The 222779-nt window shown below is 63.3% G+C and carries 218 protein-coding genes, 1 tRNA gene and 1 pseudogene (2 of these 220 only partly in view); 104 read left to right on the top strand and 116 right to left on the bottom strand.

Features of this window, described 5'->3' with window-relative positions; all coding sequences use genetic code 11:
- The 5 genes from AC1DPX_RS21235 to AC1DPX_RS21215 form a co-directional block, all read right to left on the bottom strand.
- Positions 1-907, bottom strand: partial view of an ABC transporter permease gene (locus AC1DPX_RS21235; protein ID WP_019861267.1) — the 5' portion only. Its footprint begins 62 nt before the window's first position; only the first 907 of its 969 coding nucleotides appear in the window; its start codon is at positions 905-907; its stop codon lies beyond the left edge, outside the window.
- Complete coding sequence (locus tag AC1DPX_RS21230; RefSeq protein WP_202357820.1) at positions 904-2457, bottom strand: sugar ABC transporter ATP-binding protein; 1554 nt, start codon at positions 2455-2457, stop codon at positions 904-906. The genes AC1DPX_RS21235 and AC1DPX_RS21230 overlap by 4 nt, the downstream gene beginning before the upstream one ends.
- 152 nt (positions 2458-2609) lie before the next feature.
- On the bottom strand, positions 2610-3605 hold the full coding sequence (locus AC1DPX_RS21225; RefSeq protein WP_284277948.1) for an ABC transporter substrate-binding protein: 996 nt from the start codon (positions 3603-3605) through the stop codon (positions 2610-2612).
- Between the two features lie 328 nt (positions 3606-3933).
- The gene (locus AC1DPX_RS21220) at positions 3934-4932 is read right to left on the bottom strand and encodes an aldo/keto reductase (RefSeq protein ID WP_202357822.1); all 999 of its coding nucleotides are present in this window, start codon (positions 4930-4932) and stop codon (positions 3934-3936) included.
- A gap of 62 nt (positions 4933-4994) precedes the next feature.
- Positions 4995-6500: a UxaA family hydrolase gene (locus AC1DPX_RS21215; RefSeq protein ID WP_202357823.1), complete on the bottom strand. Its 1506-nt coding sequence runs from the start codon at positions 6498-6500 to the stop codon at positions 4995-4997.
- Positions 6501-6754: 254 nt separating this feature from the next.
- Between AC1DPX_RS21215 and AC1DPX_RS21210 the strand changes: the two genes are divergently transcribed.
- The 6 genes from AC1DPX_RS21210 (at position 6755) to gndA (ending at position 12620) form a co-directional block, all read left to right on the top strand.
- Positions 6755-7657, top strand: coding sequence for a GntR family transcriptional regulator (locus tag AC1DPX_RS21210; protein WP_202357824.1), 903 nt, complete (start codon positions 6755-6757; stop codon positions 7655-7657).
- 122 nt (positions 7658-7779) lie between these two features.
- Positions 7780-8142, top strand: coding sequence for a DUF2946 family protein (locus tag AC1DPX_RS21205; RefSeq protein ID WP_477239331.1), 363 nt, complete (start codon positions 7780-7782; stop codon positions 8140-8142).
- Positions 8143-8239: 97 nt separating this feature from the next.
- On the top strand, positions 8240-8779 hold the full coding sequence (locus AC1DPX_RS21200) for a copper chaperone PCu(A)C (RefSeq protein ID WP_202357826.1): 540 nt from the start codon (positions 8240-8242) through the stop codon (positions 8777-8779).
- A 39-nt stretch (positions 8780-8818) separates the two neighbouring features.
- On the top strand, positions 8819-9337 hold the full coding sequence (locus tag AC1DPX_RS21195) for a YcnI family copper-binding membrane protein (RefSeq protein ID WP_477239329.1): 519 nt from the start codon (positions 8819-8821) through the stop codon (positions 9335-9337).
- Between the two features lie 55 nt (positions 9338-9392).
- On the top strand, positions 9393-11027 hold the full coding sequence (locus tag AC1DPX_RS21190) for a copper resistance CopC/CopD family protein (RefSeq protein ID WP_477239327.1): 1635 nt from the start codon (positions 9393-9395) through the stop codon (positions 11025-11027).
- 165 nt (positions 11028-11192) lie between these two features.
- The gene (gene gndA, locus AC1DPX_RS21185) at positions 11193-12620 is read left to right on the top strand and encodes an NADP-dependent phosphogluconate dehydrogenase (protein WP_477239325.1); all 1428 of its coding nucleotides are present in this window, start codon (positions 11193-11195) and stop codon (positions 12618-12620) included.
- Here gndA and AC1DPX_RS21180 read toward each other — a convergent pair.
- A complete protein-coding gene (locus AC1DPX_RS21180) occupies positions 12617-13669 on the bottom strand; it encodes a LacI family DNA-binding transcriptional regulator (RefSeq protein WP_477239323.1) in 1053 nt (350 codons plus the stop codon). The two genes, gndA and AC1DPX_RS21180, sit on opposite strands and share 4 nt — an antisense overlap.
- A 409-nt stretch (positions 13670-14078) precedes the next feature.
- Here AC1DPX_RS21180 and AC1DPX_RS21175 point away from each other — a divergent pair, with 409 nt between their 5' ends.
- The 7 genes from AC1DPX_RS21175 to mgrA all read left to right on the top strand — a co-directional run bounded on the left by AC1DPX_RS21175 (position 14079) and on the right by mgrA (position 21484).
- Entirely contained in the window at positions 14079-15317 is a 1239-nt protein-coding gene (locus AC1DPX_RS21175) for an ABC transporter substrate-binding protein (RefSeq protein WP_202357830.1), read from the top strand.
- 87 nt (positions 15318-15404) lie between these two features.
- A complete protein-coding gene (locus tag AC1DPX_RS21170) occupies positions 15405-16298 on the top strand; it encodes a carbohydrate ABC transporter permease (RefSeq protein WP_202357831.1) in 894 nt (297 codons plus the stop codon).
- On the top strand, positions 16291-17226 hold the full coding sequence (locus AC1DPX_RS21165) for a carbohydrate ABC transporter permease (RefSeq protein WP_202357832.1): 936 nt from the start codon (positions 16291-16293) through the stop codon (positions 17224-17226). Before AC1DPX_RS21170 ends, AC1DPX_RS21165 begins: the two co-directional genes overlap by 8 nt.
- 2 nt (positions 17227-17228) lie before the next feature.
- Positions 17229-18332 (top strand): ABC transporter ATP-binding protein, encoded by a 1104-nt coding sequence (locus AC1DPX_RS21160; RefSeq protein ID WP_477239441.1) that lies wholly within the window; start codon positions 17229-17231, stop codon positions 18330-18332.
- A 55-nt stretch (positions 18333-18387) separates the two neighbouring features.
- Positions 18388-19134 (top strand): sugar phosphate isomerase/epimerase family protein, encoded by a 747-nt coding sequence (locus tag AC1DPX_RS21155; RefSeq protein WP_477239321.1) that lies wholly within the window; start codon positions 18388-18390, stop codon positions 19132-19134.
- Between the two features lie 11 nt (positions 19135-19145).
- Positions 19146-20303, top strand: coding sequence for a Gfo/Idh/MocA family protein (locus AC1DPX_RS21150; protein ID WP_477239319.1), 1158 nt, complete (start codon positions 19146-19148; stop codon positions 20301-20303).
- A gap of 134 nt (positions 20304-20437) precedes the next feature.
- Positions 20438-21484, top strand: coding sequence for an L-glyceraldehyde 3-phosphate reductase (mgrA, locus tag AC1DPX_RS21145; RefSeq protein ID WP_477239317.1), 1047 nt, complete (start codon positions 20438-20440; stop codon positions 21482-21484).
- 76 nt (positions 21485-21560) lie between these two features.
- Here mgrA and AC1DPX_RS21140 read toward each other — a convergent pair whose 3' ends face one another.
- Entirely contained in the window at positions 21561-22658 is a 1098-nt protein-coding gene (locus AC1DPX_RS21140) for a serine protease (protein WP_477239315.1), read from the bottom strand.
- A gap of 401 nt (positions 22659-23059) precedes the next feature.
- Here AC1DPX_RS21140 and AC1DPX_RS21135 point away from each other — a divergent pair, with 401 nt between their 5' ends.
- Both AC1DPX_RS21135 and AC1DPX_RS21130 read left to right on the top strand, forming a co-directional pair.
- Complete coding sequence (locus tag AC1DPX_RS21135; protein WP_202357837.1) at positions 23060-24154, top strand: trypsin-like serine peptidase; 1095 nt, start codon at positions 23060-23062, stop codon at positions 24152-24154.
- A gap of 193 nt (positions 24155-24347) precedes the next feature.
- The gene (locus tag AC1DPX_RS21130) at positions 24348-26132 is read left to right on the top strand and encodes an MORN repeat-containing protein (RefSeq protein WP_477239313.1); all 1785 of its coding nucleotides are present in this window, start codon (positions 24348-24350) and stop codon (positions 26130-26132) included.
- Positions 26133-26157: 25 nt separating this feature from the next.
- On the opposite strand, the gene amrB is transcribed toward AC1DPX_RS21130, so the two are convergent.
- From amrB to AC1DPX_RS21105, 5 genes are all read right to left on the bottom strand, one after another.
- Complete coding sequence (gene amrB, locus AC1DPX_RS21125; protein ID WP_477239311.1) at positions 26158-27843, bottom strand: AmmeMemoRadiSam system protein B; 1686 nt, start codon at positions 27841-27843, stop codon at positions 26158-26160.
- Positions 27840-30818 (bottom strand): caspase family protein, encoded by a 2979-nt coding sequence (locus AC1DPX_RS21120; RefSeq protein WP_477239309.1) that lies wholly within the window; start codon positions 30816-30818, stop codon positions 27840-27842. Before AC1DPX_RS21120 ends, amrB begins: the two co-directional genes overlap by 4 nt.
- Positions 30819-30874: 56 nt before the next feature.
- Positions 30875-31582, bottom strand: a complete 708-nt coding sequence (locus AC1DPX_RS21115) for a DUF4760 domain-containing protein (RefSeq protein WP_477239307.1) — start codon at positions 31580-31582, stop codon at positions 30875-30877.
- Positions 31579-31959 carry a hypothetical protein gene (locus AC1DPX_RS21110; RefSeq protein WP_202357842.1) on the bottom strand — a complete coding sequence of 127 codons (381 nt, stop codon included), beginning with the start codon at positions 31957-31959 and terminating at the stop codon, positions 31579-31581. Before AC1DPX_RS21110 ends, AC1DPX_RS21115 begins: the two co-directional genes overlap by 4 nt.
- 119 nt (positions 31960-32078) lie before the next feature.
- The gene (locus tag AC1DPX_RS21105; RefSeq protein ID WP_477239305.1) at positions 32079-34280 is read right to left on the bottom strand and encodes a caspase family protein; all 2202 of its coding nucleotides are present in this window, start codon (positions 34278-34280) and stop codon (positions 32079-32081) included.
- A gap of 245 nt (positions 34281-34525) precedes the next feature.
- Here AC1DPX_RS21105 and AC1DPX_RS21100 point away from each other — a divergent pair, with 245 nt between their 5' ends.
- Entirely contained in the window at positions 34526-34930 is a 405-nt protein-coding gene (locus AC1DPX_RS21100) for a Fur family transcriptional regulator (protein ID WP_202357844.1), read from the top strand.
- Positions 34931-35109: 179 nt separating this feature from the next.
- Here the strand turns inward: AC1DPX_RS21100 and polA are convergent, their stop codons facing one another.
- Positions 35110-38055, bottom strand: a complete 2946-nt coding sequence (gene polA, locus AC1DPX_RS21095) for a DNA polymerase I (protein WP_477239303.1) — start codon at positions 38053-38055, stop codon at positions 35110-35112.
- Positions 38056-38475: 420 nt separating this feature from the next.
- On the opposite strand from polA, the gene AC1DPX_RS21090 reads away from it, so the two are divergent.
- The 9 genes from AC1DPX_RS21090 to AC1DPX_RS21050 all read left to right on the top strand — a co-directional run bounded on the left by AC1DPX_RS21090 (position 38476) and on the right by AC1DPX_RS21050 (position 46524).
- On the top strand, positions 38476-39861 hold the full coding sequence (locus tag AC1DPX_RS21090; protein WP_477239301.1) for a M20/M25/M40 family metallo-hydrolase: 1386 nt from the start codon (positions 38476-38478) through the stop codon (positions 39859-39861).
- A 78-nt stretch (positions 39862-39939) separates the two neighbouring features.
- Entirely contained in the window at positions 39940-40560 is a 621-nt protein-coding gene (locus AC1DPX_RS21085; protein WP_202357846.1) for a ribonuclease D, read from the top strand.
- A gap of 79 nt (positions 40561-40639) precedes the next feature.
- Positions 40640-40843 (top strand): hypothetical protein, encoded by a 204-nt coding sequence (locus AC1DPX_RS21080; RefSeq protein WP_477239299.1) that lies wholly within the window; start codon positions 40640-40642, stop codon positions 40841-40843.
- 109 nt (positions 40844-40952) lie between these two features.
- Entirely contained in the window at positions 40953-41207 is a 255-nt protein-coding gene (locus AC1DPX_RS21075) for a GlsB/YeaQ/YmgE family stress response membrane protein (protein WP_095199549.1), read from the top strand.
- 25 nt (positions 41208-41232) lie between these two features.
- Entirely contained in the window at positions 41233-41379 is a 147-nt protein-coding gene (locus AC1DPX_RS21070) for a hypothetical protein (protein ID WP_082525739.1), read from the top strand.
- A 93-nt stretch (positions 41380-41472) separates the two neighbouring features.
- The gene (locus AC1DPX_RS21065) at positions 41473-42609 is read left to right on the top strand and encodes a hypothetical protein (RefSeq protein ID WP_477239297.1); all 1137 of its coding nucleotides are present in this window, start codon (positions 41473-41475) and stop codon (positions 42607-42609) included.
- 113 nt (positions 42610-42722) lie between these two features.
- Positions 42723-43103, top strand: coding sequence for a hypothetical protein (locus tag AC1DPX_RS21060; RefSeq protein WP_477239295.1), 381 nt, complete (start codon positions 42723-42725; stop codon positions 43101-43103).
- Between the two features lie 307 nt (positions 43104-43410).
- Entirely contained in the window at positions 43411-45681 is a 2271-nt protein-coding gene (locus AC1DPX_RS21055; protein ID WP_477239293.1) for a transglycosylase domain-containing protein, read from the top strand.
- Positions 45682-45771: 90 nt separating this feature from the next.
- Positions 45772-46524 (top strand): SDR family NAD(P)-dependent oxidoreductase, encoded by a 753-nt coding sequence (locus tag AC1DPX_RS21050; RefSeq protein WP_202357850.1) that lies wholly within the window; start codon positions 45772-45774, stop codon positions 46522-46524.
- Positions 46525-46533: 9 nt separating this feature from the next.
- Here the strand turns inward: AC1DPX_RS21050 and AC1DPX_RS21045 are convergent, their stop codons facing one another.
- Positions 46534-47454 (bottom strand): zinc-binding dehydrogenase, encoded by a 921-nt coding sequence (locus AC1DPX_RS21045; protein ID WP_477239291.1) that lies wholly within the window; start codon positions 47452-47454, stop codon positions 46534-46536.
- A 100-nt stretch (positions 47455-47554) separates the two neighbouring features.
- Between AC1DPX_RS21045 and AC1DPX_RS21040 the strand changes: the two genes are divergently transcribed.
- On the top strand, positions 47555-48361 hold the full coding sequence (locus AC1DPX_RS21040) for an AraC family transcriptional regulator (RefSeq protein ID WP_477239289.1): 807 nt from the start codon (positions 47555-47557) through the stop codon (positions 48359-48361).
- Here AC1DPX_RS21040 and AC1DPX_RS21035 read toward each other — a convergent pair whose 3' ends face one another.
- Together AC1DPX_RS21035 and AC1DPX_RS21030 are read right to left on the bottom strand one after the other, a co-directional pair.
- Positions 48362-50146 carry a cation:proton antiporter domain-containing protein gene (locus AC1DPX_RS21035; RefSeq protein WP_477239287.1) on the bottom strand — a complete coding sequence of 595 codons (1785 nt, stop codon included), beginning with the start codon at positions 50144-50146 and terminating at the stop codon, positions 48362-48364. It lies immediately after the preceding gene.
- A gap of 219 nt (positions 50147-50365) precedes the next feature.
- A complete protein-coding gene (locus AC1DPX_RS21030) occupies positions 50366-50815 on the bottom strand; it encodes a baeRF12 domain-containing protein (protein WP_477239285.1) in 450 nt (149 codons plus the stop codon).
- A 371-nt stretch (positions 50816-51186) separates the two neighbouring features.
- Between AC1DPX_RS21030 and cysG the strand changes: the two genes are divergently transcribed.
- The 7 genes from cysG (at position 51187) to AC1DPX_RS20995 (ending at position 58597) form a co-directional block, all read left to right on the top strand.
- Positions 51187-52638 (top strand): siroheme synthase CysG, encoded by a 1452-nt coding sequence (gene cysG / locus AC1DPX_RS21025; protein WP_477239283.1) that lies wholly within the window; start codon positions 51187-51189, stop codon positions 52636-52638.
- Entirely contained in the window at positions 52635-52928 is a 294-nt protein-coding gene (locus AC1DPX_RS21020; RefSeq protein WP_032931682.1) for a DUF2849 domain-containing protein, read from the top strand. Before cysG ends, AC1DPX_RS21020 begins: the two co-directional genes overlap by 4 nt.
- 45 nt (positions 52929-52973) lie before the next feature.
- Complete coding sequence (locus AC1DPX_RS21015; protein ID WP_202357857.1) at positions 52974-54644, top strand: nitrite/sulfite reductase; 1671 nt, start codon at positions 52974-52976, stop codon at positions 54642-54644.
- A complete protein-coding gene (locus tag AC1DPX_RS21010; protein WP_477239281.1) occupies positions 54619-55383 on the top strand; it encodes a phosphoadenylyl-sulfate reductase in 765 nt (254 codons plus the stop codon). Before AC1DPX_RS21015 ends, AC1DPX_RS21010 begins: the two co-directional genes overlap by 26 nt.
- 172 nt (positions 55384-55555) lie before the next feature.
- Complete coding sequence (locus AC1DPX_RS21005; RefSeq protein WP_477239279.1) at positions 55556-56089, top strand: DUF934 domain-containing protein; 534 nt, start codon at positions 55556-55558, stop codon at positions 56087-56089.
- A 95-nt stretch (positions 56090-56184) separates the two neighbouring features.
- Positions 56185-57792, top strand: coding sequence for a GMC family oxidoreductase (locus AC1DPX_RS21000; RefSeq protein ID WP_477239277.1), 1608 nt, complete (start codon positions 56185-56187; stop codon positions 57790-57792).
- Positions 57793-57976: 184 nt separating this feature from the next.
- Positions 57977-58597, top strand: coding sequence for a DJ-1/PfpI family protein (locus tag AC1DPX_RS20995; protein ID WP_202357861.1), 621 nt, complete (start codon positions 57977-57979; stop codon positions 58595-58597).
- Between the two features lie 49 nt (positions 58598-58646).
- Here the strand turns inward: AC1DPX_RS20995 and AC1DPX_RS20990 are convergent, their stop codons facing one another.
- Positions 58647-59669: a fatty acid desaturase gene (locus AC1DPX_RS20990; protein ID WP_202357862.1), complete on the bottom strand. Its 1023-nt coding sequence runs from the start codon at positions 59667-59669 to the stop codon at positions 58647-58649.
- Positions 59670-59760: 91 nt separating this feature from the next.
- On the bottom strand, positions 59761-59961 hold the full coding sequence (locus tag AC1DPX_RS20985; protein ID WP_202357863.1) for a hypothetical protein: 201 nt from the start codon (positions 59959-59961) through the stop codon (positions 59761-59763).
- A gap of 237 nt (positions 59962-60198) precedes the next feature.
- Between AC1DPX_RS20985 and grpE the strand changes: the two genes are divergently transcribed.
- Both grpE and AC1DPX_RS20975 read left to right on the top strand, forming a co-directional pair.
- Positions 60199-60831: a nucleotide exchange factor GrpE gene (grpE, locus tag AC1DPX_RS20980; RefSeq protein WP_010911507.1), complete on the top strand. Its 633-nt coding sequence runs from the start codon at positions 60199-60201 to the stop codon at positions 60829-60831.
- A 112-nt stretch (positions 60832-60943) separates the two neighbouring features.
- Entirely contained in the window at positions 60944-61576 is a 633-nt protein-coding gene (locus AC1DPX_RS20975) for a trimeric intracellular cation channel family protein (protein WP_202357865.1), read from the top strand.
- A gap of 84 nt (positions 61577-61660) precedes the next feature.
- Here the strand turns inward: AC1DPX_RS20975 and olsB are convergent, their stop codons facing one another.
- The 6 genes from olsB to AC1DPX_RS20945 all read right to left on the bottom strand — a co-directional run bounded on the left by olsB (position 61661) and on the right by AC1DPX_RS20945 (position 68767).
- Complete coding sequence (gene olsB / locus AC1DPX_RS20970; protein WP_477239439.1) at positions 61661-62536, bottom strand: l-ornithine N(alpha)-acyltransferase; 876 nt, start codon at positions 62534-62536, stop codon at positions 61661-61663.
- Between the two features lie 286 nt (positions 62537-62822).
- Complete coding sequence (locus AC1DPX_RS20965) at positions 62823-65105, bottom strand: ATP-binding protein (protein WP_477239275.1); 2283 nt, start codon at positions 65103-65105, stop codon at positions 62823-62825.
- A gap of 142 nt (positions 65106-65247) precedes the next feature.
- Positions 65248-66237, bottom strand: coding sequence for an acrylyl-CoA reductase (NADPH) (gene acuI, locus AC1DPX_RS20960; protein WP_477239274.1), 990 nt, complete (start codon positions 66235-66237; stop codon positions 65248-65250).
- Between the two features lie 58 nt (positions 66238-66295).
- Positions 66296-66793: a signal peptidase II gene (lspA, locus tag AC1DPX_RS20955; RefSeq protein WP_477239272.1), complete on the bottom strand. Its 498-nt coding sequence runs from the start codon at positions 66791-66793 to the stop codon at positions 66296-66298.
- A 13-nt stretch (positions 66794-66806) separates the two neighbouring features.
- A complete protein-coding gene (locus tag AC1DPX_RS20950; protein ID WP_202357870.1) occupies positions 66807-67664 on the bottom strand; it encodes a TrmH family RNA methyltransferase in 858 nt (285 codons plus the stop codon).
- Positions 67665-67681: 17 nt separating this feature from the next.
- Complete coding sequence (locus tag AC1DPX_RS20945) at positions 67682-68767, bottom strand: RsmD family RNA methyltransferase (RefSeq protein ID WP_477239270.1); 1086 nt, start codon at positions 68765-68767, stop codon at positions 67682-67684.
- A 134-nt stretch (positions 68768-68901) separates the two neighbouring features.
- Between AC1DPX_RS20945 and AC1DPX_RS20940 the strand changes: the two genes are divergently transcribed.
- The 3 genes from AC1DPX_RS20940 to AC1DPX_RS20930 all read left to right on the top strand — a co-directional run bounded on the left by AC1DPX_RS20940 (position 68902) and on the right by AC1DPX_RS20930 (position 70492).
- Entirely contained in the window at positions 68902-69591 is a 690-nt protein-coding gene (locus tag AC1DPX_RS20940) for a helix-turn-helix transcriptional regulator (RefSeq protein ID WP_477239268.1), read from the top strand.
- Positions 69592-69668: 77 nt separating this feature from the next.
- A complete protein-coding gene (locus AC1DPX_RS20935; RefSeq protein WP_202357873.1) occupies positions 69669-70064 on the top strand; it encodes a VOC family protein in 396 nt (131 codons plus the stop codon).
- Positions 70061-70492, top strand: a complete 432-nt coding sequence (locus AC1DPX_RS20930) for an EVE domain-containing protein (RefSeq protein WP_477239266.1) — start codon at positions 70061-70063, stop codon at positions 70490-70492. Before AC1DPX_RS20935 ends, AC1DPX_RS20930 begins: the two co-directional genes overlap by 4 nt.
- Here AC1DPX_RS20930 and lhpI read toward each other — a convergent pair.
- The 4 genes from lhpI to sppA all read right to left on the bottom strand — a co-directional run bounded on the left by lhpI (position 70489) and on the right by sppA (position 73206).
- Positions 70489-71454: a bifunctional Delta(1)-pyrroline-2-carboxylate/Delta(1)-piperideine-2-carboxylate reductase gene (gene lhpI, locus AC1DPX_RS20925; protein ID WP_202357875.1), complete on the bottom strand. Its 966-nt coding sequence runs from the start codon at positions 71452-71454 to the stop codon at positions 70489-70491. The two genes, AC1DPX_RS20930 and lhpI, sit on opposite strands and share 4 nt — an antisense overlap.
- Positions 71455-71491: 37 nt before the next feature.
- Positions 71492-71848: a DUF1049 domain-containing protein gene (locus AC1DPX_RS20920; protein ID WP_202357876.1), complete on the bottom strand. Its 357-nt coding sequence runs from the start codon at positions 71846-71848 to the stop codon at positions 71492-71494.
- A 36-nt stretch (positions 71849-71884) separates the two neighbouring features.
- The gene (locus AC1DPX_RS20915; protein ID WP_006200394.1) at positions 71885-72169 is read right to left on the bottom strand and encodes an integration host factor subunit beta; all 285 of its coding nucleotides are present in this window, start codon (positions 72167-72169) and stop codon (positions 71885-71887) included.
- Positions 72170-72249: 80 nt separating this feature from the next.
- A complete protein-coding gene (gene sppA / locus AC1DPX_RS20910; RefSeq protein ID WP_202357877.1) occupies positions 72250-73206 on the bottom strand; it encodes a signal peptide peptidase SppA in 957 nt (318 codons plus the stop codon).
- Between the two features lie 358 nt (positions 73207-73564).
- Here sppA and lptC point away from each other — a divergent pair, with 358 nt between their 5' ends.
- The 6 genes from lptC to ptsN all read left to right on the top strand — a co-directional run bounded on the left by lptC (position 73565) and on the right by ptsN (position 78842).
- On the top strand, positions 73565-74278 hold the full coding sequence (gene lptC / locus AC1DPX_RS20905; RefSeq protein ID WP_202357878.1) for an LPS export ABC transporter periplasmic protein LptC: 714 nt from the start codon (positions 73565-73567) through the stop codon (positions 74276-74278).
- Positions 74265-74867 carry an LptA/OstA family protein gene (locus AC1DPX_RS20900; RefSeq protein WP_202357879.1) on the top strand — a complete coding sequence of 201 codons (603 nt, stop codon included), beginning with the start codon at positions 74265-74267 and terminating at the stop codon, positions 74865-74867. Before lptC ends, AC1DPX_RS20900 begins: the two co-directional genes overlap by 14 nt.
- Positions 74867-75685, top strand: a complete 819-nt coding sequence (gene lptB, locus AC1DPX_RS20895; protein ID WP_019861197.1) for an LPS export ABC transporter ATP-binding protein — start codon at positions 74867-74869, stop codon at positions 75683-75685. The genes AC1DPX_RS20900 and lptB overlap by 1 nt, the downstream gene beginning before the upstream one ends.
- A 253-nt stretch (positions 75686-75938) precedes the next feature.
- Positions 75939-77465, top strand: coding sequence for an RNA polymerase factor sigma-54 (gene rpoN / locus AC1DPX_RS20890; RefSeq protein WP_477239264.1), 1527 nt, complete (start codon positions 75939-75941; stop codon positions 77463-77465).
- A gap of 267 nt (positions 77466-77732) precedes the next feature.
- Complete coding sequence (hpf, locus tag AC1DPX_RS20885; RefSeq protein ID WP_477239262.1) at positions 77733-78317, top strand: ribosome hibernation-promoting factor, HPF/YfiA family; 585 nt, start codon at positions 77733-77735, stop codon at positions 78315-78317.
- A gap of 60 nt (positions 78318-78377) precedes the next feature.
- Positions 78378-78842, top strand: a complete 465-nt coding sequence (gene ptsN, locus AC1DPX_RS20880; protein WP_010911486.1) for a PTS IIA-like nitrogen regulatory protein PtsN — start codon at positions 78378-78380, stop codon at positions 78840-78842.
- 69 nt (positions 78843-78911) lie between these two features.
- On the opposite strand, the gene AC1DPX_RS20875 is transcribed toward ptsN, so the two are convergent.
- Both AC1DPX_RS20875 and AC1DPX_RS20870 read right to left on the bottom strand, forming a co-directional pair.
- Positions 78912-79166 carry a BQ00720 family protein gene (locus tag AC1DPX_RS20875; RefSeq protein ID WP_202357881.1) on the bottom strand — a complete coding sequence of 85 codons (255 nt, stop codon included), beginning with the start codon at positions 79164-79166 and terminating at the stop codon, positions 78912-78914.
- A 64-nt stretch (positions 79167-79230) separates the two neighbouring features.
- Complete coding sequence (locus AC1DPX_RS20870; RefSeq protein ID WP_202357882.1) at positions 79231-79656, bottom strand: Hsp20 family protein; 426 nt, start codon at positions 79654-79656, stop codon at positions 79231-79233.
- Between the two features lie 255 nt (positions 79657-79911).
- Here AC1DPX_RS20870 and AC1DPX_RS20865 point away from each other — a divergent pair, with 255 nt between their 5' ends.
- Positions 79912-80853: a nucleoside hydrolase gene (locus AC1DPX_RS20865; protein WP_477239260.1), complete on the top strand. Its 942-nt coding sequence runs from the start codon at positions 79912-79914 to the stop codon at positions 80851-80853.
- 56 nt (positions 80854-80909) lie between these two features.
- Here the strand turns inward: AC1DPX_RS20865 and AC1DPX_RS20860 are convergent, their stop codons facing one another.
- The 9 genes from AC1DPX_RS20860 to AC1DPX_RS20820 form a co-directional block, all read right to left on the bottom strand.
- On the bottom strand, positions 80910-81233 hold the full coding sequence (locus AC1DPX_RS20860; protein ID WP_477239258.1) for a hypothetical protein: 324 nt from the start codon (positions 81231-81233) through the stop codon (positions 80910-80912).
- A 104-nt stretch (positions 81234-81337) separates the two neighbouring features.
- On the bottom strand, positions 81338-81952 hold the full coding sequence (locus AC1DPX_RS20855; RefSeq protein ID WP_096450214.1) for a LysE family translocator: 615 nt from the start codon (positions 81950-81952) through the stop codon (positions 81338-81340).
- 102 nt (positions 81953-82054) lie between these two features.
- Entirely contained in the window at positions 82055-83497 is a 1443-nt protein-coding gene (locus AC1DPX_RS20850; RefSeq protein WP_477239256.1) for an amidase, read from the bottom strand.
- A gap of 1 nt (position 83498) precedes the next feature.
- Positions 83499-84404 (bottom strand): ribokinase, encoded by a 906-nt coding sequence (locus AC1DPX_RS20845; protein WP_202357886.1) that lies wholly within the window; start codon positions 84402-84404, stop codon positions 83499-83501.
- Positions 84405-84589: 185 nt separating this feature from the next.
- The gene (locus AC1DPX_RS20840; RefSeq protein WP_477239254.1) at positions 84590-85075 is read right to left on the bottom strand and encodes a hypothetical protein; all 486 of its coding nucleotides are present in this window, start codon (positions 85073-85075) and stop codon (positions 84590-84592) included.
- A complete protein-coding gene (locus AC1DPX_RS20835; protein WP_477239252.1) occupies positions 85047-85577 on the bottom strand; it encodes a hypothetical protein in 531 nt (176 codons plus the stop codon). Before AC1DPX_RS20835 ends, AC1DPX_RS20840 begins: the two co-directional genes overlap by 29 nt.
- Positions 85544-85864, bottom strand: a complete 321-nt coding sequence (locus tag AC1DPX_RS20830) for a hypothetical protein (protein ID WP_477239437.1) — start codon at positions 85862-85864, stop codon at positions 85544-85546. Before AC1DPX_RS20830 ends, AC1DPX_RS20835 begins: the two co-directional genes overlap by 34 nt.
- Positions 85865-85956: 92 nt before the next feature.
- Positions 85957-86427 carry a hypothetical protein gene (locus AC1DPX_RS20825; RefSeq protein WP_202357890.1) on the bottom strand — a complete coding sequence of 157 codons (471 nt, stop codon included), beginning with the start codon at positions 86425-86427 and terminating at the stop codon, positions 85957-85959.
- A gap of 219 nt (positions 86428-86646) precedes the next feature.
- Positions 86647-87525 (bottom strand): methylated-DNA--[protein]-cysteine S-methyltransferase, encoded by an 879-nt coding sequence (locus tag AC1DPX_RS20820; protein WP_202357891.1) that lies wholly within the window; start codon positions 87523-87525, stop codon positions 86647-86649.
- A gap of 115 nt (positions 87526-87640) precedes the next feature.
- On the opposite strand from AC1DPX_RS20820, the gene AC1DPX_RS20815 reads away from it, so the two are divergent.
- Positions 87641-88456 carry a class I SAM-dependent methyltransferase gene (locus AC1DPX_RS20815; RefSeq protein WP_202357892.1) on the top strand — a complete coding sequence of 272 codons (816 nt, stop codon included), beginning with the start codon at positions 87641-87643 and terminating at the stop codon, positions 88454-88456.
- A gap of 2 nt (positions 88457-88458) precedes the next feature.
- Here AC1DPX_RS20815 and AC1DPX_RS20810 read toward each other — a convergent pair whose 3' ends face one another.
- Positions 88459-88953, bottom strand: a complete 495-nt coding sequence (locus tag AC1DPX_RS20810; protein WP_202357893.1) for a DUF2244 domain-containing protein — start codon at positions 88951-88953, stop codon at positions 88459-88461.
- A gap of 22 nt (positions 88954-88975) precedes the next feature.
- On the opposite strand from AC1DPX_RS20810, the gene nth reads away from it, so the two are divergent.
- The gene (gene nth, locus AC1DPX_RS20805) at positions 88976-89788 is read left to right on the top strand and encodes an endonuclease III (protein ID WP_477239250.1); all 813 of its coding nucleotides are present in this window, start codon (positions 88976-88978) and stop codon (positions 89786-89788) included.
- A gap of 7 nt (positions 89789-89795) precedes the next feature.
- On the opposite strand, the gene AC1DPX_RS20800 is transcribed toward nth, so the two are convergent.
- The 4 genes from AC1DPX_RS20800 to AC1DPX_RS20785 form a co-directional block, all read right to left on the bottom strand.
- Positions 89796-91304 carry a tripartite tricarboxylate transporter permease gene (locus AC1DPX_RS20800; protein WP_477239248.1) on the bottom strand — a complete coding sequence of 503 codons (1509 nt, stop codon included), beginning with the start codon at positions 91302-91304 and terminating at the stop codon, positions 89796-89798.
- Between the two features lie 9 nt (positions 91305-91313).
- Positions 91314-91787 (bottom strand): tripartite tricarboxylate transporter TctB family protein, encoded by a 474-nt coding sequence (locus AC1DPX_RS20795; RefSeq protein ID WP_477239246.1) that lies wholly within the window; start codon positions 91785-91787, stop codon positions 91314-91316.
- An 87-nt stretch (positions 91788-91874) separates the two neighbouring features.
- Positions 91875-92846 carry a tripartite tricarboxylate transporter substrate-binding protein gene (locus AC1DPX_RS20790; protein ID WP_202357897.1) on the bottom strand — a complete coding sequence of 324 codons (972 nt, stop codon included), beginning with the start codon at positions 92844-92846 and terminating at the stop codon, positions 91875-91877.
- Between the two features lie 251 nt (positions 92847-93097).
- On the bottom strand, positions 93098-93553 hold the full coding sequence (locus tag AC1DPX_RS20785; protein WP_477239244.1) for a DUF2214 family protein: 456 nt from the start codon (positions 93551-93553) through the stop codon (positions 93098-93100).
- Between the two features lie 171 nt (positions 93554-93724).
- Here AC1DPX_RS20785 and AC1DPX_RS20780 point away from each other — a divergent pair, with 171 nt between their 5' ends.
- Positions 93725-93955, top strand: a complete 231-nt coding sequence (locus AC1DPX_RS20780; protein ID WP_477239242.1) for a YdeI/OmpD-associated family protein — start codon at positions 93725-93727, stop codon at positions 93953-93955.
- Positions 93956-94080: 125 nt separating this feature from the next.
- Complete coding sequence (locus AC1DPX_RS20775) at positions 94081-94620, top strand: GNAT family N-acetyltransferase (protein WP_202357900.1); 540 nt, start codon at positions 94081-94083, stop codon at positions 94618-94620.
- A gap of 23 nt (positions 94621-94643) precedes the next feature.
- On the opposite strand, the gene AC1DPX_RS20770 is transcribed toward AC1DPX_RS20775, so the two are convergent.
- Positions 94644-97142 carry an EAL domain-containing protein gene (locus AC1DPX_RS20770; RefSeq protein ID WP_477239240.1) on the bottom strand — a complete coding sequence of 833 codons (2499 nt, stop codon included), beginning with the start codon at positions 97140-97142 and terminating at the stop codon, positions 94644-94646.
- 260 nt (positions 97143-97402) lie between these two features.
- Entirely contained in the window at positions 97403-98173 is a 771-nt protein-coding gene (locus AC1DPX_RS20765) for an IclR family transcriptional regulator (protein WP_477239238.1), read from the bottom strand.
- Between the two features lie 185 nt (positions 98174-98358).
- On the opposite strand from AC1DPX_RS20765, the gene AC1DPX_RS20760 reads away from it, so the two are divergent.
- From AC1DPX_RS20760 to AC1DPX_RS20740, 5 genes are all read left to right on the top strand, one after another.
- The gene (locus AC1DPX_RS20760; protein ID WP_477239236.1) at positions 98359-99336 is read left to right on the top strand and encodes a Bug family tripartite tricarboxylate transporter substrate binding protein; all 978 of its coding nucleotides are present in this window, start codon (positions 98359-98361) and stop codon (positions 99334-99336) included.
- Positions 99337-99491: 155 nt separating this feature from the next.
- Positions 99492-100028 (top strand): tripartite tricarboxylate transporter TctB family protein, encoded by a 537-nt coding sequence (locus AC1DPX_RS20755; RefSeq protein ID WP_477239234.1) that lies wholly within the window; start codon positions 99492-99494, stop codon positions 100026-100028.
- Positions 100029-100032: 4 nt separating this feature from the next.
- Positions 100033-101556 carry a tripartite tricarboxylate transporter permease gene (locus AC1DPX_RS20750; RefSeq protein WP_202357905.1) on the top strand — a complete coding sequence of 508 codons (1524 nt, stop codon included), beginning with the start codon at positions 100033-100035 and terminating at the stop codon, positions 101554-101556.
- A gap of 15 nt (positions 101557-101571) precedes the next feature.
- Positions 101572-102756, top strand: coding sequence for a CaiB/BaiF CoA transferase family protein (locus AC1DPX_RS20745; protein WP_477239232.1), 1185 nt, complete (start codon positions 101572-101574; stop codon positions 102754-102756).
- The gene (locus AC1DPX_RS20740; RefSeq protein ID WP_202357907.1) at positions 102753-103604 is read left to right on the top strand and encodes a citryl-CoA lyase; all 852 of its coding nucleotides are present in this window, start codon (positions 102753-102755) and stop codon (positions 103602-103604) included. Before AC1DPX_RS20745 ends, AC1DPX_RS20740 begins: the two co-directional genes overlap by 4 nt.
- 2 nt (positions 103605-103606) lie before the next feature.
- On the opposite strand, the gene AC1DPX_RS20735 is transcribed toward AC1DPX_RS20740, so the two are convergent.
- Both AC1DPX_RS20735 and AC1DPX_RS20730 read right to left on the bottom strand, forming a co-directional pair.
- Positions 103607-104083 (bottom strand): NUDIX hydrolase, encoded by a 477-nt coding sequence (locus AC1DPX_RS20735; RefSeq protein WP_202357908.1) that lies wholly within the window; start codon positions 104081-104083, stop codon positions 103607-103609.
- A gap of 124 nt (positions 104084-104207) precedes the next feature.
- On the bottom strand, positions 104208-104516 hold the full coding sequence (locus AC1DPX_RS20730; protein ID WP_244730721.1) for a hypothetical protein: 309 nt from the start codon (positions 104514-104516) through the stop codon (positions 104208-104210).
- A 473-nt stretch (positions 104517-104989) separates the two neighbouring features.
- On the opposite strand from AC1DPX_RS20730, the gene AC1DPX_RS20725 reads away from it, so the two are divergent.
- Positions 104990-105568: an invasion associated locus B family protein gene (locus AC1DPX_RS20725; protein WP_096450172.1), complete on the top strand. Its 579-nt coding sequence runs from the start codon at positions 104990-104992 to the stop codon at positions 105566-105568.
- 64 nt (positions 105569-105632) lie between these two features.
- Here the strand turns inward: AC1DPX_RS20725 and coaBC are convergent, their stop codons facing one another.
- The 5 genes from coaBC to ubiE all read right to left on the bottom strand — a co-directional run bounded on the left by coaBC (position 105633) and on the right by ubiE (position 110046).
- Positions 105633-106865, bottom strand: a complete 1233-nt coding sequence (gene coaBC, locus AC1DPX_RS20720) for a bifunctional phosphopantothenoylcysteine decarboxylase/phosphopantothenate--cysteine ligase CoaBC (RefSeq protein ID WP_477239230.1) — start codon at positions 106863-106865, stop codon at positions 105633-105635.
- Complete coding sequence (locus AC1DPX_RS20715; protein ID WP_477239228.1) at positions 106862-107284, bottom strand: PIN domain-containing protein; 423 nt, start codon at positions 107282-107284, stop codon at positions 106862-106864. The genes coaBC and AC1DPX_RS20715 overlap by 4 nt, the downstream gene beginning before the upstream one ends.
- A gap of 2 nt (positions 107285-107286) precedes the next feature.
- The gene (locus AC1DPX_RS20710) at positions 107287-107544 is read right to left on the bottom strand and encodes a FitA-like ribbon-helix-helix domain-containing protein (protein WP_202357911.1); all 258 of its coding nucleotides are present in this window, start codon (positions 107542-107544) and stop codon (positions 107287-107289) included.
- An 83-nt stretch (positions 107545-107627) separates the two neighbouring features.
- Entirely contained in the window at positions 107628-109202 is a 1575-nt protein-coding gene (ubiB, locus tag AC1DPX_RS20705) for a 2-polyprenylphenol 6-hydroxylase (protein WP_477239226.1), read from the bottom strand.
- 67 nt (positions 109203-109269) lie between these two features.
- Complete coding sequence (gene ubiE, locus AC1DPX_RS20700) at positions 109270-110046, bottom strand: bifunctional demethylmenaquinone methyltransferase/2-methoxy-6-polyprenyl-1,4-benzoquinol methylase UbiE (protein ID WP_477239224.1); 777 nt, start codon at positions 110044-110046, stop codon at positions 109270-109272.
- Between the two features lie 134 nt (positions 110047-110180).
- Between ubiE and AC1DPX_RS20695 the strand changes: the two genes are divergently transcribed.
- The 3 genes from AC1DPX_RS20695 to AC1DPX_RS20685 all read left to right on the top strand — a co-directional run bounded on the left by AC1DPX_RS20695 (position 110181) and on the right by AC1DPX_RS20685 (position 112590).
- Positions 110181-111155, top strand: a complete 975-nt coding sequence (locus AC1DPX_RS20695; protein WP_202357914.1) for an adenosine deaminase — start codon at positions 110181-110183, stop codon at positions 111153-111155.
- A 125-nt stretch (positions 111156-111280) separates the two neighbouring features.
- The gene (gene upp / locus AC1DPX_RS20690) at positions 111281-111910 is read left to right on the top strand and encodes a uracil phosphoribosyltransferase (protein WP_010911460.1); all 630 of its coding nucleotides are present in this window, start codon (positions 111281-111283) and stop codon (positions 111908-111910) included.
- Between the two features lie 116 nt (positions 111911-112026).
- On the top strand, positions 112027-112590 hold the full coding sequence (locus AC1DPX_RS20685) for a TIGR02281 family clan AA aspartic protease (protein WP_477239222.1): 564 nt from the start codon (positions 112027-112029) through the stop codon (positions 112588-112590).
- Here the strand turns inward: AC1DPX_RS20685 and deoA are convergent, their stop codons facing one another.
- The 6 genes from deoA to AC1DPX_RS20655 all read right to left on the bottom strand — a co-directional run bounded on the left by deoA (position 112591) and on the right by AC1DPX_RS20655 (position 118845).
- The gene (gene deoA / locus AC1DPX_RS20680) at positions 112591-113910 is read right to left on the bottom strand and encodes a thymidine phosphorylase (RefSeq protein ID WP_477239220.1); all 1320 of its coding nucleotides are present in this window, start codon (positions 113908-113910) and stop codon (positions 112591-112593) included.
- Positions 113910-114719, bottom strand: a complete 810-nt coding sequence (locus AC1DPX_RS20675; protein WP_202357917.1) for a purine-nucleoside phosphorylase — start codon at positions 114717-114719, stop codon at positions 113910-113912. The genes deoA and AC1DPX_RS20675 overlap by 1 nt, the downstream gene beginning before the upstream one ends.
- A 30-nt stretch (positions 114720-114749) precedes the next feature.
- Positions 114750-115142 carry a cytidine deaminase gene (gene cdd, locus AC1DPX_RS20670; RefSeq protein WP_477239218.1) on the bottom strand — a complete coding sequence of 131 codons (393 nt, stop codon included), beginning with the start codon at positions 115140-115142 and terminating at the stop codon, positions 114750-114752.
- Between the two features lie 61 nt (positions 115143-115203).
- Positions 115204-116175, bottom strand: a complete 972-nt coding sequence (locus AC1DPX_RS20665; protein ID WP_477239216.1) for an ABC transporter permease — start codon at positions 116173-116175, stop codon at positions 115204-115206.
- 1 nt (position 116176) lies between these two features.
- On the bottom strand, positions 116177-117316 hold the full coding sequence (locus AC1DPX_RS20660; protein ID WP_477239214.1) for an ABC transporter permease: 1140 nt from the start codon (positions 117314-117316) through the stop codon (positions 116177-116179).
- Complete coding sequence (locus AC1DPX_RS20655; protein WP_477239212.1) at positions 117313-118845, bottom strand: ABC transporter ATP-binding protein; 1533 nt, start codon at positions 118843-118845, stop codon at positions 117313-117315. Before AC1DPX_RS20655 ends, AC1DPX_RS20660 begins: the two co-directional genes overlap by 4 nt.
- 218 nt (positions 118846-119063) lie before the next feature.
- On the opposite strand from AC1DPX_RS20655, the gene AC1DPX_RS20650 reads away from it, so the two are divergent.
- Together AC1DPX_RS20650 and AC1DPX_RS20645 are read left to right on the top strand one after the other, a co-directional pair.
- Positions 119064-119270 (top strand): SlyX family protein, encoded by a 207-nt coding sequence (locus AC1DPX_RS20650; RefSeq protein ID WP_202359303.1) that lies wholly within the window; start codon positions 119064-119066, stop codon positions 119268-119270.
- 22 nt (positions 119271-119292) lie between these two features.
- A complete protein-coding gene (locus AC1DPX_RS20645) occupies positions 119293-119685 on the top strand; it encodes a hypothetical protein (protein ID WP_477239210.1) in 393 nt (130 codons plus the stop codon).
- Here AC1DPX_RS20645 and AC1DPX_RS20640 read toward each other — a convergent pair.
- The 4 genes from AC1DPX_RS20640 to AC1DPX_RS20625 form a co-directional block, all read right to left on the bottom strand.
- Positions 119680-120120 carry a GNAT family N-acetyltransferase gene (locus AC1DPX_RS20640; RefSeq protein WP_477239208.1) on the bottom strand — a complete coding sequence of 147 codons (441 nt, stop codon included), beginning with the start codon at positions 120118-120120 and terminating at the stop codon, positions 119680-119682. The genes AC1DPX_RS20645 and AC1DPX_RS20640 overlap by 6 nt on opposite strands.
- A 102-nt stretch (positions 120121-120222) precedes the next feature.
- A complete protein-coding gene (locus AC1DPX_RS20635; protein WP_202357923.1) occupies positions 120223-121212 on the bottom strand; it encodes a BMP family lipoprotein in 990 nt (329 codons plus the stop codon).
- Positions 121213-121430: 218 nt separating this feature from the next.
- Positions 121431-121754, bottom strand: coding sequence for a hypothetical protein (locus AC1DPX_RS20630; protein WP_477239206.1), 324 nt, complete (start codon positions 121752-121754; stop codon positions 121431-121433).
- Between the two features lie 126 nt (positions 121755-121880).
- Positions 121881-122597: a hypothetical protein gene (locus AC1DPX_RS20625; RefSeq protein ID WP_477239204.1), complete on the bottom strand. Its 717-nt coding sequence runs from the start codon at positions 122595-122597 to the stop codon at positions 121881-121883.
- Between the two features lie 366 nt (positions 122598-122963).
- Between AC1DPX_RS20625 and AC1DPX_RS20620 the strand changes: the two genes are divergently transcribed.
- Positions 122964-123053 (top strand) — tRNA-Ser (locus AC1DPX_RS20620).
- Between the two features lie 70 nt (positions 123054-123123).
- Here AC1DPX_RS20620 and AC1DPX_RS20615 read toward each other — a convergent pair.
- Positions 123124-124626, bottom strand: a complete 1503-nt coding sequence (locus tag AC1DPX_RS20615) for a winged helix-turn-helix domain-containing tetratricopeptide repeat protein (protein ID WP_477239202.1) — start codon at positions 124624-124626, stop codon at positions 123124-123126.
- 930 nt (positions 124627-125556) lie between these two features.
- Between AC1DPX_RS20615 and AC1DPX_RS20610 the strand changes: the two genes are divergently transcribed.
- Entirely contained in the window at positions 125557-125859 is a 303-nt protein-coding gene (locus tag AC1DPX_RS20610) for a DUF982 domain-containing protein (protein WP_477239200.1), read from the top strand.
- Positions 125860-126009: 150 nt separating this feature from the next.
- On the opposite strand, the gene AC1DPX_RS20605 is transcribed toward AC1DPX_RS20610, so the two are convergent.
- Positions 126010-126207 (bottom strand): hypothetical protein, encoded by a 198-nt coding sequence (locus tag AC1DPX_RS20605; protein WP_202357927.1) that lies wholly within the window; start codon positions 126205-126207, stop codon positions 126010-126012.
- Positions 126208-126361: 154 nt separating this feature from the next.
- A complete protein-coding gene (locus tag AC1DPX_RS20600) occupies positions 126362-126598 on the bottom strand; it encodes a DUF6894 family protein (protein ID WP_202357928.1) in 237 nt (78 codons plus the stop codon).
- 223 nt (positions 126599-126821) lie between these two features.
- On the opposite strand from AC1DPX_RS20600, the gene AC1DPX_RS20595 reads away from it, so the two are divergent.
- Positions 126822-127541: a Crp/Fnr family transcriptional regulator gene (locus AC1DPX_RS20595; RefSeq protein ID WP_202357929.1), complete on the top strand. Its 720-nt coding sequence runs from the start codon at positions 126822-126824 to the stop codon at positions 127539-127541.
- Between the two features lie 79 nt (positions 127542-127620).
- Here AC1DPX_RS20595 and AC1DPX_RS20590 read toward each other — a convergent pair whose 3' ends face one another.
- Positions 127621-128118 (bottom strand): YciE/YciF ferroxidase family protein, encoded by a 498-nt coding sequence (locus tag AC1DPX_RS20590; RefSeq protein WP_202357930.1) that lies wholly within the window; start codon positions 128116-128118, stop codon positions 127621-127623.
- A gap of 431 nt (positions 128119-128549) precedes the next feature.
- Between AC1DPX_RS20590 and kdpF the strand changes: the two genes are divergently transcribed.
- From kdpF to AC1DPX_RS20555, 7 genes are read left to right on the top strand one after another with little or no spacing between them, the layout of a single operon-like run.
- Complete coding sequence (gene kdpF, locus AC1DPX_RS20585) at positions 128550-128639, top strand: K(+)-transporting ATPase subunit F (protein WP_019861144.1); 90 nt, start codon at positions 128550-128552, stop codon at positions 128637-128639.
- Between the two features lie 21 nt (positions 128640-128660).
- On the top strand, positions 128661-130364 hold the full coding sequence (gene kdpA, locus AC1DPX_RS20580; protein ID WP_477239198.1) for a potassium-transporting ATPase subunit KdpA: 1704 nt from the start codon (positions 128661-128663) through the stop codon (positions 130362-130364).
- Between the two features lie 7 nt (positions 130365-130371).
- Positions 130372-130581 (top strand): hypothetical protein, encoded by a 210-nt coding sequence (locus AC1DPX_RS20575; RefSeq protein WP_202357932.1) that lies wholly within the window; start codon positions 130372-130374, stop codon positions 130579-130581.
- Positions 130578-132671 (top strand): potassium-transporting ATPase subunit KdpB, encoded by a 2094-nt coding sequence (kdpB, locus tag AC1DPX_RS20570; RefSeq protein ID WP_477239196.1) that lies wholly within the window; start codon positions 130578-130580, stop codon positions 132669-132671. Before AC1DPX_RS20575 ends, kdpB begins: the two co-directional genes overlap by 4 nt.
- An 11-nt stretch (positions 132672-132682) precedes the next feature.
- Entirely contained in the window at positions 132683-133246 is a 564-nt protein-coding gene (gene kdpC, locus AC1DPX_RS20565; protein WP_202357934.1) for a potassium-transporting ATPase subunit KdpC, read from the top strand.
- A 57-nt stretch (positions 133247-133303) separates the two neighbouring features.
- The gene (locus tag AC1DPX_RS20560) at positions 133304-136036 is read left to right on the top strand and encodes a DUF4118 domain-containing protein (RefSeq protein WP_477239194.1); all 2733 of its coding nucleotides are present in this window, start codon (positions 133304-133306) and stop codon (positions 136034-136036) included.
- A complete protein-coding gene (locus tag AC1DPX_RS20555; protein ID WP_202357936.1) occupies positions 136033-136722 on the top strand; it encodes a response regulator transcription factor in 690 nt (229 codons plus the stop codon). The genes AC1DPX_RS20560 and AC1DPX_RS20555 overlap by 4 nt, the downstream gene beginning before the upstream one ends.
- Positions 136723-136741: 19 nt before the next feature.
- Here AC1DPX_RS20555 and AC1DPX_RS20550 read toward each other — a convergent pair whose 3' ends face one another.
- From AC1DPX_RS20550 to AC1DPX_RS20515, 8 genes are all read right to left on the bottom strand, one after another.
- Entirely contained in the window at positions 136742-138178 is a 1437-nt protein-coding gene (locus AC1DPX_RS20550) for an MFS transporter (protein WP_477239192.1), read from the bottom strand.
- A 180-nt stretch (positions 138179-138358) separates the two neighbouring features.
- The gene (locus AC1DPX_RS20545) at positions 138359-138850 is read right to left on the bottom strand and encodes a DUF992 domain-containing protein (RefSeq protein WP_202357938.1); all 492 of its coding nucleotides are present in this window, start codon (positions 138848-138850) and stop codon (positions 138359-138361) included.
- Between the two features lie 87 nt (positions 138851-138937).
- On the bottom strand, positions 138938-139414 hold the full coding sequence (locus tag AC1DPX_RS20540) for a DUF992 domain-containing protein (RefSeq protein ID WP_019861134.1): 477 nt from the start codon (positions 139412-139414) through the stop codon (positions 138938-138940).
- A 207-nt stretch (positions 139415-139621) separates the two neighbouring features.
- Positions 139622-140476 (bottom strand): tetratricopeptide repeat protein, encoded by an 855-nt coding sequence (locus tag AC1DPX_RS20535; protein WP_477239190.1) that lies wholly within the window; start codon positions 140474-140476, stop codon positions 139622-139624.
- A gap of 143 nt (positions 140477-140619) precedes the next feature.
- Positions 140620-140886, bottom strand: a complete 267-nt coding sequence (rpsU, locus tag AC1DPX_RS20530) for a 30S ribosomal protein S21 (RefSeq protein WP_010911429.1) — start codon at positions 140884-140886, stop codon at positions 140620-140622.
- A 176-nt stretch (positions 140887-141062) separates the two neighbouring features.
- Positions 141063-141449, bottom strand: a complete 387-nt coding sequence (locus AC1DPX_RS20525) for an SET domain-containing protein (RefSeq protein WP_064981678.1) — start codon at positions 141447-141449, stop codon at positions 141063-141065.
- A 111-nt stretch (positions 141450-141560) separates the two neighbouring features.
- Entirely contained in the window at positions 141561-142319 is a 759-nt protein-coding gene (locus tag AC1DPX_RS20520; RefSeq protein WP_477239188.1) for an SDR family oxidoreductase, read from the bottom strand.
- A gap of 105 nt (positions 142320-142424) precedes the next feature.
- Positions 142425-142793, bottom strand: coding sequence for a DUF2568 domain-containing protein (locus AC1DPX_RS20515; RefSeq protein ID WP_202357942.1), 369 nt, complete (start codon positions 142791-142793; stop codon positions 142425-142427).
- 215 nt (positions 142794-143008) lie between these two features.
- Here AC1DPX_RS20515 and AC1DPX_RS20510 point away from each other — a divergent pair, with 215 nt between their 5' ends.
- From AC1DPX_RS20510 to AC1DPX_RS20475, 8 genes are all read left to right on the top strand, one after another.
- Complete coding sequence (locus AC1DPX_RS20510; protein ID WP_032931625.1) at positions 143009-144262, top strand: sarcosine oxidase subunit beta; 1254 nt, start codon at positions 143009-143011, stop codon at positions 144260-144262.
- Positions 144262-144684 (top strand): hypothetical protein, encoded by a 423-nt coding sequence (locus AC1DPX_RS20505; protein WP_477239186.1) that lies wholly within the window; start codon positions 144262-144264, stop codon positions 144682-144684. Before AC1DPX_RS20510 ends, AC1DPX_RS20505 begins: the two co-directional genes overlap by 1 nt.
- Positions 144685-144695: 11 nt before the next feature.
- A complete protein-coding gene (locus AC1DPX_RS20500; protein ID WP_477239184.1) occupies positions 144696-145007 on the top strand; it encodes a sarcosine oxidase subunit delta in 312 nt (103 codons plus the stop codon).
- Positions 145004-147997: a sarcosine oxidase subunit alpha gene (locus AC1DPX_RS20495; protein ID WP_477239182.1), complete on the top strand. Its 2994-nt coding sequence runs from the start codon at positions 145004-145006 to the stop codon at positions 147995-147997. The genes AC1DPX_RS20500 and AC1DPX_RS20495 overlap by 4 nt, the downstream gene beginning before the upstream one ends.
- Positions 147990-148574: a sarcosine oxidase subunit gamma gene (locus AC1DPX_RS20490; protein ID WP_477239180.1), complete on the top strand. Its 585-nt coding sequence runs from the start codon at positions 147990-147992 to the stop codon at positions 148572-148574. The genes AC1DPX_RS20495 and AC1DPX_RS20490 overlap by 8 nt, the downstream gene beginning before the upstream one ends.
- A gap of 56 nt (positions 148575-148630) precedes the next feature.
- Positions 148631-148861: a hypothetical protein gene (locus AC1DPX_RS20485; RefSeq protein WP_477239178.1), complete on the top strand. Its 231-nt coding sequence runs from the start codon at positions 148631-148633 to the stop codon at positions 148859-148861.
- A 78-nt stretch (positions 148862-148939) separates the two neighbouring features.
- On the top strand, positions 148940-149725 hold the full coding sequence (locus AC1DPX_RS20480) for a ThuA domain-containing protein (RefSeq protein WP_477239176.1): 786 nt from the start codon (positions 148940-148942) through the stop codon (positions 149723-149725).
- A 16-nt stretch (positions 149726-149741) separates the two neighbouring features.
- Positions 149742-150791: a Gfo/Idh/MocA family protein gene (locus AC1DPX_RS20475; RefSeq protein WP_477239174.1), complete on the top strand. Its 1050-nt coding sequence runs from the start codon at positions 149742-149744 to the stop codon at positions 150789-150791.
- A gap of 50 nt (positions 150792-150841) precedes the next feature.
- Here the strand turns inward: AC1DPX_RS20475 and AC1DPX_RS20470 are convergent, their stop codons facing one another.
- The 6 genes from AC1DPX_RS20470 to AC1DPX_RS20445 form a co-directional block, all read right to left on the bottom strand.
- A complete protein-coding gene (locus AC1DPX_RS20470; protein WP_477239172.1) occupies positions 150842-151084 on the bottom strand; it encodes a DUF680 domain-containing protein in 243 nt (80 codons plus the stop codon).
- A gap of 188 nt (positions 151085-151272) precedes the next feature.
- Positions 151273-151917 (bottom strand): TetR/AcrR family transcriptional regulator, encoded by a 645-nt coding sequence (locus tag AC1DPX_RS20465; protein ID WP_202357951.1) that lies wholly within the window; start codon positions 151915-151917, stop codon positions 151273-151275.
- Between the two features lie 114 nt (positions 151918-152031).
- Positions 152032-152808, bottom strand: coding sequence for an SDR family NAD(P)-dependent oxidoreductase (locus AC1DPX_RS20460; RefSeq protein WP_477239170.1), 777 nt, complete (start codon positions 152806-152808; stop codon positions 152032-152034).
- Positions 152809-152820: 12 nt separating this feature from the next.
- Positions 152821-153855: a phosphotransferase gene (locus AC1DPX_RS20455; protein WP_477239168.1), complete on the bottom strand. Its 1035-nt coding sequence runs from the start codon at positions 153853-153855 to the stop codon at positions 152821-152823.
- Positions 153852-154337 carry a MaoC family dehydratase gene (locus tag AC1DPX_RS20450; RefSeq protein ID WP_019861112.1) on the bottom strand — a complete coding sequence of 162 codons (486 nt, stop codon included), beginning with the start codon at positions 154335-154337 and terminating at the stop codon, positions 153852-153854. Before AC1DPX_RS20450 ends, AC1DPX_RS20455 begins: the two co-directional genes overlap by 4 nt.
- A gap of 39 nt (positions 154338-154376) precedes the next feature.
- Positions 154377-155192 (bottom strand): SDR family oxidoreductase, encoded by an 816-nt coding sequence (locus tag AC1DPX_RS20445; protein WP_477239166.1) that lies wholly within the window; start codon positions 155190-155192, stop codon positions 154377-154379.
- A 114-nt stretch (positions 155193-155306) separates the two neighbouring features.
- Here AC1DPX_RS20445 and AC1DPX_RS20440 point away from each other — a divergent pair, with 114 nt between their 5' ends.
- From AC1DPX_RS20440 to AC1DPX_RS20415, 6 genes are all read left to right on the top strand, one after another.
- Positions 155307-156548 carry an acyl-CoA dehydrogenase family protein gene (locus AC1DPX_RS20440; RefSeq protein ID WP_477239164.1) on the top strand — a complete coding sequence of 414 codons (1242 nt, stop codon included), beginning with the start codon at positions 155307-155309 and terminating at the stop codon, positions 156546-156548.
- Positions 156549-156605: 57 nt separating this feature from the next.
- A complete protein-coding gene (locus AC1DPX_RS20435) occupies positions 156606-157643 on the top strand; it encodes a zinc-binding dehydrogenase (RefSeq protein ID WP_477239162.1) in 1038 nt (345 codons plus the stop codon).
- A gap of 216 nt (positions 157644-157859) precedes the next feature.
- Positions 157860-159041 (top strand): glycosyltransferase family 87 protein, encoded by a 1182-nt coding sequence (locus AC1DPX_RS20430; RefSeq protein WP_202357957.1) that lies wholly within the window; start codon positions 157860-157862, stop codon positions 159039-159041.
- The gene (locus tag AC1DPX_RS20425) at positions 159034-160017 is read left to right on the top strand and encodes a glycosyltransferase family 2 protein (RefSeq protein WP_202357958.1); all 984 of its coding nucleotides are present in this window, start codon (positions 159034-159036) and stop codon (positions 160015-160017) included. Before AC1DPX_RS20430 ends, AC1DPX_RS20425 begins: the two co-directional genes overlap by 8 nt.
- Positions 160014-160832: a ChbG/HpnK family deacetylase gene (locus AC1DPX_RS20420; RefSeq protein ID WP_477239160.1), complete on the top strand. Its 819-nt coding sequence runs from the start codon at positions 160014-160016 to the stop codon at positions 160830-160832. Before AC1DPX_RS20425 ends, AC1DPX_RS20420 begins: the two co-directional genes overlap by 4 nt.
- Positions 160829-161239 carry a GtrA family protein gene (locus AC1DPX_RS20415; RefSeq protein WP_202357960.1) on the top strand — a complete coding sequence of 137 codons (411 nt, stop codon included), beginning with the start codon at positions 160829-160831 and terminating at the stop codon, positions 161237-161239. Before AC1DPX_RS20420 ends, AC1DPX_RS20415 begins: the two co-directional genes overlap by 4 nt.
- A gap of 3 nt (positions 161240-161242) precedes the next feature.
- Here the strand turns inward: AC1DPX_RS20415 and AC1DPX_RS20410 are convergent, their stop codons facing one another.
- The 3 genes from AC1DPX_RS20410 to AC1DPX_RS20400 form a co-directional block, all read right to left on the bottom strand.
- Complete coding sequence (locus AC1DPX_RS20410) at positions 161243-164374, bottom strand: efflux RND transporter permease subunit (protein ID WP_477239158.1); 3132 nt, start codon at positions 164372-164374, stop codon at positions 161243-161245.
- On the bottom strand, positions 164371-165531 hold the full coding sequence (locus AC1DPX_RS20405) for an efflux RND transporter periplasmic adaptor subunit (protein WP_477239156.1): 1161 nt from the start codon (positions 165529-165531) through the stop codon (positions 164371-164373). The genes AC1DPX_RS20410 and AC1DPX_RS20405 overlap by 4 nt, the downstream gene beginning before the upstream one ends.
- Before the next feature lie 202 nt (positions 165532-165733).
- The gene (locus AC1DPX_RS20400) at positions 165734-166561 is read right to left on the bottom strand and encodes a MurR/RpiR family transcriptional regulator (protein ID WP_477239154.1); all 828 of its coding nucleotides are present in this window, start codon (positions 166559-166561) and stop codon (positions 165734-165736) included.
- A 135-nt stretch (positions 166562-166696) separates the two neighbouring features.
- Here AC1DPX_RS20400 and AC1DPX_RS20395 point away from each other — a divergent pair, with 135 nt between their 5' ends.
- The 10 genes from AC1DPX_RS20395 (at position 166697) to AC1DPX_RS20350 (ending at position 177710) form a co-directional block, all read left to right on the top strand.
- Positions 166697-167515, top strand: a complete 819-nt coding sequence (locus AC1DPX_RS20395; protein ID WP_477239152.1) for an N-formylglutamate amidohydrolase — start codon at positions 166697-166699, stop codon at positions 167513-167515.
- Between the two features lie 21 nt (positions 167516-167536).
- On the top strand, positions 167537-169093 hold the full coding sequence (locus tag AC1DPX_RS20390) for an amino acid permease (RefSeq protein ID WP_202357965.1): 1557 nt from the start codon (positions 167537-167539) through the stop codon (positions 169091-169093).
- Positions 169094-169180: 87 nt separating this feature from the next.
- A complete protein-coding gene (locus AC1DPX_RS20385; protein ID WP_128303146.1) occupies positions 169181-170551 on the top strand; it encodes a glutamine synthetase family protein in 1371 nt (456 codons plus the stop codon).
- A gap of 2 nt (positions 170552-170553) precedes the next feature.
- Complete coding sequence (locus AC1DPX_RS20380; RefSeq protein ID WP_202357967.1) at positions 170554-170916, top strand: hypothetical protein; 363 nt, start codon at positions 170554-170556, stop codon at positions 170914-170916.
- A 17-nt stretch (positions 170917-170933) separates the two neighbouring features.
- Complete coding sequence (locus tag AC1DPX_RS20375) at positions 170934-172319, top strand: aldehyde dehydrogenase family protein (protein WP_477239150.1); 1386 nt, start codon at positions 170934-170936, stop codon at positions 172317-172319.
- A gap of 18 nt (positions 172320-172337) precedes the next feature.
- Complete coding sequence (locus tag AC1DPX_RS20370; protein ID WP_477239148.1) at positions 172338-173510, top strand: iron-containing alcohol dehydrogenase; 1173 nt, start codon at positions 172338-172340, stop codon at positions 173508-173510.
- 243 nt (positions 173511-173753) lie between these two features.
- Positions 173754-174860: an ABC transporter substrate-binding protein gene (locus tag AC1DPX_RS20365; protein ID WP_096450001.1), complete on the top strand. Its 1107-nt coding sequence runs from the start codon at positions 173754-173756 to the stop codon at positions 174858-174860.
- A 66-nt stretch (positions 174861-174926) separates the two neighbouring features.
- A complete protein-coding gene (locus tag AC1DPX_RS20360; protein WP_096449999.1) occupies positions 174927-175841 on the top strand; it encodes an ABC transporter permease in 915 nt (304 codons plus the stop codon).
- Positions 175838-176629, top strand: coding sequence for an ABC transporter permease (locus tag AC1DPX_RS20355; RefSeq protein WP_202352760.1), 792 nt, complete (start codon positions 175838-175840; stop codon positions 176627-176629). The genes AC1DPX_RS20360 and AC1DPX_RS20355 overlap by 4 nt, the downstream gene beginning before the upstream one ends.
- Positions 176630-176645: 16 nt before the next feature.
- Positions 176646-177710 (top strand): ABC transporter ATP-binding protein, encoded by a 1065-nt coding sequence (locus AC1DPX_RS20350; protein WP_027056719.1) that lies wholly within the window; start codon positions 176646-176648, stop codon positions 177708-177710.
- 86 nt (positions 177711-177796) lie between these two features.
- On the opposite strand, the gene AC1DPX_RS20345 is transcribed toward AC1DPX_RS20350, so the two are convergent.
- Positions 177797-178423, bottom strand: a complete 627-nt coding sequence (locus AC1DPX_RS20345; protein WP_477239146.1) for a glutathione S-transferase family protein — start codon at positions 178421-178423, stop codon at positions 177797-177799.
- 113 nt (positions 178424-178536) lie between these two features.
- Here AC1DPX_RS20345 and AC1DPX_RS20340 point away from each other — a divergent pair, with 113 nt between their 5' ends.
- The 3 genes from AC1DPX_RS20340 (at position 178537) to AC1DPX_RS20330 (ending at position 181961) form a co-directional block, all read left to right on the top strand.
- Positions 178537-180090: a cation:proton antiporter gene (locus tag AC1DPX_RS20340; RefSeq protein WP_477239144.1), complete on the top strand. Its 1554-nt coding sequence runs from the start codon at positions 178537-178539 to the stop codon at positions 180088-180090.
- Positions 180091-180199: 109 nt separating this feature from the next.
- On the top strand, positions 180200-181108 hold the full coding sequence (locus tag AC1DPX_RS20335; protein ID WP_477239142.1) for an endonuclease/exonuclease/phosphatase family protein: 909 nt from the start codon (positions 180200-180202) through the stop codon (positions 181106-181108).
- Between the two features lie 7 nt (positions 181109-181115).
- The gene (locus AC1DPX_RS20330; protein ID WP_202357973.1) at positions 181116-181961 is read left to right on the top strand and encodes an EamA family transporter; all 846 of its coding nucleotides are present in this window, start codon (positions 181116-181118) and stop codon (positions 181959-181961) included.
- A 7-nt stretch (positions 181962-181968) separates the two neighbouring features.
- Here the strand turns inward: AC1DPX_RS20330 and AC1DPX_RS20325 are convergent, their stop codons facing one another.
- The 14 genes from AC1DPX_RS20325 to AC1DPX_RS20260 all read right to left on the bottom strand — a co-directional run bounded on the left by AC1DPX_RS20325 (position 181969) and on the right by AC1DPX_RS20260 (position 198052).
- Positions 181969-183186, bottom strand: coding sequence for an MFS transporter (locus AC1DPX_RS20325; protein WP_477239140.1), 1218 nt, complete (start codon positions 183184-183186; stop codon positions 181969-181971).
- An 89-nt stretch (positions 183187-183275) separates the two neighbouring features.
- Positions 183276-183593: a Dabb family protein gene (locus AC1DPX_RS20320; RefSeq protein ID WP_477239138.1), complete on the bottom strand. Its 318-nt coding sequence runs from the start codon at positions 183591-183593 to the stop codon at positions 183276-183278.
- Between the two features lie 11 nt (positions 183594-183604).
- Positions 183605-185233, bottom strand: a complete 1629-nt coding sequence (locus tag AC1DPX_RS20315; protein WP_477239136.1) for a GMC family oxidoreductase — start codon at positions 185231-185233, stop codon at positions 183605-183607.
- Positions 185234-185245: 12 nt separating this feature from the next.
- The gene (locus AC1DPX_RS20310) at positions 185246-186007 is read right to left on the bottom strand and encodes a 3-ketoacyl-ACP reductase (RefSeq protein WP_477239134.1); all 762 of its coding nucleotides are present in this window, start codon (positions 186005-186007) and stop codon (positions 185246-185248) included.
- On the bottom strand, positions 186004-187506 hold the full coding sequence (locus AC1DPX_RS20305) for an FAD-dependent oxidoreductase (RefSeq protein ID WP_477239132.1): 1503 nt from the start codon (positions 187504-187506) through the stop codon (positions 186004-186006). Before AC1DPX_RS20305 ends, AC1DPX_RS20310 begins: the two co-directional genes overlap by 4 nt.
- An 88-nt stretch (positions 187507-187594) precedes the next feature.
- A complete protein-coding gene (locus tag AC1DPX_RS20300; protein WP_202357978.1) occupies positions 187595-188710 on the bottom strand; it encodes an ABC transporter ATP-binding protein in 1116 nt (371 codons plus the stop codon).
- 20 nt (positions 188711-188730) lie between these two features.
- The gene (locus AC1DPX_RS20295; protein ID WP_477239130.1) at positions 188731-189675 is read right to left on the bottom strand and encodes a carbohydrate ABC transporter permease; all 945 of its coding nucleotides are present in this window, start codon (positions 189673-189675) and stop codon (positions 188731-188733) included.
- Positions 189672-190622, bottom strand: a complete 951-nt coding sequence (locus AC1DPX_RS20290) for a carbohydrate ABC transporter permease (RefSeq protein WP_095199413.1) — start codon at positions 190620-190622, stop codon at positions 189672-189674. The genes AC1DPX_RS20295 and AC1DPX_RS20290 overlap by 4 nt, the downstream gene beginning before the upstream one ends.
- Before the next feature lie 153 nt (positions 190623-190775).
- The gene (locus AC1DPX_RS20285) at positions 190776-192029 is read right to left on the bottom strand and encodes an ABC transporter substrate-binding protein (protein ID WP_095772584.1); all 1254 of its coding nucleotides are present in this window, start codon (positions 192027-192029) and stop codon (positions 190776-190778) included.
- A gap of 58 nt (positions 192030-192087) precedes the next feature.
- Positions 192088-193599, bottom strand: coding sequence for an aldehyde dehydrogenase family protein (locus AC1DPX_RS20280; RefSeq protein WP_477239128.1), 1512 nt, complete (start codon positions 193597-193599; stop codon positions 192088-192090).
- Positions 193600-193613: 14 nt separating this feature from the next.
- Positions 193614-194390, bottom strand: coding sequence for an enoyl-CoA hydratase/isomerase family protein (locus tag AC1DPX_RS20275; RefSeq protein WP_477239126.1), 777 nt, complete (start codon positions 194388-194390; stop codon positions 193614-193616).
- Positions 194383-195984: an acyl CoA:acetate/3-ketoacid CoA transferase gene (locus AC1DPX_RS20270; protein ID WP_477239124.1), complete on the bottom strand. Its 1602-nt coding sequence runs from the start codon at positions 195982-195984 to the stop codon at positions 194383-194385. Before AC1DPX_RS20270 ends, AC1DPX_RS20275 begins: the two co-directional genes overlap by 8 nt.
- Positions 195981-196997, bottom strand: coding sequence for a Gfo/Idh/MocA family protein (locus AC1DPX_RS20265; protein ID WP_477239122.1), 1017 nt, complete (start codon positions 196995-196997; stop codon positions 195981-195983). Before AC1DPX_RS20265 ends, AC1DPX_RS20270 begins: the two co-directional genes overlap by 4 nt.
- Positions 196994-198052, bottom strand: a complete 1059-nt coding sequence (locus AC1DPX_RS20260; RefSeq protein ID WP_202357984.1) for a LacI family DNA-binding transcriptional regulator — start codon at positions 198050-198052, stop codon at positions 196994-196996. The genes AC1DPX_RS20265 and AC1DPX_RS20260 overlap by 4 nt, the downstream gene beginning before the upstream one ends.
- Positions 198053-198294: 242 nt before the next feature.
- On the opposite strand from AC1DPX_RS20260, the gene AC1DPX_RS20255 reads away from it, so the two are divergent.
- From AC1DPX_RS20255 to AC1DPX_RS20245, 3 genes are all read left to right on the top strand, one after another.
- The gene (locus AC1DPX_RS20255; protein ID WP_477239120.1) at positions 198295-199449 is read left to right on the top strand and encodes a dihydrodipicolinate synthase family protein; all 1155 of its coding nucleotides are present in this window, start codon (positions 198295-198297) and stop codon (positions 199447-199449) included.
- A 931-nt stretch (positions 199450-200380) separates the two neighbouring features.
- The gene (locus AC1DPX_RS20250; protein ID WP_477239435.1) at positions 200381-200797 is read left to right on the top strand and encodes a Ros/MucR family transcriptional regulator; all 417 of its coding nucleotides are present in this window, start codon (positions 200381-200383) and stop codon (positions 200795-200797) included.
- Between the two features lie 124 nt (positions 200798-200921).
- Positions 200922-201116, top strand: a complete 195-nt coding sequence (locus AC1DPX_RS20245) for a hypothetical protein (protein ID WP_477239118.1) — start codon at positions 200922-200924, stop codon at positions 201114-201116.
- Positions 201117-201484: 368 nt separating this feature from the next.
- On the opposite strand, the pseudogene AC1DPX_RS20240 reads toward AC1DPX_RS20245, so the two are convergent.
- The 3 genes and pseudogenes from AC1DPX_RS20240 to AC1DPX_RS20230 form a co-directional block, all read right to left on the bottom strand.
- Positions 201485-201688 (bottom strand): annotated as a pseudogene (locus AC1DPX_RS20240) (hypothetical protein); the annotation flags it as partial.
- Positions 201689-201895: 207 nt separating this feature from the next.
- The gene (locus AC1DPX_RS20235; RefSeq protein WP_477239116.1) at positions 201896-202117 is read right to left on the bottom strand and encodes a DUF768 domain-containing protein; all 222 of its coding nucleotides are present in this window, start codon (positions 202115-202117) and stop codon (positions 201896-201898) included.
- A gap of 79 nt (positions 202118-202196) precedes the next feature.
- Positions 202197-202451 (bottom strand): helix-turn-helix domain-containing protein, encoded by a 255-nt coding sequence (locus tag AC1DPX_RS20230; protein ID WP_477239114.1) that lies wholly within the window; start codon positions 202449-202451, stop codon positions 202197-202199.
- A 367-nt stretch (positions 202452-202818) separates the two neighbouring features.
- Between AC1DPX_RS20230 and AC1DPX_RS20225 the strand changes: the two genes are divergently transcribed.
- Positions 202819-204459, top strand: a complete 1641-nt coding sequence (locus AC1DPX_RS20225; RefSeq protein ID WP_477239112.1) for a recombinase family protein — start codon at positions 202819-202821, stop codon at positions 204457-204459.
- Between the two features lie 176 nt (positions 204460-204635).
- Here the strand turns inward: AC1DPX_RS20225 and AC1DPX_RS20220 are convergent, their stop codons facing one another.
- Both AC1DPX_RS20220 and AC1DPX_RS20215 read right to left on the bottom strand, forming a co-directional pair.
- A complete protein-coding gene (locus tag AC1DPX_RS20220; RefSeq protein ID WP_477239110.1) occupies positions 204636-204761 on the bottom strand; it encodes a hypothetical protein in 126 nt (41 codons plus the stop codon).
- Positions 204762-204832: 71 nt separating this feature from the next.
- The gene (locus tag AC1DPX_RS20215; RefSeq protein ID WP_477239108.1) at positions 204833-205690 is read right to left on the bottom strand and encodes an ATP-dependent DNA ligase; all 858 of its coding nucleotides are present in this window, start codon (positions 205688-205690) and stop codon (positions 204833-204835) included.
- A gap of 290 nt (positions 205691-205980) precedes the next feature.
- Between AC1DPX_RS20215 and AC1DPX_RS20210 the strand changes: the two genes are divergently transcribed.
- Positions 205981-206334 carry a hypothetical protein gene (locus tag AC1DPX_RS20210; RefSeq protein WP_477239106.1) on the top strand — a complete coding sequence of 118 codons (354 nt, stop codon included), beginning with the start codon at positions 205981-205983 and terminating at the stop codon, positions 206332-206334.
- Positions 206335-206600: 266 nt separating this feature from the next.
- Here the strand turns inward: AC1DPX_RS20210 and AC1DPX_RS20205 are convergent, their stop codons facing one another.
- The 7 genes from AC1DPX_RS20205 to AC1DPX_RS20175 all read right to left on the bottom strand — a co-directional run bounded on the left by AC1DPX_RS20205 (position 206601) and on the right by AC1DPX_RS20175 (position 210355).
- A complete protein-coding gene (locus AC1DPX_RS20205) occupies positions 206601-207209 on the bottom strand; it encodes a hypothetical protein (RefSeq protein ID WP_477239104.1) in 609 nt (202 codons plus the stop codon).
- Positions 207178-207762: a hypothetical protein gene (locus tag AC1DPX_RS20200; protein WP_477239102.1), complete on the bottom strand. Its 585-nt coding sequence runs from the start codon at positions 207760-207762 to the stop codon at positions 207178-207180. Before AC1DPX_RS20200 ends, AC1DPX_RS20205 begins: the two co-directional genes overlap by 32 nt.
- A complete protein-coding gene (locus AC1DPX_RS20195; protein ID WP_477239100.1) occupies positions 207759-208448 on the bottom strand; it encodes a hypothetical protein in 690 nt (229 codons plus the stop codon). The genes AC1DPX_RS20200 and AC1DPX_RS20195 overlap by 4 nt, the downstream gene beginning before the upstream one ends.
- A gap of 197 nt (positions 208449-208645) precedes the next feature.
- A complete protein-coding gene (locus AC1DPX_RS20190) occupies positions 208646-209017 on the bottom strand; it encodes a DUF1515 family protein (protein ID WP_477239098.1) in 372 nt (123 codons plus the stop codon).
- 42 nt (positions 209018-209059) lie between these two features.
- The gene (locus AC1DPX_RS20185) at positions 209060-209242 is read right to left on the bottom strand and encodes a hypothetical protein (protein ID WP_477239096.1); all 183 of its coding nucleotides are present in this window, start codon (positions 209240-209242) and stop codon (positions 209060-209062) included.
- On the bottom strand, positions 209214-209507 hold the full coding sequence (locus tag AC1DPX_RS20180) for a hypothetical protein (protein WP_477239094.1): 294 nt from the start codon (positions 209505-209507) through the stop codon (positions 209214-209216). The genes AC1DPX_RS20185 and AC1DPX_RS20180 overlap by 29 nt, the downstream gene beginning before the upstream one ends.
- Complete coding sequence (locus AC1DPX_RS20175; RefSeq protein ID WP_477239092.1) at positions 209504-210355, bottom strand: glycoside hydrolase family 108 protein; 852 nt, start codon at positions 210353-210355, stop codon at positions 209504-209506. Before AC1DPX_RS20175 ends, AC1DPX_RS20180 begins: the two co-directional genes overlap by 4 nt.
- Before the next feature lie 56 nt (positions 210356-210411).
- On the opposite strand from AC1DPX_RS20175, the gene AC1DPX_RS20170 reads away from it, so the two are divergent.
- Positions 210412-210612 (top strand): hypothetical protein, encoded by a 201-nt coding sequence (locus AC1DPX_RS20170; RefSeq protein ID WP_477239090.1) that lies wholly within the window; start codon positions 210412-210414, stop codon positions 210610-210612.
- Positions 210613-210762: 150 nt separating this feature from the next.
- On the opposite strand, the gene AC1DPX_RS20165 is transcribed toward AC1DPX_RS20170, so the two are convergent.
- Complete coding sequence (locus AC1DPX_RS20165; protein WP_477239088.1) at positions 210763-213156, bottom strand: hypothetical protein; 2394 nt, start codon at positions 213154-213156, stop codon at positions 210763-210765.
- Between the two features lie 87 nt (positions 213157-213243).
- On the opposite strand from AC1DPX_RS20165, the gene AC1DPX_RS20160 reads away from it, so the two are divergent.
- Complete coding sequence (locus AC1DPX_RS20160) at positions 213244-213438, top strand: hypothetical protein (protein ID WP_477239086.1); 195 nt, start codon at positions 213244-213246, stop codon at positions 213436-213438.
- Here the strand turns inward: AC1DPX_RS20160 and AC1DPX_RS20155 are convergent.
- The 4 genes from AC1DPX_RS20155 to AC1DPX_RS20140 form a co-directional block, all read right to left on the bottom strand.
- Positions 213432-217682 (bottom strand): hypothetical protein, encoded by a 4251-nt coding sequence (locus AC1DPX_RS20155; RefSeq protein WP_477239084.1) that lies wholly within the window; start codon positions 217680-217682, stop codon positions 213432-213434. The two genes, AC1DPX_RS20160 and AC1DPX_RS20155, sit on opposite strands and share 7 nt — an antisense overlap.
- Positions 217682-220852, bottom strand: a complete 3171-nt coding sequence (locus tag AC1DPX_RS20150) for a D-Ala-D-Ala carboxypeptidase family metallohydrolase (RefSeq protein ID WP_477239082.1) — start codon at positions 220850-220852, stop codon at positions 217682-217684. The genes AC1DPX_RS20155 and AC1DPX_RS20150 overlap by 1 nt, the downstream gene beginning before the upstream one ends.
- Before the next feature lie 3 nt (positions 220853-220855).
- The gene (locus AC1DPX_RS20145; RefSeq protein ID WP_477239080.1) at positions 220856-221230 is read right to left on the bottom strand and encodes a hypothetical protein; all 375 of its coding nucleotides are present in this window, start codon (positions 221228-221230) and stop codon (positions 220856-220858) included.
- Between the two features lie 83 nt (positions 221231-221313).
- A protein-coding gene (locus AC1DPX_RS20140; RefSeq protein WP_477239078.1) for a phage tail protein crosses the window boundary here: on the bottom strand, positions 221314-222779 show its 3' portion. The gene runs 997 nt beyond the window's last position; only the last 1466 of its 2463 coding nucleotides appear in the window; the start codon falls outside the window, past its right edge; its stop codon occupies positions 221314-221316.

The following is a 222779-nucleotide window of genomic DNA, read 5'->3' as shown; positions in this document are numbered from 1 at the left end:
TGATGATGCGCTGCCAGAAGGCGTTGACGTTGAGCAGGTTGGCGCCGTTGTTGATGGTGGCGAGAATGAAGGCGCCGAGCAGCGGGCCATGCACCGAGCCGACCGCGCCGAACAGCGAAGTACCGCCGATGACCGAGGACGCGATCGCCTGCAGTTCCCAGCCCTCGGCCTGTGTCGGGTTGCCGATGCCGATGCGCGAGGCGAGCAATACGCCGACAAAAGCCGCGCACAGGCCAGACAGCGTGTAGGCCATATAGATAGTGCGCTGGACATTGACGCCGGACAGGCGCGAGGCCTCGGCATTTGAGCCGACCGAGAAGAGGTAGCGGCCCCAGCGGCTGTGATGCAGGAAAATATAAGCCGGAATGCCGACCAGGATCACCATCCAGAACAGATTGGGCACGCCGAGGAAGGAGTTGCGGGAGAACTCCTGGAAGGCATCATTGTTGATGGAGATCGAGTTGCCGTTGGTCATCAGAAGGCCGATGCCGCGCAAGGACGTCAGTGTCGCCAGAGTGATGATGAAGGGCGGCAGGCCCATCTTGACGATGCCGAAGCCGTGGAACAGGCCGATCGCAACGCCGACCAGAAGCGTGATCAGGATGGCGAGGAAGACGGGTATGCCGGCATTGATCAGCATCGCGGCAATGACGGTGGCGAAGCCGACCACCGCACCGACGGACAGATCGATGCCGCCGGTGATGATGACGAAGGTCTGGCCGACCGCCAGGATGGCGATCATCGAACCCTGACGCAGAAGGTTCGAGATGTTGTTGGCCGAGGCGAAGCTCGATGTCGACAGCGACAAGATCACCCAGAGCAGCACCAGCAGCGCCAGCAGTGTCAGCCCGAACAGGGCGTTGTAATTGCGCTTGGGTTTTTCGGCAGGAATCGCCTCGGTGCTCATATCTTTCCTCCCAGCTTTTCTTGTTTCTCGGCGAGCGCCTGTGTGAGAATTTCCTCGTGATCGGCGGTGCGGAATCCGTGTGTCGCCACCAGCTTGCCGCGGCGGAACACGTGCAGCGTATCGGCCAGCTCATAGACTTCCGGCAGGTAGGACGAGATCAGGATGATGCCGGCGCCCTTCGACAGGAGCGCGCCGAACAGGCGGTAGATCTCGGCCTTGGTGCCGACATCGACGCCGACGGTCGGCTCGTCGAAGATGAACAGCTTGGCGCCATGCGCCAGCCATTTGCCGATGACGATCTTCTGCTGGTTGCCGCCCGACAGGCTGGAGGCCAGCGCATGGCGTGTCGGCGTCTTGATGCGCAGATCGGCAATCTGGCGGTCGGCCTGGGTCTTCTCCTGCGCGCCGGAGATCAACATGTTCTTGGAGATGCGCTTGTAGATCGGCAGGTTGAGATTGAGGCCGACCGGCAGGTTGAGGCAGAGACCCTGGTCGCGGCGGCTTTCCGGCGCCAGCGCCATGCCGAGCTTGATCGCGTCATGCTCCGAATTGACCTGAACCGGCTTGCCTTCCCACAGGATCTGGCCGGCCGACTTGCGGTGGCGCCCGTAGAGCGTGGTGACGAATTCGCTGCGCCCGGCGCCGATCAGCCCGTAGAGCCCGACAATCTCGCCGGCGCGGACTGTCATCGAGACATTTTCGAAGCCCTTGCCCGACAGGTTCCTGGCCTCGACGATTGTAGCGCCCGGGGTGAAATGCTCCTTGTGATAGACCTGCTCGATCGAGCGGTTGATCATCAGCTTGACCAGTTCGGCATCGTTGGTCTCGGCGATGTTTCTGGTGCCGACCAGCGTGCCGTCGCGCAGCACGGAGACGCGATCGGCCAGCTCGAAGACTTCTTCCATGCGGTGGCTGATGTAGATGATCGTCACGCCCTCCGCCTTCAGCCGGCGGATCAGAGTGAAGAGCTGGTCGGCCTCCTTGCGGGTCAGGTAGGCGGTCGGCTCATCGAAGATCAGGAATTTGGTGCCGCGCACGGTGGCGCGGGCGGCGGCGATCAGCTGCTGCTGGCCGATGGTGAGGTCGCCAAGCACGACATGCGCCGGCAGGTCGAAGCCGAGATCGTCGATGATCTTCTGCGCTTCCTTGACCATGGCGCGCTGCTGCAGGATGCCGAAGCGCGAATTCTCCTCGCCAAGGAACATGTTGGCGGCAACCGTCAAATGACGGCAGAGCACGACTTCCTGGTGCACTGCGTTGATGCCGAGCGCCATCGCTTCATGCGGGGTCGCCAGCGGCGCGGGCTTGCCTTCCCAGATGACATCGCCTGATGTGCGCGGCATGACGCCGGTCAGAAGCTTGATCAGGGTGGATTTGCCGGCACCGTTCTCGCCGACAATGGCATGGATTTCGCCCGACTTGAAGGCCAGCGTCACCGGCTTCAGTGCATGGGTGCCGGGATATTTCTTCTCGAGGCCGCGCAGTTCGAGGATCGTTCTGCCGGGCTCCAGCACGGGGGCGGGGTGCAGGTCTTGCGCCGTAGATGTCATGACAATCCTCCCTGATTGGCCTTACGATCTGGCACGCGGCAGGCTTTTAAGTGCCTGCCGGAGCAACCTAGCCCAGGCTGGCGGATTTCCAAGCGATATCGCTGTCGTTTCCGGGGCACGAGGCCCCGGAAACTGTGCCTCTCTACCGTTGCTTAGTTGAGCTTCGGATTGAGCAGTGCGTCGATCTTGGGATCCTTCATATTGGCCTTGGTGACGAGGTTGGCGCCGGTGTCGACATTGGCCTCGACCTTCTCGCCCTTGGAGGCGGCGAGCGCGGTCTTGATGCCGTCATAGCCCATCCGATAGGGATCCTGGACGACCAGGCCGGAAATGACGCCGTCATTCAGGAACTTGATCAGCTTCTCGTCGCTGTCGAAGCCGATCAGGCCGACCTTGCCGGCAAGCTTGTTCTCGGCGATTGCCTGGCCGACGCCCTGCGCCATGATCAGGTTGGAGGCGAAGATGCCCTTCAGGTCCGGATTGGCGGTGATCAGGTCGGTGGCGATGTTGAGGCCGGTGGTGGCCTGGCCGTCGGCATATTTGTCAGCGACCAGTTCGAGGCCGGGATACTTGGCCTTGAGCTGTTCCTTGAAGCCCTGGGCGCGCTGCTCGAGCGAGCCGGCGCCGGGCAGCGCAGTGATCAGGGCAACCTTGCCTTCGACCTTGCCGCCATTGGCCGCGCCGATGGCTGCTGCAAGACCGTCCGCGGCGACGCGTCCGCCCTGGACGTTGTCGGTAGTCAGGAACGAGGTGAAAGCCTTGGAGTCGGCGCCGGAGTCGATGCCGATAACCTTGACCTTGGCCGCTGCCTCGTCGATCGGCTTGCCGAGCGCCTTGGCTTCGGTCGGCGCGATGACGACGGCGGCCGGATTGCCGGCGACGGCATTCTCGAGGATGGAGATCTGGCCGTTGACGTCGGTTTCAGCCTGGGCGCCGAGTTCCGGCACGTTGACGCCGAGATCCTTGCCGGCCTTGCGGGCGCCGGCGAGCACGATCTGCCAGTAGAAGGACGTGGTGTCCTTGACGATGATCGGAATGGTCACGTCGGCCGCCGAAACCGGCGCCGAATGCATGACGCCGGCAAGCATCGATGCTGCTGCCAGGGCCATGACGGCGCGGCGGTTGAGAATGCTGGTTACGAATTTCATAGGATTCCTCCCTAAGTCGCCCGGTGAACGTTACGGAAGTTCCGTTCGGATAGGCGTGGCCCAAACAGAACTTTATCAATAAAAAACATTTACGCTGTTTTGATAGTGCATCGACCTGGACGATGCAAGCGGTGTTTCGCACCTGATCCCATGTCAGGCACAGACACATTCACGCACCGCTCCTCCCTGGATGCAGCCGAACGCTCCCGTTTCGTCAACACATGGAATATTAATTCCATGTGTTAGTCAATATGGAACATTCATTCTTTCTGCGGAGTCGCGCATTTGTGAAGTCGAGCCCTCCTGTCAAGACCGGTGAACGCCGGCTTCACGCCAGGCTTTGCACCACCGTGTAGGGGCGATATTTGGCGTATTCCATCGCCGGCACGCTGGCGTCGAGCAGTTCGAGGTTGCGTGTCAGGTTTGCCAGCTTGGCGGTGCCGGTCAGCACAGTGGCAACCGTCGGCTCATGCAGGGGAAACTGAAAGGCGGCGGCAGCCAGCGGGTAACCGCCTTCGCCGGCGATCTTCTCCATGGCGTCGACGCGATCGAGAATATCGCGGCTGGCGGGCTGGTAATCGAAATGCGCGCCTTGCACCGGCCCCGTCGCCAATATGCCGGAGTTGAAGACGCCGCCGATGACCAGCGACGTCTGCTGCGCCCGGCACAGCGGCAGCAGTTCGGCCTCGGCGCTGCGGTCGAGCAACGAATAGCGGCTGGCAAGCAGGATGCAGTCGAGCGGCGCCCGGCGCATGACGTCGAGGCAGATCTGGACTTCGTTGACGCCGAGGCCATAGGCGGAAATCGTGCCGGCCCGCTTCAGCTCCTCGAGCGCCTTGAGCCCGCCGTCCATGAACTGGCGAAGGTGCAGTTTGGTCTTCTCGACGCCATGCGTGTAGGCGCCGATGTCATGGACATACAGGATATCGATCTTGTTCAGCCCAAGCCGCGCATAGCTGAAATCGACCGAGCGCATGATGCCGTCATAGGAATAATCGTAGTCGAGCGCGAAGGGCAGCGGATCGACATAGGAGTGGTCGGGCACCTGGTCTTCCGGCACCGGACGGAACAGGCGGCCGACCTTGGTGGACAGCACGTAGGAATCGCGCGGCTTGTAGCGCAGGAAATCGCCGAAGCGTCGTTCCGACAGGCCGAAGCCGTAGAAGGGCGCGGTGTCGAAATAGCGCAAGCCCGCCTCCCAGGCGCCTTGCAGCGTTTCCATCGCCGCCTCTCGCGAACAGGCGCGATAAAGGCCGCCGATCGCGGCGCCGCCAAAGCTGACCTCAGTGACCTCGAGCGCCGTCTTGCCGATGCGGCGTTTTTCCATGCAAACCCTCCCCGTTGCCGGGCGTTGTCCAGCCCGGCAATTCTACCACATATGCGTTGAATTCAGAGTGTCGCGCCGAGATGCCAGGGCACGAACTCGTTGTCGCCGTAGCCGAAATCCTCGCTCTTGGTCTTGCGGCCAGAAGCCGTCTCGACGATCAGTTCGAAGATCTCGCGGCCCATGCCGGCGATGGTCTTTTCGCCCGAAGCGATGACGCCGCAATTGACGTCCATGTCCTCTTCCATCTGGTGATACATGGTCGAGTTGGTGGCGACCTTGATCGACGGCGTCGGCCGGCAGCCGAAGCAGGAACCGCGCCCGGTGGTGAAGACGATGACATTGGCGCCGCCCGCGACCTGGCCGGTGGCCGAGACCGGGTCGTAGCCTGGCGTGTCCATGAACACCAGCCCGTTGCCGGTGACCTTCTCGGCATAGCCGAACACGCCATTGAGCGGCGTCTGGCCACCCTTGGCGACCGCGCCCAGCGACTTTTCCAGGATGGTGGTGAGGCCGCCGCGCTTGTTGCCCGGCGAGGGGTTGTTGTCGATCGAGGCGCCATGCTTGGCGACGTGATCTTCCCACCACTTCACATAGCCATCGAGCTTCTTGGCGATCTCGGGCGTCGCCGCGCGGTAGGCGAGCAGATGCTCGGCGCCGTAGATTTCCGTGGTCTCGGAGAGGATGCCGATGCCGCCGACGCCGGCCAATATGTCAACGGCGGCCCCCAGCGCCGGATTGGCGGTGATGCCCGACATGCCGTCGGAGCCGCCGCATTGCAAGCCGACGACAATCTCCGAGACCGGGATAGGCTCGCGCTTCAGCTGGCCGACTTCCTCGGCGATTTCCGCCAGCACGCCCATCGCCTTTTCCACCGATTTGCGCGATCCGCCGGCGTCCTGGATGTTGAAATGGCGTTTTCCAGCGGCGGCGCCCTTCTGGCCGTAGAGGGTGAGCTGGTTGACTTCGCATCCCAGGCCGACCATCAGCACGCCGCCGAAATTCGGGTGGCGGGCATAGCCGGCAAGCGTGCGGTGCAGCACCATCATACCGTCGCCAGTGCCGCTCATGCCGCAGCCCTGACCGTGGACGATCGGCACGAAACCGTCGATGCCGGGATATTTCGGCAGCAAGGTCCGGTTGGCGGTGTCGGCGATGGAATGGCAAACCGTGGCCGAGCAATTGACGCTGGCGATGATGCCGATGAAGTTGCGCGTGCCGGCGCGGCCATCGGCCCGGCGATAGCCCATGAAGGTGCGGGCGCGGTCGGCCGCCGTCGCATGCTCGGCCTCGCTCGGCGGCACCACCGGCAGGCGGCCGGCCTCGAACACCAGATTGTGCGAGTGGACATGCTCGCCGGGTGCGATGTCCTGCGTGGCGCGGCCGATCGCCTGGGCGTACTTGACCACCGCTTCACCGGCGGCAATCGGCTTGATCGCCACCTTGTGGCCGGGCTCGATGATGGCGGTGGCAAGCGCGCCGCCCGGCAGGGCCGTGCCGATCTCGATGCGGCCATTGGCAACGGCGACATTGTCGGCGGGAGACAGAAGAATGGTGTTGGAGACGTTCACGGGCGGTTTCCTGGGTGATCCTGGGATGCGCGGATTGACACGCGCTCGTTAAGAGTTAATGTCTTTTATCGTGAAAAAACAGTTTTGCGTCAATTGTTTTTTCGCAGGCGTTTCGCATGCCTCTGGCTAGCGGTGGCGCTGCAAACAATGGACCGTGCCCCGAGCGAAAGCGATTCCTGCTTTTCAGGGTCATGGGAACGTCATATTGCGCTTCAAGCCGGCCGCCGCAAGCGCCGGCATGAATGGGTCAGGGGATGTCCAAGAGCAACAACGTCTACAAGGACGCCTATAACAGGTGCCTCAGGCTGCTCGACGAAACGCGCAGCCTGCCGTCGGAACCGGAGCTGGGCACGCTGCTCGGCGTCAGCCGCACCACCGTGCGAAGCATCCTGGCGCGGATGGAGGAAACCGGGCTGATCGCCTGGAACAAGCGCGCCAAGACGGTGCTTCGCGACCCGCGTCCCGATGACTTCTTCCCCGAGGAAGAGACCGACACGCTGGCCGAGATCATCGAGCGTTCATTCATGCGCAGGCTGCTCGCCGGCGGCGCCGAGGCCGGCATGCAGATCAACGAGCTCGAACTGGCGCGCGAGATCGGCGTCGGCACCACCAGCGTGCGCGAGTTCCTGATCCGCTTCTCGCGCTTCGGCCTGATCGAGAAACGCCGCAACAGCCATTGGGTGCTGAAGGGTTTTACGCGGGCTTTCGCGCTCGAATTGACCGAGATCCGCGAGATGTTCGAACTGCGCTCGGCGGCCGCCTTCGCCGCTCTGCCGCAAGACAGCCCGGTCTGGGCCGATCTCGATCGCCTGGAGGACGAACATCGCCTGCTGGCACGAGAGATCGCCACGCGCTTCAATGCGTTTTCCGAACTGGACGAGCGCTTCCATCGGCTCATCCACAGGGCCTCGCACAACCGTTTCATCGTCGATTTCTACGACGTCATCGCCATGATCTTCCATTACCATTACCAGTGGAACAAGGCGCAGGAGCGCGAGCGCAACGAAGTCGCGGTCGGCGAGCACCTTGCCTATATCGAGGCGCTCAAATCGCGCGACCTCGGCAAGGTCGACGCCGCCTGCCGCAAGCACCTGAAATCGGCGCGCCAGACGCTTTTGACCTCCATCCCTGAAAGCCGGTCCTTGCAGAAGTCCTGATCGCGCCGCGTTGCCGCAGCATCGAATTGGCGATTTTCGACCTGCCGCTGCCATGATAGGTATCCTTCCAGGAATTGCTTGAAGAGGCAGATGGCTTGAACCGCCGGGGGAGACGCTGGAGCATGCCGACCGTGCTTGTCGCGGCCTGCCTGCTGTTGCTCCAGTCGACGCTCGGCGCCTTCGCCTTCGCCTTCGCTACCGGGCCGAATGCCGCGCAGCTCGACGCTTTCGGCAACGTCATCTGTACCCGCGACGGCGCCACCCAGCTTCCCGGCAGCGACAAGCATCCGTCCCATCTGCCGGCCTGCTGCACGCTTGGCTGCAGCATGTTTTCATCCGCCTTCGCGCCGCCGCCCGATGCCGGGCCGGCCTTGGCCAACCTTTCCTTCGAAGCGGTCGCCTTCGTCTTTCCGGCGAGCATTCATCTCGACTTGGTGCGAGAACGCTCGCCGTCGAATCCGCGCGCGCCGCCGCCGGCGGCCTGAGCCTTTTTGCCCGGCGGAACCTTTCGCGGGCGCACCCATCCAACGACCAAACGGCTAGCGACCGGCGACGGCGCGATCATCACTTCATGGAGCAACCATGTACCATTTTTCCGATGTAGCGGCGGGCACTCTGCTCAGCCGCATCCTGCCCCACGTCCGGGAGCGTCTCGGCACCGCCGCGCTGGCCTTGGCGATCATGCTCGCCGGCGCCCAGTCCGTCCTGGCGCATGAGTTCAAGGTCGGCGATATCGAGATCGGCCATCCCTGGTCACGCGCCACGCCGGCCGGGGCCAAGGTGGCCGGCGGCTATTTTACCATTGCCAACGATGGCAGCGCACCGGATCGGCTGTTGTCGATTTCCTCCGATATCTCGGACAAGGCCGAACTGCATGAGATGGGTGTCAAGGACGGCGTCATGACCATGCGGCCCGTTGTCGGCGGCCTGGAAATTCCGGCCGGCGGCAAGGTCGTTCTGGGTCCCGGCAGCTATCACGTGATGTTCATGGATTTGAAGCAGCCACCCAAGCAAGGCGAGATGTTCGCCGCCACGCTGACCTTCGAAAAGGCCGGGACGGTGACGATCAAGTTCGCCGTGCAGGCCATGGGCAGCGCGGCGCCTCAAGAGGACAACGACTGAACCGGCCATCGTACCGATCAAGATTCTAGAGGGACCATCATGAACAAGTATCTTTTGTCGGCGGCAGCACTTCTGGTGCTGGGGACAAATGCCGCCTTCGCGCACATCACGCTCGAAACCCAGGAGGCGGCGGTCGGTTCGACCTACAAGGCAGTGCTGCGGGTGCCGCATGGCTGCGACGGCAAGGCGACGACCGCCGTGCGCGTGCAGATTCCCGAAGGGGTGATCGCCGTGAAGCCGATGCCGAAACCCGGCTGGACGTTGCAGACCAAGAAGGGCAAATATGAAAAATCCTATCAACTCTATGGCCAGGCGGTGACCGATGGCGTCAAGGAAGTCGACTGGAGCGGCGGCAATCTGCCGGATGAGTTCTACGACGAGTTCGTCTTCCGAGCGACGCTGACCGCGGATCTGCCCGTCGGCCAAAAACTCTATTTCCCGGTGGTACAGGAATGCGGCGATGCCGCCGATCGCTGGATCGAGATTCCGGCGGCGGGGCAGGATGAAGACGCGCTGGAGACCCCGGCGCCCGGCATCAAGCTCACGCCGAAGAGATAGTTTGTCCCCTGGCGCGCTCTGCTGGCCGGAGCGCCCCGCATCCTCGTGGCTTGGCATGACCGCAATATCTTCCCGGATGGTCGATACCACCAGCAAGCGCGTCGGCCGGATTGCCGGCGGGCTGCTGGCCCTGCTCATGGCGTTTGTCGTCATGGCATCGACCAGCCAGGCCTTTGCCCATGCCGCGCTGATCAAGACCGACCCGGCCGACGGTGCGGTTCTCGATCAAGCGCCGACGCAGTTTTCGCTGACCTTCAGCGAGCCGGTTTCGCCTTTGGTGCTGACGCTGGTGAAGCCCGACGGCATGCCGGTTACGCTGACATCCTTCCGCCTCACCGACCAGACGCTCGAGATCGACAATCCGCAGGCGCTCAAATCCGGCACGCATGTGCTGAGCTGGCGCGTGATTTCCGCCGACGGCCATCCGGTTGGCGGCTCGCTGCTGTTTTCCGTCGGCGCACCAAGCGAACCGCCTGCCGTGTCCGAGGCGGTCGACTGGCCGTCGCGGTCGGCGATCTGGATCGGCAAGGTCTTTCTCTACATTGGTCTTTTCCTCGGCGTCGGCGGCGCCTTCGCCCTTGCCTGGCTGGCTGGCGCCGGACGCGCCGGTCAGCGTTTTGTCGCGGCGACGATCCTGTGCGGCCTGGTGGCGGCACCCTTGTCGCTCGGCTTTCTGGGGCTCGATGCGCTTGGAGCGCCGCTCTCCCATCTGGCGCAACCGGTGATCTGGCGGGCCGGGCTCGGCACCAGCTTCGGCTGGACAGTGCTGGTAGCCCTGATTTCTCTCGGGCTGGGCCTGCTGTCGCTGGCTGGGCCGCGTGTGCTCGCCAGGCCGTTTGCCCTTGCCGGGCTGGCCGGGGTCGGCGTCGCGCTTGCCGCCAGCGGCCACGCCAGTGCGGCCGAACCGCAATGGCTGACACGGCCGATGGTGTTCGTGCATGGCATGGGGATCACCTTCTGGGCCGGCGCATTGGTGCCGCTTGGTCTCGCGTTGAAGCGCCAGACAGCCGATTCCGTCGCTTTCCTGCGCCGCTTCTCCTGCGCGATCCTGCCTGTGGTGGCGATGCTTGCCGCAGCCGGCATCGTGCTCGCGGTCATCCAGGTGCAGACGCCCTCGGCGCTGGTCGGCACCGCCTATGGCCGGCTGCTGCTGGTCAAGCTGGCGTTGCTGGTCTTCCTGTTCACGCTCGCCGCCGTCAATCGCTGGAAACTCACCGCCTCGGCCGAAGCGGGATCGACGGAAGTGCAACGCAGGCTCACCCGTTCGATCGGCGTTGAAATGCTGATCGTGCTGGCGATCTTCGGCATTGCCGCGGGCTGGCGTTTCACGCCGCCGCCACGGGCGCTGGCGATCGCGGCGGCGCAGCCGATCTCGGTCCACATCCACGCGCTGGAGGCGATGGCCGATCTCAGCATCACGCCGGGCCATACCGGGCCTGTCGCCGCCTCGATGATCATCATGACCGGTGATTTCGGGCCGCTCGACGCCAGGGAGGTAACGCTGGTGCTGTCGAAACCCGATTCAGGCATCGAGCCCATGAAGCGCGCGGCGACCAAGCCCGGCGACGGCAGCTGGCGCGTCGACAACCTCGTCATTCCGGTTCCCGGCCGCTGGACGGTGCGCATCGACATACTGGTCTCGGATTTCAAGATGGTGAAGATCGAGGCGCCTGTGGACATCAGGCCGTAGCAGCCGGATGTGATCGTTGTCGAACGGTCCGTATTGTGCAACTGCAACACAATTCGGCGAGGCGGTTGACGCGGCGTGAAAGGCCCGTCAATCATCTCGGGAAGAACGGGCATCCCGCCAAATCGCGGGCTCCAACCAACAAGATCCGAAAGCAGGGATGAAACGATGGAAAAAGCCGAAATCGGCCTGATCGGCCTTGGCACGATGGGCTCCAACCTGGCGCTCAACATCGCCGAACACGGGCACCGCATCGCCGTCTTCAACCGCACCCGGGCACGCACCGACGCTTTCGTCGAGAATGCCGGCCCGCTGAAGGACATGGTCGTCCCCTGCTACAGCCTGGAAGAGCTTGCCGCGGCGATCCGGCCGCCGCGCCCGATCATCATCATGGTGCTGGCCGGCAAGCCGGTCGACGAACAGATCGAAGCCTTGCGCGGCGTGCTGTCCGGCAACGACATCGTTATCGATGCCGGCAACGCCAATTTCCGCGACACGATGCGGCGCTTCTCCGAACTATCCGGCTCGGGCCTGACCTTCATCGGCATGGGCGTCTCCGGCGGCGAGGAGGGCGCGCGACACGGCCCGTCGATCATGGTCGGCGGCACGGAAGATTCATGGAAGCGCGTCGAAAACGTGCTGACCGCCATCTCGGCAAAATTCAAGGACGAGCCCTGTGCCGCCTGGCTCGGTACCGATGGCGCCGGGCATTTCGTCAAGACCATCCACAACGGCATCGAATATGCCGACATGCAGATGATCGCCGAGATCTACGGCATCCTGCGCGACGGCCTGGGCATGGGGCCGAAAGAGATCGGCACGGTGTTTTCCAACTGGAACAAGGGCCGGCTCAACTCCTACCTGATCGAGATCACCGCCAAGGTGCTCGCCGCCGACGATCCCAAGACCGGCAAGCCGGTGGTCGACATCATCCTCGACCGCGCCGGCCAGAAGGGTACCGGCAAATGGTCCGTCATCGAGGCGCAGCAGCTCGGCATTCCGGCGACCGCGATCGAGGCGGCGGTGGCGGCGCGCGTCCTGTCGTCAATCAAGGACGAGCGGCTGGCGGCGGAAAAGGCCTATGGCAACATCGGCGTGACGAAGATTTCCGGCGACAAGGATGCGCTGCTGCACGATCTCGAACTGGCGCTGTTCGCCGGCAAGATCGCGGCTTACGCACAGGGCTTCGCGGTGATGAGCGGCGCCTCGAAGGAGTTCAACTGGAACCTGCCGATGCCGACCATCGCCAGGATCTGGCGCGCCGGCTGCATCATCCGCTCGCAGATGCTGGATACGATGGCCGAGGCGTTCAGCAGCGGCGGCGCTTCGACCAATCTTTTGATGGCGCCGGCTTTCATCTCCTTGATGCTGGAGGCGCATCCGTCGCTCAGGCGTATCGTGGCAAAGGCTTCCGAAGCCGGTGCGCCGGTGCCGGCGCTGTCTTCGGCGCTGGCCTATTTCGACAGCTACCGCCAGGGTCGCGGCACCTCGAACCTGATCCAGGCGCAGCGGGATTTCTTTGGCGCGCATGGCTTCGAACGCATCGGCGAGCAAGGTGCCTTCCACGGCCCGTGGGGCAGCGGCGCTGCCGGCTAGGACACTACGCGCTTGTAGGCCAGGACCTCGCTTGGCACGCTGAGACTTTGCAGCGAGCCGGGTGCGGCGCCGCCGATCCAGCCAAGTACCGAGCGGGCGAGCTCCGAGCCCGCCAGCCGGAAGTTCTCGTTGACGATCAGCAGCTCGGGCCGGAACAGATGCAAAAGGTCCGATGATTGCTTGGAGACGATGTCGACGTCGCGGCCAAGCTTGAGGCCGGCATCCTCGATGCCGGCGACGAGCGCAAGCGTCGCGGCGGCGGCGCTGCTGACAAAGCCGTCCGGCCTGATGTCGCGGCGCATCAGCTGCGCGGTCCTCGTGCKGATCTGTTCGATCGAATGGTCGATCGATACGGTGCTGAACGGGATCTCGCTGGCGCCGACCTCGCTCAGCGCATCGGCAAAGCCGTTGACCGTGTGGCTGTAATAGGTCAGCCCAACGGGTGGCGTCAGCAAAGCGAGCTTGCGGCGTCCCAAGCCCGCAAGGCGCCGGACGGCCTCGACCGCGAAGGCGTGATTGTCGAAATCATGATAGGGGTGGACCAGCCCCATCTCTGTGCGACCATGCGTTGCAAAGGGAATGCCGTGCTCCAGCATGTAGCGGGCGCGGGGATCGTTCGGCTGCGTGCGTGAAATGATGACGCCGTCGGCCGAGCCGGTTTCGACCAGGTAGCGTATGGGGTCGAGCGGATCCTGCGAGCGCGAATAGGGCGTGACGATCAGATGGTAGGGCGTGTCGGCAATGACCTCGGAGACGCCGTAGATGATGTCGGAGACGAAACTCATGATCTCCTGCTCGGTGTTGAGCACGAGGCTGATGACATTGGTCTTGCCGGTTCTGAGCCTGACGCCGGCGCGGTTCGGGCGGTAGCCGATCTGCTTGGCGACGAGCTGGACGCGGCGCCTGGTTTCGGCGCCGATCTCAGGGGCATCCTTCAAGGCGCGCGACACGGTGGTGACGCCGAGCCCGGTCATGAAGGCAAGCGTCTTCAGCGTTGGCCGCCCTTGCGCCGACGCTTCCTCGTTCTTTTGCGTATGCCGTCTGTCCATTCGTCCCGCCCGTCAGGCGCATTAGCAGCCGCAGGCCGGGTCGGCAATCGCGGTGATTGGCGGCTTGGCATGATTTGGAGCCCGGCAACCCGTCAATATACTGAAACGTTACAGATTGCCAATCGCACTGGCTGGCCGGCGAATTCGGGGGGGCGAGATGGAGCGAATGAATTCCCTTGAGAATCCAAGGCGAAACGCTGTCCCGTGGGCGCTCTTTACCGGCTTTCATCAATCGTTTCTTATTTTGCGCTGCACTTGCTCATATTGCGACGCACAACGACTCGGTCGGTCGACAGATTTTATTCGTGGCTCGAAAAAATATCGAACGGTCGCCACGCCCGGGGTTGCGCCATCCGCGCAATTGCCGTATCGAAAATCTGTAACGTTTCAGATTCTGGGAGGAACCGAAATGCGATACAAACTTTTGACCGCTGCCCTGGCGGCCACGGCCGCGCTGCAGTTCGCCGGCCCGGCCGCCGCGACGGACCTGGAAGTCACTCATTGGTGGACTTCCGGCGGCGAGGCGGCGGCGGTCGCGGAACTCGCCAAGGCTTTCGACGCCACCGGCAACCACTGGGTCGACGGCGCCATTGCAGGCTCCGGTGGCACGGCACGGCCGATCATGATCAGTCGGATCACTGGCGGCGACCCGATGGGCGCCACCCAGTTCAATCACGGCCGGCAAGCGGAAGAGTTGGTGCAGGCCGGCCTTATGCGCGACCTGACCGATGTCGCCACCAAGGGCAAGTGGACAGAGGTCGTGCGGCCGAAGAGCCTGCTCGACAGCTGCACCATCGGCGGCAAGATCTACTGCGTGCCCGTCAACATCCACTCCTGGCAGTGGCTGTGGCTCTCGAACGACGCCTTCCAGAAGGCCGGCGTGCCGGTGCCGAAGGACTGGAATGAGTATGTGGCCGCCGCCCCGGCGCTCGAGAAGGCAGGCATCATCCCGCTGGCGGTGGGCGGGCAGGCCTGGCAGTCGTCCGGCGCCTTCGACGTGCTGCTGGCAGCGGTCGGCGGCACCGACACCTTCCTCAAGGTCTACAAGGACAAGGACGCCAAGTTCGCGGCTGGCCCGGAAGTCGCCAAGGTGTTCAAGGCGGCCGACGATGCGCGCAAGATGGCCAAGAACACCAACGTGCAGGACTGGAACCAGGCCACCAACATGGTCATCACCGGCAAGGCCGGCGGCCAGATCATGGGCGACTGGGCGCAGGGCGAGTTCCAGGTTGCCGGCAAGACCGCCGGCAAGGACTATACCTGTCTTCCCGGCCTTGGTCTGAACGAGGTGATCGCCACCGGTGGCGATGCCTTCTATTTCCCGGTGCTCAAGGACGCCGACAAGTCCAAGGCGCAGGAAGTCCTGGCCGAAACCTTGCTCGATCCCAAGACCCAGGTCGCCTTCAATCTCAAGAAGGGCTCGCTGCCGGTGCGTGGCGACGTCGACCTCAACGCCGCCAATGATTGCATGAAGAAGGGTCTCGCCATCCTGGCCAAGGGCGCCGTCATCCCATGGACGGACCAGCTGCTTTCGCAGGACAGCCAGAAGCAGAAGGAGGACTTGTTCTCCGAGTTCTTCGCCAAGCCCGAGATGACCGTGGAAGAGGCGCAGAAGCGCTTCGCCGACATCATCGCCACGGCGGACTGATACCGCCGGCAAAGTCTCTTTCCTCCCGGTCCGGTGAACTCCAGGCCGGGAGGCCGCGCCCTTACCCGATCCAGCATGGCTGCACCGATGAGCAAGAGCGAACGCCCAAGCCGATTGTTTCGCAATCTCAATGCGAAGATCGCGTCGATCCCCATGATCCTCACCGCGCTGGTGGTTTTCGTCGGCGGCACGGCGTGGACGGTGCTCTATTCCTTCACCAATTCGAAGCTGCTGCCACGGCTGAATTTCGTCGGCCTCGACCAGTATTACAGATTGTGGGCGACCCCGCGCTGGCTGATCTCGATCGAGAACCTGCTGATCTACGGCGTGATCTCGCTGGTCTTCTCGCTGGTGATCGGTTTCGTCCTCGCTGCCCTGCTCGACCAGAAGATACGTTTCGAAGATACGTTCCGGACCATCTTTCTCTATCCCTTCGCGCTCTCCTTCATCGTCACCGGCCTTGTCTGGCAATGGCTGCTCAATCCGGACTTCGGCATCCAGGGCGTGATACGAAACCTTGGCTGGACGAGTTTCGATTTCGATCCGCTCTACAATTCCAGCATCGTCATCTACGGCATATCGATCGCTGCGCTGTGGCAGGGCACCGGGCTGATCATGTGCCTGATGCTGGCCGGCCTGCGCGGCATAGACGAGGATATCTGGAAGGCCGCGCGGGTGGACGGGATTCCGATGTGGAAGACCTACCTGTTCATCATCATCCCGATGATGCGGCCGGTCTTCATCACCACGCTCGTCATCATCGCGTCCGGCATCGTCAAGGTCTACGACCTCGTGGTCGCCCAGACCAGCGGCGGGCCGGGCATCGCCTCGGAAGTGCCGGCAAAGTATGTCTACGACTACATGTTCTTCGCCCAGAATCTCGGCCAGGGTTTCGCGGCCTCGACCATGATGCTGCTCTCGGTGATGATTGTCATCGTGCCGTGGGCCTATCTCGAATTCGGAGGCAGGAAGCGTGTCTGACCAAGCCGTTTCCCTGTCCGTACCGTCCGGCGCCGCCCATGCCGATGCCACGGGGCCGAGTGGACCGAAGCCGCGTCACATCTTCTCGCGCCGCAACATCTTCCTCTACGGCACGCTCATCGTGGCAGCGCTCTACTACCTCTTGCCGCTCTATGTGATGATCGTCACCTCGCTCAAGGGCATGCCGGAAATCCGCCTCGGCAACATCTTCTCGCCACCGCTCGAGATCACTTTCGAGCCCTGGGTCAAGGCGTGGTCGACGGCCTGCACCGGCCTCAATTGCGACGGGCTTTCGCGCGGCTTCTGGAACTCCGTTCGTATCACCGTACCATCGGTGATCCTGTCGATCGCGATCGCGTCTGTAAACGGCTACGCGCTGGCCAACTGGCGCTTCAAGGGCGCCGACACATTCTTCATCATCCTGATCGTCGGTGCCTTCATCCCCTATCAGGTGATGATCTATCCGATCGTCATCATCCTGCGCGAGATCGGCCTCTATGGCAGCCTCAGCGGCCTGGTGATCGTTCATTCGATTTTCGGCATGCCGATCCTGACACTTTTGTTCCGCAACTATTTCACCTCCATGCCGGAGGAGTTGTTCCGGGCGGCGCGTGTCGACGGCGCCGGCTTCTGGGGCATCTATCTTCGCATCATGCTGCCGATGTCGCTGCCGATCTTCGTCGTCGCCGTCATCCTGCAGGTGACAGGCATCTGGAACGACTTCCTGTTCGGCGTCGTCTACACGCGCCCCGACACGTATCCGATGACGGTGCAGCTCAACAACATCGTCAATTCCGTGCAGGGCGTGAAGGAATACAACGTCAATATGGCGGCCACCATCCTGACCGGGCTGGTTCCGCTCGTTATCTATTTCATTTCCGGCAGGCTTTTTGTGCGTGGCATCGCTGCCGGCGCGGTGAAAGGGTGATGATGGCAGAAATCGCGAACCCCAGCGTATCGATTCAGAACCTGTCGCTGAACTATGGCGCGGTGTCGGTTCTGCAGACGCTCAATCTCGATATCGCCGAGGGCGAGTTCATCGTGCTTCTGGGGCCCTCCGGCTGCGGCAAGTCGACCTTGCTCAACTGCATTGCCGGGCTGCTCGACATTTCGAAGGGCCGCATCTTCATCAAGGGCAAGAACGTCACCTGGGAAGAGCCCAAGGATCGCGGCATCGGCATGGTGTTCCAGTCCTATGCGCTCTATCCGCAAATGACGGTTGAGAAGAACCTGTCCTTCGGCCTGCGTGTCGCGGGCCTGCCCAAGGAAGAAATCGCCAAACGCATCGCGCGCGCCGCGGAGATCCTGCAGATCGAACCACTGCTGCAGCGCAAGCCTTCCGCGCTGTCCGGCGGCCAGCGCCAGCGCGTGGCGATCGGGCGGGCGCTGGTGCGCGATGTCGACGTTTTCCTGTTCGACGAACCGCTGTCCAATCTTGACGCCAAGCTGCGATCCGAACTGCGCGTCGAGATCAAGCTGCTGCATCGCCGATTGCAGAACACCATGATCTACGTCACCCACGACCAGATCGAGGCGATGACGCTCGCCGACCGGATCGCGGTGATGAAGGGCGGCGTCATCCAACAACTAGACGCGCCGCAAACCATCTACAACCGTCCGGTCAACCGCTTTGTCGCCGGATTCCTTGGTTCGCCGGCGATGAATTTCATCGAGGGTCAACTGGAAGCCGGCGATGTCGCGGCATTCACCGCCGACGGCGTGTCGATACCGCTCGGCCGCTATGAGTTCGACAAGGATCGCGGCAGCGCCGGCAAGCCCTGCGTGTTCGGCATCAGGCCCGAGCACGTCGCCTTTGGAGACGCAGCTAGGGCCATGCCGTTCACCGCCGAGTCAGCCGTCGAGATCGTCGAACCGATGGGCTCCGACACGCTGGTGTGGACCAAGCTCGGCGGCCGCAATTTTTCCTTCCGCGTCGAGGCGGAAAAGACGCTGCGCACCGGCGATCCAATCCGGATCGGCTTTGACCCAGCCCGTGCCTCGCTGTTCGATACCCCATCCGGCAACCGCCTATAGCTCCCAAGCGCCATCCTCCCAAGACCCACCTTACCAAGCAGAACGGACAGAGACGATGAACTGGTCATTCCAACTTTACAGCGCCCGCAATTTTCAACCCTGGGAAGGCGTGCTCGCCACCCTCGGCAAGCTCGGCTACACCGAGGTCGAAGGCTTCGGCGGCGTCTATGAGAATCCCAAGGCCTTCCGCGCGGAACTCGACAAGAACGGGCTTTCGATGCCGACCGGGCATTTCTCCATCGATGCGCTGGAAAAGGATTTCGACGGCGTGCGCAAAACGGCCGAAGCGCTCGGCATCAAGCTTCTGATCTGCCCCTATCTGATGGCCGAGGACAGGCCGTCCGATGCGGCCGGCTGGCGTGGCTTCGGCGAGCGCCTGGCCAAGGTCGGTGAGGTTGCCTCGAAGGCCGGCTACGGCTTTGCCTGGCACAACCATGACTTCGAGTTCAAGGCACTCGCCGACGGGTCGGTGCCGCAGGATCACATCCTGTCTTCGGCCCCCGGTATCGGCTGGGAGATGGACCTCGCCTGGGTGGTGCGCGGCGGCGCCGATCCGCTGCCCTGGATCGAAAAGCACGGCAAGCGCATCGTCGCCGTGCATGTGAAGGACATCGCCAAGCCGGGCGAAGGACAGGACGAGGATGGTTGGTCGGATGTCGGCCACGGCACGATCGACTGGGCCGGCCTGATCAAGCTGTTGCGGGCCAAGAGCGCTGCAAAGTACTTTGTCATGGAACAGGACAACCCCAACGACATCGAGCGCTTCGCCCGCCGTTCGATCGCATCCGTCAAGGCTTACTAGGAACAATGATCATGGCAAAGAAGCTAGATACTGGGAAACTGGGTATTGGCGTCATCGGCTGCGGCAACATCTCGAAGGCGTATTTCTCGCTGGCGCCGCTGTTTCGCGGCATCGAGATGCGCGCCTGCGCCGACATCAACATGGATGCAGCCAGGGCGCGGGCGAAGGAGTTCAAGCTGCGCGCCGAGACCGTCGAGGACCTGCTCAAGGCCGACGACATCGACATCATCGTCAACCTGACGATACCGGCGGTGCATTACGAGGTGTCGAAACGTGTGCTCGATGCCGGCAAGCACGTCTATTCGGAAAAGCCGTTCGTGCTTTCGCTCGAGGAGGGCCAGGACCTCAAGGCGCGGGCAGAGAAGAAAGGGCTGCGCATCGGCTCGGCGCCCGACACATTCCTCGGCGGCGCGCACCAGCTGGTGCGCGAACTGATCGATGAGGGCAAGCTTGGCAAGATCACCAGCGGCACCTGCCATGTCATGGGTCACGGCATGGAGCATTGGCACCCCAATCCGGATTTCTTCTTCCAGCCGGGCGCCGGACCGGTGCTCGATATCGGGCCGTATTACATCACCAATCTGATCCAGCTGATCGGTCCGGTGAAACAGGTGGCGGCCTTTGCGACAACCCCGGCCAAGGAGCGGACGATTTCATCGAAACCACGCGCGGGCGAAAAAATCCCGGTCAACACGCCGACGACCATCCATGGCCTGCTGGAGTTCGAGAACGGCGCCGTTGTGACGTTGAACACCAGCTGGGATGTCTGGACTCACGGCCACGCGCCGATGGAACTCTATGGCGAAGCGGGCACGGTATTCGTGCCGGATCCGAACTTCTTCGGCGGCGACGTGCGTTTCACCGAAGAGGGCAAGCCGGTCAAGAAGCTGCCGAAATGGAAGCACCCGCTTGGCGAGCCCAATGAAATGCACGGGCAGGGCATGATGGCCAACTACCGCACGGCAGGTCTCGCCGACATGGCATTGGCGATAGTCGAGGGGCGGCCGCATCGTTGCTCGATGGAACTGGCGCTGCATGCCGTCGATGTCATGACCGGCATACTGCGTTCCGGCGAGACGGGAAAATTCGTCGCCATGCAGACCACTTGCGAACGGCCGGCGGCACTCGGCGTCAAGGCGGCCAAGGACCTGCTGGCCAAGAAAAAGTAAGCCGCGGAGATTATCGATAATTTTGACTTGCCCCTCTCCCCGTTCGGCCGGGGAGAGGGTAAAAGGGCGCCGGGCCGGCTCGCCGCTTTTGCGATGAAGCTGCCCGGTCTGTTCAGCTTCGAGGATATTTCCCCATGCCCTATGTCGCCGCCGAAAATCGCTACGAAAAAATGATCTACAACCGCTGTGGCCGCTCAGGCCTCAAGCTGCCGGCGATCTCGCTCGGCCTGTGGCACAATTTCGGCAATGACACGCCGCACAAGACGAAGCAGGCGATCGTGCGCAAGGCGTTCGACCTCGGCATCACCCATTTCGACCTTGCCAACAATTACGGACCGCCGCCCGGCTCGGCCGAAACCGCTTTCGGCGAAATCCTGCGCACCGATTTTTCCGCCTATCGCGACGAGCTGATCATCTCGACCAAGGCCGGCTATGAAATGTGGGCCGGCCCCTACGGTGAATGGGGCGGGCGCAAATACATGCTGGCCAGCCTCGACCAGAGCCTGAAGCGGATGGGGCTCGACTATGTCGACATTTTCTACTCGCACCGCTTCGACCCCGACACGCCGCTGGAGGAAACCATGGGTGCGCTCGACCACGCGGTGCGCTCGGGCAAAGCACTCTATGCCGGCATCTCGTCCTACAACTCGCAGCGCACCCGCGAGGCCGCCGACATCCTCAAGCGGCTCGGCACGCCCTGCATCATCCACCAGCCGAGCTATTCGATGCTGAACCGCTGGGTTGAGGAGGATGGCCTGCTCGACACGCTGGAGGGGCTTGGCGTCGGTTCGATCGTGTTTTCGCCCCTGGCTCAGGGCATGCTGACCGACAAATATTTTGGCGGTATCCCCGAGGGCAGCCGCGCCTCCCAAGGCAAGTCGCTGAAGACGGCCTTCATCAACGACCGCACCATCGCCAACATCGAGGCGCTCAACGCGATCGCCGGCAAGCGCGGCCAGACGCTGGCGCAGATGGCGCTGGCCTGGGTGCTGCGCAAGGGCAAGGTAACGTCGGCGCTGATCGGCGCCAGCCGGCCGGAGCAAGTCGAGGACTGCGTCGGCGCCCTGAAGGTTCTCGACTTCAGCGATGCCGAATTGGCCGAGATCGACAGCTACGCGCGCGAATCCGACATCAATCTGTGGGCAGCCTCGGCCGAGCGCAAAGGCCCGCCGAGGAAATAGCTGCGCCTGGCAAGTCGGCAAACAAAACGGCGAGAACATCTCCCGCCGTTTTTGTTGCACAGCAAAATGGCGCGAGTCAGGGCTTGGCCGGTCTTTGCGCGGTGCCGACCCCGGGTTTCGGCTTTTCCGGCGCGGGGGCCGGGGTCTTCATCTTCGCCTCGATCCAGCCGCCGTAGTTGGCCAGCCGCGTGTAGATGCCATAGGCGTCCTTGTGGCCGCAGGCCGCGCTGCCGTCGGCGGGGCCTTCACCCCAACTGACGACGCCGACCTGGACCGGCCCGTCGGCGCCGGTCATGAACAGGGGGCCGCCGCTGTCGCCATTGCAGGCATCACGCACACCGCTGGTGGTGCCGGCGCAGATCATGTTGCCGGTCAGCGGATCGGTCATGTCGGCGGCAATCGCATTGGCGGCCGCATCGATGCCCTTTTCCGAATAGCGCATGCGATGGGACAGATCGCCGAGCGCCGCCTTGAGGTCGTGCGCGTAGATGGCCTTGATGCCACTGTTGCAGGCGCTGTTGGGCTGCAGATCGAGATCCGCGACCATCAGCGTGGTCGGGAACGTCCCGTCCTGCATCTTGCCCCAGCCGGTGACGGTGGTCTTGCCGGTGTCGGGGGTCGCCTCGCGGGCAAGCTTGATGGTCGGCGCATCGGCCGGCTCCGCCAGCCGGAGCAGGCCGAGGTCGTTGTCGAGCGTCTGCTCGCTGTAGCCCTCGTTGACGATGACCTCCACCACCTTGTGGCGCTTGCCTTCGCTGAGGTCGGTGGCGCCGGTCAGCACGGTGACCGTATCCGGCGAGATCGGCCTGCCCTTGTCGTTGAGGCAGTGCGCCGCCGTCAGCACCCATTGCGGCGCGATCAGGCTGCCGCCGCAGAATTGCGCATTGGCCTGCGAGGCCGGGTTCTCGTCCAGCCTGGCGGTGGTGAGCAGCGCGACCTGGAACGGATAGGCGCCCTTTTCGGCCTGGTTGCCGCCATAGACCCGGTCGGCGCCGTCAGGGTTCTCCGCCGCCGCCTTGGCCCTGGCCTCGGTCACCCGCTGCATCGGCGAGACCGCGGCTTCGGGCCTTGCGGTGCCTTCATCCGCCCGACCGAGGTTGGCAGATACAAAGGCAGCTGTAATGCCAAGCAGCGATGCGGCAACGATTGGCCCGAACCGATTTGTGATGTGCACCTGAAACCTCCTCAGACAATTCTCCCGCGCGGATCGACGCCGGGCATGTGCAAGGAGGTGTTGCCGGTTCAGCGATCCGCACGCGTACCGTATCGAAAACGGCGCGCGACCGGTCACAAAACCGAATCCCACTTTTGCTAACCGTGCCCGCGAGCAGAACCCGCACAAAATCCTATAGCCCCCCACGGGCTACGTGGAAGCGATTTGTCATTGCCAATCTTGGATTATTTTAGGCAGTATACCGCCGCAGAGTTTTTTTGGCGGGGGCCTTGAAAATGACAGCCCAGAACAACGCTCGCGGGGAATGCCGATGAGCAAACTCATTTTTCGGCGTCACCACGATCTCGACAATATTTCTGTATTTTGATCCAGTCCTTGCTGACTTTTGGGAGAGTCTCACCATGACAAAACTGACAAACGCACTCATTGCGTCCGCATTGCTTTCCACCGCAATGTGGACGGTCCCGGTTTTCGCCGCCGACCCTGGCTCCGCCAGTGCCGGCAATGGCGAAAGCATGCGGGACGTTACTTCAGGCGACTTCAAGGCCGGTCGGGCAAAGCCGATCACGACACCGACGCTTACTGACGAAGACAACCGCGCCGCGCCGCTCACCGACGAGAAGGCGGCTGTTAAATCCTATGGCATCGTCGGGCGTTCCGCCGATGGCAAGGAGATCAAGATCGAGCCGAGCGAAGCACTGCGCGAGCTCATCATCAAGGAGCTGAACGCGCCGGCCAATGGCGCGGCCGGGGCTGAGCGCAAGACCGAGGACCCGGGACTGGGCGAAGGCGAAGCAGGGCGTCAGGTTTTCGGTCCCGACGATCGCGAGCAGGTCAAGAACACCAAGACCTATCCGTTCTCGGCCATCGGCTATCTGGAGGCCAAATCGCCGAAGACGGGCAGCTATGGCAGCTGCTCGGCAACGCTGATCGGCCCGCGCACCGTGCTCACCGCGGCGCACTGCCTCTACAGCCATGAGGACAAGGACTGGCTGTCCGAATATCTGTTCGTGCCGGGCCTCAACGGCAGCACCGCGGATGACGCACCGTTCGGCGCCTTCACCTTTGAAAGCGCCTATGTGCTGCAGGGCTTCATCGACAACTACCAGGGCTATTACGGCTCGGTGATCCCGTGGGATCTGGGCATCATCACGCTGAAGCAGGATGTCGGCACCAATCTGGGTTGGCTGGGCTACGCCAATTACGACGATCTCGGCGATTTCACCGCCAACCTCGTCGGCTATCCCGGCGACAAGCCGATGGGCACGATGTGGAAGGCAAGCTGCGAAGTGCATGCCGAGAACATCGCTCCGGAATATTTCCAGTACGACTGCGATACGTTCCCGGGGTCGAGCGGCAGCTCGGTCTATGCCTATGACACCAAGTCTAAGCAGCGCATCATCACCGGCGTCAACGTGGCGGAAAGCCCCGACGCGAACACCGCCGTGCGCCTCAACGCCGCCAACGTCCAGTGGATCAACAGCCTGTACAAATAAGCGCTACGGGTTCGCAGTGAAGACAAAGGCGGCGGGTCAATCCTGCCGCCTTTTTCGTGCCGATCCTTCCGCATGGCTTCCCTTGCACGAGGCCGGCGCCCCGACTACGCTTGGCTTGCCAAGGGGGCGAGGCGTCCAGGGGGCTCAAGGGATGGGGCGGACAAGGGCAGTATTCGGGATCGCGGCGGCATCGATGCTGGCCACGCTGATGTTTTCGACGGCTTTTGCCGATCCCGCCCCTGTCGGCGGCGCCTGGGCGGAGCGCGTGCAGATCCTCTATCAGGCCGACACACGCTCGGTGTTGCGCCGGACCGTCCGCGTCTGGGATTTCCATCCTGAGAAGAACCTCGATTTCGTCTGGGAGCCGGCGGCGGGCCAGTCGCCCGACCGGACGATCGCCGAGGACGGCACCATCAACGGCAAGGGCAGGCTGGTGTGGCGGGTGCGCGGCTCGGCGAGCTATGATCCGAAGACCGTCTATTCCAGCTATTTCGGTGACATCAGGAACGGCCGGCCTGACGGGCAAGGCCGGCTCGAACTGCGTTCGGGCGAGGTTTTCGATGGACATTGGTTAGCCGGAGACCTCAACGGCAAGGGCATCCACGTCGATGCCGACGGCAACCGCTATGAGGGGGAGTTCGTCGACGGCGTTCCGAATGGCGAGGGCCGGTTGCTTTCGAAGACCGGCGAGATCTTCGCCGGCTCCTTTGTCGGCGGGCTGAAGAACGGCAAGGGCCATACCCGGCTCGCCGGCGGCACTGTCTATGAATCGCAATGGGTGATGGGTAAGGAGGTCGGCGGCTCGCGTCCCGACGTTCTGGCCGATGCCAGGGTCGGCGGCCTGCTCAAGGCGCAGGCCGGCGGCGGCGATGCCGACAAGGTCGAGATCGGCGTTATCGTCGACCAGCGCATGACCCAGCAGGCCGACATGAAATACCAGCATCTGGTGCGCGACGAGGACGTTGCGATCTATCCGGAAGACAATCTCTACAACGACGCCTGGAACGGCACCGGAACGGTCAACACGACGAATGTCTATGGCGGCGCGGACTGGGAGGACACGCCGGCCTTTGCCGAGGTCGACCTGAAGACGACAGACGAATCCAGGGTCAAGCTCGACAGCCTGGAAATGAAGGTCGCTGCCAGCGATGCCTACCGCAAGCCGATGCTGTCGATCTCGGAGCATTTCGGCTGCATCGGCTTCCGGCCGGATTTCTCGATCGTCAACAATGGCTGGGGCGACGCCAAGGCCATGAAGATGTCGATCCAGTTCACCACCGTGGACGAGGAAGGCAATCCGACCGGCCAGCCAAGCCGCATGTTCACCAAGGACATCGGTGGTTTCGGCGATGGCGTCGACGTGTCGATCAAGAGCGTGCTCGACGAGGCCGGCGTCGATACGGCGAGCCTTGAGACGGGACGTTTTCCCTGCCCCTCGGTCGACAGTCTCAATGTCTGCCGCAGCCAGCTCACCAACAAGATCAAGTTCGGCGAGGTCGGCGACTATCTCGGCAATTTCAATCAGGCGATGACGCTGAATGCGATCGGCAAATTCGACTATTCCTGGGCCGACGATCAGGGCAATGTCTACCAGCAGAGCGAGCCGTTTCGCGCCCAGATGACCATGGCGGTCTTCGAGACTCCCGAATCGATGGCCGAATGCGGCGATGGCGGCGGCGGCAGTCCGGAAGCCATGCGCTACCAGAACATCGAATTCCCGATCGGCAAACACGACTACACGATCGCCATGCCGATGCGCGGCAACAAGAATGTCAGCGCCTATACGGCGCGGCTGAAAATGTGGTCGGCGATGTCGTCGATCCACAGTTTCAGCATCGCCGCGCATTTCGCCGATGGCAGCGTGCGCGAGAGCAAGCCGGTGACCTTCTTCTATTTCCGCCCGAAGCAGTCGTTGTTCGAGACCAAGACCGAACCGGCGGCGTGCTATCTGCCGCGCCAGATGATTGGTTGCGGCTAAGGTATGTCGATATTCAGATTAGGGCCTATTTCCGGCCCATCTCGAAATAGTTGGGCAGAGGGATCAGCCTGATAAAGATCGTGCCCTGGGCGAAGACGCGCAATTCCAGCATCGATCCTGACGAGCGCTCGGCGCTCTGGTCGAACAGGAAATTACCGAGCGAGTAGACTTCCGCCACATCGCCGCCGGCCAGCGGGACGATCGCCTCGCTCGACACATGCGGATGGCCGCCGACAATGGCTGAAGCGCCGCGCAATCGCATCTCATCGGCAAGCATCTCTTCGCGCGCCGACGGTTCGGTCTTGTACTCGCGGCCCCAATGGACGAAGGCGACGGCCGGACGCTGCGCATCCTCGTGCAGCAGCCGGTCGAGCAAGGCAGGGGTCAACAGATCGGTGTTCCTGGAGCCATTGGTGTCGATGTCGGTCAGGCCGACAAGGTCGAGGTCGTCCAGCGCCAGCGTCTCGCCCTGGCCGAAATGCGGGATGCCGGCCTTGTCCAGCGCGCGCAGCGTCTCGGCATAGCCAGACGGCCCGAGATCATAGGCGTGGTTGTTGGCGAGGCTGACGCCGGCGACATGCAGCCGCTTCAGCATGCTGGCAGCGAGGTCTTCCGGCATGGCCAGCGTCATGTCGTCGATCGCTTCGGGCACGTTGGGCAGGATGACACCTTCGAGATTGACGATGAGCGGCCGCGATCCGGTCAGCGCCAGGATGCTGTCGAYGATCTTGTCGGCCACGCCGTCGCGAACCAGGACCGTCTTCATGGCGCGACCGAAATTCACGTCGCCGGCAAGATAGTAGATCCTGTCCTTTGGCCGCGCCGGGTTGTTGAAACCTGGGCCGAAGGCGCCGAACAGCGCCACGACATAGCTGGTGGTGCGCTCGACATAATCCGAGGTGTGTTCCTGCGAGTTCTCGTTGGCGACCACCAGGGGCTGGGCGCCGAACAGTTCGCGCTGCAGCCGGGTCTGGATATAGAGCGCGCCGACGGAATCGGCATGATCGGGCTGGCGCAAGGCGGCGATGCCGTCGAGCGAGCCGGCTGCCAGCATGTTCAGCGTCTGCTGGTCGAAGCGCCTGGAATCGTGCTGGGGCAGATAGTGCGAGAAGTCGGTGGATTCGACGACCAGCGTGTCCCGGTCGACAATCGGTTTCAGCGCCTCTGCCAGCCTGTCCCAGTCGCCGCGCTTCGCCTTTACCGACATCGCGATCGGCACGATCTTCGCCTCGGGGAAATAGTGGTGCACGAAAGGCAGCATGGCACGCACACCGTGCTCCTTGTCGAACAGGCAGGATTCCTCGACCATGTCGCCATGCGCTTCGAGAAGCCGTACGGCATCGCTGTCGGTGGCCACCGGGCCGAGCACCGTGTCGAAGCCGCGCAGCGTGGTGGCGTAGAGCTTTTGTGTCTTGTGGAAATGGTCCGGCGACAGGATGACGATGCGCTTGTAGCGGAAGCCGGACGCGGCATGAAAACCCAACGCCACGAGATCGGCGGCCAAGAGATGATGCGGCACGGTGATGCCTGTCAGCCGCTGGTTGGACGGCTGAACATCGGCGACGCTGGCGATGGCATCCTTGAACAGGGTGGCGTCGTCGTAGAAGGGCGGGAAGTTTTCGGTGTGGGGTGGGCAGACGATCGGGGTGGGCTGTGCCGTGCCGCAGAGAACCAGAGAGACGATGATAAGCGTCAGCAGGCGGGCTATCACGGCTCGGCCAACACGATGTTCTCCACGCCGCCGACATAGTAGAACGGCTTCTGCTTCGACGCGGTTAGCCGCACCACTTCGCGCGAAATGAAATCGGCGAGCCCGAACAGCGTCACGCCGCCATCGGAGGTTTTGGCCTTGCCGCGCAGGCCTTCGAGGATCGAATAGGTGAAGACGCCGTGGCCGAGCTCCGGCAATTCGGCGGCGGTGTTGTTGGCCGCGGTCGCCGAAAACACGACGATGCGCGCGTCCTGCGCGTCCTTTTCCAGGCGCGGGTTGAAGGCGTTGGCGGCGTGGCAGGTGTCGAGCAGCATGAAGCGCATGCCCTTGGCCCGTTCGACCGATTTCTGGATGTCACCCCAGTCGACAAGTGAGGAGCGCTTCCAGCGATCGGCATCCTGTTTGCGGCCATCGGTCGGGATGAAATAGTAATCCTCGTCGATGTTGATGCCATGGCCGGCGACGAAGACGATGGTGGTGTCGTGCTCGCCAGGCTTGTCGAGGAAATCGGCGAGCTGATCGTCGATCGTGTGCGAATCCGGTTCCATGACGGTGTCGGCGCTGGCGACCGTGTAGGTCTGCTGGGCCTTGTCGGGGCTTTCGTCGAGCGCCTCGCGGTTGACCAGCACCAGCGTCTCCATCGACGAGAACAGCGGCGATGATTTCTGCGCAATGACGTTCAGGAATTCGGTGGCATCGTCGACGGGGTAGCGCAGGTCGCAGGTGTGGCCCGAACAGGCATCGGTCAGGAACGGATATTTGTCGACGCCGATGACCGCGACATAGAGCTTGCCCTTGGCCTCGGCCTTTTCGGTCTTCCTCGCCAGCGCGGTCACGCTGCGCTCTGTCAGATAGCCATATTCGTTGGTGCCGGTGATGCGGATGGTGTTCTGGCCGTCCTCCACCGGCACTTCCACTGTTGTCTTGTCGCCATCGGCCGAGCGCGTGGCGATGTCGCCGACATTGCGGCTGTTCGACAGGATCGAGAAGCCGGCGACATCGGTTCCGGCTTCCTCGGCGCCTGTGATCTCGACGGCGACATAACCGTCGCGGACCTTGCTCTGGTCGTCGGCAAGGCGGATGCCGAATTCCGGCGGCTTGCGCTGCAGAAGCTTCTGCAACTCGTTGTCGACGCCCGGCCGCATCTCTTGGACCGCCTGCTTGGCGCTGCGCAGGATGATGGCGCGGCGCACCATTTCCGGGCTCCAGAGGTATTTCTTCAACTGGCCGGCGCGGATGAAACGGCCTTCATGGTCGCGGCCCTGGTTGACGTGCCAGCCGATCAGCTTGTCGCCCTCGTCGGAGGAGTAATAATAGCCCTGCGGCATCCAGGCGATCCATTGCGAGCCGGCAAAGAACATCGACACGATCAGCTCGTGCGTCTTCAGGTTCCACAACCTCAACGTCTGGTCGGCGCTGCCGGTGACCAGCAGACCGGCCTTCTGCGAGGCGACCATTGCGTTGATTTCGCCGGTATGGCCGATGAATTCGCCGGAGACCCTGGCGGTCGCCGCCTTGTATTCCAGCAGCGTGCCGTCATTGCCGCCGGTGATCAGCCCAAGCCCGTTGTCGATCAGCGTGAAAGCGGAATGGGCAAAGCCGTTGGTGGCGTCGTTCTCGATCGAGCGCACCACCTTGCCGCCATTGGCGATCTCCAGCACCGCGTTTTCCAGCGCGTCCTTGCCGCCCGTTTTGGCGTGCAGCGACCATTCACCGTCGGCAAGTGCTGCGCGTGCAAACGAGTCGGGCTCGGTCAGGGGCTGCGGGTCGTCGAAGAACCGCTCGGTGGTGGGCAGTTCCAGCTTCTTGTCCAGCGCGCCCAGCTGTTCCGGGCAAGCCACGCGCTCCGGGCAGGGGTTGGCATTGCCCCAGGCGATGATGCCGTTTGCCGGATCGACGCCGACAGCGGTCACCGGCTCTCCAACCCCTTGCAGCAAGGCCTTGCGTTCGCCGGTTGCCGGGTCCCAGACCTGGATGGCGTTGCGGGTGCCTCCGGCGGTCGCCACAAGCGAGCCGTCGGCATTGGCGGCGCTGGCATAGACGGTGCCGTCATGGCCGGCGTAGTCGAGCAGTTTCTCGCCGCTGTCGGTGTTCCAGACGATGGAGCGGTGCTTGTCGGCGCAGCGATAGCCGCAGGATGCGACCAGACGCTCACCCTTGGCGAAGCTCAGCGAGCCGATGAGAAAAGCCTGCTTCGGCATGGCGCGCGCCAGCGTGCCGTCGGCGGCGCGCCAGAGCTGGACCTGCCCGTCCTTGCTGCCGGTGGCGAACAGGCTGCCGTCCTGCGAGATGGCCAGCGCGAGCACGCTGACGTCCCGCAAAGGCTCGGCCTCATCGGGCAAGGCGATTTCCTCGCCCTTGGCGACATCCCACAGCCGGATGCCGTTATCGGTCGTCGTCGCCGCCAGCCGGGTTCCTCCCGCGGCAAAGGCCAGCTTGTCGATGTGCCAGGAATCGGCGTCGAGCTTCTTGTCCAGCGTCCAGCCTGACGTGGCCTTGTCGTCCTGCTTCCACAAATAGACGACGCCGTCACCGCCGCCGGCAGCCATCATCTTGCCATCAGGCGAGAAAGCGATGTCATAGATCGCGTAGTCGGCGGCCTTGAGCACGGCCTTGATCTTGCCGGTGGCGAAGTCGAACAGCCTGATGTCGCCATAGGGCGGCTTGTCGCCGAGCCCGGCGCCGAAATAGCCGCCGGCGGCGATGGTCTTGCCGTCCGGCGAAACCGCGACCGCGAAGATCTTGCCGTCGTTGCCATTGCCGAGATAGCCGCGAATGGTGCGCAGCGTCACGCCGCTCTGCCAGTCCCAGATGCGGATGGTCTTGTCATCGGATGCCGAGACGAGGTCCTCGCCACCGGGTGTAAAGGCGAGGTCGGCAATCCGCGCGGTATGGCCTGATGTATCGAGGTCGAGATGGAAATCCGGGACATCGTCAGCGCGGGCGGCAGAGGCCGTGATCAAGGCTCCAGCCATGGCCAGCCACCGGCAGGCGCGCATGAGGCGGATGCTGATCCCAGCCTCTTCCATAGCTATTTGACTTCGGCCGCCGGTTGCCCGTTGCGCACATAGGCCTCGATCGCCGTGGCAAAGGTGGGTGAGCCCGCCTTGCGCTGCTTGTCGACATAGCCGGCAAAATAGCTCCAGAAGGAGACGGCGTAGTCGTGGAAATAGGCATCGCTCACCTTGCGCGAGCACAGGCCGCCGTCGACGCAGAAGGACAGGCGGTTGAGGAAATAGACGATGCGGTCGAAATTCTCGCTGAAGTCGGCGAGCGGCATGTCGCCGCCCGAAGCGCTCATCGCCTCGATGCCGATCCGCTGGCGGAACACCTGCTCCTCGGTCGGCGAAGGGCTGGCGCTGAGCAGCTTGTCGTATTTGGCGTTGAGGGCTGCAAGACGATCCTTGAGCGCCCGTTGTGCCTGCTGGTAGTCTTTGGTTTCCCAGAGCTCGACCAGGGACATGGTCTGTTCGACGCGCTTCTGCTCCTGGTTGGCCAGGAACTGGTAGACCGAGAATGCCAGGGTGAAGATGATGGCGAAACGCACCAGCAAGCCCGACCAGGCATAGATCAGCATGCGCCAGTCGCGATCGGTGAAGGGATTGCTTTCCTTTTTGATCTCGTGGCTGCTCGGCCAGGGGAAACCTTCGGTGGTTTCCGGCAGCCTCTCCTTCGCCGCCGGTGCCTTTGCGGGCGCGGCCACCGGTATATGCTTTGTCGTGCCCCCCGGCTTCTTCATTTGCAGCTGTCCAGCTCGATGGTGGCGGAGGGATCAAGCACCACGCCGGGCGCTTCAAGCTGCTTTTTCAGGCATGCCAGCTGCGGGCGCGAAACTATGAACTGCATATCCGGCTCCGCCGGCGCTTTGTTGGGTGAGGGCAAGGCTTCAACCACGCCGCGCGAGGCGCAGCTTGAGAGATCAACCACCACCGCGTCGCTGCTGGTCTTGGCGAACTGGTCGTACTGATCGAGGAAGCACGTTGCCAGTTCCGAATTGAGGACCACCTGCTTGGCGCAAAGGCCGCATGTGTCCTGCGCCGACGCATTGGCGATCAGCAACAGGCCGCCGGCAAGTCCGGCAACCGTTGCGCGCCAGGAGAAAAAAGACTTCTTCACAATCGATCCTATCTGCTTCGTCAGCCGCTAAGCCTTTTGGCTGCGGCCGGGATGTTCTCATATCGCGCCAATCGCGCAAGAGCCGGATATACCAGGCCGTACGACCCTGGTGCGGGAGCTCAGGCGCGCGGCACCGTCTCCATCGGGAAGATCATCACCGCCCCCTTCGGGCCGCTCTTGTCGGCAAGCCGCATCACCGAACGGGTCGGCGGCGCCATGCCGATATCGGCGAGCATATCGGAGAAGCTGGTGGGGCCAAGCCCGCGCGTCATCGACGCGACGCCGTCCTGCGCCAGGAAGCTCAAATCTTCCTTCTCGCTTTCCGCCGGTGCCTCGGTCAGCACCGCGATCATCCGCTCCATGCCAAAGCTGGTGTCGGTGAAGGCGAGCAGCCCTTCCTCCAGCGTGGCTTTTGGGGCGAGGCGTTCGGCAACGATATGGGTGATCGAATAGTCGCTGCCGACATAGAGCACGTTGATGTCGACCAACTGGTCGGAGCTGTTCCTGGCCAGCACATGCACCTCGTCACCCGGCGAGACGCGCGGCACCGCGGAAGCCTGCAGCGGCTCAAGCCCATCCTTGTCGCGGCGCTTGATCTGGAACTGCACGTCGACATCCTCGGGCTTGTAGTCCGAGGCCGCTGCCAGCCGCGACAGGCCGGTGGCGCGGAAGATGGTGCGCAAATTCCTGGTCGTGGCGTCGACCAGCATCTTGCGATCGTCGGGATGGATGATGATCAGTGGCGGCTTGCTGCCGTCCTTCAGCGTCACGTCGCCCGATGCCGGCAGGAACCACAGTGCCGGCTTGTCGGACGCGTCCTTGGCCGCGCCGGCGATGGCATTCTCGCGCATCACCGCGAAGCGCAGCTCTGCGCTCTTGCCAGGATCGACCAGCTCGATGTTGAACCCGGTTTCCTTGGCCGTGGCCAGTTCGTCGAGAACCGAATTGACCAGCTCGGTTTCCTTCTCCAGTCCCTTGGCCGGGGCCGGCCGCGCGACAGCGAGCTTGTAGTCGACGGCGATCTCCGCCACCCGCGCATAGGCGTTGGCGGGAATGTCGGTGAGCTTGAGTGCCGGCTTCTTCTCGAACTCGACCGGTTTGACGCGGCTTTCCAGGTTCTTGGCCGATTGTACCTCGAGATAGCCGACGGCGTCGGTCAGTGACGACAGCGCCGAGGGCAGGATGGCGAGCTTGCTGCCCGGCGTGAGACGATGCAGCAGGCCGGCGCCGATCGTCGCCTCGCCGTCCTTGACGATGATGGGCCACTGCATGACTGCGTCGGTCTTGTCGGTGCCGAAGACGCGCGCGTCGAGTTCGCCCTCGAATAGCGGCGTCGGCCGGGTGCGGCTGTCGGCCGAATATTGCTGCAGCACCGCCTGGCCGAGCTGGCGATAGGTGACGTTGGGGTTTTCGGCGAGTTTCGACAGGATGGTGAAGGTGAACAGGCCAAAGCGTGGCGCATCCGCCGTGCCCTTGGGCAGCGGCATTTCCGGCGTCGTTTCCACCGTCTGGGCGGCATAGAAGGCGACCAGCTTGCCCTTGGTGATCGGCTCGCCGCCGGTCGGCGTCAGGTTGAAGGCGGGCTTGCGCGCGCCATTCTCGTCGAGGCCGCGCGAGGCGCTTGCGACCGTATCCTCATAGGTCTTGACGGCTGCCGCCCTGGCGGCCTCGTCGCCGCCCACCAGATCGGAGAATTCGACCTTGCGCTCCAACTCGTCATCGACCTCGACGGCGCGGGTCGCGGTGCCGGAATGGCAGCAGTCGAAGACAGCCCAGACGAAAGCGCCCTTGTTGCGGATGGCGTCCAGCGCATCGCCGATCTCATTGTCGACCAGCGCGTTCGGCACGCCTGCGTCGCGATTGATCCATTTCTCGATGTCGACGGGCAGAAAAATCTCGTCGAGCCCGTCGGTCTCGTCGCCCTTGACCCTTTCGGGCTGCTGGGCGCCGTGGCCGGACAGATGCAGGTAGACGAAATCGTCGCGCTGGACCTTGGCGGCAAGGTCGGCGAGTGCCGCCTTGATCGCCGCATGGGTCGGCAGGCCCTGGGCGCCGGGCACGTCCTTGGCGAGCAGCGTGACGTTTTCGGGCGCGAAGCGCACCGGGTCAGGCACATTCTTCAAAAGATACTCGTGCACCAGGCCGGCATCGTTCTTCGGCCCGATCAGCCAGTTCCTTTGCGGCAGGGCAGGATATTCAGTGCAGGCCACCAGCAGCGCGTGATAGGTGCGCGATGCCGCCAGTGCCCGGAACGAGAGCGTACCGGCCGCCATCAGCGCGGACGTGCCGACAAGCAGCGTCCGGCGTGTCAATTTGATCATATTGCTTCCCCAAGCCCGATCGAATTTCCCAAGCGAAACCACCCTCGTCGAGGATTTTGTCAGTATTTTGAATGTTGCTGCATCATCAAGCCTGCCGTCCTTAAATGCGCCGGCACGTTATCGATCGGCCCGGGACAACAACAGAAGAGTAGCAAAGACGACGGTTCGTCGCTATCTGAATGGGATCAGGCGGTTTGCGCGGGCAAACAGGCTGGAGATGGCGCAGGACAAGTTGGAACCGGAAAATGGCGGCAAGGGATGTGCTGACGAAAAACCAGCTGTGCGTGCTCGAGAAACTCGAGACCGCCAGCGGACCGCTCAGCGCCTACACCTTGCTCGACCAGCTGCGCGAACGCGGTTTTCGTGCGCCGCTGCAGGTCTATCGCGCGCTCGACACGCTGGTGAAGTCCGGCTTCGTGCACCGGCTGGAAAGCATCAATTCCTTCGTCGCCTGCGCCGAACCGCATGACCACAGTCATTCGATGACCGCTTTCGCCATCTGCGACACGTGCGGACAGGTGACCGAAATGTCTGACCACGACGTCGACCACCGGCTGAACGAATGGGTCAATTCCACCGGCTTCGCCGCCAAGAAGGCGGTGATCGAGTTTCGCGGTGTGTGTGCGAAGTGCAGGGCCGAGGCGGCTTAAGCCTTCGCTTCGTCATACTAGGGCGAAGCTAAGGAGCGAAGCGACGCGCGCAGACCCTAGTATCCATTCCGTGACACGGACGTGTTGCAGCGATGCAGAACTCAACCTCCGCCGCGATCTTCTTGTGAGGTCCCGGCATGGATCCTCGGGTCAAGCCCGAGGATGACGAAGCCTTGGCGCTAATGCGCCTCGTCCCAGTTGTTCGCCGCTCGCGCGTCGACATGCAGCGGCACCGACATCGATACGGCCGGCATCGCCGCGTTTTCCATGACGTGGCGCACGACGGGGATCGTCGCTTCGACTTCAGCTTCCACCGTCTCAAAAATCAGTTCGTCATGCACCTGCAGCAGCATGCGCGCCGACAGTTTCGCCTTGTCCAGCGCTTCCTCCATGCGCACCATGGCGCGGCGGATGATGTCGGCTGCGGTGCCTTGCAGGCGGGCGTTGATCGAGGCGCGCTCGTTGAACGCGCGCAGCGACGGGTTCGAGGAGCGGATGTCCGGGTAGTGGATGCGGCGGCCGAAGATGGTTTCGACGAAGCCGTGCTCGCGGGCATATGCCTTGGTCTCTTCGATGTAATCGCGGATGCCGGGGAAGCGCTCGAAATATTTCTTGATGTAGTTGCTGGCTTCCTCGCGCGGGATCGACAGCTGGTTGGCGAGGCCGAAGGCGGAGATGCCGTAGATGATGCCGAAATTGATCGCCTTGGCGCGCCGGCGGATCTCGGAAGGCATGCCCTCGACGGGCACGTTGAACATTTCCGACGCGGTGATGGCGTGGATGTCGGCGCCGTCGGCAAAAGCCTGCCGCAATTGCGGGATTTCGGCGACATGGGCAAGCACGCGCAGTTCGATCTGGCTGTAGTCGGCCGAGACCAGCCGGTTGCCCTTGTCGGCGATGAAGGCGGTCCTGATCTTGCGGCCTTCGGCGGTGCGCACCGGAATGTTCTGCAGGTTCGGGTCGGAGGACGACAGCCGGCCTGTCGTCGTCGCGGCGAGCGCATAGGAGGTGTGGACGCGTTTGGTGTCCGGGTGGATGAAGCCCGGCAGCGCATCCGTGTAGGTCGATTTCAGCTTGGTCAGCTGGCGCCAGTCGACGATCTTGCGCGGCAATTCGTGGCCTTCGGCGGCGAGGTCTTCCAGCAACTGCGCCGAGGTCGACCACTGTCCGGTCTTGGTTTTCGAGCCGCCGGGAAGGCCCATGCGGCCGAACAGTATGTCGCCGAGCTGCTTGGGCGAGCCGATGTTGATGCGCTCGCCGATGAGCTGGTAGATTTCCTCTTCCAGCCGGGCAGCGCCCTGCGCCAGTTCGCCCGAGAGCCTGGACAGGATCTGCCGGTCGACGGAAATGCCGCGCTGTTCCATGCGCGCCAGCACCGGCACCAGTGGTCGTTCCAGCCGCTCATAGACCGAGACCAGCCCCTTGGCGGCAAGCCGTGGTTTCAGCACCAGCCATAGCCGCAGCGTCACATCGGCGTCCTCGGCGGCGTGCGCCGTCGCCCTGTCGATGTCGACCTGGTCGAAACCGACGGCGCTCTTGCCGGAGCCGGTCACATCCTTGAGCACGAGCGGGGTGTGGCCAAGCCATTTCTCGGCCAGCGCGTCCATGCCGTGACCATGCGGGGTGCCGGCATCGAGCACGTAGGAGATCAGCATGGTGTCGTCGAACGGCGCGACATCGATGCCGTAGCGGCTCATGATGACGAGATCATATTTCAGGTTCTGCGCGACCTTGAGGACCGATTTGTCCTCGAGCAGCGGTTTGAGCTCCGCCAGCGCCTCGCGCAGAGGTATCTGGTTTTCGAGCGTGCCGCCGCCGAGCAGGTCACCATTGCCGCTCTTGTGGGCAAAGGGAATATAGGCGGCGCGGCCGGGCGCCGTGGCGATCGCCATGCCGATCAGTTCGGCCTGCATCGGATCGCCCGATGTCGCCCTGACGTCGAAGGCGGTGATTCCGGCCTCCCGCGCCTCGGCGACCCAGGCTTTCAAGGTCGCGATATCGCGAATGCAGGCATAGGCTGATGTGTCGATCTTGCCGGTGGCCGCGCGCTCCAGCCGCAAGGCTGAGAGCAGGGAAGGGGTGTCGCCTTGCCTGGCGGTGTCCGTCGTCGCCGCTTCGTTGGCCTGGCCCGACTCGGCACCGCTGCGGGGCGGCGCTCCGGCGCCGACATCGGGGCCGTGGGCGTAGTCAGCGCGCTCGACGGTCACCGCGACGGCCTGGACGTCGCCGGCGTCGGTGCTGGTCGCTTCCGCCACGCGGCGGGTCAGCGAGGTGAATTCCATGGTCTTGAGGAAGCCGATAAGCTTCGGCCCGTCCGGCGCATGCAGGACGAAATCGTCCAGCCCCTCGGTCACCGGCACGTCGTTCTTCAGCGTCACCAATTGGCGCGAGATCAGCGCCTTGTCGGTGTTGGCGATGATCGATTCGCGCCTCTTGTCCTGCTTGATCTCGCCGGCGCGGGCCAGCAGTCCGTCAAGGTCGCCGAATTGCTCCAGCAACTGCGCCGCCGTCTTCGGCCCGATGCCGGGCACGCCGGGTACATTGTCGACCGAGTCGCCGGTCAGCGCCTGCAGATCGACCATCTTTTCCGGCGGCACGCCCCATTTCTCGATGACTTCGGGGATGCCGATCTGACGGTCCTTCATCGGGTCGTACATGCCGACCGTATCGCCGACCAGTTGCATCAAGTCCTTGTCGGAGGAGATGATGGTGGTGTCGCCGCCGGCCTCGCAGGCCAGCCTGGCATAAGTGGCGATGAGGTCGTCGGCTTCATAACCTTCGATCTCGATGCAAGGCAGGTTGAAGGCCTTTGTCGCCTGGCGGATCAGGCCGAATTGCGGGATCAGATCTTCCGGCGGTGCCGAACGGTTGGCCTTGTATTCGGGGTAGAGGTCGTTGCGGAAGGTTTTCGAGGAATAGTCGAAAATGACCGCGAAATGCGTCGGCACAATGCCTACATCGGTGTTGCGGGCATCCTGCATCAGCTTCCACAGCATGTTGCAGAATCCGGAAACGGCACCGACAGGCAGGCCGTCGGACTTGCGGGTCAGCGGCGGCAATGCGTGGTAGGCCCGGAAGATGTAGCCGGAGCCGTCGATGAGGAAGAGATGATCGCCTTTTTTCATGCCGGCAGGGATAGCGCGGCACGATGGCTTGGTCCATGCCAAAGACATCGCCAGCCATCGGTTCCGTCAACACCCTGACAGATCGGGCTTACAGGCCCGCTCACGGGCACGTTACAAAAGTGTAACGTTGATGCCCTTGAATCGCCACGTTCAGAGACCCAAATACACGTCATCGGCAGTTTTCGCCGAAGTCCGGAGCAAGGCCCGTCCCCCGCCTATCCCGGACAACTGCGGCAGCCTATCCCCCCTCTCCGGGCTGCCGCATCGTTTCGAGTATAAGGCCGCCGTGGTTCCCCCTCCACCACGGCGGTCTTTTTTTGGCCTGCGGCAGCAGATCGGCGCCGTGGTCCAATCGTCCCGGGCTTTTCGTTTCGCCGCTCAGCCTTTACGGTTCCGGCACTGAATCGAAAGGCTCCAAAGATGTCCGCAGTTTCCCCCGTCCTCGACCGTCTCGACCAGAATCTCGACCAGAGTCTCGAACGCCTGTTCGGCCTGCTCAGGATCAAGTCGATCTCCACCGATCCGGCCTATGCCCCCGACTGCCGCAAGGCGGCGGAATGGCTGGTGGCGGAGCTCAAGCTGATCGGCTTCGACGCCAGCGTGCGCGACACGCCGGGACACCCGATGGTGGTGGCGCATCATGAGGCGCCGGCAGGCGCGCCGCATGTGCTGTTCTACGGCCATTACGACGTGCAGCCGGTCGACCCGATCGAATTGTGGGAGAACGATCCGTTCGCGCCTGCCATCAAAGAGGTCGGACCCGACCACAAGGTGATCACAGGGCGCGGTTCGGCCGACGACAAGGGCCAGTTGATGACCTTCGTCGAGGCTTGCCGCGCCTGGAAACAGGTGCATGGCAATCTGCCGTGCCGCGTCACCATCCTGTTCGAAGGCGAGGAGGAGTCGGGCTCGTCGTCGCTGATACCGTTCCTGAAGGCCAATGCCGACGAACTCAAGGCCGATTTCGCGCTGGTCTGCGATACCGGCATGTGGGACCGCAACACGCCCTCGATCTGCGTTTCGCTGCGCGGGATGGTCGGCGAGGAGATCACGGTCAAGGCCGCCGAACGCGACCTGCATTCGGGCATCTATGGCGGCGCGGCCGCCAACCCGATCCGCATCCTGGCCAAGGTGCTGGCCGACATCCATGACAAGGATGGCCACATCACCATCCCGGGCTTCTACGACGGCGTCGAGGAAACGCCGACGCAGGTGCTGAAATCCTGGGAGACGCTTGGCGAAACGGCCGAGACCTTCCTCGGGCCTGTCGGCCTGTCCATCCCGTCCGGCGAAAAGGGCCGCTCGGTGCTGGAACTGACCTGGGCGCGGCCGACCGCCGAGTTCAACGGCATCATCGGCGGCTATACCGGCAAGGGGTTCAAGACGGTGATCGCCGCGGAAGCGTCGGCCAAGGTGTCGTTCCGCCTTGTCCACAAGCAGGATCCAGCCAAGATCCGCGCGGCCTTCCAGCAATTCGTGAAGGAGCGCATTCCGGCCGACTGTTCGGTCGAATTCCATCCGCATGGCGGCTCGCCGGCAATCCAGCTCTCCTACGACTCGCCGTTCCTGGCCAAGGCCAAGACCGCGCTGTCGGACGAATGGCCGAAGCCCGCGGTGACCACCGGCAGCGGCGGCTCGATCCCCGTGGTCGGCGACTTCCAGACCTATCTCGGCATGGAATCGCTGCTGGTCGGCTTCGGCCTCGACGACGACCGCATCCACTCGCCCAATGAGAAGTATGAGCTGTCCTCCTTCCACAAGGGCCAGCGCTCCTGGGCGCGTATTCTCGATGCACTGACACGCTGAGCGGCGGAAAAGACGTTTTCCTGTTGATTTTTCACCGGATCGCGGCGAGGACGGGGAACGCCGCGACCGGAGAAGACCATGGCCGACATCCGTTTCCACAAGCATGATTTGCCCGACCTTTCGCACTACAATGTCGAGGCTGTGGCCATCGACACCGAGACGCTGGGTCTGAACCCGCATCGCGACCGGTTGTGCGTGGTGCAGATATCGCCCGGCGACGGCAGCGCTGACGTCATCCAGATCGCACCCGGCCAGAAGAAGGCGCCGAACCTCGTCAGCCTGCTGAGGAACCGCAGCGTGACGAAGCTGTTCCATTTCGGCCGGTTTGACCTTGCCGTGCTTTACAACGCGTTCGGGGTGATGCCCGAGCCGGTGTTCTGCACCAAGATCGCCTCGCGGCTGACCCGCACCTATACCGACCGGCACGGGCTGAAGGACATCTGCTTCGAGCTTCTCGGCGTCGGCCTGTCCAAGGCGCAGCAATCGTCGGACTGGGCGGCCGAAACGCTGTCGCCCGAGCAGCTCGAATACGCCGCCTCCGACGTGCTCTATCTGCACCGGCTGCGCGATGTGCTGGCCGGACGGCTGGCGCGCGAGGGGCGGACCAAGGAGGCCGATGCCTGTTTCCGCTTCCTGCCGACGCGGGCCAAGCTTGACCTGATGGGCTGGGGCGAAGAGGATATCTTCGCGCACAGCTGACCGCCTTCGCGACAATCCGTGCCGGTCGGGAACCAGATGCCAGCCGTCGCGTTCTGTGGGCTGGAAAAGGGGGGATGACATGGCCGACAGAAAGCCGATCGCAACCGCGCCGACCGACGGCTCCAAAGTCACCGTCATGTGGAAGGACTGCGACGGCGTCGTCAACGAATCCATCGGGCAATATCGCGATGGCGGCTGGTGGGTCTACACCGACAGCCACACGCAAAAGAAGGTCGAGCCGACCAGCTGGCGACCCACCGCCAGCAACGACGACGATCAGTGAGCACCGCTGGCGGGGCCAGCAGCTTTCGAATAGCTTGAAGCCGTTGATATCGGGGCCGATTCGGAGCCTTCCGCTCCGCGCTCGCCCTCTTTGCTCGGAGGAAATCGCCATGGGCGTCGAAAGCCTGCTCGTCTTCATCATCATCGGTGCCATCGCCGGCTGGCTTGCCGGTCTCATCGTTTCCGGTTTCGGCTTCGGCCTGATCGGCAACATCATCGTCGGCATCGTCGGTGCGTTTATTGCCGGCTGGCTCTTGCCGCGGATCGGCTTTTCCATCGGCGGCGGCATTCTCGCCTCCATCATCCACGCCACGATCGGCGCCATCATCCTTCTGGTGCTGGTGAAGGTCCTGAAGCGAGCGTGAGGCTCGGCAACCGAAAGAGCGCGCCATGAAGCAGAACACACTCTATCTCCTCATTGGCGCGCTCGTCGTCGTGGTCATTGCGCTCGGCATCTATGTCTATCGCGAACAGACCAAGCCGAAAGGCGTCGAGCTCAAGATCGACGACAAGGGCATTTCGATCCAGCAGAACTAGCCTGCCGTCGACCGGCGGCGGGGCGCCGGCTGGCTGCATGTGACAAGACATTAGTGAGGGTCCCCGGCCTGTGGAGGGGAATTCCGTATTATCTTGACCGTCGAGGGCACGGTCAGGCTTAGTCCCCAGCATCAAACAGGGGCAACAATCGTCAATGGGCCGGGGCATCAAGACGATTCTCGATTCTCTCCGCCGTTCGATCTCCTGAGCGGAGGACGGATGATCGCGGGGATCAACTTCAAGGCCAGCGCAGCGGTGCGGGCGGCGCTTTCGGCGATCGGACGCACGGAAGATTTACGCTTTTCACCGGACAACCGATTGCTGGCAATTGCCGGCTATGCGCGCAAGCGCTTGCTGGTCCTGCGCGTCTACATCACGGCCGGACCTGATGGTCCGGACGTCACGATCCATGATCACATGGAGCTGACATCGGACGACATGGGCGAGATCCATGGTCTGGATTTCATCGATGACCGCACCCTGGCGATCGCCAACCGCGACGGGGTGGTTGCGATCTTCAGCCTGCCGCGCGAGGAACCGGTCGGCCAGAGCCGCGCGATATCGGCCATTCGCCGGATCCGGGGCAAGCGGCCCTGCAAACTGAATTCGCCGGGTTCCATTGTCGTCAGGCGCGAGTCGCGCGGCGGGATCAGCCTGCTCGTCTGCAACAACTACACGCATCTGGTCACCCGGCACGTGATCAACCGGTGGCTTGGCTATCGCGCCACAAGTAATCAGCCGCTTCTGAAACATGGCCTCGATATCCCCGACGGCATCGCAATCAGCGGCAACGGTCAATGGGTCGCCGTCAGCAGCCACGGCACCAGGGACGTAAAGCTCTACCGGATGTCGGCGTCGCCTGGACCCGACACCGAACCTGCCGGCGTCCTGCAGCACGCCGGCTATCCGCATGGCCTGCGCTTTACGGGCGATGACCGGCACATCCTCGTCGCCGACGCCGGCAGTCGGTTGGTGCATGTCTATGGCGGCGACGGTGACTGGAACGGGCATCGCATGCCCGCGCGCTCGGTGACGGTGCTCGACGAGGACACTTTCCTGCGCGGCAGGGCCAGCCCCGAGGAAGGCGGCCCGAAAGGCCTCGACATAGACCGGTCGAACAGCGTCGTGGCGGTGACCTGCGAAGAGCAGACGCTGACCTTTTTCGCGCTGTCGTCGATACTCGGCGGACTTGAAAATTGCCGTCAAGACGGGGCCGTTGCATCAGCGTAGTGCCGGAAGCACGCTTGCCCCGACATGGAATTAGAATGACGGATCGACGCGTCGGCGCTATGATGTCGACACACGGCGTTTGGGGTCAACCAACCTATTGTTAGGAGGTTGTCATGAAACACCAAACACTGGACCAGCTGCATGCAGTGGCTGAGGTCAACACCCAGCCGGTAATGAGCCGAACCCAGCGTCTCATACGTTGGGCCGAGCTTCTTGAACGTGAGCCCAGCCGGCTCCTGACCGCGCTTGCCGGGACCGAATACCGTGCGCTGCCGGAGCGCGACGTCATGCGAAGCGATGGCTCGCCGATAGCGGTTGCCTTCACGGACTCCATCTTGCACGACGAGGGTCTGAAAGACGACAGCTATGGCGAAGCCAAGCGCTTCTTCGAGCTGACCGACCACCAACTGCATGAGATCGTCTGCTACTGCCATGTCGGCGAGCTTATGCAATCGTCCAGGGCTGCGCTCTCGGTTCGTGCCGCGATCAGCTGACGCATGTCCACCGGGTGGTCTCACCTGGTAACGGGTGATTTTGGGGCGCGGTCGAACGCGAGGCTGCAGCCATTTGCGATCGCGCCCCAGTGCGGAACATGTCCGCGACTGGCTGGGTCGCGGCAGAGAATGGTTTGGGACTGGCGCCCCGGACTGTTTCCTCAGGGTCTCGAACAGCGTGATCACTGCCGGACCCAGGCATTTTATTATCAATCGCCTTGAATTTTTCCGACTTAACCCGCCCTTAAATCGCCGCATCTACTCTGCAACCGGAGCGCCATAGGCACCGGGGACAGCAAGCGCAGGCATGGCGAACCGCAGAGACAGCCGCATCGAGCCCAGTTTCGAGGGACCGCCACAGGCGCGATCCCAGCCGGGTCTTTCGGTGAGCGAGGAGGACCGCGTCGTGCCGAGCAACCGCAAAGCCTCCGCCAAACGCAAATCGTCGAAGGCGAAATCGTCGCGCGGCGGGCGTGGCAGGAGCCGGCGCGGACTGTTCGGCGTGCTCGGCCGACTGTTCTACTGGTGCTTCGTGCTCGCCATCTGGGGCGGCATCGCGGTTGCGGGCGTCGTCATCTATTACGGCGCCAAGATGCCGGCGGCCACGACCTGGTCGATCCCCGACCGCGCCCCCAACATCAAGATCGTTTCGGCCGATGGCCAGTTGCTCGCCAATCGCGGCATGAGCGGCGGCGAAGCTGTCGGCCTGCACGAAATGTCGCCCTACATTCCCGAAGCTGTCATCGCCATCGAGGACCGCAGGTTCTATTCGCATTTCGGCGTCGATCCGATCGGCCTGTCGCGCGCCATGGTGACCAACCTTCTGGGCGGGCATTTTTCGCAGGGCGGTTCGACGCTGACGCAGCAATTGGCCAAGAATCTGTTCCTGAAGCCCGACCGCACGCTGGAGCGCAAGGTGCAGGAGGTGCTGCTGGCGCTGTGGCTGGAGCACAAGCACACCAAGGACCAGATCCTCGAAATGTACCTCAACCGGGTCTATTTCGGCTCCGGCGCCTTTGGCGTCGAGGCGGCTTCGCGGCGTTATTTCGGCAAGAGCGCGCGCGACGTAACGCTCTCGGAAGCAGCGCTGCTTGCGGGCTTGCTGAAAGCCCCATCGCGGCTGTCGCCGGCGCGCGATCCCAAGGCCGCGGAGGAGCGTTCGCAGCTCGTGCTCGCGGCCATGCGCGAGGAGGGCAAGATCAGCGACAAGGAGCTGAAGACTGCTCTCAGCGCTCCGGCGACGCGCGCGCCGTCCTACTGGACCGGCTCGGAAAACTACGTTGCCGACACCATCATGGAAGAACTGCCCGACCTGATCGGCGACGTGCGCGGCGACATCGTGATCGACTCGACCGTCGACCTGAACCTGCAGAAGCTTGCCGAACAGTCGATCCGCCGGCTGATCGACGAAAGCGGCAAGAAGCTCAACGTCACCCAGGGCGCGCTGGTGTCGATCGACGATTCCGGCGCGGTGCGCGCCATGGTCGGCGGCTACGACTATTCCACCAGCCAGTTCGACCGCGCCTCTGAGGCGCGCCGCCAGCCCGGCTCGGCGTTCAAGCCGTTCGTCTACATGGCGGCACTGGAAGCCGGCCGCACGCCCGACAGCATTCGCAACGACGCGCCGATCAAGATCGGCAACTGGACGCCGGACAATTACGGCGGCAAGTATTTTGGCAAGGTGACGCTGGCGACGGCGCTGGCCAAATCGCTGAACTCGGTCGCCGCGCAGCTGACCATGGAGGTCGGGCCGAACGCGGTGGTGGAGGCGGCGCACCGCATGGGCATCCTGTCCGAACTGCAGGCCAACACCTCGATCGCGCTCGGCACCTCGGAAGTGACGCCGCTGGAGCTGACCTCGGCCTATGTGCCGTTCGCCAATGGCGGCTACAAGCCCGACATCCACTTCATCCGCCGCATCACGACCGCCGAGGGCAAGGTGCTCTACGACAGCAGTGGGGGCAGCGCGCCACGCGTGGTGAAACCCGAGATCGTCGGCATGATGAACTCGATGATGACCGGCACCGTGGAGGTTGGCACAGCCAAGAAGGCGGCCTTCGCCTGGCCGTCGGCCGGCAAGACCGGCACCAGCCAGAATTCGCGCGATGCCTGGTTCGTCGGCTACACCGCCAATCTCACCACCGGCGTGTGGTTCGGCAATGATGACGGCACGGCGATGAAGAAGGTCACCGGCGGAGCGCTGCCGGCGCAGGCCTGGCACGAATTCATGGTCGCCGCCCACGAGGGCGTGCCGGTGCGGCCGCTGCCTGGCACCTGGAAGTCGACACCGGCCGATACGATCGTGCCCGACGACATACCCTCGGTCGACAACAACCAGCCGGCGCCGGTTCCGTCGGTGTCAGTCGGCCAGCAGGCGCCGTCCGCGCAGGCAACCCAGGCGCCCGCGCCGGCCCGCGTGGCGCGGCCTTCCCAGACCGTCGATGCCGATGGCTTCAACATGCCGGCGGATGACGGCACCACTGCTTCGGTCGGCCATCCGGTGCCGCCGGGCGATGTTGGCGGTCCGCTGAAGAAGAAGAAACAGACCTCGATCCTGGATATTCTGGGCGGCGGCTGAGGGCGGTAGCCCTGGCGGTTCGCAGCGGCGTCAATCCGCCTCTCGCCAGCGCCACGGTGTTCGGCTACACCTCCGGCCGGAGACCGCGACATGGCTGAACTCGACACCAGAAAAACCATCGTGCTGACCGGCGCCAGCCGCGGCATCGGTCATGCCACGGTCAAGCGCTTTTCGCGCGAGGGCTGGCGCGTCATCACCTGTTCGCGCCAGGCCTTTGCCGAGGATTGCCCGTGGCCGGCCGGTCCGGAAGATCATATCAAGGTCGACCTCGCCGACCAGGAAGATGTCGGCATCGCCGTCTCGGAAATCCGTCACCGGCTGGAAGCGCATGGAGGCCAGCTCAACGCGCTGGTCAACAATGCCGGCATTTCGCCCAAGCTCAAGGACGGCAACAGCCGCATGAACTCGATCGACACGCCGATGCATGTCTGGCGCGACGTGTTCCAGGTCAATTTCTTCGCGCCGATCATGCTCGCGCGGGGGTTGTTCAAAGAGTTAGCCGCGGCCAAGGGCTCGATCGTCAACGTCACCTCGATCGCCGGCACCCGCGTCCATCCCTTCGCCGGCACCGCCTATGCGACGTCGAAGGCGGCTCTCGGCTCGCTGACGCGCGAGATGGCGCATGATTTCGGGCCGCACGGCATCCGCGTGAACGCCATTGCGCCCGGCGAGATCGACACGGCGATCCTGTCGCCGGGCACGGAAAAGATCGTCGAGACGATCCCGCTCAGGCGCCTCGGCACCACGGCGGAAGTCGCCGACATCATCTTCTTCCTGTGCTCGCAGCAGGCCTCCTATGTGACCGGCTCGGAAATCCACATCAATGGCGGCCAGCACGTCTGAACCGGTTGCTTATCCGGCGATGGTGAGAACGGCCTTGCCGCTGAAGCTGCGCTGCCGCAGGGCGTCCACGGCTTGGGCGATGTCAGTCCACGGCGCCGTCAAGGCGACACGGGTTTCCAGCCGGCCGGCCGCGACGAGCGCGAGCAGCGCGGCGATATCGGCGCCAATGCCTGAACCGGACGTGTAGTAGGCGAAGGTCTGAAGCCTCGCCCCCTCATGGCCCGGAACAAACTGGCGGAAGCCGACCGGCGTGAGCTCGCCACTGCTGGAGCCGAACATGACGATGGTGCCGCCGGGCGCGACGCGTTCGATCGCGTGGGCGAGACTTTCGCCGCCGACCGATTCGGTGATCAGCGAAAACGGCCCCTCGGCCAGATCGATCGCGTCGACGACCTGCTCGGCTCCCAGCCCGCGAAGGTCCTCGGCATGCCGGGCGCCGGCAACCGCGGTGACCGAGGCGCCTTGCTCGCGGGCGATCTGGATCTGGAAACGGCCGACCGCGCCGCTCGCGCCGGTGATCAGCACCTTTAGGCCGGTGAGGTCACCGCCATGGCGCAAGGTCCTCAGCGCCGTCGTACCGGCCACGGGGAGCGTGGCCGCCGAGACGAAACCGACCTCATCCGGCAGGACGGCGAGACGGTCGGTCGGGACGGCGACACGTTCGGCCCAGCCGGTCTCGTCGACCAGCGCCGCGACCCTTGTGCCCACGGCCGGTCCGGAGCCGTCGGCTGCCGCTCGTTCGACAATCCCGACGACGTCCTGGCCAGGTATCCAGCCATCCGGGCGTATGGTGAGCAGGCGGAGTTCGCCGCGGTTCAACGAGGTCGCGCGGACGGCGACCAGCGCTTCGTGCGCGCCAGGCTGTGGCTCGTCCACCTCGGTGAGTTTCAACCTGGCGGCATTGTCGGAAGAGATGGTGAGGGCGAGCATGGGTACACCTTTGCCAATTGGCGAGAACGACCCGAGCCTATCGATCTACGCGATCGAATAATCTAGATATGAAATCAATTGATCGTTAAAAGTAGTCATCATGAGGCAACCCCTTCGCTACCCTTGGCTCGACTTCGATGTCGATGACGTCCTTGCTCCTGCGATCGCCGTGCGCGTCGAGGTCACCGAAACGAAGGCCGAGGTGTCGGATCATTGGCATCGCAAAGGGCAACTCGTCTTCGCGCTCAGCGGCGGTGTCACCTGCCGCGTTCCCAGTGGCCTGTGGATGGTGCCGCCGCATTGCGGCGTTTGGGTGCCGAGCCGCATGCGGCACAGCAACATCGCGACCGCCAATGCGCGGATTTTCTTCGTCTATATCGAGCCGGGTGCTGCCGAGCTGCCGGACCGGTGCTGCACGCTTTCGATCTCACCGCTGCTGCGCGAGCTCATCATCGAACTGTCGGATTGCGCGCCTGATGACCCGAGATGCGCTTTCCTGGGAGGCGTCCTGCTGGCCGAACTGCCCGATATGCCGGTCCAGCAACTGCATCTGCCGATCTCCTCCGAGCCGCGCCTGAAGTGGATCGCGGAGGCACTGGCGAACGATCCTGCCGACCGCAGCACGCTGTCGCAGTGGGCCAATCGTGTTGCGCTCAGCGAGAGCAGTCTTGCTCGTCTCGTCGTCAAGGAAACCGGATTGAGCTTCGGCCGCTGGCGCCAGCAATTGCATTTGATCGTTGCGATAAGGGAGCTGGCTTCGGGCGCGAGCGTTCAGCGGGTTTCGGGCGATCTCGGCTATGAGTCCGTCACCGCCTTCATCACCATGTTCAAGAAGGCGCTCGGCAAGCCGCCCGCACAGTATCTCAGCAGCATCGCACGCAATGGCGGTTCCGCATTCGCGGCGTGATCAGGCGGCGGACGGTTCGGTCGCGGATGGCTTGCGACCGAGCACCTCTTCCACGATGCCGCGCGCGATTTCGCGCTCGCCCATGATCACCGTGTCGGCGCCGAGCCCCTTGAGATGCTCGACCTCCGCATCGGAATGGGCGCGGGCGACGACGTTGATGCCGGGGTTGGCGGCGCGGGCCCTGAGCACAATCTGGCCTGCCTCGAACGCGTTGGGGATGGCGAGGATCAGCCGGCTGGCGCCTTCGGGATTGGCGGCGGCGAACACTTCGGCGTTGGCCGCATTGCCGGCGACGGTTACGACACCGTCGGCTTTCAGCCTGGCCAGCGTCTTGTCGGCGTCCTCGATGACGAGGAAGGGTAGGGCTGCCTCTTTCAGCGCCGCGCCGACGAGACCGCCGACACGGCCATAGCCGATCAGGATGGCATGGCCGGCGAGTGCCGTCTTCGGCGGCGGGCCGTCTTCCTTTTTGGCTGTGGCTGCGACCGAAGCCACCTGGCCCGGTTCGGTCGCCGGACCGACCGGTTTGGCGTCCACCGGCGGCGCCGTCCTGGCGGCGCGGGCCTCCAGCCACGGCTTCATCCAGTCGATGACCATGAACATCAGCGGGTTGAGCACGATCGACAGGATGGCGCCGGCGAGGATCAGGTCGCGGCCCTGTTCGGGCAGAAGTTTTAGCCCGACGCCAAGCTCGGCCAGGATGAAGGAGAATTCGCCGATCTGGGCAAGGCTGGCGGAAATCATCAGGGCCGTCGCCAGGGGGTAGCCGAAAGCGACGACGATGACGAACGCCGCCAGCGACTTGCCGATGACGATGATGGCCAGCGTCGCCAGGATCGGCAGGCCGTTGCTGACCAGGCTGAACGGGTCGAACAGCATGCCGACCGAGACGAAGAACAGCACCGAGAAGGCATCGCGCAGCGGCAGCGATTCTTCGGCCGCACGGTGGCTGAGTTCGGATTCGCTCATGATCATGCCGGCGAAGAAGGCGCCGAGCGCCAGCGAGACGCCGAACAGTTTCGCCGCGCCGAAAGCAACACCGAGCGCGATGGCGAGCACCGAGAGACGAAACAGTTCGCGCGACCCGGTATGGGCGACGTAGTGCAGGATCCAGGGAATTACCCTTCGACCGACCACCAGCATGACGACGACGAAGGCGGCGACCTTGGCGAGCGTAATGCCGACGACGCCCCAGATGCCGTAGCTGGCCGGCAGCGACAGCAGGCCGCTTGTGTGCACGTCCGCCTGTTCCTGGCCGCCGAGCACGCCGGCAAGGGCCGGCAGCAGCACCAGCGCCAGCACCATGGCCAGATCCTCGACGATCAGCCAACCGACGGCGATGCGGCCGCGTTCGGTCTCGATCAGCCGGCGTTCCTGAAGCGCGCGCAGCAGCACCACGGTCGAGGCGACCGACAGCGCCAGGCCGAACACCAGACCCGCGCCCATCGACCAACCAAGCATCCAGGACAGTCCGGCGCCGAGTGCCGTGGCAAAGCCGATCTGGACGATGGCGCCGGGCACAGCGATGGCGCGGACCGACAGCAAGTCCTTCAGCGAGAAATGCAGGCCGACGCCGAACATCAAGAGGATGACGCCGATTTCGGCCAGTTCATTGGCAAGGCCGGCATCGGCGACGAAACCCGGCGTGTTCGGCCCGACCAGCACGCCGGCCACGAGATAGCCGACCAGCGGCGGAATGCGGAAACGATTGGCGAGAGCGCCGAAGACGAAAGCCAGCCCCAGACCGGCGACGATGGTGGCGATAAGGGGCGTGTCATGCGGCATTGTCTATGGAGCGCCTTTCAAGCTGGGGATGTCGGATTTGCGCCGCCCGAAGCCGCCGCCTGTTTTGCAATATGGTGGAAGGGGTGACGGTGATGCAACCCGCAACGGGTGTGAAAATCGACGGTGGGGCGACAAAATGCTTGGCCGGCGGCCGAGAGGCCGCCGGACCGGTTTGCGCCCGCTGTGGCATTCGCCTCGATAAGGAGAACCGTCGCGCGGTCAGGCCGCTTGCAGAAAGGCCTCGATTTCGGGAATGGCGTGGTTGGTCATGGTTTTTGGAATTTCAGCCGTCACCTTGTCACCGACCACCTTGTGCAGCTTCTTGCGCATGGCGCCGAGCATCACCGGCGGGGCGACAAGCACGATGCTGTCGAACTCGCCGCCATGGGCGAGCTTGTAGAGGCGGGCCGCGATCTCCTCCGCAAAGCGTTCCTTGCCGATCCGATGCCAGTCGGTATCCTCGACGGCACTGCGGTGCACCGACGGACCATCATTGTACCGGCCGGGACTGTCGCTTCCCTGTTCGCGGGTGGGTGGGTTCTCCTGTTCCATCACCTGCACGACCTCGAGGTTGGGAAATTTGTTGTCGCCGGCGTTCTTGAGCAAGAGCGCTTTTTCGCCGTCGGCCACCAGGACCCAGATGCCGTGCTTCAGTTTTATCGTGTCCATGAAAGCGCTCCTTTTGATGAGTGGCTACGCTTCGGAACGCGTTTCAACCCGGCAACGTTCCAATCCCCCGACGGTGGAACGACGATGGCTGAAGACGCGATCCGTGCATGGGTGACTTTAATCTACTGAATTGGTAGAAATTAGAAAAAACTGTTTTGCGAAACAAAGGACAGGCGGCTAAAAAGACCTGAAATCAAGGCCCGTTTCAGCGGTTTGACTCCGTCCATATCCTGGATGTGGAATATTTTTCTCCTGCCTTTCGCAGTTGCGAAAAAGCGATTGCCTGCCATCGCAGGATGCGCGAGTGCTTTGCTTCTGGTTTTTCGCGCCCGGGCGTAAAACTGCGACACTGTTCCCGGATTGCTTTTCCCATGACGCAGGCCAATGCCAAGCTCAATGCCTTTCCCGTCTTCGTGCGGGTCGAGGGCGAAGCCGTGGCCATTGTCGGCGGTGGCGACGAGGCGCTCGCCAAGGCGCGGCTGATCGGACAGTCGAGCGCGGTGCAGCGCATCATTGCCGAAAATGCCGAGCCTGAACTGCTTGCCTTCATCGCTCAGTCCGGTGCCAGCCATGTCGCGGCGGCTTATGACGCCTCGCAGTTGGAAGGCGCGGTCATGGTGTTCGCCGCCAGCGGCGACGAGACGCTCGACCGCCGTGTGGCTGAGGACGCCCGCCGTCTGGGCATTCCCGTCAATGCCGTCGACCGGCCGGAGCTCTGCGATTTCTTCACGCCGGCGCTGGTCAATCGCGCGCCGGTCGCCATCGCCATCGGTACCGAAGGCGCCGGCCCGGTGCTTGCCCAAATGTTGCGCGGCCGCATCGACCAGATGCTGTCGCCATCGCTCGGTTCGCTGGCGACGCTCGCCGCTTCGCTGCGTGGCGCGGCCGAAAAGTTGCTGCCGAAGGGCAATGCCCGCCGCCGCTTCTGGAGCAGTTTTTTCCAAGGCGCGCCTGCCCATGCCGTGGAAGCCGGCCAGCTGTCGCAGGCGCATGACGCCGCCGTGGATCTTCTGCTCTCGAACGCACCGGCTTCTGGCCACATCGCCCTGGTCGGCGCGGGTCCCGGCGCCGAGGATCTGCTGACGTTGCGGGCGCATCGCCTGCTGATGGAAGCCGATGTCATCGTCCATGACGCGCTGGTGCCGGAGGCCGTCGTTGCCATGGGCCGCCGCGATGCCGAGCGCCTGCCGGTCGGGAAACGCAAGGGCTGCCATACCAAGAGCCAGGCCGAGATCAACGCGTTGCTGGTCGAGCTCGGCCAGCAGGGCAAGCGCGTGGTGCGGCTGAAGTCGGGCGATCCGCTGGTGTTCGGTCGCGCCGGCGAGGAGATGGCCGCATTGCGCGATGCCGGCATCGCCTACGAAGTGGTTCCGGGCGTCACCGCGGCCTTTGCCGCCGCCGCCGATTTCGAACTGCCGCTGACCTTGCGCGGCGTGTCCTCGTCGATGGTGTTCACCACCGGCCACGACCTCAAGGGAAATTCATTGCCCGACTGGGCCAAGCTTGCCATTTCCGGGGCCACCGTCGCCGTCTATATGGGCCGCTCGGTGGCGGCTGAAGTCGCCGGCCGGCTGATCGAGGCGGGCCTGTCGCCGGACACGGCGGTGGCCGTGGTCGAGAATGCCAGCCTTGCCAACCGTCGCCGCTTCCACGGCACGCTGGCCGACCTGCCGTCGCTGGAAGCGCGGGGCGATCTTTCCGGGCCGGTCATGACCATCATCGGCGACGCCGTCGCCGGCGCCAACTTTGAACGGTCCGAGCCGCTCGCGGCACACAGGCAAGAAGGCGCGGTCAAAGCCGCCACTGAGAAGGTTGAGCCATGAAGATACTGACCGCCAACCGCCTGACCGACGGCATCGCCGTCTGGTACGCCGATGGTGGCTGGGCCGAGACGGTGGGCCAGGCCGACCTTGCCCATGACAAGGCAGCCGAGGATCGCCTGGAGGCGATCGGCGCCAAGGCCTATGCCGACAATGAAGTGGTCGATGTCAACCTGATCGACGCGGAAGTGGTCGACGGTGTCGTCGAGCCGGTGCGGTTGCGTGAAAAGATCCGCGCCGCCGGCCCGACCATTCGCGGCGATCTCGGCAAGCAGGCCGAGCGGGCGGCATAGCCAGGATTTGAGTGAAACGGGCGGACGCGCCCTGAAAGACGAAGCATGTACCGTTACGATGAGTTCGACCACGATTTTGTCCAGGCCCGCGTCGCCGAGTTCAGCGACCAGGTCCAGCGCCGGCTGTCCGGCGAGATCACAGAGGACCAGTTCCGGCCTCTGCGGCTGATGAACGGCGTCTACCTGCAGCTGCACGCCTATATGCTGCGCATCGCGGTGCCTTATGGCACGCTGAACGGCAAGCAGCTGCGCATGCTGGGCCACATCGCCCGCAAATACGACAAGGGCTACGGCCACTTCACGACGCGCCAGAACATCCAGTTCAACTGGCCGGCGCTGTCGGACATTCCGGCGATCCTGGCCGATCTCGCCAGCGTCGAGATGCACGCCATCCAGACCAGCGGCAACTGCATCCGCAACGTCACGGCGGATCACTTCGCCGGCGCCGCCGCCGACGAGGTCGCCGATCCGCGCCCCTATGCGGAAATCCTGCGGCAATGGTCCTCGGTGCATCCGGAATTCTCGTTCCTGCCGAGAAAATTCAAGATCGCGGTGACGGGCGCCGAGCGCGACCGCGCCGCCATCCAGACACATGACATCGGCCTGCACCTGAAGAAGAACGCCGCCGGCGAGCTTGGCTTTGCCGTCTATGTCGGCGGCGGCCAGGGCCGCACGCCGATGGTGGCGAGGAAGATCCGCGATTTCCTGCCGGAAGCCGACCTCCTGTCCTACTGCACGGCGATCCTGCGTGTTTACAATCTCTATGGCCGCCGCGACAACAAGTACAAGGCGCGCATCAAGATCCTGGTGCACGAGACCGGCGTCGAGGAGATTACCCGCCAGGTCGAGGCCGAATGGCAGGAGTTGAAGGACGCCGAGCTGAAGCTGCCGGATGCCGACATCCGCGCCATCGAAGCCTATTTCGCGCCGCCAACGCTTGCTGACCGGCCGGAAGGCGACCAGGCGGTCAAGCTGGCGCGTCTCGATTCCAAGGGCTTCTCGGAGTGGCTCGACCAGAATGTGGTGACGCACCGCCATCCCGACTACGCGGCGGTGACGATTTCGCTCAAGGGCATCGGCGAGGTGCCGGGCGATGCTTCGGACAGCCAGATGGAAGCGGTTGCCGACATCGCCGAGAAATACGCCTTCGACGAGCTGCGCGTCAGCCATGAGCAGAACCTGATCCTGCCGCATGTGGCGCGCGCCGACCTCAAGGCGGTCTATGATGCGCTGGTCGACATCGGGTTGGCGACGGCCAACTCCAATTTGATATCGGACATCATCTCGTGCCCCGGCCTCGACTATTGCGCGCTGGCCACCGCGCGCTCGATCCCGATCGCGCAGGAAATCTCGCAACGCTTCGCCTCGCTGGAGCGCCAGCGCGAGATCGGCGAGTTGAAGCTGAAGATCTCCGGCTGCATCAATGCCTGCGGCCATCACCATGTCGGCCATATCGGCATCCTCGGCGTCGAGAAGAAGGGCTCCGAGCTCTATCAGGTGACACTGGGCGGTTCGGCCGACGAGAACACGTCGGTCGGCGAAATCATCGGCCGCGGCTTCTCGTCGGAGGAGATCACCGACGCCATCGAGCAGATCGTCGAGACCTATCTCGGCCTCCGGCTCAACCCACAGGAAAAATTCATCGACGCCTACCGCCGTGTCGGTCCCGCGCCGTTCAAGGAGGCGCTCTATGCTGGCGAAACCAAGGCCGCTTGACCATATCGCCGATGTCGATGACGGCGTCGCCGCCAAGGCGGCGGGGCTCGACGCGCTCTATKGCCATCTGAAGCCGCTCGAGATCATCGAACGCTCGGCCCGCGAACTGTTTCACGACGAGATCGCAGCGGTCTCGTCCTTCGGGGCGGATTCGGCGGTGCTGCTGCATATGATCGCCGAGATCGACCGCACGCTGCCGGTCATCTTCCTCGATACCGGCAAGCATTTCGAGGAGACGCTCGGCTACCGCGACGCGCTCGTCGCCGATTTCGGCCTGACCAACATCCAGTTGATCAAGCCCGAGGAAGCCGCGCTCGCCCGGATCGACCCGACGGGCAATTTGCACCAGAGCAACACGGATGCCTGCTGCGACGTGCGCAAGGTCGAGCCGCTGGCGCGTGGCGTGGCGCCGTTCCGCGCCTGGTTCACCGGACGCAAGCGCTTCCAGGCCTCGACGCGGGCGGCCCTGCCGGTGTTCGAGGCGGTCGGCCCGCGCATCCGCATCAATCCGCTGGCGCATTGGACGACCTCGGACCAGGCCGAATACATGCGCGCGCATGCGCTGCGCGAAAATCCGCTGGTCGCCTATGGCTATCTGTCGATCGGCTGCTTTCCGTGCACGCAGCCGGTGCAGCCGGGCGAGGATGCGCGCAGCGGCCGCTGGGCCGGTCATGCCAAGACCGAGTGCGGCATCCACCTGTCGGGACTGGAGAAGTCGCTGACCGACGCATCCCTTTAGGATATGCCGATATTCAGGTGAGGCTGGCCTGCAAATGGCAGCTTCATACGCTTCCGGTGCACACGTACTTCAAGTACGCTCCGCTCCGGTTCTCGGAAGCCGCCATTTTCGGCGCAGCCTGACCTGAATCTCAACACATCCTTGGCTCGTTTAGATATTTAGGACCTTTTTTATGACCGAAACGACGACACCGGAGACCCGGCTCTGGACCCCGCAGGGTTTTCGCGAGGACGAGTGGGCTCATGCCGAAAGTGCCGACGCGCTGTCGGGCAATGGCCGATTCATCCTGCCGTTGCAGGCGTTCCTCGACCTTGATCCCGAGGTGCGCCGGTCGGCCAAGGAGCGGCTCGGCGTGGTGCTGCAGCCCGGCGATCAGCTCGAGAAGATAGTCGACCTGCTCGACCAGCTGTCGCTGGTGGCGTTGGTCTTCCCGGCCTTCAGCGATGGGCGCTCCTTCTCCAAGGCCGAACTGCTGCGCAGCCGTTATCATTTCGAAGGCGCCGTTCGCGCCACCGGCCAGGTGCTGGTCGACCCGTTGCCGCATATGCTGCGTCTTGGCTTCGACGAGTTCGAGATCTCCAATCCGGTGCTGTTGAAGCGCCTGGAAGAAGGCAACACCGGCGGGCTGGGGCTCTACTACCAGCCGACCGCCGTGCCTGAGCCCAAGGGCCCGAAATATTCTTGGCGGCGGGTTCGCAACAGCTGACGCAGCGGCAATTGCGCCCGTCTTTACATCGCTTGCGATCGGGCCTTCTCTGAGCTGTCCGGACGGAAACATCCGCCGGGTGCGAGGAGGAAATCATGGATTTCGACTATGTCATCGCCGGTGGTGGGTCCGCCGGCTGCACGCTTGCCGCGCGGCTGTCGGAAGATCCATCGAAAAGGGTCTGCCTGATCGAAGCCGGCGGCGCGGGCAGCAACCTGCTTATCCGCGCGCCGGCAGGCATCATCGCACTGTTGCCGGGCCGGCCGAAGATCAACAACTGGGCGTTCGAGACGGTGCCGCAGCAGGGTCTTGGCGGTCGCAAGGGCTACCAGCCGCGCGGCAAGGCGCTGGGCGGATCCAGTGCCATCAATGCCATGCTCTATACGCGCGGGCACCGCGGCGACTATGACGAATGGGCCGACCTCGGCTGCGACGGCTGGTCGTGGGACGAGGTGCTGCCCTATTTCCGGCGGGCGGAAGGCAATCAACGCGGCGCTGATGCCCTGCATGGCGGCGATGGGCCATTGAGGGTTGCCGAGCAGCAGGAGCCACGTCCGCTCTCCCGGGCCTTTGTCGAGGCCTGCGGCGAAAACCAGATCCGCCGCAACGATGATTTCAACGGCGTCGAACAGGAAGGTGCCGGACTTTACCAGGTGACGCAATTCTGGGGCGAACGCCGCAATGGCGAGCGCTGCTCGGCGGCCGCTGCCTATCTGCAACCGGTCTTGAACAGGTCGAACCTTACCGTCATCACCGGAGCGCATGCCACGGCGGTCATTCTCGACGGCAAGCGCGCCACCGGCGTGCGGTATCGCGTGGGGAAGGGCGAAGCCGTCGCGAAAGCCAGGCGCGAGGTGATCGTCTGTGGTGGCGCCTTCGGTTCGCCTCAGCTCCTGCTGCTGTCGGGCATCGGGCCGGCTGCCGAGCTTGCCATGCATGGCATTCCGGTCATTCATGAACTGCCCGGTGTCGGCAAGAACCTGCAAGACCACCTCGATTTCATCATGGGCTGGACGTCCAGGGATGCCGACATGATGGGCATCGGCCTGCGCGGCCTGCCTGGCCTAGTGCGGCACATTCTGCGCTGGCGCAAAGATGGTGGCGGTATGATCGCCACGCCCTATGCCGAAGGCGGTGCCTTCCTCAAATCCGATCCGGCGATAGAACGGCCCGACCTGCAACTGCATTTCTGCATCGCGATCGTGGATGATCATGGCCGAAAGCTGCATATGGGATATGGCTTTTCCTGTCATGTCTGCGTGCTGCGGCCGCATTCGCGCGGCGAGGTCGGGCTGTCGACCCATGATCCCATGGCGCCGCCGCGCATCGATCCACGCTTTCTTTCTGACGAACGCGATGCCGAACTTTTGCTCAAGGGGGCCAGGATGATGCGCTCTATTCTGGAGGCGCCGGCGCTGGCCAGATATCGCCACAAGGAAATCTACACCGCCGGTGTTTCGAGCGACGCGGAGTTGATGTCCCACATCCGTGCCCGCGCCGACACGATCTATCACCCGGCCGGCACCTGCAAGATGGGCGTCGACGAGATGGCGGTGGTCGATCCGCAATTGAGGGTTCACGGGCTCAAGGCCTTGCGGGTCGTCGACGCCTCGGTGATGCCGACGCTGATCGGCGGCAACACCAACGCGCCGACCATCATGATTGCCGAGAAGGCGGCGGACATGATCAAGGCGGCCGCCTGACTGCGGTTCTGGTCGAACCAGCGAAGCTATTTTCGTTTGCCGAGAAGCGCTTTCGGTTGAGAAGGAGGAGAGCTGGTCATACCAATTTTCCGATTTGCGCTTTCCCTTTAACCGTCCTGCCCTTAGGATAGGGAACATTATTTCGTGACCCGAAATAAATATGGCCACAAGGGAGGAACCGGGAATGGCTGGTAAGAAAATATTGATGCTCGTTGGCGAGTTCAGCGAGGAGTATGAGATTTTCGTCTTTGAACAGGCCATGCATGCCGTCGGCCACACCGTGCATGTCGTCTGCCCGGACAAGAAGGCGGGCGATGTCCTGAAGACCTCGCTGCACGACTTCGAAGGCCACCAGACCTATACGGAAAAGCCCGGCCACGACTACATCCTCAACAAGACGTTCTCCGAGGTGGATCCGGCCAAGTATGACGCCGTCTACGCGGCGGGCGGGCGCGGCCCGGAATACATCCGCATCGACAAGCGGGTGCAGGCACTGGTGCGGCATTTCCACGAGACCGGCAAGCCGATCTTCACCATCTGCCACGGCGTGCAGATCCTGATCGCGGTCGACGGTGTGGTGCGGGGCAGGGAAGTGGCGGCGCTGCACTATTGCGAGCCGGAAGTGACGCTGGCCGGCGGCATCTATATCGATGTCGCGCCGACCGGCGCCCATGTCGACGGCAATCTGGTTTCAGCCAAGGGCTGGCCTGGCCTGTCCAACTTCATCCGCGAATGCCTGAAGGTGCTGGGCACCGAAATCCGCCATGGCGAAATCCTGATGCGCGACGAGCGCCAGGCCGCCTGAACAGGACTTTTGTTCCCCGCCGCCGCGCCACGGCGCGGCGGTCGTCGGGCTACATCGTCGCTCGCGCTTCGCGGAACGACACCAGCTTGCGGCGGTTCTCGTCCCACAATGCAAGTTTGACACAGCGCAGGCTGTCGAGCAGCGTGACACGGCCGATGCCGCGCAGCTCCGGATAATCCCGCAGCACTTCCTGAAGCCGGTAGCCCGGCACCTTGGCGGAGAGGTGGTGGACGTGGTGGACGCCGATATTGCCGGTGAACCAGTTCAGCACCGGTGGCAGGTCGTAATAGGACGAGCCGTGCAGGGCGGCATGCTGGAATTCCCAGTCGTCATCCTTGGCCCATTCCGTCTCCTCGAACTGATGCTGGACGTAGAACAGCCAGATGCCGGCGGAGCCGGCGAGAATGACGATCGGCAGATGGACGACCAGGAAAGCGCCGGGCCCGACGGCCCAGATAAGCAGCGCCGCCGCAACCGCGATGGCGAGGTTGGTGGTCATCGATGACACCCAGGGCGTCAGACCGCCGCGCATCATGCCGATGGGCAGTCTTTGCGAGAAGATGAACAGCCAGATCGGCCCAAGGCCGAACATCACCAGGGGATGGCGATAAAGGCGATAGGCGAGGCGCCCGCGCCAGGACAATTGCCGGTACTCGGCAACGGTCAAGGTCGTGATGTCACCCATGCCGCGTTCGTCGAGATTGCCGGCGCTGGCATGATGGGTCGCGTGGGCGCGCCGCCAGCAATCGTAGGGCGTCAGTGTCAGGACGCCGAGCGCCCGGCCGATCCAGTCGTCGGCGTAGCGGTTGGCGAAGAAGGAGCCATGGCCGCAATCGTGCTGGATCATGAAGATGCGTACCAGGAACCCGGCCGCCGGAAGGATCAGGATCAGCCCCCACCAATGGCCATAAGAATAGGCGGCCGAGGAGAGCGCCCAGAGCGTGGCGAACGGAATGAGGGTGATGGCGAGTTCGACGGCGCTGCGTCGCCGGTCCGGCTTCTTGTAACGCGCCAGAATCTTCAGCCAGGCGCGCTTGCTGTTGGCGGCCGCATCGGGAGAAATCATGTTCATCAGGAAGCATAGGCATGGCATGTGGCGGCCGCAAGGCGGCCATCACGCAAAATTACTGTGCGTAATTGTCGCGTAAGCGCCTGACTGGGAGTTACTGCCGCCGCAATCTGGTGTCGCCGTCCTCGACCCGGTCGAGGCGGTCGAGCAATTGCCTGAAGCGGTCGTGCGTATCGGCTTCGATACGGAAAGCCGGCAAGGTACGCAGAAAACGCGTCATCGCCTCGGCACCGAACTGGCGCCTGACTTCGGCGGCGAGCCTTTCTCCTTTTTCAGCCTTGTCGCGGGTCATCATTTCAAAATCCTGTGTCGGCTCCGAAACTCCTCCAGCAAGGGAATGGTTCCCACATCACGCTTCCGTGGCAAGCCAAGGCGACAGTCTTGGTAAAATTTGAATTAAAATCGAAGGAGCGCTATTGGTCACCGCCCAGGCCCGGCCAAAGGCCCAATGGTGGCTTACCCCTTGATTTTTGGCTGCCAAACCTCGATATCGGGCGCAAATCCATACCATTCGAGATGACGGGAAACGGCGATGAGCGACCAGGCAAAAGACGAACGCGCGCCCAGTGAAGCCGAGGCGGCCGAGGCCAATGCCGAGCGCACGGAAGGCAGCATTGACGGCGACTATGAAGCGCTTGTGCGGCTGCTGAAGGAAAATGAAGAGCTGAAGGACCGCGCGCTGCGCGTCGCGGCCGAGATGGAGAACCTGCGCCGCCGCACCGCACGCGACGTGCACGATGCGCGCACCTATGCGGTTGCAAATTTCGCTCGCGACATGTTGTCGGTGTCGGACAATCTGCGTCGGGCACTCGACGCCATTCCGGCGGAGGCCAAGGCGTCGGGCGATGCCGGCTTCAAGGCGCTGATCGAAGGCGTCGACCTGACGGAGCGCGCCATGCTGTCGGCGCTGGAACGGCACGGGGTCAAGAAGCTCGCGCCGGAAGGCGAGAAGTTCGATCCCAATTTCCACCAGGCGATGTTCGAAGTGCCCAATCCCGATGTCCCGGCCAACACCGTGGTCCAGGTCGTGCAGCCAGGCTATTCGATCGGCGAGCGCGTGCTGCGTCCGGCCATGGTCGGCGTCGCCAAGGGCGGCCCGAAGATTGCCGCTGAGGCGCCGGTCGAGCCAGGCCCGGTGAATGAGCAGGCGGAGAAGGATGCTTAATTAAGGGAGTGGGGCAGTAGGGCAGTAGGGCAGTAGGGAAACAGAGGAGCCGTACATTCATTCGGCTCTGTGTTATTCATTATTCCCTACTGCCCTACTCCCCTGGTCTTCCATGCATCCCATCGCCCTTCTCGACTATGCCGGCGTCGCCGTTTTTGCGGCGACCGGGGCGTTGGCTGCCTCGCGCAAGCAACTCGACATTATCGGGTTCCTGTTCCTGGCCAGCGTCACCGGCATTGGCGGCGGCACGTTTCGTGATCTCATTCTCAACGTGCCGGTCTTCTGGGTGGGAAACCGCGACTATGTGCTGATCTGTGCTGTCGTGGCGGTCCTGGTCTTCTTCACTGCGCATCGCGTCGAATCCCGCTACAAGCTGCTGCTTTGGCTCGACGCGATCGGACTTGCCGCCTTTTCGGTGATGGGCGCGGCTAAGGGCCTGGCAATCACCGGTTCGCCGGTCGTTTCGATCATCACCGGCATGCTGACCGCGACCTTCGGCGGCATATTGCGGGATCTGCTTGCAGGCGAGCCATCGGTGCTGCTGAGGCCGGAAATCTACGTCACGGCCGCCCTGGCCGGCGCGGCTATCTTCACATTGGGCGACGTCGCCGGATTGCCGCAGATTGTCTCGGGGTTGGCTGGCTTCGTCGTGGCGCTCGCCGTGCGCGGCGGTGCGCTGCGCTTCGGCTGGTCGTTTCCGTCGTACAAGAGCCGGCCTGGCCGGCGGCCTGAGGATATTCCGTGAAAGGGAGCGAATAGCGAATAAGGATGACAGACCGCAGGATTGCGGCGTAGCTCTCGCTATTCGCTATTCGCTATTCGCTATTCGCTATGCCGCAAAGCGCTGCGCTTCCCCGCCATAATAATTGACGTAGCGGGCGCCGATTTCCTTGACCGGCATGACGACGAACACATCGACCGTCGAGAATTCGCGGTCGATGACGCAGCCATCGCCTATGCGGGCGCCGACCCTCAGATAGCCCTTGACCAGAGGCGGCATCGCCGCGATCGCCGCCTTGGTGTTGACCGCCTCGATCGGCATCAGGTCCATGGAGCAATAGCGTCCGGACACCGCGCGCACATCCCAGGCCGAGTTGGTGCGGCAGTGATGGGCGAGATAGGTGAGCGCCTCTGCATGCGCCGCCGGGACGGTGCCGTGGAAGGAAGCACAGCCGGTCATCACGCCGATTTCGTAGTGATTGATGTAGGCCCAGATGCCTTGCCACAGCGCCTCGATGGTGCGCTTCGAGCGGTATTCCGGCAAAACGCAGGAACGGCCGAGTTCGAGGAAACGCTGGCCAGGATGGCGGGCGATGAGCTTGGTCAACTCGAATTCGCCTTCGGAATAGAAGCCCCCGGCGGCGGCCGCGATTTCTTGCCGCAGCAGCCGGTAAGTGCCGACGATGCGGCGGTGTTCGGGCCCGGAAATCGAATTGTCGAAGACGAGCAGATGATCGCAGAGCGGATCGAACCGGTCGGCGTCGCGGCGATCCTGCGCCTGGAACAGGTCCTTGCGGGCGCCAAGCTCGTCGTAAAATACGCGGTAGCGCACTTCCTGCGCGGCCGCGATCTCGGCCTCGTTGCGGGCGAGCCGCACTTCGAGATTGCCGATACGACCGAGCGCTGCGCCTTTTATGACGGAATCGACATTACGTCCGGCGAGCAAGGCGCTGCTGGCGTTCGGCCGAGTGTCACATTCCGGCATAACTGTATGCACGAGTGATTCTCCTTCGAGCCATCCCTCTTGGCACGGGGATACGGTGTAGGTGCAACAGGATTGTGACAGTACCGTGATAAGGCGTCGCGGGCAATACTTCGTCGGCTGGCGAAAACGGTCAACCGGCTACGTTAGGTGAGGAGGGGTACGGCGCGCCTCGTTTGCACGGATCAAGTCAACGTGCCTCAACCCCTTGTTTTCATGGCTGCCGCCCTCGGCGAACCGGGCGGCTTTGGGGCGACATACGTCAGCCGCGAGGTTGGAAAAAATCAGATCAAGCCGCAACCTGGCCCTCGACGGCGTTGACAAGTGCATCCGGGTCGAGCGGCTTGGTGACGAAGCCGCTGGCGCCGTGGGCAAGCACCGCGTGGCGGGTCTTTTCCTGGCTATCGGCCGACAGCACCATGATCGGCACGGGCGGCGCCGATGTCTCTTCCTCATGGCGGCGGATCGCGGCGATGGCGTCTAGCCCGTCCATGACAGGCATATGCAGGTCCATCAGCACCACGTCGAAGCGGTGCTTGTGCGCAGCACTGGTGACGGCCTCGACCGCGGCCTTGCCATTGCCGACGACCTTGACGCGGTGCCCCGCCTTCAACAGCGTGGCGCGGGCCAGCATGGCATTGATGTCGTTGTCTTCGGCGATCAGCACGGACAGGCCCTGCTGGCGGTCGCTTGAGGCGCGGCGCGTCGGCGCGCGGCGCTCTTCCGGCTGCGGCTGGGCAAGGGCCGGCGCGTGGCTGGTCAAAAGAACACGCAAAAGTGTTCCACCGCGCACCGGCCGGGCCAGGAAAGTCGCGTAGCCGCTGGCGCGGAACTCGCCAAGCATGCCGCGGTCGGTCGGCGCGATCAACGTGATGGCTTCGCAATCGGTGAAACCGCTCTGGCGCAATCGCTTGAGCACTCTCCCATCGCTCTCCTCCATGGCGGCGTCGACCAGAAGCACGTCGCAGCCCTCCGCCAGGGGCGCTGCCTGCGCCACGGTGGTGGCGATGCCTGCCGTGCCGCCATTGGCGCGGATGGTGCGGGCGATGGCGTCGGCCTCGACGGTGTTCCTGGACAGGATCACCGCGCGCCTGCCGGCAAGCACGTTCAGGCGGCCCTGCGGCGCTCCGGTGGCCTCCGTGGCCGGAATTTCGAAGACGAATTCCGACCCTTGGCCAAGCCGGCTGGAGACCGAAATCGTACCGCCCATGGCAGCCACCAGCCGCTTGGAGATGGCAAGCCCGAGCCCCGCCCCGCCATGTGCACGCGTCGAGGTGCCGTCGGCCTGTTCGAACTCCTCGAAGATGCGCTCCATGTCCTCTTCGCGCAGGCCGGGACCGGTGTCGGTGATGGTGAAGCAGATGCGGTCGCTGGTCTCGGTGCGGGCACGCGCGATGCTGACCAGCACGCCGCCGCCATCGGTGAATTTGATGGCGTTGCCGATCAGATTGAGCAGCACCTGCCTGACCCGGCCGGGGTCGGCTGTGATCAATTGCGGTACATCCGGCTCGACGTGGCAGCCGAGGCCAATATCCTTGGCGAAGGCGCGCGCGGCGAGCAATTCGATGATGTTGTCGGCGATCTCGCGCACCGACATGGGCTGCGGCTCCGGATCGAAGCGACCGGCCTCGATCTTGGAATAGTCAAGCAGGTCCTCGATCAGGGCGAGCAGGGCGCTGGCCGAGGTCGAAACGGCGCCGACATAGGTCTGCTGCTCCGGCGACAGGCTGGTATCGGCCAAGAGCCTCGCCATGCCCATGATGCCGTTCATCGGCGTGCGGATTTCATGGCTGACCGTGGCGAGGAAGCGCGATTTGGCCTGGCTTGCATATTCGGCGCGCTCGCGCGCGGTGATCAGCGAGGATTCGGCGCGCTTGCGGGCGGTGATGTCGCGGGCGATGGCGCGATGCGAAACCGCACCGCTGTCCTTTTCGCGCACCGACAGTTCGATCCAGGAGAACCAGCGCGGGCCGCTCGGCGTGCGGATGGCGACGTCGGTGGAACTCAGGCACTCGTGATCGGAAAAGGCGGCGTCGGGGACGATGCCGACCTCGATGCCGAGTTCGGCCAGGGTCTTGCCGGCAAGATCGCGCTGATCGGTTTCAACCAGATCGGCGAACACCTTGTTGGCATAGACGATGTAACCGTCGCGATCGCGATGGATGACGAGGTCGCCAAGCGCGTCGATGAGACCGCGAAAGCGCTCCTCGCTTTCCTGCATTTCCCACATGCGGTCTGCCAGCGTCTCGATCTCGGCGCGGCTTCGGGCGGTGGTCTCGTCCAGCAGCACCACCGTGCGGTGGACGCTGCGACTGGCATGCAGATGCATGGCAAGGCCGGCGAGGCCGGTCGCCAGCAAGGCGAGACTGATGAAAATCGGCGCCCCGGTCAGATGTGCGAGGGCCGCCAGGATCATGATGGCAACGAAAGTGAGCAGCGGCAGGCCTTGCCGCTTGGCCAATTGCTGCTCGGGCACCAGCGGCGGCGCAGCGATGAACCGCCGCGCCGGCGCGGCGACCGCATCGACATCGTCGCCCTTCTTTGCCTGTTGGCTGTCGGATTCCGCGATCATGCGAAACCCTTGCCAGACAGAGATTATGGAAAATTGCGGCGGATCGTTCGAATTTTAGCGGATAGGGCGTTTTTGCCCTGGCAGCGGCGGATTCGCCACTGCATTTGGCGATCCGTCCACTGCCTGCGGCCCGCAGGCGGGCCTACATGTCGACGACGACGCGACCGCGGATCTTGCCGTCGACGATGTCGCGCGCGGCATCGATGATGCCGTCGAAGCCGATGGTGGTGGACAGGCTGGCGAGCTTGTGCAGGTCGAGATCGGCGCCGATGCGCCGCCAGGCCTCGAGGCGCACGGCCTTCGGCGCCATCACCGAATCGACGCCAAGCAGCGAGACGCCGCGCAGGATGAAGGGAGCGACGCTCGCCGGCAGGTCCATGCCGCCAGCCAGGCCGCAGGCGGCAACCGCACCGCCATAGGAAGTCATCGACAGTACATTGGCCAGCGTGTGGCTGCCAACCGAATCGATACCGCCGGCCCAGCGTTCCTTGGCCAGCGGCTTGGTGGGCTGGTTGAGCTCGTCGCGCGAGATCACCTCGGCGGCGCCGAGATTGATCAGGTAGGGGCTTTCGGCATTGCGGCCGGTCGAGGCAATGACGTGATAGCCCAGACTGGACAGGATGGAGACCGCGACCGAACCGACACCGCCGGCAGCACCCGTCACCACCACCGGGCCGCGATCGGGCAGGATACCGTGCCGCTCCAGCGCCATGACGCAAAGCATGGCGGTATAACCGGCGGTGCCGACCGCCATCGCGTCATGCGCACTGATGCCTTCCGGCAGCGGGACCAGCCAGTCGCCCTTGACGCGGGCGCGCCCGGCATAGGCGCCGAAATGCGTTTCGCCGACGCCCCAGCCGTTCAGGATGACCTTGTCTCCCTTGCGCCAGTCGGGATTGGAGGACGAGATGACCGTCCCGGCGAAGTCGATGCCCGGCACCAGCGGCCAGCGGCGGACCACCGGCGCCTTGCCGGTAATCGCCAGCCCATCCTTGTAGTTCACCGTGGTCGCCTCGACCGCGACGGTGACGTCACCCTCCATCAGTTCGGTTTCGGTAAGGTCGGTCACGGCGACGGACTGTTTCTTGTCGGCATCGCGCGAGACGAGGATGGCTTTGAAGGTTTCGGACATCTTTTTCTCCGCGAACTTGCTTGGCGTCCTGGAACTGTGCGGCGAAGGCCGCGCAGGGTCAATCTTTGGAAGGCTTGGCGTCCGAAGTCTTGGGCTCGCGGCGCCAGCCGATGAGTTCGTCGAAGACGACCAGGGCAGCACCCACGGAAATGAAGGCGTCGGCGAGGTTGAAGACGGCGAACGACCAGACCGGCGTGTGGAACAGGATGTAGTCGATGACGTGGCCGTAGACGGCGCGGTCGATCAGATTGCCCAGCGCGCCGCCGATGATCAGGGCAAAGCCGGTGCGGGCGATGACATGGCCCGATGGAGTGCGGGTGGCGAGATAGAGCACGAAAGCGACGACCAGAACGGCTATGACCACCAGGCCGGTGTCGCCGAAGGAGGAGAACATCGAGAAGGCGATGCCGGTGTTGTAGGTGCGAAACAGCGCCAGGAACGGCACCAGATCGAGCTTCTCCTGGAAGGGCAGGCCGATCTCTACCAGATGCTTAATCCACTGATCGAGCGCGATGGCCGCGACGACGAGCAGCGCGTAGGGGGACCATGATCTCACGGGCGGGCAACCTTCATTGCTGGTCGGCGATTGGTTCGAGCTTCAGCGCGCCACGTCGGATCTCGAACAGCATGATGCCGGTGGCGACGGCGAGATTGAGCGAATCGGCGCGGCCCGCTTGCGGAATCCTGAGCAGACGGTCGCAACTGGCCGCCAGGCTTTCGGGCAGGCCCTGCTGCTCATTGCCCATCATCAGCAGCACCGGACCACGGGAAAAATCGACCGAGCGGTAGTCGACTGCACCCTTCAGATGCGTGCCGGCGACGAGGCCGGAAAAGCCGCCGCGCCAGGCAAGAAAGGCCTCGGTCGTTGCCTTGGCCACCGGCACGGCAAAGATCGAACCCATTGTGGCGCGCACGGTCTCGACGGAAAACGGATCCGTGGTGTCGCCGACCAGGATGACACCCTTGGCGCCGACAGCATCGACGGTGCGGATGACGGTGCCGAGATTGCCAGGGTCACGCACCCGGTCGAGCGCCACCCAGACATCGCCATTGTCGGCGCGGATATCCCTGAGGGCGAGGAATTTCTGCGAAAAAACCCCGACCACCATTTGCGGATTGTCACGGCGGGTGATGGCGACAAGCACTTTTTCCGACACTTCGAGCACCGTCCCGCCCGCGGCAACCGTGCGCGCCGCGACCTTTTCCACCGCCGGGTTGCCGCGGCCGGCCTTGGCGAACACAAGCGTCCGGATCTGCCAGCCCAAATCGAGCGCATCGATGACCAGCTTCAGTCCCTCGGCCATGAAGGCATTCTGCTGGTCGCGGAATTTCTTCAAGGCGAGCGCCTTGATGTCCTTGATCAGCGGATTGGCGAGGCTGGTGACTTCCTTCACCTGGCCGGGTGCGCCCACATGCCGTTCGTTCATTCAGGACTCCGGGGCATTCAGGCCACCCAACGCGAAAACAACGAGGTCGAAAGCGCCCTGCCGGCGGACTTTTCGCGGATGATCAGCTCACCCGATTCAACCTTGCCGCCCATGCCGGCAAAAGTGTCGCGCATCAGAGCGTGGATGGCGAAGAAGGAAGCGCGGATCGAATAGGCGGTCAGCACCACGGCAAGCGGTTTCGGAGTCAGGATCGCGCGGCAGAGATCAGTCAGGGCCGGCAGGTCCTCGAACAATTGCCAGACCTCGCCCTTGGGGCCGCGGCCATAGGCCGGCGGGTCGAACAGGATGATGTCGTAGCGGCTGCCGCGGCGCTCCTCGCGCTCGGCGAACTTCACCGCATCGTCGACGATCCAGCGGATCGGCTTGCTGCCGAGCCCGGCCATCTCCTGGTTTTCACGCGCCCAGCCGATCGCCTTCTTCGAAGCATCGACATGGGTGACCTCGGCGCCGGCGCGGGCCGCCACCAGCGAGGCGAGCCCGGTATAGCCGAACAGGTTGAGCACCTTGACCGGCCGCCTGGCCGCCGCGATCAGCCCGGCCATATGGTCCCAGTGCGAGGCCTGTTCGGGAAAGACGCCGACGTGGCGAAACGAGGTGAAGCGGCCGAGATAGTCGATGCCGTCATGCTTCATCGGCCAGGTTTCGCCGAGCGGCGTCTTGGGGAAACGCCAGCGGCCGATGCCTTCCTCGTCGGTGTCGCCGGTGAAGATGGCGTCGGCACGCTCCCAATCTTTCGCCGGCAAGGCTTTCTGCCAGATCGCCTGGCCCTCGGGCCGCACGATGCGGTAGGGGCCGTATTGTTCGAGCTTCTGGCCCGCACCACTGTCGAGCAGCGCGTAGTCGGCGTTGGGCGCCACTTCGAGGATCAGCGGAAGCTGCTCGGCTGGCAAGGCGCCGTCACGGCGGGCAAGGATGCGCGGGGCTGATCTCGGTTCGGTGCGATCATCGGTTCTGGTCTCAGCCCGCTCGCGCGGCTTGGCGTCTGGCCGTGGCGCGCCACGCGGCTCGTGCGGACGCGCCTCTCCGCTTCCGCCCTTCGCGGGCGGGCGGCTGTCGCGGCGTTTGTCGCGAAAAGACTTCAAGCGGGAGCATCTCCGAGCGGCGTGCCGCTTTTGGCATAGGGCAACCGGCTTCGCAACCAAGTCCGCCGCGGCTACCCTTCCATTCATGTCGGCCAGTGATGGACCAATGTCAAAGAAACAGGCAAATCTGCTTGATGTCCCGTTCCGAACGTCTGCTCGACCTCATCCAGTGCCTGCGCCGGCATCGCCGGCCGGTGAGCGGACAGGCGTTGGCCGATGAGCTTGGGATTTCGATCCGCACGCTCTATCGCGACATCGCCACGCTGCAGGGGCAGGGCGCGCCGATCGAGGGCGAGGCGGGGCTGGGCTATCTGCTCAAACCCGGCTTCATGCTGCCGCCGCTGATGTTCACCGACGAGGAGATCGAGGCCATCGTGCTCGGTTCACGCTGGGTCACCAAGCAGCCGGACCAGCGTCTTTCGGCCGCTGCCGCCAATGCGCTGGCCAAGATCGCGGCCGTGCTGCCGGACGATCTGCGCGAGGATCTCGATGCCTCGACCCTGCTGGTCGGGCCGCCGATGACGGCCATTGAAGGCATAGACCTCGGCGTCGTGCGGCAGGCCATCCGCAACGAGCGAAAACTCGGTTTTCTCTACCGCGATGCCGGCGGTGCTGCTTCGCAACGCGTCGTCTGGCCGTTCGCGCTCGGCTTCTTCGACAAGGTGCGGGTGGTGGTGGCGTGGTGCGAGATGCGGCAGGACTTCCGGCATTTTCGCACCGATCGCATTTCCGGCCTCAATCCTATCGATACGCGCTATCCCAGACGTCGCCAGGCACTGCTCAAGGAATGGCGAACGACGCTCGACAAGCCGCGCGGGCCATGACGGCTACTGCCAGAATCTGACAGTAGGCTACCCTATGTTCGCCAAGTCGAAACGCTGAAACAGCTTGGAGAGCAGTCATGGCACCCCCGAATTTCGTCATCCTCTATGTCGACCAGCCGCTCAAGAGCGGCGCCTTCTACAGCGCGCTGCTGGGGCGCGAGCCGGTCGAAAGCGCGCCGACCTTCGTGCTGTTCGTGCTCGAAAACGGCTTCAAGCTCGGCCTCTGGTCGCGCCATACGGTCCAGCCAGCGGCGGCAGCCGCAGGTGGCGGCGGCGAGATCGTGTTCGCGCTGGAGACGCCGGATGCGGTCGACGCGACCCATGCCGACTGGTCCGGACGCGGCTTGAAGATCCTGCAGACGCCGACCGACCTGGATTTCGGCCGCACGTTCGTTGCGCTCGATCCCGACAATCACCGTCTGCGCGTCTACTGGCTGTTTGACGGGCAACAGGCCAATGGGGAACAGAAATGAGCGTGTATTGGATCGCGGTCGCGTCGGCTGAGCATGTCCGGCGCGGCCGCAAGGGCGGCTTCATGCAGGTCAATCACGGCAAGGCGGCGCCGCTGCGCCGCGTCAAGCCGGGCGACGGCATCATCTACTATTCGCCGACCACGATTTTGGGCGAAAAGGACGGCCTGCAGGCTTTCACGGCAATCGGCACGGTACGGGAAGGAGAGCCCTATCAAGGCGAAATGGGCGGCGGCTTCACGCCGTTCCGGCGCGATGTCGATTGGATGACGGCTGAAGAAGCGCCGATCAAGCCGCTGCTCGACAGGCTGGACTTCACCGCCGGCAAGTCGAACTGGGGCTATCGGTTGCGCTTCGGCCTGTTCGAAATCACCGATCACGATTTTCGTCTCATCGCGGAGGCGATGAGTGCACAGGCGGCGGTGAGCTAGGCCTTCAGCGCGTTATAAACGGCAATGCCGGCGGCGAGGTCCTCGAGTGCCGCGCCAACCGACTTGAACAGCGTGATCTCGTCGACGACCTGGCGGCCCTTACCCTGGCCCCGCGCCAGTTCGTGCAAATCGGCGACGATGGCGTCCGGCTTCAGCACGCCGGAGGCCAAGGGCTGGACGATGTCGCCGGCCTCCTTGGTGGCGCCGGCGCGGGTGTCGACATAGACGCGGGCGCGGACGATCGCGTCGTCGTCACTTTCACGCATCGTCGGGGTGAAGCCGCCGACCAGGTCGACATGGGTGCCTGGCCGCAACAGCGCTCCCTTGATCAGCGGCGTGGTGGTGATCGTCGCCGAGGAAACGATATCGGCCTCGCCAAGTTCGGTATCGAGGTCGGTCGCGGCGCTGGCCGGGAAGCCGTCGGCGCGCAAATCGGCCGCGACTTTCTCGGCGTTGGCCGGAGTGCGGTTCCAGATGCGGATGGTCTTGATCGGCCGCACGGCCGAATGCGCCTTGGCCAGGAACGGCGACAGGGCGCCTGCGCCGACCACGAGCAGCCGCGAGGCGTCGTCGCGGGCAAGGTAGGACGCCGCCAGCGCCGAGGCGCAGGCGGTGCGCCACTGCGTCAGCCGCTGGCCGTCGATCAGGGCTTCCGGCTCGCCGGTTGCGCCATTGAGCAGGAGATAGAGCCCCATCACGGCGGGCTTGCCGATGGCGTTGTTGTCAGGCGAGACGGTGACGATCTTGACGCCGATATGGCCACCCATCGAGGTCCCGGCGGCGTTGAAATCGGTCCATGCCGGCATCAGCAGCAAGGTCGAGGCGGCGCCATCGGGCCGTTCGACCGCGTGATGATGCCTGACTGGCTGCACCGCACCCTCGCGGAATGCCGTGCGCAATGTCTCGACCAGTCCAGGAAAGGTCAGTGCATGATCGACCTCGGCGGCCGAAATGATCAGCATGAATAGCTCCGTGGAACGAAAGCCGCCGGCCGGCGGCTCAACTGGTCGGCTTTGGCAATGCCGACCCCTGGGCCGACCCCTGGGCCGGTCCTTGCGGCGCTGACGGTGCGCGGCTGACCGCCTGGCGCAGGTTTTCCGCCTCGACGCCGCGCTGGCGGGCCAGCTTGCGGTAGCGGCCCTGCTTGACCCAGGTCGCCAGGCTGCCGACGATCATGCCGATGGCGAGCGCCAGGAACAGGAAGATGAACAGCGGCAAGGTGAGCGTCAGCTTCGGATTGCCGGGGTTGAACGGGTCCAGCGTGAAAGCGACGAGTTCGCGGTTTGCGACGGCCAGCGCGATCAGGACGATCGCCAGGGGCACGAAGACCACGATGAGCATGAAACGATTGAGCATTGTGTTTTCCGTCGGAAGCTGGCGCTGAAACCGCGCCTACTTGCCGCCGTTCAGCCTTTCGCGCAGTTCCTTGCCGGTCTTGAAGAACGGCACCCATTTCTCCTCGACCTCGACGGATTCGCCGGTTCGCGGGTTGCGGCCGGTGCGGGCGGGGCGATTTTTGACCGAAAACGCCCCGAAGCCGCGCAACTCGACCCGGTTGCCTTCGGCAAGGGCGTCGGTGATCTCGTCGAAGATCGCGCCGACGATGTTTTCGACGTCGCGCAGGAAAAGATGCGGATTGCGCGTGGCAATAATCTGCACAAGTTCAGACTTGATCATCAGACGGGTCCCCGTGAAAGCAGTTCGGTCGAAATTATGAGGATGATTTTATTGGCTTTTTCAGCTGTTCCAAACGGCGCTCAAGGGTGCCAGACAGAAACGAGGCCGTCAAGAAACAAGCGGTCGGCGCCAAGTTCGTGGATGACATCGCTGCTGTAGTCCGGCAGGCCGAGCGCGCTGCCGATTGTTTTCACCATGGCTTTTGACCAAAGGAAGCCGCCGCGGCTGTCCGTATTCTTCCATTCGACCACCTTGAGCTTGGCGTCGACACCCTTGGTCGCCAGCCAGTCGATCGCCTCGGTTTCGCCGCCGACGGCGTCGATCAGCCCGTTGGCGACACCCTGGCGGCCGGTGAAGATCGATCCGTCGGCAAGCGCCAGCGCCTGTTCGCGAGTCATCTTGCGGCGTTCGGCGACGATGCCGACGAACCAGTCGTAGCTGTCGAGGATGAGCTTGCGGACCATGGCGCGCTCGTCGTCATTGGTCGGCTTGAAAGGAGAGGGCGAAGCCTTGAGCGGCGAGGATTTCACCTCTTCCAGCTTGATGCCCAGCTTGTCCATCAGGCCGCTAACGTCAGGATACTGGATCAGCACGCCGATCGAACCGACGATCGAGGTCTTGCGGGCGACAATGTGGTCGGCGGCACTTGCGATCATATAGCCCGCCGATGCGGCGAGCGTGCCGACTTCGGCCACGACCGGCTTGTCGCCGGCGACCTTGCGCACTTCCTCGTAGATCGATTCACCGCCGACGGTGGTGCCGCCGGGTGAATCGATCGCCAGGATCACGCCCTTCACCTTCGACGATTTGCGGATTTCCTCCAGCCGCTTGATCAGTTCCTCGTCCTCGGTGATCGTGCCTTCGATTCTGACCTTGGCGATATGGTCGACAGCCGAGCCGCCAATATCGTCGCGATAGAACCAGGCCGACAGCGCGATCACGCCGAGGGCCACGATGCCGAGGGCTGCAACACGCCAGAATGTCAGCTTGCGCCGCAAACGGCGGCGGTCGATCAGGTCGTCGGCTCTCAATGCCATGGTCAGCCTCACAGTCGGCGGGAAGAGACGCTTTTAGACCATGATGTCTTCGCCGGGAAGCAGTTCCGTCTTGCCCATGGCGCGGCAATCCGCCCGCGTCGATCCCGGCACTGTCAGTTTTGTGACTGGCCTGCGCAAGGTACGCGCGGTAAGGGGAGAAACGGCAGTGATGAAAAAACGGCGCAGGCGCGCCCATTTCTGCTATGAAGTACCGGCTGTTGTGCCGACCTCGTTTTCGTTTGTACAACCATTGTTGTCACATTTTTGCGGTTTTCGTGGGCTTGTGCTTGCTTGAGAGTGCCGGCCCCCCACCTATAGGCGGTGTTCCCTGGCGGGCAGGGTCTGGAAGAAAGCAGTCATGTTAGCGCGATCGAATGAACCGACCAGCCCCGAGACGGAGTTGGCTCCCCCGGCGGATGGCTGGACGCGGGGCGATGCGTTCGACCGCGCCCAGCGTCATTCGCGCCGCGTGCGCGTGCTCAAATTCGCCGTACCCCTGGCCGCGGCGCTGATCGCCGTCGCCTTCCCGGTCTATTCCTATCTGGCCGCCCCCGTCTCCGTCGCGGTGCAGTCGGAAGGTGCGGCCTTTTCCAACGGCAAGCTGGTCATGGCCAATCCCAAGCTCAACGGGTTTACCAAGCAGAAGCAGCCTTATTCGATGACGGCCCTGCGGGCGATCCAGGATGTCAACACGCAAGGCATCATCGAACTCGAAGGCATAGACGCCAAGGTCCCGGTCGGGCCGGACAATATCGCCGCGATCAAAGCGTCGCACGGTATTTACGACCGCGACGGCAATACGATGAAAATGACCAGCGACGTCATGATCACCACGACCGACGGTATGCAAGCCAAGTTCAAATCGGTCTTCCTCGACATGGGCAAAGGCACTATGAAGACGGACGATCCCGTCGACGTCAGCAGTGGCGGGTCGCAGATCACAGCGGATTCCCTGTCGGTCCAGGACAATGGCAAGATCCTGGTGTTCGAGAAGAGGGTGCGCGTCAACATCGATCCCGCCAGCGTGAAGGCGGCTGAGGCAAAGGGCGAAGAAGCGAATGTGGCACAATAGTTCGACACGGCTTGCAGCCGCAACTTCGGCGCTGCTCCTGCTGGGACTTGTGCCAGCGCTGGCGCAGTCGGGTGCCAGCAGCCAGGTGTCCGGGCTCAAACTGTCCGGCGACCAGCCGATCCAGATCGAAAGCGACAAGCTGGAGGTCCGGCAGGCCGAGAGTCTCGCCGTGTTCACCGGCAACGTTACCGTCGTCCAGGGGCCAACCTTGCTCAAGGCCGGCAAGATGATGGTCTATTACGTCAAGGATCCCAACGCGGCCGCCAAGGGTACCGAAGCGGCGGGTGCCGCGATGACCGGCTCCGCCAACATCGATCACCTCGAAGTCAGCAGCAAGGTCTACATCAAGTCGAACGACCAGGTTGCGACCGGCGACAATGGCACCTTCGACATGAAGACGCAGGTGCTGGTCCTGTCCGGCAAGGAAGTGGTGCTGTCGCAGGGCCCCAACGTGCTCAAGGGCTGCAAGCTGACCGTGCAAATGAAGACTGGTCTTGCCAACGTCGACGGCTGCGGCGGCCGTGTGATCATGTCGATGACGCCGCCGCCGAAGTCGGATGCGCCGAAATCGGGAGCGACGAACCCCTGATGGCCAGCCTGTCATCGCTGACGGCGCGTCTCCCGGGACGGGCCGCGGCTAAGGTTTCGGCCCCGGCCACGATCACTGTCGACAAGGCGAAGTTCAAGGGAACCTTGATCGCCAAGGGCCTGACCAAGAGCTACAAGGGCCGCAAGGTGGTCAGCGGCGTCACGCTCGGCGTGCGTGCCGGCGAGGCCGTCGGGCTGCTCGGCCCCAACGGCGCCGGCAAGACGACCTGTTTCTACATGGTCACCGGCTTGGTGCCGGTGGATGAAGGCACGATCGAGATCGACGGCTTCGACGTCACCTCGATGCCGATGTACCGCCGTGCGCGCCTCGGCATCGGCTATCTGCCGCAGGAGGCGTCGATCTTCCGCGGCCTCAATGTCGAGCAGAATATCCGCGCCGTGCTCGAAGTGGTCGAAAAGGACCGCAAGGTGCGCGAGCGCAATCTCGACGAACTGCTCGAGGAATTCCACATCAGCCACCTGCGCAAGGCGCCATCCATGTCGCTCTCCGGCGGCGAGCGGCGGCGCCTCGAGATCGCGCGTGCGCTGGCGACCCGCCCGGCCTACATGCTGCTCGACGAGCCCTTTGCCGGCATCGATCCGATCGCCGTCGCCGATATCCAGCAGCTGGTGCGCCACCTCACGGCACGTGGCATCGGTGTCCTCATCACCGACCACAATGTGCGCGAGACGCTTGGCCTGATCGACCGTGCCTACATCATCCATGCCGGTCAGGTGCTGACCCATGGCCGCGCCGACGAAGTGGTAGCGAACCCGGATGTGCGGCGGCTTTACCTCGGCGAGGGTTTTACGCTCTGATGCTTTTTTCCTGCGCGGTCGCGGCGCGGGACCGTTCCCGGGAATATGCCATAAGCGTGAAATTTGTTTCCTGACACGATTTTTTGTGTGTGACGGCCCGATTTTCGGCGATTTTGCTCCAGGATAACGCTCCGGTAAGCGGCTTTTGCTAGGGTTTGCCTTGACAAGCAAAAGCCGGGCCAGTTTCTATGCCCGGCTGCCGAATTCATTTCGGCAAGCGCGGACGCGTAGAGGAGGCGTTTGAAACCGAACCATGGCCTTGGCGGCGAAACTACAGCTCAGACAGTCGCAGTCGCTGGTGATGACGCCGCAGCTGATGCAGTCGATTCGGCTGCTGCAGTTCACCCATGTCGAGCTTGAGCATTTCATCGACGAGGAGATCGAGCGCAACCCGCTTCTGGAGCGCGCAGAGCCGCAGGATGACGCCGCGAGCGACCAGGCGCAGAAGATCGACGCGGAGCCGCAGGCGGCCGCCGAGGGCGACTGGTTCGAGACCGAGGCGGGGTGGAGCGCCGAGGCGATCTCGGAAAAACTCGATACGTCGCTGGAGAACCTGTTTCCCGACGATCCCGGCACAAGCGAGCGGCTCGGACCCGACCTGACGGCGCAATGGAAATCGGCTTCCGGCAATGGCGGCGGCTCCTCGTCCGAGGGGCTCGATGCCGGCGACATGGCAGCCAGCGCCATCACCTTGCGCGACCATGTCGGCGAGCAGATCGCGCTCGCCTTCGTCGATCCCGCGGCACGGCTGATCGCAGGAGAACTCGCCGATGGCCTGGACGAGGCCGGCTATGTCAGGGCCGATCTCGAGGAGATCGCCACGCGTCTGGGCACCGATGCGGCGAGCGTGGCCAGAGTGCTGACGGTGTGCCAGACTTTCGAGCCGACCGGTCTGTTCGCCCGCGACCTTGCCGAATGTCTTTCGCTGCAGCTTGCGGCGCGTGACCGTCTCGACCCGGCGATGAAGGCCCTGGTCGCCAATCTCGAGCTTCTGGCGCGGCGTGATTTCCAGACGCTGAAACGGATCTGCGGCGTCGACGAGGAGGATCTGCTCGACATGCTGGCAGAGATCCGGGCACTCGATCCACGCCCGGGCATGGCGTTTTCGGGCGGTGCCAGCGACGCCATCGTCGCCGATGTCGAGGTGCGCGCGGCCAATGACGGCAGCTGGACGGTCGAACTCAACGCCGAAACGTTGCCGCGCGTGCTGGTCGACCATATTTATTTCGCCCAGGTGTCGCCGCATGCGAAGAACCAGGCGGAAAAGGATTTCCTGGCGGAGTGTCTGCAAAACGCCAACTGGCTGACACGCAGCCTCGACCAGCGGGCAAAGACGATCCTCAAAGTGGCCTCCGAAATCGTGCGCCAGCAGGATGCGTTCATGGTCCATGGCGTGCGCCAGCTGAAGCCCCTCAATTTGCGCACGGTGGCCGACGCCATCGGCATGCACGAATCGACCGTCAGCCGTGTCACCGCCAACAAATACATGCTGACGCCGCGCGGCGTGTTCGAGCTGCGCTATTTCTTCACCGCCTCGATCGCCGCATCGGGCGGCGGCGACGCGCATTCCTCGGAAGCGGTGCGTGACCGCATCAAGCAGCTGATCGACGAGGAGAAACCCGTCGATGTACTTTCGGATGACGCGATCGTCGACATGCTGAAGGAAAGTGGCGTCGATATCGCCCGGCGTACGGTCGCCAAGTACCGGGAAGGCATGAATATTCCGTCTTCCGTGCAGCGCCGGCGCGAGAAGCGGGCGCTCGCCAGCGCCGGGCGTTAAGGCGCTTACGATTTTCCACAGATTTCGAGCTTCATTGACAAGCCGCGGGGAAGTGGCTAGAAGCCCGCCCGCATGAGACGGGCCCGATGCCCGCTAGCGGATGGTCCGTCACGACAATGGCCTCGGGACGGTCAAAAAGGCGGCTTGTGATCAACCGGAAAGTTCGGATTTAAATCGGCGCGAGTGACGCCGCAAAGCTTGTGCGCACGGATCACGAGTATAAACTCGGGCCAGTTTGAAGCCTGAGCAAGGAAGGTCAGTTTTCAGATGAATCTGCGCATATCGGGAAAACACATGGATATCGGCGATGCGTTCCGCACACGCATCAACGATCGTGTCGGCGAAGCGATCGGCAAATATTTCGATCGCGGCTTTGCGGGACACATCACCGTCATCAAATCGGGCTCGCGCTATTCGGCGGATTGCATGATCCGGCTGGATTCCGGCGCCTCGCTGCAGGCCACGGGCGATGCCCAGGATCCGACGCTGGCCTTCGAGGCCGCGGCCGATCGGCTGGAGACCCGGCTTCGGCGCTACAAGCGCCGTCTCAAATCGCACAATTCGGGCAATGGCAATGGCGATTTGACCGACATCGCCTATACGGTGATGGCGCCGCTCGCCGATGACGACGAGGAGATCCCGGAGGATTTCGCGCCGGCCATCGTCGCCGAATCAACCATGACGCTGAAGACCATGTCGGTGGCCTCGGCGGTCATCGAGCTCGATACCAAGGACAGTCCGGTGTTCGTTTTCCGCAACGCCGGAACCGATCATCTCAATATCGTCTATCGCCGGCCCGACGGAAACATTGGCTGGATCGACCCGTCCACGACCAAGGTCGCACAGGGATAAACGCCAGCCGCACGAGGGGGTGGGGACTGGTGACGGCAGGCGAACAAGGGATTTTCAAGCATGGATCTGAGCGATCTTATCAGCGTTCCGGCGATTTTGCCGGCGTTGAAGGCGAACTCCAAGAAGCAGCTTCTGCAATTGCTTTCCGAACGGGCGGCGGCGATTTCGGGCATTCCGGAGAGGGAAGTGTTCGACACCATCCTGCAGCGTGAGCGGCTGGGCTCGACGGGCGTCGGCAATGGCATCGCCATTCCGCATGGCAAGCTCGCTGGGGTGAAGCGCATCGCCGGTGTTTTCGCCCGGCTGGAAACGCCGGTCGATTTCGAGTCGCTGGACGACCAGCCTGTCGATCTGGTGTTTCTGCTCCTGGCGCCGGAAGGGGCGGGCGCCGATCACCTGAAGGCCCTGTCGCGCATCGCACGCGTGCTGCGCGACGCCGACACTGTGGCTAAGATCAGGGGGACGCGCGACGCCACGGCGATCCACGCGTTGTTGTCGGACACGCAGGCCTCGCACGCCGCCTGAAGCCGGATTTTGAAGAGATTGCCAAGGGCCGCCGCGAGCGGCCCTTTTCGTTTCAGCCGACCGGCCGCTTTAATGAATGGCGACGGTGGTCAGGTCGTTTTCCATGGCGCCGGCCAGTGCGCGGTCACGCGCGTCGGAAAGCAGGATCGGCTGGCCGTTGGCGGCAAACAGTGCCCACAGCTCCATGCCGGGCGCGATTTCACCGATGTTCGGGAAGCGGCCGAGCAGTTCGTCGCTCGAGACCTTGCGCAGATAAGCGACCGAGCCTTCGCCGAGATGGGCGAATTCGCCATTGGTCATGGTGACAGTTTCAGTTCTGGTCATTTCAAGCCTCCTTGGCGCGAGGACGCCGCTCAAGGCCATCCCGCATGAGAGCCATCGGTAAAGATCAGTCTTTCACCGATATGTTTATTTTCCGTACCAGCCGTTCGGACTCCGGCCGATCGAGGTCGATCGACAAAAGGCCGTTCTTCAGCTCCGCCGCGATCACCCGCATGCCGTCGGCCAGCACGAAACAGCGCTGGAACTGGCGTGCGGCGATGCCGCGATGAAGGAACTCGCGCTCGGTATCGTCGGTCTGACGGCCGCGCACGACCAGCTGGTTTTCCTCCGTTGTCACATCGAGATCGCTTTCGGCGAAACCGGCGACAGCGAGCGTGATGCGCAGCCTTTCGGACTTGCCGTCGGCGCCGCTGAGGCGCTCGATGTTATAGGGAGGGTAGCTGTCACCGGACTTCGCCAGGCGCTCCAAGGTCTTTTCCATGGCGTCGAAACCAAGGAGAAGCGGGCTGGAGAAAGGCGTCATTCGGCTCATGTTACACTGTCCTCTCAAGAGCGACATAAACTGGAAAAACCCAGATGGCATTTTTCCCGATGCTCTTGATATGGTCCGCCCCACGACCAAGTTCAAGCCACCACAAGACCCGCCCAAAAAGACCAGGCCTTGGACTCACAGGAATAATCGACATGGCGCTTGAAACGACGCGCGGATGCAAGGAAAAGCGCCGGGTCGTCCTTCAGGCGCGCGATCGATCCGGTGAGCTCACGGCCTCCCAAACAAGGAATTGAAATGCCCCAACCACGCAAGATCATCATCGACACCGATCCCGGTCAGGACGATGCCGTCGCCATTCTCCTGGCGCTTGGCAGCAGCGAACTGGAGATCGTCGGCATATCAGCCGTTGCCGGCAACGTGCCGCTGAAGCTTACCGAGAAGAATGCCCGCAAGATCTGCGAACTGGCCGGTCGGCCTGAGATCAAGGTCTATGCCGGCGCCATCCGTCCTTTGGCGCGCACGCTGGTCACCGCTGAGGAAGTGCATGGCAAGACCGGCCTCAACGGGCCGCAGCTGCCCGAACCGACGATGAAACTGCAGGAGCAGTATGCCGTCGACTTCATCGTCGAGACGCTGATGAAGGAAGAGAGCGGCACCATCACACTCTGCCCGCTCGGGCCGCTGACCAACATCGCGCTGGCGCTGATCCGCGAACCGCGCATCGCGCCACGCATCAAGGAAATCGTGCTGATGGGCGGTGGCTTCTCCGAGGGCGGCAACGTCACGCCCGCGGCCGAATTCAACATCTATGTCGATCCGCAGGCCGCCGACCTGGTGTTCAAGTCCGGCATCCCGATCGTGATGATGCCGCTCGACGTCACCCACAAGGCGCTGACCACCACCAAGCGCACGCAGGCCTTCCGCGCGCTCGGCACCAAGGTCGGCATCGCCACCGCCGAGATGCTGGAATTCTTCGAGCGCTACGACGAGGGCAAATACGGCACCGATGGCGGCCCGCTGCACGACCCCTGCGTCATCGCCTATCTCCTGAAGCCGGAGCTGTTCAAGGGCCGCAATTGCAATGTCAGCGTGGAGACCGCCTCTGAGCTGACCATGGGCATGACCGTGATCGACTGGTGGGGCGTGACCAAGCGGGAAAAGAACGCCATGGTGATGCGCGACATCGACCATGACGGCTTCTTCGCGCTGCTGGTGGAGCGGCTGGGGCGGCTGTAACACTTCCACCCCCGATGCAAATGGTTAGCCCAGAGCATAGAGCTTTTGGGCATGTCTCAATCGGGAAACCGGTAGGAGACGGCGCCATTGTCGCGCGTGACGCGTTCGATGCTCGCATCTGACCCAATCAGATGCGAGCGGTCGTCGTCGATGAGCACGTACGAGCCATCATTGAGAGCAAGTACATAGCGGATGTACCTACCGTCTCTCCATTGGGCACTTTTAATCGTTGCATCGATGGCACCAACTGACCGGATCGGGCTTGCGTCGTTGGCCCATTGGTTTGCCGCCAACATGAGCATAACTGCAAACGCACCGATGAAAAGGATCACGGTAGGCGCGTTCTTCTTCAAACCATCCCAAGTCCAAAAGACAGGCATGAATCCCCCGATGCAGATTCATGTGGTAGTGGGCGAGCACGGTTTCAATCGGTTGCCATTCCAGGGCGCTGCAACTCTTTGCGGCGCCGGCCTAGCGGCCGCCTTTACTTCGATCTTGAAAACGCCAGCCACAGGCCGCCGCCGACCAGGAAGCTGCCGCTGATCCTGGACATGAGCTTGATGCGGCTGGCGGACAGCAGGCGTCCGGCGCGGCTGGCAGCGAGCGCATAGCTCGAATCCGACAGGGCGGCGAAGATCATGGCGGTCAGGCCCATGACGACGATCTGCAGCGTGTAATTGCCCTGCGGCGCGATGAACTGCGGAAAGAAGGCGCCGAAGAACACCAGCGTCTTGGGATTGCTCAGCGCCACCAGCAGGCCCTGCAGGAAGAAGCCGCCGCGCGGCTTCCTCGCGGTGCCGTCGGCATTCAGCGTGCCCTTGGAGCGGAACATCTGCACGCCCATCCAGATCAGGTAGGCGGCACCGATCAGCCGCACCCATTCGAACCAATGGCCCATGCCCGCGATCAGCGTGTTGAGGCCGATGCCGACGATCGCGATCATGATGGCAAGCCCGGCCTGCGTGCCGGCGACATTGGCAAGGCCGGCGCGGGCGCCATGGCGGATGCTGTTGGCGATGATCAGCGTGACGGTCGGGCCGGGCACCAGGATGATGACGATGCAGGCAAGGACATAAGCGGCGTAGAGTTCGAGCGACATGATTTTTCCCTTGGAATGCTGTCGATCCAGCAGGCGACAATCAATGCATGGCGACAGGCTCCGCGCAAGCCATGCGCGAAGCGCCGGGCCGCTACACGCGCGTCAGGCGCCGGCCTGCCAGGGCAGTGTCGCCTCATAGGCGGCCGCCGCCCTCAGCACGGCGAGGTCGCCGCGCGGCCGGCCGATCAGCTGCATGCCCATTGGCCGGCCCCTGTCGTCGAAGCCGACCGGCACGTTGACCGCCGGGCAGCCGCCCAGCGTGGCGAAGGCTGAAACCTGCATCCAGCGGTGATAGCTGTCCATCGGCCGTCCAGCGACCTCGCTTGGCCAGTGATTGCCGATCTCGAAGGGGAAGACCTGCGCGGTCGGCAGCGCGATCAGATCGAAGCGGTCGAAGATCGACAGCAGCGTGCGATGCCAGGAGGTACGGATCACCGAGGCGGCGCGGATCTGCGGCGCCGTCAGCCGCATGGCATTCTCGATCTCCCAGATCGCTTCCGGCTTCAGCAGGCCGCGCCTGGAAGGGTCGTCGTAATGGACCTTGAGGGCGCAACCGCTGCTGGCCTGGCGCAACGTGACGAAGGCCTGCCAGAGCGCTTCGAAATCGAAATCCGGGAGCAAGGGTTCAACCGTGAACTGGTCCTCGAACCGACCGAGTGCCGCTTGGCACAGATCGAGAATGCCCGCTTCGATCGGCAGATGACCGCCGAGGTCGCCGAGCCAGGCGATGCGGCCGCCAGTCGAGGGCGGTGTCAGCCCTTCGAGGAACGAGCCCGGTTTCTCATAGGACAGGGGCGCCTGCGGATGGTAGCCCGCCTGGACATCGAGCAGCAGCGCCATGTCGGCGACGTTGCGGCCCATCGGGCCCTCGACGCCCATCTGCGCATGGAAGACCTCAAGATCGGGTCCGGCGGGCACAAGCCCTTGCGACGGCCGGAAACCATAGACATTGTTCCAGCCTGCCGGATTGCGCAGCGAGCCGCCGAAGTCGCTGCCGTCGGCGACAGGCACCATGTCGAGTGCCAGCGCCACTGCCGCACCGCCGCTCGAACCGCCGGCGGTGAGCGCCGGATCGAAAGCGTTCAGCGTCGGCCCGAAGACGTTGTTGTAGGTGTTGGATCCCAGCCCGAATTCGGGGACATTGGTCTTGCCGATGATGATGGCGCCGGCGTCGCGGATGCGCTCGACGAAGAAATCATCTTCCTGCGGCACGAAATTGGCGAAGATCGGCGAGCCGAAGGAGGTCCTGAGCCCGGTGGTCGAGGCGAGGTCCTTGATGGCGATCGGCAAGCCGAAGAGTGTTCCGGTTTCACCTTCCCGCCTGCTGTCGGCGGCATCGGCCTCATGCAGGATGTCGCCGCGGTCTCGCAGCGAGACGATGGCGTTGACCAGCGGGTTGACCGCTTCGATGCGGTCGAGGAAGGCCGTCACCACCTCGCGCACGGAGAGTTTCTTGCAGCGGATCGCGCCGGCAAGCTCGATGGCGGACAGGCGGCAGATATCGCCGGCCGGCGGCACGGCATGTTTCGTCTCAGGGCGCATCATTTCAACTGACTTCCTGCAAGGCCTGGTCGACATCCCTGGCCTGCGGGATCGCCGGCTGCGCGCCGGGTTTGAGACATGCGAGCGAGCCCGCCGCACCGGCGCGCGCCAGCGCCTTGTCGAGCGCAAGGCCGGATGACAGGCCGGCCGCGAAGTAGCCGCAGAAGGTGTCGCCGGCGCCGACCGTGTCGACAGGCGTGATCTTCATGGCCGCAACGGTCAGGAAATCGCTCGGCGTCGCTGCCATGACGCCGTCGCCGCCGAGCGTGACGACGATGGTGCGGCCGGTTTTCGCGGCGAAGTCGCGCATGCGTGCCGCACGGTCGCGGCCGTTCAGCGCCAGCGCCTCGCCATAGAGGTCGAACTCGGTCTCGTTGGCGACCGCATAATCGGCCTTGCCGAGGAAAGCCGCGGCGTCGCCTTGGAAAGGGGCGGTGTTGAGCACCGTGATGGCGCCGGCGGCCCGCGCCTGGTCGAGCGCCGCATCGATGGTCGCCAGCGGAATCTCGTGCTGGAGCAGCACGACATCGCCCTTTTTCAGGAAGGTCTTGGAAAGGTCACCAGGCACTACGGAAGCATTGGCGCCGGGGACCACGGCGATGATGTTCTCGCCGTCGTTACCGACCATGATCAGCGCCGTTCCGGTCGAGGCAAAGGTTTCCGCCACGCCGGACAGATCGACCTTGGCCTCGCGCAGCAATGCCAGCGCCTCGGTGGCGAAACTATCCTTGCCGACGGCGCCGACCATGCGGACCGGGACACCGGCGCGCGCGGCGGCCAGCGCCTGGTTGGCGCCCTTGCCGCCGGGCGCAGTGGAGAAACCGGAACCGCTCACCGTTTCGCCGGGGCTCGGCAAGCGGTCTACTCTGGCGATAAGGTCGAGGTTGATCGAGCCGACGACGACTATCAAGAAAGCACCTCCCTGCCACCGCTGGCCGGAAATCAGGATCGACTTTCGGAAAGCACGATGTGGATCGAATATGGGCGAACTTGTGCATCAGTATGAATGCGCCGTCACCCCGGTTGCGCGGGAAGCTAGCGCGTCATGCGATGACTTGCCAGACCATGTGGGTATCAAAGAGGCGATTTGTCGCTTCACTCGCAGCGCACGGTGACGATGCCCTGATAGGTGCCGGCGGGAAAGATACCGCTCGACTTGGTGGCGGTGAGATCGATCTGCATGGGGTGGGTGCCGTTGGTGACCCTTTGCGGCACGCTTCCATTGACGTCGGCCCCCGAGCCGTCGAGCCGGTAGACCGAAGCGAAGGTCACGCTGGTGCCGCCGCCGCTCGGCGCGGACGAGAATGCGGCTGGCGCCGGCGCCGAAACCGAATAGCAGTCCAGCAGATTGAGAATGGTGCACAGCAGGGAGCTTGCCACGATGGTGGCGCTGGCGCTCGATCCGCCTGCCTGCTTGGAGCCCAGTATGCTGATGGCCGGATTTGCGGTCATCGTCCCCGACGCACCGACCATGATGGTGCAGGTGCCGATGATCGCCGCCGGCGCAGGCTGGCAGCAGCCGGCAAGTGCGGCCATCGCAAGCAGCGTGCGGCTATTTCTTCTTCCTCTTTTTCTTGCCATCGCCATTTCCGGTCCTGATGCTCCAGCCTTCGTTGGCCCACCCGGGCGACGCGGCCGCCGTGGCGGGAGCGGGAGCGCTGGCGGCCACGCTTCCCGTCGGGCCGTCGCCGCCGAGACCCATTTTGAGCAGTTTCAACTCCAGTTGCAGGCGCTGGACCTCAAGTTCGTAGAGGCGGCTGCAGTCGAGACGCGTCGGTGTACGTCCGATCGGGATCACCACCCGGCCATAGGTCGCGACGCCATTGTCCGTCTGGTTGTTGCCTCTGATGACGCCGAGATCCATATAGGCACCGGAACCGGAAACGGCGGAACGGCAAGTGGTGCCGTCCGCGGCATGGACCTCGTCCTGGCCCTGGGGCAAGGTGACACCGGGCAAATTGAAGCCGTTCTCGTTCTGGTTGAGATTGTAGATCTGGTCCTGGGCCTGGGTTGGAACGGTGCTTGTCACAGCAGCCGCGAGTGCCAGCGTCAGGATTTGCGATGTCCAAAGAACTTTCCGCATATCTGCGCCCTTATCTGCGTCTGCTGGTTGGGAAAGGGGATGCTTTCGGTACAGATACGCACTTTACGCTCGGCAGCACCGCCGAAGGGCACGACCACAAGGACAGGGCGGGAGGCCTGGGCGCCGAGTTGGAAGGCAGCCGGTGCTATCCTGGCGTCTACCGGCTGGAAATCCTGATCGTAGACGTGGATTTCGACCTTGATCTTCTGGTCGTAGGGATTGGCGGGGAAGACGCGGACAGCAAAGACGTCGGTGAAACTGTTGACCTCGCCTCGCATCGGCGACATCGACTGGGCCGCCGCGGCAGCAGGGATCAGGCCGGCGGCCAGCGCCGCCGCCAGGGTTCGAAAAAGTGTCACGGATGCCTCCTTCCCGGGCGCTACTCGCAGCGAAGCGTTACCGTTGCCTGATAGTTTCCGTTGGCGAAGCGGTTGCTGCCGCCCTTGGTGCCGGCGAGATGGACCGAAACGAGGTCGGCGCCCGGTGTGCTGATGGCGGTCGCAGAACCGGTCTCGACGATGGAGTGGGCACCGGCGGAAGAATAGGTTGGCGTCCAGGTGGTCGATGTCGTGTCGGCTGACGGTACCGTCGTTGCGGTGACCGGATCGACGCTCAGCGACACCCCGCCCGTCGTCGTCAGCGTGACGGTTCCGGCAGAGCCGCCGCTGTTGTGGGAACTGAGGGTCTGGAGGTCGGGGCTGACCGTCATCGTGCCATTGGTGGCGATGACAAGCGTGCAGGTCGGGGTGATCGTGCCATTGAAAATGACATTTTGCGTCGTAGCCAATGCAGGCTGGCCCAGACATGCGACCAGCAAGGTTGCACCGAAGGCGGTGCGAAACAACTTCATCGAGACCTCCTATTAAGTCGGATTGCCCGAATTAACAGGAGTCATGATCGCTTTATCGTGGTTAATTTAGCGTAAACTCAAATAACGTTGCCGAAATAACCCCATATAAAACCGAAGGTTGTCCCCGGTTGTATCGCCAATTTTCCGACAAAATCCAAGTAATACTTAATACTGATAGAGTTGTGTAAATTTCTTCGCGGAAAACTGGAAAAACGATATTTACGACGACACTTGTCCCGCCTCCCAGCCAAGGATGGCGCGCTTGCGGGTCAGGCCCCAATGGTATCCGGTCAGGTCGCCGGACTTGCCGATGGCGCGGTGGCAAGGCACGACGAAGGACAGCGGGTTGGCGCCATTGGCGGCGCCGACCGCGCGGCTGGCGCTTGGCGCGCCGATGCTGGCGGCGATCGAGGAATAGGTACGGGCCTTGCCCATCGGAATCTGCAGCAGCGCCTCCCAGACGCGGACCTGGAAGTCGGTGCCGATCATGACGACATGCAGCGGCTGGTCGGGACGCCACAGCGTCGGATCGAAGATGCGCGCGGCGTAAGGACCGGTGGCAGTCATATCCTCGACATAGATGGCGTTCGGCCAGCGGCTGGACATGTCGGCGAATGACGCACGTTCCTCGCCGGGGTCGCTGAAGGCGAGGCCGGCAAGGCCACGGTCAGTGGCCATGATCAGGGCGGTGCCGAAAGGCGAGGGGTGATAGCCGTACCGGATGGTGAGGCCGGCGCCGCGCGTCTTGTAGTCGCCCGGCGACATCGCCTCATGGGTGACGAACAGGTCGTGCAGCCGGCCGGGACCGGACATGCCCAGTTCGAAGGAGGTTTCGAGCAGCGGCATGCCGGAATCGAGCAGCCGTCGCGCATGGTCGAGCGTCACCGCCTGCAGGAAGGCTTTCGGCGACAGGCCGGCCCAGCGGGTGAAGAGTTTTTGCAGCCCTGTCGGCGTCTCGCCAACCTCTTCCGCAAGCTCCTCGAGCGAAGGCTGGTCGCGATAGTCGAGGCTGATCTTCTCGATGGCGCGGCGCACGATCTCATAGTCGCTGCCTTGCGGCGTGATGTCCTTCTTGAGGACGGCTGTCTGTGTGCTCATCGAACTGTCTCCTTGGTCAGGAATATCGCCCCTTGGGGCGGCGATCGCCACCCGAAACTTGCCTTCTTGCCGCGCATACCCAGATAGACTCGGGGTTTCGTGCCAGGAGTCGCTCATGGCTGGCGAGAAAGTGCATCTGACAGGGGCAAAGGAAACCTTGCTGATGACGCTCTATGGCAAGGCGCTGGAGAGCCGGCTGGCGCATTCGCTGCTCGGGGATCATTTCGCCGATGAGGCGGTGCGCAAGATCGACTATGATTTCTCCAGGCTCAAGGTCGACGAGAATCTCGGCATCGGCCTGGCGATCCGGGCCAAGACACTGGACGTTCGTGTCGAGGACTTTCTGGTCAGGAATCCCGGCGCCATCGTGCTGCATCTGGGCTGCGGGCTCGATACGCGCATCTTCCGTGTCGATCCGCCGCCGGGCGTGGACTGGTTCGATGTCGACTATCCGCAAGTCATCGAACTCAGGCGCAAGCTCTACCCATCCCGCGACCACTACCATCTCATCGCTTCGTCGGTGACCGAGTCCGGCTGGCTGGCCGACGTGCCCCGCAACCGCCCGGCCATCGTCGTGGCGGAGGGGCTGACGCCCTATCTACCCGCAGACGAAGGGCTGCGCCTGGTTTCGCGGCTTGTCTCGCATCTTGCCGGCGGCGAGCTGATATTCGACGCCTACAGCCATTTCGGCCTGACGCTGCTCCGCCTCCATCCGTCCTTGCGGGCGACGGGCGCCGAGGTTCATTGGGCGATCGACGATCCGCACGAACTGGAACTGGCGGTTCCGAAGCTGCGCTTCATAGAGGATATTTCGGCCTACAAGCCTGAACACGCCGCCCGCATGGGCTGGTCCGCCAAATTGTTCGTTCGCCTGTGGAAACACATTCCGGCGCTGCGCAAGATCGGCAGGCTGCTGCGCTACCGGTTCTAGATTCAGCGCGCCTTGGCGGTCGCCAGCGCTCGCGAAAAGGCGGTGGCAAAACTCTCGCGGGACTCGGGATCGAGAAAACCGCCGATCGGCACGTTCTGGCCCTGCGCTTCCACCGTCATCCGGGTGATGCCGATCTCGGCGTGACGGGCGACCGAAAACCGCGCCCAGAACGGGTTGAAGCGATGTGCTTCCGACTTTCCCGAGGGGGCTGTCTTGCGGATGTCGAGGCTGGTGTGTGAGACCGACACTTCCTCTCGGGCACGGGCGGCCCGGTAATTGGCGCGGAAGGCGATGTAGACGGCGACCACGTCGAGGCCGAAGAAGCCGAACACCGGCCAGGCGCCCCGCGACAGGAAAAACGCGCCGGTCACCAGCCAGCCGAACGACAGCGCGCCCATCAGGATCAGGAAGCCTGTCCTGCCCAGCGAACGGTGTGGGGTCAGCAATGCGTGAAAGAAGGGCTCGTCAGCCTGGAACGAGGCGTTTGTGTCGCTCATGACGGGATATTATAGGAGGGAAATGGCGAGCCCCAAGTCGAAAGATTCTTCCATGCCCAAAAATGAGCCGTTGCCGGGCCGGCGCGATGGTTCGAACGCCAAGCCGCGCCCCAGGCCGGTGCGGCGGACTTCGCGCTACAGTCCGGCCGAAGTGCACGAGATATTCCGCCGCTTTTCGGTGCAGCGGCCGGAGCCGAAGGGCGAACTCGAACATGTCAACGCCTTCACGCTGCTGGTGGCGGTGGTGCTGTCGGCGCAGGCGACCGACGCCGGCGTCAACAAGGCGACGCGGGCGCTGTTCCAGGTGGCCGACACGCCGCAAAAGATGCTGGCGCTGGGCGAGGCCAAGGTCGGCGAGTACATCAGGACCATCGGTCTTTGGCGCAACAAGGCCAAGAACGTCATCGCGCTGTCGGAGGCGCTGATCCGCGACCATGGCGGCGCGGTGCCCGATGACCGCGACGAGTTGGTCAAACTGCCCGGGGTCGGGCGCAAGACCGCCAATGTCGTGCTCAACATGGCGTTCAGCCAGCACACGATGGCGGTCGACACGCATATTTTCCGCATCGGGAACCGGCTCGGCCTGGCGCCTGGCAAGACGCCCGAACAGGTCGAGCAAGGGCTGCTGAAGATCATCCCGGACGAATATATGCGCCATGCCCATCACTGGCTGATCCTGCATGGCCGCTATGTCTGCAAGGCGCGCAAGCCGGATTGCCCGGCCTGCGTCATTGCCGATATCTGCAAGGCTGCGGAGAAGACCACCAGCACTCCAGCGCCGCTGGTGCCGATCGCTCCGCTCGATCCGGTAGACGAAATCCAGGCCCAAGCCTGACCGGGCTTCAACTCTCTTCCACGAACACCTCTTCGCGCTTCTTCTTGACCGACGGCAGGAAGACGACGACCAGCACGGCCAGTGCCACGAGCAGCAGGCCGGCGCTGATCGGCCGCGTCACGAAGGTCGAGGGGTCGCCGCGCGACAGGATCATGGCGCGGCGCAGGTTTTCCTCGAGCAGCGGGCCGAGCACGAAGCCGAGCAGCAGCGGTGCCGGTTCGCAGCGCAGCTTGGTCAGGACGTAGCCGAGCAGGCCGAAGAAGGCGACGGCATAGAGGTCGAAAGCATTTGTGTTGACGCTGTAAACGCCGATCGAACAGAACGCCATGATGATCGGGAACAGCACGTAGTAGGGGATCGTCAGCAGCTTCACCCAAAGCCCGATCAGCGGCAGGTTGAGGATGATCAGCATCAGATTGCCGATCCACATCGAGGCGATGATGCCCCAGAACAGCTCCGGCTGTTCGGTCGCCACGTTGGGGCCGGGCACGATGCCCTGGATGATCATGGCGCCGATCATCAGCGCCATGACAGGATTGGCCGGAATGCCCAGCGTCAGCATCGGGATGAAGGAGGTCTGGGCGCCGGCATTGTTGGCCGATTCCGGTCCCGCGACTCCGGCGATGGCGCCCTTGCCGAATTCCTCCGGGTTTTTCGACACGCGCTTTTCGACCGTGTAGGAGGCAAAGGCCGCAAGCACCGCGCCGCCGCCGGGCAGGATGCCGAGCGCCGACCCTATGATGGTTCCGCGCACGATGGGTGCGGCCATTTTCTTGAAGTCGTCGCGGGTCGGCATCAGCCCGGAAACCTTGCTGATCAGCACCGAGCGCTCATGCTCGTTTTCGAGGTTGCGCAGGATTTCGGCCACGCCGAAGACGCCGACCGCCACCGCGACGAAATTCAGCCCGTCGGCATATTCGCGGATGCCCAGCGTGAAGCGCGGCACGCCGGTGTAGATGTCGGTGCCGACGATGCCGAGCAGCAGGCCGAGCACGACCATTGCCAGCGCCTTGACGATCGAGCCATGGGCGAGCGCGATGGACGAGACGAGGCCGACGATCATCAGCGAAAAATACTCCGCCGCGCCGAATTGCAGGGCTATCGCCGTCAACGGCGGCGCAAAGACGGCGACGAGGAAGGTCGACACCGTCCCGGCGAAGAACGAGCCGATCGCGGCGATCGCCAGTGCCGCCCCGGCGCGGCCCTGGCGGGCCATCTGATAGCCGTCGATGGCGGTGACGGCGGAGGAGGATTCGCCGGGCATGTTGATCAGAATGGCGGTGGTCGAGCCGCCATACTGGGCGCCGTAATAAATGCCGGCGAGCATGATGAGGGAGGAAACCGGATCGCCGATCTGGAAGGTGATCGGCAGCAGCATGGCGATGGTTGCCGTGGCACCGATGCCGGGCAGGACGCCGATCAGCGTGCCGAGCAGGACGCCGATCAGGCAGAAACCGAGATTGGCCGGCGTCGAGGCCGTCGAAAAGCCGAGCGCGAGGTTGTGGAGGAGGTCCATCTCAGCGCCTCACAATGCCGGCCACCGGGGCAGCCAAGGGCCGAAGCGCTGGAACGGCAGGCCGAGCGCGTAGCTGAAGACGAGGACCGAAAACAGCGTCAGGCCGGCTGACAGCAGGAGTGCGGTCAGCGGCTTCATGCGGCTACTGGCGAAAGCGGCGATCAGCGCCGTCAGGAAGATCGAAGGGACGAAGCCGAGGCCGCGTACCGTCAAGCCGAAGAAGATCGGCGCCGGCAGGATGAACAGCATGCCGCGCCACGCCATGGGACCGATCGGCTCGCCTTCCACGCGTATCGCCTGGACGAGGATGATGGCGCCAAGCAGGATCAGCACGATCGCCAGGACCAGCGGGAAATAGCCCGGTCCCATGCGCAACGCGGTGCCGATTTCGAGGCCGATCGACTGCAGCGCGAAAAATGCGCCGAAGAAGATGAACAGCGCGGCGCACAGGCCGTTGGTCCTGTCGATGGCGAAAGGTTTCATGGCGGTCCTCCCTGACCCTCGGAGCGGGCCTGCCGTTGGAAATGTGAAAAGCGAAGACGGGGCGCCAGCGGCGCCCCGTTCAAGCCATCAGTCGGCGTACTGGCCGGCGGCTTCGATGATCGGCTTCCAGCGCGTGATCTCGCTTTCCAGCTTGGCCTTCAGCGCCGCCGGTGTCGCGTCGGCCTCCGATGACGGCTTGGTGCCGAGTTCGGCGAAGCGGGCGACGACGTTCGGGTCCTTCAGCGCGACCTGGAGCGATTTCGACAGGCGGTCGGTGATCCCGGCCGGCGTGCCCTTCGGCGCATAGAGGCCGTGCCAGATGCCGACCTGCACTGCGGGGAGGCCGGCTTCGATGGTCGTCGGGACATCCTTCAGCACGTCGAGGCGCTCCGGCGCGGTGACGGCATAGGCCTTGATCGTGCCGCCCTGGATCTGCTTGGTGGTGTTGGTCGTCTGGTCGCACATGATGTCGACCTGGCCGCCGAGAAGATCGGTCATGGCCGGGCCGGTGCCCTTGTAGGGCACGGTGACCAGCGGCGTGCCGATGGCGCTCATGAACAGCATGCCGCACAGATGCGAGGCCGCGCCGATGCCGGCATTGGCGACGGTGATGCTGTCCTTGTTGGCCTTGGCGTATTCGACAAGCCCTTTGAGATCGGTCGGCTGCAGATCCTTGCGGGCGACGATGGTCATCGGCACCTCGGTCACCAGACCGACATATTCGAAGGCGTTCAGCGTGTCGTAGGCGAGCTTTCTGTAGAGCGTGGCGCTTGTCGCCATGCCGATGTGATGGAGGAGCAGCGTATAGCCGTCGGGATCGGCATTGGCGACGCGGCCCGCGCCAAGCGTGCCGCCGGCGCCGCCGACATTCTCGACGATGACCTGCTGGCCGAGATCCTTCGACATGGCTTCGGCGACGAGGCGGGTGACCGTGTCGGTCGGGCCGCCGGCGGCAAACGGCACGACCACGGTGATGGTACGTTCGGGATAGGATTGCGCGGTGGCGGTGAACGAATAAAGCGTGACGGCGGCGGCCAGAGCGGCAACAAATTTTCGCATCGTAATTCTCCTCCCGGTATATGGATAAAACCGCTGCGCGGAACTCCTCTCAATGCCGGCCGCGGATGAAACAACAACCGGCGCAGGCCAATAGATTGCAATCGGACTCAAATGGCAAACTGAGATTATCCGCGGTGGCCGGCGTTCAACGGATAGATGTTTGAGCCCGGATCGAGATGCAAAATGGTTAGAAGTAGACAGCTTCGGCAATGCCGATTGCCGAGCTCTGCCCGCCTCCGGTCTATTCTGGATCAGTAGCCATAACCGCGCGCCATCGCCGCCGCGAAGACCGGGATCAACAGGAAGACGAAGGCCTCGGCGCGGATGTAGGTCTTCACCGAGGCCAGTTCGTTCGAGGGCACCGCGAAGGAAGGATTGGCGCCGGCCTGCCGGTTCCAGGGAATGAAGCGCATGGTCGGGGTGATCGACAGCAGGCCGACAATGCCGAAGGCCGCCATCTTGGCCCAGAACACCCAGTTGTAGACGTAGAACTCCCAGCCCTTGAGGCCCCAGAAGACACGGCCGATGCCGACGATGATGATGAGCGCGGCGATGATGCCATAGTGGCGGTCGATGCCGGCGAGCCGCTTCAGCGTCGCGGCGGGCAGGTCGCCGCGGATCAGCACGAATTCGGCGCCGATGATCCCTGCCAGGGAAAACACCAGCAGATGATGGACAATGGCAAGCACAAGGTCGGTCGTGTCCATGCTTCTTCCCTTGGGTTTGAGCACCGGCCCGCGCCTGAAAAGGTCGCGTTGCGATGTGCTGAATCAGCCTGCCGGGAAAATAACACCGTCGGACAGAATTCCCATAGCGGAGCTCACACCTGGCCAGAGGCAGCGTTGACGCAGAGTCGTGGCAGGTTAGGATTGCAGGGCATGACCGGACTGAAACGCGCCTTGAATCCGATGCCTGACCTGATCCGCGACACCTTGGCGGAGCGTGGTCTGATGAAGGCCTATGAGGCCCGGCCGGACTACCAGAAGAACGACTATCTCGGCTGGATTGCCCGCGCCAAGCGCCCGGACACCAGGCAGAAGCGGCTCGACCAGATGCTGGACGAATTGCAACGTGGCGGTGTCTACATGAACATGGTTTGGCGCGGCTGAAGATCTGCTTCGGGTCGCTGCTGAACCTTGCACACGACGGTTCTGGATGATGCCTCGTCTTTCGCTGGCCCTTGCAGCGCAGGGGCGATTTGCTAAGCGCGGGCACCAGCAGCGAGGCAAATTCCATGAACAATAGCCGAGTGACCGTCGCCCCCGTCATCGAGACGCACCGAACCATCCTGCGGGCGCATCGGATTGAGGATTTCGACGCCTATGCCGCGATGTGGGCCGATCCGGCCGTCACCCGTTTCATCGGCGGCAAGCCGCGCACTCGCGAGGAAAGCTGGATGCGCTTCCTGCGTCATGCCGGTCTGTGGTCGCTGCTGGGCTACGGCTTCTGGGCGATCGAGGAGAAGGCGACGGGCCGCTTCGTCGGCGAGGCCGGTTTTCACGATCTGAAGCGCGACATGGAACCGTCGATCGAAGGCATTCCCGAGGCCGGATGGGCGCTGGCGCCGGCCGTGCATGGGGCGGGCCTCGCCACGGAGGTCGTCGGCCGTGTGCTGGCCTGGGGCGAAGAGACCTTCGGACGGGTGAAAACCGTCTGCATCATCGATCCCGAGAATACCGCCTCGTTGAATGTCGCCGGCAAGGTCGGCTATCGCGAAGTGTTGCGGACCACGTATCATGACGCCCCGACCGTGCTGCTGGAGCGGCTGTCCTGAACCGGGATTGCAGTTCCCGTAAACTAGCCCGCCTTGCGGCGCAGCTTCCGCGCCAGATCGGCCCATGGATCGACGCTTTCGGCGGCCGGCGTGACGCCCCGGCCTAGCAGCACCGTCGAGGCATCGAACGGCGTCGGCCTGGCGATCCCATAGCCTTGGGCATAGTCGACGCCGATCGTTTTGAGGGCGGCGGCGATACCGTCGCTCTCGACGAACTCGGCGATGGTACGCTTGCCCATGACCTTGCCGATGTGGTGGATCATCTCGACCATGGCGCGGTCGATGCGGTCGTCGAGCATGTCCTTGACGAAGCTGCCGTCGATCTTGAGGTAGTCGACCGGCAGGTGCTTCAGATACGCGAAGGACGACATGCCGGAGCCGAAATCGTCGAGTGCGAAACGGCAGCCCAGCCCGCGCAGATCGGCAATGAAGCGCATGGCGTTGGTGAGATTGGCGATGGCGCTGGTTTCGGTGATCTCCAGGCAGATCATGGAGGGCGAAATGCCATGGATGAGGAATTGCTCGCGCAGGAAGCCGAGAAAGGTCTCGTCGCCGAAAGTCGCGCCCGAAAGATTGATGGCGCATGTCGTTATCGGCGGCATACGCGGATCGGCCTGGCGAACCGCCAGGATGCGGAAGGTGTTGCGCACCACCCAGCGGTCGATCGACGGCATCAGGCCGTAACGCTCGGCCGCGGGAATGAAGCTCTGCGGGGTGACGAAGCTGTCGTCTTCGTCGGTCAGCCGCAACAGGATCTCGATATGCGCTCCCGCCTCGGCGACGTCATCGTTGAGCGGCCAGATTTCCTGGGCATGAAGCCTGAAACGATTTTGCTCCAATGCGGCGTGCAGGCGCTGCACCCAGGCCATCTCGCCGAAGCGCTCGCGCAAGGCCATGTCACCGTCGCTGTGGATCTGGACGCGGTTGCGGCCCTTTTCCTTGGCCATGTAGCAGGCGACATCGGCGGCCCGCAGCGCTTCCTCGATCGTCACTTGCGCATCGGCGATCTGCACCATGCCGATGCTGACGCTGGTGTTGAAGGGTCTGCCATCCCAGGCGAAATGCATGTCCTGCACGGCCGCGCGCAGCCGTTCGGCGATGTCGGCGGCGGTTTCGCAGTCACTGTCCACCAACAGCACACCGAATTCGTCACCGCCCAGCCTGGCCAGCACGTCGCCCGGCCGCAATTCGTGGGTCAGCAGCGCGGAGATCTGGCGCAGCAACTGGTCGCCTGCGGCATGGCCGCAGGTATCGTTGACCAGCTTGAACTGGTCGAGATCGAGATACATCAAGGCGTGCTGCCGGGGCTGGCCCTGCAATTCGACGATCGTCCTTTCCAGCCGGCTTTCGAAATCGCGCCGGTTGGCGAGCCCGGTCAACGCATCGTGCGAAGCCTGCCATGACAACCGCTCGATGTAATCCTCTTCGCGCGTCATGTCGTGGAAGGCCAGCACCGCGCCGACGACCTCGCCGGAGACGAGCAGCGGCGCGCCGGTGAGCGCGACGGGAACAACGGAGCCGTCCGGCCGCTGCAGCACTTGCGGCCGGGCACTGGAACGGCGCGCCTCGCCGGCCAGGAGACGCTCGACCAACTGCGTTTCTTCAACGCCGGTGTCCTTGTCGACGAGGCGAAACAGCGACGCGACCGGCTTGCCCCTGGCTGTGCCGAGCGGGCAGTCCAGCAGCTTCTCGGCAACCGCATTCATGTAGTCCAGCCGCCCGTCGCGACCGGTGCTGATGACGGCCTGGCCGATCGAAGCCAGTGTGACCTGCGCGCGCTCGCGCTCGGCATTGAGCGCCAGCTGGAAGGCCTGGCGCTGCGCCAGGAGCTTGCGGGTGCGCCACACGGCAAGCAGGATCAAAGATGCGGCGGTGACGAGATTGGCAAAGGTGAGCAGCATCCGGATGAAGCGCGATCCCTCGCCGAGACTGTCCGAGAAGGCCTTGGACAAGGGGGTGATCTGACGATCGAGCTGATGGATTTCCGCTTTCCAGGCGCTGATCTCTGCTGCCGATGCCGGCCCCTTGGCCAGCGTCGCATGCATCTTGTCGCCGAGCTGCTGGATGGCGAGGATCATCGCGTCAGCGGCGGTCCAGTGCCGAATAGCGGTGTCGAGGTAGATGAAGCCGCGGAAATTCTGGAACAGCCAGATCATCCCGGTCACGTCGTCAGGGTGGTTTCTGCCCTGCAGAAAGCCTGCGCGCGCCGCCTCTGTATCGGGGTCGGGCTGCTCAAGCGCCAGGCGGGCCGAGCGGTCGGCCAGCGGAACGGCGATCGCTTCGCGATACTCGCCGAAGAACTCCTCATTGCCGGTGTCGGCATAGAGGCTGAGGAAATAGATGGCGTGCTTTTGCCCCTTGGACCACTGGCTTTCGCCGCCGACATAGGCGCGAACCGCCGAAAGCGTGTAGAGGCTGAGGCTGGCGACCAGCGCCTGGACGAGAACGACGGCAATGAACGGCCAGACGAGCCCGAGAAGACGGGGGCTGGCGTTCCTCGATGACGGCTTCTTCGAATTCACGGACGTGCCATGATCCTGTCAGCGCGTCTGTCCGACTGTTTCACCCGTCGGTTGAGACGATTTTCTTCCCTCATGTCGCGCAAATGGCGACAACAACCGGGTATCACGAGGGACTTAACAGCAAATAAATAGCTGGGTTCTCTATGGAGTCTTTTCTTGATTTGGCGGTTGAATATTACGTAACGTCAAGTGATTGCTTCAAGTTGAATCAGTTTGTATTCGAAGCTTGTCGGCCTTTTTCTGGCTCGCAATCGCGTCGGCTAAGGCAACGCCTCCGACGCAAGACTTGCCTGTTCCAGCATCGAGGCATCCTCGCCGAAGGCGCGGGTGGCGCGGGCCGCCGCCTCGAGCAATGGCCGTTTCATGCGCTCAAGGAAGGCGGCATCGACGCGCGTGCTCGGCCCGGCCAGCGTCAAGGCGCCGAGCAGGACGCGCCCAGGCCCGAATACCGGCGCCGAGATGCCCGCCGTCTCGGGATCGCGGTCGCCGACGGCGAGGCAGTTGCAGGTCCTCCGGATGGTCTCGTAGGGCTCGCCCGGCTGGCCGGAAAACGCCGCCAGCACGCGGCCGCCCGAACCGACGAGCAAAGGCAACACGTCACCCTCGCGTATGGTGTAGCGGATCGGATGCTTGGATTCGACGCGGTAGAGACAGGTGCGGACGTCGCCCGAGCGGACATAGAAGGCGACGCTCTCCCAACTGCGCTCCGAGAGGTCGCGCATGATCGGCAGCAGGATGTCGACCGCCACGACCGAGCGCTGGTAGAGCGCGCCCAGCCGGAAGGCCGCGGGCCCGACACGGTAGCGCCCATCGTCGAGACGCTCGAGCAGTTGCCCACGCAGCAGCGAATTCGCCAGCCGCAGGATCGTGCTCTTGTAGAGGCCGGTGCGCGCCGCGATTTCAGCCAGGCTGAGCGAGCGGTCTGCCGTGGTGAAGGCATCGAGGATGGCAATCGCCCGATCAAGGGCCGCAACGCCTTCGACCGAAGCGCGCCGGCTTTCCACATCAATCGATCTGCCTGGCAAGTCCATTGCAATTCCCAGTTCGGAGAATCCGGAGCGGAGCCACTCTGTCGCGCCCGTGTATCGTTCTGTCCAGCAGAATATCGTTCCCGTTGACAGAACTTGGTAACATCTGCTTGAACTCGATCACGGGTCTGTGAATGCAGGCGCGTTTGGCAGGCACCGGAGGAGGTGTCGTGATCTGGAGGAATCCCATGCTGAACAGACGCAGATTTTTGATGAGCACAGCGGCTGCAGGCGCTGCCGGCCTTGCAGGACTTCATCTCACGCCAGCTTTCGCCGAAGGCGCACCGCAGATCCAGATTTTCGTGCCGGCGGCCCCCGGGGGCGGCTGGGACCAGACAGGGCGCACGATGGATCAGGTGATGCGCGCGGAGAAGCTGATCTCCGGCTCGCAGATCACCAATGTCGGCGGCGCCGGCGGCACGGTCGGGCTGCCGCAATTCATCAGCCAGTGGAACGGCAAGGGCAATTCGCTGATGGTCGCCGGCATGGTCATGGTCGGCGCCATCATCGCCAACAAGGCCGCCAACAATCTGACGCAGGTCACGCCGATCGCCCGTCTCACCGGCGAATTCGAGGCGCTGGTGGTGCCGGCGGAATCGCCGTTCAAGACCGCCGCCGATTTCGTCGCCGCGCTCAAGGCCGATCCGACAAAGGTTCCCGTCGCCGGCGGTTCGGCCGGTGGTTCCGACCACATCCTGTTCGGCCTGATCGCCAAGACGGTCGGCGTTCCGGCGACCAATCTGTCCTATGTGCCGTTCGCAGGTGGCGGTGAAGCCTTGTCGGCGCTGCTCGGCAACCAGGTGGCGGCCGGCATTTCCGGCTATGGCGAATTCTCCGAACAGGTCAAGGCGGGCGCGCTCAGGCTGCTCGCCATCTCGGCCGACAAGCGCCAGGACGGCATCGACGCGCCGACGCTGAAGGAAGCCGGCATCGATGTCGAATTGTTCAACTGGCGCGGCGTCTTCGCACCTCCCGGCGTGTCCGACGCCGACAAGGCGGCACTGATCACCATGGTCGAGACCATGGCCAAAAGCGATGCCTGGGCGGCCGAATGCAAGAACCGCAACTGGACGCCCATCCTGCTCACCGGCGACGACTACGCGGAATTCGTCGCCGAGGATTCGGCGCGCATCGAAGCCATCCTCAAGGATCTCGGCCTCGCCTGATTTTCCCCAGGGGGACCGCGCGAGCCGTCCCTCATCTTTCAATTCCAGCCGATCGCAGAGGAGCGCGGTCTGGCAACAAGTGAAGGTGCGTGAGGCCGGCAGCGGCTGCCGGCCGCCTTGGTCGATCAACGGGCCACCTACCGGGGAGGAAATTCATGAGCACCATCCACCAGCCGGCGACGCCCTCGCGCCTTGCCGTGCCGGAGTTGCTGATCGGCATCGGCCTTCTGGCCTGTGCCGGCGCCGTTGCCTGGCAAACGTTGGCGATCCCGGTGTCGCCGCTCTATTCCAAGGTCGGTCCGACCGTCTTTCCCTATCTCACCATGGTCGGCCTGATTGTGCTTTCGCTGCTGCTCATTCTCGCCGCATTTCGCGGCGGCTGGCAGCCGGAAGAGGAAAAGGAAACGCCGACCGACTGGAAGGCGATGGGCTTCGTCGTCATTGGCCTTCTGGCCAATCTGCTGCTTATCCGTCCGCTCGGCTTCACCGCGGCATCGGTCATCATGTTCGTTCTTGTCTGCTACGGCTTCGGCAGCAGGCATACGCTGCGCGACGCGCTTACCGGCCTTATCCTGGCGCTGGCCGCCTATTTCGGTTTCGCCAGGGCACTCGGCGTCAACATCGGCGCCGGTTTCATCGAGAACCAGCTGAACACGGTGATGGATGCGATCATCGGCGCGTTTGGAGCGTGAGGCCATGAACACGCTCACACAGCTCGCCCACGGCTTCTCGGTCGCCTTCACCCCGGTCAATCTTCTGTGGTGCCTGCTCGGCACCACGCTTGGCACTGCCATCGGCGTGCTGCCTGGGCTGGGGCCAGCGCTGACCATCGCGCTGCTTCTGCCGATCACTTACCAGGTCGCGCCGGAGGCGTCCTTCATCCTGTTCGCCGGCATCTATTACGGCGCCATGTATGGCGGCTCGACGACCTCGATTCTGCTCAACACACCTGGCGAAAGCGCCACCATCGTCACCGCGCTGGAGGGCAACAAGATGGCGCGGTCCGGCCGTGGCGGAGCGGCCCTCGCCACTTCGGCGATCGGCTCCTTCGTCGCCGGCACGCTCGGCACGCTCGGCGTCGCCTTCCTGGCGCCGGTGGTGGTCAAGTTTGCGCTGGCCTTCGGTCCAGCGGAATATTTCTCGCTGATGGTGCTCGCCTTCATAACGGTTTCGGCCGTGCTCGGTTCGTCCTCGGTGCGCGGGCTCACCAGCCTGTTTGCCGGCTTCGTCATCGGTATGATCGGCGTCGATCTGCAGACCGGCCAGCCGCGCTTCACCTTCGGCTCGACCGAACTGCTCGATGGCGTCGACGTCATCATCGCCGCCGTTGGCCTGTTCGCGGTCGGCGAGACGCTCTACATGGCCTCGCGCCGCTATGCCGGCAAGGACGAGATCGTGCCGCTGAAAGGCTCGCTCTACATGACGGCCGCCGAATGGAGCCGGTCATGGAAGGCCTGGCTGCGCGGCGCCGCGATCGGCTTCCCGATCGGCGCCATGCCGGCCGGCGGCGCCGAAATCCCGACCTTCCTGTCCTACGCCATCGAGAAGAAGCTGTCGAAGCACAAGGAGGAGTTCGGCACGGTCGGCGCCATCGAGGGCGTCGCCGGCCCCGAGGCCGCCAACAATGCATCGGCCGCCGGCGTGCTGGTGCCGATGCTGACGCTCGGCCTGCCGACCTCGGCGACAGCGGCGATCATGCTGTCGGCTTTCCAGAGCTACGGTATCAACCCCGGGCCGCTGCTTCTGACAACGCAGGCCAATCTGGTCTGGGGCCTGATCGCCAGCCTGTTCATTGCCAACGTCATCCTCGTTATCCTCAATTTGCCGCTGATCGGTCTGTGGGTGCGGCTGCTAAAGATCCCGGCGCCGCAGCTTTATGCCGGCATCCTGGTGTTCGCCACCGTCGGCACCTATGGCATCTCGCAGTCGCCGATCGATCTCGTCATCCTCTATCTCCTGGGGGCGGCGGGCTTCCTGATGCGACGCTTCGATTTCCCGACCGCGCCGGTCATCATCGGCATGATCCTGGGGCCGCTCGCCGAAACCCAGTTCCGCCGGGCGATGACCATCTCGAATGGCGACTGGTCGGTGTTCTACAAGCATCCGCTGTCGCTGACGCTGCTGACGCTCGCCTTCATCGGCCTGGTCGGGCCGCATATCTGGGCCTTCATAGAGCATCGCCGGAGGCGCGGACCGGAACATGTGCCGGGCGATGCCTGACCGATTTGAGAAGACATGACTGACCTGCTTTCCGGCATCCGCGTTCTCGACCTGACCAATGTTCTGGCCGGGCCCTATTGTGCCTATCAGCTGGCGCTGCTGGGGGCAGACGTGATCAAGGTCGAGGGACCGCAAGGCGGCGACCTGGCGCGCCAGCTCGGCGGTTCGCTAGAGCTCAACCAGGCCGGCATGGGCGCCTCGTTCCTGGCGCAGAACGCCGGCAAACGATCTGTCATGCTCGACCTCAAGACGGAAGCCGATCGTGAGCGCTTCCTCGACCTGGTCGCCAGTGCCGACGCGCTGGTGGAGAATTTCCGCCCCGGCGTGATGGATCGGCTTGGCCTCGGCCATGAGGCACTGAAGGCGGTCCGCCCGGGCCTCGTCTATTGCGCGATATCGGGTTTCGGACAGACCGGGCCGATGCGGGACAATCCCGCCTACGACCAGATCATCCAGGGCCTGTCGGGCATTATGAGCATCACCGGCACGCCGGAAACGGCGCCGCTGCGTGTCGGCTATCCGGTCGCCGATACGTTGGGCGGACTGGTCGGCGCGTTCGCGATCGCATCGGCGCTGGTCAGGCAGAAGATCTCGGGCAAGGGCGCCTTTCTCGACGTCTCGATGCTCGAATGCACGCTTTCCGCGCTTGGCTGGCCGGTGTCGAACTATCTGACCGCAGGGGTCGATCCCAAGCCTATGGGAAATGAGAACATGACGGCGGCACCCTCCGGAGCGTTCCGCACCGGCGATGGGTTGCTCAACATCGCCGCCAACAAGCAGGAGCAGTTCGTGACGCTTTGCCGGCTGATCGGACGGTCGGAACTGGCGTCGGACACGCGCTTTGCCGAGCGTGAAACACGCAAGAAGAACCGCGCGGCGCTGAAAGCCGAGATCGAGGAGGCCCTGGCAGGTGCCTCTGCGGCCGTGTGGGAAGAGACGCTCAACCGCGCCGGCGTGCCGGCGGGCAGGGTGCTGACCATCCCGCAAGTGCTGGCAGAGCCGCAGGTGCTGGAACGCCAGGTGACAGCCAATTTCGATGATGTTGCCGGGATGGACAGGCCGCTGACCGTGCTGCGCGGCGGCTTCATGGTTGACGGCGTGGCGCCTTTGCCAACGAAGCCGCCACCGGCGCTCGGCGCGCATATGGACGAAGTGTTCGCCGCCCTGCCGCCGCGCGCCAGGGCAAAGGCGCGGGCATGAGCGATACGCAGAAGAAGTCAGGCCGTGAACGCGGCGAGGAATGGTGGCAGACCGGTATCATCGAGATGAGCCCCGGCGTCATCCGGCTGCGCGGCTACGAGATCCAGGACCTGATCGGCCGTGTCTCCTTCCCCGCGATGATCTGGCTGATGCTGCGTGGCGACTTACCAAGCGAGGACCAGGCGGCACTGCTCGGCATTGCTCTGGGCGCGGCGGTCGATCATGGGCCGCAAGCGCCGTCGATCGCCATTGCCCGCATGGCGGCGACCTGTGGGGTCGGCATCAACAGCGCCATGGCCTCGGCCATCAATGTGCTCGGCGACGTGCATGGCGGCGCCGGTGAGCAGGCGCTATCCTTCTATGGGGATATCGCCGTGGCGATCGATGGCGGGATGGCGCTGGGGGAAGCGGTCTCGACCTGGCTCGACCGGTTCTTCGTCGAGGAGAAGGGTTATGTGCCGGGGCTCGGCCACCGCTTTCACCCGGTCGATCCGCGTGCACCGCGCCTGCTGGAACTGACCCGCGAATTTGCCGTGCGTGGTGTCATCAATGGACGGTTCGCCGACATCGCCGAGGCAATCGAGGCGGAGGTCGCCCGCCGGAAGGGCAAGAAGATCCCGCTCAACATCGATGGCGCCACGGCCGTCATCTATGGCGAACTCGGCTTTCCGCCGCCGCTGACGCGCGGGCTCTTCGTGCTGTCGCGCTCGGTCGGCATACTGTCACATGCCTGGGAGCAGTCGCAGCAGAGCGAGCGAAACAAGGGACCGCTGCCGCGCGAATGGCTGTGGGCCTATACCGGCACGCCGCCGCGGCCGTATCCCGGAGAGGACGAGGCCGGCGATTGAGCCTATGTCGCGCTGAGCGGCATAGGCCCGGGAAGCGTCAGGGTCTTCACCAGCGTCGACAGGTCGGGTTCATCGATAAGCATCGCGGCATCGACCGGGGCCAGCCAGGCTCGCTGCCGACGCTTGGCTTCCTGCCAGTCGGCAAGCTCTTCGGTCACTTCAAGCAGGTAGACGATAACGTCGACGCGGACAAAGCGGTTGGCCAGCCGTTTCCAGTAGGAATAGGTGCCGGCCGGCCGCTTCAGCGCCTTGCCAAGCACGCCGGCTTCCTCCTGCGCCTCGATCGTGGCCGCCTTGCGCCCGCTCTTGCCCTTCATCGGCCAGCCCTTGGGAACGATGAAGCGCTTGGTCGTTCTCGACGTGACCAGCATCACCTCGATGCCGCCATGCTCGTTCAGCCGAAAGGGGATCGCCGCCACCTGGCGGATCCTTTCCCCTTTCTTGGCCCGGCGTACGGCCTTTTTCTTCGTGGCTGTCATTTGCAATAGTCCAGTCGGTCAGTGCCCCATAGCGTGATGTGGCGCCTTTGAAAACCCAAACTGCCGCAGGGGCACCCTGAAGGTCCCTATCATGTAAGTCGGCTAAATAAAAGAAGCTCGCCTGTCAGCGGCAGGTGCTCACGGCCGTGGTGCCGATGATCTGCATCTGGCAGCCTGACCTGACCTGCGGCACGACCGGCGGTGGCTGCTGGACGATCACGCGGTCCTGGTCGCGATACTGCTGTTGCTGCTGCTGGAACTGCTGTCGCTGAATGCGGCTCTGCAACGCCTGCAGATCGTTCTGCTGGATCAGCGCGTTGTTTTGAGCCGCAGGATTGAGCACTTGCGCGCAAACGGGCAGCGCAAAGCCGGCCACAAAAGTCGCGGGCAGCATCGCCGATGCAAGTTTCCTAAATAGCCGACGCGCCAGCATCGGCGCGTTCCTGCGAAAAATCCTGTTCATTCCCGCAATATAGGGTGTTTGTCCGGCGATGCCATGGCTGGTCCATCGGCCTCTTGAAATCAATCGCGCCTCAGCCCCGTCCCGGCATCCGGTCCGCGGCCGTGGATTGCCGGCGATGCCAGCGCTTGAGCCCGGCACGGACATCGCGCTCCGCGACGCGGGGGCATCCGCTCCATGGAAGGCCAGGTGGGAGTTGCCCCAATAAAGGTCGCTTCTCAGTGGCGCAGAATCTGCCGGCAACCCCGCATTGCACTTGACGCAGGCGGTCGATTCGCCGCTCTATCGGGTCGGCGCTGGCCTCGAGCTGAATGGCGTCAATGGCGTCGGCATGCCCGTCAGGGGCAACCGCGCTTTCGGGGAACGGTCAAACAGAATGCAGTCAGCGCGTCTCTCAAGGTCAGCTTCCAGCTGGCTCGGGACGGAGCCCGGCGGGAGAGGTCTTTATGAGGAAATACGCGTATTTGGTTGCGATGCTGGGTGCGGCCTGCATCGCGGGTGTGCCGGCCGTGGCCGCGCAGACCAAGGGCGACAAGGTGGCGGCACCGCCCGCGGCCGCTGACGCGCCGCAATTGCCCGGCGGGGCATCGGCTCTGTCCGAAACCCATGGCGACTGGACGGTCAATTGCCAGATATCGGGCACGAACAAGGTCTGCAGCCTGTCGCACCAGCAGTTCAACAAGCAAAGCAACCAGCGGCTGCTGGCGATCGAACTGTCGAGCAAGACCGGCGAAGATGCGACCGGCACCCTTGCCCTGCCGTTCGGACTGGCGCTCGCCAAGGGCGTCACCCTGACCATCGACGACCAGAAGCTTGACGGCAGCCTGGCGTTCAACACCTGCCAGGTGGTCGGCTGCCTGGTGCCGGTGGCGTTCGACGCCAATGTCACGCCGCTGCTCAAGAACGGCACCACGCTGAAGATCGACGCCTTCGCGGCGGACACCGGGCAAGCGGTGAGCTTTTCCATTCCGCTCAACGGGTTCGGCGGGGCGCTCGCCCGCACGGCGGAACTCTTGTCGAACTGACCGGCTCAGATCGGAGTCTGATGCGCGGCGTCCAACGGGTGCCACGTATCTTGTCCAATGCGCGTCAAACGACTGTTGTTTTCAGCCGCTCGGCGATGAGGGCGGCGAGCCGCGCCGCCACCTCGTCCTTGGTCATCTCGGGCCATTCCTCAACGCCGGCCTTCGATACGATCCGCACCCGGTTGCGGTCGCCGCCCATGACGCCTGAAGGGCCGATGCCGCTTTCGTGCGACACGTCGTTGGCGACGATCAGATCGGCGCCCTTCTTCTTCAGCTTGGCCTCGGCATTGGCAATCAGATCCTGCGTCTCGGCGGCGAAGCCGACGACCAGGCCGGGTCGCTGGCTGTGATGGCCGACGCCGGCAAGGATGTCCGGATTCTCCACCATGCGCAGCACCGGGGGGCCTTCGCCTGCGACCTTCTTGATCTTTTCGCCGGCCGAATTCTCAGTGCGCCAGTCGGCGACGGCGGCGACGAACACCGCGGCGTCGGCTGGCAGAAGCTGTTCGACCGCATCGCGCATCTCCTGCGCACGCTCGACATGAATGGTCTTCACGCCGGTCGGATCGGCAATGCCGACAGGACCGGAGACGAGGCGCACATCGGCGCCGAGCCTTGCCAATGCCGCGGCGATGGCGTGGCCCTGCTTGCCCGACGAACGGTTGGCGATATAGCGCACCGGGTCGATCGGCTCGTGTGTCGGGCCGGAGGTCACGATGATCTTGCGCCCCGCCAGCGGCTTGGGGCCGGCATCGAGCAGCGCCTCGACCGCGGCGACGATCTCCAGCGGTTCGGCCATGCGGCCTTCGCCGGCCTCATTGCTTTCCGCCATCTCGCCTTTGGCAGGGCCGACGAAAGTGACGCCGTCCTTGCCCAAGGTCGCACGATTGCGGCGGGTTGCCGGATGCGCCCACATTTTCGGGTTCATCGCCGGCGCCATCAGCACCGGCTTGTCGGTGGCCAGCAGCACGGTTGAGGCAAGATCGTTGGCGTGGCCATTGGCAAGCTTGGCCATCAAATCGGCGGTGGCGGGCGCCACCACCAGAAGATCGGCCTCGCGCGACAGCCTGATATGGCCGACATCGTGCTTGTCATTGCGGTCGAACAATTCGGTGAAGACATGGTCGGCCGAGAGCGCACCGACCGACAGGGTGGTGACGAATTCCTGTGCGGCCGCTGTCATCACCACCCGTACCGCCGCCCCGCGCTCACGCAACCGGCGGATCAGGTCGAGCGCCTTGTAGGCGGCAATACCGCCGCCGATGATGAGCAGGATGCGCTTGCCGGAGAGGCTCATGCACCCTCCCAAGGATTGACTATGTTGATACCGCAGTCGGAAAAGTCAGCAGCATTTCTAGTCACCACCGCAAAGCCTCGTGAGCGAGCAACAGAGGCGATCTGTGCGTCAAATTCGCGGATAGGGCGTCCCAGAAATCGTCTCTTCGAAACAATCTCTGCGTATGCTTCGGCCTCACGGTCTCCAAACGCGAGCACTGGGGTCTTGAGCCACGTGGTGAAAAAGGCCTCGATGACACTGCCCAGTGCAGCTTTACGCTTTCCATCGGGCATGGTTGCAAGTCCGACAAGCAGCTCTGCCTTGGTCATCGCCGTGACATATGTGCGGGTCGCCAGCGAGCTATCCATCCAGGTAGCCACCCCTGCATCCGGCCGTGGTTTGAAGGTTTCGGAAATAACATTCGTATCCAGCACGAACATGGTTAGTCAAATTTCAGTGGTTCGCGCGTAGGGCCGCGCTCCGGCAACTCGATATCGAAACCGCCATGGGGCTCAACCAGCCTACGAATCGCGGCGTAAAGGGACTCGCCCCGAGGGTCTTGGTCCACACCGTCCGAAAGGACACTCTTGGCAAGAACGCTGCGCGCTTCCTCTTCCATTGAGACTCCCCTCACGGCAGCTCGCTCACGCAATTTCTGCTTCACGTTGGCATCGAGATTGCGGATAGTAAGTGTGCTCATGTTTTTGCTCCTACCCTCAACGTAGTCCTTGAAAGCGTTGCTTTCAATGACAGCAATGCCTGCATTGCTGTCATTGAGGGTGCTCAGAGCAGTTTCCAGGCGATATAGACCAGCGTCAGCGCGATCACCCACAGCGCCATGCGGCCGGAGCGGCTGTAGCGCGCCTCGGCCTTGCCGATGGCGCGCGCCGTGGTCTCGTCGAAGCGCAGGCCGTGCTCGGCCATCAGGTCGATCTCGCGCGACAGCCGGTCGGTGCGCGCGGCAAGCTCAGGCGCCTGGCGGGCGAGCGTCAGCAGCGCCTTGGCGCCGTCGCGCGCATCGATCATCATGCCGCGCGGGCCGAGGTTTCCGGCGATCCAGCCGCCGACCACCGGCTCGGCCGTCTTCCACATGTTGAAGGCCGGATCGAGCGTGCGCGCCACGCCCTCGACCACCACCATGGTCTTCTGCAGCAGGATCAGTTCCGGCCGCGTCGCCATGTCGAAGAGTTCGGTCACCTCGAACAGCAGCGTCAGCAGCTTGGCCATGGAAATGGTTTCGGCCGGCTGGCCGTGGATCGGCTCGCCAATGGCGCGGATCGCTTGCGCGAAGGCCGCGACATTATGCTGGCGCGGCACGTAGCCGGCCTCGAAATGCACCTCGGCGACGCGCAGATAGTCGCGCGTGATGAAGCCGTAGAGGATTTCGGCGAGGAAGCGGCGCTCCTTCTTGCCGAGACGTCCGGCAATGCCGAGATCGACGGCGACGATGGTCCCGTTGGCTTCGACGAACAGGTTTCCCGGATGCATGTCGGCATGGAAGAAACCGTCGCGTAGCGTATGGCGCAGGAACGACTGGATGAGATTGGCGGCGATCGCCTTCAGATCATGGCCGGCCTCCTCCAGGCCTGCGATGTTGTTCATCTTGACGCCGTCGACCCATTCCATGGTCAGCACGTCGCGGCCGGTGCGCTCCCAGTCGACGGATGGCACGCGGAAGCCGGGGTCGTCCTTGGTGTTCTCCCCAAGTTCGGAGAGTGCCGCCGCCTCGAGGCGCAGATCCATCTCGATCTTGGTGGTCTGTGCCAGCGTTTCGGTCACCTCGACAGGCCGCAGCCGGCGCGAGGACGGGATGTATTTCTCCTGCAGGCGGGCGGCGAGGAAATAGCTTTCGAGATCCTGGAAGAAGCGGCGGCGCACGCCGGGCCGGATGACCTTCACCGCGACCTTGGTGGCGGCGCCGTCATGGATGGCTTCGGCGGCATGGACCTGGGCGATCGAAGCGGCGGCGACCGGGTCGCCGAACTCGGCGTAGAGATCGCCCACCTTGCGCCCGAGCGAGGCTTCGATGGCCGCTACCGCCTCGGCTCTCGGGAAGGTGTGCATCTTGTCCTGCAGCATAGCGAGATCGAGCGCCATGTCGTTGCCGACGACATCGGGCCGCGTCGCCAGGAACTGGCCGAGCTTGACGTAGGACGGGCCGAGCCGGACCACGGCCTTGGCCAGCCGGTCGCTGCGCTCATAGGCGAGCGCGCGGCGGCGGGTGAACAGCCGCGCCAGCCGCCAGCCGAATTTCGGCAAACCGGAGAGTTCCTCGCCCGGCAGAGCGGCGATGACGCCCTCGCGCACCAGCACCCAGCCGGCCCGTGCGAGCCTGAAACCGGCGCCGACGCTGCTCATGGCTGTACCAAGGCCGGTCCTTGCGACCGGCACGAGCCATATCGGGGATGGGAAATGCGGGCCAGAATCAAAGCTTCCAGCCCGAATGCAGCGCGGCAATGCCGCCGGAATAGTTGCGGAAGGAAACGCGGTCGAAGCCGGCGCGGGAAATCATCGCCGCGAAATTCTGCTGGTTGGGGAATTTCGCGATCGATTCGACCAGATAGGAATAGGGCTCACCGTCGCCGGTGACCATCTTGCCGATCCTGGGAATGGCGTTGAACGACCAGGCTTCATAGGCCTTGTCGAGCAGCGGCATTTCGACCTCGGAAAATTCCAGGCACAGGAACCGGCCGCCCGGCTTCAGCACGCGGAACGCTTCCGCGAGCGCGACATCGATGCGCGGCACGTTGCGGATGCCGAAAGCGATGGTGTAGGCGTCGAATGTGGCATCGGCAAAGGGCAGTTCCTCGGCATTGGCCTCGACAAAATCGGTGTTGCCGGACAGGCCCTTCTTTTGCGCCCTATCGCGGCCGACACCGAGCATCGAGCCGTTGATGTCGAGCACCGTGGCGTGCGCGTTGCCATGGCTGGCATCGATGATGCGGAAGGCGATGTCGCCGGTGCCGCCGGCCACGTCCAGGACCTTCCAGCCCGCCCGCTTCGGCGGATTGAGCCAGGTGACCATGGCATCCTTCCACAGCCGGTGCAGGCCAGCCGACATCAGGTCGTTCATCAGGTCGTAGCGGTTGGCGACCTTGTGGAAAACATCGTTGACCAGGGACTGCTTCTCGCCTTCCCCTACACGCTTGAAACCATAGGAGGTTTCCATGCCGCCCGCGGCCGTGGTTCTCTCAACTGACATTTTTTTGATCCGTCATAAAACCGGCGGGACCATAGCCGATCGATGCTGTGGGCGCTATTGTTTAAGGCGCGGTGTTCAGCCGCGCTTCCAGGTGGTGGGTTTTCAAGACCTGGACTGACCGACGGGATGTTTGAATGCCTTTGAAAGCGGAACTGCACTGCCATATTGAAGGGGCAGCGGCGCCCGAACTCGTCATCCGGCAGGCGCAGAAATACGGCAAGGATACCTCACCCTATATCCAGAACGGTTCCTTCGTCTGGCACGATTTCACGTCCTTCCTCGCGGCTTACGATTTTTCCGCCGATCTGTTCCGCACCGAGGAGGACTACGCCCGGCTGGCCGACCACTATCTGACCAGCCTTGCCCGCGACGGCGCCATCTATTCCGAAGTGTTCACCTCGCCGGACCATGCGACGAAAGCCGGCCTGTCGCCCAAGGCCTATACCGACGCGCTCGGCGAAGGCATGCTGCGCGCCAAGGCCAAGACCGGCATTGAGGGCCGCATGATCGTCACCGGCGTGCGCCATGTCGGCGTCGAGTCGATCGAGCAGGCGGCGCGCTTCGCGGCGCGTTGCGGGCATCCGCTGGTCACCGGCTTCGGCGTTGCCGGCGACGAGCGCATGGGCGAGATGGAAGACTATGTCAGGGCTTTCGAGATCGCGCGCGAGGCCGGGCTCGGCATCACCATCCATGCCGGCGAACTGACGGGCTGGGAGACCGTGCAGGCGGCGCTCGACCATATCCGCCCCTCGCGCATCGGCCATGGCGTGCGCGCCATCGAGAATCCGGACCTTGTCCGGCGCATCGCCGACGAAGGCATCGTTCTGGAATGCTGCCCTGGTTCCAACATCGCGCTCAAGGTGTTCGATAGTTTTGCCGACCATCCGTTTCCGACCTTGCAGGCGGCCGGCTGCAAGGTGACGCTCAACTCCGACGACCCGCCCTATTTCTGGACCTCGCTGAAGCGCGAATACGATATCGCGGCGGAGCATTTTGCGATGAACGAAAAGGCGCTTGCCGCCGTCACCAGAACCGCCATCGAAGCCGCCTTTGTCGACAGGAAGACCAAGGCGGCACTTCTTGCCCGGCTGAACGGCGCGGCGCGCTGATTTTCTCCGACAAAGCTGTGGTCGGTTGCCGCCAGGCGGTTCCTTGGCCGCTTCATAGCCGCTAGGGTCGTTCCAGCTGCCTGAAGCGCGTCCGCGCGCCGGGCGACACGCATCAGGAGAACATCATGAAGGGCGTCACCGTCGTCGACCATCCGCTTGTGCAGCACAAGCTGACCATCATGCGCAAGAAAGAGACGTCCACGGCCGGTTTCAGGCGGCTGTTGCGCGAGATATCGCTGCTGCTCGGCTACGAGGTCACGCGCAATCTCGAGCTGACCACCACCACCATCGAAACGCCGATCGAGACCATGGAAGCGCCGACACTGGAGGGCAAGAAGCTGGTGTTCGCTTCGGTGCTGCGCGCCGGCAACGGCCTGCTGGAAGGCCTGCTCGACCTGGTGCCGGCGGCGCGTGTCGCCCATATCGGCCTCTACCGCGACCACGAGACGCTTGAGGCGGTCGAATATTTCTTCAAGGCGCCGAGCGACCTCGCCGACCGGCTGGTGATCGTCGTCGACCCGATGCTGGCGACGGCCAATTCGGCGATCGCGGCGATCGACAAGCTGAAAGGGCGCGGCGCCACCAACATCCGCTTCCTCTGCCTTCTGGCGGCGCCCGAGGGTATCGAGCGCTTCACCAAGGCGCATCCGGACGTTCCGGTCTTCACGGCGTCCATCGACCGCCAGCTCAACGAGAAGGGCTACATCATGCCCGGCCTCGGCGACGCCGGCGATCGCATGTACGGGACGAAATAGCACGAGCTGGCTCGGTGCGATTTACCGAATGTTTACGCAACGGCGCGGTTTTGGCGCCCGTTAAAGCGGCAAACACCATCCGGCGCTAAAGGATCGACCGTAACAAAGGCCGATCCATGCTGCGCAAGCTTCTCATCCTCAGCGTCTTTGCCGGGACATCGGCATCGATCCCTGTCGTCTATCAATCGAATCCGCAGATATTCGAAAACCTGCTGAAATCGACGGTGACGGCCAGGCCCGAGGTCGAGGCACAACCGCAAGTCAACCTGGCGTCGGTTCCCGACAAGCCGGTGGCGCCGCTGCCGACCGGCCGCAAGGTTGTCGTCGCCGCGGACGGGCGAGGACATTTCTCGTCGACCTTCAAGTTAAACGGCCGTCAAGTCGACGGCATGATCGACACCGGCGCCACCCTGGTGGCGGTCAACACGTCGACGGCACGCCGGATCGGGCTGTCGCTCAATCCGTCGGATTTCAGCCATGAGGTGAACACCGCCAACGGCTCGATCAAGGCGGCGGTGGTGACGATCGATCGGCTGCAGATCGGCAGCATCAGCGTCGACGGCGTGCAGGCCATCGTGCTCGACGACAAGGCGCTGCAAACCAATCTGATCGGCATGAGCTTCCTCAGCCGGCTCGGCAAATTCCAGGCCGAAAACGGCACGCTGCTGCTTGTCCAATAATCAACCGCGCGGCAGGATCCGCCGGATGACGGTTTTGTCCGCCGGTGGTTTCGAGGCGCCGATCGCATAGGCCGAAACCACGGCGGCTGCGGCCGCCTCGGCATCGGCGGGCGAGCGGGCATGGATCAGCGCCAGCGCGTCTCCGGCATGGACTTCCGCGCCTATGGGCAGCAGCCTGGTGATGCCGACGCTGGGGTCGATCTTGTCGTCAGGCCTCGTGCGCCCGCCGCCCAGGCCGACCACCGCAAGGCCGATGTCGCGCGTGGCGATGCCGGTGACGAAACCGCCCGTCGTCGCCTTGACCGGCAATTCCGTTGGCGCGTCGGGCAGATATTTTTCCGGCCTCTCGATGAAATCCGCGGGGCCGCCGAGCACCGCCACCATGCGCGCGAAGGTGGCGGCGGCGCGGCCGCTGGTGAGCGTCTCGGTGGCGCGCCGCAAGCCGTCCTGGTTGGACGACACCAGTCCCGTCGACTGCAGCATTTCAGCGGCCAGCGCCAGCGTCACATCCTCCAGCCGCCGGTCGCGCAGGCGGCCGGTGAGGAAATCGACGGCGTTGCGCACCTCGACGGCGTTGCCGGCGGCCGAGGCCAGCGGCTCGTTCATGCCGGTGATCAGCGCCGAGACCTTCAGCCCCGCGCCGCTTGCGACCTCGACGAGGCTGTTGGCGAGCGCGGTCGCGTCGCGCGACTTCTCCATGAAGGCGCCGTTGCCGACCTTGACGTCGAGCACCAGCGAACACAGGCCGGCGGCCAGCTTCTTCGACAGGATCGAGGCGGTGATCAGTGGCACCGATTCCACGGTGCCGGTGACGTCGCGGATGGCATAGAGCCGGCGGTCGGCGGGCGCCAAATCGGCGGTCTGGCCGATGATGGCGCAGCCCGTTTCCAGCACCGCCTGGCGAAACAGCGCGATATCGGGCTGGCTGGTATAGCCGGGGATCGCATCCATCTTGTCCAGCGTGCCGCCTGTATGGCCAAGGCCACGGCCCGAAATCATCGGCACATAGGCGCCGCATGCGGCCACGATCGGGGCCAGCATCAGCGAGACATTGTCGCCGACGCCGCCGGTCGAATGCTTGTCGGTGACCGGGCCGGGCAGGTCCGACCAGTCGAGCACATCGCCGGAATCGCGCATGGCCAGCGTCAACGCGACGGCCTCGTCGCGGTTCATGCCATTGAAGAACACCGCCATGGCGAAAGCCGCGGCCTGGCCATCGGTGACGGCGCCCGAGGTCAGGCCGTCGATGAAGGCTGCGATTTCACCGGCCGATAGCCTGTGGCCGTCTCGCTTGTGGCGGATGATTTCCTGCGGAAGCATCAGGTCTCCAGCAGTCCGTCGCGGAACACCCTGTGCAGGACCGTGGCCAGCCGCGACCCGCCGACCGGCGCCATGTCCTTGGTCTCCTGGTGCGAAAGTTCGGCTCCGGTCATGCCGGCCGCCAGATTGGTGATGACCGAGCAGGCAGCGACACGCAAGCCAAGGAAGCGGGCGAGAATGACTTCCGGCACGGTCGACATGCCCACGGCGTTGGCGCCCATGATGCGCGCCATGCGGATTTCGGCCGGCGTCTCGAAACACGGGCCGGAAAACCACATATAGACGCCCTTGTGCAGCGCGGTGCCGGTCGCCTTCGCGGCGCCTTCGATCGCCTTGCGGATGCCTGCGTCATAGGCTTCGGTCAGGCCGACGAAGCGGCGGTCGCTCGGCTCGCCGATCAGCGGGTTGCTGCCGGAGAAATTGATGTGGTCGGTGATCATCATCACCGAGCCCGGCGGCATGTCCGGGTCGACCGAACCGGCGGCATTGGTGAGGATCAGCTTGGTGATGCCGATACCGGCGAGCACCTCCAGCACCGGCCGCATCGCCGCCGCGTTGCCGTGCTCGTAGTAATGGGCGCGGCCGGACAGCATCAGCACCGGCGTGCCGGCAAACAGGCCCGCCACCACTTCGCCAGCATGGCCGCTGACGCCGCTTCTGGGGAAACCGGGCAGGTCGGCATAGGGGACGCGGATCGGATGCTCGATCCGGTCGACAAGGACGCCGAGGCCCGATCCCAGCACCAGCGCCGTCGTCGGCGCCAAGCCGTCCAGCCTTTCGATCAGATGGTCCACGGCCTTTTCGGTCATTGCAGCCCGCTCTTCATTTCAGCCAATTCTTCATTTGAGAATATCGCCGCGGAAGCCATAGGGCAGCATGTCGCCCATGGTGACGGTTTCGGCGACGCCTGCATTGTCGCAGAGATAGAGTTTTGTGTCCGGCTGGCAGAATTCGGCCAGCCGCTGGCGGCAGCCGCCGCAAGGCGAGCATTTGGCCATGCGTTCGGCAAGGACCGCGATTTCGACGATCTTGCCGCCGCCGCCCATGATGTAGTGGCCGAGCGCGGTGGTCTCGGCGCACCAGCCTTCGGGATAGGAGGCGACTTCGATGTTGGCGCCGGCGAAGACGCGTCCGTCCTCGGTGCGCAAGGCAGCACCCACCGGGAATTTCGAGTATGGCGCGTAGGCCTTGGCCATGGCGGTCCTGGCCGCTTCGAACAGATCATGCGACATGTCAGTTGTTCTCTCCGATGATCGTGTCCAAAACCCGGCGCTTTCGCTGGGCCGCCGACGTTCAGCGTTCCTTGACGTAGGGCACACCGCCGGCGCGCGGCGGGATGGCCTTGCCGATGAAACCGGCAAGCAGGATGACGGTGAGGATATAGGGCAAGGCCTGCATGAACTGCACCGGCACCTTGCCGATGATCGGCAGCGGCGAGCCCTGCAGGCGGATCGCCGCAGCGTCAAGGAAGCCGAACAACAGGCAGGCGAACATGGCGTTGACAGGCTTCCATTTGGCGAAGATGAGTGCTGCCAGCGCGATATAGCCCTTGCCGGCGGTCATGTCCTTCACGAAGCCGCCATTCTGCACCATCGACAGATAAGCGCCAGCGACGCCGGTGAGGATGCCGGTGCAGATCAGGGCGCGGTAGCGCAGCCAGGCGACCGAAATGCCGGCGGTGTCGACAGCGGCCGGATTCTCGCCGACGGCGCGCAATCTGAGGCCGAAGCGGGTGCGGAACAGCACCCACCAGGTGAACGGCACCATCAGGAAGGCGAGGTAGACCAGCAGCGAATGGCCTGAGATCAGTTCCGCATAGATCGGCCCGATGATCGGAACGTCCCTGACCGCCTCGGCGCCGGGCCAGACAATCGCGTCGAACCGCTCGCCCGGCTGCAGCGCCGGCGTGCGCCCGCCCTGCTGGAACCAGGCCTGACCGAGGATGATGGTCGAGCCGGCGGCGATGAAATTGATCGCCACGCCGGACACGATCTGGTTGCCGCGGTGGGTGATCGAGGCGAAGCCGTGCACCATCGCGAAGGCGACCGAGATCAGGATTGCCATGCCGAGGCCGACAAAGGCCGAATGGAAGACGGAAGCAGCCGCGGCGCCGGCGAAGGCGCCGACCAGCATCTTGCCTTCCAGCCCGATGTCGAAGATGCCGGAGCGCTCGGAAAAGAGGCCGGCGAGGCAGGCAAGCAGCAATGGCACCGACAAGCGGATGGTCGAGTCCAGTATCTGCACGATGGCGATAAAGACATCCATCTCAGGCGCCCTTTCCCTTGACCGCTTCCATGCCGACCGACCTTGGACTGAACGAGGCGAACAGGGCCTGGATGTAAGGCCTGAACATGTGTTCGAGCGCTCCGGCGAACAGGATCACCAGGCCCTGGATGATGACGATCATGTCGCGGCTGATCGCCGGCATCTCGAAGGCGAGTTCGGCGCCGCCCTGATAGAGCATGCCGAACAGGATCGCCGCCAGTACGATGCCGACCGGGTGCAGACGTCCCATCAGGGCCACGGCGATGCCGACGAAGCCGGCGCCGGAGACGAAGTCGATCGCGACATTGTGCTGGTCGCCCATCACCGGATTGAGCGCCATCATGCCGGCGAGCGCGCCGGAGATCATCATCGCGGTGATGATGATGCGGGTTTCCGAAATGCCGGCATAGCGCGCCGCCTTGGGGCTGTGGCCGTAGGTGCGCATCTCATAGCCGAGCTTGGTGCGCCAGATCAGCAGCCAGACCAGGAAGGCCATGAGCAGCGCCAGCAGGAAGGTGACGTTGAGCGGCGCCGAGCGGATCTTGGCGCCGAACAGCTCGATGATCCAGTTGAGTTTCGGCAGTTCGGCACCGGCGAAGAAGTTGCGGGTTTGCGGCGCTTGCGACCCCGCTGGCTTCAATGGTCCGACCAGCAGATAGACCATGATCGAGGCGGCGATGAAATTGAACATGATGGTGGTGATGACGATGTGCGAGCCGCGCCTGGCCTGAAGGTAGGCGGGGATCAGCGCCCACAAGGCACCGACAAGCGCCGAAGCGACGATGGCCATCGGAAATGTCAGCCACCAGGGCAGCGTGCTGTCGAAGGACAGGCAGACGATGGCGATGCCCAGGCCGGCTATGTAGGCCTGTCCCTCGGTGCCGATGTTGAACAGGCCGCAATGCGCCGCCACCGCCACCGAAAGTCCGGTGAAGATGAAGGTGGTGGCATAGAAGAGGGTGAAGGCGATGCCTGTCCCTTTGCCAAAGGCGCCCTCGACCAGGACGACGGCGGCGCGGAACGGGTTCTCGCCGACCAGGAGCACGACGAAGCCGGCGACGATGAATGCCACCGCCAGGTTGATCAGCGGGATCAGCCCATAATCGGCCCAGGCCGGCAATTTGGCGTAAGGGGTGCTCATTCCGCGGCCTCCTGGCGCTCGACACCCGCCATCAACAGGCCCAGTTCGCCCTCGGTCGCCTCCGGGCCGCGTTCGCCGACGATGCGGCCGGCGAACATCACCAGGATGCGGTCGGACAGCGAACGGATCTCGTCGAGCTCGACCGACACCACCAGCACCGCCTTGCCCTGGTCGCGCATGGCGATCAGGCGCTTGTGGATGAATTCGATGGCGCCGACATCGACGCCGCGTGTCGGCTGGCCGACGATCAGCACGCCGGGATCCTGCTCCATCTCCCGCGCGAGCACGATCTTCTGCTGGTTGCCGCCGGAGAAATTCGCAGTCTTCAGGCGCGGATTGCTTGGCCGAATGTCGTATTTCTCGATCTTGTCCTTGGCATCGGCCATGATGGCATCGACATTGAGGAACGGCCCTTTGAGATAGCGGGGGTCGTCGTGATAGCCGAGGATCGAGTTCTCGTTCTCCTCGAAGGCCAGCACCAGCCCGACATGGTGGCGATCTTCCGGCACATGCGCCAGCCCGCGGTCGCGCAGTTCGCCGGGGTCGGCCTTGCCCGTGAGATCGATCGGCTTGCCGTCCAGCATGACGGAGCCGGAAACCGCGTGCCTGATGCCGGAAATCGCCTCGAGCAGCTCGGATTGGCCGTTGCCGGCGACACCGGCAATGCCGACGATCTCGCCGGCGCGCAGGTCAAAGGAGATATCGTCGACCATGGTGACGCCACGCGAATCCTTCACCGTCAGGTTCTTGACCGCGAGCTTGACGGCGCCGGCTTCGGCTTCGCCCTTTTCGACCCGAAGCAGCACGCGGCGCCCGACCATCAGTTCGGCCAGTTCGCCCACCGTCGTCTTGCTGGTTTCGCGCGTCGCCACCATCGTGCCCTGGCGCATGACCGAGACATTGTCGGTAATGGCCATGATCTCGCGCAGCTTGTGGGTGATCAGCACCACCGTCTTTCCCTGTTCCTTCAACTGCTTGAGGATGCGGAACAGGTGGTCGGCCTCGGCCGGCGTCAAGACGCCCGTCGGCTCGTCGAGGATCAGGATCTCGGCGCCGCGATAAAGCGCCTTGAGAATTTCGACGCGCTGCTGCAGGCCGACCGGCAGTTCCTCGATGATGGCGTCGGGGTCGACTTCGAGCCCGTATTCGCGCTCCAGCCGCTCGAGTTCCGAGCGCGCCTTGGCGATGCTGCTTTTCAAGAGGGCGTCGCTTTCGGCGCCGAGAATGATGTTCTCCAGCACCGAGAAATTGTCGACCAGCATGAAATGCTGGTGCACCATGCCGATGCCGAGCGCGATCGCGTCGTTGGGTGTCTTGATCGACGCCGGCTTGCCGCCGACGTGGATCTCGCCGCTGTCGGCCTGGTAGAAACCGTAGAGGATCGACATCAGCGTCGACTTGCCGGCGCCGTTCTCGCCGACGATGCCGTGGATGGTGCCGCGCGCGATCTCCAGATTGATGTCGCGGTTGGCGCGCACGGCGCCAAAACTCTTGTTGATGCCGATCAGTTCGATTGCGGCTTGCGCCATGCAGCCAGTCCCACTCTTATTTTTTTATCGCTTGGTCAAAATGCCTAGCATGACGCCCCGCCCATGCCAATTGGCCGGAGCAGTATCCACTCTCGGCAAATCCCGGTGTGCTTGTCAATTTCCAACGTGTCCGCAGGCTTCATATTCGCTAATATGACGACGTCGAAATTCGCACCACCATGCAAGGCATTGTGGTGCAACATCAGGGACCGCGCATGATCATGCCCGCCGACCGGCTGACGACGCTGGAAATCCGCGCCGCCGAGCAGGAAAAGACCATAGAGGAACTGTCGGGGCAGATCGCCGAGCAGTGGACGGTGATCGAGCGCCTGCAGCGCAAGCTCGACGCGCTGACCGACCGCTTCCTGGCGCTGGAGGAGCAGGCGGCGCCCGATGTGCCGATAACCAAGCCGCCGCATTGGTAAGGACGAGGGGAGGGTACAAGCCATGGTCGGTGAAAGGGATCGCATCGCTCGGGCTGGCGACTATGTGCTCGGCCTGATGAACGATACAGACCGCGAACGGGCCGAGCGCGATCTGGAGATAGACCCTGCCTTCCGCGACGCCGTGCTGCAGCTTGCCGAACGCATGCACATGTTCGACCGGGCCGAAAAGCCTGCCTTGCCCGCCAATCACTGGGCGCTGGTTACGCAACGCCTCGCCGAATTGCCGCAGATGCGCAGCGTTGGACTGGCCAATGATGCCAAGCCGGTGATCCGAAGCCTGTCGCGCCCGCCCTACGGCGTTGGCGTGCATTCGCCTGGCGGCCGGCGCGGATTTGTCGTCGCCGTCGTGCTGATCGCTGTTTTCGCGTTGGGCTATCTGGTGGGTCGGCTATAGCCGGAGGTCGCGTGCCATCAGCAGCATCGGATGGCCGTCATGCTCGAACGGCTCGACGACTGCCCAGCCGAGCCCGGAATAGAAATTGCGCGCTTCCCACGTATAGAGGTAGAGCCTGCCCACACCGATCGACGCCGCATACGCTTCGACGGCCGCGACCAGCGCGCGGCCGATCCCCTTGTTGCGGTGATGGCGATCGACGACCAAGCCGGCCAACCATGGCGTCAGGTCGTGCGCCGGTTCCAATTCGTGGCGCACCAGCAGGCATGTGCCGACCGATGCGTCGCCGATCCGGGCCACCAGCGCCGTCTCGAAGCCGTCCCCCGCCAGTAGCGCGCGCAGCCCGGCGGCGTCCTCGTCCGGCGTCCTTGCGCTGCCTTCGAAAAAGGCGGCAACGCGCAATCGCGCCATTGGTTCGACGTCGCGTTCGGTCATGGGTTCTATGATCGGCGCCACTTTTGCCTCGGTGGTCAGAAGTCTCCCAAAAACAAAACCGCCGGGACAAGGCCCGGCGGTTCGCAAATCAGTGTCTCCCGATCAATATGGGCAGGCGTTGTCAGCCGTGTAGTCGTGCACCTGGATCTTGCCGGCGATGATGTCGGCCTTGGCCTTCTCGACCGCCGCCTTCATCTCGTCCGTCACCAGCGCCTTGTTGTTGTCGTCCATGGCGTAGTCGACGCCGCCTTCCTTGAGGCCGAGATTCTGCACGCCGCCCTTGAAGGTGCCGTTCTTGCCGTCCATGAAGGCGGTGTAGACGGCAACGTCGACGCGCTTCAGCATCGAGGTCAGCACCTTGCCGGGCTGCAGGCCGTTCTGGTTGGAATCGACGCCGATGCCGAGCTTGCCGGCATCCGCCGCCGCCTGCAGCACGCCGACGCCGGTGCCGCCGGCCGCGGCGTAGACCACGTCGGAACCCTGGTCGATCTGCGTCTTGGCGATCTCACCGCCCTTGGCCGGGTCGTTCCAGGCAGCCGGCGTGTCGCCGGTCATGTTCTGGATGACGTCGGTCGCACCGGCGGCCTTGGCGCCGCCGACATAGCCGCATTCGAACTTGCGGATCAGCGGGATGTCCATGCCGCCGATGAAGGAGACCTTCTTGGACTTCGAGGCCATCCCTGCCAGGATGCCGACCAGATAGGAGCCTTCATTCTCCTTGAACACCAGCGAGCGGACATTGGGCATGTCGACGGCGTCGTCGATGATGGCGAAGTTCAGGTCGGGATAATCCTTTGCGACCGCCTTGAGGGCATCTTCCCAGGCAAAACCGGCCATGACGATCGGGTTACGGCCATCCTCGGCGAAGCGGCGCAGCGCCTGCTCGCGCTGTGAAGCGTTGGACACTTCGAACTCGACATAGGCGACGCCGGTCTCGGTCTTGAACTTCTCGGCGCCATGGAAGGCAGCCTCGTTGAAGGATTTGTCGAACTTGCCGCCCAGATCATAGAGGATGGCCGGCTGGACATCCGCGGCGAAAGCCGGAAGAACCATTGCGGTTGCGGCCAGGAGGCCGAGAACGATACGTTTCATGTGATCCACACCCTGTCGGTTATTTTTTCCGTTACGCACCGCCTGCCTGCCCGGTTCTCCGGCAGGCATGCGACGTCAGCCAGGAGTGTATTCCCCTCCCGCTCCTGGGCAATCTGGCACGGCCCGAAACAAAATTCACGCGGAATTTTGACCTTTTGGAAAAGCGTGCCACGGGCGGGCCGCGCCGCAACTTGATCTTTGCCGATTGCCCCTGCCGATCAGTTGGCGGCGAATTGGTCCGTGCGCCGCTGGCGCCTGTAGCCGATGGCGTAAAGCAGGAAAGCCAGCACCGCGAACACGGCAAATCCCGGCTGGTTGAGCACCCAGGCGATGAAGCCGTCCCACAAAAGCGGACTGGCCTTGGCGCGGATGAAGGTTTCGAAGGCGGCCCGCGTGTCCGGCGAGACGGCCAGCCAGCTGGCGTTGAGCGGGGTCAGCACGAGCGCCGAGGCCGCCACGGTGCGCGTCGTGTCGAGCACCGCCATGATGACGGAGACCGACAGCGCGATCATGGCCGCTAGACGAAAAATGAAGCGAAACATCAAGCTCTCCCCCGGCCGATCCTGGACGCTTTCCCAGCAATCTCCGGCACGTGTCCCGAAACGAGAAATAGAATGCGTCTGGCTTGCCCGCAACCGCGATACGCGAATTTGAAGGCCAGGCCGTCCCTATGCCGCAGGCTTGCGCCTGCGCCGATGGACGAACCAGACGGCGAGAATGCCGCCGCCAATGGCGCCGACCACCAGCCCGGCCAGGCCGATGAAGGCGGCGAAATAGCCGCAGCCGCCCTCGAAGCAGCTCACCTCGGCGACATCGGCGATCACCGAGCCGGCGAAGAAGCCAACCAGGGCGCCGATGACGGCGCCGAGAATGATGCCGAGCAGGGCGGCGATGATGGAAACGAAGACCGGCGGCGCCTCTGTTTGCGGCCTGGCGTAGACGGTGCCGGCGCCGGAGCCGGGGCGCAACAGGTAGATGCAAAGCAGGCCGATGCCGATCTCGATGGCGGTGATGCCGAGGCTCCTGGCGGTGAAGACGAATTCCGGCACGGTCAGCATATAGGCCTGTCTCGCCAGCACCCAGACGATGGTGGCGATCTGCCAGATGGTGAAATGGCGGGGGAAGCGCCCCGAACGGCCAAAGGCGAGGCCGAGCAGGTATAGCCCCCACAGGATGGTGATGATGTTGGCGACGAGCCCGCCAAAAAAGAAATAGAAGACCTTGTCCGGCAGGTCGGAATTGCCGACCAGCCACCAGGCCGACGTAAGGCCGTAGACCGACCACGCCATGACGAAGATGAGCCAGCCCACCGGGACGTAGAAAAGGTCGCCTGGGCGGCCGGCTGGCGCCTGCCCACTGCCCGGTTGTTCGCTGCTTGATGTCATGTCCGGACAATGCCCCCGCACGGCCTCTGCTTCACTCGACGCGCGACCAGCAGGGAAGTCAAGCGCGGCCGGCCTTGCTGCCTTGCCTGTGCACATCATTCGGGGCCGACACCCCGCAAACATGCGCGGCGGCGGGATTGCGAACACCATGTGGCCGGCAAAGCGAATAGACTGCGCTTATGGCTTGGCATTCGGCGCGGGATCGACTAGATGAGCCCCGCGCCTGTTGCTTCGACGGCTCAGGTGCCGGGGAAGGATGTCCGCTGGTTGGGCGGCATCCAGGCGCGGACACTCCGCGCCGCAGCCCCAAAGGAGATGCATCTCCCCAACCCGCGCGGCGAAACCGGCCGGCGCGAAGGCAAGGACGGAGAGGTGGCCGAGTGGTTGAAGGCGCACGCCTGGAAAGTGTGTTTACGGGAGACCGTAACGCGGGTTCGAATCCCGCTCTCTCCGCCAGTTTTTTTCGCCTAACGTATCGATTTTGTAAGATAGTTGTCGACGTCGCTTGCCTCCTTCCCAATGCGTCTCACGCGGGAAAACCGGCCTTTCTGAAGCCTGACGTGAAAAGTTCGAGGGCGACTTGGTCGGCGAACGGTAGACCTGAAATCAGCCGGACGGTCAGGTCGTGTTTCCTCGTCAGTGCTTCCTCGACTGCGGCACGCGCCTTCTGCGTCTCGCCCAGATGTGCGTATGCCGCTGCGAGGAAGGCATGAATGAAGAAATGGTCACCAGCCTTCTGATACGAAGCGACGGCTTCCGAGTATCTGCCAAGCAGGAAGAGGGAGCTGCCCTTCACCTCCCAGAACCATATCGGAGGTAAGGGGTCGCGCAGGAGCGCGGTTTCGAGCACGTTCAGCGCCATCTCGGCCCGTCCGCCGTAGTTGAGCCAGCTTGCGTAGTCACCCGCTATGTTCACGTCCAGGGGGTTCAGCGAGCGCGCTTGCTCGAAATGCACTCCGGCATCGCCGTGCTGGCGCATGTGCGTAAGCACCAGCCCCATGCTCTGGTGACAGACGCCATCGCTCCTGTCGAAAGCGAGCGCCGTTTGTGCCGCGTTCCAGGCCTTCTGCAGCGTCCGCGGATCGTTGTCGTACCAAAATCTGCCGACGAGGGCCTGCGCGAGGAAGGCGTGGCCTTGAGCGAACGTCGAATCGAGCTCGACACACCGGACGAACAGGGGCTCGGACATGTCCATCTCATAACGGTGGAAGTGCGCGCGCCCCTGCAGGTAGTAGTCGTATGCGTCCCAATCGGCCGGAAGCTTGCGCCTGGTCCGGCTCGCCGAATCGGCCTCCGCCTGGCCTTCGACCATCGAGGCGATAAGGGCCGCAACCTCGTCCTGCAAAGCGAAGATGTCGTCGAGGCCCCGATCGTACCTTTGAGCCCACAGGTGGGTGCCGGTGGCGGCGTCAATCAACTGTGTGGTGATCCGAATGCGATCACCGAGCTTTCGGATGCTGCCTTCGACGAGGTAGCGAACGCCCAGTTTGCGATGGACTTCGGCAATGTCCAATGCCGGATGGCGAAACTGAAAAGATGAATTGCGGGCGATGACGAGGAGGGAGCGGAACCTGGCCAGCTCCGTAATTATGTCCTCGGTTATGCCGTCGCTGAGATATTGCTGGTCCTGATCGCCACTCAAATTGGCAAAAGGCAGCACTGCAATCGACGGCTTGCCGGCCGGTGGTATCTGTCTGGGGGGTGCGCTCGCCACCGGCTCGACAGTCCCGGTGAAGCGGTAGCCGACGCGGGGCACAGTGGCGATCCACTCGCCGCCTTTGTCAGCCGGACCGAGTGCCTTTCTCAGTGCCGCGATTTGGACGGTAAGGTTGCCTTCCTCGACGGCGGTGCCCGGCCAGGCAGCGTCCATCAGCTCGGCCTTGGTCAGGATCTCACCGGGCCGGGCCGTAAGCGCGGCAAGCAGTGTCAGCCCACGATGCCCAACAGCGATCGGGACCTGCTCCTTAAGGAGCGTCCCGATGTCGGGATCGAGTAGGAACGGACCAAAAGCGACGCGAGTGCCCTGCATATGGGCATACTAGACGTTTCGGAGCTTTTCGGAACAGGTTTGGCACCGCCTCCAGAGCCAGAAACCGTTGCGACGGTTGTCGAGCCAAGGCCTGGCCGGTTTTCTTCAAAGAGAGCCGACACGCCTATCTCTCCATGAAGCATGCGAGGCAAGCGTGGCACGGTTCTTGCTGCCACAGCTCCAGGCAATGCCGGGCGCTAAGACGCTGTTTCATATCGACACCGGCGTGTGAGGTTGGGACAATGATGTCGCGTAAGCTTCTGTTCGGGCTTGTGGCAGTGTTCTTGGCCATCGCCCTGGGGGTGGCCGCCCCCGTGCCGCCCTCGTGGCGGTTTTTGACTGCGGCTCAAAACAATTCGGTCTTCTGCTCAAGCGCTCCACCAGCCGAAACCTTATCGGCGGCGGCTTCAGCGTCGCGGATTTTGCGATCATGTCCGCCGGCCATCACAAGATCATAGGGAACCACCTCGATGGCGACGAGACTGTGGGTCGGAATTGAACAGCCTCATCCAGCGGCTTCTTGCAGAGATTGGGTCACAGGACGTCTGGCTGTAATCAATCGGTTGGCATCAGCCTTTCGCGAATTCATTGCACCGCACTACCGACCAGAGCTTCACTATATGCGCGGCCCTGGACCCGCCTGCGCGCGCCGCGCGAGCGCGGGTTTCCTTGCCGACCGCTCTCCTAAACAAACGAAGCGTCCTCGCCGGTAACCCACGCCACGCATTGATGAGCCATGCTGCGGGAAAGGCCTTCCTGCTTGTCGTGCCATGGGCCGAAATCGCCGTGCGGCAATGCCCCTTGTTGCGGAGCAGCCAGGAATAGAAGCGTCCATCCGGAACCTCCGCCCCCTCCGCGCGTTTCACGGCGTCCCGTCCGTGGACCAGCCCGGATATTTCTCCTGGCGCTGCGATAATCAGGAGCCGTTTCATGTACGACAAGCTGTTTCATTCGCCTGTGGCGCTCACCGTCGGCCTTGGCTTCAAGCGCGAGATTGCCTCGCTGGCCGAAATGCACGATTTCCTGACCGATTGGACGACCTCGCGCCGTGGCCCGCTTTATCGCAATGCCGTCGAGGCGTGTGACCTTGCGCTGGAGGGCTGCATCACCCGGGACGAGGCGCGCCATGCGCTCGTCGAGTTCGCGCGGGCGACCGGCATCCTCTGGCCAGAGATCGAGCCGGTCATCGTGGCGCGCGCCGTCGCGCGCGGTTATGGCGGCTACGCCGCCTGAGTTTTTGAGACTATCTCGCGTCTCGGCGGCCAACGCCGCCATCACCGAAAGCCCGGCTTGGCCTCCCCGAGTCGGGCTTTCGCCTTATTGCAAGACGATCGCAGGGATCACGTTGTCCACCGGTGATGTTTGCCCAGCGGTTGTGGGCGATCAACCTTTCGAAGGCGTGCGCCGACGTGTCGGCTTGGGCCTCGCCACGTCGGCCTCTTGCGATGACTGCGCTGCGAGGCGCAGCTCTCTCAGCCTGGCTGTCTTTGCTTCGCGGGCCGCCCGCTCGGCGTCGATCACGATCTGCGATTCACGTTTGGCGCGTTCGTCGCGCTGGGTGTCTACTTTTGCACGGACCATGTGCTGCTAGCTCCATTCCGAAGCGGCGTTGGTTGCGAACAAACCGCCGCCTCCATCATCTTCCGGCCCCGCATGGTGCAGCGTTGCGGCGGGGGCGGCGATTACAAATGATGGTCGGAAGACTTTTGTCATCGATGTCCGGGATGGAGAAATGTCAGTCACACCAGCCTGACGAGACGACGAGCGACGCCTGGAATATCTGGCGCCCGTCCTCGTCGCGTACCTTCACGGTGATGGCGGTGTGGTCGTTTTCGATGATCTCGTCGCGGACGATGTCAGGCAGGATGCGGATGGCTTCGCGCCGCATGCGCTCGCGCGTCTCGAAGACCTGGCCGTCATCATCGACCGTCAGACCGTCGCCATTGTAGAGGTCAAGATAATATCGAGGCATGATGGGCTGAACCTCAGGCTGCTGAAATGGCGAGATATTCAACCGACAATTCGCAGGCCACGCAGTTGTTCCATAAATGGTGGCATTTGCCGTGGAACAAGCAGGCTCTAACAAATGTTAATGCTTATCAGCGGCGAAAGGGCTTAGTGCAGCCGCAGCCGCCTTTGCTTGCGACAGAACAAGATGGCGATCGGCTGCCAAAGCCCTTTCGCCGGAGATTGCGGTGCTTGAATCCCTCTATCTGAACCTGGGCCAGCATGACTCGCTGTCGGACGCCGAGAAGGCGCTGCTGGCCGGGGCGATGACCTTCGAGAGGCACTTCGCCACCGGCCAGGACATCGTCGCATCGGGGTCGCGGCCGACCTATTCGACGCTGATCCTCGACGGGCTGGCGGCGCGCTACAAGGTGCTGGAGAATGGCGGCCGGCAGTTCACGTCGTTGCAGGTGCCCGGCGACTTCGTCGATCTCCACGCCTTCCTGCTGAAGACCATGGATCACGGCATCGTCGCTCTGTCGCCTTGTCATGTCATGTTCGCGGACCATAGCCGGCTTCGCGCCATCACCGAGCAGGCGCCGCATCTGACACGGTTGTTGTGGCTGGATACGCTGGTCGACGGTGCCATCCATCGCGAATGGATCGTCGCCATGGGTCGGCGCTCAAAGACCTCGCATCTGGCCCACCTCGTGTGCGAACTCTTCGTGCGGCTGCAGGTGGTGCAGCGAACCAACGGCATGAGCTTTCACCTGCCGCTCTCGCAGGCTGAACTGGCCGATGTTCTCGGCCTGTCCGTGGTCCACATGAACCGGGTCATCGGCGCCCTGCGCAAGGTCGGCGTCGTCAGCTGGGCAAACCACACGGTGACCATTCTGGACTGGCACCGCCTGCAGGAAATCGCCGAGTTTGACCCGACCTATCTCAGCATGATGCGGGAGCCACGCTAAAGGTGCGTTGATATTCAGGGGATGACGGCCTGACCTGAATCTCAACACACCTTAGGGGCGGCTACCGATCTCTACAGATTTACGCCGCTTCGGCGGCGATGTTCACTGCCGACTCGGCGATCGTGGTCAGCGCCTCGTCCGTGGCCTTCTCTTCCTTCAGCGTCGCTTCGAGAAGCGTCACGGCGTCGTTCAGGCCGAGTTCACCGGCCCAGGTCCTCAGCGTGCCATAGCGTGAGATCTCGTAGTGCTCAACCGCTTGCGCGGCGGCCAGCAGGCCGGCGTCGAGCGCGGGAGATCCCTTGTATTCCTCCATGATCTCGGCGCCTTCCTCGGTGATGCCCATGATGGCCGCGCAGGTCTTGCCGACCGGCTTCTTGCCGATCACACCGAAGACTTTTTCCAGTCTCGCGACATGGCCCTCGGTCTCGGTGCGGTGCTTTTCGAAAGCAGCCTTCAGTTCGGCGCTTTGCGCGGCCTTTGCCATTTTCGGCAGCGTCGCCAGTATCTTTTTTTCGGCGAAATAGATGTCCTTCAGCGTGTCGTGAAACAGGTCGTCGAGCATTTTCTGCTTTGCCATGGTCGTATCCTTTGATGCGTGAACCCTCAGGCCGACAATCTCCTGCAGGATGATTTGTTCCATTCGCGCCGCACAGCGCGGTCGAGCGGTCCAACCCAGCAAATCCTCAGGAGACGCCATCTCGCCCAACAGCGACGGCCTGGCAAAAACCTTTATAAAATTCCTATTTCTTTCCGCCCCGCGCCGTCTCGAACCTTTATGGCGATCGGGTCCATATTCCACCTGGGAAAAACGTCGGACGCCGCCAATCGCAATGCGGCGCGCCGTTTTCAGGTAATTGCCGACCTGCCTCCGGCAGGCGCGAATAGCAAAGTGAAAGCAAGGAACAAGCACAATGGACATCATTGTTCTCGGGATAGGGGTTTTGTTTTTTGTCCTGTCCTTGGTTTACGTCAAAGCCTGCGACAGAATTTGAACTGAAGGATCGAACCATGCTTTTCGATTACATCCTCGGTGGTGGCGTGACCTTGTTCCTGCTCGCCTACCTCACATACGCCCTCGTTCGTCCAGAACGCTTCTGAAGGCACGGGAAAGCCACAGCCATGACACTGAACGGTTGGATACAGATCCTGGTCTTCTGCGGGATCATCGTTTTGCTGACGAAGCCACTGGGCTTCTACATGCACCGCGTCTTCAACGGCGATCGCACGCTGCTTTCACCGATCTTCGGCCCGCTCGAGCGCGGGCTCTACCGCATTTGCGGCACCAGCGAGCGCGAGGAACAGCACTGGACCGCCTATGCGGTGGCTTTGCTTTTGTTCAACCTTGCAGGGTTCCTGGTGCTTTACGCCCTGCAGCGCCTGCAGGGCGGTCTGCCCTACAATCCCGCCGGCATGGGCGCGGTCGACCCGGCGCTCGCCTTCAACACCGCCGCCAGTTTCGTGACCAACACCAACTGGCAGAATTACGGCGGCGAGAGCACGATGTCGTATCTTCTGCAGATGGCCGGGCTGACGGTCCAGAATTTCGTTTCGGCGGCCACCGGCGTTGCCATCGCCATCGCATTGATCCGCGGCTTCGCCCGCGCCTCGGGCAAGTCGATCGGCAATTTCTGGGTCGATATGACCCGCTGCACGCTCTACGTGCTCCTGCCGCTCTGCATCGTGCTGACACTGGTCTATGTCTGGCTCGGCATGCCGCAGACGCTTGGGCCTTACGTCGACGCCACCACGCTGGAGGGCGCCAAGCAGACCATCGCGCTCGGCCCGGTCGCCTCGCAGGTGGCCATCAAGATGCTCGGCACCAATGGCGGCGGCTTCTTCAATGCCAATGCCGCGCATCCCTTCGAAAATCCCGACGCCATCTCCAACCTGATCCAGATGGTGACGATCTTCGCGCTGGGTGCCGCGCTGACCAATGTCTTCGGCCGCATGGTCGGCAACCAGCGCCAGGGCTGGGCGATCCTGGCGTCGATGGGCGTCCTGTTCATCGCCGGCGTCGCCGTCTGCTACTGGGCGGAGGCCGCGGGCAATCCGCTGGTGCATGCGCTGGGCATCGACGGCGGCAACATGGAAGGCAAGGAAAGCCGCTTCGGCATCGCTTTGTCGGCGCTGTTCGCCGTCATCACGACGGCCGCTTCCTGCGGCGCCGTCAACGCCATGCATGACAGCTTCACCGCGCTCGGCGGCATGATCCCGCTGATCAACATGCAGCTCGGCGAAGTCATCGTCGGCGGCGTCGGCGCCGGCTTCTATGGCATCCTGATGTTCATCGTCGTCGCCGTCTTCGTCGCCGGCCTGATGGTTGGCCGCACGCCCGAATATCTCGGCAAGAAGATCGAGGCCAAGGAGGTCAAGATGGCGATGCTGGCCATCCTGTGCCTGCCGCTCGCCATGCTGATCTTCACGGCGATCGCCGTCGTCCTGCCGAGCGCCGTGGCCTCGATGGCCAATGGCGGTCCGCACGGCTTCTCCGAGGTGCTTTATGCCTACACGTCGGCGGCGGCGAACAACGGTTCGGCCTTTGGCGGCCTCAGCGGCAACACGCCCTGGTACAACATCACCATCGGCATCGGCATGCTGATGGGCCGCTTCCTGGTCATCATCCCGGCGCTCGCCATCGCCGGCTCGCTGGCGGCGAAGAAGACCGTGCCGGCCTCGGCCGGCACCTTCCCGACCGATGGGCCGCTGTTCGTCGGCCTGCTGATCGGCGTCATCGTCATCGTCGGCGGCCTCACCTTCTTCCCGGCGCTCGCCGTCGGCCCGATCATCGAGCATTTGGCGATGATCCACGGGCAAACCTTCTGAGGCGGCCATGCCCTTGTTCAGCCCGATGCGTCGCAAGGCCCGGCCGCCGGCCGGCAGCGAGGGGGAGGCGAAGCCTCCTCCCTTCCCGACCGTGTCCACATTCCTGGGCATCGCGGCAGTCATGATCGTGATCTGGCTGCTGGTCTACGGCCCACCCTTTTCGGCATCCAAACACCCGGTGCCGCCCGACAACACCGAAGCCGGAGCTCCAAAATGAGCCAGTTAAAGTCAACCGCCATCATGGATGCCCGCATCCTGTGGCCCGCCATCGGCGGCGCCTTCCGCAAACTCGACCCGCGCACGCTAGCCCGCAATCCGGTGATGTTCGTCGTCGCCATCGTCTCGGCGCTGACGACAGTGCTGTTCGTCAGGGACCTCGTCACCGGCGGCGGCGACCTGCGCTTCACCTTGCAGATCATCATCTGGCTGTGGTTCACGGTGCTGTTTGCCAATTTCGCCGAGGCCGTCGCCGAGGGGCGCGGCAAGGCGCAGGCGGATTCGCTGCGCAAGGCGCGCACCGAGACCCAGGCCAAGCTCCTGGCCGGCGAGGACAGGAGCAGGTTCAAGCTCGTACCCGGCACCAGCCTGAAGGTCGGCGACATCGTCCTGGTCGAAGCCGGGGACATCATCCCGTCCGACGGCGAGGTGGTGGAAGGCGTGGCCTCGGTCAACGAGGCGGCGATAACAGGCGAGTCGGCCCCCGTCATCCGCGAATCCGGCGGCGACCGCTCGGCGGTCACCGGCGGCACGCAGGTTCTGTCCGACTGGATCCGCGTGCGCATCACCGCCGCCGCCGGCCACACTTTCCTCGACCGCATGATTTCGCTCGTCGAAGGCGCCGAGCGCCAGAAGACGCCCAACGAGATCGCGCTCAACATCCTGCTCGTCGGCATGACGCTGATCTTCGTCCTGGCCACCGCGACGATCCCGAGCTTTGCCTCCTATTCGGGGGGCTACATCTCGGTGACCGTGCTCGTCGCCCTGTTCGTCACCTTGATCCCGACCACCATCGGCGCGCTGCTGTCGGCCATCGGCATCGCCGGCATGGACCGCCTGGTGCGCTTCAATGTTCTGGCCATGTCGGGTCGCGCCGTCGAGGCGGCCGGCGACGTCGACACGCTGCTGCTCGACAAGACCGGCACCATCACGCTGGGCAACCGCCAGGCTACGGAATTCCGCCCGGTCAAGGGCGTCACCGAACAGGAACTCGCCGACGCCGCGCAACTCGCCTCGCTTGCCGACGAAACGCCGGAGGGCCGTTCGATCGTCGTGCTGGCCAAGGAGAAATACGGCATCCGCGCCCGCGACATGGCGACGTTGCACGCCACCTTCGTGCCCTTCACCGCGCAGACCCGCATGAGCGGCGTCGACATCGACGGCTCCTCGGTGCGCAAGGGCGCGGTCGATTCCGTGCTCGCCCATGTCAACCAGGCGACCGTGGCCAGCCACGCGACGCGGCCGAACAGCGATACGATCAGGGACCTGCAGGCGATCGCCGACGAGGTCGCCAAGTCCGGCGGCACGCCGCTGGCGGTCGAGCGCGACGGGCGGCTGCTTGGCATCGTCCACCTCAAGGACATCGTCAAGGGCGGCATCCGCGAGCGTTTCGCCGAGCTGCGCAAGATGGGCATCCGCACCGTGATGATTACCGGCGACAACCCGATGACGGCCGCGGCCATCGCGGCGGAAGCCGGCGTCGACGATTTCCTTGCCCAGGCCACGCCCGAGGACAAGCTCAAGCTGATCCGCGACGAGCAGGCCAAGGGCAAGCTGGTCGCCATGTGCGGCGACGGCACCAACGACGCGCCGGCGCTCGCGCAGGCCGATGTCGGCGTCGCCATGAACACCGGCACGGTCGCCGCGCGCGAAGCCGGCAACATGGTCGATCTCGACAGCGACCCGACCAAGCTCATCGAGATCGTCGAGATCGGCAAGGCGCTGCTGATGACGCGCGGCTCGCTGACCACCTTCTCGATCGCCAATGACGTGGCCAAGTATTTCGCCATCATCCCGGCCATGTTCGCCGTCTTCTATGTCGCGCCGGGCCAGACCACCGGCCCGCTGCAGGCGCTCAACATCATGCATCTGGCGACGCCGCAGAGCGCCATCCTGTCGGCCATCATCTTCAACGCGCTGATCATCATCGCGCTGATTCCGCTGTCGCTGCGCGGCGTCAAATACCGGGCGATCGGCGCCGGCGCGCTGCTCAGCCGCAACCTACTCGTCTACGGCCTGGGCGGCATCATCGTGCCGTTCGTCGGCATCAAGATAATCGACATGGCCGTCACGGCCCTTGGCCTTGCATAAGGATCCTTCCGATGCTCAAGCAAATCAGACCCGCGATCATCATGATCGTCTTCTTCACCGTACTGACCGGCCTGGTCTATCCGCTGGGCATGACCGGCCTGGCGCAGGCGCTGTTCCCGCGTCAGGCCAATGGCAGCCTGATCGAGAAGGACGGCAAGGTCATCGGCTCCGAACTGATCGGCCAGGCCTTCGCCAGCGACAGATATTTCCATGGCAGGCCTTCGGCCGCCGGCAACGGCTATGACGCCGGCGCCTCCGGCGGCTCCAATCTCGGCCCGACCAACCCGAAGCTGATCGAGCGCATCAAGGGCGATGCCGAGAAACTGAAGGCGGAGAATCCGAACCAGCCCGTGCCGATGGACCTGGTGACGACGTCGGGCAGCGGCCTCGATCCGCAGATCAGCCCGGAGGCCGCCTATTTCCAGGTTCCGCGTGTCGCCAAGGCCAGGGGCATCGACGAAGCCAAGGTCAAGGCGCTTGTCGACAGCCAGGTCGAGGGCCGGGAACTCGGCTTCATGGGAGAGCCTGTTGTCAACGTGCTGGCGCTCAACCTGGCGCTGGACGCCGCTAAATAGTTGACGGCGAGGTCCGGGGATCGACAGCATCCCCGGACCTCTCCATGATCGATCCCGATGCCGGAAGACAGAAGCAACGAAAACAGGCCTTCCCCCGACGCGCTGCTCGAGCATGCCGAGCGGGAGGGACGCGGCCGTCTGCGGATATTCCTCGGCGCCGCTCCCGGTGTCGGCAAGACCTACGAAATGCTGATGTCGGGCCGTGCCAGGCTGGCCGACGGCATCGATGTGGTGATCGGCGTCGTCGAGACGCATGGCCGCCGGGAAACCCAGGCACTGGTCGAGGGTTATGAAGTCATCCCCCGCCGCAAGGTCGACTACAAGGGGCGCGTCCTCGACGAGATGGATATCGACGCTATCCTCGCTCGGCGCCCTGCACTGGTCCTGGTCGACGAGCTCGCCCACACCAACGCGCCCGGGAGCCGCCACCCCAAGCGCTATCTCGACGTCCAGGAGATCCTGGCGCGCGGCATCGATGTCTACACGACGCTCAACATCCAGCATGTCGAGAGCCTGAACGACGTGGTCGCGCAGATCACCCGGGTCAGGGTGCGCGAGACGGTTCCCGATTCCATCATCGACCAGGCCGACGACGTCGAGATCATCGACCTGACGCCCGACGACCTGATCAAGCGGCTGGAAGAGGGGAAGGTCTATTTCCCCAACACCGCGCAGCGCGCAATCGAGAACTATTTCTCGTCGGGCAACCTGACGGCGCTGCGCGAACTGGCGCTGCGCCGCACCGCCCAGCGCGTCGACGAGCAGTTGCTCAATCACATGCAATCGCATGCCATCCAGGGGCCGTGGGCCGCGGGCGAAAGAGTGCTCGTCTGCGTCGACGCGCGTCCGGGCGGCGCGGCCCGCATTCGCTACGCACGCAGGCTGGCCGACCGGCTTCGCGCGCCATGGACGGCGCTGCATGTCGATACGCCACGCTCTGCCGGCATGTCCGAGGAGGACAAGGACCGGCTCGCCACGCTGATGCGCCTTGCCGAGCAGCTCGGCGCGGAGGTGACGACCATTCCCGGCCAGAATGTCGCGCAGGACATTGTGCGCCATGCGACGGCGAACAATTTCACCCATATCGTGGTCGGCCGACCGACCCGGTCGCGCTGGCGCGAACTGATCGAGGGCTCGCTCACCTATGATCTGATCCGCAATGCCGGCGACATCAGCGTCCACGTCATTTCGGGGACCGAGCGAAATACCGAGGCGGCGTCGAGGAACGTAAGGACCGCGAACGAGCAGACGCAATTCCAGATCTGGCCGTATCTCCTGGCCACGGCCTATGTCGTCGGGTCGCTCGCCTTCGCCGTCCTGCTCGACCAATTTCTCGACGTTCGCAACCTCGCGATCATCTTCCTCATCGGGGTCCTGGCTTCGGCGGTGACCGGCGGTCTGTGGCCGGCTCTGTACGCCTGTCTCGCCAGCGCCCTTGCCTTCAACTATTTCTTCCTGGAGCCGCGCTACACGCTGACGATCCGGGATCCGGAGAGCATTGTCGCGCTCGGCGTGTTTCTGGTGGTCGCCGTGATTGCCAGCAATCTGACGGTGCGCGTGCAGCGACAGGCCATCGCCGCCCGCTCGCGGGCACGGGCCACCGAGGACATCTACCTCTTCTCCAAGAAGCTCGCCGGCGCCGGCACGCTCGACGATGTGCTGTGGGCCACCGCCTTTCAGATCGCCTCGATGCTGAAGCTGCGTGTGGTGCTGCTTCTGCCCGAAGACGGAACCATCACCGTCAAGGCAGGCTATCCGCCGGACGACACGCTGGCCGAGGCCGACATCGCCGCCGCCCGCTGGGCCTGGGAGCACAACCGCGCCGCCGGGCGCGGCGCCGACACACTGCCCGGCGCCAAGCGTCTCTATCTGCCTTTGCGGACGGGACGCACGGCGATCGGTGTCGTCGGGCTCGACAATGACAAGCAGGGCCCGCTGCTGACGCCGGAGCAGCAGCGCCTGCTCGACGCGCTGGCCGACCAGGCGGCGGTGGCGATTGAACGTATCCAGCTCGTCGCCGATGTCGACCGCGCCAAGCTCGCCGCCGAGGCCGACCGGCTGCGCTCTGCCCTGCTGACCTCGATTTCGCATGATCTGAAGACGCCGCTTTCGGCCATCATGGGAGCGGCCGGCACGCTCAAGGAATTCGCGCCGGATCTGCCCGAGCAGGACCGGACGGAGCTTTTGTCGACGGTGATTGACGAATCGGAACGGCTGAACCGCTTCATCGCCAATCTGCTCGACATGACCAAGATCGAGTCCGGGGCAATGGAGCCGAACTATGCGCTGCATTACGTCGGCGATATCGTCGGCACGGCGCTCAACCGCGCCCGCAAGATCACCAGCGAGCACAAGATCGCGGTCGATATTCCGTCCGACCTGCCGATGCTGAAGCTCGATCCCGTGCTGTTCGAACAGGTTCTGTTCAACCTTCTCGACAATGCATCGAAATACTCGCCGGCCGGCTCGACGATCCGCGTGCAGGGATGGGCCGACAATGGGTCCGTCATCATGCAGATCATGGATGAGGGGCCGGGCATTCCGGCGCATGATCTGGAACGAGTGTTCGACACGTTCTACCGGGTGCGCAAGGGCGATCAGGTGCGCGCCGGCACCGGCCTTGGCCTGTCGATCTGCCGCGGCTTTGTCGAATCGATGGGCGGCGCCATCTCGGCCGCCAACCGGACCGACCGTCCAGGGGCGGTGTTCACCATCAGGATGCCGGTGCCGGCGGAAGCGCCCGATGTCGGCAATCGCGGCGAAGAGACCAGCGTGGATCGGCCTTCATGACAAATTCGAATGTCAGGATACTGGTTGTCGATGACGAGCCGCCGATCCGCAAGCTGCTTCGGGTCGGCCTCGGCAGCCAGGGCTATGCGATTAGCGAAGCGCCGAACGCCAAGGTGGCGATCGAGCAGATGGAACAGGAAAAGCCGGACCTGGTGCTCCTCGATCTCGGCCTGCCTGGCATGAGTGGCCATGAGTTGCTGCGCAAATGGCGTGGCGAGGGCCTCGACATCCCGGTCGTCATCCTTTCCAGCCGCACCGATGAGGCCGGCATCGTCAGCGCGCTCGAGCTCGGCGCCGATGACTATGTCACCAAGCCGTTCGGCATGAACGAACTGGTGGCGCGCATCCGCGTGGCGTTGCGGCACAAGTTCCAGCAGCAGGGCGAGAAGCCGGTCTTCCAGAGCGGCGACCTCAGCGTCGATCTGGTCAAGCGTATCGTCAAGGTCGAAGGCAAGGAGATAAAACTCTCGCCGAAGGAATACGACATATTGCGCATCCTAGTGCAGCATGCCGGCAAGGTGCTGACCCACCATTTCATCCTGAAGCAGATCTGGGGCGATTCGACCGACGTGCAATATCTTCGGGTCTATGTCAGGCAGCTCCGGCAGAAGATCGAGAAGACCCCCGACCAGCCGCGCTACATCACCACCGAGACCGGTGTCGGCTACCGCCTTCGGGTCGACTGAAGCCCCGATTGAGCCTGCGTCAGCCGATGGCTTCCAGCGGCCGGTTTGGCGCAGCTGACGCCCGCAAGGCGGCGAGGCAGCCGAGGATGCCGAGGGGCACGAAGGCGAGGAACAGCCAGCTCGCGACATTGGCCGCCGCGTCATGGTTCAGCCCTTGCGAAAAGCCGCTGGCATTGGCGACGATGCCGGCGAGGGCGGCACCCACGGCATAGCCGATGCGCTGCATGGTCGGCACCGCAGCCGACGCGATGGTCTGCTCATCATCCGGGGCGGAGGCGACGATGACGCGGGTCAGGAACGGCCAGGCAATGCCGAAGCCGCCGCCCTGCAGCAGGGCGCAGACCAGGATCAGCGGGATCGAGCCCAGGGGTATCGTATAGGCAAAGCCGGCGATGCCCGCCGCGATCATCAGCGCACCGACGACAATGATCAGCCGCTCGCGCTGCGGCGGTGCGTTGGCGACGAGGATCGAGAGGATCGACCAGGCGATCGATTCGGCGGCTATGATGTAGCCGGTGGTCAAAAGCGGAATGTCGTGCAGGCTGGTCAAAAGCAGCGGCCCGTAGACGCCGAAGGAGCAGGTCGCAACGGAAAAAGCGGCGACCATGGTCATGCCGGCGCCGACCGGCGTGCGCCAGGAGAACAGCCGCGCCGGAAACAGCCGCGAGCGCGGCTTCAGCGCGTCGATATAGAAGAACAGCGCGAGCCCGGCGAGGCCCAGCACGATCAGCAGCGAAGAGCGCAGCAAGGCGATGTCGACGCCGGCCGAGGCGATCAGCACCACGGCGACGGCAAGGCAGGCAAGGGCGGCGAAGGGGAAGGGCGGGGCTTTGCCTGCGCTTGTGCTGGGTCTCTTCGCCGCCGGCGTGTTCAGCACAAGAAAGCTTGCCAGCGCCATGGTTGTGCCGCCCAGGGTGAAGACGCCGAAGGCCCAGCGCCAGGACAGGAGTTCGGTCATGATCGCGCCCAGCAACGGGCCGCTGAAGGCGGCGACGCCCCAGATCGCCGACATGATGCCGAAAAGCTGCGGCCAGATGGCGCGCGAAAACAAACGCTCGACCGAGACGAAGGCGAGCGACACCAGCGCGCCGCCGCCAAGCCCCTCGATCAGCCGGCCAGCCAGGAACAACTGCATGGAAGGCGAGGTGGCACAGATCAGCGCTCCTGCGGCGTAAAGCAGCGCCGCGACCACCATATTGGTGCGCAACGCCACATAGCTCACCAGCCGTCCGGCGGCAGCGCCGGCGACGATGGCGCCGAGCTCGTAGATCGCCAGCGACCAGCCGACGAGCTGCACGCCGGCCAATTCGCCGACCATGGCCGGCATGACGGTCGCCACCATCGTCTCGTTGGTGGCGTGCAGCAGAATGCCGAGGCTGATGAAGCAGAACCGCGCCAGGTCGCCGCTCGCCCACAATGCGCGCCAGTCGACCCTGTTTGTGCTGATTTCAATCATGTCCGTCCCATGCTTTTGCATATCTCGATGCCGGCGCACGGCACCAGAAGCCAGCAAGGCTTTCCGGCAGGACCATGCGCGGCAATAGCGTCGGACAGCGTGCCCATCTGGGTGCGGTCCGGTCGGGATGGGCTTGTAGGACCTCAACCGCGGTTGAGCTCAAGCGGTTTTTTCAAGAGGTCAGTTCTCGGTGCTGCGCAGCTGGAATTGGCTGACGCCGATGGCGAGATTGATGCCGGTCTGCGTCTGCAGGCTGAGCGGCTGGAGGGTGAAAGCCTGCGAGGAGCCGCCGACCAGCAGATTGGCGCCGGCGCCGACGGCCGCCGTCACCTCGGCGCTTGCGCCGATATAGTCACCCGCCAGCGCGCCGGGCGCGTAGATGTTCTTCAGCGGCGTCAGCACCAGCCAGCGCATCACCGCCTGTTTTGTCGTGCCGATGTCGAGGCCGTATTTGTTGACGGCGCCGAAATAGGCTTCCGGCGCGAAGCTCTTGTCGGCCGGGGTGAAGGTGCAGCTCAGATCCTTGCTCGACCCGAAGATGAAGCCGGTGCCCCCGCCTATGGCACATTCAAGGGTGCCGAGCTCGATGCCCCTGTCCTGGGCCTGTGCCGGTGTCTGTAAAAAGCCAAGCACCATGGCAATCACGGCAGCGGCAATGGCTGTCTTCGGCATGGCGGTCCCCCCAAAACACAAACGGCGCGGAACCATCCTATATGGTTCCGCGCCGTAAGGTAGAGAGGAGCGCGTGGCTCCGTTCGATCACTTCAGCGAATGGATCAGCTGAAGCGAGGTCACGGCCACGGCGAGATTGACGCCGGTCTGCGCCTGGACGCTGAGCGGCTCCAGCATGAAGGCGCCGTCGAAGCCGCCGACCAGCAGGTTGGCGCCGCCGCCGGTGACGACGCTCGCCTCGGCGTTGACGCCATAATAGCTGCCGGCAAGGTCGCCCGCGTCGCGGTCACGGGTCGCGGCAAGAACCGCCCAGACGAGCTGGCCCTGATGCGTCTGGCCAAGATCGACACCGATCTTGGAGATGACGCCGGTGTAAATCTCCGACGGTCCGTGATGGTAGGGACGGAAGACGCAGGACACGCCCTTGTTGGAGGCGACGATGTAGGCGGTGCCGCCATCGATGGTGCAGTCGAGCGTGCCGAGCTGCAGCTTGCCGGCGCTGGCCGGGGCGGCGGCGAATACGGTCGTTGCAAGAGCAGCGGCGCAGACGAGTTTCTTGATCATGGGAGGGTCCTTTCGCAAATCGCCTGGAAATAACGGCTTGGGTGGCCAGACCGTTCCGCTGAAAACTTGGCGCGAACAAGGCAAGGGTTAACGGCTTGCAGCAGGGGTTAACGCGCGGTTGCCGGATTGGCGGCGATCTTCATCGCGGCGTGTCATTTCGGACACGCCGACGTCCCCATAAAGCTTAGCCGGATCTACCGAAGCCGATCAGCTGGCGCTGCCACCGACGCGCGACAAGCCGTCCTTGGCCGGCTGGTAGGTGGGGTTGAGGCGCACGGCTTCCTTATAGGATTTCGCTGCCTTTGCCTTGTCGCCGCGCCGCTCGTAGATCAGCGCCTGGTTGGCCCAGGCCTCGGCGTTCTTGCCGTCGAGCTTGATGGCCATGTTGAAGTCGGAGAAGGCGTTGTCCTCGTCGCCCGTCGCCAGATAGGAGAGGCCACGGCCGTTGTAGGGCTCGGCGGCATCCGGCGCCAGCGAGATGGCGGTCGAGAAATCCTCGATGGCGAATTTGTGCTGGCCCTGGCTCTGATAGATCAGGCCGCGATTATGGTAGGCGCGGGCGTCCGTGGTGTCGAGCTGGATCGCCTTCTGGAAATCGTTGAAGGCATCCTGGGTGCGGCCCGCCTTGCGGTAAAGGTTGCCGCGGCCGATGTAGGCGGCGTCATAATTGCCGTTGATCTGGATCGACTTGTTGTAGTCGTCGAGCGCGGCGGCCTGATTGCCGAGGAAGCGCTGGATAAGCGCGCGGTTCGAATAGGCCTGGTAGAAATTCGGATTGAGCTGAATGGCCTGGTTGAAGTCCTTGAGTGCCGCCTGGTACTGGCCGCCACGGCCATAGGCCGAGCCACGCACATTGTACCCTTCGGGATCCTGCGGATTGCGCTGGATCACCGCCGACAGCGAGGAGATGTTCTCGCTCGATCCCTGCGCCTTGTCGATGTTGTTGAACTCGCCGGTCGGACCCGATGTCTGGCAGCCGGACAGAACCAATCCGGAAAGCAGGGCCGCCGTCAGGGCGAAACCACGCAATGCGGCCCCGCGCTCCACGCTTGTTGCGTTCATGTCTGCCCTGTCCTCACTTCAAGCGCGTCGTTCAGGTCCGGATCCCCCCTCCGGGCCGGGTCATATCAAAAATAAAAAGGTGGCGGCGATTCCGCATCGCGCCACCTCAGTATCCTTCGAAAAGGACGAAATATTGGCGATAATCAGCGCGGCGGACGCGCTGCGCCAGCGGCACCGCCGGCAGCCACCGGACGCGGGGTCATCGGCAGCAGGCCTTCGCGCTGGGCGCGCTTGCGGGCCAGCTTGCGGGCGCGGCGGACGGCCTCGGCCTTTTCACGGGCGCGCTTCTCGGACGGCTTCTCGTAGTGACCGCGCATCTTCATTTCGCGGAAAATGCCTTCGCGCTGCATCTTCTTCTTGAGCGCGCGAAGCGCCTGATCAACGTTATTGTCGCGGACGAGTACCTGCACGGGCAATCCTGTCTTTCGGGTTTGATATCAACAGGCAAGTGGCCATAGCCACTAGCCTCCGCGGCGGTCGACACCACGAATTGTGGCGGCTGATAGCAGAATCAGGCCGCGCTGTCCACAGTCGAAATGAAGGACGTCTGCCAAATTGCCACGGTAGGGCCGAGATAGGGCGCCAGCTAGGCGGTGGCCAGGTGCAGCCGCTCGAAATCCTCGAAGAATTCGCCGTAGTCGCAGGTGATCTCCTCTCCCGCGGCAATGTCGCGGGTCGCGGTGGCGCCACCATATTGCGAAAAGTCGGTGTTCGGCGTCGCCGAATGGTTCATGAAGCGGCCATTGTCGACTTCATAGACCATGAAACCCGGCCGGTCCGGGCTGGGATAGGCATAACGGTCGAGCAATTCCTTCAGGGGCTGGGGTGCGGCCTCGTATTTGTCCATCGGGATCAGCCGGTCGAAATCCGGGTCGAGCCGCCAGATCGAGGCGCCCTTGCGGATCGGCTCGGCGGCGAACATGCCAACGCCCTCGATCGCGCTCGCGGCCACATAGGTGCGGATCAGCATCATGGTTTGGGGACCCGTTTCGACAGGAAACGGAATCGCCAAATCGCGCGGAAAAAGCAAGACCGGCCGGCTGCGTCAAAGCGGCAAACCGACCTGTTGGTCGCGAAAAAACCTTCACGTCCGGTTGATCGAGACGCCGCCATCGGCAAACAGCGCGGTTCCCGTGGTGAAGCTCGATGCGTCGGAGGCGAGGTAAAGCGCCGAGCGGGCGATCTCCTCCGGCTGCGCCATGCGCTTCAGCGCATGGATGCCTTCGACGAAGGCGCGGGCCTCGGGTGTCGTTGTCGTCGCGCCCGGTGTGTCGGTGCCGCCTGGAAGCAGCGCGTTGACGCGCAGGCCCTTCGGCCCGTATTCGGCGGCCAGAACCTGCGTCAGGCCGATCAGTCCGGCCTTGGCGGCGGCGTAGGCGGCCATGCCCGGCATGCCGGCAGTGTAGCCGACAAAGCTCGACGTGAAGATCAGCGAGCCGCCGCCGCGCTCCAGCATGGCCGGTATCTGGTATTTCGCGCCGAGAAAGGCGCTGGTCAGATTGATGTCCATGGTTTCGTGCCATGCCGACGGCATCATGTCGGGCAGGGGCGCCATCAAGCCGACGGCGCCGGCATTGTTGAAGGCGATGTCGAGACCGCCGAAGCTTTCGATCGCCAGATCGACTAGGGTCTTCGCGTAGGCTTCGTCCCTGACGTCCCCGGCAAGCGCGGTGGCCGTACCTTCCGCGTCCGATATTTCGGCGACAAGCGTATCCAGTTCGGCCTGGCGGCGGGCGGAGACGACGATCCTGGCCCCTTCCTCGGCGAAGAGTTTTGCCGTGGCGCGGCCGATGCCGGAACTGGCGCCGGTGACGATGGCGATCTTGTTGGCGAGTGCGAGCATTTTTGGCATCCTTTTTCGCGCCGGTCTCGCCGGCAACCGGATGCTTGGTCGCAGATGGGGCGGTGAGGAACCACCCGATACCTGCGAAGGCGTCGTCGATCCGAATTATTGCTTCAGCAGCCAGCCCAGCCGGTCGAGCGAAAATGCGTAGCTGATCGCGATGAGCAGAGCGACGACGATGCCAGTGGTGATGTAGCCCGCGGCATAGAATCCGGCAGCCCCGCCGAACAGGATGATCAGTTCGAGCGCCAGCCGCACCGTACCCGGCACCGGTATCGGTGCGCGGCCTGACCGGCTTGGGTCGTTGAGCACCGCGAAAGTGCCCCACAGCACGGCCGCAACGAGCGGCAAGGCCAAAGCGAGCATCCAGCGCCACCATCCGTCGGAGAAATGCCAGCCGGCGATGCCGAGACCAAGCAGGGCGGCAAGCTCCAGCAGGAAGCGCAATGTCAGATTCCACCAGGCATTGCCCATTTTCGCCCTCCCGAATCTCGCGACGAACAATGTGGCTGAACGCAACCACGGCAGCCAGCCCGCACGGGTCTTTTTCGTCGTGGCGCAAAACGGCAAGCGCCGTCGCAAACAGCGCAAGGGTGGAAGCGCTGTTTCGCTAGTGATACACCTCGCGCGCCGGACCGAACAAAAGCCCGGCCGCGATCCGCGAGATCCGTTGGCGCGAGGCTGGGACGTTGAAAAAATATTCGGTATTCGCCATCGCCCGAGAGGCCATGCGCGGCCATAAGGGCTGGGAGGAGCAATGGTCCTCGCCGGAGCCCAAGAAGGAATACGACGTCATCATCGTCGGTGCCGGCGGCCATGGGCTGGCCACGGCCTATTATCTCGCCACGGTCCATGGCATCACCAATGTCGCGGTGCTGGAAAAGGGCTGGCTCGGCGGCGGCAACACCGGCCGCAACACCACCATCATCCGCTCCAACTATCTCTATGACGAGAGCGCCGGCATTTACGACCATGCGCTGAAGCTGTGGGACGGGCTCTCCCAGGAGCTCAACTACAACGTCATGTATTCGGCGCGCGGCGTCATGATGCTCGCCCACAACGTGCATGACATCCAGGTGCTGAAGCGCCATGTCCATGCCAACCGGTTGAACGGCATCGACAATGAATGGCTGTCGCCGGAGCAGGCCAAGGAATTCTGTCCGCCGCTCAACATCTCGCGGGATGCGCGCTATCCCGTTGTTGGCGCCGCGCTGCAGCGGCGCGGCGGCACGGCGCGCCATGATGCCGTCGCCTGGGGCTATGCGCGCGGCGCTTCGGCGCGCGGCGTCCACATCATCCAGAATTGCGAGGTCACCGGCGTCAAGCGGGCGGCCAACGGCGCGGTCATGGGCGTCGACACGACGCGCGGCTTCATCGGAGCCAAGAAGGTCGGCGTCGTCGCCGCCGGCCATTCCTCGGTCATCATGAACATGGCCGGCGTGCGCATGCCGCTGGAAAGCTATCCGCTGCAGGCGCTGGTGTCGGAGCCGGTCAAGCCGGTGGTGCCATGCGTGGTCATGTCCAACACGGTGCACGCCTATATCTCGCAGTCCGACAAGGGCGAGCTGGTGATCGGTGCCGGCACCGATCAGTATGTCTCCTATTCGCAGACCGGCGGCCTGCACATCTTGCAGCATACGCTGGACGCCATCTGCGAGATGTTCCCGATCTTCACGCGCATGAAGATGCTTCGCTCCTGGGGCGGCATCGTCGACGTGACACCCGACCGCTCGCCGATCCTGGCCAAGACGCCGGTGCCGGGACTCTACGTCAATTGCGGCTGGGGCACGGGCGGCTTCAAGGCGACGCCCGGTTCGGGCCATGTCTTTGCCCACACCATCGCCAGGGACGATCCGCATCCCATCAATGCGCCCTTCACCATCGAGCGCTTCCGCACCGGCCGGCTCATCGACGAGGCGGCGGCGGCGGCAGTGGCGCACTGATGATGGCGCAGATGGCTGTCGCGATGCCGCTGATGCTGGCGGGGGAACAAGGCATGTTCCACATGCCGTCGGCGCAAGAGGTGCGGCTGCAGCCGATCACGCGCGCCGGCAACGAGGCCGGATGGCCGTTTTCGGTCGATGAAGGAGTGCTCGCCTGCGTCTGGGGCGGCGGCCAGAAAATGGTGATGTTCTTCGAAGACCGGCCGAAGGGCCTGGATGAAGACGAGGATTTCAAGCCCCGTGGCGTCATCGTCACGACCGATCCGATGCAGCTGACGCTCGGCAACATGGCCAACCGCGCCTTGTTTCGCGATTCCGCCGATGTCGCGGAGCGGCTGCGGCTGGTCGCGCCGTTCGTCACCATGGGCCTGAAGCTTTGCGATCAACCCCCCGGCGCGCGCGTCGGCCACGGCGAATTGTAGGAACGAACAGAATGCTTCTCATCCGCTGCCCCTATTGCGAGGAAGAGCGTCCGGAACTCGAATTCCGCAACGCCGGCGAGGCGCATATTGCGCGCTCGGCCAACATTGCGGGCGAGACCGACGACGACTTCGAAAAGTTCTTCTTCATCCGCTCCAACCCCAAGGGCATCATCTATGAGCGTTGGCGGCACATGCATGGCTGCGCGCGCTTCTTCAACGCGGTGCGCGACACCGTCACCGACAAGTTCGTCATGACCTACAAGGCCGGCGAACCCAAACCCGCCAAGCTGCCCAAAAACTCCAACGAAGTGGTTGCCAAATGAGCGGCGCGTTCCGCATCCCGAGAGCCGGTCGCCTCAGCCAGGCCAAGGCCGCGCGGTTCAGCTTCGACGGCCAGTCCTATACCGGCATCGAGGGCGACACGCTGGCCTCCGCGCTGCTTGCCAATGGCGTGCATCTGGTCGGCCGCTCGTTCAAGTACCACCGCCCGCGCGGCTTCCTGTCGGCCGGTGCGGAAGAGCCCAACGCGCTGGTGCAGATCGTGCGTGACGATGCGCGCAAGACGCCGAATGTGCGCGCCACCGTGCAGGAGCTCTATGACGGGCTCGCCGCCAATTCGCAGAACCGCTGGCCGTCGCTGTCCTTCGATGTCGGCGCAGTCAACGACATCGCATCGCCGATGTTCTCGGCCGGCTTCTACTACAAGACCTTCATGTGGCCGAAGGCGGCCTGGAAGAGCCTTTACGAGCCCAAGATCCGCGAAGCCGCCGGCCTTGGCGTTTCGCCCGGCAAGCCCGATCCCGACCACTATTCCTCGCGCTACGCGCATTGCGACGTGCTGGTGCTGGGTGGCGGCGCTGCCGGCATCGCCGCAGCCCTGGCGGCGGCCGAGACCGGCGTGCGCGTCTTCCTCGCCGACGAGCAGGCCGAATTCGGCGGCAGCCTGCGTTTCGAGACGGGCGCGAAGATCGACGGCCAGGACGGTTATGCCTGGGCGCAAGCGGCGATCGCAAAGCTCACAGCCATGGACAATGTCCGTGTGCTGTCGCGCACGACCGCCTTTGGATATTACGCGCAGAATTTCGTCGGCCTCGTCGAGCGCGTCAGTGATCATTTGAAGGCTCCCGGCCATGATCTGCCGCGCGAGCGGCTGTGGCAGGTGCGCGCCAAGCGCGTGGTGCTGGCCTCGGGCGCCATCGAGCGCCACATGGTGTTTGCCAACAATGACCGGCCCGGCATCATGCTGGCGGGCGCGGCTCGTACCTTCCTCAACCACTATGGCGTGGCGGTCGGCAGGAATGTCGGCGTCTACACAGCCAATGATTCAGCCTATGCGGCAGCCATCGATCTGAAGAAGGCCGGCGTCAACATCGCGGCGATCGTCGATCTGCGCGACAACCCGACCGGTCCGGTGATCGACGAGGCACGCGCGCTCGGCATCGAGATCAATTTCGGCCGCGCGGTGATCCGCGCCGGCGGCAAGTTGCGGGTGTCGTCGATGACCGTGCAGCCGAAAAATGGCGGCGGCGAGCGCACCATTCCCGTCGATGCGATCCTGATGTCTGCCGGCTGGACGCCGTCGGTGCATCTGTTCTCGCAGTCGCGCGGCAAGGTTGCCTTCAACGACGAGACCAAGCGCTTCGTGCCGGGCACCTACGCACAGGACTGCGTCTCGGTCGGCGCCTGCAACGGCACGGACGGGCTGGCGGCGACGGTGGACGAAGCCTATGTGGCTGGCGCCAAGGCGGCCAAGGATGCGGGTGCGAAAACCGCCAAAGGGTCGAAGCCGAAGGTCGATGCGTCGGAAAGCTGGTCGCGCGGCATGCTGGGTGCGGCGCCCGGCGCCGGGCCGGACACGACAGTGAAGGCCTTTGTCGACTTTCAGAACGACGTCACCGCCAAGGACATCCGCCAGGCGGTGCATGAGGGCATGCGCTCGATCGAGCACGTCAAGCGTTTCACCACCAACGGCATGGCGACCGACCAGGGCAAGACCTCCAACATGCACGGGCTGGCGATTGCGGCGGAAACGCTGGGCAAGCCGATCCCCGAGGTCGGCCTGACCACCTTCCGCGCGCCCTACACGCCGGTCACCTTCGGCGCGATCGTCAGCCATGCGCGCGGGCCGCTGTTCGACCCGACGCGCAAGACCGCGACACATCCGTGGGCCGAAGCGCAGGGTGCTGTGTTCGAGGATGTCGGGCAGTGGAAGCGCGCCTGGTATTTTCCGAAAGCCGGCGAAGACATGCATGCCGCTGTCGACCGCGAATGCGTCGCGGTGCGCACGACGGCCGGCCTGTTCGACGCCTCGACGCTCGGCAAGATCGAGGTGGTCGGGCCGGATGCGGCCAAGTTCATGGAGCTGCTCTACACCAATCCGTGGGAGAAGCTGGAGCCGGGCCGCTGTCGTTACGGCATCATGCTGCGCGAAGACGGCTTCATCTATGATGACGGCGTCGTCGGCAGGCTGGCGCCGGACCGTTTCCATGTGACGACAACGACGGGCGGCGCGCCGCGCGTCATGAACCACATGGAGGATTATCTCCAGACCGAGTTCCCGCATCTCAATGTCTGGCTGACCTCGATCACCGAACAGTGGGCTGTTATCGCGGTGCAAGGTCCCAAGTCGCGCGACATCATCGCGCCGCTGGTCGAAGGCATCGACATGTCGGATGAAGCGCTGCCGCATATGTCGGTGCGCGAAGGCAAGATCTGCGGCGTGCCGACAAGGCTGTTCCGCATGTCGTTCACCGGCGAGCGCGGCTTTGAGGTCAACGTGCCGGCCGACTACGGCCAGGCCGTTTGGGAAGCACTGTGGGCCGAGGGCCAGAAGCATGGCGCCACCGCCTACGGCACGGAGTCCATGCACGTGCTGCGCGCCGAAAAGGGCTACATCATCGTCGGCCAGGACACGGACGGAACGGTGACGCCTGATGATGCCGGTCTCGACTGGGCCGTCGGCAAGAAGAAGACCGACTTCGTCGGTATCAGGGGCATGAAGCGACCCGATCTGGTCGCCAAGGGCCGCAAGCAACTCGTCGGCCTCAAGACCAAGGACCCGAAGGTGGTGCTGGAAGAGGGCGCGCAGATCGTCGCGGATCCCAAGCAGGCGATCCCGATGAAGATGATCGGCCATGTCACCTCGAGCTACTGGTCGCAGAATTGCGGCCGTTCGATCGCACTGGCGCTGGTCGCCGGCGGACGCGACCGGATGGGCGACACGCTCTACGTGCCGATGCCGAACGGGGTGATCGAAGTGGAGGTTACCGGCATGGTGTTCTTCGACGATACGGGAGGCCGCCTCAATGGCTAAGGCTGCTGCAAAGAAGACGGCCGCGGCCGCATCGCCCTCGGTCGACCGCCGTCCGGCATTGGCTGGACGCGGTACGACGGCGACCGGCGTGAAGGTTGAAGTGCTGCCGCCGGCCGAGCGCATCTCGCTGCGTGCGCCGGAGGCTTCGGTCGCGGCGCTGTCGAAGGCGCTTGGCCTGACCTTGCCGAAGAAGCCGAAGACGTCCGTGTCGAAGGGCGGGCGCACCGCCCTGTGGCTCGGCCCCGACGAATGGCTCGTCATCGACGAGGCCGGCAACGATCCGCTTGCCGATAGAGCAGGGGTCACCGCGCTGCATTCGGCGGTCGGCATTTCACACCGTAACATCGCGATCTCCGTCGCCGGTCCGGCGGCCGAAGCCACGGTCAATTCGGGCTGCCCGCAGGACCTGTCACTCGACGCCTTCCCGGTGGGCGCCGCTTCGCGCACCATCCTCGGCAAGGCCGAGATCGTGCTGTTGCGCACGGCCGCCGACACGTTCCGGGTCGAATGCTGGCGTTCCTTCTCGGACTATGTCTTTACTTTCCTGTCCGAGGGAGCCCGCGACGCGGCCGGCTGACCTGGAACGTTTTGCCGCCCGCGCCCGTTGTGCGGCACAGGTCGAGGAGAGTGCCGATGCCGTCGAAGTCCGCGCCGAAATCGCCGGTGAAAAAGACGCCGGCCGTCCGCTCGCTCGAACATGAGCAACACGAAGCGTCGAGCGCGGAAGAGGAACTCGAGGAGGGCCTCGAGGACACGTTCCCGGCCAGCGATCCGGTGTCCATCACCAGTTCGGCGATCCCCGGCGCACCCGCCAGGCCTGGCAAGGCCAAGACCGTCCCCGGGCGAAAATCCCGCAAGCCCTGATTTCCCGCAATTTTGGTCGAAAGGCATCTTTCCAAGGCATCGCCAGTTGAGATATTCAAAGCGCTTTGGAGAGGAAAAATGCCGATAAAAGCTGTTGTCTGGGGCGAGAACGTCCATGAACAGACCAATGCCGCCGTGCGCGACCTCTATCCCTTGACCATGCATGGCACGATCGCGGCCGCGCTCAACCAGGACAAGGGCATCGAGGCGACCACCGCCACCTTGCAGGAGCCCGAGCACGGCCTGAGCGAGAAGCGCCTGGCCGCCACCGACGTGCTTTTGTGGTGGGGTCACGCCGCGCATGGCGAGGTCAAGGACGAGATCGTCGAGCGGGTGCAGAAGCGGGTCTGGGAAGGAATGGGGCTGATCGTGCTGCATTCCGGCCACTACTCAAAGATCTTCAAGCGGCTGATGGGCACGCCCTGTTCGCTGAAATGGCGCGAGGCGGGCGAGCGCGAGCGCGTCTGGGCGATCAACCGTGGCCACCCGATCGCGCAAGGCATCGGCGAATGCCTGGAGATCGGCGAGACGGAGATGTATGGCGAGCCGTTCGCGGTGCCGGAGCCGATGGAGACGGTGTTTGTCTCCTGGTATGAGGGCGGCGAGGTGTTCCGCTCGGGGCTGACCTACCAGCGCGGCGCGGGCCGCATCTTCTATTTCTCGCCCGGCCACGAAACTTATCCGATCTATCACAATGAGGGCGTGCAGCAGGTGCTGCGCAATGCCGTGCACTGGGCGCACAACCCGGCGCCCGCATGGTCGGGCATCACCAATGCGCCGAACGTGCCGACGGACAAGGCCAAGGAGAAGATCGTGCAGAAGGGCCTGCGGCTGCATGCCGACGGCGACAAGGGGTTGAGTTGATGGGGGACCTGATCTGATGCATCGCCTGCTCCTGCTCGGCACCGGCTGGATCGCCGGACATCATATCGAAGAGTTCGCAAAGGTCCCCGGCTGCAGTATCGTCGCCTGTGTCGATCAACTGCCCGGCCGCGCGGCGGCGTTTGCTGCTGCCACCGAAATCGGTGCTTCTTTCGAGAGCCTTGAAGCGGCGATCGCCTGGGGCGATTTCGACGCCGCCATCAATGCGACCCCGGACGGCGTGCACAAGGCGACGACGCTGGCGCTGCTTGCCGCAGGAAAACATGTCTTTTGCGAAAAGCCGCTGGCGCCGAACCATGCCGATGCGCTTGCCATGACCGAAGCGGCCGAGGCCGCCGGCCTCGTCAACATGGTCAATCTCACCTACCGCAATTCACCGGCGATCCAGGAGGCACGGCGTCTGGTGCTGGCGGGCGCGATCGGCGAATTGCGCCATGTCGAGGCGAGCTACAAGCAGAGCTGGCTGGTCAGCAAGTCCTGGGGTGACTGGCGCGTCGAGGACAAATGGCTGTGGCGCCTGTCGAGCCGGCACGGGTCGACCGGCGTGCTGGGCGATGTCGGCATCCATATCCTGGATTTCGCCACCTATGGCGCGGCCCAGGACATTGTCAGCCTGCATGCCGATCTGGTGACGTTTCCGAAGGCCGAGGGCGACCGGATCGGCGACTATGTGCTCGACGCCAATGACAGCGTGGCAATGACGGCGCGGCTCGCATCCGGCGCGCTGGCGACGATCATGGCGAGCCGCTACACGACCGGCCATGGCAATGACCTGTCGCTGACGCTGCATGGCACCAAGGGAGCGCTCAAGGTCGAGACCGACGGCAAGGCCGCGAAGCTGTCGGCGTGCCTGGGCGAAGACGTGGATGTCCAGCTCTGGCGAGAGCTGGTCCTGCCGGACGTCAAGCGCAATGCCCGGCGTTTTGTCGACGCGCTGGATGCCGGGCAGAAAGGCGATCCGTCCTTCCGGCGCGCCGCCGACATGCAGAAGCTGATCGACGCCGCCTTCGAGAGTTCGGCGGCCAGGCTGCCGGTTACGCTCGGCTGACATACGCGCCTGGCCGGCTTGTGCCGGCCAGAAGAACTTCCAAGTCGATCTTAGAACGCGCTCGGCACGATCCAGGGATTGATGCTGATGCCGAGGCGCGGGCCCTTGCCTTCAGCGGTGTTTTCCGTGGCGCGCTTCTTCTCGACCGAGCCGGTCGAGGCGCAATCCAGCTTCACATTGTTGTCAACGCAGGTCGCGGCCGGCAGGTGCTTGACAGGGTGGGTGGTGTTGGCGGCGAAGGCCGAGCCGGAAAGGGCCAGAACGGCGGCGAGGGTGAGGAGGGTCTTTTTCATTGTGAGTCTCCGCTTTCGACGGTTGAATTTCTTCCGTACATGTACGGTGCCGCGTACAGATACGTCCGCCAATCGCGAAGTTCAAGTCAAGATCGTACGCGTACGATAAATTTTCTGTTAACCAAGAATTTGCCCTCGGGCTGGTTCGGAAGGGCGGCGAGGAAGCGTGGAAACGAAGGAGATGTCGTTCAGCAGTTGACCGGTGTGTCGGTCAATGGCGGCACATTCTGCGTGCTGAGTGCGGCCAGTTGGAAATCGCACATGCGTTTCACGAAAGCATGCGGGTCGCCGAAGGGGTAGAAGGGAAAGGTGATCAGCAGCGAGATCGTGCCGTGGCCGACCGCCCACAGCATCGTCGCGATGGCGCGCGGATCGCCTTGCAGTTTTCCCGCGGCGACGCAGGCTTCGACCCGCGTGATCAGTGCCTTCATCGCCGGGTTGGCCTCGTGCATTTCTTGAAAACTGCGACCTTCCGGCGGCCGCGTCTTTTCGGTCATGAAAACGGTGCGGTACTCATTGGGATTGCCGAGGCCGAAGGCGGCATATTCGGTCATCACGGCCTGCAAGGCCTCGATCGGATCGTCGGACGGATGCTCCTCGATGCGGCGGGCAAGCGTTTCGAAGGCGTCTTCGGCCAGCGCGAACAGGATGTCCTGCTTGTCGGCGAAGTAGGAATAGACCGACATCGGCGCATAGCCGACCCGCTTGGCCAGTTTGCGGATGGTCAGGCCCTCATAGCCTTCTTCCTGGACGAGCTTGTGCGCGGCCGCGACCAGTTCGGAACGCAGTTCGGCCTTCTGTTTTTCGCGGCGTTTCTGGACGCTCAGCGGCAAGCCCGGTGCCTTTCGGTGGTGTCTGGGGCAGTTGTATCTGGCTAAACTATATACACTGTACGGAAACGGACAAGGCCACGGGAAGTTCCCAAACGGCATGGTAGGATCGCGGTGTCAGATCGCTCCGACGCCACCGTCTATGGCCAGCGCATGACCGGTCATGAAGGAGTTGGCCGGGTCGGCGGCAAACAGGACGGCGGCGATGATTTCGTCGACTTCCGCCACGCGTTTCATAGGCACGCCGCGTGTCAGTTCGGTCAACGCCTCCGCCTCCGGCGCACCGGAGGCGCGCACGAAGCTGTCCACCATTGCCGTCCTGGTGTGGGCCGGGCAGACGGCGTTGATGCGCACACCCTTGGTTGCGTATTCGGCGGCCGCCGATTTGGTCAGCCCGACGACGCCATGCTTGGCGGCGGCATAGACCGAAAGTTTCGGCGCCCCGACCAGTCCGGCAACCGAGGCGATGTTGACGATGGCGCCGCCCCTGGCCGCAGCCTTGAACTGCCGCTCGATCTGCGGGATCTGGTGCTTCATGGCGTAGAAGACGCCAAGCAGGTCGATCTCAAGCACGCGGCGGGCCTCATCCGACGGAACCTGCGGCAGGCGCACGAAACTCTGGACGATGCCGGCATTGTTGACGGCGACATCCAGCCGGCCGAATCTTTCGACCGCCAGCCTGACCAGATCCTCGGACAGTTGCTCGTCCGCCACGTTGCCGGCCAGGATCGCCGTCTCGGTGGGCAAGGCTGCGGCGAGATCAGCGAGCGCCTTTTCGTCGATGTCCGATAGCACCAGCCGCGCGCCCTCGGCGGCAAAGCCTTTCGCGGCGCCACGGCCGAGGCCGCCGGCGGCACCCGTGATCAGCACCGTTGCTCCGTCAAAGCGGCCCATCCCGTCTCCCCATCAATTCTGCTTTTCGATCAGTCTGGCGGCGAGATGCGAAAGCAGCTTCACCGCCTCGCCATAGGTCCTGGCCTTCTCGGGATTGGAGGCATTGCCGTCCAGCGCGCGCTTGTAGACACCCTGACAGATCGCCGCCAGGCGGAAGAAGGAGAAGGCAAGGAAGAAGGTCCAGTTGCCGATGCCGGTGAGTCCGCGCCGCCGGCAATAGGCGGCGACATAGTCTTCTTCCGAGGGCAGGCCGAGCGTGGCGCGGTCGATGCCGCCCAGGCCGCGAAAGCCCGAGGCATGCGGCAGGCGCCATTGCATGCATTGGTAGGCGATGTCGGCAAAGGGGTGGCCTGATGTCGACAACTCCCAGTCGAGCACCGCGATGACCCTTGGCTGGTCCGGCGCGAAGATCAGATTGTCCAGCCGGTAGTCGCCATGCACCAGCGATATCAGGCCGTCATCGGCCGGCATGTGCGTTTCCAGCCAGGCGATCAGTTGATCCATGTCGGCAATGGTGCCGGTTTCCGAGGCGCGGTACTGGCTGGTCCAGCGCGCCAGCTGCCGATCGAAATAGTTGCCCGGCCGGCCGAAATCGCCGAGACCCACGGCGTCGACGTCGACATCGTGCAGCGCCGCGAGCGTGCTGTTCATGGCATCATAGATGGCGCCGCGCTCGGCATTGTCGCGGGCCTCGGGCAGTGCCGGATCCCAGAAGATGCGGCCGTCGAGGAAGTCCATGACATAGAACATGCGGCCGATCGGCGAGTCATCCGCCGACAGATGCAGCATTTTGGGGACCGGCACGGCGGTGCCGGCAAGCGCCTTCATCACGCGGAATTCGCGATCGACCTGATGCGCCGATTTCAGCAATTGCCCCGGCGGCTTGGCGCGCAGCACGTAGCGGCCGCTGGCCGCGGTGATGAGATAGGTCGGGTTGGACTGGCCGGATTTGAATTTTTCGATCGAAACAAGCCCGGAAAAGCCGGGGATTTCCGCCTCGAGGTAAGGCGCGAGCGCTGCCTGGTCGAGCGCGTTGGGGTCGTTCATGCGGTCTCGGGCTGGCGTTCGATCAGCGTCAGCGTCAGCCAGCGGGCGGTCAGCGCCGGTTTCTTCGAGCCCTCGATCTCGATCGTCACGTCGTGCGCCGTCTGCACCCAGCCCGATGGTCTCACCTTGACGTCGGCCAGCACGAAACGGGTGCGGATGCGCGCGCCGGTCTTCACCGGCGCCAGGAAACGCAGCGAATCGAAGCCGTGGTTGACGCCCATCTTGCCGTTTTCCAGCGGCGGCATGGTCTCGAACGTCATTGCCGAGAGCAGCGACAGCGACAGGAACCCATGCGCGATGGTGCCGCCGAACGGCGTCTCGCGCTTGGCCCGCTCGGGGTCGCAGTGGATGAACTGGTGGTCGTCGGTGGCGTCGGCGAACTGGTCGATCATGCGCTGCGTCACCACCCGCCACGGCGACACGCCAACTTCCTTGCCGACACTGGCCAGAAGCACATCGAGACTGATCGGTTCCACGCTCATGTCCTCCAGTTCACCTCCGGCTTCTACGGCCGGAAAATGTCATTCCTTGAACAAGGTCAATCCATGCTGCACCGACTGCCCGCCGTCGATCGGCAGGATGGCGCCGGTGACATAGCTGCCCGCACGGCTGCACAAATAGAGCGTTGCGCCGGCAATGTCATCCGGTGCGCCGATACGGCCGATCGGAACATGGCCGCCGACATGCCTGGCCTGCTCATCCGTACCGGTGGCAAAGGCCGTCATGCGGCTCTGGAAAGGGCCGGGGGCAAAGGCGTTGACGGTGATGCGGCGGGCCGCGAATTCGAGCGCGAGCGTGCGGGTCAGATGGTGAACCGCGGCCTTGGACGCGGTGTAGGAATAGGCGTCGTCGGCCAGCGGCTGCGTGCCCATCACCGAACCCAGATTGATCACCCGGGCCGGATCGGCGTCGCTGGCGGCGGCTTCGAGCAGCGGCAGCAATTCGCGGGTCAGGTGGAAGACGGCGGTGACATTGACGCCAAGCACCTTGGCCCATGCCGAATAGGGAAAACTCTTGAGCGGCGCGCCCCAGGAAACGCCGGCATTGTTGATCAGGATATCGAGTTTGCCGGTCCGCGCCTTGACCTCGGCGACGAGTGCGGCGATGCCAGCCTCGCTGGAGACGTCACCGGCGAAGCCCTCGGCGCGGCCCGGGGCGCCGAACGCGTTCAATTCATTGGCGACCTTGACGCAGTCCTCGCCCTTGCGCGACGCGATCATGACGCTGGCGCCGGTCTTGACCAGCGCTGTCGCCGCCATGCGGCCGATGCCGGTCGCCGCGCCCGTCACCAGCGCGGTCTTGCCGGCCACCGAAAACAGCTCGTCCAGATAGGCCATTCCGATCCTCCGCGCTTTGCCCTGGGCAAAGAGTTCGCGTTGACAAGGCTATCCGAAGTACGGTCATCCTTGCCACGGGTAAATTGCCGGGCCTCTATGAAGGGTTAGCGACCGATGACGGAGATGAATCTCGGCATGACCGAGCGGCTGAAGCCGATCCACGCGCGCGTCGCGGCCATGGTGCGCGACGAGATCATGCCGCTCGACAAGGAATTCTTGGGCGAGGTGGGCAAGGCGGGCGACCGCTGGATCTACACGGCGCGGCAAACCGAGATCCTCGAAGGGCTGAAGAAGACAGCACGAGAGCGCGGCCTGTGGAACTTCTGGCTGACCGGCTCGGAACGCGGCTATGGCCTCTCCACCGTCGAATATGCCTATCTCGCCGAAGAGATGGGCAAGGCGCATCTCGGCGCCGAAACCTTCAATTGCTCGGCGCCCGACACCGGCAATATGGAGGTGCTGGAGCGCTACGGCTCGGCCGACCACAAGAAGGCGTGGCTGGAGCCGCTTCTAGATGGAAAAATCCGCTCGGCCTATCTGATGACCGAGCCTGATGTCGCCTCGTCCGACGCCACCAACATTGCGATGCGCTGCGAGCGGCAGGGCGACGACTATGTGCTCAACGGCGAGAAATGGTGGGCCTCTGGCGCTGGCGACCCGCGCTGCGCCATCTACATCGTCATGGTGCGGACCGGCGGCGACGACGAGCCGCAGCACCGCCGCCATTCGATGATCCTGGTGCCCGCGGACACCAAGGGCGCGACCAAGGTCCGCGCCATGCAGGTCTATGGCGACGATGACGCGCCGCATGGCCATATGCACCTTCGCTTCGACAATGTGCGGGTACCGGCCTCGAACCTGATCCTCGGCGAGGGCAGGGGCTTCGAGATCGCGCAAGGGCGGCTCGGCCCCGGCCGCATCCATCACTGCATGCGCGCCATCGGCCAGGCCGAGATGGCGCTGGAGATGCTGTGCCAGCGTTCGGTGCGCCGCGAGGCTTTCGGCCAGAAGCTGGCGAAACTCGGCGCCAATTTCGACATCATCGCCGAATGCCGCATGGAGATCGAAATGGCCCGGCTGCTCTGCCTCAAGGCGGCCTGGATGATCGACCAGGGCGATGCGCGCGCCGCGGCCCCCTGGATCAGCCAGATCAAGGTCATCGCGCCGCGTGTCGCTCTGAGGATCACCGACGAGGCGGTGCAGATGTTCGGCGCGCAAGGTATCAGCCAGGACACGCCGCTGGCGCGCTCATGGACGCATCTGAGGACATTGCGTCTTGCCGACGGCCCCGATGCCGTGCATCGCCGGCAGGTGGCGCGGACGGAGCTGAAGAAGTACACGCAGGAGAAGGTCTGAGCAGCGGCCCTGTCCGCAGCGCCACGGGCCTTCCGCCAACAACCAAGGAGTGTCCCGATGACCATTCCCTCCGAAATGAAGGCGTTGCTCCTGGTCGGCGACGGCTACACCAAGACGCCGAGCGGCAGTGCGCTCGAGGCGATGGAGCCCTATCTCGAGCCGGGCATCATCGCGGTGCCGGCGCCCGGACCGAGCCAGGTGCTGATCAAGGTCAGCCTGGCTTCGATCAACCCCTCCGATATCGCCTTCATCAAGGGCCAGTACGGCCAGCCGCGCGTCAAGGGCCGGCCGGCCGGCTTCGAGGGTGTCGGCACGATTGTCGCCGGCGGCGACGAGCCCTATGCCAAAAGCCTTGTCGGCAAGCGCGTCGCCTTCGCCACCGGCCTCAGCAACTGGGGCTCGTGGGCCGAATATGCCGTTGCCGAAGCGGCGGCCTGCATTCCGCTGCTCGACACGGTGCGCGATGAAGACGGCGCGGCGATGATCGTCAATCCGATCACCGCGATCGCCATGTTCGACATCGTCAAGCAGGAGGGCGAAAAGGCCTTCATCATGACCGCCGGCGCCAGCCAGCTTTGCAAGCTGATCATCGGCCTGGCCAAGGAAGAAGGGTTCCGGCCTATCGTCACCGTGCGTCGCAATGAGCAGATCGCGCCGCTGAAGGAGATCGGCGCTGCCCATGTGCTCAACGAGAAGGCGCCGGATTTCGAGGCCACGCTACGCGAGGTCATGAAGGCGGAACAGCCGCGCATCTTCCTCGATGCGGTCACCGGGCCGCTGGCTTCGGCCATCTTCAGCGCGATGCCGAAACGGGCGCGCTGGATCATCTACGGCAAGCTCGACCCGGACGCCACCATCATCCGCGAGCCTGGCCAGCTGATCTTCCAGCACAAGCACATAGAGGGTTTCTGGCTGAGCGAATGGATGCGGCAATTCAAGGATCGCCGGGGTCCGGCTATCCTGGAAGCGCAGAGGCGTTTTTCCGACGGGCGCTGGTCGACCGATGTGACGGCCGTCGTGCCGCTCGCCGAGGCCATCGCGCGAGTGCCGGCCGAACTGGCCAAGCCCAACGGCAAGGTCTTCATCCGGCCTTGATGCTGTTCCAAGCGGTGCCGGAAGGCCGAGTACGAGGCTTTCGGGGCCATTTCCGGTTAGGACGCCCGGGCGTCTAGTCATCTGCAGCGGCCCGCCGAGATCATAACCGCGTCCTTCACCCCCTATGCCTCGCCGCTTTGTCCGTGATATGCCGCCGCCATCGAATGCCGGGACAGTGCTGGACTGAGCCTGTTCCGGGTGTCGCGGGGTGTCTTGATGACGATGTCCAAGCCGGTTTTCGACCGTTTGGGGTTTGGCCTGTGGATCGGGGCGTTCCTGATCGTTCTTGTCCTGGTCCTGTGGTCTCCCCACACGCGGACGGTCTGGCAAGCCTATATCGATGGCAGCGAGGCGCTACTGGCCCGCCAGCCGCTCTACAACACCCAGTCCGAGATGGGGTATCTCTACGCGCCGGCCTTTGCCGCGCTCTATGTTCCGATGGTGAAGCTCGGTCCGCATCTGGGCGGCTTGGTGTGGCATAGTATCGGCTTCGGGGTGCTGACCTTTGCCGCGATGCGGCAGGTGCGCAAGCTCGGCGGCGGTGAATTGCCTTGGCTGCTTTCCTTCGGGCTGTTCCTGGCCCTGCCGATGGCGCTGGGGGCGATCCGCAATGGCCAGGCGACGATCCTGTTGACCGGCGCCTGCTGGCTGCTCACCTTGTCGGCGCTCGAAGGGCGGCGTGCCGAAACCTTCTTCTGGGCCTCCGTCGCTATCATCGCCAAGCCGACCGCGATCATCATGCTTTTGCTGGTCGGCGCCCTGCGCCTGCGGCTGATACCGGTGCTGGTGCTGGCGGTGCTGTTCGTGCTCGCCTTGCCCTATGCGTTTGTTCCCGCAAGCTATCTCAACGAGCAATATCGTGTTTTTGGCGGGATGTTGACCTCGATGGCTGTCGACAACACCAGCCACTTTGTTCCCACCGACTTCACGGCGCCCTTCACCAGGATCGGACTGCCCATCCCGGAATTCGGCGCCACGATCATTCGCATCGTCATGGCCCTGTTCACGCTTTCATTCGTCATCTGGTTCGACCGCAGGCTCGAACGCGGAAGAGCTGATCTTGCCATCTTCCTGACGGCGACGTTCTACATGTGCGTCTTCAACCCGCGCGTCGAGCCCAACACCTATGCCATGATCGCCGTGCCTGCCGGTCTCGCTATCGCCTTGTTGTGGCGCGAGGAACGCGGCGGTGTCCTGGCTTCGGTGCTGTCGTTGGCGCTGTTCCTGACGGGGCTGACCGGGGTCGAGCGTCATATCCAGGAGTTCACGTACCCGTGGTTCCGGCCGATCGCGGTCACCCTCGTTGCCGGTTCCCTGATCTGGTGGTTCTGGGCCAAGGCGCAAGGCAAGGTGACGCGAGACAAGGTGATGAATGAAAGGCCTGTCGCACATGGCTGAGTCGCGGCCCGTCCTCGATATCGTCGCGCCGTTCTTGAACGAGGCGCAATCGGCATCGGCCTTTGCCGCATTGCTCGACAAGCTCGAAGTCGAGGTGTCGCAGCGCTTCGGCATGAAAGTCCACAAGATCCTGGTCGATGACGGCAGCAGCGACGATGGCGCCGAGCGGTTTTCGCGGGCACTGTCGGGTTCCTGGGAGATCGTGCGGCTCAGCCGCAATTTCGGCAAGGAGGTCGCGGTGCTCGCCGGCCTCGATCAGTCGCGCGGCGACATGGCGCTGGTCATGGACGCCGACCTCCAGCATTCCATGGACACCAGCCTGAGGATGATCGCCGAGTTGGTGGAAAATCCCGATATTGACGTCGTCTTCGCGCAGAACGACCGCCGCGAGGCCAGCTGGCGGCGCAGCCAGCTGGCGAAGCTGTTCTACAGCCTGATCAACAGCAGCCAGCGTTTCGACATTCCGGAGAATGCCGGTGACTTCCGCGTCATGCGTGGCGCGGTGGTGCGCGCGCTGACCAGCCTGCGCGACAAACGGCGCTTCAACAAGGGCCTGTTCGCCTGGGCCGGCTTCCGCCAGAAAGCCATGCCCTATTCGCCGGAGAACCGTGTCACCGGCACGTCGAAATGGAGCCGGCTCAACCTGATCGCCTTCTCGCTGGAGGGGTTTACGTCCTTTTCCGTCATCCCGCTGCGCATCATCAGCCTGAGCGGGATGCTGGCGGCGTTGGCGGGCATCGTCTATGGAGCCAAGGTGTTCTTCGAGGTGCTGTTCTACGGCATCGCCGTCCCCGGCTATCCCAGCCTCATGGTCGCCGTCGTCCTGCTCGGCGGCCTCAACCTCACCTTGCTCGGCCTGATCGGCGAATATGTCTGGGTCACGCTTTCGGAAAGCAAGGACCGGCCGGTGTATATCGTGCGCGATGTCGTGCGCGGCGGCGTTCCGGAAGGTCCGCCAGGCGCGTCCGGCGCATGACGCGGCGCATCCGCCTGATCGCCGACGACTACGGCCTGGCGCCCGGCGTCTCGGCCGGGATTCTCGACCTGCTCGATCGCGGCCGCCTGACCGGCACCAGCTGCATGACCGGCTTTCCGGAATGGCGTGATGCGGCAGCGGGGATCAAGCCGCTGTGCGGCCGCGCGGCGGTCGGATTGCACCTGACCCTGACGGACCAGCCAGCCATCACCGGCCGATCGAGCCTGGCGCCGGAAAGCCGGCTGCCGCCGCTGCGTTCGCTGGCATTGCCGATCCTGCGCGGCAAAATCGACGAGCGGGATGTCCATGCCGAGCTCGACGCGCAGTATAGCCGCTTCGTCGAGGCGCTTGGCCGCCGGCCTGACTTCATCGACGGGCACCAGCACGTGCATTTCCTGCCTGTCGTGCGCACATGGCTGCGGGCGCGTTTTGCCGAAGCGGGCGATAGGCCGGCGCTGCGCGGGGCGCCGGCGCTGGGCAATGCCGCCGTGGCGCCGAAAGTCGCGGCAATCGCTGCCGTGGCCGCCGGCTTCAACCGCTCCATGACGCGCGCCGGCTTCACCCTTTTCGAGCCGCTCGCCGGCATCTATGACTGGCGGCAGCCCGAGAGATTTGCTCCGGTTTTGCAGGCCGCAGTCGAGGCGTTGCCGGAGCGAGGCCTGTTCATGTGCCACCCCGGCCATGTCGACGAAACGCTGCGGGCGCGCGACCCGATGCAAGGCGTGCGCGAGGTGGAATTCGCGGTCCTGGCTTCGGACGATTTCGGCGCGAGCCTCGCCCGCGCCGGTGTCGAGATCATGGACGGTAAGGGATGAGCGGCGCCGACCAGCCCCGGCGTTCGACCGGCAGCAAGATCGTGCGCTTTGCCATTGTCGGGCTGGCGAACACGGCCATCGACCTTGCCGGCTTTTTCCTGCTGCTGAAGCTGCATGTCCCGCCGCTGCCGGCCAATGTCATCTCGTGGTCGATCGCCGTCGTCTTCTCTTTCGTGGCCAATGGCTTCTGGTCGTTCGAGCGCAACCAGGCCATCCGGCTGCATGACGCCTTCCTGCGTTTCGTCTCGCTTGGGGCGCTGATTTCGCTCGGCGTCTCCAGCCTGTCGATCGCGCTGTTCGCCGGCATCGCCGGTGTGTGGCCGGCGAAGATCGGCGGTGTCATCGTGGCGGCGGTGCTGAATTTCCTTGCCGCGCGCTGGTCGATCGAAGGCCGGCTGCTGAAATAGCGGCTACTGCGCCGGCTCCACACCGACATAGGCGGCTTCCTCGAGCTCGCGCTTCAGGCGTGTTTCCTCTTGGGTCTTCGGCGTGACGAAACGGCCAAGCAGGAGATAGGCGACCGGCGTCAGGAACAGCGTCGAGATAGTGGCCAGGCCTAGCCCGCCGACGATCACCCAGCCGAGCGCCACGCGGGCCTCGGCACCCGCGCCGGCGGCCAGCACCAGCGGCACACCGCCAAGTATGGTGCAGATCATCGTCATCATCACCGGCCGCAGGCGGATGATCGAGGCCTGCTCGATCGCCTCACGCACGCCCAGCCCGCGATCTCGCAGCTGGTTGGCGAATTCGACGATCAGGATGCCGTTCTTGGCCATGACACCGACCAGAAGCACCAGGCCGATCTGGCTGTAGGCGTTGAGGCTGGTGCCGGACAAGAGCAAGGCGAAGATGGCGCAGGCGAGCCCAAGCGGCACCGTGGCCATGATGATGACGGCGCTGACGAAGCTTTCGAACTGCGCGGCCAGCACCAGGAGGATGATGACCAGCGCGAAGCCGAAGATGGTGATCATGGCGCTGTTGGTTTCGCCCAGGGTCGCTGCTTCGGCCAGCGGCAGGATGCGGCTGCCCGGCGGCAGGAGGGGCGTCGCGATCTCCTCGGCGCGGCTCAGCGCGTCGCCAAGCGCGAAATTGCCCGAGAGGTTGGAAGTGATGGCCACCGATGGCTGCTGCTGTTCGCGCGACAGCGATGGCGGCACGGCGCGCTCGGTCAGCGTGGCGATGGTCGACATCGGCACGAAGCGGCCGTCTCCCGTCTTCAGGAAGACATTTTCCAGATCGGTCGGATCGTTGATCGGATTGGTGGTCGAGACCAGTTTCACGCCATAGCTGCGGTCGGCGATGTAGACGTCGACGACATCATTGCCGTCGAGCATGGCCTGCATGGTGTTGGCCAGGCCCGTGATGTCGACCCCGAGATCGGAGGCGCGCTCGCGGTCGATGGCGACGGCCAGCTGCGGCTGCGTCGGGTCGATCGACAGGCGCGGCGTCTGGAAGCGCTGGTCTTTCTGCATCTCGGCGATGATCTTCACCGCCGCGTCGCCGAGCGCCTTGCGGTTGTTGCCGACCAGCGCGAATTGCAGGCCGTTGCCGGCGCCGCGGATGCCGAGGCTGTTGGGCTGCACGGGGAAGATGCGCACGCTCGGCACCTGTTTGGTCAGCTGGCTGATCTCGGCCATGATCTCCTGCTGGCTGCGGCTGCGCTCGTTCCAGGGCGCCAGCGTCATCACCATGAAGCCGGAATTGTAGGAGCCGTTCTGGCCGGCATTCTCGAAGGTCGAGCGGATCTCGCCGGAATCGCGCATCGGCTGGATCAGCTTCTCGATCTTCTGCATCTGCTGCGTCGTGTAATCGAGGCTGACGCCTTGCCGGGCATTGATGCGCAACAGCACGGCCGCGCGGTCCTCGGTCGGCGTCAGTTCCTGGCGAATGGTGCCGAACAGGGCGAAGGCGGTGCCGGCAAACAGCACCGCGACAAGAACCACGATCCAGGGCGCATCGAGGCAAGCGTGCAGGGTCCGCTTGTAGGCGGTATTCAAGGCGCCGCCGATACGGGCGCCGATGCCGCGGCCGCTCTCGTGATGGAGCGAGGCCCCGGTCAGCATGCGCGAGGCGAGCATCGGGCAAAGCGTCAGCGCGACCACGCAGGACAGCAGCACCGACATGGCAAGCACGAAGCCGAATTCGCGAAACAGGCCGCCGGTCTGGCCGGGCAGGAAGGAGATCGGCACGAAGACGGCAACCAGCGTCAGCGTCGTGGCGACGACGGCGAAGAACACTTCCTGCGCGCCAAGCACGGCGGCGGCGCGGGGTCCCATGCCTTCGTTGCGCCGTCGCACGATGTTTTCAAGCACCACGATGGCGTCGTCGACGACAAGGCCCGTCGCGAGCACCATGGCGAGCAGCGTCAGGATGTTGACCGAGAAGCCGGCGAGATAGATGGCGGCGATGGTGCCGATCATGGCGACCGGCATCGACAGGCCCGGGATCAGCGTGGCGCGCCAGTCGAGCAGGAAGATGTAGATGACGATCAGCACCATGGTCACCGAAAGGCCGAGCGCGATCTCGACCTCGTGCACGGCGCCCTTGACGAAGACGGCGTCGTCGCTGGTGATCTTGATCGCCATGCCCTTGGGCAGGTTCTCCCGCAGCTTGGCGACGGCGGCCTGAACGCCGGTCGAAATGTCCAGTGTGTTGGATTCCGCCTGACGGATGATGCCGATGCCGATGCCGGTCTTGCCGTCCGAGCGCAGCGTGGTCTGGCCGACATCGGGGCCGAGCGTCACGGTTGCGACGTCGCGGATGCGCGTCGTGCCGCCGATGACGATGTTCTCGAATTCCCCGGGCGTGGTCACGTCGGCGGTCGTACGGACGATCAGGTCCTGGTTGGTCGTGGTGATCGACCCGGCAGGCGAATCGAAAGCGACGGATGCCAGGGCTTTCCTGAGGTCGGCCACCGTGAAGCCGAGGCTGGCGAGCTTGTTCTGGTCGACGTCGATGCGGAAGATCTTATCACGGTCGCCATAGACCTGGACGTCGGCAACGCCGGGCACGGCGGCCAGTTCGTCCTCGATCTGGTCCTGCACCACGACGGTCATGTCCTGGATCGACATGTTGTCCGAGGTCACCGCCAACCGCATCACCGCGTCGGAATTGGCATCGGCCTTGACGATGCGCGGCGGATCGGCGGTGTCCGGCATCTGGTTGGCGACGCGGCCGACGGCATCGCGCACGTCGGAGGCGGCGACATTGAGGTCGACGCCGTCGTTGAATTCGATGGTGACGCGACTCTGGCCGAAGGAGGAGGAAGACGAGATCGACTTGACGCCGGAGACACGGGCCACCGCGCCCTCGATCGTGTCGGTCAGTTCGCGGTCGACGGTCTCGGCGGCTGCCCCCGCGAAGGTGGTCGAGACCGTGACCACGGCGCGGTCGACGTCGGGCAGTTCGCGGATCTCGACGCCATAGAAGGCGGCAAGGCCGGCAACCGCGATGAGGACGTTGAGCACGAAGGCCATGACCGGCCTGCGGATGAAGAGCGCGGTGAAGCCGGTATCGCTGGCGGCGTTGACGGATCCGGTCATGAGCCTTCGGCGGCGTTGGCGGGGCGCGGTTCCTGGCCGGCGATGCGGACCTCGCCGCCCTCGCTTACGCTCTGCGTGCCTTCGGTTACCACCATGTCGCCGCTGTCGATCGCGGCGTCGATCAGCACGGTCTCGGTGTTGCGCTGGATGATGCGCACCGGCACGCGTTTGGCCTTGCCGTCCTCGATCTGCCAGACATAGGCTCCGTCCGAGCCCCACAGGATCGCCAGCGGGCTGACGGCCGGGTAGGTCTCACCGGGGAATTTCATGGTGATGGAGAAGGACATGCCGGCACGCAGCGAATCAGCGGGATTGGCGATCTTGGCCTTGACCAGCAGCGTGCGGCTCTTCTCGTCGATGTGGTTGTCGATGGCCGAGACCGTGCCGGTATAGGCGTTGCTCGGATTGGCAATCGGCGTCGCGGTCAGTTGCGCGCCGACCTTGACGGCAGCGGCGAAGCGTTCGGGCACCTGGAAGTCCACCAGGATCGAGGAGCGGTCATCGAGCGTGGCGATCGCCGACTGGTTTGTCACGTAGTTGCCGGCGGAGATCGGCAGGATGCCGACAGTGCCCGATATCGGCGCCAGGATAGACCGGCGCTGCAATGCAAGTTCCGCATCCTGAAGCGCCAGCTTGGCGCCTGCCAGAACCACCTCGGCGTCGGCAACGGCGACCGGCGTCGCCGCATTGGAAGCGCGCAGCGATTTGACACGATCAAGCTTGGATTGCGCATCCTGCAAAGCGAGCTTGGCGCGATCCTGCGAGATGATCTCGGTTTCGGAATCGAGCGTCGCGATAATCTGCCCCTTGTCGACATGGCTGCCGGATTCGACCAGCAATTCGGCAAGGCGGCCGGAACTGTAGGGATTGACGGTCACCGAAGCATTGGCGCGGCCGGTGCCGATCGCCTGCAGCCGGTCGTTGATGACAGCCGAAGCGGCCGGGGATGCAACGATGGTGGCAATCCGGGAGCCGTTGCGTTTTGCCTGCCCGGAACCGGCCGTGGCCGTGTCTTTCGCGGGAGGTGTTGCGCCATAGGCCCAGTCGATGCCCCAGCGCGCCAGCACTTGCGGAGCGCCGGGGTAGAAGCGCGCCCACGCGGCCCCGGCAGCGACCACGATCACAAACGCAAGGACAATCTGTTTCCAGTTCGGCATCGACACTCCAGCGGCAAGAATCGCCTGCCGGTTCCAGGTGGAAGCGGATGCAGCGACGATACGGGCTGGCGGCGAAAACCGGCCACGCCACATCCCGGTATCACCGGTTTATGGCAATTATCACGCAATCGTGCACATTAAATCTCGGTAACGTGAACTCCGCACGCTCGGTTTGGGCCGGATGCGATTGCTGGAGGGCTGCTTAACGCAGGCCTTCCATCTCGCGGATGCGCCGGGCGCCGTCGGCCTCGAGTTGTGTTGTGACGGCGCCGATCAGTGTTTCGGCGACGACGAAGAGCGCGGCCGAGGAATCCCACGCGGAAGGCACCGCGGTCCGTCCGGCAATGACGTGGCGAGCAAACCGGGCGATCGGCGACAGCCACTGGTCGGTGAACAGCACGATCTGGACGCCGCGCTGATGCGCCTTCTCGGCGAAGCGCACGAGACTGTCCTGGTAGCGCCTGATGTCGAAGATCACCAGCACGTCGCGCTTGCCCATGTCGATCAGCCGGTCGCGCCACATGCTCTCCTGGCCGGCGAGGTGAAAAACATCGGGCTGGATGACGGCGAGGTGGGCGGCCATGTAGCGCGCCAGCGGATCGGTGAAGCGGCCACCGATGAGGAATGTCTTGCCGCGCCGGTCGGCAAGTCGTGCCGCTATGTCGGCAAGCTGCTTGTCGGAGAGGTGGCGGAAGGTTTCGCGCATATTGTCGAGCGTCGCTTCCAGCATCGGCGAGACCGTGCCGCCGCCGGGCGAGGGCGGATTGAGCGTGCGGATCGCCGGCGACTGCAGCTGCGCGGCCAATTCGTCCTGCAGGCTCGACTGGAACTCCGGATAGTTCTGGAAGCCGAGCCGGGCCACGAAACGCAGGATCGTCGGCGAGGAGACGCCGGCGGCGGTCGAGAATTCGGCGACCGTCTTCAGGCCGATCATAGGATAGCTGGCGATCAGCGTCTGGGCCGCGCGCCGTTCGCCGGCCGGCATCGTGCCGATGCGGTCGGCGATCAGTTCGGCAATGCTGGAAATCATCTTTTCCCCACCCCTTGGCCTGGCCCATGAGATCGCATTTGACAAAGCCGGGTAAACTGTATGAAATCATCCATAGGGACGCAATGAGGTAAAATACGTAACATACGATACAGCGCTCCCCGGGGACCGCAGACTATGGAGAAAGCACGGCCCGCCAGCCTTGCATCGTCCGATACCGTAGGGGTGATCAACCCGGGCGGATCGAGCCCTTTCGTGCTGACCTGCGACCACGCCTCCAATTTCCTGCCCGCCGAATTCGGCACGCTCGGTCTTGCCGCTGAAGACCTGTCCCGGCACATCGCCTGGGATCCCGGCGCTCTGCCGGTGGCAACGCGCATAGCGCAAGCACTTGATGCGACGCTGATCGAAACCCGCATTTCGCGTCTGGTCATCGATTGCAACCGGCCGCTCGACGCGCCGGACCTCGTGCCGCCGGTCAGCGAGACGACAGCCATACCGGGCAATACCGGCCTGTCGGAAAAACAGCGCGCGGCGCGGGTCGCCCTGTCATGGCAGCCGTTCCACAACACCATCGAACGCATCGTCGAGGAGCGGCTGGCGCGCGGCCAGGAGACCCGGCTGGTTTCGGTGCATTCCTTCACGCCGGTCTACAAGGGCCACGACCGGTCCTGGCATATCGGCATCATCCATGACGACGATCGCCGGCTGGCGTCGCCGCTGATATCGGCGCTCAAGCGGCTCGCCGGCATCACCGTCGGCGTCAACGAACCCTATTCGCCTGCCGATCGCGTCTATTTCACGCTGGAACGGCATGCGCGCTCGCGCGGGCTGCCCTGCGCGATGATCGAAATCCGCAACGATGAAATCTCCGGTGACACCGGGCAGCGGAAATGGGCGGATCTGCTCACAGGCATTTTTTCGGATCTGGAACCAGAGGAGGCCACGCGGCCCAGATCGCATTCAGTCAGAAAGTCAGTCCAATCGGCCAGCTGAGAAACAAACAGGGGACTTCCAATGGCAGCACCGGGTTATACAGACGTTGACAAGGCGGAGGACGTAAAGCACCTCCACAGCATGGGCTACGCCCAGGAACTGGAGCGGCGTCTCAGCCGCTTTTCGAATTTCGCGGTTTCCTTCTCCATCATCTGCATCCTGTCGGGCGGCATCAATTCGCTGGCGCAAGGCACATCCGGAGCCGGTGGCATCGGCATCGGCGTCGGCTGGCTGGTCGGCTGCTTCGTCTCGCTGACCTTCGCGGTCGCCATGTCGCAGATCAGCTCGGCCTATCCGACGGCCGGCGGCCTCTATCACTGGGGGTCGATCCTCGGCAATCGCGGCACCGGCTGGGTCACGGCCTGGCTCAACCTGCTCGGCCTGATCACCGTTCTCGGCGCCATCAATGTCGGCACCTGGACGTTCTTCATCGGCGCGTTCGGGCCGGCGCTCGGCATCGAGGGCACGCTGACCAACCAGATGATCTTCCTGGTCGTCATCACCGGTCTTCAGGCGCTGATCAACCATCTCGGCATCAAGCTGACTGCGAAGCTGACCGATTTCTCGGGTTATCTGATCTTCTTCGGGGCTATCCTCATCGCGGTGGTCTGCCTGATTTTCGCCGAGCATTGGGACGTCAGCCGTCTCTTCACCTTCCACAATTATTCCGGTGACGCCGGCGGCGGTGTCTGGCCGTCGGTTTCGAATGCCTGGGTGTTCGCGCTCGGCCTGTTGCTGCCGATCTATACGATCACCGGCTACGACGCTTCCGCGCACACCTCGGAAGAAACCATCAAGGCGGCCTCTTCCGTGCCGCGCGCCATGGTGATGTCGGTCGTCTGGTCGGCTCTCTTCGGCTATCTGTTCCTCGCGGCTTTCGTGCTGATGATCCCGAACATGGACGACGCCGCCAAGCAGGGCTGGAACGTGTTCTTCTGGGCCTTCGACCAGCGCGTTCCCTCCGGCCTCAAGGAGTTCGTCTATCTCGTCGTGTTCGTCTCGCAGTTGCTGTGCGGCCTGGCCACGGTGACCTCGGCCTCGCGCATGATCTTTGCCTTCTCGCGTGATGGCGGCCTGCCCGGCTCGGCGGCACTCGCCAAGGTCAGCCCGACCTACCGCACGCCGGTGGCGGCGATCTGGACGGCATCGATCCTGTCGGTGCTGTTCGTCTGGGGTTCGACGCTGGTTTCGGTCGCCGGTACTTCGGCCTACACCATCGTGGTGTCCTGCACCGTCATCTTCCTGTTCCTGTCCTTCACCGTGCCGATCGTGCTCGGCATGCTGGCCTGGGGCACGCCGAAGTGGGACAAGATGGGTCCGTGGAACATGGGGCGCGGCGTGTTCATGCTGTTTGCCTTCCTGTCGATCGTGTCGATGATCCTGATCTTCATCATCGGCATCCAGCCGCCGAACGACTGGGCGCTCTACATCACCGTCGGCTTCTTCATCCTGACGGCGATCGTGTGGTTCGCCTTCGAGCGCAACCGCTTCCAGGGCCCGCCGCTCGGCGACATCATCGCGGCGCGTCAGGCCGCGATCAAGGCAGCGGAACAGGCGGTCGGCGAAACCGGCCACTGACATCTCCCCTCAAGGCCATGGCCGGCATCGCGCCGGCCATGGTTTCGTCTATCCCTTTCAAACGCCAAGCGCTGGAGTGCCACAGGAATGGCCGGAAATTTCTCGTTCGATCAGTTGAAGAAAGCGGTCTCCAGCGGTGAGATCGACACGGTGCTGGCCTGCATCGTCGACATGCAGGGGCGGCTGGCGGGAAAGCGTTTCCTGGCACAGTACTTCGTCGATTCCGCGCATGACGAAACGCATGGCTGCAACTATCTGCTGGCCGCCGATATCGATATGGAGCCGGTGCCCGGCTACAAGGCGGCAAGCTGGTCGAAGGGCTATGGCGATTTCGTCATGAAGCCGGATCTGGCCACGCTGCGGCGCATTCCGTGGCTGGAAAAGACAGCGCTCGTGATCTGCGACGTGCTCGACCACCACACCCATGACGACCTGCCGCATTCGCCGCGCGCCATCCTGAAGAAACAGGTCAAGCGGCTCACTGAGCGCGGCTATATCGGCTATTTCGCTTCCGAGCTCGAATTCTATCTGTTCAACGAGACCTATGATTCCGCCCGCAAGAAGCACTGGCAAGGCCTCGACACCGCCTCGCCCTATATCGGCGACTACCAGATCGGCATCACCACCAAGGAAGAAGGTGTCATGCGCCGGCTTCGCAACGAGATGGAAGCGGCCGGCATCCCGATCGAGAATTCCAAGGGTGAGTGGGGTCCGGGCCAGGAAGAGATCAATGTGCGCTACGCCGAAGCGCTCGACATGGCCGACCGCCACGTCATCCTGAAGAACGGCGCCAAGGAAATCGCCGAGTCCGAGGGCAAGGCAATCTCCTTCATGTCAAAATACAATTACGGCCTCGCCGGCAATTCCAGCCACATCCACAATTCGCTGTGGAGCGCCGACGGCAAGACCCCCTTGTTCTTCGACAAGAAGGCGGACTGGACGCTGTCGACGCTCGGCCAGCAATGGGCGGCGGGGCAGTTGAAATACGCCAAGGAGTTCACCTGGTTCCTGGCGCCGTATATCAACTCCTACAAGCGCTTCCAGGCCGGCACTTTCGCGCCGACCAAGATCATGTGGAGCGAGGACAACCGCACAGCCGGCTTCCGCCTGTGCGGCGAGGGCACCAAGGGCATCCGCATGGAATGCCGCATCGGCGGCGCCGACCTCAACCCCTATCTCGCCTTCGCGGCGCTGATCGCCGCCGGCCTTGCCGGCATCGACGAGAAGCTTGAATTGCAAAAGCCTTTCGTCGGCGACGCCTACCAGGCTTCGCGCCTGCCGGAAATCCCGAAGACGCTGCGCGATGCCACCGAGACGCTGGCCAAGTCGAAGATGCTGAAGCAGGCGCTCGGCGAGGACGTGCTCGAACATTATGTCCACACCGCCAAGTGGGAGCAGTTCGAATACGACCGCCGCATTACGGATTGGGAACTGCACAGGGGGTTCGAGCGGTATTGAATATGGACTGGAACAAGCGCCATCGCGGCTACGACATGTCGGCGGCGGAATGGGTTGCGCGTGTTCCAAACGAACTGGATGTCGATGCGGTCGGTCTGTGGCAGATTATTCCTGTCGGGCGGCATGAATTCGGTCTCGACGGCCAGGACTTGGAAACGTTCACCAGGGCGGTTCTGAAGGGCCTCCTGGCAAAGGGAGCGATCCCGATTACCGGTCGGGGCGAGACCTGGGTCGCGGAACACAAGTATGGGTCAGGACCGGAAGAGATAATCGAGACTGTCGTGAAAGTTTGGCTGTCGAAAAATATGCGCGAACCAGACGTTGAAGACGTCTGGTTCGGCACGTCAACCGTGTTGGAAGAATGAAGTTCAGGAGCGTTTAATTGGAAACCGTAAAACTCAAATCCCCCATCGATGGCTCGATCTATGCCGAGCGGCCGGTGGCAACGGACCAGGCGATCAACGCCGCTGTCGAGCGCGCCAAGGCGGCGCAGGAAAAGTGGGCTGAGACGCCGATCGTCGAGCGCGGCAAGTACATGCTGGCGATGCTCGAAGCGCTGGTGGCGATGACCGACGAGATCGTGCCCGAGATCGCCTGGCAAATGGGGCGTCCGGTGCGTTATGGCGGCGAGTTCGGCGGCGTCAAGGAACGCACCAATTACATGGTCGAGATCGCTGAAGCTGCGCTCAGATCCGTACCCGCCTCCAATCCCAAGGACGGCTTCCGCCGTTACGTGAAAAAAGATCCGCTGGGCGTGGTCATGGTGATCGCGCCGTGGAACTATCCGTATCTGACCGCCGTCAACACGATCGTGCCGGCGCTGATGGCCGGCAACGCCGTCATCCTCAAGCACGCGGCACAGACGCTGCTGGTCGGCGAGCGGTTTCAACAGGCTTTCGACAAGGCCGGCCTGCCCAAGGGCGTGTTCCAGAATATCGTGCTCAACCATGCGCAGACCGAGAAGCTGCTCGGCTCGGGCAAGATCGACCATGTCAATTTCACCGGTTCGGTCGGTGGCGGCCGTGCCATCGAAAAGGCGGCGGCCGGCACCTTCATGACACTTGGCCTGGAGCTTGGCGGCAAGGATCCGGCCTATGTGCTGCCCGACGCCAAGATGGACCATGCGGTCGCCAATCTGGTCGACGGCGCCTTCTACAATTCCGGCCAGTGCTGCTGCGGCATCGAGCGCGTCTATGTGCATGAGAAGGTCTATGACGAATTCGTCGAGGGCTTCATCGCCGAGACGAAAAACTATGTCGTCGGCAATCCGCTGGAACAGGCGACGACGATGGGGCCGATGGCGCAGGCGCGTTTCGCCGACCTGATCCGCGAGCAGAAAGCCGAAGCGCTGCGCAAGGGCGCCAAGGCGCACATCAACATGAAGGTGGCTGACGACAAGGCCGGCTCGCCCTATCTGGCGCCGGAAGTGCTGACCGAGGTCGACCATCAGATGAGCGTCATGCGCGAGGAAAGCTTTGGCCCGATCGTCGGCATCATGAAGGTGCGCAACGACGAAGAGGCGATCGCGCTGATGAACGACAGCGCCTACGGGCTGACGGCCTCGATCTGGACCCGCGACACCGAGCATGCGGTGGCGATCGGCAATCGCATCGAAACCGGCACGGTGTTCATGAACCGCTGCGACTATCTCGATCCGGCGCTGGTCTGGACCGGCGTCAAGGACACCGGCAAGGGCGCGGGACTGTCGGCCATCGGCTACGACAATCTGACCCGCCCGAAATCCTTCCACCTGCGCGAAGCCATCTGATTTTTCGAAAGACAAAAAATGTCCAAGCTGATCTCCAAATGGAACTACCCCACCACCGTCCGCTTCGGCGCCGGGCGCATCAAGGAACTGCCTGAGGTGCTTGAAGCCACCGGCATCAAGCGGCCGCTCTTCGTCACCGATCCGGGCCTGGCCAAACTGCCGGTCGTCGCTTCGACGCTGAAGATCCTCGACGATGCCAAGGTGCCTTACGGCGTGTTTTCCGAGGTGAAGCCCAACCCGGTCGATTCCAACCTCACCGCCGGCATTGCCGTGTTCAAGAAGGGCAAGCATGACGGCGTCATCGCCTTCGGCGGCGGTTCGGCGCTCGATCTCGGCAAACTAATCGCCTTCCAGGCCGGGCAGACGCGGCCGGTGTGGGATTTCGAGGATGTCGGCGACTGGTGGACGCGCGCCAATTCGGACGCGATCGCCCCGATCATCGCCGTGCCGACCACGGCCGGCACCGGCTCGGAAGTCGGCCGCGCCGGCGTCATCACCAATGAAGAAACGCACACCAAGAAGGTCATCTTCCATCCGAAGCTTTTGCCGGCAATCGTCATTGCCGATCCGGAGCTTTCGGTCGGCATGCCGGCTTTCATCACCGCCGGCACCGGCATGGATGCGCTCGCCCACTGCCTCGAAGCCTATTGCGCACCGGGCTATCACCCGATGGCCGACGGTATTGCGGTGGAAGGTATCCGGCTGGTGTTCGAGAACCTGCCGAAGGCCTATGCCAACGGCAAGGACCTCGTGGCGCGCGCCCATATGATGAGTGCGGCGGCCATGGGCGCTGCCGCCTTCCAGAAGGGACTGGGCGCCATCCATTCGCTGTCGCACCCGATCGGCGCGCTCTACGACACCCATCACGGCATGACCAACGCGGTGTTCATGCCCTATGTGCTCGCCTTCAACCGTGACTCCATCGAGGAGCGTATCGCCCGGCTTGGGGCCTATTGCGGCATCAAGGGCGGCTTCGAGGGCTTCGCCAAGGCGATCATCAAGCTGCGCAAGGAGCTGAAGGTGCCGCACGCGCTGCCTGGCCTGATCAAGGGGCTCGATATGGACAAGAAGCGCAAGGCGCTGATCGCCGACATGGCGGTGGTCGATCCTACCGCCGGCGGCAACCCGGTCAAGCTAACCAAGAAGGCGGCGCTGACGCTGCTGGAAAACGCCATTGCCGGTACGATCTGAGACGTTTTCGGCATAGGAAATTGATCTGAAAAAGGGGTACAAAAACAAGGGGAGGGGATGAAGGGCAAGGCACAAACTAATTAGCCGGAAAAAGAATTGCGAGGCGATTGCTACAACCGGTTAAAAAGAGTTTACTTTTTCGCACTGCGAGCAGCCGGTTTCATAAAGCTTTCATCTGGCTGTCACATGAAAACGATACCGCATCGCAGGCGTCCAACGGCGTCAGTTCAACGGAGAGAACACATGTTCAAATTCACGGGGAAGGTGCTTTCCCTTTCGGCCGCGACCCTTATGGTGTCGTCGGTGATTTCGTCCGCGGCTTCGCTGGACGATCTCGTCAAGGCCGCGAAGGCCGAGGGCCAGCTCACCACCATCGCCCTGCCGCACGACTGGTGCGGTTACGGCGACGTCATCGCCGGCTTCAAGGCGAAGTATCCCGAAATCACCATCAACGAACTCAACCCCGATGCCGGTTCCGGCGACGAGGTCGAGGCGATCAAGGCCAACAAGGACAACAAGGGCCCGCAGGCGCCCGACGTTATCGACGTCGGCCTGTCCTTCGGTCCGTCCGCCAAGAAGGACGGTCTGATCCAGGCCTACAAGGTATCGACCTGGGACTCGATCCCCGACAGCGCCAAGGATGCAGACGGCTTCTGGACGGGCGACTACTACGGCGTGCTTTCCTTCCAGGTGAACAAGGACCTGGTGAAGACGTCGCCGACGGACTGGGCAGATCTCCTGAAGCCGGAATTCGCCAACTCGGTTGCTCTTGCCGGTGATCCGCGCGCCTCGAACCAGGCCATCCAGGCGGTGTATGCCGCTGGCTTGTCGACGGGTGCGGCTGCTGGTGAAGCCGCCGGCACCGCTGGCCTCGACTTCTTCAAGAAGCTCAACGCCGCCGGCAATTTCGTGCCGGTCATCGGTAAGGCCGCGACGCTGGCCCAGGGCCAGACCCCGATCCTGGTCACCTGGGACTACAACGCGCTCGCCGGCCGCGACACGCTGAAGGGCAACCCGCCCGTCGACGTCGTCGTGCCGAAGACCGGTGTCGTCGCCGGTGTCTACGTGCAGGCGATCAGTGCCTACGCACCGCATCCCAATGCGGCCAAGCTCTGGCTGGAATACCTTTATTCCGACGAAGGCCAGATCGCCTGGCTGAAGGGCTATTGCCACCCGATCCGTTTCAACGATCTCGCCAAGAACGGCAAGATCCCTGCGGACGTGCTGGCCAAGCTGCCGCCGGCTGAGTCCTATGCGGCCGCGGTGTTCCCGACGCTTGACGAGCAGGGCAAGGCCAAGGAAGCCATCACCAAGAACTGGGACGCCGTTGTCGGCGCCAACGTCAAGTAACAGTTGAGATCCACCGGGCGGCTTCACGGCCGCCCGGTTCTTTCTCTCGAAGACGGTAGCCGGCGCATGACCGATATCTCAATGTCCGACCACGCTGTTTCCGGGAAGACCGCGCCTCCCGCCGAGGCGCGCAGCATGAGGCTGCCGACCCAGTGGCTCGGTGTCGCGCCCTTCTTCATCTTCGCCATAATGTTCCTGATCCTGCCCACGCTCTATCTGATGCTGGGCGCATTCCAGAACGATGCTGGTGAATTCACACTCGAAAACATAGTTGCATTGGCGCAGCCGTCGATCGTTGCCGCCTACTTGATTTCGATCAAGGTCAGCCTTGCTTCATCGCTGATTGGCGCCTTTGCGGGTCTGGCGATTGCCATTGCCATCGTGCGTGGCGGCCTGCCAGACTGGATACGCTCGGCGACCCTGACGTTTTCCGGCGTCGCCTCGAATTTTGCCGGCGTGCCGCTGGCCTTCGCCTTCCTTGCCACACTCGGCCGGCTCGGCCTTGCGACAGTGATTCTGAACACGCTGTTCGGTCTCAACATCTACGCGCATGGCTTCAACATCCTGTCGTTCTGGGGACTGACGCTGACCTATGTCTACTTCCAGATTCCGCTGATGGTGGTCATCATCGTGCCGGCCATCGACGGGCTGAAGAAGGAGTGGGGCGAGGCCGCCGCAACGCTGGGTGCGACCATGTCCCAGTATTGGCGCATGGTGGTCATCCCGGTGATTTGGCCGAGCTTCCTCGGCACCGTGATCCTGTTGTTCGCCAATGCCTTCGGCGCCATCGCCACCGCCTATGCGCTGACCGGCTCGTCGCTCAACATCGTGCCGATCCTGCTCTATGCCCAGATCCGTGGCGACGTGCTGCACAATGCCCATCTCGGCTATGCCATAGCCTTCGGCATGATCGTCATCACCGGTCTTGCCAATGTCTTCTACATCTGGTTCCGCACCCGTTCTGAGAGGTGGCTCAAATGAAGGCTGGCAGGTTCTGGGCCTGGGTCGTCTTCGCGCTGGGCGCGGCCTATTTCTTCATTCCGCTGATCGCGACGGTGGAGTTCTCCATGCGCATGCGGCGCGGTGTCTACTCCTTTGACGCCTATAAGGTCGTGCTGGGCGACGCACGCTTCCAGGCGACCTTCGGCTATTCGGTGCTTGCCGCCGTTTTCACCATCATTCTCGGCGTGCTGATCGTGGTGCCCGCAGCCTACTGGATCCGGCTGCGGCTGCCGCAGCTGCGCCCCATCGTCGAGTTCATCACCTTGCTGCCGCTGGTCATCCCGGCCATCGTCATCGTCTTCGGATACATCAGAATGTATGGCTCGAATTCGCCGTTGCCGTTCCTGGCGACCGACACGGGCACCAATGCCTTGTTGGTTATCGGCTATGCCACACTGTCGTTGCCCTATATGTACCGCGCGGTGGATACAGGACTTCGCACCATCGACGTGCGCACGCTGACGGAAGCGGCGCAGATTCTCGGCGCCGGCTGGGGGACGATCGTCACCCGTGTTATCCTGCCCAACGTGTTGATCGCGGTGTTGTCGGGTGCGTTCCTGACCTTCGCGATTGTCATCGGTGAATTCACTATGGCAAGCCTGCTCAACCGGCCGGCCTTCGGCCCGTATCTGCAGAACATCGGCGCCAACCGCGCCTATGAACCGGCAGCGCTTGCAATCATTGCCTTCGCCATAACCTGGGGTTGCATGTCGCTGATCCAGATCCTGTCTCGCTTCGCGCCGAAATCGGCGAACCGCCCGAACTGATCGAAAGAACAACACCATGGCCGACCCGTTCCTCTCCATCCAGCACGTTCGAAAATCCTTCGGCGCCACCACGGTGGTGGAGGATTTCAACCTCGACGTTGAACGTGGTGAATTCGTCTCTTTCCTCGGACCGTCCGGCTGCGGCAAGACAACGGTGCTGCGCATGGTCGCGGGCTTCGAGGAGCCGAGCGCCGGCAAGATCGTCGTTGGCGGCAAGGACATTACGAGGCTGAAGCCCAATCAGCGCAATGTCGGGATGGTGTTCCAGGCGTATGCGCTGTTTCCGAACCTGACCGTGGCGCAGAACATCGGTTTCGGCCTGAAGGTCGCCGGCATGCCCCGGGCGGATATCGATGCCCGTGTCGCCGAGATGCTGGGCATCATCAAGCTGCCGCAGATGGCGGATCGCTATCCCTACCAGCTTTCCGGCGGCCAGCAGCAGCGTATCGCGCTGGCGCGCGCCATCGCGCCGAAGCCGAAGCTGCTTCTGCTCGACGAGCCGCTCTCGGCGCTGGATGCCAAGGTGCGTGTCTCGCTGCGTGAAGAAATCCGGTCCATTCAGAAGAAGCTCGGCATCACCACCATCTTCGTCACCCACGACCAGGAAGAGGCGCTGTCGATCTCCGACCGTATCGCCGTCATGTATGGCGGCAAGGCCGAGCAGGTCGGCACGCCGTTCGAGATCTACAACCGGCCGGCGACCAAATTCGTCGCCAACTTCGTCGGCACATTGAATGTGCTGGAAGGCACCGTCACCGACGCGGCGGCTGGCACGGTGCGGGTCAATTCCGAACAGGTCTCGCTGAAGGGCAAGCTCAACGGATCCAAGTCCGGCGACACGCTGTCGCTGGCGCTGCGGCCGGAAGCCATTTCGCTCGGCCGTCAGCCCGGTCGCGATTCCAGCCTGTCCGGGGAGATCTCCGAAGTGCATTTCCTCGGCTCGGTGATCCGCGTTCGCGTCGGCATCGGCGGCAACACGGTGTCGCTCGACACGTTCAACAGCCCGGCCACGCCGCCGCCCGCCGTCGGCGAGAAGGCCGAGATTTCGTTCTCATCGGACGATATGCTGGTCCTGCACTAGGCTGTGCCGATATCCAGGTGATACCGGCCTGCGGCCCGACCTGAATCTCAGCACACCCCGGAGCTTGTCCCAAAAAAGTGGGTACCTCAAGCCGGTGCGATGAACGGCTGTGAAACCTCCTGGAAGACCGCCAGGGCCTCCATTCGCTCGGCGTGCGAGCCGAGCGCCGGGAAGTCAGCCAGCGAAACGAGGCCAGGATGCGCCTCGCCAATGAAACGCAGCACGGCGGCAACCGCGATGTCGGCATGACCGATGCGCTCGCCGAACCAGTAAGGTGTCGACCGGCCGGCCCGTTCGGTTTCCAGCACGGCGAGCACGGTCTCGATCTGCGTGCGGCAGCGGCTGGCCCAAGCATCGGAGACCTTCTCATGTAGCCGTTTCTCGTAAAACAGGCTGACCGCCTTGTCGCCGAGCCCGGTGGCCAAGGCCGACACTTTCAGCGCCTGATGGCGGGCCGGTTCGCTCACCGGGAACATCCTGTGATCAGCCGGAACAAGACCGTCCAGATAATCGAGCATCAAATGGCTTTCGATAAGCACCTCGCCGTTGTCCAGCACCAATGTCGGCACCCGCGTCAGCGGATTGTAGGGCCGAATCTCATCGGCATCGCCGAAGGCGGACCACGGACGGTGCTCGAAGGATATGCCATACAAGGTCAGTGCGATGCCGACGCGGCGCACGAAAGGCGAGTCGTATTGGCCAATGAGGATCATGCCGGTCTTGTACGGCAAGAGACTGTTGGTCGCCTACGGCCAGAGGGCTTGAGTTTGATGGCCAATCCACCGCATCCTGCATGCATATCCCCGCCTTACTGAAGTAACCGCCCATGGCCCTTTTTGAACTCACCCTTGTCCTGCTTTTGACGGCTGTCGCGCTGACCGCGCTGTCGCGGCGGCTGGAGATACCCTATCCGTCCCTGCTGGCCCTGGCCGGGGTCGGCATCGCCTTCGTGCCTGGCGCGCCGATGATCGAGATCGATCCGGAACTGGCGCTTGCGCTGTTCATCGCGCCGGTGCTTCTCGATGCCGCCTATGACACGTCGCTGCGCGACCTGAAACGCTACCGGCTGTCGCTGTTGCTGCTGGCACTTGGCGCCGTTGTCTTCACCACTGTCGTCGTCGCCTTCGTCGGCTGGAAGATGGCCGGCCTGCCCATCGCAGCGGCAATCGCGCTCGGCGCCATCGTCGCGCCGCCGGATGCGGTGGCGGCGTCCGCCGTTCTGGGGCAGTTCAAGGTACCGCACCGCATCACCGCCATCCTGCAGGGCGAAAGCCTGCTCAACGATGCCACCGCGCTGTTGATCTACCGGCTGGCGGTCTCGGCGGCAGTCGGCTCGATCATGCTGAGCAACGCCATTCCGACGATCCTGCTGTCGACGATCGGCAGCCTGATCGCCGGCTATGTGCTTGGCCGCTTCTCGCTCTTGACGCTCACCCGTATCGAGGATGCGGCAAGCAGCACCGTGGTGCAGTTCGCCGGCACGTTCGGCGTGTGGATCCTGGCCGACAAGCTCGGCCTTTCCGCCATCATCACCATCGTCGTCTACGCCATCACCATTGCGCGCAGGGCGCCGCGCCGGATGTCGGCCAGACGCCGCGTCAGCACCTATTCGGTCTGGGAATCGGCGGTGTTCGTTCTCAACGTGCTCGCCTTCGTGCTGATGGGCCTGCAGGCACGGTCGATCGTCGGCCGGCTTTCCGGCGAAGGGCAGGGCGAGGCCTTTCTCTTTGCCGCAACGGTGCTGGTTGTCGTCATCGTGGCACGCCTTGTCTGGGTGGCGAGCTATGTCGCGATCATCCGGTGGTTTGCCCGTTTCGGCAGCGAAGACAGAAAGCGGGACTTGCCGACATTTGGCGGCGCCGTGCTGGTCGGCTGGTGCGGCATGCGCGGGCTGGTGACGCTGGTGGTGGCCATTGCCCTGCCGGCCGGCTTTCCCGGGCGTGACCCGATCGTGCTTGCCGCCTTCGCGGTGGTTCTGGGCACGCTGGTGCTGCAGGGAATGACGCTGAAGCCTCTGCTGCGGATACTCGACTTCGATCCGGACAGAACGGTCGACAATGAGGTGGCCCAGGCGCGCGTCGCCGTCATGCAGGCGGCACTCGACGTGCTGAGCCGCAAGACCTCGGCTGCGGCGGCTGTCGTGCGCGAGCAGTACGAGGCGCAGCGCGTGATTGCGGAAAATCCGGAGGACGCACAGGCGGCAACCGAATACGACCGGCTGCGCCTCTACGCCATCAACCGCCAACGCGATACGCTGGAGGAATTGCGCAGCAACGGCACGATCGGCGATGAAGCCTATCACCGGCTGGAGGAAGAGATCGACTGGGCGGAACTGGCGGCGTCGCCGGCGGGCCGGTTCCAGCCATTGACGACGGATTAGAAGGTCGTGCAGGGGGAGGCTTCTGGCACAAGCCGCTGCCGTTCCCCTGCACATTGCACTCAATCACTCGAGCCGCTACTGCCATCACCGAAGGTGAGCCGGATAAGCAATGAAGCTGGTCAGCTACAACATCCAGTACGGGTTCGGCAGCGACGGCCGTTACGATCTTTCGCGCGTGGTGCGCATCGTTGACGGCGCCGACATCATTGCCTTGCAGGAGGTGGAGCGGCACTGGCAGCGCAGCCATTTCGACGACCAGCCGGAACTGCTGTCGCGCCTGCTGCCCGGGTATCACTGGGTCTACGGCCCGGCCTTCGACATGGATGCCAGCGAGCTGCGGGACGGCCGCCTGATCAGCCGGCGCCGGCAGTTCGGTACCATGGTTCTGTCGAAGCTGCCGATCGTTTGGTCGCGGCTCCATGCACTGCCGATGCGCCGCACGCTCAGGCCGCTCAACACGCGCAACGCCGCCCTCGAATGCATGATCCGCACGCAGGCCGGCCCGGTGCGGGTGCTGTCGCTGCATCTTGCCCATATCGCCGCCGAGGAACGGCTGGAGCAGATCGACTATCTGCTGGCCGAACACCGCCGGGCGCCGTCCGAAGGCGGGCCATGGAGCGGCATCGACGACGAGCCCTCGCGCAACTGGACCAGCGGCGAGACCGAGCCGGAAAACCCGCTTGCGGCGATCTGGATGGGCGATTTCAACATGGAGCCGGGCAGCGCCGAATACCGCCGCATCGTCGGCAGCACACCCTATCATCGCGGTGCCGCCTATCTCGACGGCTTCGTCGATGCCGCCGCCGTGGCGATTGAACCGGCGGGTGATTTCCACACGCATGAGAAAATCATCGACGGCAGGCTGGCAAAGCGCCGGCTCGACCACTGCTTCGTCGGCGGCATGTTTGCCGGGCGGGTGCGGTCGGTCGCATCGGATATAGGCGAGGTGGCATCCGATCACTTCCCGGTCCGGATCGACATCGATCTCGAGACGCCGCTCGGCTTGGGAGGTCGATAGACCCGCAATGACGCTTTTCGTCTTCTTCGCGGTGCTTGCCGCCGCCGCCATGCACGCGATCTGGAACGCGTTGGTCAAAATCCATCTCGACCGCTTCCTGTCGATCACGCTGATGACATTGGGCATGGGCGCCGCCGCGCTCGTGGTGCTGCCTTTCGTCGAGGTCCCGAAGGCCGAGGTCTGGCCCTACATCATCGCCTCCGTCATTTTCCATATGGGCTACCGCACCTTCCTGATCGGCGCCTACCAGGCCGGCGATTTTGCCCAGACCTATCCGCTGGCGCGCGGCACCGCACCCTTGCTGGCGGCGATTGGCGGCATGTTCGTCGTCGCCGAAGTGCCGGCGCCGCTTGCCATAGTCGGCATCCTGCTTTTGTCGGCCGGCACGCTGGTGATGTCGTTTCGCGGCGGCGCGCATCTGGAGAAGCTCAACCTGCGCGCCGTCGGCTTTGCCTTCGGCACATCTGTCTTCATCGCCAGCTATACGCTGTCCGACGGCAGCGGCGCACGGCTGGCGGCAACGGCGCAGAGCTATGCCGCATGGCTGTTCATCTGCGATGCCTTTGGCGCGCTGGTGCTGTGCCTCGCCGTCCGCGGGCCCAAGGCGCTTCCCGTGCTGGCGCGCGACTGGAAGACCGGGCTGTTCACCGGCGTGCTCAGCGGGGCGGCCTACTGGATCGTGATGTGGGCGATGACCAAGGCGCCGATCGCCTCGGTGGCGTCGCTGCGCGAGACCTCGATCCTGTTCGCCATGCTGATCTCGGTCTACGCGCTCGGCGAGAAGATGACGGGCTGGCGCGGCGCCGCCGCGCTCAGCATCGTCGCCGGGGTCATCGCGCTCCGGCTGGGTTAGGCTGCGCTCAGCCCAGAACGGTCATCACCTGGCCGCGCCGTTCCGGACTGAAGCGGATGACGACGATGATGCAGACGGCGACCACGCCGGCGAAGAGCGCCAGCGCGTAGCCGTAGCTGCCTCCGGCGCTTTCGGCGATTCCGGCCTGATACGGACCGCCATAGGACGCCGCGAGATTGCCGGCCTGATAGATGAAGCCGGGTAAGGTTGCCCGCACCGAGCCGGGCGAGAGTTCATTCAGGTGCACAGGGATGACGCCCCAGGCGCCCTGGACCGCGACCTGCATGACGAAGGCGCCGATGGCCAGCATGAAGGGCGTGGTCGAGTAGGCCCAGAGCGGGATCGACGGCAACGCGATCAGGCAGGCGAGGGTGATGGCGTTGACGCGGCCGATCTTCTCCGACAGCGCGCCGAAGGCCAGGCCGCCGACGATGGCGCCGAGATTGGCGACGATGGTGATCCAGCTCACCGTGTGTGGATCGAAGCCGTGCTGCTTCTTCAGGAAGGTCGGGTAGAGATCCTGCGTGCCGTGGCTGAAGAAGTTGAAGAACATCATCAGCACGACGGCATAGAGCGCCACGCCCCAGTGCTTCTGCAGCGTTTCCAGGAGCCTCGGCTTGACGGACTTCTGCGCCTCGACGAAGGCCGGCGATTCCGGCACATGCGAGCGGATGAACAGCACGATCAGCGCCGGCACGAAGGAGAGCAGGAACATGGCGCGCCAGCCGATCGTGTAGCCGCCGATCGTCTGCTGGTAGAGCAGGCCATAGACCACCGCCGCCATGAGGTAACCGGCCGGATAACCGCATTGCAGGATGCCGGAGACGAAGCCGCGGGCGCTCGGTGGAATGGATTCCATGGCGAGCGAACTGCCAAGGCCCCATTCGCCGCCCATGGCGATGCCGAACAGCGCGCGCAAGGCGAGGAAAATGCCGAGATTGGGCGAGAAGGCGGCGAGCGCGCCGATCACCGAATAGCTGACGATGTTGAGCATCAGAATGGGCTTGCGCCCATATTTGTCGGCGAGCATGCCAAAGAAAAACGCGCCGATGAAGCGCGTCGCCAAGGTCAGGAACAGTGCCTTCGAAACCGCCGGGACATCAGTGTGGAATTCACTCGCAATATCGGTGAGCAGGAACGTCAGAAGGAAGAAATCAAAAGCATCGAGCGTCCAGCCCAGGAATGAGGCCAGAACGGTTTTCTTCTGCTCGGCAGTGAGATTCAAGGCGTCCTCCTTTGGTGCCCCCAAAGGAACGATATGTCGCCCTGCTCGCTAAGAGAACAGCGATCAGCCGGCTTTCGAAGAACCGCCGGTCACTTTTTCGTAAGGTCGAGATCGAAGACCATCAGTCCATCCGTGCCGCCTTCGAGCGCGGCGACCAGGCGGGCGCCGGCTCGCTGATGGGCTTCATGGACCAGATAGGCGTCGCGCGCGGCGGCATCGCGGAAATCGATGGTGAAGCCATGGCCAAAGCCGCGCGCGAAGGGTTCCGGGTTGACATTGGCGCTGAAGTGGACGGCATCCATGCCGTCGATCACCTGCCGCAGCGCTTCGAGGTCGGCATGGATCGCCGCGCGCTCGCTGTCGGGGGCGTCGCTACGAAACCTGACGAAGACACAGTGCCTGATCATTTTCTTTCCCTTCAAGCGGCTCGGTTGCCGGAAAACACCGCCGGCGGCAGCGGCTCGCGGCCGAGGATCAGGTCGGCACCCTTTTCGCCGACCATGATGGTCGGTGCATTGGTGTTGGAGGAGGGCACGCGCGGCATTACCGAGGCGTCGCAGACGCGCAGGCCTTCGATGCCGCGCAACCGCAAATCCGGCGTCACCACGGCCATGTCGTCATGGCCCATGCGACAGGTGCCGACAGGATGGTGATCGGTCTTTGACGTCCGGCAGGCATAGTCGAAGAGTTCGTCGTCGCTCGCCAGCGATGGGCCAGGCAGCACTTCGCGCAACACGTAGGGGGCAAGCGCCTTCTGCCGCATGATTTCGCGCGCCAGCCGCAGCCCCTTGATCGACATGACGCGGTCATAGGGATCGGACCAGTAGTTCGGATCGATCAGCGGGTGATCGGCCGGGTCGGCGCTGTTCAGCCGCACCGTGCCGCGCGAGCGCGGCCGCAGGAAGGCAGAGTTCAAGGTGACGCCGGGGTTTTTCAGCTTCTCGACGCCGGCCTCGATGCCGGATCCCAGGCCGAGATGGAACTGGATGTCGGGCGAGGCGGCGGTCGGGTCGGCGTACCAGAAACCGCCGGTCTCAAACAGGCTGGAGGCAACCGGCCCTTTCTTCAGCAAGAGATACTGCAGGCCGGCCCAGGCCGTGCGGTGCAGCTTGGCATAATTGTCGTAGGTGTGGTCGCCGGTGCATTCGGCGATGACGAACAGATCGAGATGGTCCTGCATGTTGGAGCCGACGCCGGGTAGGTCATGCACGGGCGTCACACCCACCGACTTCAGATGATCGGCCGGGCCGATGCCCGACTGCATCAGCAGCTTCGGCGAGCCAATGGCGCCGGACGAGACGATCACCTCGCGCTCGGCACGCAGCATCTTCTTGTCGCCGCCCGGCCGGTCGACGATTTCAACGCCGACAGCGCGGCCCTTCTCGATGACGATGCGGGTCACCAGCACGTCGGTCTTGACCGTCAGGTTCTTGCGGGCGCGGATCGGCTTGAGATAGGCGACGGAAGCGGAAGAGCGCCGGGCATCCTTCTGCGTCAGCTGGTAATAGCCGACACCTTCCTGGGCAGCGCCGTTGAAGTCCGGGTTAAAGGGAATGCCCATCTCCTGCCCGGCGCGGAAATAGGCCTCGCAGATCGGCAGCGGCGAGATCGGGTTCGACACGCCGAGCGGCCCCTGGTCGCCGTGAAAGTCGTTGGCATAGCGCTGGTTGTTCTCGGCGCGCTTGAAATAGGGCAGCACGTCGCGATAGCCCCAGCCGGTCAGCCCCTCTTCCTTCTCCCAGGCGTCGTAGTCGCGCGCATTGCCACGCGTGTAGATCTGGGCGTTGATGGAGGAGCCGCCGCCGACGACCTTGGCCTGCGTGTACCAGAAGACGCGGTCCTTCATGTTTTTCTGCGGCACGGTCGACCAGCCCCAGGAGGCTATGCCCTTGGTCATCTTGGCGAATCCCGCCGGCATGTGGATGTAGGGATGCCAGTCCTTGCCGCCGGCTTCGAGCAGCAGCACGGAATTTGAGGGATCCTCGCTCAGCCGGTTGGCCAGAACACAGCCGGCCGGACCGGCGCCCACGATGATGTAGTCGGTCATTGTCTCATCCACTTACAGCCGCGGCACGGAAAGCGCGCCGTCGACATTGATGATCGAGCCGGTCGAAAAGCCGAGCTTGCCGGCGGCAAGCGTCGCCGCCATCGCGCCAATGTCCGACGCTTCGCCCCAGCGTTTGGCCGGCACCAGTCCGCCATCGATCAAGGCATCGTATTTGGCGGTCACGCCTGCCGTCATGTCGGTGCGGATGATGCCCGGCCGGACCTCGAAGACGCCGATGTTTTCGGAGGCGAGCCTGAGCGCCAGGTTCTTCACCCACATGGAAAGCCCGGCCTTCGAGATGCAGTAGTCGGAGCGTTCCGGCGAGGCCATTTCGGCGCTGACCGAGGTGATGGTGATGATCGATTTTGGGTGATCGCCAGGGGCCGCAAGCATCGCCTTGGCGACGGCCTGGCTCAGGAAGACCGTGCCGCGCAGGTTGGTGTTCAGCGCGCGGTCGAAATTTTCCGGCTTCAACTCCAGAAGGTCGCCGCGCACGACGGCGCCGATGCCGGCATTGTTGACGAGGCAGTCGATGCGGCCGAAAGCGCGCATGGCGGCATCGACAAGTGGGGCGTGGTTGGCGAGATCGGCGATGTCGCATCGGGCGTAGGCAAACTTCGCGCCGCGCCCGGCAATATTGGAGGCGACGCTATCGTCGTGCCTCTCCGCGAGGTCGGCGACCAGAATGTCGAAGCCGGCATCGGCCAGCGCCTCGGCGCAGGCCAGCCCGATGCCGCGCGCGCCGCCTGTGACGATGGCCGCGGGGCGGGTCATGCGGCAAGCTCCACCTTGCGGATGTGGTCCGCCACCCGCAACGCCTGAGCGGCGATAGACAGGGCCGGGTTGACCGCAGCCGAGTTCGGCAAAAAACTGGCATCGACGACGAACAGGTTTTGGTGGTCGAAGGCGCGGCAGAAGGGGTCGAGCGGGGAGGTTGCCGGATCGTCGCCCATCTTCACCGTGCCGCATTGGTGCGAGGGCGTGCGCTTGTCGAAGGGGCGCGACAGCACGATGGGGTAGCCGCAGGCGCGGAAGTTTTCGCGCATCACCTTGGTCAGCCCGTCGAGCGACTGCATGTTGGAGCGCCGCCACTGCATGACGATGTCCTTGCCGTCGACCATGATGCGGCTTTCGGGATCGGGCAGGTCCTCGCACATCAAATACCAATCGACGGCATGTCCGGCCATGTAATCCAGCGCGAATTTCGGCATCGTCTTCACATTGGCCTTGAGCATGTTGCCGTCGATCTTGCCGAGCAGCTGGACATTGCCGAGCGGTTTGCCGCCCTTGCCGTCCGTGAGATAATAGTCGTTCAGCATCAGCGTCTTCTGGTAGACGGCATCGTTCCTGCGGCGCGGGTCGATGGCCAGCATGGCGCTGGAATTGTGGTTCATGAAATTGCGGCCGACCTGGTCTGAGCGGTTGGCGAGGCCCTTGCCATCGGACGAAGGCGAGCGGAGCAGGATGACGGCGGAATTGACCGCGCCGGCGGACAGGATGACCAGTTTTGGCGACACTTTCTTCGCCTCGCCATTCTGCCGGTAATGGATCGCGGCGATGTTTTTGCCGTCGGGCGCCGCCTCGAGATACTCGACGTGGCAGCCGGTCTCAAGCCGGATGTTGCTGTCCTTGAGCGCCGCTGCCAGCGGCGCTGTCTGGGCGTCCATCTTGCCCTGGCCGGTGTTGGGAAAGGCGTCCCAGCCGGTCTTGCCTTCCTTGAGCCAGGTGTCGATGTCGACGCCGAGCGGCAGCGAGGCCGGGTGCAGGCCGAGGCCTTTGAGCTCAGCGCGGGCGCGCGCGATCGGCGCTTCGTCGGGTACAGGCTTGAAGGCGTAAGGGATCGAGTGGAACGGTTCGGTCGGGTCCTCGCCCAGCGCGCCGCGCACGCGAAACAGCTGCTCGGCTTGGGAATACCAGGGCTCGAACTCTTCATAGGAAAACGGCCAGGCCGGCGAGACGCCGCCAAAGTGCTCCATCGCGGAGAAATCTTCCTTGCGGTAGCGGATCAGCACTGCGCCGTAGAATTTGGAATTGCCGCCGACATAGTAGTAATTGCCGGGGTTAAAAGCCGCACCGCCGGCCTCGCGCCACATCTCCTTTGGCCGGTAGTGGCCGTCGACGAAGATCGAGCGTGTGTCGCGGGCATGCGGGGTTGCCGGCAAAGGCTCGCCGCGCTCCAGCATCAGGATCGAGGCGCCGCTGCCGGCCAGACCGGAGGCGATCGTGGCGCCGCCAATGCCGGAGCCGATGATGACGATGTCCGGATTTGTCATGGCCTAAATCGCGTCCTGACGCGCTTCAGGTTTTTGTTTTGATGCATGTCGTTGCCCCAAAACCGGGTCCACTTTTGGGCGACATACATCAGCGGATGCGGTTTTCGGTCGCCGGATCGAAGAACACCGCCTTGGTCAGGTTGAAGGCGAGCGGTGTGCTGGTGCCCGGCTGGATGTTGGCGTCGGCGCGCAGCCGCGCCACCACGCCCTTGCCGCCGAGATTGGTCACCGCAAAGGTGTCCGAGCCCGCAGGCTCGACGACCTCGATGTGCAGGTCGGCGGTGGCGATGTTGGAGGCATTGCGCTCGGCGCCCTCCGGATCGGTCAGCGCTTCCGGCCGCACGCCGAAGATGATCTGTTTGCCCTGGAATGCCGAGAGACCCGCCGGCGCATTGGCCATCGGCAGCGTGATCGGTTCGCGCGCCTCGCGTTGCAGCACGACGGACAGCGCATTGCCCGAGGTGGCGATGGTCGCCGGGATCAGGTTCATGGCCGGCGAGCCCATGAAGTCGGCGACGAACAAATTGGTGGGGTTGTTGTAGATCTCGGCCGGGGTACCGAACTGCTGCACCTCGCCGTCGCGCATGACCGCGATCTTGGTCGCCAGCGTCATCGCCTCGATCTGGTCGTGGGTGACGTAGACGATGGTTGTGCCTGTCGTGGCATGCAGGCGCTTGATCTCGATGCGCATGTCGACGCGCAGCTTGGCGTCGAGGTTGGAGAGCGGCTCGTCGAACAGGAACAGCTTGGGGTCGCGCACCAGCGCCCGGCCCATGGCGACGCGCTGGCGTTGGCCGCCGGAGAGCTGGCTCGGCTTGCGCTGCAGGAGATGACCGATCTGGAGGACCTTCGCCACCTTGTCGATCGCCTTCTGGCGCTCGTCGGCCGGGACGCCGCGCATTTCCATGCCGAACGAGATGTTTCCGGCCACGGTCATGTTCGGGTAGAGCGCATAGCTCTGGAACACCATGGCGATGTCGCGCTTGGACGGATGCAGATCGTTGATGGCGCGGCCGTCGACGCGGATTTCGCCCTCGGTGATCTGCTCCAGGCCGGCGATGGTGTTGAGCAGTGTGGACTTGCCGCAGCCGGACGGGCCGACCAGCACCAGGAAGCCGCCTTTTTCGAGCTCGACATCGATGCCCTTCAGGATCTCAACATTCCCGAAGCGCTTCTTCAGCCCATCAATTTCCAGAAAAGCCATGGTCGTTCCTTCTGAATTGGTCAGCCTTTGACCGCGCCCGCCATCAGCCCGCGCACGAAATAGCGGCCGGCGACGACATAGACGATCAGGGTGGGCAGAGCCGCGATCATCGCGGCCGCCATGTTGACGTTGTATTCGACGACGCCGGTCGAGGTGTTGACGACGTTGTTGAGCGCCACCGTCATCGGCATGGCGTCGCCGGTGCCGGCATAGGCGGACGCGAACAGGAAGTCGTTCCAGATGTTGGTGAACTGGTAGATCACGGTGACGACGAAGATCGGCATCGAGTTCGGCAGCATGATGCGGCGGAAGATCTGGAAGAAGGAGGCGCCATCGACCTGCGCGGCCTTGATCAGCTCGTTCGGGAACGCCTCGTAATAGTTGCGGAAGAACAAGGTGGTGAAGCCGATGCCGTAGACGACGTGGACGAAGACCAGATTGACCGTCGGGTTGCCGAGACCGAAGCTGGTGCCGACCGAGTTCTGCAGCGACACGCCGAAACGTCCGAGACTGCCGAGAATCGTCGCCATCGGCAGCAGCACCGACTGGAACGGAATGAAGCAGGCAAACAGCATCAGGCCGAAGACCAGCGTCGCGCCGCGGAAACGCCATTTGGTCAGCACGTAGCCGTTGAGCGCGCCGAGCATTGTCGAGATCAGCACGGCGGGAACCACCATCTTGATCGAGTTCCAGAAATAGCCCTTGATGCCGGCGCAGGTGAGGCCGACGCAGGTCTCGCCCCAGGCCTTCAGCCACGGGTCGAAGGTCGGCGCCTTGGGCAGCGCCAGCATGTTGCCGTTCTGGATCTCGTCCATGGTCTTGAACGAGGTGACCAGCATGACGAAGAGCGGCATCAGGTAGAACAGCGCGAACAGCGCCAGGAGCCCGTAGATGACGACGCGGTTGACGAGCTTGGTGTTGATGCCGCCTGAGGCCTGGCGGGCAGGGGTGGCGACAGCGCTCATCGCGGCTTCTCCCTGAGTTCCGAATAGAGGTAGGGCACGATGATGGCGACGATGGTCATCAGCATGATCACCGCACTGGCCGAACCGACGGCCATCTCGTTGCGCTTGAAGGTGTACTCATACATGAAGTTGGACGGCAGCCAGGCCGAGCCGCCGGGGCCGCCGGAGGTCAGCGCCACAACCAGATCGTATGACTTGATGGCGAGGTGCGCGAGCACAATGAAGGCCGACAGGAAGATTGGCCTGAGCAGCGGGATAACTATGCGGCGGTAGAGCTGGAAGGTGGTGGCGCCGTCGATCTGCGCCGCCTTCATGATCTCGCCGTCAATGCCGCGCAGGCCGGCCAGGAACATCGCCATGATGAAGCCGGAGGCCTGCCAGACGCCGGCGATGACCACCGTGTAGATGACGAAATCCTTGTTCTTGATCCAGTCGAAATGGAAGCTCGTCCAGCCCCATTGATGCAGCGTCTGCTCGAGGCCGAGGCCGGGGTCGAGGAACCATTTCCAGGCGACGCCGGTGACGATGAAGGACAGCGCCATCGGGTAGAGGTAGATCGGCCGCAGCACGCCTTCGCCGCGGATCTTCTGGTCGAGCAGGATGGCCAGGAACAGGCCGAGCGCCAGGCAGATCAGGATGTAGAGAAAGCCGAAAATGCCCATATTGGTGATCGACGTGTACCAGCTCGATGGCGGGTCGGTGTCGAAGGTCCAGCCCCACAGCCGCTGATAGGCGCGCGAACCAGTGATGACATAGGACGGGAAGGTCTTGGAATTGGTGAAGGACAGATAGATGGTCCACAGGATGAAGCCGTAGACGAAGACGATGGTGATGGCGAAGCTCGGCGCCAGCACGATCTTCGGCAAGGCGTCCTGCAGGCGCGAGCGCACAGAGGGGCGCGACCGCTCCGGCGTCAGCTTGATCTGGCTTGTTGCTACCGTGCTCATGAGCTCCTCCCGTTTCGGGTCGTCCGTGCTCTGCCGTCAGGCGGCAAGGCGGCCCGTGCATACGGGTCTTCGGTCGGCATGGTGTCGAGCCGGCCAATCGTTGAGATGAAACCTTCCCCGCCGAAGCGGGGAAGGCGTCTTCAGGTGTTGCGCTTACTTGGCGTCGTCGATCGCCTTGACCAGTTCGGTCACGGCTTCGTCCGAGGTCTTGATCTGACCATGGACGAACTTCGAGACGACGTCCTTGTAGGCATTGGCGACCGCCGGAGGCGCGCCATAGCCCTGGGCCAGCGAGCCGAACAGCGTGCCGCCTTCATTGGCCGCCTTCAGGTCGGCGATGCCCTTCTTGCCGCAAGCGTCGAAGTCGGTGTCCGGAACGTCGGTACGGGCCGGAACCGAGCCCTTGACGACGTTGAAGGCCGACTGGAAGCTCTTCGACAGAGTGGCGGTGGCCAGCGCGACCTGGGCGGCCTTGCGGTCGTCCGGAACGTTGAACATGCCGAACATGTCGGAGTTGTAGATCACGGAGCCGTCGGTGCCCGGGAAGCGATAGCACAGGAAGTCCGTGCCCGGGGTCTTCTTGGCGGCGTGGAACTCGCCCTTGGCCCAGTCGCCCATGACCTGCACCAGGGCGTCGCCCTTGATGACCATGGCGGTGGCAAGGTTCCAGTCGCGGCCCGAGAAGTTCGGGTCGACATAGGTGACGAGCTTGGCCAAATTGTCGAACGACTTCTTCATCGTGTCCGACTTGAGCGAAGCGTCGTCGAGGTCGTTGAAGGCCTTCTTGTAGAACTCAGGTCCACCGGTCGACAGCACGACCGAATCGAACATGGTGGCTTCCTGCCAGTTCTGGCCGCCGAGAGCGAGCGGGATCACGCCTGCCGCCTTGGCCTTGTCGAGCAGGGCGACGAAGTCGTCGAAGGTCTTCGGCTCGGTGCCGCCGATCTTGTCCATGACGGCCTTGTTGATCCACAGCCAGTTGACCGAGTGGACGTTGACCGGAGCCGCGACCCACTTGCCTTCATAGACCGAGAACTTCTGCAGGGCCGCCGGAACCGACTTGTCCCAGCCTTCCTTCTTCGCCGTCTCGGTCAGGTCGCCCATCACGCCGGCAGCGGCATAGTCGAGCACGGTGTAGCCGAGCATCTGCGAGGCGGTCGGGTAATTGCCGGCCGCGACCATCGCCTTCAGCGCGGTCATGGCTGCGTCACCGCCGCCGCCGGCCACCGGCACGTCCTTCCAGGCATAGCCTTCCTTGGCCAGATCACCCTTCAGCACGTTGAGGGCAGCCGCTTCACCGCCCGACGTCCACCAATGCAGCATCTGCACTTCCTTGACGTCCGCGGCATGCGCCGAGAAGGCAAAGCTCGTCGCAAGAGCCGTTCCGATAAGCAGTTTGCGCAACATGTACTTCCTCCCTTGTTGCATTACACGACCGGTGGAAGCCCACCGGGTTCTTCCCAACTCAGCCGACCCACCATCCGGTGCGCTGGCCGCGATGAAACTGGATTGTCTTTTCCTCGGTATAGTCCTCTACCGCGCGTTTCCCGAGTTCGCGTCCGAGACCGGACTGCTTGTAGCCTCCGAAAGGCAGCTCGGGATAACCTTCCATGAATGTGTTCACCCAAACCGTCCCCGAACGCACCCCACGCGCCACCGACATGCACGTGTCGATGCTGGCGCTCCACACGCCCGCAGACAGACCATAGGGCGTGTTGTTGGCGATGTGCAACGCCTTTTCAATCGATTCAAAAGTGAGCACGGAGAGCACCGGTCCGAAGACTTCCTCGCGTGCGATGGCCATGTCCTCGGTGACGCCACGCATGATGGTGGGGTCCAGATATTGGCCGGCGTTGGAGGCCAATTGCTTGCCGCCGCTGAAGACATTGCTGCCTTCGCCCGCCGCTGCCGCGACGTAACCCGTCACCTTGGCCAGATGGTCGGACGAGATCATCGCGCCGACCTTGGTTTGATCGTCGAGCGGGTCGCCGACCTTCACTTTGGCGGTGAGTGCCTTGACGGCGCCGAGAAAATCGTCGGCGATCGCCTCGTGCACGATCAGCCGGCTGCCGGCATTGCAGCATTCGCCGGCGTTGAAGAAGCCGCCGAACACCGCCGCGTCGGCGGCGGCTTCGAGGTCGGCATCGGGGAAGACAATCTGGCCGTTCTTGCCGCCGAGTTCCATCGAGACTTTCTTCAGCGACTGCGCGGCGGAGGCCATGGTCATCTTGCCGACGCGCGTGGAGCCGGTGAAGGATACCATCTCGACCAGGGGATGGCTGACCATAGGCGCGCCGACATCGGCTCCCAGACCGGCGAGGATGTTGACGACGCCGGCAGGCAGGCCGGCCTCCATCAAGATGTCGCCGAGAACGAAGGTCGAGGCCGAGGTCATTTCGCTCGGCTTGACCACCGCCGTGCAGCCGGCGGCGAGCGCGAAAGGCAGTTTCTGGCTGACGATCAGGAACGGGAAATTCCATGGCGTGATGATCGAGACGACGCCGATCGGCTCGCGAACGACCACGCCCAGCATGGCGTCGCCGAGATTGGCATAGCTCTCGCCATGCAGCGTGCGGGCGAGCGAGGCGGCATAGCGCCAGATATCGACGGCGCCGCCGATCTCGCCGCGTGCCTGGGCGATCGGCTTGCCGGATTCCAGCGCGTCGAGCCGGGCAATGTCTTCCAGCCGCGTCTCGATCAGGTCGGCCGCTCTGAAGAGGATCGCGGCGCGTTCCGAGGCTTTCATGCGCGGCCATGGCCCGGTCTCGAACGCTTTGTGAGCGGCCTGCACGGCCGCTTCCACTTCAGCTTGGCCCGCCTGCGCATAGCGCGAAACGGTAAAGCCGTGGCCAGGGCTCTTGCGCTCTAACGTGCGGCCGTCGCGGGCATCGACATGCTTGCCGTCGATCAGCAGCCGATAGGTTTTCGGCGCGGCTGACGCTTCGGCGGGCATGGCGATGTTGAGAGGTGCGTTCATCAGGATTGTTTTCTCTAGCTTCTTGAAAATGCCGGTTTCTGCCTGGTCTTGAAGGCATCGACGCCAGCCTTGAGGTCGCCGGTGAGCGCGATGAAGCCGCTCGCCAGTGCTTCGGTGGCGGCCGCACTTTCCTCGCCTTCGGCGACCGCGATCATCAGCTTGGCCGCTTCCGTCGCCAGCGGACCGCGCTCGGCGATTTTTTCGGCCCAGGCCTTGGCCTCGCCGAACGCCCTGCCGGTGTCGACGACGCGGTCGACGATACCCAAAGCCAGTGCATCGGCTGCCAGGAAAACCTCGCCGCCCAGCGCCATGCGCCGCACGGTCTGCGCGCCGAAGCGGCGCACGGCGCGCTGCGTGCCGGACCAGCCGGGCACGACGCCGATCGAGGTTTCGGGGAAGCCCAGTTTAACATGCGCCTCGGCGACGCGGAAATCGCAGGCGACCGCCAGCTCCAGCCCGCCGCCCAGCGCATGGCCGGACAGCACGGCGATGGTCGGTTGTCGGAGCCTGGCCAGCCGGTCAAAGACGCGGTGGCCGTAGCGCACCCATTGCACCTGGAAATCGGCGGCGCTCATCTGCGCCCAGGCTTCAACGTCGCCACCAGCGCAAAAGCCCTTGCCTTCGCCGCGCAAGAGCACGATGCGGACGCCCTCGGCCATTTCCGCCTCGTCAAGCGCGGCTTCCAGCGTACGCAGCATCGGAATGTCCAGGGCGTTGAACTTTTCCGGGCGGCGGAGCGTGACGACGCCGATAGCGCCATCCCTTTCGAAGGTGACGAGGCGCTCAGCCATGCGCGCCTCCGAGCGTGGCGCCGCCATTAAGCGACAGGCCGATCGGCCGGTCCTGATAGAGCGCTTCCGGCGTCACCTTGAGATCGTTGGCGACGCCGAGCGGCATCTCGGCCTGCGCCAAGACATCGCGCTCGAGGTCGATGCCCGGCGCCAACTCGGTGACCATCAGCCCATCCGGCGTCAGCTTCATCACGCAGCGTTCGGTGACATAGGTGATGTCCTGCCCCTGCGCGACCGCGCGCTTGCCGGAGAAGGAGATGTGTTCGACCTCGCTGACCACCTTCTTGACCTTGCCCTCCTGGTCGATGCGGATGCCGCCATCGGCCAGCGAAAGCTTGGCGCCGGCATTGAAGAAGCCGGAGAAGACGATCTTCTTTGCCCGCGCGGTGATGTCGACGAAGCCGCCGGCGCCGGCGGTGACATGCGGCCGCGCCGACAGTTTCGACACGTTGACCGAGCCGTGGCGGTCGATCTGCAGGAAAGACAGCAGCGAGGCGTCGAAGCCGCCGGCCTGGAAATAGATGAACTGGTGCGGCGAGGGCATGATCGCCTCGGCGTTGGACGCACAGCCGAATTTGAAGTCGAGCAGCGGCACGCCGCCGACCGCACCCTGCTCGATCACCCAGGTGACCTTGCCGTGCTGGCCCTCTTCCAGAAGGATGCGCGGAACGTTGGCCGAGATGCCGAAGCCGATATTGACGGCCATGCCGTCACGAAGCTCCATGGCGACGCGCCGGGCGATCACCTTCTGGACGTTCATCTCGGCATTGCGGAAGGTCGACAGCGGCCGGAAGATCTCGCCCGAAATCGCCGGGTCGTAAGGCGTCAGCGTCGTCTGCAACTGGTCGGGCGCGACAACGATATGGTCGACCAGCACGCCGGGCACGCGCACATCATGCGGCTTCAGCGTGCCGTTCTCGACGATGCGCTTGACCTGCGCGATGACGATGCCGCCATTGTTGCGGGCGGCGAGCGCCTGTTCGAGGCCGCCGAGATAGGCGCCTTCATGCTCATAGGTAAGGTTGCCGCGCTCGTCGGCCGTGGTGGCGCGGATGATCGAAATGTCGGGCACGATCGAGCGGAAATACAGCCATTCCTCGCCGTCGAACTGCTGCACCGACACGATCGGCTCGCTGGCCGCCGCGTTCATGGCGCAGCCCTGGTGGCGCGGGTCGGCGAAGGTGTCGAGGCCGACCTTGGTCAGCACGCCCGGTCGTTTGGCTGCGGCCTCGCGATGCATGTCGAACAGGATGCCAGACGGCACATTGTAGGCGGCAACCGAATTGTCGCCGATCATCTTCCAGATCTGCGGCGGCTCTGACGAGGAGGGGCCGGACGGATAGGAGCCGCACAAAGTACGCTTCAAGAGGCCGGGCTTGGCCAGATGATCGATGCCCTTGATGCCGTACATGTCGCCGGCGGCAATCGGATGCAGCGTGGTGATGTTTTTTGGATGGCCCTCGGCATCGAAGCGCTCGCCGATGGCGGCAAGCACGGTGTCCGGACAGCCGAGGCCGCTCGACGACGACACGGATACCGTCATGCCGTCCTTGATCAGGCTGGCTGCCTGTCCCGCTGAAACGACCTTGCTCACTTCATGCTCCCGAGTTTCGGGTCGATCTTGATGGCCTTGCCGGAGCTTGCCGATTGCAATGCCGCCTCGGCTGATGCCAGCGACCAGATGCCGTCCTCGCCGGTGGCGGCAGGCTGGCCGTTGCCCAGGATCGCGGCGTGGAATTGGCGCACGGACCTGACGTAGAGATTCTCGCGGTCGAAGCTCAATTGCTCATCGCCCTTGTCCGTGCGCAACAGCACCGAGCCGTCCGGCTTCTGGGTCATCACATTGCTGGCGATCAGCGAGCCTTCCGAGCCATGCACCTCGAAGCCGGTGCCGGCGAACTTGGTGGTGAAGCCTTCATGCGACTGGGCGATGAGGCCCGATTTGAAGCGCCAGATGCACATGGCGCCGTCTTCCAGTCCGCTGCCGGCCATGCCGGCGGCTTGCGTGAAGGCCGAGACCTCGACCGGATCGTCGTCGAGCACGAAACGCAGCGTGTCGGCGTCGTGCACGGTGATATCGAGCACCACACCACCGCCCGCTTCCGGCCGGGTAATGCGCCAGCCCTGCAAATTCTCCGGCAGATAGACGGAATGGAAAACGCGCGCGGCGATCGGCTTGCCGATGCGTCCGGTCGCGATGGCGTCACGCATGGCGCGATGCGCGCCGGCATTGCGCAGATGGTGGTTGGTGCCGAGCGCGATGCCGGCCGCCCTGGCGGCCGCGACCATCTTGCGCGCATCGGCGCTGGTCAGCGCCAGCGGCTTCTCGCACAGCACATGCTTTCCCGCCGCGATGGCGGCCAGCGCCTGTTCGAGATGCAGTTCGTTGGTGGTGGAGATGTAGACCGCGTCTATGTCGGACGTCAGCAAGACATCCAGGGCCGACACGGCGAGCGGAATGCCGTTTTCCCTGGCATAGGCCGTGGCGCGTTCCGGGTTGGAACTCATCACCGCCGCGACCTCGCCATCCTCTTGCGCGCGGATGGCATCGATCATGAATTGCCCGGCGATCGTGCTGGCGCCGATCAGCCCCCATTTGACACTCACGGGGCGCCTCCCGTTCCCACAGGCCTGTTTCGCGTACGGAGATCTGGACCGCAGCTTTCCCTGACCACGAGATTGACCGCGCCGATATGGTCTTCGGCGCGCGTGGTGCGCGACTGGATCAGCTTGAGCATGACGTGGGCGGCGCGCTCGCCGAGGCCGGCTGTGTCCACCGCCACGCTGGTGAGCGCCGGCATGTAGTGTTCGGCCTCGACCACGTCGTCGAAGCCGACGACGGCGAAATCCGGTCCCGGCTCAAGCCGACGCTTGCGCAATGCCAGCATCACGCCGAAGGCGACGGCATCGTTGAAGCAGAGGGCCGCGGTCGGCGGCTCAGCCATTGTAAGGGCGGTTTCCAGGCAGGCGAGGCCGCCTCTGCGGTTGGTTTCGCCCTCGACGACCAGCACGTCGCGGGCAGCGATGCCCAGCGTCTCGCAAGCTTCGCGAAAACCGCCCAGCCGTTCCTGATAGACCACCAGATCCGAAGTGCCGCCGAAGAAGGCGAGCCGGCGATGCCCTTTTGCGATCAGGTGAGCGGCAGCAAGATAGGCGCCACGATGATTGTCAGGCGCGATCACCGGGATGCGGCTTTCAGGCAGCCGGCGCATGGCGAAGACCACCGGTACGCCCGCCAACTCCAGCCGCCGGAACGCCCCTGGCGTGGTGCCGCGCGCCGGGGACACGATGAGACCGGCGACGCCCTGTTCCATCAGCGACTTCAGCACCTCTTCCTGGCGCACCGGATTCTCCGCCGTGTTGGCGATGAAGGGCACGATGCCGGCCGACTGGAAGACGCGTTCCATGCCGACCGCCAGTTCGGCGAAGAACGGATTGGTGAGGTCGTTGATGACCATGCCGATGACGTTTGAGTGGGCCTTGCGCAGGTTGGCGGCGCCGCGGTTGTAGACATAGCCGACATCCTCGATCGCCTTGCGCACCTTGATCGCGGTTTCAGGCCGGATCAGCCCGCTGCCCTGGAGCACGAGCGATACCGTCGATTTGGACACGCCCGCCTCGCGGGCAATGTCGAATATCGTGGCCTTGGCCCGGCTGGCCATCTCGATGCGTCCTCCCCGTTTTCTCAATCGAATTTATTGGAACGTTCTAATCACTGGTTCAATCTCGAGTCAACCGCGATTTTTTTGCAGCCAGAAAAACCGATTGTGTGTACTCACATGTCCTAATCGGCAAGGCCTTCCGTGTTGCAACGCAACATTTGCGCTCATGTTCGCTTAGAATCTTAAAGGTTCTTGATTTATTGGAACGTTCCATTTAATAGGCGCTGCGAAGGGAGAGGTCGATGGATATTGTCTTGCCTGGTGAAGGTGGCCGCAGCGCCCGTTACGCGCTTGTCGGGCAGCCGGTGCAGCCGGCGGCCGGCGCACGGTTTTCGCGCATCGCCTATACCGCCGCGCATGTCGTTGCCGATCCCCTCGAAATGACCGATCCATGGTCGCGACCTGCGATCGACTGGGACAGGACGATGGCGTTTCGCCATCATTTGTGGCGGCTCGGCTTCCGCATTGCCGAGGCGATGGACACGTCGCAGCGCGGCATGGGTTTCGACTGGGCCAGCGCGAGGGAATTGATCCGCCGGTCGATCGCCGAGGCCCGTACTGTCGAAGGCGCCGATCTTGCCTCGGGCGCCGGCACTGACCATCTGGCGCCGGCCGCCGCCAGGACGCTCGACGATGTGATCGCGGCCTATGACGAGCAGTTCGCTTTCATCGAAGGGCAGGGCGGCAAGGCAATCATGATGGCCAGTCGCGCATTGGCGGCTGTCGCCAAAGGGCCGGACGATTATGCGCGCGTCTACGACCGCATCCTGAGCCAGGCCTCCGGCAAGGTCATCCTGCACTGGCTGGGGGACATGTTCGATCCGGCCTTGAAGGGCTATTGGGGCAGCGGTGATTTCGAGACCGCGCTCGATACGGTGGTCGCCATCATCGAACGCCACGCGGACAAGGTCGAGGGCATCAAGATATCTCTGCTCGATGCCGGCAAGGAGGTCGCGCTGCGCAATCGGCTGCCGGAGGGCGTCGTGATGTTCACCGGCGACGACTTCAATTACCCCGAACTGATCGCCGGCGACGGCAACAGGCATTCGCACGCGCTGCTCGGCATTTTCGACGCCATCGCGCCGGTCGCCAACGCCGCCCTGGCAAGGCTCGCCGAGGGCGACCGCGCCGGCTATGACGCGCTGATGGCGCCGACAGTGCCGCTATCGCGAAAAATCTTCGAGGCGCCGACGGAATATTACAAGGCCGGCATCGTCTTGATGGCCTGGCTGAACGGCCACCAGGACCATTTCACCATGGTCGGCGGCATGCAGTCGGCGCGCGGCATCCGCCACTATGCCGAAATCTTTCGCCTTGCCGATCAGGCATGCCTGCTGGCCGATCCTGATCTGGCCATCTCGCGGATGAAGAGCCTGTGCGCCGTCGCAGGCGTTTGAGCACGGTTTTGCGGCTTCCCTATGCGGATCGCCGCAAAGGACTCCTGTGTGTATCATTTTAATACAATCCTCAATTGGTGGACTCGCGCCACATACCGGCAGTTAATTCCTCGGTCAGGCTAAGGGAGGAAAGGCCGCAGACCGGGAGGAAACGATGTCTGTGCAAAAAGAGGATTATCGAACGAACAAAGCCGACTATGTGATTGCTGCGACGTATGGCCGAACGACCGCGGATGATGGCGACCGCGATGAGCTCCTGGAAAAAGGGAAGTTCTTGAGGCTGAGAGATCGGCGATTCGCCAAATTGGCGGCAAACCCGGCGGAAAGCTCGACAGGGCCGAAAGTTAGACCGCGCCGTTAGCGCCGGCCATTCATTTCAGCGAGTTGAACGCATGGAAAGCCCCGCCGACCGGGAGTCAAGCGGGGCTTTCTGGACAGGCTTTTGGGATGTCCAGCGATCCGCGAGGATCGGTTTCAATGTGGAGTCCTCTTCGATCCAGCACATCGGTCGAATAGATGACGGCTGACCGATTGTTTCGTGACGGACGTTCGCCCGAAACAACGACGTTGGTTGCTCGATCCGGTCACTATCGGCGTACAGCCGACGCGACCGGCAAAAAGGCTCAGCACAGCTATCGCCTATGTCTTTGAAAGGATGGTGGGCGTGACAGGGATTGAACCTGTGACCCCTGCAATGTCAATGCAGTGTTTTCTCAGATTTCATTGACGAAAAGGCGCTAACAAAGCGAGAACAGACCAAAAACATCAGGACATTTCTGTGCCGTTTCTGTGCCAGGCGACGATCTAACCCTTTTCTTGTTGGACCATGTCTGCGGGCGATCATTCTGTTGCACCCTGTTCACACTCCCCATAGAGAGGATGTCCAAAGCAGCGAAGAGGACCGTGAGACCATGCCAGAAAAGAGAACGCCATCGATCTCATCGAACTCACCGCCGATATTGTTTCGGCCTTCGTCAGCAATAATGCGGTGCCAGTTTCGAACCTGGCGGATCTGATCTCATCAATCCACACGTCGCTCACAGCTATTGGCAAGGCGGCGCCCCCACAGGTCGAGCCTCAGGCGCCCGCGGTTAATCCGAAACGGTCGGTAACGCCTGACTTCATCATTTGCCTGGATGATGGAAAGAAATTCAAATCGCTGAAACGGCACATCGCGCAGCTAGGTATGACGCCGGCTGAGTACCGCACCAAGTGGAATCTGCCGGCTGACTACCCAATGGTGGCGCCGAATTATGCAGCACAGCGATCGGAATTGGCAAAGGCATCTGGTCTTGGTCGGAAGGCGGCGCCGGTGAAGAAGGCGGCAGCTAAGCGGAAGCCGAGGTAAGGCCTTAACAAATGTGATTGGCAGGTTTGCCGGATAGGGCGCATGGTGGCGTTGTCGCCCGCCTTATCCGGCAAACGGGCGCTTGGAAGTCAACTCAGGTGCTTTCGCCCACGGGACGAAAGCCATGGCTGACGCGAAAAAAACAGATCCCGAACCGGATGGCGTCGAAGTAGTCGAGAATATGGGCGAGTGGTTCGTGCGCGTCGTCGTCAACGGGAAAGCGCAGGTCAGCACGTTTGAGGTAGAAGCTTACGCCCGGTCCTTCGCCGACGGACAACGCATGCGCGTCGGCTTGAATAAGCTTTGCAAGCACATCTAGACGGTACCCAGCCGTGGAGATTTGGTATTGATCCTTTGCGGTGCGGCCCTATGTCTTCCGAATACCTTCAGACCTTAACCGTGAGACGGCAAGACCAAGGTCCTGCACCTTTCCTGCAAAGGTCTGACGTTACCGCTTTGGTTCCGGTAACATTCATTGGACGTTCCGTATTTTAGCCAAACCTGATGTATTCCAGCCATGCGTCATGCCTGCAGCGGTTTCCTTCATTCGCAGGGTTCGCTCAGACGAGAGGAGAGCTATAGCCCCTTAGCTGGCAGCCGGCATATTTCCGAGCGCCGGCAAGGCCCGGTTTCCTTCGGGCGGAGGATGCCGGGCCGCTTGTGATCCGCGCCCGAACCGCCACCAAACCAGCGGATGAACTCAACTTCCTTCCCGGTCACGTCACGGACGGTTCTCAAAAGCACCTCATGCAAGACACGCGTTGCCCGGTAGTGGTCGCAGGTCGGCGATATCAGCGGCTTCACGATGCTCTTGTGCAGCGCTTCCGCTGCCACCAGGAAACGCTCGATTTCAGCCTGCGATAACTGCTTGGAAGGTTTGGTTCTGGCCAATGGCGTTCTCCTGCTTTGAGGGGTTCGCCGCAACTGTGAGGACTATATTCCTGCCCTTCCCTCACCTGCCACCAGCCACAGGTTGCATAGTGCGTTTACGGGTTCTTGAGCACGTTTAGCGCATCGTGAGCGCGGACATGCTGAGTAGCTCGTACATGGCTAAGGCCCCGGCGATTCACCCTGCGCCGGGGCCTTTTTGCACGGTAGTTACTCAGGCAGGCCGGGATCATAATGCACAATCGCGTCGAGGATCGTTCGATAGAGGCTGTCGACCTCTTCATCGATCTCGCCGCGCTTGATGCCTAGACATTTAGCGTCGGCGATTAGCTTGTGGGTGAGTTCGTCGACGGAGATGACATCCGCCTTCGTCGTCTCGGGGACGTTGCTGGCAATCCATTGATCAAGGAAGTTGATGCCGCGCGTGCTCATATCGCGACAATTTCAGGTTGGCGTATATGTTCCAAGGTCTGAGAAATGACTCGCTAAGCGCTGGCACGGTACATTCTCGTTAGAACAGATCCTCGAACTCAGCAGGGCTGCCCCTACTGCGCTGACGGATGACGATTTCCAGACCGAGGGATGAAAGCGTCGCCATCAAGGTACGCAGCTGCACTGTAGGTTTGCCGGCCTCTAGGTGCGATATTGTGGCTTGGCGGAGGTGTACGACGTCTCCAAGCGCCTCTTGCGTAAGCCCTGCTTTCCGGCGGGCGCGCCGCAAGATGGCGCCGATCTGCTTTTCATTGCGTGCTATCGCGTCAAGCATGATGGTCCTCCGACGATACGCGAATGCGTATAAAACGGCGATATACGCGATCGCGTATAAATGCCATACTAGACGAGAGGTGTCCAGGGTGTTGGTGGGATCGGCATTGAGGGCGGGTGCCAGTGCTTTGACTGTTGCCACGCTTCGGATGATCGAGCGGAGCGCCCGACGAACTCCGGGGAGAGCCCTGAGACTGCCTGTCGCACGCCCCGGGCCGATCCCGGCAAGCTGCGCGGCGGCGACCTGATCCTGTGCGCTATAGTGCACTAAATGAACTTGAGACAATGAATACCGAAAGTTTTCTTTAATCAGAAGATTCGCCCGTGTTACTCTCCTTGACCGTAGGTAGTATGGAGGAGGGCCGGCGATGTCCGAACTCTCAACTGCTCTGCGCGTCCCGGCAGCGCAATACCTTCGCATGTCAACCGAACACCAGCGCTATTCGCTGGAAAACCAACGAGCAGCCATTTTCGAATATGCCGAGGCGAGAGGCTTTGCCATCGTCCAGACCTATGCCGACGCCGGTAAGAGTGGGCTGAGCCTAAAAGGCAGAGACGGACTCCAGCAACTGCTCGCCGATGTTGTGACCGGGCGGCGGAGCTATTCCGCGATCCTCGTATTGGATGTCAGCAGATGGGGACGGTTTCAGGACGCGGATCAGTCCGCTCACTACGAATTTCTCTGTCGGTCCTCAGGGGTGCGAGTGGTGTACTGCGGCGAGCCATTTGAAAACGACGGCAGCATGATTTCGACCATCGTCAAAAATCTGAAGCGAGTGATGGCAAGCGAATACAGCCGTGAGCTGTCGGTCAAAACTGCCAGAGCGAAGATACAGCAGGCCCAACTTGGATTTCATCAGGGTGCATCAATACCCTTTGGAGTGAGGCGCGTGTTGATCAGCGCCGACGGCCAGATGCGGTTTGTGCTCAGGCCAGGAGAAGCGAAGGGCCTGAACACCGACCGCGTAGTTTTTGCACCGGGTCCACCTGAGGAGTTGAGAACGGTGCGCCGGATTTTTCAAATGTTTGTCGATCAAAGGCGGAGCATGATGGGCATCGCAAGGACGTTGAATGTTGAGGACGTTCCTTCAATAGACGGGGTTCGATGGAGCGAGAGGCGTATAAGGGCTGTCCTCCAAAGTGAGTTGATGATCGGATATTATGTCTACAATAAAACGAGTAAGCCACTTAGTGGACCAAGTAAGCGCAATCCGCCAAGCCGATGGATCAGAACGCGGGTAATGGACCCAATTGTTGATCCGAAGCGGTTTGCGAAGGCGCAGCGCGAAATGGGATACCAGCGAAATTACACCTACCCGAAAGCCGACATGTTAAAGCGGCTTAAACGGCTGTTTCGGGAAACGAAGAAGCTCACTCAGAGGATCATCAATAATTGCCCATATACGCCCTGCGCTGAAGTATATAGATCTCGCTTTGGAACCCTCCAAGCTGCTTACGCAGCTGTAGGTTACAAGTGTCGGCCCGCTCCCAGACGGGGGCGAGAATACAGCGATGAGGAACTTATCGCTGGTGTTCGCAGACTACATTCCGAGTTCGGATACGTAACCATTGCGCTGATCAACGCGGACCGTAAGTTGCCCTCGTCACACATGTTTGTTGAGCGATTTGGATCGATCATGGAAGCATATAGGTTGGCTGGCTTTCCGACTACCAAGGAGGGAACGGTTTTAGCGGCGCTGGAACGAGCGAGCGAAAAGCGGAGTGATGAATACTCGGACATCGCACTTCTTGAAGGTATCCGGAGGCTGTATGCCAAATTCGGCTACATAACAGTCGCTCTGATAGAGGCTGCCCCGGACCTCCCTAGCCGCAGGGCCTTTAGGCAACGGTTCGGGTCACTTGCGAGAGCATACGCGCTGGCAGGAGTTCCGACTCGCAAATCACCAGTGGTGCGTGAACGGAACAGGGGGACGCGGCGTCGGCTGCAGGACACATTACGCTATGATCCGACGAAGCATAGAAGTGACGAATGGCTCAAAGCCAACTGAATCGATTGGACCCAGCCAGATAGCCGGCACCAAAAACTTGTAGACGCGCAGCAGGATGAACTTACAGATGCACAACTCGTTGGGAGGCCCTGCTAAAACCGCATGGGGCCCCTCGCGCGTGCACGCGCATGCGGGTTTGATTGCCTTTGACGAGTGGCCCCCAAGGGCAGAGGTGGTCAGCGCAGCCCCTGCATGATGAATTMGTAGATCGTGCCAATTTCTTCATCGATCTCTTGGCCGGGAATGCCTTGGGCCTCGGCCGCCCGTTTCGCATCGACAACCATTTCGATGATCAGCAGCACGTGGTCAGTGATCGGATCGTCGGATAGTCAGTCCGAGATCCAAAGATAGAGAAAATCGTTCCCTCGCTTGCTCATTCCTCACGAAAATCCTGCAATGAAGCGTGTCGCAAATCCTCTTCGCCGCGCAAGTGCTTCACGCGGCCGATGATGCCCGGCTTCACCCATTGTGTAGCTGGCCGCTTCATGCCCTTCGGCGCCGGTCCGGCCTGCTCCTGGACCCGCTTCCACAGCCGCTCGCGGATCGCCTGGCTGGAATTGATGAATGCCGAGCCGACATAGCGGCCGGTCTTCCGATTTGCCATTAGGGCGATGGCGGGCTTTMCGGCCTCACGCTCGACGCCGAGCAATTCGTATTCGTCGACCGAGTAGCATTTCGCCTTCAGCCAGTTCGTCGACGGGCCGCTGCGGTATTTGCTGTCTCGCCGCTTCGATACCATTCCTTCAAGGCCGGCCTCGTCGAGCAAATGGAAAATTGCCTTGGCCTCACCCGGCAGCGGTTCGCTGAACTGGATCCGGCGGTCAGGCTCGATCATGCTGGCCAGGATCTCGCGCCGCTCCTCGAGCGCCATGTCCCGCAGATCATGGCCATTGAGGTGCAGCAGGTCGAAGGCGACGAAATAGAGGTCATGCTGCCGGCGCGTGATCGCCTTGCGCAACTCGCCGAAGTCCGACAACCCTGCCTCATTGAGCACGATAATCTCGCCATCGACGATCGCACTCTCCGCTCCGAGGCTCCTCGCCTCCTGCACCAGGTCGCGATATTTAGCCGTCCAGTCATGGCCGTTGCGGGTGTAGATGCGCGTCCCGTCTTCGTCGATGATCAGCTGCGAGCGGTAGCCGTCGAACTTCACTTCGTGAATCCATCCGTCGCCCTCTGGAGGCTGCTCAACAAGGGTCGGCATCAACGGCGCGACGAACTTCAAACGCATGTACGGAACTCACACAAGCCGGCAGCTAAATAAGCTTTTGCTAAAATAGTTCCGAAATTGGAAATGCCCAGGGCGTTTCGTTTGGCTCGGCAGAGCCCGAGGTAGGACTGAAGTCCGTTCCCGGCCAGCCAGAAGGCCCACCCTGGAACATATTCCGACCTTCTTGCTTGAGTCGGGCCGGTGGGGCACCGGGTTGGGAGACTACAAATGGCTTTGACCGACGAAATGAGCGACGTGCAGATGGAATTCAACTGTCCGGCCTGTTCAAAACCGATCGTCAGGTTCGGTTCATGGCTCCGCACAATTGGAAGATTCAGGTGCGTCGGATGCAACGCGATGGTGCGCATAGGCTACGAGCAGAAGCTGTCCATTTTTGCGAGATATCTGAAAAGGCGGCAACAACCTGCCAGCGGCAGGGCGCCAGAACGTCGACCCCATGGGCGAATTCCTGCGGCATGACGAAACTATCAGACCTTGGGCCGCCGATCCCTGGCAAGCTGGACGGAGGCGAGCCCGCCGACGAGATGGATAATTTCTACACCTGCCCGATTTGCGGACAACAGGTTGACATGCGCGACCTCCGGCAAGTCATCTGGCATGAGCGCCCGAAGCACAAGCCGCTACTCACGATCGTGGGGAAATAGTTCAGCCGTGTGCGCCAGCGGCCACCAGTTGGGCCGCAAGCCAAAAGCCGGATGCCATGAAAAGCCCGACCACGATAGCAAACAGCACCAGTCGCATTGGACGCCCCCGTCTCATTGCCGAGCGTCAGGGTACCACAGCTGAAACAAAAAAGCCCGCCGGCCGGAGCCAGCGGGCAGGGTCTGGAGTGGTGCTGGGATCAACCAGCGTAGGTCAACGGGCGGCGGAGGGGTTGGTTGCGGGCATGGAGAGGCCTATTAACCCGTTCCTATTTTTTCTCTCCTCTAGGCGGCGCAGGATCTAGGGGAATCGTTTCAAGGTAGCCCCGATGAGCTTTATCGCTTTCGCAAATATGTTTCTTTGGACCGGTCGACCGACGCCAAATCGCATCAACGATCTCCGTCCGCCGCGCACTTTTAGGCGGATTTTTCGGAAGGTCAGTCTTTTCCTTGAACACAATATGTGAGTGGGCATCCTCACCCAATTCAGGTGCGTGCTCAGCGTAGACGTCATATACGTCATTTGCCGCGCTAGCGGCTGCCTCTACCGAGAATTCGTAATATCCAAGGTAGTGGACGGTGTCTTTGAGGGGCACCAAAGTCTCCCCCTTAGCTTTCGCCTCTTCAGATTTGCGTTGGTTGCTGTTCGCCGCAGTTCTGCACCCGTAAGAGTGCACATCGGATTCCGCAGCGAGCTTGGCGCGCCAACCGACCGAAAGCAACCATGTCTTAGGGACCGTCTTTACCGCCGGTTCTCTGAAATAGAGCAACTTCTCGTATGCAAATGACTCCCTATCCCCTTGTGGGGAAAACTGAGGGAATATGGCACACCTAGCGACAACGTCATTACTGCCTAACAAACTCAGTTCCGCCGCCATACTCCCCCGCCATTTTCAGAACACCAACGATCGACGGCTCATACAGAGATGCATGCTCCAGAATCTCGCTTTTCGTTGAGCTTGTCCGAAGCAACGACGCAACCCCTTCCGAAACTGTCATATACTGCCGGTCAGAACCGCGAGCCCAACTAAACGTCACCGATTCTGAGTCGTGAGAAAAGACCTTCGGCACGACTATCCCCATGATGTAAAGCAGCGACAGCGCGTGGTGAGCTCCCTCGGCTGTTGTTCTGTCTATATGGTAGTCGTCTTCCGCTGGAATAGCGGCCATAGCTTCAATCGCATCATGGACGTTGACATAGGCCGCGCGACGGAGAAGGTCGGTCAAATATCCGTTGGTCGAGGTGACTCCCGAGAAATGGAATATCCGCGGACCGTCGTATGGCGGCGGAGCCGCTGCAGCCGGTGTCGCGGCAGCCGCGGTTGCGATTGCACCGAATAGGAGCAGAGAGCTTGTGGCCGCAAACTGATGGCTGCTGAGGAGGTCAAGCGGATAACTTCCTCCACTGAAGAAGGGCGTCACACCACTCATTTGACGTCTCCCAAGGTCTCGAACTCTACGCATCGCTGCACAACACTGCCCAACTTTTCCAGCAGAGAAATCTGACCGCCTGCGTCAAACGATTTCCCGCCAGGAACGCTATTTATGTCTATTACATAAGATACAAAGTGGGCCAAGCCAACCACAGATCCCATCGGCATGCCCTGAGACGCTGAGGCGAAGGAGACTTGTTGTACCTGGGCAACCTCCGAGGTCCAACGCAGGACACGGTTGATGTCATGTTGACCCAACCGGGCAACTTTATTCATCTGAAACGCCAGATCGGCGACGCCGCTCAGATCGTGGTCGACACCTAGTATCTTTCGAAACTCATTTCCAAATCCAGACGCATCGGGCAAGCGCTTCGCAATCTTCACCACGAAAGACTGGCGGAACGTAGACGATCCCGTAAACTGACAAAAGAGCTTTGCCTTGGTCAAGCTGTCTTGGATCACCCCGAAATTTCCGAAAAAAGGAAAATGCACGGGATCATTCGAGACAGGCTCCACGAAGAGGTCTATCCGTCCTGGAACAGCCTGAACCCGATACTGCGTCGCATCGACGATTGCGGAGGCAACTAAGATCGGAACCGGTGTTGCCGGCGGGCGCTGCCTCTGTATTTGGTCGGGATCAACACCGACAACGGCCCGGAACGCGGCTTCAATGTCCTTAGTCACCCTATCTTCCGGGGTGAACCATGCGAACTGTACCGCATGGACCTCATTAAACGCCGTCACAGAATCCCCCACCCTGGCCAATGTCAGGCCATTTTCTCCTAGTACATCGCATGCAGGTTAGCAAATGATGACTCTTGTGCCACAAATTGGAGCAATGTCCACCGCAGGACTGTCGGGGCCGGGCAATCGCAATTCCTTTACCCGCCCCGCAGCACGCGCCAAATGTCGTGCCAATAAGCAGTAACCAATGAGGCCAGGGCGGCAGCCGCCATGCCGGTCACGCCCAAGGCGCCAAGCCCCATCAGCTTCCAGCGCGTCACCTCGGCCGTCACTTCTTTGACGCTGGTCATGTCGGCATTGAGCTTGCTGACTGCGCTTTCGGTGGCCGTGACCCGGTCCACGAGCTCGTCCGTCTTCTGGTACATCTTCGCCCGGCTGGCGGCCGCACGCTGTTCCGATTGCTCGTAGCTAAGGGCGGCGCGGGCATCGCTGTCCTTAATGTCGCGCCGGATCTCGGTGATGTCGCGCTGCATGTCCTGCGTGGCTTGGAGCAGGCCGCCGATCATCATTTCCAGACTTTTCGTTCCTGATGTCGGCATTATCTCGGCCCGCTATGATTTCAGTTCGGCCCGGCGCGCGGCGCTGGCCTTGGTGTGCAGATCGCATTCCGTCCGGGTGTAAAGCTTGATGGCGCAGCCTGGCGCCACGGTGCGGTCGATCCTGTTCTGATCGGCGACTGTCTTGCCCTGCGCGCCGGGGAGGCTGTTACCGAGGGCCGAGCGTAGCGGCGTCACACCGCTGACGCCCGAAGTCGTACACGCCGCCAGCGTCGATGCACTCATCAAGAGACATGCGAGCGTCGATGCCCTTGCGTATCGCATCCTGATTTCCCTTCTCGATCTTGGCGCGGACCTCGTCGGCGCCCTTGTGCTTGACGAATTCGTAGACCCCGAGTGCCGCGCTCGAGGCGACTAAGGCGATAACCGCCCAGACTATGACGCCGCCGGCCAGGCGCGAGACGCCAAGCCGACCGACAAGAACGCTAATGAGGAAGCTCATGCCGGCGCGGTCCCTAGTGCCGCGGCGAGGTGCTTAGCTTTGCGGTTGGCGTACCACCGGTAGCCGGCACCGCCGAGCAGCAGCACGGCGCTGATGACCGCTAGGACCAACACAACCTTCATGATGAATTCGCTACCGTAGGACATCGGGGAAAGCTGGTTCTGCAGATCCTGCAACGTGCCGGCGATGCCGCCACTACCGATGCCGGCGCCGATCGCCGCGTCGGCCGGCGCAGTCGATGGCGGGGTGTCGGCATCCTCGACAAAAGCCTTTGCTTGTCCGCCGTCAACGAAGTTGGCCGCCTGCGGCACCTGACCGGTTGCCCATGCCTGACCAATCGAGCGGACTTCAGCAACGCGAGCCGACCAGCCCCGGCCGAACGTTGAGAATGTGCCGAGGTGCTTCAGGAAGGCCATGCGCGCGTTGCAGATCCGTTCGATCAGCGCGTCGTTGTTCTTGTCGGCCTTCAGGGCGGCGAGGCTCCCCACGCCCAGCACGCCGTCGATGGGACCGGTGTAGCCAGGCCGCAACGCCTGCTGAAGCCACATGATCGAGCGACCGGGGCCGGAATTCACCGCCCCGTCGAACACCACGTAGTCGACGCCAGCCGGGAGCAGATCGCCCTTTACAGCGTCCCAATATTGACGGTCGTAGATTTCGTTTAGCTCTTCGGGCCTGATCCCTTTCACGGATCGAGGTGCAAGGCCATTGCCCTTGCGATAGCCGTCATAGACGCGCTGGGTAACGCCTTTCATCGTCGGGCCGCCAGGGTCCGACGGATGGTTCGAATAACCGCCCTCATGCGCAAGCACGCGGGCAAGCGATTCCTTTTCACGGGAAACGGCCATGATATTTTCCATTCGAAGTGATTTGGGAACAGGATCGCGCTGGGAGGCATCGGTCGATGCGAAGGTTCACCGTCGAGGCGGTACGCGACGGCAAAGCAGTGAAGCGTGCCGAGGTTCAGGCCGAAAATGCCGTTGAGGCTGCGAAGATGTGGGGCCCGGTAACGATCCCGTTTGGTGATGAGCCTGACATTGGCAAATGGATCAGGGTGACGGCCCGCGACGACGGCACGACGACTTGGTTTGAGCCGGATCCTTGACGTCTAGGAAAGCGGTTCCTTTTCACGGGAAAGAGCCATGAATTTTCCTTTCAATGTGGTTGGGTAGGATCGCACCAGGAAGATCGATGCGCTGGCAAAACGGTGGAACGCGCCGAGGTCGCGAAAACTTGGCACCGGTGATGGGCGCGGTTAATGCACCATTTTCTTGGCCGTCAGCGTGCCGGTGTAGTTGACCACCACGGCCTCGTTCGGCCCTAGCTGCACGGTCACTGTCGCGTTTGCCGCTGTCGCTACTGGCAGCGTTGACACGCCGCCCTGGGTGAGGCCAGTGATCGAAGTGCTCGCTGAGATGTACAAGGTTTCTGGCGACGCGCCGGCCGTGTAGGTATAGGGCGATGCGCCAGGAGTGACAGCAGCCGCCCCAATCGGATTGTAGCCTACATTATTAGTGATGCGGTTAGCCGTACCGGACGCGGTATTGGTCAAAGTTGTGGTGTTGCCCCGCAGATCGTTTCCGCTCACATTGATATTGTTTGCCGCGCCGGCCAGATAGACGCCAACGCCATTTGCTCCGCCATAGCCGCCAACAGGGCCGATGCGCACGTTTTGGATCTGCCCCCCAAGGATGCCGTCGAAAAGGACGCCCTGTTGTGTATTGCCTGCAACCCGGCCGCCTATGATCTGGATGTTGGAGATCACGCCAGCCGTGCCGCCGCTGAAGAATCCAGAAGTGGAATTGCTGAGGAATTCACAGTCGGTGAAGTCGATGCCGTCGATAGCTGTCGAGGCTCCCGAGGGGAACATATTCACGCCAGAGCCGCCTGTTGAACCGCTAAACCAGCATCCGACGAAAGAGGACCGCTTGAAAAAGCCTGTACCAGTCGGCAGCACGGCGAGCCCTTGGCCGCTCGGCTGATCAAACCAGACGTTCTTGCATTTGAGGCTGCTGATGCCCTGTCCAGACCCTGGTGCAATCGCCATGTTGTTGACGGCGCCATATAACTGCACGTCTGTCATCGACAAATCGCCAACGACGGACAGCAGAATATGGTTGGCAGGACGTGCCGCTAGACTGTTGATGGTGCAGGTCAGGTCAGAAATCAAAACGTCAGTGCCGCTGTTATTGACCGTGATGCTGTTGCCGGTGGTAGCCACAGCGTCAGTGATCTCTCCGTTGAAAATCCTGATAGTCCGCTGAGCGCTTGCCAATGCCAAGCCCACGAACGGACCATTCATGATAAAATCTGAAAGCTCAAACTGACCGTTGTTGACAGTCAAAAAGGCTCCGGCTGTCCGCGTTACGCTAGAGGAAAAACCCAGACCTCGGATGGTAACGCCAGTACCGGCGGTCGAAACCACATTGGCCGTCGCAGACGTAGTTCTGAGATTGGAGACGTACCTCCCTGCACCTTGCAGACCAACATTGGCGGGAAGGCTTGACAACGACGTCACGCGAGCGACACCAACGGGGAAACGAACCACACCCCCGCCGACTGCGCTCATTACGGCAGTAGCTCCGTTGATGGCGTTGGTGTCGTTTGTGGAGTTGTCGACTTGCGCCCCGAACCAACGGATATAGGCTCCAGTCAGCGCCCAACCGGCCTGGCGGATCGCCGTATAAAGGCCATTGGTAAAATAGATGCCTTCCTGCGTATCGGCGGCAGCGCCAGCAGCATCGACTGCCGAAAGCGAGGATGTCAGCTTGTAGACAAAGGGACCGTTGCGCCCGCCTTCACCAACGATCCGGAATGCGCTGTCTTTGGTCGGGTCGAGAGCTTTGGCCGCCGCGCGATCTGCCACATAAGGAGCAACATCGAGAAGGTCTCGAACATCCGCGAAGGGCTTTGCGTCATACGCCGAGTTGACGGCATTGCGGACCAGCAGCGTGCTGGCCGCAGGGGATGGCAGATTGATGGCAGATGCTGAGGCCGCAGCTGCCGTAGCCGAGCCTGATGCAGCGGTCGCTGAGTTCCCTGCATTGGTCGCCGCTGTCGATGCTGCCGTGGCACTGCCCGCCGCTGCGGTGGCCGATCCGCTGGCGTTTGCCGCGCTGGTGGCGGCTGCGGATGCTGACCCCGATGCGGCTGTTGCCGAATTGCCTGCGTTTGTTGCTGAGGTGGCCGCATTCGTCGCGCTGGTTGACGCTGCGCTAGCCGACCCTGCTGCGGCTGAAGCACTGCCCGCCGCTGCGGTGGCCGCCGCCTGGGCATCGTTGACGGCAGTGTCCGAGATATAGAAGCTGATGACGATAGGAGTGTCGCCGATCACCGGGTCGAGCGTGTTGAAGGCGAAGGTCTTGCCGGCATTTGCTGACCCTTCCTGCACATGCACGGTCGTCCCCTTCTGCATGGTGCGTGCGGTGCGCGCGTCGGCGGCGCGGGACCATTGGCCCTCGCTCGCCGTATAGATGCCGTTCTGACGGGCGTCGGCCTGCGACATGACAAGCACGCGGTCGCCGACTTCCGTCAGCACTGAGTCGATCGTCTGAAGGCCGTAGAGGACTTTGTCGGCCGTGGTCGCCAGGCGCACGGGCTCGCGCTCACCAGTCAGAAGGCGCACGGCAGCAGTTGCGGGTCGGGCCATGTGGCTTGCTCCATTAAGCACCTCGCCGGGGCGAGGGTTGAAAAAGATCGGGTTTTGACGTTGAGTGCGCAGCCGGGGAGAACTCGAATGGCCGAGCAACGACCAGCAGCACCCAAGCAATCGTTTTGGGACAATCCAGCGAACACCTGGATTGCGTTGCCTATAATTTTGATTGTCGCATTCGCAGCCGTTTGGGGCGTTACACGCTTCTTCCGGTCGCCCACCGGTCCGACCGTCGAATGTCATCGCGGCATGAACGTCACCGATGACTGCGATTATTGAGCTTCGACTGCGTCTTTCAGCATTGGCTTGAGGCCGAGGCCCTGACCCTGAAGCCCAAATCCGCCTTCCATCAGCCACCGAAAATAGGGCAGCGTCGCGAACGGAATCATCTTTGAAATCCGGTCAATGTCCTGCTTCTTCAGATCCGGGTTGGTAGACGGATCGCCGTCAGTCAGCGACGACAACGCTTGCGCGGGGATGCCGAGCAGTTGCGCTGCATCGGTGCCAAACTGAAACGACGGGCCTAGCAGAGCGCCGAATGCATCCCGGTTCGCGTATCGCGATGCCGGCGCCCGCTTATCGGCTGAAGGATCGATTGCCATGCCGATCCGCGAGGCAACTTGATAGAGGCCAGGCGCGCCAAGCTTCTCCCAGGTGTTGTTGATCTCAAAGGCCAGCGGGAAAACGCCGGCTCGATCGAGACCTTCGGCAACGAGCGTGCCGACATTGTTCGTCGCCTCACGCCCGGATTCGTAGTTCTTGAAATAGTAGGCAGCAATGCCGAGCGTCATCATCGCTAGCGTACCCTGGACGAATGACCGAGGCCCCTCCTGAAGACCGCGCATCAGGACGCGTTGGTTCGAGGCAATAGCGAAGGATCGAAACTGGATGAGCGCGCGGCCGGCGGGAGTGTGAGCGAATAGCGGCACATCGGCGACGCTCTTCGTCACGATGATCGTGTCCACATCCTTGTTGATCGCAGCTGCGAAGGCGCGACGCGCATCGATGTCCGTCCAGTGGTCGATGCCTGGCACGTGCACATTGCCCTCGACCGACCCGAACTGTTCGAACTGCTTGGCGACACGCTGCGCCATATCCGCGTTGATGCCCACATAGCCCATGTACCGGCGTTCGGCAGCGTCGAGCGTGGCATACTCCTGCGTCACGTTTTTGAGCACGCGGTTTTGCGTGAGCACCGAGCCGATCGACTTGTGCATATCGTTCCAGAACGGGAGCAGGGTCAGCTTCGAAAACGTGCTCGACATATTGTCGATGAAGCGCTCGAACGGTGAGTTGTGGGAATACGGGTCTGCCAGCTCAGCCATTGACGCCAAGCGCGATTGCAGCACGCTTTCAGTTACCGCGCCGACCGTCCTTGCATCTTCAACGGCCATCTTGATGCCCTTCAGGTTGGTGAAGAGCGGCGCAATGCCTTCCGAGACATACCGGCTGAAGCCATGCACCATCGCCGGCCGCGCCGCGTCGGTCGCAGAGGCGATCAGCACACCGCCCAGCGACCGCACATAATTGAAGGCCTGCACTACGCGAAGCACTCGGGCGAAATTTGTGCTGGCGCCGCCGACATTGTACTGGCCGCGCAGAAGGTCGCGCACCGCAGCCAGGTCTTCGACATCAGCCTTTTCGCGCGCCGTCAGCGCCTTGAGGGCGTTTGCCTTTTCCTTCTGATCGATCGTTGAGGCGTTCACCGCGTCACGCTGCTGGAGATAGTCGTTGCGCACGCGGTCGATTTGGGATTGCAGCGTCGGGTCACCTTTGCCACCCAAGCGCTTATCCATGCGCGCCAGTTCAATGTCCGTTGCCATGACGCGAGCATAGCGCCGGCCGATCATCTCAATGTCGTGTTCGAGGAAGTCCTCGATCAGATGGTCCGGAATGTTGAAGGTGCGTTCCTTCATTGGGCCGCGATCACTCATCACCATGTCGTAGGACGGCATGCCCTGCCGAGCGCGGCCGGTCAGCTGCTCGTGGATGTCGTTGACGATCCCATTCACGTATTCGGCGCGGTCAGCGTCAGAGACGAAGTCGGGGATTTCCTGCTTCACCTTCGGAACCATCGGCTCCAGCTTGTTGGCCTTGACCCTCAGGCCTTCGATGTTGGCTTGGAGACGGTCAAGGTCGATCGATTTGGCCGCCAGTTCCGAGAGCATCGCATCGTTCGCCCGGCCTTCCGATTCCATGCGGCGAAGTGCGTCAACTCGCTTCCGCAGTGAGCGTTCCGAGAGCTTGGCCTTGAAGATGTCGCGCTTGACCGTCGCATAGTCGACCACCAGACGCACGCGCGGCGAGGACTTCGCCAGGTCCACCGACTTTGCGATCTCATCCTCCAGCGACTGAAGATGATCGTTGGCGTTTTCCAATTCAGTCTTGCTGATCGCGTGTTCGTTGAGGATGCGGTCCGTGGCCTGGTCGAACTCTTCAAGCTCTCGCTCAAACCGCGAGATGCGCGTGTCCAGGCCTTCGGTGTGGCGCTCGGCCGCCTGCACCCGGGCGATATGATCCCGAACCTGTTTCACGGAGGCATTCGGAGGCAGGCCCACCTGATCGAGCCATTCGGCCGCCGTCTTGTCGAGATCATCGAGCGCGGCGGCTGCGGCTCGCTCATTGGCAGTCCGCAGCGGGTTGCCGGCCAGTTCCGAGCGGATCGCCTCCATGATGTCGCGGTGGTCGACATAGCCTGCGCCGTCGTCGTTCAGATCGGCGAAGATGTCGTCTTCCGCCTTTACGAAGTTGTCGACGTCACCAATGCCGCCTTTCTTGACGAACATGCCAGGGTGCGTCTTCGGCGTCACGCCCATCGCGCGCAACTCATTGTCGAGCTTGGTGCCGACGCGAGCGCCGCCTTTTGCTTTTATGAACGCCAGGACCGGCGAACGTTCGGCGAAGGTCTGCTGTTTGCCGGCCGACCGCTCAGCGGCGCGTGTCTGCCTGACGGCATCGATCATCACGGCATTCTCATCGGCGCCGCGCAGCCTGGTCACCAGCGCGGCCGGAGCGCGTGTCTTGAGCACGTCGAGCCGATCCTGGCGCAACCGGGTCAAGTCGTCAGTGCGGCGCTGGCGCGAGCCAGTGCGCTCTGCCAAGCGGTCCTCTAGGCCCTGCACCCTATTCGAAAGGCGATCGTGCGCCTCCATCGCCTTGTCACTGTCGACGATCTTGTTGCCGAGGCCGATCTCTTCGCTCTTGAATTGGGTTTGCGAAATCTGCTCATCGATCCAGGGACGAACGATCTCTTTGAACCTGGCCTCTTCAGCGGTTAGCCGCGGCGCATTCCACATTCGGGTTAGATAGGACGTCGCCGTCTTCACGCTCACATCAGGCGGCAAGCGTCCCTCTTTGACGGCATAATCCTTCAGCGGATCAAACAGCGTCGACCGCCAGAAGCTTGCGGCTTTGGATACGGCATCATTTTCGCCCTCGTCGCTGCGCCGCATCGCGCGTGCGGTGGCGCTGCGGAATTCGTCCCGGGTCATGTTCAGGCCCGATTTGCTGGCCTCGTCGTAGATGTCTCGGGTTGCCTTAAGAGCCTTTGCGACGGCGCCGCGATCCCATTCCTTGACTGCGCTCTCGACCGAGATATCGCCTTCACCACGCGCATTGCGTTCCAAGTAATAGCCGGTCTCTGCCATGTTCGACATGATTTCACGGACCGGCGCCGACGGGCTGTGAGCGGCCCGCAGAAGCGGCACCATCTGGGCTTGCGCCGCCCCGACGAGCTTCGCGCCCTTGCCGATGTCGTAGTCTTCTAGGACCGGCCCGCCTACGGCTTGCGCACCCACGCCTCGGGCGACCCCTTCCCGAAACTCGGTGTAGGCATTCGGATTGCCAGGATCAGACATAATGCGCTCGACCGTCTGAAGCGCCGCACGGCGTTCGGCAACAGACATCAGCGCTCCAGCACCGCCGCCAAGCAGCGCGCTCAGCACGGCACCCGAACCGACGTTCATGACGCTTTCGGAAAGCGGCCTAGTCTGCTGCGTCGATTGCAGTGCAACTTCGGAGACGCCAGCGCCGAGGGCACCAGCGATGCCGGTGCGAACACCGGTGGCTATCGCGGCTCTTCCAACACTGACACCAGCTGCCAATTCGCCGCCAGGGATAAGGCTGGGCAGATCGAATAGGCCGGCGCCGAGGCTGGCCGCCGTTGCGGTCCAGCCACCGGCATCGAGGTTGCGCTTGTCCTCGCGCTCCATGTCGATCTGCGATTTCATCGCGTTGAAGGCGATCCGATTGCGCATCGGCGCCAGACGTGACCACTCATTCTCGTAGGACGTACCCCGAATTTCGTCCCAGCGCGCTTTTCCGTCGAAACCGTTTTCCGGCGTGCGCGTATCGATGCCGGCCAACTTGTTCGCAGCCATGGACGCGACGGTGTTACCCTGTCGGAAAGCGGCGCCAATGATCGTTGCCGTGTCCGGGTCGATCTCCTTGTCAGGGTCAGGGCGATAGTCGACAGCACCAAATGCGGCGGTTGGCGGATCATCGGGATAGTTCAGGATGCCCATCAGTTGTTCCCAAAGCCAGTTTTCTGGCTTCCATCGTATGTGCTGGTGCCAAGATCCTTGGCGCGCTGCTGCTCCGGGGTGAGAGGCGCAGGCGCAACCGGCTTTGCATTCTCCTGTCTGTAGAGATCGGCCTTCACACGACCAGCGCCGACAGTCGCTTCGGAGTTCAGCGCCTTGATGAAATCTAGGGTGCCAGGATCGGCATTGATGCTGCGAGCACGTTCTTCCGCCGAAAGCTCAATGTCGTTGGCTTTGTCCGAGACACCCGAGAGGTGAATCGATTTCTTGCCGGCATCGTTTGAGTATCTTTTCATCTCGTCCGCACCGACGCCCCACGGACCGGCGAACACTTCCGAAAAGGTTGGCTGGCCATGGTCGCTGTACTGGTAGAACAGGCGATAGCGAGGCGGGCGCTTCTGCTCGATGTCGGCACGGGTTTTGTCAGACGGCCAGATCGTGACGTTCTCGACTTTCTGCCCGAGGTGGTCGGCATAGGCTTGCGCCGTCGCCATGGCGTCCAGTCGGAGATAGTCGTAATTGCCGCCGATCGGCGGATAATGAAGCTCGGGCGGCATCCGCATCAGCGTCGGTGAGCCCGTGATGTTGGTCACGTTCCAGCGCTTCTTGAGGTCGTCTATAGCGCGAGCCTTTGCCAGACCAACGTCACCGTTGGTGTCATAGAATTTCTCGGTCGCGATCTCCCGGTATTCGGCGAGCAGCCCCGAGGATTGTTCCGGCATCAAGCCCGCGCCGGGCTCGCTGCTGAATATGCCCGGATCAAATGCGTTCGTGACGTCCCCGACGCCAAGCTTCTTGGCGAACTCTTCCGCCTTGGGTTTCAGCACTTCGCGATTGACCTTCACCGACGGATCAGCGCGGCGAAGGATTTCAGCCGCAGCGGCTTCACCTGTCATGCCCAGATCATTGACCATGTGGCGATAGTCGGTGAGTTTGGTCTGAACATCTGTTCCAGGAATTGTGCCGAAGGACTGGGGGGCGATCTTCTCCAGCGTGTCTGCTTGCGAAAGGCTGGTTGCGAGTGCCGGCGCGGTCGTCGACGCGGCACCCTGTCGAAGCTGTGCCTGCACTTGGTCAGGGATATAACCCGTTGCGGCCACATAGGTCGCGGTCGCGGCAGGCTGGTTTTCTGGCGCCACCTTGGCAACATACTGCCCGAACGCCTTGTTGCCGATCTTGGTCTGATCGCCATCGAAGCTGTTGATCGCCACCTTCTGGTTTGCGCCGATTGCGCTTATAATAGCGTCGACGCCCGCGTTGTCCTTGTTCTCCGTCTTCAGCATCTCATAGAGCGTCGCCTGATCGCCCTCGTTCAGCCTACTGCTCAGGATCAGCGCTGGGTCGCGAATTTCTCCGGTGCGAATGCCAAGTTCGATATGATCCTTGTAGGCGCTATACTCGACCTTGGCCTGCGCGACGTCGGCCGCCTGCTTCTGGCGAAAGGCGACATCGTCCTGGTTGGCCAGCGATAGCATGTCATCCGGCGACATCCCCTTGAAGCGCGGGTCCATCGGAGCGTTTGCGGTTCGCACCACCGCCTGGCCGACCGGCGCATTGTCGAGCGCGTGGCGCGCCCACATCGGCAGGCTGTCGGAATGGTGCGAGGCACCCCAGGCCCGTTGCGGACCGGTGTCGATATGGATGGAGTTTCCATAGACGCCGATGCCACCGAAGCCCTGCGCACGCGCCTCTTGAATGATCTTGATCTGCTCAGCCTGGGATTTGCCCCGGACATCGAGGTCCAGCGCGTTGCCTTCGATATGCTGCGAAGCCTTCGCCCCGCCAGCACGCTCATTGCGGGCAGGATCACGGAAGCCGGACACGACAGGCAGCGAGAAGCCGAGGGAGTTCTGGAGGCTCTTGAAGCGGTCGATCACCTCAGGATGAACGCCTTTCATGTCGGGTACCGCCGAGACGCGGCCGGCAGTGTTGCCGAAGACGATGGGCAGATCGGGGCCGGTATGCTTCATCGCCCTCGGACTGCCGTCAGCGCCGCCGCTGACTTGGCTTGCGAAATCGCCATCGCCGATTTTGTTCAGGCCCTTCCATGTGCTGGACAGAACGCGGCGAATGCCGGCCTTGACGTTGGCGTCGGGTGATTTCAGATCGGTCAGCAGATCGCGGCCGGTGTTCAATTTGTAATCGCTCTGCGCAAGCCACCAGTTGCCGATATCCTGCGAACGGGCAGAGAAGTCTGGCACGCCGGTCGCGTTCTTGATGCGCTCCCATGTCGACGGCAGATCCTGGTATCGACCGGCGGCAATGCCCGAGTCGCCATGCTGGCCGGCTTTGGGGTGATCGGCAAAACTGGCGAACTTTTCCCCGCCGTTGATCACATCGTAGGCGCCTTCACTTTCCGTGCCGGCGATGGTGTTGAGCAGCGCGGCGCCTTCCGGGGGGATGACATCTGTCGCAACGATGTTCGCAGACACACCCTCGGAAGCCGGCGGGGCCATGCCGAACAGCCGGCGCAACTGACCCGGATCGCGAGCGCTTATCGCCTGCGCGAGCGCTTTCGGCGTGGCCTGTTCCCAGCCGTCCAGTGTCGCCTGCTTCGCCAGCGGGCTCAGCGGGCTGGCAAGAATGGCTTTGCGGCCTTCCTCTTTGTACGCGTCATAGGAGGCGCTGTCGTTCGGGTCCATCTGCAGGATGGAGCCAAGCAGCCGATCCTGAATTTTCGTGGTCTCGAGAGTGGCGTATTTCTGCTCTTGCTCGAACTGCGCCGCAGCCGCGCTTCCCGAAAGTTGCAACCGCTTCGCCGGCAGCGTCGCGTCAAAATAGCCACGCTGGCTCTGCGGGATTTGCGCGCGATACTGGTCAGCGATGGAATCGAACAGCCCCGGCTTGGCGATTTTGCCGGTTGCCGGGTCGATTTGGCCGACGATTGTGTCGTGAAGGCCCGAGCCGTCGGCCGATCCGTTCCGAGCAGCTTCGGCCGCCTGGTTGGCGGTATCCGCGTCCATGGCATTTTCGATGGTAATCCGCTTGAAGCGGTCCATCTCGTCCTGGCGCTGCTGAATGCGATCGGCAACGGCAGTAAACTCGCTGCCTACATCCTGCAGTGCACGGCCAGTCTCGCCGCCACCCGGATATTGAACGACGTTGCCGGGATCGAGGCGACGTTCAGCGATCTGAAGAGGAATGGTTGCCATAGATCACGCCGCGAATGGGGATTGAGCCATCTGGATTTTCTGGATGCCTGAAACCAGATTGCCGCCGGCCTTGAAGATGGAAGACGTCACGGCCTGCTTGCCGCTGAACCGCGAGATGCCCGCCTGGGTGTTGAGGTTGTTCTGCCGAAGCTGCGAATTGAATTGGATCGCCTTCAGGTCCAGTTGGTTTTGGCGCGCATTGGCGGCGAGGACTTCCGTGGGCGAGCCGGCCAATGAGACGCCGGATGCTCCGGCAGCGGCCACCGCCTGCGATTTCAGCAAGTCCTGCTTGTGCTTTTCCTGGGAGGCTTCGAACGCTGAGGCTTGAGCGTCGGCCTGCGCCTGTTGCTCATAGGCTTTGGCCTGCATATCGGCCATCTGCTTCTGCTGCTGGCCCTCGACCAGCGCGCCGCCGACCGACAGGCCGAGGCCGATAAGAGCAATGGTGCACATCGAGAAACCTACGGTTCAGCGTCAAAGGCGGGGGTGAACGAGCGGATCGTGCACGGCGTCGGGTTGGTATGACGGATCCTCACACGGCCTTGCCCTTCCCAACTGTCGTCGATCGGGACTTCGACATTGCCGGAGAACAACGTTGCCCTGCCGTCGGGCGCCACGATCGAAGGCAGGCGCACGTCTTCCCACTTGCCGCGCCGGAAGGACTGGACGGAAAGGCCGGTTGTATCGGTCTCCAGCAGCGACATGATCACCCGCGCCACCTTTTTTCGGCGGCCGATGATCGAGCCGTCCTTGCCGCCAACGTCGAGCTCCAAGGTGTCGGCCTCAGCAGTGAAAGGTAGGCCGACTTGCCATTTAGCGGCGGTCGCGCCGCCCGGCAGTGTCACCTGTCCACCGCTGACAGTCAGGCCGGTGTAGACCTTGCCGCTGGCCAGCACGTCGACCAGTTGACCGTTGAGATGAGCAAGCCCGGATACCGTGCCAACAGCAGCGCCGGAATAGGTCAGACCGCAGTCGACGGCGAAAGCATCGGCGAGGTTCTGATATTCGAACGGCGCCTGCATGATCTCGATGTAGCGCTTAGTCACGCCACCGATCACGCGCTTCACGATGAGCCAGATGTCATCAACGCCGTCTTGGCCGGGAGTGACGCACGCGCTTTCGACTTGAGCCCAGCCCGAACCGGTGAAGATGCCGCCCAGCTGGTGGCGATGCATCCCGCGCACGTCTTGCGACGGCTGATGGGTGTATCCGCAGATTTCGCCGGTATCGACCGGGAACCAGATTACGGGATCGGGGTCCGTCTGGTAGGCGAGTTCGACTACCCCTTTTTTGGGAAGGTGCTCCGAGACCTGTCCGATGTCGTCCGAACTGAATTTGTTCGTTGAAACCTGGGTCAGTTCGGCAATCGCCTTGCGGCTGCGCGTCACATAGATGAACGATTGCCCGGCATCCACCGGTCTGATTTTCGCACAGCCGAAGGTCCGCGAGCGCCTGTTCTTGAACGAGGACGGCGTCAGCGCTTCGTCAATGCCGGAGCCGGACAGAGCGCGGATACCGCCGGAGGTGCCGATCATCAAGGCACCATCCGATTCCGCAATCCATTGGATGTTGTTTGCCTGGCCGCCGCCGGCCTGGACGAACTCCAGCGCGTCGTCGTCCTTCTCACCCAGCGCAAAGTTGTCGAAATCGCCGGTTTTCGACGCATAAACGGAGAAGCGGCGGCTGAAGGCCAGGCGTTCCTCATAGAGCGAACCGCTTTCGACATACTTGCCGGGCACGAACGTGCCGAGACGCCAGCGGGTAATCGACGACTTATCTGGCAGCGCATGACCGTAAAGTCTGATCTTGACCACCGTGGCGCTGGTCCGACTGGTAATCCTGGCCCAGCGCCAGACATTCTCACTTCCGAGAAGCCGGATGGACCGACCAACATCTGAAGTTTGAAACCCGGCGCCGTTATTGATGC

Source organism: Mesorhizobium sp. 01N446, from assembly GCF_056399285.1.
The sequence above is the reverse complement of the archived record's forward strand: the minus strand, read 5'-3'. Positions and strand labels throughout refer to the sequence as shown.

What these genes read in the sequence shown, in the direction of transcription:
- AC1DPX_RS21230 (WP_202357820.1), bottom strand. Translation starts at nt 2,457, where the DNA reads ATGACATCTACGGCGCAAGACCTGCACCCCGCCCCCGTGCTGGAGCCC.
- AC1DPX_RS21225 (WP_284277948.1), bottom strand. Translation starts at nt 3,605, where the DNA reads ATGAAATTCGTAACCAGCATTCTCAACCGCCGCGCCGTCATGGCCCTG.
- AC1DPX_RS21220 (WP_202357822.1), bottom strand. Translation starts at nt 4,932, where the DNA reads ATGGAAAAACGCCGCATCGGCAAGACGGCGCTCGAGGTCACTGAGGTC.
- AC1DPX_RS21210 (WP_202357824.1), top strand. Translation starts at nt 6,755, where the DNA reads ATGTCCAAGAGCAACAACGTCTACAAGGACGCCTATAACAGGTGCCTC.
- AC1DPX_RS21205 (WP_477239331.1), top strand. Translation starts at nt 7,780, where the DNA reads ATGCCGACCGTGCTTGTCGCGGCCTGCCTGCTGTTGCTCCAGTCGACG.
- AC1DPX_RS21200 (WP_202357826.1), top strand. Translation starts at nt 8,240, where the DNA reads ATGTACCATTTTTCCGATGTAGCGGCGGGCACTCTGCTCAGCCGCATC.
- AC1DPX_RS21195 (WP_477239329.1), top strand. Translation starts at nt 8,819, where the DNA reads ATGAACAAGTATCTTTTGTCGGCGGCAGCACTTCTGGTGCTGGGGACA.
- AC1DPX_RS21190 (WP_477239327.1), top strand. Translation starts at nt 9,393, where the DNA reads ATGACCGCAATATCTTCCCGGATGGTCGATACCACCAGCAAGCGCGTC.
- gndA (WP_477239325.1), top strand. Translation starts at nt 11,193, where the DNA reads ATGGAAAAAGCCGAAATCGGCCTGATCGGCCTTGGCACGATGGGCTCC.
- AC1DPX_RS21175 (WP_202357830.1), top strand. Translation starts at nt 14,079, where the DNA reads ATGCGATACAAACTTTTGACCGCTGCCCTGGCGGCCACGGCCGCGCTG.
- AC1DPX_RS21170 (WP_202357831.1), top strand. Translation starts at nt 15,405, where the DNA reads ATGAGCAAGAGCGAACGCCCAAGCCGATTGTTTCGCAATCTCAATGCG.
- AC1DPX_RS21160 (WP_477239441.1), top strand. Translation starts at nt 17,229, where the DNA reads ATGGCAGAAATCGCGAACCCCAGCGTATCGATTCAGAACCTGTCGCTG.
- AC1DPX_RS21155 (WP_477239321.1), top strand. Translation starts at nt 18,388, where the DNA reads ATGAACTGGTCATTCCAACTTTACAGCGCCCGCAATTTTCAACCCTGG.
- AC1DPX_RS21150 (WP_477239319.1), top strand. Translation starts at nt 19,146, where the DNA reads ATGGCAAAGAAGCTAGATACTGGGAAACTGGGTATTGGCGTCATCGGC.
- mgrA (WP_477239317.1), top strand. Translation starts at nt 20,438, where the DNA reads ATGCCCTATGTCGCCGCCGAAAATCGCTACGAAAAAATGATCTACAAC.
- AC1DPX_RS21135 (WP_202357837.1), top strand. Translation starts at nt 23,060, where the DNA reads ATGACAAAACTGACAAACGCACTCATTGCGTCCGCATTGCTTTCCACC.
- AC1DPX_RS21130 (WP_477239313.1), top strand. Translation starts at nt 24,348, where the DNA reads ATGCTGGCCACGCTGATGTTTTCGACGGCTTTTGCCGATCCCGCCCCT.
- AC1DPX_RS21120 (WP_477239309.1), bottom strand. Translation starts at nt 30,818, where the DNA reads ATGGCTGGAGCCTTGATCACGGCCTCTGCCGCCCGCGCTGACGATGTC.
- AC1DPX_RS21115 (WP_477239307.1), bottom strand. Translation starts at nt 31,582, where the DNA reads ATGAAGAAGCCGGGGGGCACGACAAAGCATATACCGGTGGCCGCGCCC.
- AC1DPX_RS21105 (WP_477239305.1), bottom strand. Translation starts at nt 34,280, where the DNA reads ATGATCAAATTGACACGCCGGACGCTGCTTGTCGGCACGTCCGCGCTG.
- AC1DPX_RS21100 (WP_202357844.1), top strand. Translation starts at nt 34,526, where the DNA reads ATGGCGGCAAGGGATGTGCTGACGAAAAACCAGCTGTGCGTGCTCGAG.
- polA (WP_477239303.1), bottom strand. Translation starts at nt 38,055, where the DNA reads ATGAAAAAAGGCGATCATCTCTTCCTCATCGACGGCTCCGGCTACATC.
- AC1DPX_RS21090 (WP_477239301.1), top strand. Translation starts at nt 38,476, where the DNA reads ATGTCCGCAGTTTCCCCCGTCCTCGACCGTCTCGACCAGAATCTCGAC.
- AC1DPX_RS21085 (WP_202357846.1), top strand. Translation starts at nt 39,940, where the DNA reads ATGGCCGACATCCGTTTCCACAAGCATGATTTGCCCGACCTTTCGCAC.
- AC1DPX_RS21080 (WP_477239299.1), top strand. Translation starts at nt 40,640, where the DNA reads ATGGCCGACAGAAAGCCGATCGCAACCGCGCCGACCGACGGCTCCAAA.
- AC1DPX_RS21075 (WP_095199549.1), top strand. Translation starts at nt 40,953, where the DNA reads ATGGGCGTCGAAAGCCTGCTCGTCTTCATCATCATCGGTGCCATCGCC.
- AC1DPX_RS21070 (WP_082525739.1), top strand. Translation starts at nt 41,233, where the DNA reads ATGAAGCAGAACACACTCTATCTCCTCATTGGCGCGCTCGTCGTCGTG.
- AC1DPX_RS21060 (WP_477239295.1), top strand. Translation starts at nt 42,723, where the DNA reads ATGAAACACCAAACACTGGACCAGCTGCATGCAGTGGCTGAGGTCAAC.
- AC1DPX_RS21055 (WP_477239293.1), top strand. Translation starts at nt 43,411, where the DNA reads ATGGCGAACCGCAGAGACAGCCGCATCGAGCCCAGTTTCGAGGGACCG.
- AC1DPX_RS21050 (WP_202357850.1), top strand. Translation starts at nt 45,772, where the DNA reads ATGGCTGAACTCGACACCAGAAAAACCATCGTGCTGACCGGCGCCAGC.
- AC1DPX_RS21045 (WP_477239291.1), bottom strand. Translation starts at nt 47,454, where the DNA reads ATGCTCGCCCTCACCATCTCTTCCGACAATGCCGCCAGGTTGAAACTC.
- AC1DPX_RS21040 (WP_477239289.1), top strand. Translation starts at nt 47,555, where the DNA reads ATGAGGCAACCCCTTCGCTACCCTTGGCTCGACTTCGATGTCGATGAC.
- AC1DPX_RS21035 (WP_477239287.1), bottom strand. Translation starts at nt 50,146, where the DNA reads ATGCCGCATGACACGCCCCTTATCGCCACCATCGTCGCCGGTCTGGGG.
- AC1DPX_RS21030 (WP_477239285.1), bottom strand. Translation starts at nt 50,815, where the DNA reads ATGGACACGATAAAACTGAAGCACGGCATCTGGGTCCTGGTGGCCGAC.
- cysG (WP_477239283.1), top strand. Translation starts at nt 51,187, where the DNA reads ATGACGCAGGCCAATGCCAAGCTCAATGCCTTTCCCGTCTTCGTGCGG.
- AC1DPX_RS21020 (WP_032931682.1), top strand. Translation starts at nt 52,635, where the DNA reads ATGAAGATACTGACCGCCAACCGCCTGACCGACGGCATCGCCGTCTGG.
- AC1DPX_RS21015 (WP_202357857.1), top strand. Translation starts at nt 52,974, where the DNA reads ATGTACCGTTACGATGAGTTCGACCACGATTTTGTCCAGGCCCGCGTC.
- AC1DPX_RS21005 (WP_477239279.1), top strand. Translation starts at nt 55,556, where the DNA reads ATGACCGAAACGACGACACCGGAGACCCGGCTCTGGACCCCGCAGGGT.
- AC1DPX_RS21000 (WP_477239277.1), top strand. Translation starts at nt 56,185, where the DNA reads ATGGATTTCGACTATGTCATCGCCGGTGGTGGGTCCGCCGGCTGCACG.
- AC1DPX_RS20995 (WP_202357861.1), top strand. Translation starts at nt 57,977, where the DNA reads ATGGCTGGTAAGAAAATATTGATGCTCGTTGGCGAGTTCAGCGAGGAG.
- AC1DPX_RS20990 (WP_202357862.1), bottom strand. Translation starts at nt 59,669, where the DNA reads ATGAACATGATTTCTCCCGATGCGGCCGCCAACAGCAAGCGCGCCTGG.
- AC1DPX_RS20985 (WP_202357863.1), bottom strand. Translation starts at nt 59,961, where the DNA reads ATGATGACCCGCGACAAGGCTGAAAAAGGAGAAAGGCTCGCCGCCGAA.
- grpE (WP_010911507.1), top strand. Translation starts at nt 60,199, where the DNA reads ATGAGCGACCAGGCAAAAGACGAACGCGCGCCCAGTGAAGCCGAGGCG.
- AC1DPX_RS20975 (WP_202357865.1), top strand. Translation starts at nt 60,944, where the DNA reads ATGCATCCCATCGCCCTTCTCGACTATGCCGGCGTCGCCGTTTTTGCG.
- olsB (WP_477239439.1), bottom strand. Translation starts at nt 62,536, where the DNA reads ATGCCGGAATGTGACACTCGGCCGAACGCCAGCAGCGCCTTGCTCGCC.
- AC1DPX_RS20965 (WP_477239275.1), bottom strand. Translation starts at nt 65,105, where the DNA reads ATGATCGCGGAATCCGACAGCCAACAGGCAAAGAAGGGCGACGATGTC.
- acuI (WP_477239274.1), bottom strand. Translation starts at nt 66,237, where the DNA reads ATGTCCGAAACCTTCAAAGCCATCCTCGTCTCGCGCGATGCCGACAAG.
- AC1DPX_RS20950 (WP_202357870.1), bottom strand. Translation starts at nt 67,664, where the DNA reads ATGAACGAACGGCATGTGGGCGCACCCGGCCAGGTGAAGGAAGTCACC.
- AC1DPX_RS20940 (WP_477239268.1), top strand. Translation starts at nt 68,902, where the DNA reads ATGTCCCGTTCCGAACGTCTGCTCGACCTCATCCAGTGCCTGCGCCGG.
- AC1DPX_RS20935 (WP_202357873.1), top strand. Translation starts at nt 69,669, where the DNA reads ATGGCACCCCCGAATTTCGTCATCCTCTATGTCGACCAGCCGCTCAAG.
- AC1DPX_RS20930 (WP_477239266.1), top strand. Translation starts at nt 70,061, where the DNA reads ATGAGCGTGTATTGGATCGCGGTCGCGTCGGCTGAGCATGTCCGGCGC.
- lhpI (WP_202357875.1), bottom strand. Translation starts at nt 71,454, where the DNA reads ATGCTGATCATTTCGGCCGCCGAGGTCGATCATGCACTGACCTTTCCT.
- AC1DPX_RS20920 (WP_202357876.1), bottom strand. Translation starts at nt 71,848, where the DNA reads ATGCTCAATCGTTTCATGCTCATCGTGGTCTTCGTGCCCCTGGCGATC.
- AC1DPX_RS20915 (WP_006200394.1), bottom strand. Translation starts at nt 72,169, where the DNA reads ATGATCAAGTCTGAACTTGTGCAGATTATTGCCACGCGCAATCCGCAT.
- sppA (WP_202357877.1), bottom strand. Translation starts at nt 73,206, where the DNA reads ATGGCATTGAGAGCCGACGACCTGATCGACCGCCGCCGTTTGCGGCGC.
- lptC (WP_202357878.1), top strand. Translation starts at nt 73,565, where the DNA reads ATGTTAGCGCGATCGAATGAACCGACCAGCCCCGAGACGGAGTTGGCT.
- AC1DPX_RS20900 (WP_202357879.1), top strand. Translation starts at nt 74,265, where the DNA reads ATGTGGCACAATAGTTCGACACGGCTTGCAGCCGCAACTTCGGCGCTG.
- lptB (WP_019861197.1), top strand. Translation starts at nt 74,867, where the DNA reads ATGGCCAGCCTGTCATCGCTGACGGCGCGTCTCCCGGGACGGGCCGCG.
- rpoN (WP_477239264.1), top strand. Translation starts at nt 75,939, where the DNA reads ATGGCCTTGGCGGCGAAACTACAGCTCAGACAGTCGCAGTCGCTGGTG.
- hpf (WP_477239262.1), top strand. Translation starts at nt 77,733, where the DNA reads ATGAATCTGCGCATATCGGGAAAACACATGGATATCGGCGATGCGTTC.
- ptsN (WP_010911486.1), top strand. Translation starts at nt 78,378, where the DNA reads ATGGATCTGAGCGATCTTATCAGCGTTCCGGCGATTTTGCCGGCGTTG.
- AC1DPX_RS20875 (WP_202357881.1), bottom strand. Translation starts at nt 79,166, where the DNA reads ATGACCAGAACTGAAACTGTCACCATGACCAATGGCGAATTCGCCCAT.
- AC1DPX_RS20870 (WP_202357882.1), bottom strand. Translation starts at nt 79,656, where the DNA reads ATGAGCCGAATGACGCCTTTCTCCAGCCCGCTTCTCCTTGGTTTCGAC.
- AC1DPX_RS20865 (WP_477239260.1), top strand. Translation starts at nt 79,912, where the DNA reads ATGCCCCAACCACGCAAGATCATCATCGACACCGATCCCGGTCAGGAC.
- AC1DPX_RS20860 (WP_477239258.1), bottom strand. Translation starts at nt 81,233, where the DNA reads ATGCCTGTCTTTTGGACTTGGGATGGTTTGAAGAAGAACGCGCCTACC.
- AC1DPX_RS20855 (WP_096450214.1), bottom strand. Translation starts at nt 81,952, where the DNA reads ATGTCGCTCGAACTCTACGCCGCTTATGTCCTTGCCTGCATCGTCATC.
- AC1DPX_RS20850 (WP_477239256.1), bottom strand. Translation starts at nt 83,497, where the DNA reads ATGATGCGCCCTGAGACGAAACATGCCGTGCCGCCGGCCGGCGATATC.
- AC1DPX_RS20840 (WP_477239254.1), bottom strand. Translation starts at nt 85,075, where the DNA reads ATGGCAAGAAAAAGAGGAAGAAGAAATAGCCGCACGCTGCTTGCGATG.
- AC1DPX_RS20835 (WP_477239252.1), bottom strand. Translation starts at nt 85,577, where the DNA reads ATGCGGAAAGTTCTTTGGACATCGCAAATCCTGACGCTGGCACTCGCG.
- AC1DPX_RS20830 (WP_477239437.1), bottom strand. Translation starts at nt 85,864, where the DNA reads ATGTCGCCGATGCGAGGCGAGGTCAACAGTTTCACCGACGTCTTTGCT.
- AC1DPX_RS20825 (WP_202357890.1), bottom strand. Translation starts at nt 86,427, where the DNA reads ATGAAGTTGTTTCGCACCGCCTTCGGTGCAACCTTGCTGGTCGCATGT.
- AC1DPX_RS20820 (WP_202357891.1), bottom strand. Translation starts at nt 87,525, where the DNA reads ATGAGCACACAGACAGCCGTCCTCAAGAAGGACATCACGCCGCAAGGC.
- AC1DPX_RS20815 (WP_202357892.1), top strand. Translation starts at nt 87,641, where the DNA reads ATGGCTGGCGAGAAAGTGCATCTGACAGGGGCAAAGGAAACCTTGCTG.
- AC1DPX_RS20810 (WP_202357893.1), bottom strand. Translation starts at nt 88,953, where the DNA reads ATGAGCGACACAAACGCCTCGTTCCAGGCTGACGAGCCCTTCTTTCAC.
- nth (WP_477239250.1), top strand. Translation starts at nt 88,976, where the DNA reads ATGGCGAGCCCCAAGTCGAAAGATTCTTCCATGCCCAAAAATGAGCCG.
- AC1DPX_RS20800 (WP_477239248.1), bottom strand. Translation starts at nt 91,304, where the DNA reads ATGGACCTCCTCCACAACCTCGCGCTCGGCTTTTCGACGGCCTCGACG.
- AC1DPX_RS20795 (WP_477239246.1), bottom strand. Translation starts at nt 91,787, where the DNA reads ATGAAACCTTTCGCCATCGACAGGACCAACGGCCTGTGCGCCGCGCTG.
- AC1DPX_RS20790 (WP_202357897.1), bottom strand. Translation starts at nt 92,846, where the DNA reads ATGCGAAAATTTGTTGCCGCTCTGGCCGCCGCCGTCACGCTTTATTCG.
- AC1DPX_RS20785 (WP_477239244.1), bottom strand. Translation starts at nt 93,553, where the DNA reads ATGGACACGACCGACCTTGTGCTTGCCATTGTCCATCATCTGCTGGTG.
- AC1DPX_RS20780 (WP_477239242.1), top strand. Translation starts at nt 93,725, where the DNA reads ATGACCGGACTGAAACGCGCCTTGAATCCGATGCCTGACCTGATCCGC.
- AC1DPX_RS20775 (WP_202357900.1), top strand. Translation starts at nt 94,081, where the DNA reads ATGAACAATAGCCGAGTGACCGTCGCCCCCGTCATCGAGACGCACCGA.
- AC1DPX_RS20765 (WP_477239238.1), bottom strand. Translation starts at nt 98,173, where the DNA reads ATGGACTTGCCAGGCAGATCGATTGATGTGGAAAGCCGGCGCGCTTCG.
- AC1DPX_RS20760 (WP_477239236.1), top strand. Translation starts at nt 98,359, where the DNA reads ATGCTGAACAGACGCAGATTTTTGATGAGCACAGCGGCTGCAGGCGCT.
- AC1DPX_RS20755 (WP_477239234.1), top strand. Translation starts at nt 99,492, where the DNA reads ATGAGCACCATCCACCAGCCGGCGACGCCCTCGCGCCTTGCCGTGCCG.
- AC1DPX_RS20750 (WP_202357905.1), top strand. Translation starts at nt 100,033, where the DNA reads ATGAACACGCTCACACAGCTCGCCCACGGCTTCTCGGTCGCCTTCACC.
- AC1DPX_RS20745 (WP_477239232.1), top strand. Translation starts at nt 101,572, where the DNA reads ATGACTGACCTGCTTTCCGGCATCCGCGTTCTCGACCTGACCAATGTT.
- AC1DPX_RS20740 (WP_202357907.1), top strand. Translation starts at nt 102,753, where the DNA reads ATGAGCGATACGCAGAAGAAGTCAGGCCGTGAACGCGGCGAGGAATGG.
- AC1DPX_RS20735 (WP_202357908.1), bottom strand. Translation starts at nt 104,083, where the DNA reads ATGACAGCCACGAAGAAAAAGGCCGTACGCCGGGCCAAGAAAGGGGAA.
- AC1DPX_RS20730 (WP_244730721.1), bottom strand. Translation starts at nt 104,516, where the DNA reads ATGCTGGCGCGTCGGCTATTTAGGAAACTTGCATCGGCGATGCTGCCC.
- AC1DPX_RS20725 (WP_096450172.1), top strand. Translation starts at nt 104,990, where the DNA reads ATGAGGAAATACGCGTATTTGGTTGCGATGCTGGGTGCGGCCTGCATC.
- coaBC (WP_477239230.1), bottom strand. Translation starts at nt 106,865, where the DNA reads ATGAGCCTCTCCGGCAAGCGCATCCTGCTCATCATCGGCGGCGGTATT.
- AC1DPX_RS20715 (WP_477239228.1), bottom strand. Translation starts at nt 107,284, where the DNA reads ATGTTCGTGCTGGATACGAATGTTATTTCCGAAACCTTCAAACCACGG.
- AC1DPX_RS20710 (WP_202357911.1), bottom strand. Translation starts at nt 107,544, where the DNA reads ATGAGCACACTTACTATCCGCAATCTCGATGCCAACGTGAAGCAGAAA.
- ubiB (WP_477239226.1), bottom strand. Translation starts at nt 109,202, where the DNA reads ATGAGCAGCGTCGGCGCCGGTTTCAGGCTCGCACGGGCCGGCTGGGTG.
- ubiE (WP_477239224.1), bottom strand. Translation starts at nt 110,046, where the DNA reads ATGTCAGTTGAGAGAACCACGGCCGCGGGCGGCATGGAAACCTCCTAT.
- AC1DPX_RS20695 (WP_202357914.1), top strand. Translation starts at nt 110,181, where the DNA reads ATGCCTTTGAAAGCGGAACTGCACTGCCATATTGAAGGGGCAGCGGCG.
- upp (WP_010911460.1), top strand. Translation starts at nt 111,281, where the DNA reads ATGAAGGGCGTCACCGTCGTCGACCATCCGCTTGTGCAGCACAAGCTG.
- AC1DPX_RS20685 (WP_477239222.1), top strand. Translation starts at nt 112,027, where the DNA reads ATGCTGCGCAAGCTTCTCATCCTCAGCGTCTTTGCCGGGACATCGGCA.
- deoA (WP_477239220.1), bottom strand. Translation starts at nt 113,910, where the DNA reads ATGCTTCCGCAGGAAATCATCCGCCACAAGCGAGACGGCCACAGGCTA.
- AC1DPX_RS20675 (WP_202357917.1), bottom strand. Translation starts at nt 114,719, where the DNA reads ATGACCGAAAAGGCCGTGGACCATCTGATCGAAAGGCTGGACGGCTTG.
- cdd (WP_477239218.1), bottom strand. Translation starts at nt 115,142, where the DNA reads ATGTCGCATGATCTGTTCGAAGCGGCCAGGACCGCCATGGCCAAGGCC.
- AC1DPX_RS20665 (WP_477239216.1), bottom strand. Translation starts at nt 116,175, where the DNA reads ATGGATGTCTTTATCGCCATCGTGCAGATACTGGACTCGACCATCCGC.
- AC1DPX_RS20660 (WP_477239214.1), bottom strand. Translation starts at nt 117,316, where the DNA reads ATGAGCACCCCTTACGCCAAATTGCCGGCCTGGGCCGATTATGGGCTG.
- AC1DPX_RS20655 (WP_477239212.1), bottom strand. Translation starts at nt 118,845, where the DNA reads ATGGCGCAAGCCGCAATCGAACTGATCGGCATCAACAAGAGTTTTGGC.
- AC1DPX_RS20645 (WP_477239210.1), top strand. Translation starts at nt 119,293, where the DNA reads ATGGTCGGTGAAAGGGATCGCATCGCTCGGGCTGGCGACTATGTGCTC.
- AC1DPX_RS20640 (WP_477239208.1), bottom strand. Translation starts at nt 120,120, where the DNA reads ATGACCGAACGCGACGTCGAACCAATGGCGCGATTGCGCGTTGCCGCC.
- AC1DPX_RS20635 (WP_202357923.1), bottom strand. Translation starts at nt 121,212, where the DNA reads ATGAAACGTATCGTTCTCGGCCTCCTGGCCGCAACCGCAATGGTTCTT.
- AC1DPX_RS20630 (WP_477239206.1), bottom strand. Translation starts at nt 121,754, where the DNA reads ATGTTTCGCTTCATTTTTCGTCTAGCGGCCATGATCGCGCTGTCGGTC.
- AC1DPX_RS20625 (WP_477239204.1), bottom strand. Translation starts at nt 122,597, where the DNA reads ATGACATCAAGCAGCGAACAACCGGGCAGTGGGCAGGCGCCAGCCGGC.
- AC1DPX_RS20615 (WP_477239202.1), bottom strand. Translation starts at nt 124,626, where the DNA reads ATGCAGGGCACTCGCGTCGCTTTTGGTCCGTTCCTACTCGATCCCGAC.
- AC1DPX_RS20610 (WP_477239200.1), top strand. Translation starts at nt 125,557, where the DNA reads ATGTACGACAAGCTGTTTCATTCGCCTGTGGCGCTCACCGTCGGCCTT.
- AC1DPX_RS20605 (WP_202357927.1), bottom strand. Translation starts at nt 126,207, where the DNA reads ATGGTCCGTGCAAAAGTAGACACCCAGCGCGACGAACGCGCCAAACGT.
- AC1DPX_RS20600 (WP_202357928.1), bottom strand. Translation starts at nt 126,598, where the DNA reads ATGCCTCGATATTATCTTGACCTCTACAATGGCGACGGTCTGACGGTC.
- AC1DPX_RS20590 (WP_202357930.1), bottom strand. Translation starts at nt 128,118, where the DNA reads ATGGCAAAGCAGAAAATGCTCGACGACCTGTTTCACGACACGCTGAAG.
- kdpF (WP_019861144.1), top strand. Translation starts at nt 128,550, where the DNA reads ATGCTTTTCGATTACATCCTCGGTGGTGGCGTGACCTTGTTCCTGCTC.
- kdpA (WP_477239198.1), top strand. Translation starts at nt 128,661, where the DNA reads ATGACACTGAACGGTTGGATACAGATCCTGGTCTTCTGCGGGATCATC.
- AC1DPX_RS20575 (WP_202357932.1), top strand. Translation starts at nt 130,372, where the DNA reads ATGCCCTTGTTCAGCCCGATGCGTCGCAAGGCCCGGCCGCCGGCCGGC.
- kdpB (WP_477239196.1), top strand. Translation starts at nt 130,578, where the DNA reads ATGAGCCAGTTAAAGTCAACCGCCATCATGGATGCCCGCATCCTGTGG.
- kdpC (WP_202357934.1), top strand. Translation starts at nt 132,683, where the DNA reads ATGCTCAAGCAAATCAGACCCGCGATCATCATGATCGTCTTCTTCACC.
- AC1DPX_RS20560 (WP_477239194.1), top strand. Translation starts at nt 133,304, where the DNA reads ATGCCGGAAGACAGAAGCAACGAAAACAGGCCTTCCCCCGACGCGCTG.
- AC1DPX_RS20555 (WP_202357936.1), top strand. Translation starts at nt 136,033, where the DNA reads ATGACAAATTCGAATGTCAGGATACTGGTTGTCGATGACGAGCCGCCG.
- AC1DPX_RS20550 (WP_477239192.1), bottom strand. Translation starts at nt 138,178, where the DNA reads ATGATTGAAATCAGCACAAACAGGGTCGACTGGCGCGCATTGTGGGCG.
- AC1DPX_RS20545 (WP_202357938.1), bottom strand. Translation starts at nt 138,850, where the DNA reads ATGCCGAAGACAGCCATTGCCGCTGCCGTGATTGCCATGGTGCTTGGC.
- AC1DPX_RS20540 (WP_019861134.1), bottom strand. Translation starts at nt 139,414, where the DNA reads ATGATCAAGAAACTCGTCTGCGCCGCTGCTCTTGCAACGACCGTATTC.
- AC1DPX_RS20535 (WP_477239190.1), bottom strand. Translation starts at nt 140,476, where the DNA reads ATGAACGCAACAAGCGTGGAGCGCGGGGCCGCATTGCGTGGTTTCGCC.
- AC1DPX_RS20525 (WP_064981678.1), bottom strand. Translation starts at nt 141,449, where the DNA reads ATGATGCTGATCCGCACCTATGTGGCCGCGAGCGCGATCGAGGGCGTT.
- AC1DPX_RS20520 (WP_477239188.1), bottom strand. Translation starts at nt 142,319, where the DNA reads ATGCTCGCACTCGCCAACAAGATCGCCATCGTCACCGGCGCCAGTTCC.
- AC1DPX_RS20515 (WP_202357942.1), bottom strand. Translation starts at nt 142,793, where the DNA reads ATGGGCAATGCCTGGTGGAATCTGACATTGCGCTTCCTGCTGGAGCTT.
- AC1DPX_RS20505 (WP_477239186.1), top strand. Translation starts at nt 144,262, where the DNA reads ATGATGGCGCAGATGGCTGTCGCGATGCCGCTGATGCTGGCGGGGGAA.
- AC1DPX_RS20500 (WP_477239184.1), top strand. Translation starts at nt 144,696, where the DNA reads ATGCTTCTCATCCGCTGCCCCTATTGCGAGGAAGAGCGTCCGGAACTC.
- AC1DPX_RS20495 (WP_477239182.1), top strand. Translation starts at nt 145,004, where the DNA reads ATGAGCGGCGCGTTCCGCATCCCGAGAGCCGGTCGCCTCAGCCAGGCC.
- AC1DPX_RS20490 (WP_477239180.1), top strand. Translation starts at nt 147,990, where the DNA reads ATGGCTAAGGCTGCTGCAAAGAAGACGGCCGCGGCCGCATCGCCCTCG.
- AC1DPX_RS20485 (WP_477239178.1), top strand. Translation starts at nt 148,631, where the DNA reads ATGCCGTCGAAGTCCGCGCCGAAATCGCCGGTGAAAAAGACGCCGGCC.
- AC1DPX_RS20480 (WP_477239176.1), top strand. Translation starts at nt 148,940, where the DNA reads ATGCCGATAAAAGCTGTTGTCTGGGGCGAGAACGTCCATGAACAGACC.
- AC1DPX_RS20475 (WP_477239174.1), top strand. Translation starts at nt 149,742, where the DNA reads ATGCATCGCCTGCTCCTGCTCGGCACCGGCTGGATCGCCGGACATCAT.
- AC1DPX_RS20470 (WP_477239172.1), bottom strand. Translation starts at nt 151,084, where the DNA reads ATGAAAAAGACCCTCCTCACCCTCGCCGCCGTTCTGGCCCTTTCCGGC.
- AC1DPX_RS20460 (WP_477239170.1), bottom strand. Translation starts at nt 152,808, where the DNA reads ATGGGCCGCTTTGACGGAGCAACGGTGCTGATCACGGGTGCCGCCGGC.
- AC1DPX_RS20455 (WP_477239168.1), bottom strand. Translation starts at nt 153,855, where the DNA reads ATGAACGACCCCAACGCGCTCGACCAGGCAGCGCTCGCGCCTTACCTC.
- AC1DPX_RS20450 (WP_019861112.1), bottom strand. Translation starts at nt 154,337, where the DNA reads ATGAGCGTGGAACCGATCAGTCTCGATGTGCTTCTGGCCAGTGTCGGC.
- AC1DPX_RS20445 (WP_477239166.1), bottom strand. Translation starts at nt 155,192, where the DNA reads ATGGCCTATCTGGACGAGCTGTTTTCGGTGGCCGGCAAGACCGCGCTG.
- AC1DPX_RS20440 (WP_477239164.1), top strand. Translation starts at nt 155,307, where the DNA reads ATGACGGAGATGAATCTCGGCATGACCGAGCGGCTGAAGCCGATCCAC.
- AC1DPX_RS20435 (WP_477239162.1), top strand. Translation starts at nt 156,606, where the DNA reads ATGACCATTCCCTCCGAAATGAAGGCGTTGCTCCTGGTCGGCGACGGC.
- AC1DPX_RS20430 (WP_202357957.1), top strand. Translation starts at nt 157,860, where the DNA reads ATGACGATGTCCAAGCCGGTTTTCGACCGTTTGGGGTTTGGCCTGTGG.
- AC1DPX_RS20425 (WP_202357958.1), top strand. Translation starts at nt 159,034, where the DNA reads ATGGCTGAGTCGCGGCCCGTCCTCGATATCGTCGCGCCGTTCTTGAAC.
- AC1DPX_RS20420 (WP_477239160.1), top strand. Translation starts at nt 160,014, where the DNA reads ATGACGCGGCGCATCCGCCTGATCGCCGACGACTACGGCCTGGCGCCC.
- AC1DPX_RS20415 (WP_202357960.1), top strand. Translation starts at nt 160,829, where the DNA reads ATGAGCGGCGCCGACCAGCCCCGGCGTTCGACCGGCAGCAAGATCGTG.
- AC1DPX_RS20410 (WP_477239158.1), bottom strand. Translation starts at nt 164,374, where the DNA reads ATGACCGGATCCGTCAACGCCGCCAGCGATACCGGCTTCACCGCGCTC.
- AC1DPX_RS20405 (WP_477239156.1), bottom strand. Translation starts at nt 165,531, where the DNA reads ATGCCGAACTGGAAACAGATTGTCCTTGCGTTTGTGATCGTGGTCGCT.
- AC1DPX_RS20400 (WP_477239154.1), bottom strand. Translation starts at nt 166,561, where the DNA reads ATGATTTCCAGCATTGCCGAACTGATCGCCGACCGCATCGGCACGATG.
- AC1DPX_RS20395 (WP_477239152.1), top strand. Translation starts at nt 166,697, where the DNA reads ATGGAGAAAGCACGGCCCGCCAGCCTTGCATCGTCCGATACCGTAGGG.
- AC1DPX_RS20390 (WP_202357965.1), top strand. Translation starts at nt 167,537, where the DNA reads ATGGCAGCACCGGGTTATACAGACGTTGACAAGGCGGAGGACGTAAAG.
- AC1DPX_RS20385 (WP_128303146.1), top strand. Translation starts at nt 169,181, where the DNA reads ATGGCCGGAAATTTCTCGTTCGATCAGTTGAAGAAAGCGGTCTCCAGC.
- AC1DPX_RS20380 (WP_202357967.1), top strand. Translation starts at nt 170,554, where the DNA reads ATGGACTGGAACAAGCGCCATCGCGGCTACGACATGTCGGCGGCGGAA.
- AC1DPX_RS20370 (WP_477239148.1), top strand. Translation starts at nt 172,338, where the DNA reads ATGTCCAAGCTGATCTCCAAATGGAACTACCCCACCACCGTCCGCTTC.
- AC1DPX_RS20365 (WP_096450001.1), top strand. Translation starts at nt 173,754, where the DNA reads ATGTTCAAATTCACGGGGAAGGTGCTTTCCCTTTCGGCCGCGACCCTT.
- AC1DPX_RS20360 (WP_096449999.1), top strand. Translation starts at nt 174,927, where the DNA reads ATGACCGATATCTCAATGTCCGACCACGCTGTTTCCGGGAAGACCGCG.
- AC1DPX_RS20355 (WP_202352760.1), top strand. Translation starts at nt 175,838, where the DNA reads ATGAAGGCTGGCAGGTTCTGGGCCTGGGTCGTCTTCGCGCTGGGCGCG.
- AC1DPX_RS20350 (WP_027056719.1), top strand. Translation starts at nt 176,646, where the DNA reads ATGGCCGACCCGTTCCTCTCCATCCAGCACGTTCGAAAATCCTTCGGC.
- AC1DPX_RS20345 (WP_477239146.1), bottom strand. Translation starts at nt 178,423, where the DNA reads ATGATCCTCATTGGCCAATACGACTCGCCTTTCGTGCGCCGCGTCGGC.
- AC1DPX_RS20340 (WP_477239144.1), top strand. Translation starts at nt 178,537, where the DNA reads ATGGCCCTTTTTGAACTCACCCTTGTCCTGCTTTTGACGGCTGTCGCG.
- AC1DPX_RS20335 (WP_477239142.1), top strand. Translation starts at nt 180,200, where the DNA reads ATGAAGCTGGTCAGCTACAACATCCAGTACGGGTTCGGCAGCGACGGC.
- AC1DPX_RS20330 (WP_202357973.1), top strand. Translation starts at nt 181,116, where the DNA reads ATGACGCTTTTCGTCTTCTTCGCGGTGCTTGCCGCCGCCGCCATGCAC.
- AC1DPX_RS20320 (WP_477239138.1), bottom strand. Translation starts at nt 183,593, where the DNA reads ATGATCAGGCACTGTGTCTTCGTCAGGTTTCGTAGCGACGCCCCCGAC.
- AC1DPX_RS20315 (WP_477239136.1), bottom strand. Translation starts at nt 185,233, where the DNA reads ATGACCGACTACATCATCGTGGGCGCCGGTCCGGCCGGCTGTGTTCTG.
- AC1DPX_RS20310 (WP_477239134.1), bottom strand. Translation starts at nt 186,007, where the DNA reads ATGACCCGCCCCGCGGCCATCGTCACAGGCGGCGCGCGCGGCATCGGG.
- AC1DPX_RS20305 (WP_477239132.1), bottom strand. Translation starts at nt 187,506, where the DNA reads ATGACAAATCCGGACATCGTCATCATCGGCTCCGGCATTGGCGGCGCC.
- AC1DPX_RS20300 (WP_202357978.1), bottom strand. Translation starts at nt 188,710, where the DNA reads ATGGCTTTTCTGGAAATTGATGGGCTGAAGAAGCGCTTCGGGAATGTT.
- AC1DPX_RS20295 (WP_477239130.1), bottom strand. Translation starts at nt 189,675, where the DNA reads ATGAGCGCTGTCGCCACCCCTGCCCGCCAGGCCTCAGGCGGCATCAAC.
- AC1DPX_RS20290 (WP_095199413.1), bottom strand. Translation starts at nt 190,622, where the DNA reads ATGAGCACGGTAGCAACAAGCCAGATCAAGCTGACGCCGGAGCGGTCG.
- AC1DPX_RS20285 (WP_095772584.1), bottom strand. Translation starts at nt 192,029, where the DNA reads ATGTTGCGCAAACTGCTTATCGGAACGGCTCTTGCGACGAGCTTTGCC.
- AC1DPX_RS20280 (WP_477239128.1), bottom strand. Translation starts at nt 193,599, where the DNA reads ATGAACGCACCTCTCAACATCGCCATGCCCGCCGAAGCGTCAGCCGCG.
- AC1DPX_RS20275 (WP_477239126.1), bottom strand. Translation starts at nt 194,390, where the DNA reads ATGGCTGAGCGCCTCGTCACCTTCGAAAGGGATGGCGCTATCGGCGTC.
- AC1DPX_RS20260 (WP_202357984.1), bottom strand. Translation starts at nt 198,052, where the DNA reads ATGGCCAGCCGGGCCAAGGCCACGATATTCGACATTGCCCGCGAGGCG.
- AC1DPX_RS20255 (WP_477239120.1), top strand. Translation starts at nt 198,295, where the DNA reads ATGGATATTGTCTTGCCTGGTGAAGGTGGCCGCAGCGCCCGTTACGCG.
- AC1DPX_RS20245 (WP_477239118.1), top strand. Translation starts at nt 200,922, where the DNA reads ATGGCTGACGCGAAAAAAACAGATCCCGAACCGGATGGCGTCGAAGTA.
- AC1DPX_RS20235 (WP_477239116.1), bottom strand. Translation starts at nt 202,117, where the DNA reads ATGAGCACGCGCGGCATCAACTTCCTTGATCAATGGATTGCCAGCAAC.
- AC1DPX_RS20230 (WP_477239114.1), bottom strand. Translation starts at nt 202,451, where the DNA reads ATGCTTGACGCGATAGCACGCAATGAAAAGCAGATCGGCGCCATCTTG.
- AC1DPX_RS20225 (WP_477239112.1), top strand. Translation starts at nt 202,819, where the DNA reads ATGTCCGAACTCTCAACTGCTCTGCGCGTCCCGGCAGCGCAATACCTT.
- AC1DPX_RS20210 (WP_477239106.1), top strand. Translation starts at nt 205,981, where the DNA reads ATGGCTCCGCACAATTGGAAGATTCAGGTGCGTCGGATGCAACGCGAT.
- AC1DPX_RS20205 (WP_477239104.1), bottom strand. Translation starts at nt 207,209, where the DNA reads ATGGCGGCGGAACTGAGTTTGTTAGGCAGTAATGACGTTGTCGCTAGG.
- AC1DPX_RS20200 (WP_477239102.1), bottom strand. Translation starts at nt 207,762, where the DNA reads ATGAGTGGTGTGACGCCCTTCTTCAGTGGAGGAAGTTATCCGCTTGAC.
- AC1DPX_RS20190 (WP_477239098.1), bottom strand. Translation starts at nt 209,017, where the DNA reads ATGATGATCGGCGGCCTGCTCCAAGCCACGCAGGACATGCAGCGCGAC.
- AC1DPX_RS20180 (WP_477239094.1), bottom strand. Translation starts at nt 209,507, where the DNA reads ATGAGCTTCCTCATTAGCGTTCTTGTCGGTCGGCTTGGCGTCTCGCGC.
- AC1DPX_RS20175 (WP_477239092.1), bottom strand. Translation starts at nt 210,355, where the DNA reads ATGGCCGTTTCCCGTGAAAAGGAATCGCTTGCCCGCGTGCTTGCGCAT.
- AC1DPX_RS20170 (WP_477239090.1), top strand. Translation starts at nt 210,412, where the DNA reads ATGCGAAGGTTCACCGTCGAGGCGGTACGCGACGGCAAAGCAGTGAAG.
- AC1DPX_RS20165 (WP_477239088.1), bottom strand. Translation starts at nt 213,156, where the DNA reads ATGGCCCGACCCGCAACTGCTGCCGTGCGCCTTCTGACTGGTGAGCGC.
- AC1DPX_RS20160 (WP_477239086.1), top strand. Translation starts at nt 213,244, where the DNA reads ATGGCCGAGCAACGACCAGCAGCACCCAAGCAATCGTTTTGGGACAAT.
- AC1DPX_RS20155 (WP_477239084.1), bottom strand. Translation starts at nt 217,682, where the DNA reads ATGGGCATCCTGAACTATCCCGATGATCCGCCAACCGCCGCATTTGGT.
- AC1DPX_RS20150 (WP_477239082.1), bottom strand. Translation starts at nt 220,852, where the DNA reads ATGGCAACCATTCCTCTTCAGATCGCTGAACGTCGCCTCGATCCCGGC.
- AC1DPX_RS20145 (WP_477239080.1), bottom strand. Translation starts at nt 221,230, where the DNA reads ATGGCCGATATGCAGGCCAAAGCCTATGAGCAACAGGCGCAGGCCGAC.